166 protein-coding genes, 1 tRNA gene, 1 rRNA gene, 1 other RNA gene and 2 other annotated features are annotated in these 193,736 nt (G+C 45.1%); of the genes, 61 read left to right on the top strand and 108 right to left on the bottom strand.

Features of this window, described 5'->3' with window-relative positions; translation table 11 throughout:
* The 4 genes from D8S93_RS17900 to rluD all read right to left on the bottom strand — a co-directional run.
* Positions 1 to 117, bottom strand: a 16S ribosomal RNA gene (locus D8S93_RS17900); the annotation flags it as partial.
* A 521-nt stretch (positions 118 to 638) separates the two neighbouring features.
* Complete coding sequence (gene clpB, locus D8S93_RS17895) at positions 639 to 3,212, bottom strand: ATP-dependent chaperone ClpB (RefSeq protein WP_005397478.1); 2,574 nt, start codon at positions 3,210 to 3,212, stop codon at positions 639 to 641.
* A 144-nt stretch (positions 3,213 to 3,356) separates the two neighbouring features.
* Positions 3,357 to 4,085, bottom strand: coding sequence for a peptidoglycan editing factor PgeF (gene pgeF / locus D8S93_RS17890; RefSeq protein ID WP_053808618.1), 729 nt, complete (start codon positions 4,083 to 4,085; stop codon positions 3,357 to 3,359).
* A 1-nt stretch (position 4,086) separates the two neighbouring features.
* The gene (gene rluD, locus D8S93_RS17885) at positions 4,087 to 5,064 is read right to left on the bottom strand and encodes a 23S rRNA pseudouridine(1911/1915/1917) synthase RluD (RefSeq protein ID WP_065645207.1); all 978 of its coding nucleotides are present in this window, start codon (positions 5,062 to 5,064) and stop codon (positions 4,087 to 4,089) included.
* Between the two features lie 136 nt (positions 5,065 to 5,200).
* On the opposite strand from rluD, the gene D8S93_RS17880 reads away from it, so the two are divergent.
* The 5 genes from D8S93_RS17880 to yjjX all read left to right on the top strand — a co-directional run bounded on the left by D8S93_RS17880 (position 5,201) and on the right by yjjX (position 10,186).
* On the top strand, positions 5,201 to 5,929 hold the full coding sequence (locus D8S93_RS17880) for an outer membrane protein assembly factor BamD (protein WP_005385927.1): 729 nt from the start codon (positions 5,201 to 5,203) through the stop codon (positions 5,927 to 5,929).
* A 171-nt stretch (positions 5,930 to 6,100) separates the two neighbouring features.
* A complete protein-coding gene (locus tag D8S93_RS17875; protein WP_152814557.1) occupies positions 6,101 to 7,555 on the top strand; it encodes a lytic transglycosylase F in 1,455 nt (484 codons plus the stop codon).
* 325 nt (positions 7,556 to 7,880) lie between these two features.
* Positions 7,881 to 8,207 (top strand): ribosome hibernation-promoting factor, HPF/YfiA family, encoded by a 327-nt coding sequence (gene hpf, locus D8S93_RS17870; RefSeq protein WP_005397484.1) that lies wholly within the window; start codon positions 7,881 to 7,883, stop codon positions 8,205 to 8,207.
* A gap of 108 nt (positions 8,208 to 8,315) precedes the next feature.
* Positions 8,316 to 8,437, top strand: a sequence feature (Phe leader region).
* Positions 8,438 to 8,449: 12 nt separating this feature from the next.
* Positions 8,450 to 9,628 (top strand): prephenate dehydratase, encoded by a 1,179-nt coding sequence (pheA, locus tag D8S93_RS17865; RefSeq protein ID WP_005397485.1) that lies wholly within the window; start codon positions 8,450 to 8,452, stop codon positions 9,626 to 9,628.
* A gap of 24 nt (positions 9,629 to 9,652) precedes the next feature.
* On the top strand, positions 9,653 to 10,186 hold the full coding sequence (gene yjjX / locus D8S93_RS17860; RefSeq protein ID WP_005397487.1) for an inosine/xanthosine triphosphatase: 534 nt from the start codon (positions 9,653 to 9,655) through the stop codon (positions 10,184 to 10,186).
* Positions 10,187 to 10,296: 110 nt separating this feature from the next.
* Here yjjX and trpR read toward each other — a convergent pair whose 3' ends face one another.
* Both trpR and sltY read right to left on the bottom strand, forming a co-directional pair.
* The gene (gene trpR, locus D8S93_RS17855) at positions 10,297 to 10,605 is read right to left on the bottom strand and encodes a trp operon repressor (RefSeq protein WP_012842123.1); all 309 of its coding nucleotides are present in this window, start codon (positions 10,603 to 10,605) and stop codon (positions 10,297 to 10,299) included.
* 13 nt (positions 10,606 to 10,618) lie between these two features.
* Positions 10,619 to 12,556 carry a murein transglycosylase gene (sltY, locus tag D8S93_RS17850; RefSeq protein ID WP_193621638.1) on the bottom strand — a complete coding sequence of 646 codons (1,938 nt, stop codon included), beginning with the start codon at positions 12,554 to 12,556 and terminating at the stop codon, positions 10,619 to 10,621.
* Between the two features lie 373 nt (positions 12,557 to 12,929).
* On the opposite strand from sltY, the gene ettA reads away from it, so the two are divergent.
* The 3 genes from ettA (at position 12,930) to D8S93_RS17835 (ending at position 16,227) form a co-directional block, all read left to right on the top strand.
* On the top strand, positions 12,930 to 14,597 hold the full coding sequence (gene ettA / locus D8S93_RS17845; RefSeq protein WP_005381894.1) for an energy-dependent translational throttle protein EttA: 1,668 nt from the start codon (positions 12,930 to 12,932) through the stop codon (positions 14,595 to 14,597).
* Between the two features lie 231 nt (positions 14,598 to 14,828).
* Positions 14,829 to 15,197 carry a PilZ domain-containing protein gene (locus tag D8S93_RS17840; protein WP_152814527.1) on the top strand — a complete coding sequence of 123 codons (369 nt, stop codon included), beginning with the start codon at positions 14,829 to 14,831 and terminating at the stop codon, positions 15,195 to 15,197.
* A 28-nt stretch (positions 15,198 to 15,225) separates the two neighbouring features.
* Positions 15,226 to 16,227, top strand: coding sequence for a M23 family metallopeptidase (locus D8S93_RS17835; protein ID WP_005397491.1), 1,002 nt, complete (start codon positions 15,226 to 15,228; stop codon positions 16,225 to 16,227).
* Positions 16,228 to 16,304: 77 nt separating this feature from the next.
* Here the strand turns inward: D8S93_RS17835 and tyrA are convergent, their stop codons facing one another.
* The 3 genes from tyrA to nagZ all read right to left on the bottom strand — a co-directional run bounded on the left by tyrA (position 16,305) and on the right by nagZ (position 19,721).
* Positions 16,305 to 17,432 carry a bifunctional chorismate mutase/prephenate dehydrogenase gene (tyrA, locus tag D8S93_RS17830; protein WP_152814525.1) on the bottom strand — a complete coding sequence of 376 codons (1,128 nt, stop codon included), beginning with the start codon at positions 17,430 to 17,432 and terminating at the stop codon, positions 16,305 to 16,307.
* A gap of 21 nt (positions 17,433 to 17,453) precedes the next feature.
* Positions 17,454 to 18,530, bottom strand: a complete 1,077-nt coding sequence (locus D8S93_RS17825; RefSeq protein WP_005397501.1) for a 3-deoxy-7-phosphoheptulonate synthase — start codon at positions 18,528 to 18,530, stop codon at positions 17,454 to 17,456.
* Between the two features lie 207 nt (positions 18,531 to 18,737).
* Complete coding sequence (gene nagZ, locus D8S93_RS17820) at positions 18,738 to 19,721, bottom strand: beta-N-acetylhexosaminidase (protein WP_104969088.1); 984 nt, start codon at positions 19,719 to 19,721, stop codon at positions 18,738 to 18,740.
* A 99-nt stretch (positions 19,722 to 19,820) separates the two neighbouring features.
* On the opposite strand from nagZ, the gene D8S93_RS17815 reads away from it, so the two are divergent.
* Both D8S93_RS17815 and murQ read left to right on the top strand, forming a co-directional pair.
* Entirely contained in the window at positions 19,821 to 20,933 is a 1,113-nt protein-coding gene (locus D8S93_RS17815) for an anhydro-N-acetylmuramic acid kinase (protein WP_152814523.1), read from the top strand.
* Positions 20,934 to 20,969: 36 nt separating this feature from the next.
* Complete coding sequence (murQ, locus tag D8S93_RS17810; protein WP_134647790.1) at positions 20,970 to 21,899, top strand: N-acetylmuramic acid 6-phosphate etherase; 930 nt, start codon at positions 20,970 to 20,972, stop codon at positions 21,897 to 21,899.
* Positions 21,900 to 21,950: 51 nt separating this feature from the next.
* Here the strand turns inward: murQ and D8S93_RS17805 are convergent, their stop codons facing one another.
* On the bottom strand, positions 21,951 to 22,223 hold the full coding sequence (locus D8S93_RS17805) for a hypothetical protein (protein ID WP_012842127.1): 273 nt from the start codon (positions 22,221 to 22,223) through the stop codon (positions 21,951 to 21,953).
* A gap of 113 nt (positions 22,224 to 22,336) precedes the next feature.
* Entirely contained in the window at positions 22,337 to 22,678 is a 342-nt protein-coding gene (locus tag D8S93_RS17800; protein ID WP_012842128.1) for a DUF2799 domain-containing protein, read from the bottom strand.
* Between the two features lie 280 nt (positions 22,679 to 22,958).
* On the opposite strand from D8S93_RS17800, the gene D8S93_RS17795 reads away from it, so the two are divergent.
* The 4 genes from D8S93_RS17795 to D8S93_RS17780 all read left to right on the top strand — a co-directional run bounded on the left by D8S93_RS17795 (position 22,959) and on the right by D8S93_RS17780 (position 27,612).
* The gene (locus tag D8S93_RS17795) at positions 22,959 to 24,443 is read left to right on the top strand and encodes a carbon starvation protein A (RefSeq protein WP_005381914.1); all 1,485 of its coding nucleotides are present in this window, start codon (positions 22,959 to 22,961) and stop codon (positions 24,441 to 24,443) included.
* 193 nt (positions 24,444 to 24,636) lie between these two features.
* Positions 24,637 to 26,307, top strand: a complete 1,671-nt coding sequence (locus D8S93_RS17790) for a sensor histidine kinase (protein ID WP_152814521.1) — start codon at positions 24,637 to 24,639, stop codon at positions 26,305 to 26,307.
* Positions 26,308 to 26,338: 31 nt separating this feature from the next.
* The gene (gene btsR / locus D8S93_RS17785) at positions 26,339 to 27,067 is read left to right on the top strand and encodes a two-component system response regulator BtsR (RefSeq protein WP_006743107.1); all 729 of its coding nucleotides are present in this window, start codon (positions 26,339 to 26,341) and stop codon (positions 27,065 to 27,067) included.
* 71 nt (positions 27,068 to 27,138) lie between these two features.
* Positions 27,139 to 27,612 carry a low molecular weight phosphatase family protein gene (locus D8S93_RS17780; RefSeq protein WP_152814519.1) on the top strand — a complete coding sequence of 158 codons (474 nt, stop codon included), beginning with the start codon at positions 27,139 to 27,141 and terminating at the stop codon, positions 27,610 to 27,612.
* A gap of 46 nt (positions 27,613 to 27,658) precedes the next feature.
* Here D8S93_RS17780 and ispH read toward each other — a convergent pair whose 3' ends face one another.
* From ispH to murJ, 6 genes are all read right to left on the bottom strand, one after another.
* Entirely contained in the window at positions 27,659 to 28,624 is a 966-nt protein-coding gene (gene ispH / locus D8S93_RS17775; RefSeq protein ID WP_193621637.1) for a 4-hydroxy-3-methylbut-2-enyl diphosphate reductase, read from the bottom strand.
* Positions 28,625 to 28,647: 23 nt separating this feature from the next.
* Complete coding sequence (gene fkpB / locus D8S93_RS17770) at positions 28,648 to 29,079, bottom strand: FKBP-type peptidyl-prolyl cis-trans isomerase (RefSeq protein ID WP_012842130.1); 432 nt, start codon at positions 29,077 to 29,079, stop codon at positions 28,648 to 28,650.
* 156 nt (positions 29,080 to 29,235) lie between these two features.
* Positions 29,236 to 29,745, bottom strand: coding sequence for a signal peptidase II (gene lspA / locus D8S93_RS17765; protein ID WP_005397302.1), 510 nt, complete (start codon positions 29,743 to 29,745; stop codon positions 29,236 to 29,238).
* 73 nt (positions 29,746 to 29,818) lie between these two features.
* Complete coding sequence (gene ileS, locus D8S93_RS17760) at positions 29,819 to 32,647, bottom strand: isoleucine--tRNA ligase (RefSeq protein ID WP_152814517.1); 2,829 nt, start codon at positions 32,645 to 32,647, stop codon at positions 29,819 to 29,821.
* A gap of 64 nt (positions 32,648 to 32,711) precedes the next feature.
* Positions 32,712 to 33,647 (bottom strand): bifunctional riboflavin kinase/FAD synthetase, encoded by a 936-nt coding sequence (gene ribF / locus D8S93_RS17755; protein WP_046873948.1) that lies wholly within the window; start codon positions 33,645 to 33,647, stop codon positions 32,712 to 32,714.
* A 70-nt stretch (positions 33,648 to 33,717) separates the two neighbouring features.
* A complete protein-coding gene (gene murJ, locus D8S93_RS17750) occupies positions 33,718 to 35,280 on the bottom strand; it encodes a murein biosynthesis integral membrane protein MurJ (protein WP_074192056.1) in 1,563 nt (520 codons plus the stop codon).
* Positions 35,281 to 35,585: 305 nt separating this feature from the next.
* Between murJ and rpsT the strand changes: the two genes are divergently transcribed.
* Complete coding sequence (rpsT, locus tag D8S93_RS17745) at positions 35,586 to 35,846, top strand: 30S ribosomal protein S20 (protein WP_005381938.1); 261 nt, start codon at positions 35,586 to 35,588, stop codon at positions 35,844 to 35,846.
* Positions 35,847 to 36,152: 306 nt separating this feature from the next.
* On the opposite strand, the gene D8S93_RS17740 is transcribed toward rpsT, so the two are convergent.
* Both D8S93_RS17740 and nhaR read right to left on the bottom strand, forming a co-directional pair.
* Positions 36,153 to 36,455 carry an ArsR/SmtB family transcription factor gene (locus tag D8S93_RS17740; RefSeq protein WP_005397309.1) on the bottom strand — a complete coding sequence of 101 codons (303 nt, stop codon included), beginning with the start codon at positions 36,453 to 36,455 and terminating at the stop codon, positions 36,153 to 36,155.
* Between the two features lie 289 nt (positions 36,456 to 36,744).
* On the bottom strand, positions 36,745 to 37,635 hold the full coding sequence (nhaR, locus tag D8S93_RS17735) for a transcriptional activator NhaR (RefSeq protein WP_005381942.1): 891 nt from the start codon (positions 37,633 to 37,635) through the stop codon (positions 36,745 to 36,747).
* Between the two features lie 386 nt (positions 37,636 to 38,021).
* On the opposite strand from nhaR, the gene D8S93_RS17730 reads away from it, so the two are divergent.
* Positions 38,022 to 39,167, top strand: coding sequence for a Na/Pi symporter (locus D8S93_RS17730; RefSeq protein ID WP_031780616.1), 1,146 nt, complete (start codon positions 38,022 to 38,024; stop codon positions 39,165 to 39,167).
* 148 nt (positions 39,168 to 39,315) lie between these two features.
* The gene (locus tag D8S93_RS17725) at positions 39,316 to 40,458 is read left to right on the top strand and encodes a flavohemoglobin expression-modulating QEGLA motif protein (protein ID WP_152814514.1); all 1,143 of its coding nucleotides are present in this window, start codon (positions 39,316 to 39,318) and stop codon (positions 40,456 to 40,458) included.
* 70 nt (positions 40,459 to 40,528) lie between these two features.
* Here D8S93_RS17725 and D8S93_RS17720 read toward each other — a convergent pair whose 3' ends face one another.
* The 5 genes from D8S93_RS17720 to rppH all read right to left on the bottom strand — a co-directional run bounded on the left by D8S93_RS17720 (position 40,529) and on the right by rppH (position 45,867).
* Positions 40,529 to 41,380 carry a thymidylate synthase gene (locus D8S93_RS17720; RefSeq protein WP_005381947.1) on the bottom strand — a complete coding sequence of 284 codons (852 nt, stop codon included), beginning with the start codon at positions 41,378 to 41,380 and terminating at the stop codon, positions 40,529 to 40,531.
* A gap of 9 nt (positions 41,381 to 41,389) precedes the next feature.
* The gene (lgt, locus tag D8S93_RS17715) at positions 41,390 to 42,211 is read right to left on the bottom strand and encodes a prolipoprotein diacylglyceryl transferase (protein WP_005381948.1); all 822 of its coding nucleotides are present in this window, start codon (positions 42,209 to 42,211) and stop codon (positions 41,390 to 41,392) included.
* 87 nt (positions 42,212 to 42,298) lie between these two features.
* Positions 42,299 to 43,090 carry a sulfite exporter TauE/SafE family protein gene (locus D8S93_RS17710; RefSeq protein ID WP_006743341.1) on the bottom strand — a complete coding sequence of 264 codons (792 nt, stop codon included), beginning with the start codon at positions 43,088 to 43,090 and terminating at the stop codon, positions 42,299 to 42,301.
* 6 nt (positions 43,091 to 43,096) lie between these two features.
* Positions 43,097 to 45,343, bottom strand: a complete 2,247-nt coding sequence (ptsP, locus tag D8S93_RS17705; RefSeq protein WP_047009107.1) for a phosphoenolpyruvate--protein phosphotransferase — start codon at positions 45,341 to 45,343, stop codon at positions 43,097 to 43,099.
* Between the two features lie 2 nt (positions 45,344 to 45,345).
* A complete protein-coding gene (gene rppH, locus D8S93_RS17700) occupies positions 45,346 to 45,867 on the bottom strand; it encodes an RNA pyrophosphohydrolase (RefSeq protein ID WP_005381953.1) in 522 nt (173 codons plus the stop codon).
* A gap of 619 nt (positions 45,868 to 46,486) precedes the next feature.
* Here rppH and mutH point away from each other — a divergent pair.
* The gene (gene mutH / locus D8S93_RS17695; protein WP_152814512.1) at positions 46,487 to 47,167 is read left to right on the top strand and encodes a DNA mismatch repair endonuclease MutH; all 681 of its coding nucleotides are present in this window, start codon (positions 46,487 to 46,489) and stop codon (positions 47,165 to 47,167) included.
* Positions 47,168 to 47,182: 15 nt separating this feature from the next.
* On the opposite strand, the gene D8S93_RS17690 is transcribed toward mutH, so the two are convergent.
* Complete coding sequence (locus D8S93_RS17690; protein WP_005397320.1) at positions 47,183 to 47,494, bottom strand: DUF6482 family protein; 312 nt, start codon at positions 47,492 to 47,494, stop codon at positions 47,183 to 47,185.
* Positions 47,495 to 47,648: 154 nt separating this feature from the next.
* Between D8S93_RS17690 and D8S93_RS17685 the strand changes: the two genes are divergently transcribed.
* Entirely contained in the window at positions 47,649 to 48,683 is a 1,035-nt protein-coding gene (locus D8S93_RS17685; RefSeq protein WP_152814510.1) for an NADP(H)-dependent aldo-keto reductase, read from the top strand.
* A 134-nt stretch (positions 48,684 to 48,817) separates the two neighbouring features.
* Here D8S93_RS17685 and D8S93_RS17680 read toward each other — a convergent pair whose 3' ends face one another.
* From D8S93_RS17680 to xerD, 7 genes are all read right to left on the bottom strand, one after another.
* Positions 48,818 to 49,069: a hypothetical protein gene (locus D8S93_RS17680; RefSeq protein ID WP_005397324.1), complete on the bottom strand. Its 252-nt coding sequence runs from the start codon at positions 49,067 to 49,069 to the stop codon at positions 48,818 to 48,820.
* 529 nt (positions 49,070 to 49,598) lie between these two features.
* The gene (gene vpsR, locus D8S93_RS17675; protein WP_046873964.1) at positions 49,599 to 50,933 is read right to left on the bottom strand and encodes a cyclic-di-GMP-binding transcriptional regulator VpsR; all 1,335 of its coding nucleotides are present in this window, start codon (positions 50,931 to 50,933) and stop codon (positions 49,599 to 49,601) included.
* A gap of 244 nt (positions 50,934 to 51,177) precedes the next feature.
* Positions 51,178 to 52,695, bottom strand: coding sequence for a lysine--tRNA ligase (gene lysS / locus D8S93_RS17670; RefSeq protein WP_005397328.1), 1,518 nt, complete (start codon positions 52,693 to 52,695; stop codon positions 51,178 to 51,180).
* A 34-nt stretch (positions 52,696 to 52,729) separates the two neighbouring features.
* A protein-coding gene (prfB, locus tag D8S93_RS17665; protein ID WP_100068604.1) for a peptide chain release factor 2 occupies positions 52,730 to 53,828 on the bottom strand; the annotation gives its coding sequence in 2 pieces (ribosomal slippage) (positions 52,730 to 53,752 and positions 53,754 to 53,828; 1,098 coding nt in all).
* 173 nt (positions 53,829 to 54,001) lie between these two features.
* Entirely contained in the window at positions 54,002 to 55,741 is a 1,740-nt protein-coding gene (recJ, locus tag D8S93_RS17660; RefSeq protein ID WP_006742673.1) for a single-stranded-DNA-specific exonuclease RecJ, read from the bottom strand.
* 44 nt (positions 55,742 to 55,785) lie between these two features.
* On the bottom strand, positions 55,786 to 56,574 hold the full coding sequence (gene dsbC / locus D8S93_RS17655) for a bifunctional protein-disulfide isomerase/oxidoreductase DsbC (RefSeq protein ID WP_152814508.1): 789 nt from the start codon (positions 56,572 to 56,574) through the stop codon (positions 55,786 to 55,788).
* Between the two features lie 59 nt (positions 56,575 to 56,633).
* Entirely contained in the window at positions 56,634 to 57,551 is a 918-nt protein-coding gene (gene xerD, locus D8S93_RS17650; RefSeq protein ID WP_005397336.1) for a site-specific tyrosine recombinase XerD, read from the bottom strand.
* Positions 57,552 to 57,709: 158 nt separating this feature from the next.
* Here xerD and fldB point away from each other — a divergent pair, with 158 nt between their 5' ends.
* On the top strand, positions 57,710 to 58,228 hold the full coding sequence (gene fldB, locus D8S93_RS17645; RefSeq protein ID WP_005397338.1) for a flavodoxin FldB: 519 nt from the start codon (positions 57,710 to 57,712) through the stop codon (positions 58,226 to 58,228).
* A 78-nt stretch (positions 58,229 to 58,306) separates the two neighbouring features.
* On the opposite strand, the gene brnQ is transcribed toward fldB, so the two are convergent.
* On the bottom strand, positions 58,307 to 59,617 hold the full coding sequence (brnQ, locus tag D8S93_RS17640) for a branched-chain amino acid transport system II carrier protein (RefSeq protein WP_167426880.1): 1,311 nt from the start codon (positions 59,615 to 59,617) through the stop codon (positions 58,307 to 58,309).
* A gap of 330 nt (positions 59,618 to 59,947) precedes the next feature.
* Between brnQ and D8S93_RS17635 the strand changes: the two genes are divergently transcribed.
* Together D8S93_RS17635 and srmB are read left to right on the top strand one after the other, a co-directional pair.
* Positions 59,948 to 60,667 carry a tRNA1(Val) (adenine(37)-N6)-methyltransferase gene (locus tag D8S93_RS17635; RefSeq protein WP_152814507.1) on the top strand — a complete coding sequence of 240 codons (720 nt, stop codon included), beginning with the start codon at positions 59,948 to 59,950 and terminating at the stop codon, positions 60,665 to 60,667.
* 107 nt (positions 60,668 to 60,774) lie between these two features.
* Positions 60,775 to 61,998, top strand: a complete 1,224-nt coding sequence (gene srmB, locus D8S93_RS17630; RefSeq protein WP_319803036.1) for an ATP-dependent RNA helicase SrmB — start codon at positions 60,775 to 60,777, stop codon at positions 61,996 to 61,998.
* Positions 61,999 to 62,107: 109 nt separating this feature from the next.
* Here srmB and yaaA read toward each other — a convergent pair whose 3' ends face one another.
* Both yaaA and D8S93_RS17620 read right to left on the bottom strand, forming a co-directional pair.
* A complete protein-coding gene (gene yaaA / locus D8S93_RS17625) occupies positions 62,108 to 62,884 on the bottom strand; it encodes a peroxide stress protein YaaA (RefSeq protein WP_012842137.1) in 777 nt (258 codons plus the stop codon).
* 111 nt (positions 62,885 to 62,995) lie between these two features.
* On the bottom strand, positions 62,996 to 64,429 hold the full coding sequence (locus D8S93_RS17620) for an alanine/glycine:cation symporter family protein (protein ID WP_005396293.1): 1,434 nt from the start codon (positions 64,427 to 64,429) through the stop codon (positions 62,996 to 62,998).
* Positions 64,430 to 65,150: 721 nt separating this feature from the next.
* Here D8S93_RS17620 and D8S93_RS17615 point away from each other — a divergent pair.
* Positions 65,151 to 65,336 (top strand): DUF3545 family protein, encoded by a 186-nt coding sequence (locus D8S93_RS17615; protein WP_005396294.1) that lies wholly within the window; start codon positions 65,151 to 65,153, stop codon positions 65,334 to 65,336.
* Positions 65,337 to 65,570: 234 nt separating this feature from the next.
* Here D8S93_RS17615 and D8S93_RS17610 read toward each other — a convergent pair whose 3' ends face one another.
* The 3 genes from D8S93_RS17610 to nfo all read right to left on the bottom strand — a co-directional run bounded on the left by D8S93_RS17610 (position 65,571) and on the right by nfo (position 68,086).
* A complete protein-coding gene (locus D8S93_RS17610) occupies positions 65,571 to 66,122 on the bottom strand; it encodes a hemerythrin domain-containing protein (RefSeq protein WP_152814505.1) in 552 nt (183 codons plus the stop codon).
* A gap of 112 nt (positions 66,123 to 66,234) precedes the next feature.
* Entirely contained in the window at positions 66,235 to 66,915 is a 681-nt protein-coding gene (gene ung, locus D8S93_RS17605; protein ID WP_152814502.1) for a uracil-DNA glycosylase, read from the bottom strand.
* A gap of 283 nt (positions 66,916 to 67,198) precedes the next feature.
* Positions 67,199 to 68,086, bottom strand: a complete 888-nt coding sequence (nfo, locus tag D8S93_RS17595; protein ID WP_152814500.1) for a deoxyribonuclease IV — start codon at positions 68,084 to 68,086, stop codon at positions 67,199 to 67,201.
* A 326-nt stretch (positions 68,087 to 68,412) separates the two neighbouring features.
* Here nfo and grcA point away from each other — a divergent pair, with 326 nt between their 5' ends.
* Entirely contained in the window at positions 68,413 to 68,790 is a 378-nt protein-coding gene (gene grcA, locus D8S93_RS17590) for an autonomous glycyl radical cofactor GrcA (protein WP_005381814.1), read from the top strand.
* Positions 68,791 to 68,882: 92 nt separating this feature from the next.
* Here the strand turns inward: grcA and D8S93_RS17585 are convergent, their stop codons facing one another.
* The 5 genes from D8S93_RS17585 to thrL all read right to left on the bottom strand — a co-directional run bounded on the left by D8S93_RS17585 (position 68,883) and on the right by thrL (position 74,557).
* Positions 68,883 to 69,542: an NADPH-dependent FMN reductase gene (locus D8S93_RS17585; RefSeq protein ID WP_046873970.1), complete on the bottom strand. Its 660-nt coding sequence runs from the start codon at positions 69,540 to 69,542 to the stop codon at positions 68,883 to 68,885.
* A gap of 115 nt (positions 69,543 to 69,657) precedes the next feature.
* Positions 69,658 to 70,938 (bottom strand): threonine synthase, encoded by a 1,281-nt coding sequence (gene thrC, locus D8S93_RS17580; RefSeq protein WP_152814498.1) that lies wholly within the window; start codon positions 70,936 to 70,938, stop codon positions 69,658 to 69,660.
* Entirely contained in the window at positions 70,935 to 71,891 is a 957-nt protein-coding gene (gene thrB / locus D8S93_RS17575; protein ID WP_152814545.1) for a homoserine kinase, read from the bottom strand. The genes thrC and thrB overlap by 4 nt, the downstream gene beginning before the upstream one ends.
* 20 nt (positions 71,892 to 71,911) lie before the next feature.
* Complete coding sequence (gene thrA / locus D8S93_RS17570) at positions 71,912 to 74,371, bottom strand: bifunctional aspartate kinase/homoserine dehydrogenase I (protein WP_074192050.1); 2,460 nt, start codon at positions 74,369 to 74,371, stop codon at positions 71,912 to 71,914.
* A 53-nt stretch (positions 74,372 to 74,424) separates the two neighbouring features.
* Positions 74,425 to 74,544: a sequence feature (Thr leader region), on the bottom strand.
* Positions 74,480 to 74,557 (bottom strand): thr operon leader peptide, encoded by a 78-nt coding sequence (thrL, locus tag D8S93_RS17565; protein WP_074192076.1) that lies wholly within the window; start codon positions 74,555 to 74,557, stop codon positions 74,480 to 74,482. Its footprint overlaps the feature before it by 65 nt.
* A gap of 425 nt (positions 74,558 to 74,982) precedes the next feature.
* Between thrL and D8S93_RS17560 the strand changes: the two genes are divergently transcribed.
* A complete protein-coding gene (locus D8S93_RS17560) occupies positions 74,983 to 75,453 on the top strand; it encodes a ribonuclease regulator (RefSeq protein WP_152814495.1) in 471 nt (156 codons plus the stop codon).
* Here the strand turns inward: D8S93_RS17560 and D8S93_RS17555 are convergent.
* Positions 75,450 to 75,932 (bottom strand): putative 4-hydroxy-4-methyl-2-oxoglutarate aldolase, encoded by a 483-nt coding sequence (locus D8S93_RS17555; protein ID WP_005396309.1) that lies wholly within the window; start codon positions 75,930 to 75,932, stop codon positions 75,450 to 75,452. The two genes, D8S93_RS17560 and D8S93_RS17555, sit on opposite strands and share 4 nt — an antisense overlap.
* Before the next feature lie 55 nt (positions 75,933 to 75,987).
* Positions 75,988 to 76,395 (bottom strand): DUF3293 domain-containing protein, encoded by a 408-nt coding sequence (locus tag D8S93_RS17550; protein ID WP_031780532.1) that lies wholly within the window; start codon positions 76,393 to 76,395, stop codon positions 75,988 to 75,990.
* 361 nt (positions 76,396 to 76,756) lie between these two features.
* Between D8S93_RS17550 and arcA the strand changes: the two genes are divergently transcribed.
* On the top strand, positions 76,757 to 77,473 hold the full coding sequence (gene arcA / locus D8S93_RS17540) for a two-component system response regulator ArcA (RefSeq protein ID WP_005381824.1): 717 nt from the start codon (positions 76,757 to 76,759) through the stop codon (positions 77,471 to 77,473).
* An 83-nt stretch (positions 77,474 to 77,556) separates the two neighbouring features.
* Here the strand turns inward: arcA and D8S93_RS17535 are convergent, their stop codons facing one another.
* The 4 genes from D8S93_RS17535 to D8S93_RS17520 all read right to left on the bottom strand — a co-directional run bounded on the left by D8S93_RS17535 (position 77,557) and on the right by D8S93_RS17520 (position 83,347).
* Entirely contained in the window at positions 77,557 to 78,006 is a 450-nt protein-coding gene (locus D8S93_RS17535; protein WP_006742686.1) for a hypothetical protein, read from the bottom strand.
* Position 78,007: 1 nt separating this feature from the next.
* Complete coding sequence (arcB, locus tag D8S93_RS17530; protein WP_047009095.1) at positions 78,008 to 80,362, bottom strand: aerobic respiration two-component sensor histidine kinase ArcB; 2,355 nt, start codon at positions 80,360 to 80,362, stop codon at positions 78,008 to 78,010.
* 241 nt (positions 80,363 to 80,603) lie between these two features.
* The gene (locus D8S93_RS17525) at positions 80,604 to 82,352 is read right to left on the bottom strand and encodes a sensor domain-containing diguanylate cyclase (protein WP_152814493.1); all 1,749 of its coding nucleotides are present in this window, start codon (positions 82,350 to 82,352) and stop codon (positions 80,604 to 80,606) included.
* 35 nt (positions 82,353 to 82,387) lie between these two features.
* The gene (locus D8S93_RS17520; RefSeq protein WP_047009093.1) at positions 82,388 to 83,347 is read right to left on the bottom strand and encodes a TIGR01212 family radical SAM protein; all 960 of its coding nucleotides are present in this window, start codon (positions 83,345 to 83,347) and stop codon (positions 82,388 to 82,390) included.
* 552 nt (positions 83,348 to 83,899) lie between these two features.
* On the opposite strand from D8S93_RS17520, the gene gltB (D8S93_RS17515) reads away from it, so the two are divergent.
* From gltB (D8S93_RS17515) to D8S93_RS17470, 10 genes are all read left to right on the top strand, one after another.
* The gene (gltB, locus tag D8S93_RS17515; RefSeq protein WP_152814491.1) at positions 83,900 to 88,450 is read left to right on the top strand and encodes a glutamate synthase large subunit; all 4,551 of its coding nucleotides are present in this window, start codon (positions 83,900 to 83,902) and stop codon (positions 88,448 to 88,450) included.
* The gene (locus D8S93_RS17510) at positions 88,450 to 89,919 is read left to right on the top strand and encodes a glutamate synthase subunit beta (protein ID WP_152814489.1); all 1,470 of its coding nucleotides are present in this window, start codon (positions 88,450 to 88,452) and stop codon (positions 89,917 to 89,919) included. The genes gltB (D8S93_RS17515) and D8S93_RS17510 overlap by 1 nt, the downstream gene beginning before the upstream one ends.
* A gap of 451 nt (positions 89,920 to 90,370) precedes the next feature.
* Positions 90,371 to 94,834 carry a glutamate synthase large subunit gene (gene gltB, locus D8S93_RS17505; RefSeq protein ID WP_152814487.1) on the top strand — a complete coding sequence of 1,488 codons (4,464 nt, stop codon included), beginning with the start codon at positions 90,371 to 90,373 and terminating at the stop codon, positions 94,832 to 94,834.
* Positions 94,835 to 94,854: 20 nt separating this feature from the next.
* On the top strand, positions 94,855 to 96,267 hold the full coding sequence (locus D8S93_RS17500) for an FAD-dependent oxidoreductase (protein ID WP_005396322.1): 1,413 nt from the start codon (positions 94,855 to 94,857) through the stop codon (positions 96,265 to 96,267).
* A gap of 91 nt (positions 96,268 to 96,358) precedes the next feature.
* Positions 96,359 to 96,787, top strand: coding sequence for a DUF1499 domain-containing protein (locus D8S93_RS17495; protein WP_031780533.1), 429 nt, complete (start codon positions 96,359 to 96,361; stop codon positions 96,785 to 96,787).
* 63 nt (positions 96,788 to 96,850) lie between these two features.
* Positions 96,851 to 97,546: a 5'-methylthioadenosine/S-adenosylhomocysteine nucleosidase gene (mtnN, locus tag D8S93_RS17490; RefSeq protein WP_005396324.1), complete on the top strand. Its 696-nt coding sequence runs from the start codon at positions 96,851 to 96,853 to the stop codon at positions 97,544 to 97,546.
* An 11-nt stretch (positions 97,547 to 97,557) separates the two neighbouring features.
* Entirely contained in the window at positions 97,558 to 98,511 is a 954-nt protein-coding gene (locus tag D8S93_RS17485) for a cobalamin biosynthesis family protein (protein WP_152814485.1), read from the top strand.
* Positions 98,511 to 99,335 (top strand): vitamin B12 ABC transporter substrate-binding protein BtuF, encoded by an 825-nt coding sequence (gene btuF, locus D8S93_RS17480; protein WP_012842144.1) that lies wholly within the window; start codon positions 98,511 to 98,513, stop codon positions 99,333 to 99,335. The genes D8S93_RS17485 and btuF overlap by 1 nt, the downstream gene beginning before the upstream one ends.
* Before the next feature lie 69 nt (positions 99,336 to 99,404).
* Positions 99,405 to 100,025: a TRIC cation channel family protein gene (locus D8S93_RS17475; RefSeq protein ID WP_005387377.1), complete on the top strand. Its 621-nt coding sequence runs from the start codon at positions 99,405 to 99,407 to the stop codon at positions 100,023 to 100,025.
* Positions 100,026 to 100,153: 128 nt separating this feature from the next.
* The gene (locus D8S93_RS17470; protein ID WP_152814483.1) at positions 100,154 to 101,038 is read left to right on the top strand and encodes a LysR family transcriptional regulator; all 885 of its coding nucleotides are present in this window, start codon (positions 100,154 to 100,156) and stop codon (positions 101,036 to 101,038) included.
* A gap of 32 nt (positions 101,039 to 101,070) precedes the next feature.
* Here D8S93_RS17470 and D8S93_RS17465 read toward each other — a convergent pair whose 3' ends face one another.
* The 5 genes from D8S93_RS17465 to carA all read right to left on the bottom strand — a co-directional run bounded on the left by D8S93_RS17465 (position 101,071) and on the right by carA (position 108,533).
* Positions 101,071 to 101,490, bottom strand: a complete 420-nt coding sequence (locus D8S93_RS17465) for a hypothetical protein (RefSeq protein ID WP_046873988.1) — start codon at positions 101,488 to 101,490, stop codon at positions 101,071 to 101,073.
* Positions 101,487 to 102,311 (bottom strand): hypothetical protein, encoded by an 825-nt coding sequence (locus D8S93_RS17460; RefSeq protein WP_046873989.1) that lies wholly within the window; start codon positions 102,309 to 102,311, stop codon positions 101,487 to 101,489. The genes D8S93_RS17465 and D8S93_RS17460 overlap by 4 nt, the downstream gene beginning before the upstream one ends.
* Before the next feature lie 136 nt (positions 102,312 to 102,447).
* Positions 102,448 to 103,227 carry a TSUP family transporter gene (locus D8S93_RS17455; RefSeq protein WP_005396424.1) on the bottom strand — a complete coding sequence of 260 codons (780 nt, stop codon included), beginning with the start codon at positions 103,225 to 103,227 and terminating at the stop codon, positions 102,448 to 102,450.
* Positions 103,228 to 104,143: 916 nt separating this feature from the next.
* Positions 104,144 to 107,377, bottom strand: a complete 3,234-nt coding sequence (carB, locus tag D8S93_RS17445; RefSeq protein ID WP_152814481.1) for a carbamoyl-phosphate synthase large subunit — start codon at positions 107,375 to 107,377, stop codon at positions 104,144 to 104,146.
* A 16-nt stretch (positions 107,378 to 107,393) separates the two neighbouring features.
* Entirely contained in the window at positions 107,394 to 108,533 is a 1,140-nt protein-coding gene (carA, locus tag D8S93_RS17440; protein ID WP_046873990.1) for a glutamine-hydrolyzing carbamoyl-phosphate synthase small subunit, read from the bottom strand.
* 245 nt (positions 108,534 to 108,778) lie between these two features.
* Between carA and D8S93_RS24855 the strand changes: the two genes are divergently transcribed.
* Positions 108,779 to 109,006 (top strand): hypothetical protein, encoded by a 228-nt coding sequence (locus D8S93_RS24855; protein ID WP_193621636.1) that lies wholly within the window; start codon positions 108,779 to 108,781, stop codon positions 109,004 to 109,006.
* Between the two features lie 8 nt (positions 109,007 to 109,014).
* On the opposite strand, the gene dapB is transcribed toward D8S93_RS24855, so the two are convergent.
* The 3 genes from dapB to secA form a co-directional block, all read right to left on the bottom strand.
* Positions 109,015 to 109,824 carry a 4-hydroxy-tetrahydrodipicolinate reductase gene (gene dapB, locus D8S93_RS17435; RefSeq protein WP_047009079.1) on the bottom strand — a complete coding sequence of 270 codons (810 nt, stop codon included), beginning with the start codon at positions 109,822 to 109,824 and terminating at the stop codon, positions 109,015 to 109,017.
* 110 nt (positions 109,825 to 109,934) lie between these two features.
* The gene (gene mutT, locus D8S93_RS17430; protein WP_005396433.1) at positions 109,935 to 110,333 is read right to left on the bottom strand and encodes an 8-oxo-dGTP diphosphatase MutT; all 399 of its coding nucleotides are present in this window, start codon (positions 110,331 to 110,333) and stop codon (positions 109,935 to 109,937) included.
* 166 nt (positions 110,334 to 110,499) lie between these two features.
* Positions 110,500 to 113,229, bottom strand: a complete 2,730-nt coding sequence (gene secA, locus D8S93_RS17425) for a preprotein translocase subunit SecA (protein ID WP_152814479.1) — start codon at positions 113,227 to 113,229, stop codon at positions 110,500 to 110,502.
* Between the two features lie 408 nt (positions 113,230 to 113,637).
* On the opposite strand from secA, the gene D8S93_RS17420 reads away from it, so the two are divergent.
* Positions 113,638 to 114,096: a DUF721 domain-containing protein gene (locus D8S93_RS17420; protein ID WP_012842148.1), complete on the top strand. Its 459-nt coding sequence runs from the start codon at positions 113,638 to 113,640 to the stop codon at positions 114,094 to 114,096.
* 113 nt (positions 114,097 to 114,209) lie between these two features.
* On the opposite strand, the gene lpxC is transcribed toward D8S93_RS17420, so the two are convergent.
* From lpxC to rsmI, 16 genes are all read right to left on the bottom strand, one after another.
* A complete protein-coding gene (gene lpxC / locus D8S93_RS17415) occupies positions 114,210 to 115,127 on the bottom strand; it encodes a UDP-3-O-acyl-N-acetylglucosamine deacetylase (protein ID WP_025768410.1) in 918 nt (305 codons plus the stop codon).
* A 101-nt stretch (positions 115,128 to 115,228) separates the two neighbouring features.
* Positions 115,229 to 116,467, bottom strand: a complete 1,239-nt coding sequence (gene ftsZ / locus D8S93_RS17410; RefSeq protein WP_012842149.1) for a cell division protein FtsZ — start codon at positions 116,465 to 116,467, stop codon at positions 115,229 to 115,231.
* Positions 116,468 to 116,497: 30 nt separating this feature from the next.
* Positions 116,498 to 117,760 carry a cell division protein FtsA gene (gene ftsA, locus D8S93_RS17405; protein WP_012842150.1) on the bottom strand — a complete coding sequence of 421 codons (1,263 nt, stop codon included), beginning with the start codon at positions 117,758 to 117,760 and terminating at the stop codon, positions 116,498 to 116,500.
* A complete protein-coding gene (locus tag D8S93_RS17400; RefSeq protein ID WP_012842151.1) occupies positions 117,753 to 118,535 on the bottom strand; it encodes a cell division protein FtsQ/DivIB in 783 nt (260 codons plus the stop codon). Before D8S93_RS17400 ends, ftsA begins: the two co-directional genes overlap by 8 nt.
* 192 nt (positions 118,536 to 118,727) lie before the next feature.
* A complete protein-coding gene (gene murC / locus D8S93_RS17395) occupies positions 118,728 to 120,185 on the bottom strand; it encodes a UDP-N-acetylmuramate--L-alanine ligase (protein ID WP_167394134.1) in 1,458 nt (485 codons plus the stop codon).
* Positions 120,186 to 120,207: 22 nt separating this feature from the next.
* On the bottom strand, positions 120,208 to 121,275 hold the full coding sequence (gene murG / locus D8S93_RS17390) for an undecaprenyldiphospho-muramoylpentapeptide beta-N-acetylglucosaminyltransferase (RefSeq protein WP_152814477.1): 1,068 nt from the start codon (positions 121,273 to 121,275) through the stop codon (positions 120,208 to 120,210).
* Entirely contained in the window at positions 121,262 to 122,458 is a 1,197-nt protein-coding gene (gene ftsW, locus D8S93_RS17385) for a cell division protein FtsW (RefSeq protein WP_005396444.1), read from the bottom strand. The genes murG and ftsW overlap by 14 nt, the downstream gene beginning before the upstream one ends.
* Before the next feature lie 18 nt (positions 122,459 to 122,476).
* The gene (gene murD, locus D8S93_RS17380; protein ID WP_152814475.1) at positions 122,477 to 123,790 is read right to left on the bottom strand and encodes a UDP-N-acetylmuramoyl-L-alanine--D-glutamate ligase; all 1,314 of its coding nucleotides are present in this window, start codon (positions 123,788 to 123,790) and stop codon (positions 122,477 to 122,479) included.
* Positions 123,791 to 123,829: 39 nt separating this feature from the next.
* Complete coding sequence (gene mraY, locus D8S93_RS17375; protein WP_005372931.1) at positions 123,830 to 124,912, bottom strand: phospho-N-acetylmuramoyl-pentapeptide-transferase; 1,083 nt, start codon at positions 124,910 to 124,912, stop codon at positions 123,830 to 123,832.
* Complete coding sequence (locus tag D8S93_RS17370; RefSeq protein ID WP_152814473.1) at positions 124,912 to 126,276, bottom strand: UDP-N-acetylmuramoyl-tripeptide--D-alanyl-D-alanine ligase; 1,365 nt, start codon at positions 126,274 to 126,276, stop codon at positions 124,912 to 124,914. The genes mraY and D8S93_RS17370 overlap by 1 nt, the downstream gene beginning before the upstream one ends.
* Positions 126,273 to 127,754, bottom strand: coding sequence for a UDP-N-acetylmuramoyl-L-alanyl-D-glutamate--2,6-diaminopimelate ligase (gene murE, locus D8S93_RS17365; RefSeq protein WP_152814471.1), 1,482 nt, complete (start codon positions 127,752 to 127,754; stop codon positions 126,273 to 126,275). Before murE ends, D8S93_RS17370 begins: the two co-directional genes overlap by 4 nt.
* A 62-nt stretch (positions 127,755 to 127,816) precedes the next feature.
* Positions 127,817 to 129,610, bottom strand: coding sequence for a penicillin-binding transpeptidase domain-containing protein (locus tag D8S93_RS17360; RefSeq protein ID WP_152814469.1), 1,794 nt, complete (start codon positions 129,608 to 129,610; stop codon positions 127,817 to 127,819).
* Positions 129,607 to 129,924, bottom strand: a complete 318-nt coding sequence (gene ftsL / locus D8S93_RS17355) for a cell division protein FtsL (protein WP_012842154.1) — start codon at positions 129,922 to 129,924, stop codon at positions 129,607 to 129,609. Before ftsL ends, D8S93_RS17360 begins: the two co-directional genes overlap by 4 nt.
* 5 nt (positions 129,925 to 129,929) lie before the next feature.
* Complete coding sequence (gene rsmH / locus D8S93_RS17350) at positions 129,930 to 130,880, bottom strand: 16S rRNA (cytosine(1402)-N(4))-methyltransferase RsmH (RefSeq protein ID WP_005396452.1); 951 nt, start codon at positions 130,878 to 130,880, stop codon at positions 129,930 to 129,932.
* A 229-nt stretch (positions 130,881 to 131,109) separates the two neighbouring features.
* Positions 131,110 to 131,537, bottom strand: an RNA gene (gene rnpB, locus D8S93_RS17345) — RNase P RNA component class A.
* Between the two features lie 167 nt (positions 131,538 to 131,704).
* Entirely contained in the window at positions 131,705 to 132,568 is an 864-nt protein-coding gene (gene rsmI / locus D8S93_RS17340) for a 16S rRNA (cytidine(1402)-2'-O)-methyltransferase (RefSeq protein ID WP_005396454.1), read from the bottom strand.
* A gap of 68 nt (positions 132,569 to 132,636) precedes the next feature.
* Between rsmI and D8S93_RS17335 the strand changes: the two genes are divergently transcribed.
* The 4 genes from D8S93_RS17335 to D8S93_RS17320 are packed head-to-tail and all read left to right on the top strand — an operon-like array spanning position 132,637 to position 136,084.
* Positions 132,637 to 134,448 carry a penicillin-binding protein activator gene (locus D8S93_RS17335; RefSeq protein WP_048626628.1) on the top strand — a complete coding sequence of 604 codons (1,812 nt, stop codon included), beginning with the start codon at positions 132,637 to 132,639 and terminating at the stop codon, positions 134,446 to 134,448.
* The gene (locus D8S93_RS17330) at positions 134,435 to 134,803 is read left to right on the top strand and encodes a YraN family protein (RefSeq protein WP_012842156.1); all 369 of its coding nucleotides are present in this window, start codon (positions 134,435 to 134,437) and stop codon (positions 134,801 to 134,803) included. The genes D8S93_RS17335 and D8S93_RS17330 overlap by 14 nt, the downstream gene beginning before the upstream one ends.
* A 3-nt stretch (positions 134,804 to 134,806) precedes the next feature.
* Positions 134,807 to 135,397, top strand: coding sequence for a phosphoheptose isomerase (locus tag D8S93_RS17325; protein WP_005372901.1), 591 nt, complete (start codon positions 134,807 to 134,809; stop codon positions 135,395 to 135,397).
* 21 nt (positions 135,398 to 135,418) lie between these two features.
* On the top strand, positions 135,419 to 136,084 hold the full coding sequence (locus D8S93_RS17320) for a BON domain-containing protein (protein WP_005396458.1): 666 nt from the start codon (positions 135,419 to 135,421) through the stop codon (positions 136,082 to 136,084).
* A 71-nt stretch (positions 136,085 to 136,155) separates the two neighbouring features.
* Here the strand turns inward: D8S93_RS17320 and sspB are convergent, their stop codons facing one another.
* The 8 genes from sspB to zapE form a co-directional block, all read right to left on the bottom strand.
* A complete protein-coding gene (gene sspB / locus D8S93_RS17315; RefSeq protein ID WP_031780550.1) occupies positions 136,156 to 136,641 on the bottom strand; it encodes a ClpXP protease specificity-enhancing factor in 486 nt (161 codons plus the stop codon).
* Positions 136,642 to 136,658: 17 nt separating this feature from the next.
* Positions 136,659 to 137,294: a stringent starvation protein SspA gene (gene sspA, locus D8S93_RS17310; protein WP_005372897.1), complete on the bottom strand. Its 636-nt coding sequence runs from the start codon at positions 137,292 to 137,294 to the stop codon at positions 136,659 to 136,661.
* A 96-nt stretch (positions 137,295 to 137,390) separates the two neighbouring features.
* On the bottom strand, positions 137,391 to 138,128 hold the full coding sequence (locus D8S93_RS17305; RefSeq protein WP_005372881.1) for a cytochrome c1: 738 nt from the start codon (positions 138,126 to 138,128) through the stop codon (positions 137,391 to 137,393).
* Positions 138,125 to 139,390, bottom strand: coding sequence for a cytochrome b (locus D8S93_RS17300; RefSeq protein ID WP_005372880.1), 1,266 nt, complete (start codon positions 139,388 to 139,390; stop codon positions 138,125 to 138,127). Before D8S93_RS17300 ends, D8S93_RS17305 begins: the two co-directional genes overlap by 4 nt.
* Positions 139,390 to 139,980: a ubiquinol-cytochrome c reductase iron-sulfur subunit gene (petA, locus tag D8S93_RS17295; protein WP_005396462.1), complete on the bottom strand. Its 591-nt coding sequence runs from the start codon at positions 139,978 to 139,980 to the stop codon at positions 139,390 to 139,392. The genes D8S93_RS17300 and petA overlap by 1 nt, the downstream gene beginning before the upstream one ends.
* Positions 139,981 to 140,598: 618 nt before the next feature.
* Positions 140,599 to 140,991, bottom strand: coding sequence for a 30S ribosomal protein S9 (gene rpsI / locus D8S93_RS17290; protein WP_053396673.1), 393 nt, complete (start codon positions 140,989 to 140,991; stop codon positions 140,599 to 140,601).
* Positions 140,992 to 141,006: 15 nt separating this feature from the next.
* Positions 141,007 to 141,435 (bottom strand): 50S ribosomal protein L13, encoded by a 429-nt coding sequence (gene rplM / locus D8S93_RS17285; protein WP_005396465.1) that lies wholly within the window; start codon positions 141,433 to 141,435, stop codon positions 141,007 to 141,009.
* Between the two features lie 250 nt (positions 141,436 to 141,685).
* Positions 141,686 to 142,789 carry a cell division protein ZapE gene (gene zapE / locus D8S93_RS17275; protein ID WP_005395918.1) on the bottom strand — a complete coding sequence of 368 codons (1,104 nt, stop codon included), beginning with the start codon at positions 142,787 to 142,789 and terminating at the stop codon, positions 141,686 to 141,688.
* Between the two features lie 195 nt (positions 142,790 to 142,984).
* Here zapE and zapG point away from each other — a divergent pair, with 195 nt between their 5' ends.
* The 3 genes from zapG to degS all read left to right on the top strand — a co-directional run bounded on the left by zapG (position 142,985) and on the right by degS (position 146,254).
* Entirely contained in the window at positions 142,985 to 143,428 is a 444-nt protein-coding gene (gene zapG, locus D8S93_RS17265; RefSeq protein ID WP_005395919.1) for a Z-ring associated protein ZapG, read from the top strand.
* 203 nt (positions 143,429 to 143,631) lie between these two features.
* Positions 143,632 to 144,999: a Do family serine endopeptidase gene (locus D8S93_RS17260; RefSeq protein ID WP_047009069.1), complete on the top strand. Its 1,368-nt coding sequence runs from the start codon at positions 143,632 to 143,634 to the stop codon at positions 144,997 to 144,999.
* Positions 145,000 to 145,189: 190 nt separating this feature from the next.
* Positions 145,190 to 146,254, top strand: coding sequence for an outer membrane-stress sensor serine endopeptidase DegS (degS, locus tag D8S93_RS17255; RefSeq protein ID WP_005395921.1), 1,065 nt, complete (start codon positions 145,190 to 145,192; stop codon positions 146,252 to 146,254).
* A gap of 37 nt (positions 146,255 to 146,291) precedes the next feature.
* On the opposite strand, the gene parC is transcribed toward degS, so the two are convergent.
* The 6 genes from parC to nudF form a co-directional block, all read right to left on the bottom strand.
* Entirely contained in the window at positions 146,292 to 148,577 is a 2,286-nt protein-coding gene (gene parC, locus D8S93_RS17250; protein ID WP_152814463.1) for a DNA topoisomerase IV subunit A, read from the bottom strand.
* A 3-nt stretch (positions 148,578 to 148,580) separates the two neighbouring features.
* Positions 148,581 to 150,461, bottom strand: coding sequence for a DNA topoisomerase IV subunit B (gene parE / locus D8S93_RS17245; protein WP_005395924.1), 1,881 nt, complete (start codon positions 150,459 to 150,461; stop codon positions 148,581 to 148,583).
* Positions 150,462 to 150,710: 249 nt separating this feature from the next.
* Complete coding sequence (gene yqiA, locus D8S93_RS17240; protein WP_053808564.1) at positions 150,711 to 151,295, bottom strand: esterase YqiA; 585 nt, start codon at positions 151,293 to 151,295, stop codon at positions 150,711 to 150,713.
* Between the two features lie 47 nt (positions 151,296 to 151,342).
* Positions 151,343 to 152,149: a 3',5'-cyclic-AMP phosphodiesterase gene (cpdA, locus tag D8S93_RS17235; RefSeq protein WP_005395929.1), complete on the bottom strand. Its 807-nt coding sequence runs from the start codon at positions 152,147 to 152,149 to the stop codon at positions 151,343 to 151,345.
* A 61-nt stretch (positions 152,150 to 152,210) separates the two neighbouring features.
* Positions 152,211 to 152,654, bottom strand: a complete 444-nt coding sequence (locus D8S93_RS17230) for a DUF1249 family protein (protein WP_005395930.1) — start codon at positions 152,652 to 152,654, stop codon at positions 152,211 to 152,213.
* Between the two features lie 3 nt (positions 152,655 to 152,657).
* On the bottom strand, positions 152,658 to 153,305 hold the full coding sequence (nudF, locus tag D8S93_RS17225; RefSeq protein WP_152814461.1) for an ADP-ribose diphosphatase: 648 nt from the start codon (positions 153,303 to 153,305) through the stop codon (positions 152,658 to 152,660).
* Positions 153,306 to 153,534: 229 nt separating this feature from the next.
* On the opposite strand from nudF, the gene tolC reads away from it, so the two are divergent.
* The gene (gene tolC / locus D8S93_RS17220; RefSeq protein ID WP_152814459.1) at positions 153,535 to 154,869 is read left to right on the top strand and encodes an outer membrane channel protein TolC; all 1,335 of its coding nucleotides are present in this window, start codon (positions 153,535 to 153,537) and stop codon (positions 154,867 to 154,869) included.
* A 177-nt stretch (positions 154,870 to 155,046) separates the two neighbouring features.
* On the opposite strand, the gene hldE is transcribed toward tolC, so the two are convergent.
* From hldE to D8S93_RS17205, 3 genes are all read right to left on the bottom strand, one after another.
* On the bottom strand, positions 155,047 to 156,477 hold the full coding sequence (gene hldE, locus D8S93_RS17215; protein ID WP_152814457.1) for a bifunctional D-glycero-beta-D-manno-heptose-7-phosphate kinase/D-glycero-beta-D-manno-heptose 1-phosphate adenylyltransferase HldE: 1,431 nt from the start codon (positions 156,475 to 156,477) through the stop codon (positions 155,047 to 155,049).
* A 67-nt stretch (positions 156,478 to 156,544) separates the two neighbouring features.
* On the bottom strand, positions 156,545 to 159,388 hold the full coding sequence (gene glnE / locus D8S93_RS17210) for a bifunctional [glutamate--ammonia ligase]-adenylyl-L-tyrosine phosphorylase/[glutamate--ammonia-ligase] adenylyltransferase (RefSeq protein ID WP_152814454.1): 2,844 nt from the start codon (positions 159,386 to 159,388) through the stop codon (positions 156,545 to 156,547).
* A 113-nt stretch (positions 159,389 to 159,501) separates the two neighbouring features.
* Complete coding sequence (locus D8S93_RS17205; protein ID WP_005395942.1) at positions 159,502 to 160,758, bottom strand: methyl-accepting chemotaxis protein; 1,257 nt, start codon at positions 160,756 to 160,758, stop codon at positions 159,502 to 159,504.
* Positions 160,759 to 160,863: 105 nt separating this feature from the next.
* Between D8S93_RS17205 and D8S93_RS17200 the strand changes: the two genes are divergently transcribed.
* The gene (locus tag D8S93_RS17200) at positions 160,864 to 161,637 is read left to right on the top strand and encodes a potassium channel family protein (protein WP_006743197.1); all 774 of its coding nucleotides are present in this window, start codon (positions 160,864 to 160,866) and stop codon (positions 161,635 to 161,637) included.
* A gap of 40 nt (positions 161,638 to 161,677) precedes the next feature.
* On the opposite strand, the gene D8S93_RS17195 is transcribed toward D8S93_RS17200, so the two are convergent.
* Positions 161,678 to 163,210: an inorganic triphosphatase gene (locus D8S93_RS17195; RefSeq protein ID WP_005395946.1), complete on the bottom strand. Its 1,533-nt coding sequence runs from the start codon at positions 163,208 to 163,210 to the stop codon at positions 161,678 to 161,680.
* A 212-nt stretch (positions 163,211 to 163,422) separates the two neighbouring features.
* Between D8S93_RS17195 and D8S93_RS17190 the strand changes: the two genes are divergently transcribed.
* The 3 genes from D8S93_RS17190 to D8S93_RS17180 all read left to right on the top strand — a co-directional run bounded on the left by D8S93_RS17190 (position 163,423) and on the right by D8S93_RS17180 (position 166,284).
* Complete coding sequence (locus D8S93_RS17190; protein WP_031780508.1) at positions 163,423 to 164,103, top strand: TIGR00153 family protein; 681 nt, start codon at positions 163,423 to 163,425, stop codon at positions 164,101 to 164,103.
* 131 nt (positions 164,104 to 164,234) lie between these two features.
* A complete protein-coding gene (locus D8S93_RS17185; protein WP_005395948.1) occupies positions 164,235 to 165,494 on the top strand; it encodes an inorganic phosphate transporter in 1,260 nt (419 codons plus the stop codon).
* A gap of 178 nt (positions 165,495 to 165,672) precedes the next feature.
* Complete coding sequence (locus D8S93_RS17180) at positions 165,673 to 166,284, top strand: TIGR04211 family SH3 domain-containing protein (protein ID WP_031780509.1); 612 nt, start codon at positions 165,673 to 165,675, stop codon at positions 166,282 to 166,284.
* A gap of 91 nt (positions 166,285 to 166,375) precedes the next feature.
* On the opposite strand, the gene ggt is transcribed toward D8S93_RS17180, so the two are convergent.
* From ggt to D8S93_RS17165, 3 genes are all read right to left on the bottom strand, one after another.
* Positions 166,376 to 168,106, bottom strand: a complete 1,731-nt coding sequence (gene ggt, locus D8S93_RS17175; protein ID WP_152814452.1) for a gamma-glutamyltransferase — start codon at positions 168,104 to 168,106, stop codon at positions 166,376 to 166,378.
* Between the two features lie 279 nt (positions 168,107 to 168,385).
* Positions 168,386 to 169,069: a general secretion pathway protein GspB gene (locus D8S93_RS17170; RefSeq protein ID WP_005395951.1), complete on the bottom strand. Its 684-nt coding sequence runs from the start codon at positions 169,067 to 169,069 to the stop codon at positions 168,386 to 168,388.
* On the bottom strand, positions 169,069 to 170,685 hold the full coding sequence (locus D8S93_RS17165; RefSeq protein WP_152814450.1) for an ExeA family protein: 1,617 nt from the start codon (positions 170,683 to 170,685) through the stop codon (positions 169,069 to 169,071). Before D8S93_RS17165 ends, D8S93_RS17170 begins: the two co-directional genes overlap by 1 nt.
* A gap of 138 nt (positions 170,686 to 170,823) precedes the next feature.
* On the opposite strand from D8S93_RS17165, the gene D8S93_RS17160 reads away from it, so the two are divergent.
* Positions 170,824 to 172,044 (top strand): multifunctional CCA addition/repair protein, encoded by a 1,221-nt coding sequence (locus D8S93_RS17160; protein WP_319803033.1) that lies wholly within the window; start codon positions 170,824 to 170,826, stop codon positions 172,042 to 172,044.
* Positions 172,045 to 172,272: 228 nt separating this feature from the next.
* On the opposite strand, the gene D8S93_RS17155 is transcribed toward D8S93_RS17160, so the two are convergent.
* Genes D8S93_RS17155 through folB form a run of 3 tightly spaced genes read right to left on the bottom strand, consistent with a single transcriptional unit; the run spans position 172,273 to position 173,930 of the window.
* Complete coding sequence (locus D8S93_RS17155) at positions 172,273 to 173,076, bottom strand: undecaprenyl-diphosphate phosphatase (protein WP_006743204.1); 804 nt, start codon at positions 173,074 to 173,076, stop codon at positions 172,273 to 172,275.
* A gap of 9 nt (positions 173,077 to 173,085) precedes the next feature.
* The gene (gene folK, locus D8S93_RS17150) at positions 173,086 to 173,574 is read right to left on the bottom strand and encodes a 2-amino-4-hydroxy-6-hydroxymethyldihydropteridine diphosphokinase (RefSeq protein ID WP_012841141.1); all 489 of its coding nucleotides are present in this window, start codon (positions 173,572 to 173,574) and stop codon (positions 173,086 to 173,088) included.
* Positions 173,571 to 173,930: a bifunctional dihydroneopterin aldolase/7,8-dihydroneopterin epimerase gene (gene folB / locus D8S93_RS17145; protein ID WP_005436044.1), complete on the bottom strand. Its 360-nt coding sequence runs from the start codon at positions 173,928 to 173,930 to the stop codon at positions 173,571 to 173,573. The genes folK and folB overlap by 4 nt, the downstream gene beginning before the upstream one ends.
* A 250-nt stretch (positions 173,931 to 174,180) precedes the next feature.
* Between folB and plsY the strand changes: the two genes are divergently transcribed.
* Positions 174,181 to 174,792, top strand: a complete 612-nt coding sequence (gene plsY, locus D8S93_RS17140) for a glycerol-3-phosphate 1-O-acyltransferase PlsY (RefSeq protein WP_005379857.1) — start codon at positions 174,181 to 174,183, stop codon at positions 174,790 to 174,792.
* 34 nt (positions 174,793 to 174,826) lie between these two features.
* Here plsY and D8S93_RS17135 read toward each other — a convergent pair whose 3' ends face one another.
* Together D8S93_RS17135 and tsaD are read right to left on the bottom strand one after the other, a co-directional pair.
* Positions 174,827 to 175,642, bottom strand: a complete 816-nt coding sequence (locus D8S93_RS17135) for an alpha/beta fold hydrolase (protein WP_005395980.1) — start codon at positions 175,640 to 175,642, stop codon at positions 174,827 to 174,829.
* Between the two features lie 175 nt (positions 175,643 to 175,817).
* Positions 175,818 to 176,834 carry a tRNA (adenosine(37)-N6)-threonylcarbamoyltransferase complex transferase subunit TsaD gene (gene tsaD / locus D8S93_RS17130; protein WP_152814534.1) on the bottom strand — a complete coding sequence of 339 codons (1,017 nt, stop codon included), beginning with the start codon at positions 176,832 to 176,834 and terminating at the stop codon, positions 175,818 to 175,820.
* Positions 176,835 to 177,064: 230 nt separating this feature from the next.
* Here tsaD and rpsU point away from each other — a divergent pair, with 230 nt between their 5' ends.
* The 5 genes from rpsU (at position 177,065) to D8S93_RS17105 (ending at position 181,859) form a co-directional block, all read left to right on the top strand.
* Positions 177,065 to 177,280 carry a 30S ribosomal protein S21 gene (gene rpsU / locus D8S93_RS17125; protein WP_001145625.1) on the top strand — a complete coding sequence of 72 codons (216 nt, stop codon included), beginning with the start codon at positions 177,065 to 177,067 and terminating at the stop codon, positions 177,278 to 177,280.
* A gap of 27 nt (positions 177,281 to 177,307) precedes the next feature.
* The gene (locus tag D8S93_RS17120; RefSeq protein WP_005395984.1) at positions 177,308 to 177,751 is read left to right on the top strand and encodes a GatB/YqeY domain-containing protein; all 444 of its coding nucleotides are present in this window, start codon (positions 177,308 to 177,310) and stop codon (positions 177,749 to 177,751) included.
* 149 nt (positions 177,752 to 177,900) lie between these two features.
* Positions 177,901 to 179,667: a DNA primase gene (gene dnaG, locus D8S93_RS17115; RefSeq protein WP_005379719.1), complete on the top strand. Its 1,767-nt coding sequence runs from the start codon at positions 177,901 to 177,903 to the stop codon at positions 179,665 to 179,667.
* Positions 179,668 to 179,766: 99 nt separating this feature from the next.
* A complete protein-coding gene (rpoD, locus tag D8S93_RS17110; RefSeq protein ID WP_005395986.1) occupies positions 179,767 to 181,629 on the top strand; it encodes an RNA polymerase sigma factor RpoD in 1,863 nt (620 codons plus the stop codon).
* A gap of 154 nt (positions 181,630 to 181,783) precedes the next feature.
* Positions 181,784 to 181,859 (top strand) — tRNA-Ile (locus D8S93_RS17105).
* Positions 181,860 to 182,083: 224 nt separating this feature from the next.
* Here D8S93_RS17105 and D8S93_RS25295 read toward each other — a convergent pair.
* The 3 genes from D8S93_RS25295 to D8S93_RS17095 form a co-directional block, all read right to left on the bottom strand.
* Positions 182,084 to 182,215: a hypothetical protein gene (locus D8S93_RS25295; protein WP_017634400.1), complete on the bottom strand. Its 132-nt coding sequence runs from the start codon at positions 182,213 to 182,215 to the stop codon at positions 182,084 to 182,086.
* Between the two features lie 67 nt (positions 182,216 to 182,282).
* Complete coding sequence (locus tag D8S93_RS17100; RefSeq protein ID WP_033906066.1) at positions 182,283 to 183,158, bottom strand: phage integrase N-terminal domain-containing protein; 876 nt, start codon at positions 183,156 to 183,158, stop codon at positions 182,283 to 182,285.
* A gap of 482 nt (positions 183,159 to 183,640) precedes the next feature.
* A complete protein-coding gene (locus D8S93_RS17095; RefSeq protein ID WP_152560902.1) occupies positions 183,641 to 183,964 on the bottom strand; it encodes a hypothetical protein in 324 nt (107 codons plus the stop codon).
* Between the two features lie 113 nt (positions 183,965 to 184,077).
* On the opposite strand from D8S93_RS17095, the gene D8S93_RS24850 reads away from it, so the two are divergent.
* Positions 184,078 to 184,332, top strand: coding sequence for a hypothetical protein (locus D8S93_RS24850; protein ID WP_029839156.1), 255 nt, complete (start codon positions 184,078 to 184,080; stop codon positions 184,330 to 184,332).
* A gap of 60 nt (positions 184,333 to 184,392) precedes the next feature.
* Here D8S93_RS24850 and D8S93_RS17090 read toward each other — a convergent pair whose 3' ends face one another.
* The 5 genes from D8S93_RS17090 to D8S93_RS17070 all read right to left on the bottom strand — a co-directional run bounded on the left by D8S93_RS17090 (position 184,393) and on the right by D8S93_RS17070 (position 188,281).
* Positions 184,393 to 185,163, bottom strand: a complete 771-nt coding sequence (locus tag D8S93_RS17090; RefSeq protein WP_152814448.1) for a hypothetical protein — start codon at positions 185,161 to 185,163, stop codon at positions 184,393 to 184,395.
* Between the two features lie 178 nt (positions 185,164 to 185,341).
* Positions 185,342 to 185,542 carry a helix-turn-helix transcriptional regulator gene (locus tag D8S93_RS17085; protein WP_324186314.1) on the bottom strand — a complete coding sequence of 67 codons (201 nt, stop codon included), beginning with the start codon at positions 185,540 to 185,542 and terminating at the stop codon, positions 185,342 to 185,344.
* Between the two features lie 188 nt (positions 185,543 to 185,730).
* Positions 185,731 to 186,999: a VapE domain-containing protein gene (locus D8S93_RS17080; RefSeq protein WP_152814446.1), complete on the bottom strand. Its 1,269-nt coding sequence runs from the start codon at positions 186,997 to 186,999 to the stop codon at positions 185,731 to 185,733.
* Positions 186,983 to 187,183: a helix-turn-helix transcriptional regulator gene (locus D8S93_RS17075; RefSeq protein ID WP_031814339.1), complete on the bottom strand. Its 201-nt coding sequence runs from the start codon at positions 187,181 to 187,183 to the stop codon at positions 186,983 to 186,985. The genes D8S93_RS17080 and D8S93_RS17075 overlap by 17 nt, the downstream gene beginning before the upstream one ends.
* 417 nt (positions 187,184 to 187,600) lie before the next feature.
* Positions 187,601 to 188,281, bottom strand: a complete 681-nt coding sequence (locus D8S93_RS17070) for a potassium channel family protein (RefSeq protein ID WP_193621635.1) — start codon at positions 188,279 to 188,281, stop codon at positions 187,601 to 187,603.
* Positions 188,282 to 188,427: 146 nt separating this feature from the next.
* Here D8S93_RS17070 and D8S93_RS17065 point away from each other — a divergent pair, with 146 nt between their 5' ends.
* Genes D8S93_RS17065 through D8S93_RS17055 form a run of 3 tightly spaced genes read left to right on the top strand, consistent with a single transcriptional unit; the run spans position 188,428 to position 191,030 of the window.
* Positions 188,428 to 188,922 (top strand): permease, encoded by a 495-nt coding sequence (locus tag D8S93_RS17065; RefSeq protein WP_319803032.1) that lies wholly within the window; start codon positions 188,428 to 188,430, stop codon positions 188,920 to 188,922.
* A 19-nt stretch (positions 188,923 to 188,941) separates the two neighbouring features.
* A complete protein-coding gene (locus D8S93_RS17060) occupies positions 188,942 to 190,048 on the top strand; it encodes an HlyD family secretion protein (RefSeq protein WP_152814442.1) in 1,107 nt (368 codons plus the stop codon).
* Complete coding sequence (locus D8S93_RS17055; protein ID WP_152814440.1) at positions 190,038 to 191,030, top strand: DUF2955 domain-containing protein; 993 nt, start codon at positions 190,038 to 190,040, stop codon at positions 191,028 to 191,030. The genes D8S93_RS17060 and D8S93_RS17055 overlap by 11 nt, the downstream gene beginning before the upstream one ends.
* A gap of 239 nt (positions 191,031 to 191,269) precedes the next feature.
* Here D8S93_RS17055 and D8S93_RS17050 read toward each other — a convergent pair whose 3' ends face one another.
* Entirely contained in the window at positions 191,270 to 193,183 is a 1,914-nt protein-coding gene (locus D8S93_RS17050) for a BCCT family transporter (RefSeq protein ID WP_152814438.1), read from the bottom strand.
* Between the last annotated feature and the right edge of the window lie 553 nt (positions 193,184 to 193,736).

Raw genomic sequence — 193,736 nt, 5'->3', positions numbered from 1 at the left:
CGCCGCTCGACGCCGTTATCGTTCCCCGAAGGTTCAGATAACTCGTTTCCGCTCGACTTGCATGTGTTAGGCCTGCCGCCAGCGTTCAATCTGAGCCATGATCAAACTCTTCAATTTAAGATTTTGTTCGGCTCAATGAATACTGAACATTACATAAAGTAATGTTTGAATTGACTGTGCTGAATCCGAAGATTCAATGGTCACTTCGTTTCATTGAAACCTAATTTAAAACCGCTCTTTATTAAGAGAAATTTCTAATTGGATTATTATCAACGAGTGCCCACACAGATTGATAGGTCTATATTTTTAAAGAGCACACTTTGAAGTTCTCTTCAAAGTGGACGGCCATTTTAGCTAGATAACTTATCGTGTCAAACACTTTTTTAAGTTATTTATCTGCGAGTTAATTCTTAACTCACTGACCTTGTTATCTAGGCTTCGCTTAACTTGCTTTCCCTTGACAACGGAGGCGCATTATAGGGCGTTCATTAAGGAACACAAGTGCATTTTTAAAAAAAACTCACCTTTTTAGTTCATTCGTATAGAAAACAGGCAAAAGGTTCTAAAACATTATAGAAAAGGGGCCAAATGGCCCCTTGAATGTGATTTTTATCTCATTTCTTATTGTATCCGTGCAATTACTGATGGGCACGAATTTGGTCATTAGTAACGATTAGCTGCACTTTCTTGTCTGGAACAATTTCACCAGAAAGAATCGATTTGGCTAATGGGTTCTCGACATTCTGTTGAATTGCGCGTTTTAAAGGACGCGCACCATATACAGGGTCGAAACCAACTTGAGCGATCAAATCGAGTGCTTTGTCAGAAACCTCTAGTTGATATCCTTTTTCTTCTAGTCGTTTCGCCAAACGTTCTAATTGAATAGAAGCGATGGACTTGATGTGCTCTTGACCAAGTGGATGGAACACCACGATTTCGTCAACACGGTTCAAGAACTCAGGACGGAAGTGTTTGCTAACCACATCCATTACTTCACTCTTGATACCTTGATAGTCTAATGTTGCGAAATTCTCTTGGATACGAGATGAACCCAAGTTCGATGTCATGATCACAACCGTATTACGGAAGTCAACAGTACGACCTTGACCATCCGTTAAACGCCCATCATCGAGAACTTGCAGCAGAATGTTAAATACATCCGGATGCGCTTTCTCTACTTCATCTAACAAAATTACCGAATACGGCTTGCGACGAACCGCTTCCGTTAAGTAACCACCCTCTTCATATCCGACATAGCCTGGAGGCGCACCAACCAATCTTGCCACTGAGTGTTTCTCCATGAACTCAGACATGTCGATACGGACCATCGCATCTTCGCTGTCGAACATAAAGCTCGCAAGTGTCTTACAAAGCTCTGTTTTACCTACACCAGTTGGACCTAAGAATAAGAAGGAGCCAATTGGTCGGTTTGGATCAGAAAGCCCAGCTCGACTACGACGAATGGCATTCGATACAACAGAGACCGCTTCGCTTTGCCCTACCACACGATTATGCAGTACGTCTTCCATACGAAGTAGTTTCTCTTTTTCCGCTTCTAGCATCTTGGATACTGGGATGCCAGTTTGCTTAGAAAGTACTTCTGCAATCTCGTTGTCGGTTACTTTATTACGCAATAGTGTCATTTCCTGCATTTCCGCTTGGGTTGCAAGATCTAACTGCTTCTCAAGTTCAGGAATACGACCATATTGAAGTTCCGACATGCGGTTTAGATCACCAGCTCGGCGAGCAAACTCCATATCCATACGAGCTTGTTCAAGCTCAGACTTAATATGTTGAGTGCCAGAAAGTGCAGCTTTTTCTGTATTCCAAACCTCTTCTAGTTCAGCGTACTCACGTTCTTTTTCATTGAGTTCTTCATTAAGCGCTTTCAAACGCTTTTCACTCGCTTCGTCGTGCTCGTTACTAAGCGCCTGTTGCTCAATTTTGAGTTGGATGATTTTACGTTCAAGCTTATCTAATGACTCTGGTTTAGAGTCAATTTGTAAACGAATGCTTGAAGCCGCTTCGTCGATTAAGTCGATCGCTTTATCTGGCAGTTGACGGTCAGAAACATAACGATGTGACAAACTCGCCGCTGCAACAATCGCTGGGTCAGTAATTTCAACGTGATGATGAAGCTCATAACGCTCCTTCAAGCCACGTAAAATCGCCACTGTATCCTCAACGGTCGGCTCATCCACCAGCACTTTTTGGAAACGACGTTCTAACGCCGCATCTTTTTCGATGTACTGACGATATTCATCCAGTGTTGTTGCGCCAACACAGTGCAGTTCACCACGGGCTAATGCAGGTTTGAGCATGTTCCCCGCATCCATTGAGCCTTCACCTTTACCCGCACCAACCATAGTATGGAGCTCGTCGATAAATAGAATGACATTACCTTCTTCTTTAGCGAGTTCATTCAATACCGACTTCAAGCGCTCTTCAAATTCACCACGGTACTTAGCACCAGCAACCAGTGCGCCCATATCTAATGACAGCACGCGGCGACCACGTAAACCTTCTGGCACTTCATTGTTGACAATGCGCTGAGCTAAGCCTTCAACAATTGCGGTCTTACCTACGCCAGGTTCACCGATGATCACAGGGTTGTTTTTAGTACGGCGCTGCAATACTTGGATGGTACGGCGAATTTCATCATCACGGCCGATAACCGGGTCCAGTTTGCCCTGTTCTGCTCGCTCGGTAAGGTCAATGGTGAACTTTTCCAATGCTTGGCGAAGCTCTTCTGCATTCGGATCATTAACCTTTTGACCACCTCTGATCTTTTCGATTGCTTGGCTAACTTTTTGCTCTGTTAAACCGATCTCTTTGAGTAATTGCCCCAATGGTCCGCGATCTTCTAAAGCAGCAAGCAGGAAGATTTCAGACGAGATATAGGAGTCTTGACGCTTTTGCGCCACTTTGTCACACAGGTTAAACAACGTGCCCATCGAACTAGAGAGCTGTACATCTCCACCGATGCCACTGACTTTTGGTAATCTATCTAGCATTTCACTCAATTTAGAGCGTAAATGCGTTACGTCCACATCCAGCATAGTAAGCAATGGACGGATTGGACTGCCATTTTGGTCAAGCAAAGCCACCATGAGGTGAACTGGCTCGATATATTGATGATCGCGCCCTAACGCTAGTGATTGAGCATCAGAGATAGCGATTTGAAACTTACTTGTGAATCGATCAAGACGCATATCTACCTTCCTAACCTCAACTAAAGGAAATTCTTTTGACAGTTAGAAAGATGGATACTCAGAGGAGGAATTTCAAGGGAGTGAATGAATAAAGATAGCTTTGCAAAAATAGCACTATGCATCTTGGCACTTTAGTGCTTATAACTAATCTTCAATCCAAATAAAGGTGGCTTGCCGACCAGTTTTACCATCACGGCGATACGAATAAAAAGAGGCTTTATCTTGGTAAGTACAAAGTCCAGAGTCAAACACTTGTGTCACACCAGCTCGATTTAGACGTTGCGTTGCCAGCTTTGACATATCAGCCAACCATTTACCTTTAGCCTCTCGTGGCATAAAAGCTTGATGTGCCAGAGAATCGACATCAACAAAAGCTTGCAGAACATCTTCACCGACTTCAAAAGCTTCAGGCCCAATAGCAGGCCCAAGCCACGCTATCACTTCACCTGAAAACAACGCTAATGCATTTTCGACAATACCATTTGCTAAGCCGCGCCACCCTGCATGAACGGCAGCGACCTGCGTGCCTTGTGTATTAGTCAATAATACAGGTAGACAATCGGCGGTCATCGCTGAACAAACAACATGGCTTGAAGAAGTAAATACACCGTCCGCATCAAGCACTTGTGTTGTTGGTTCATTTGCTTGAGCCACAACGGTCGAATGCGTTTGGTTTAACCAGATTGGCGCATTTGGCATGTTCGCCTGCTGCGCCAACCAAGCTCGGTTCTTCTCTACTAAAGACAAATCATCCCCAACGTGAGTACCTAAATTTAGCCCTTGATAAGGGCCTGTCGAAAAACCGCCTATGCGTGTTGAGGCAAAAGCTTTGACATTTTTAGGCGCACGCCAATTCGGAATGATTGTCTTCATCTTAGAACTCTTCCGGTAAACCGTGCTCTTCCGTATCTTGACGAAGCGCTTCGGTCATCGCCACCATGTCATCAGGCACAGGGGCATGGAACTCAAGTACTTCTCCCGTAATTGGATGTTCAAAGCGTAGCATTACGGCGTGCAATGCTTGGCGATCGAAGCCACGGATCATTGCCGTTAGCTCTTCAGAAGCACCTGTCGGGATGCGAGCACGTCCACCATATGCAATATCACCGAGCAGCGGATGCTGAAGGTAAGACATGTGCACACGGATCTGGTGCGTACGACCCGTTTCAAGACGCAGACGGATACGTGTGTGTTCGCGGAAACGCTCAGCGACACGGTAGTGCGTTACCGCTGGTTTACCCATTGGTGCTACCGCCATAAGCGTGCGCTTGGTAGAATGACGACCAATAGGTTGGTCCACTTTACCACCCGCTGTCATACGACCAATGGCGATTGCTTCGTACTCACGAGTAATATTACGTTTTTGCAGTGCGCGAACCAGGCGAGTTTGTGCTGGTACAGTTTTCGCCACCACCATCAGCCCCGTTGTGTCTTTATCCAGACGGTGCACAATGCCCGCACGAGGCACTTCTGCGATATCAGGGTAATGATGCAACAACGCATTAAGCACTGTACCATCTGGCGTACCGGCACCTGGGTGAACCACAAAGTCACGAGGTTTGTTGATAACGATAATATCGTCATCTTCATAGACGATATCTAGCGGGATATCTTGCGCTTCCCAGCGCTCTTCATCTTCTAACTCGGCTTGCAATGTAATTTCCTCGCCACCCATTACTTTGGTGCGAGGTTTGGTGACAACTTCACCATTAACTTGAACTTTCCCATCAAGCAGCCACTCTTTCAGGCGCGAGCGAGAGAAGTCCGCGAATAATTCGGCGATAGCTTGGTCTAAACGTTGACCTAACTGGCTATCTTTTACGGTATTTGTTAATACAATCTGCTGAGCCATATCGAACTTTTTTAAAAACTGTGAGACTAATGCTCACGACTGTGAAAAAATAGACTATTACGTCATTGTATCTGTTACTGGAAAGAAAGTAACGGCAGCTTAAGAAATATTTAGATTCAAGGAACAGACTCCTGATATGAAACGTCAGACTTTAACAGGCCTTTTAGCGGTATCCCTTCTGTTTGGATGTGCAAGCAAAGAAGAAATCGTTCCTGATGTGCCGCCTTCGGAACTGTATGCAGACGCACAGATTTCTCTTCAAAGTGGTAATTGGCTTTCTGCAATTGAGAAACTGGAAGCATTAGACTCACGTTACCCATTCGGTGCCTACTCAGAACAGGTGCAGCTTGACCTAATCTATGCGTACTACAAAAACGACGACCTTGCTTTGGGCTTGGCAACCATTTCTCGCTTTATGCGTTTAAACCCAACCCATGAAAAAATGGACTGGGTACTGTACATGCGCGGCCTAAGCCATATGGCGCAAGATCGTAACTTTATGCATGATCTGTTCAGCGTAGATCGAAGCGATCGCGATCCTGAGCCAGTAAAAAAAGCGTTTGATGACTTCAAAAAACTGCTTCAACGCTACCCGAACAGCCCATACGCACAAGATTCACAAAAACGCATGGTTGCGCTGAAAAACCGCCTAGCGAACTATGACTTAGCGACGGCTGACTTCTACCTCCGCCGTGAAGCCTGGGTAGCTGCAATTAATCGCAGTCAAGAGCTACAAAAAGCATTCCCAGACACCGAAGCGGCACGTAAGTCACTGACTATCCAGCTAGAGGCCTACAAGCAACTCGGTTTGGAAGACGCCGTAGCAAGAACTGAAAAGCTTATCGAGCTCAACCCTGTGAAGTAACTGAGCCGCTTCAAACTAAACCGCCACCGTTTTTACCGTGGCGGTTTTTTATTACCCGCAATAGCGTGTTCTGCCCTTGCTTGATGATCTACGGGGCTCTACATATGCTTAAAGTTCCCCTCCCCTTTATAAAAGGATGTGAACGTGACGATACCTAAGCTATGCGCAGTTATGCTGCTCTTATTGTCTGCTTCCGTTTGCGCACTGCAAATATCACCACTCAAGCAACCTCCTTACACTGGGGATCTCGATGTTATTAAAGAGAAGAATGTTTTACGTGTCCTCGTTTCTGCTGATCTAGGCTTCTATTACATTGAAGGCGGTACACCAAAAGGAATAGGTGCAGAACTCCTGGCGCATTTCGAAAAAGACCTTCGTAAGCTCAAACCGAAACTTAACGTACAAATTATTCCTCTAGCCCGTGACCAACTTCTGCCAGCCTTAGAAAATGGCTCCGGTGATCTAGTCGTCGCCAATCTGACCATTACCAACACACGTAAACAGAAAGTCGATTTTAGTTCACCCATTCTTACTGGTATTGACGAGTGGATAGTCACGAACAAAAGCACACCAGCCATGACTAACATTGAGCAACTGAGCGGCAAAGAGGTTTGGGTACGTGCCAGTTCTAGCTACTTTGAGAGTATTCAAGCACTAAATAAGAAGCTAAATAAAAAAGGCTTGCCACCCGTTGTCGTACATTTTATTGAAGAAACACTGCAAGACTACGAACTGGTTGGGATGCTCAATAACGGCTACGTCAAAGCCATTGTTCTCGATAGTCATAAAGCCAAACTTTGGCTGAAAGTGATGGATGATATTCGAGCTCACCCAGAAATCCCTATTCGTGAAAATGGTAAAATCGCTTGGGCAATGCGGGAAAACAGCCCAAGTTTGAAAGCCGTCGTGAACAAGTTTATTCAGAAATCTCGTTCTGGGACACTGCTCGGTAACGTCATTTACGGAAAATACATCGATAACACAGGTTGGCTAAACAAAGCCCTTAACCCCAACAAAATTGCTCAACTAGAAAAGCTTGCTACGTTGTTTTCACGCTATGGTGAGAAGTACGATATCGACTATCTACTGATCGCAGCCGTCGCTTATAAAGAGTCCGGCTTTAATAACGACCTCGTTGGAAGTCGAGGTGCAGTCGGCATAATGCAAGTTCTACCCAGCACGGCTCGAGACCCTAATATCAATATCAAAAACGTTCGGCAGCTAGAAAACAATATTCATGCTGGCGTGAAGTATTTAGCATTTTTGCGTAAACAGTACTTCAGTGATCCTGCTATTACGGCGGAAAATAAACTCTACTTTACCTTAGCGGCTTACAATGCTGGCCCCGGGAATGTAGAACGAATTCGTAAACGTGCAGCCCAGCAAGGCTACGATCCTAATGTTTGGTTCAATAACGTGGAAGTCGTTATGCGGAAAAGTTTAAGCTCAACGGTTGGGTACGTCACAAGCATTAATCGCTATTACGTTATATACAAACAGCTAGAAAGTTTGGACCAAGTCAAAAGTCTAGAGCGGGTATCACTGGCTCCAAAGGATCCCTTCTTCATGATACCGCTACGAAAAGTCAGTCAAACGCCAGACACAAAAAAGCCGCTTGTACAATAAGCGGCTTTGTAAATAAATTCGTCTGAGAGACTCAGTGACTGTCATCACACTTTACGTATAGTTAAATTTTAACCACCTCTAATATTAGGCCGTAAAACTTCCCTAAAAACGAAGACGTTTTCAGCTGAGTACTCTATCCAATCTACGGATTTACTAACCGATAACAAGCAATTTCACGATAAATCTCAGCAGATCTTGAGTGAGATCACATTCATTTTTCATCATAAAAAACCCGAACAAAATAATGATCTGAGTCACATTTTTTTATACTTAAAGCGGTAATCTGAACTCAACCCATGAGGGATGCAACAGAGGAAAAACACTTATGACAATGAATATCACTGGCAAAAACATCGAAATCACCTCTGCAATCCGAGCTCATATTGAGAGCAAGTTTAAAAAACTGGAGAAATGGCAAGTAGACCTAATTGGTTGCCAAGCAACTTTCAGTGAGGAACCAAACAAACAGAAGAAATTCGAAGCGGTTATTAAAGTTCCTAAAGGCCAGCTCATTGCCTCAGCAACTCACGAAGATCTTTACGCAGCTATCAACGAAGTGGAGCAAAAACTAGAACGACAATTGAACAAGCTGACCCACAAACCTGAAGCTCGACGTGCAAATAAGCCTGAGCTAGTGGAAGAAGAAGAGTAAACTGACCAGATTGAGGAAATAGCGCCGAAAGGCGCTATTTTTTTGCTTGACGCTCTCCCCTGCCTTGCTTATTGTGTTTAAACACTCATAAATTAAGCACTATTTATGCATTTAACCTCACTGTTTATTTTTGACTTCTTTTTCCTCCCATAGTCGGAGGGGCGAACTCGTTTGTGAAAGAAAAGTCAAAAACAAACAGAAAGCCTCCCAAATCGGGAGGCTTTTTTATAAGGAAAGAATTGATGACTGACCAACCTATTTCCCTCGAAGAAATTCGTTTGCGCTTGAATGAGCTAGATGACCAACTTCTCAGCTTATTGTCTGAGCGCCGTAAACTCAGCATTGAAGTAGCCAAAAGCAAAGTACAAACCTCAAAACCCGTTCGTGATGCCGTTCGAGAACAACAACTATTAGTTAAGCTGATTTCTAATGGCCGAGATAAATACGAACTCGACGCGCAGTACATCACTAAACTTTTCCATACCATCATTGAAGACTCTGTGCTTCTTCAGCAAAGTTACCTGCAAAACCTCGTTAACCCGCAACAAAGTCGTAAGCCACTTGCTCGCGTCGCTTTCTTAGGAGCCAAAGGCTCTTACTCGCACTTGGCAAGCCGCGAATACTTCAGCCGTAAAAATACAGAACTTATCGAGCTCAACTGCGAACACTTCAAAGAAGTGACTCAAACAGTAGAATCGGGCCATGCTGATTATGGCGTTCTGCCTATCGAAAACACCAGTTCAGGCTCTATTAATGAAGTGTATGACCTACTACAACACACGACGCTGTACATCGTTGGAGAGCTAACTCAACCAATCGAGCACTGCTTGGTTGCGAAAAAAGACATTCGTCTGGAAAACATTAAAACGCTGTATTCACATCCTCAGCCACACCAACAGTGCAGTGAGTTTTTAAGCCGTATGAAAGGTGTAAAACTGGAGTCTTGCGCCAGCACGGCAGATGCAATGCAAAAAGTCCAAGAGATGGATCGTGATGATGTTGCTGCAATTGGTAATGCATCAAGCGGTAAGCTATACGGCTTGCAAGCAATTCAAGGCAACATCGCAAACCAAACTGAGAACCATACTCGTTTTATCGTGGTTGCTCGCAAACCAGTTGAGGTTTCAACTCAGATTCCAGCAAAAACCACCTTGATCATGTCGACCTCCCAAGAGGCTGGCTCATTGGTTGAAACACTATTAGTGCTGCAACGTTACGGCATCAATATGACCAAGCTAGAATCACGTCCAATTATGGGGAACCCATGGGAAGAGATGTTCTACGTAGACTTGGAATCTCATCTTGCTTCGACAGAAATGCAACAGGCACTAGAAGAGCTAACAAAAATCACTAAACACTTGAAAGTATTAGGGTGTTACCCTAGTGAGAACGTAAAGCCTACCCAAGTAAAATTGAGTTAATAGACACCAGTGAGTAAAAAGATCATGGCAACCCAAAAAGTCGTAATCGCATCGCTAAACCCAGCTAAAATTAATGCCGTTCAAAGTGCATTTAACAGTGCATTTCCGCACCAAGAGTTCAACTTCGTTGGCGTCAGTGTACCGAGTGAGGTCGCAGATCAACCTATGACTGATGAAGAAACTCATCGCGGTGCACTAAACCGCGTTAAAAACGCAAAAGTAGAGATGCCAAACGCGGATTACTATGTCGGACTTGAAGCGGGAATTGAAACAAACGTGACGTTTGCGTGGATGGTTATTGAGTCGAATACTCACCGCGGTGAATCTCGCTCTGCGAGCTTAATGCTGCCGCCCAAAGTATTGGAAAAACTCGAGCATGCGAATGAGCTGGGAGATGTCATGGATGAGGTGTTTGGTACCGAGAACATCAAACAGAAAGGTGGTGCCATCAGCCTGCTCACCCAAAACCAGCTGACTCGAAGTTCGGTTTACCATCAAGCCTTGATTCTGGCTCTGATTCCATTCACAAACCCTGAGCACTTCCCTTCAAATTTATAACGCTCATCCTATTCGCTAGGTACGAAAAAGGGCGGATATTTCCGCCCTTTTTAACACGTTATCTTAACCACTTGTGATACTAATACCTAAAAGCGAATTGGAATCACTGGCTACTTAGATACCGCAACTTGCTCTAACAAAACCTTGAGTTTGTCTTTCTCTTCATCAGATTTAGACTTTAACTCGTTAGAGCCACGAGTAATAGTGGCAATACCCACGCCAAGCATCTGGCTGATCTGGCGTTGAGATAATTCTCCTTTAAGAAGCTCGTTAATAATATTAACGCGTGATATTAATGATTCTCTCTCATCACGTGACATCAGCATGGTTAGCAGCATGTCATCTTGCTCACTGTCCATGCTAGTTCGAATTAGCTCAATAATCTGTTGCCAGTCTTTGTACTCGGGTTCGTGCGACATCAAGTTACCTCACTCAATACTTGGTATTGATCTCATGTTGATTCAAGAACGCGCCATCGATACCCAAAAGATCACGGTAATATGTTTCAAACATCAGGATGTTTTGTACATAACCGCGTGTCTCTCTAAATGGAATTGCCTCAATAAAGGCATAAGCATCCACTTTTCCTTGGGTACGCTCTCGCCACGTTTTTACTCTGTTAGGACCTGCATTATAAGCAGCAAGAGCAAAAATACGATTATTATCGTAATCCTCTAATAAGCCTTGCAAATAATGGCTACCAATTTCGATATTTTTACCTACATTGTAGAGGTCCTGCGTACCTTGATAACTCAACTTATATTTACGTGCTGTGTACTTTGCTGTAGCGGGCATGATCTGCATAAGACCACGAGCACCAACTGGAGAACGGGCTTCGACATCCAACGCACTTTCCTGTCGAGCTAGGGACATCATCGTCACGGAATCTATGTTGTGTTTTTTTGCATAAAAGTTAAACCACCAGCGATGCGCAATCGGGAACCTCAGTTCGATATTATCCCACATCTGCGCTTGAATACTCGCGGTCACCGTTAGGTTATGCCAACGCTTAGAAGACGCATAAGCCGCCAACATCGCCTTTTCATCTTTCCCTACGCGGCGCAATAAATGTGCCCATTCACTTTTCGCTGCTGCAATTTTGTCCGTCGCGATCAACTCTTCAATACGAACTAACGAGTCTTGATAGGGTTGAACCACTCGCTTATCAAACTTAACCGTATGCGTAGGGTATTTGATTGATTGTCCAATCGCATTAGCGGCTGCCACACTATAAAAGTTTCGCTGCCCGACCAAAGTCGCTAAACGCTGTTTCCCTGCGATGTCATCACCTAACGCAATTTCACTTCGTCCAAGCCAGTATTGCCAGCGAAGCGACGCTTGCTCTTCTTTATTGAGAACGGCAATCCACTCTTGTACGCCCTTCCAATCCGCGTTCTGAATCGCTAAGCGAATGCGAGTTTCAATGAGCGGTAAGTACTGGCTGGTTTTCGTTTTATCATCGCGCCACTTAGCTAGTGACTCAGACTCAGTACGGGTCAATCGAAATGCGATATAGTCAGCCAGGGCTTGCGCCTTTTCTGGAGAAAACTTCTGCCCTTTAATGACGGCATCATACGCACTCTGCGCTTGACTGGTATTCATGCGAGCTAGCTTTTCCAACGCATATTCGCTTTGCGCTCGATTAAAATCATTAGCCGGTTTTTTCTTCGCGAACTCCGCAACGCTTGAAGGGTTATCAAACAACGCCTTCATTTCTTTCGCTTGTTGCCTTGCCTGCGAGGATTTAGGCAATTTAAGTAAGTAACTCATCAAACTGCCATTACGTGCATCAAACGCCAGTAGCATACGCTGGAGAATTAATTCATCAGTACGTTCACCGGCCTTGTCCCATGCTGCGAATAATGGATCGCACTCATCGGCAATACTTCTGCCACGCAACCACATATGCTCAGCCCCTTTAAACGCGGCGACTTTCTTACCTTGCTCTAACTGAGCCACGTAGAAAATACATTGGTAACGCTCGCCACTTGGAATGACTTTTTGAAACTCAGTAATGGTTTTCCAATCTTTTTGCTTATAAAGATGGTTGAGGTATGGAGCGCGAACACGACGAGAAAAAGGAAACGACTCGTACTCCGAAATAAATTCGTTCACCTGCTGTGGCGATTTTTCCGGTAACTGTCTAATAAATGTTCGGTAGTCCACATAAGGCGTCAGTGGATAGTCAGAAATTTTAGGACGGATCGAAAGGTATCCGTCGATGTCATTTTTATCTAATAAATCTTGAGCTTGCTCATAAACTTCACGCTGCTTTTCCAAGCTCAGCGCGGCATTAGCACTCAAACTCATCGCACACAGCGCGGCTGCGCAGCATACATTTTTAGCCAATTCAGATACGTTGAATCTCATTTGTGTCATTTTCCCCAGACATATACTGCCCCAAAGCCTCGTTTTGTTAGCGTTCATGTGATGTTAAGGCAATTTTCACACATGCATCTATTTACACAGAATGCAGATGTCCATGTAAAGCAACTTAGTGTATTAAAAATTGTACTCGTGAAACTTTTAAGACGATGGAGACAAGGAGTTCCTAACTTATGCAGAAAGCACTTCGTCATTTATAACGAATAACAAAAGTGTATACCCTAACCGTGTAAGTTTCCGGTCAGCTCAAAATAAGAAATCCATTCGAAAGGGAAATTCTTGCAATGCGGTAACAAAAACAAAGCACTTGGTATAAAATGATGGGTTTGAATGACAGTTAATTTAGGAACGATCGGCAATGGCTGAATACGTATATACCATGTCGCGGGTGAGCAAGATTGTGCCACCTAAGCGTCAAATTCTTAAAGACATCTCTCTGAGCTTCTTCCCTGGTGCGAAAATCGGTGTTTTAGGTCTGAACGGTGCAGGTAAATCCACACTGCTACGTATCATGGCAGGTATCGACACGGATATCGACGGTGAAGCGCGTCCACAACCTGGTCTAAACGTAGGCTACCTACCCCAGGAGCCAGTATTAGACGAATCAAAAACCGTTCGTGAAGTTGTTGAAGAAGCGGTTGCTGACGTTGCTGACGCACTGAAACGTTTGGATGCGGTCTATGCGGCTTACGCAGAGCCAGATGCAGACTTCGACGCACTTGCAAAAGAGCAAGGCGAACTTGAAGCTCTGATTCAAGCGAAAGATGGTCACAACCTAGAAAACGCACTTGAGCGAGCAGCAAACGCACTTCGTTTACCTGAATGGGACCAAAAAATTGCGCATCTATCAGGTGGTGAACGCCGTCGTGTCGCTATTTGTCGCCTGCTACTTTCTAAGCCAGACATGCTGCTGCTTGATGAGCCTACCAACCACCTAGATGCAGAATCTGTCGCTTGGTTAGAGCGCTTCTTAGTGGATTACACAGGTACTGTAGTCGCTATCACCCACGACCGTTACTTCCTAGATAACGCCGCGGGTTGGATCTTAGAGCTTGACCGTGGTGAAGGTATCCCATGGGAAGGTAACTACACCTCATGGTTGGAGCAAAAAGACGCTCGTCTACAACAAGAAGCATCTCAAGAAAGTGCTCGTCAAAAAACCATCGAGAAAGAACTTGAGTGGGTACGTAAAAACCCTAAAGGTCGTCAAGCGAAATCAAAAGCACGTATGGCACGCTTTGAAGAACTGCAAAGCTCTGATCACCAAAAACGTAACGAAACCAATGAACTGTTTATCCCGCCAGGTGAGCGCCTAGGTGATAAAGTTATTGAAGTGAAGAACCTAACGAAGTCATTTGACGGCCGTGTTCTAATTGATGACCTATCATTCAGCATCCCTAAAGGTGCGATTGTTGGTATCATCGGTGCGAACGGCGCAGGTAAATCGACCCTATTCAAGATGTTAAGTGGTACTGAACAACCAGATTCAGGCACAATTGAAATGGGCGATACTGTGAAACTTGCATCGGTCGATCAGTTCCGTGACAGCATGGACGATTCTAAAACCGTATTCCAAGAGATTTCTGAAGGTGCTGATATCATTAAGATCAACAACTTCGAAATCCCTGCTCGCGCGTACTGTTCACGCTTTAACTTTAAAGGCAGCGACCAACAAAAAATCATTGGTGAGCTATCAGGTGGTGAGCGTAACCGTGTCCACCTTGCGAAACTGCTTAAAGCGGGCGGTAACGTGTTACTACTCGACGAACCGACCAACGACCTTGACGTGGAAACACTGCGTGCTCTAGAAGAAGCACTACTAGAGTTCCCTGGTTGTGCAATGGTTATCTCGCACGACCGTTGGTTCCTTGACCGTATCGCGACCCACATCATTGACTACCGTGACGAAGGCCAAGTTAACTTCTACGAAGGTAACTACACCGAGTACATGGACTGGTTGAAGAAAACGTTGGGCCCTGAAGCCGCAGAACCACACCGCATCAAATACAAGCGTATTGCGAAGTAATCGCAACCCGCAAAGTTTGATTGTAATTTGTACAAAGGCCGCTATCATAGCGGCCTTTGTTTTCTTTGTTATAAAAAAGAGCTCATTAGCCCGTCTCGTTCGTTAAGAACATGACATTGCACTTACGTCACTCTGTAGCGACCTCGACACTTTTCAAACAGCAATCGAACATTTTTTGTTCGTATTGATATACTATTCAATTCTGTTTGAAGACATGACGAGAAAATGCACATGGCAGAGAGACGACGCTTTTCACGCATTCTCCATCAAGCGCCAGCGAAGGTAGAACAACGTGACTTGGCAATTGAAGCTAGGATTCAAGATCTTTCCTTACATGGTTTACTCATGAAAGTGGAAGAGACTGAGGCTTTGGATCTAGCCCTTCCAGTCCATGTGACTTTTTCATTTGATCAATCCGAACAAGTGATTACGTTAAAAGCGCAAATTGTGGATGTTTCTAAGTGTGAGATTAGGTTAAAGATCATCAAGATAGACATCGAGAGCATTAGCCAACTAAAACGATTTATAGAATTGAATGTAGGCAATAACGACCTTCTGAACCGAGAGTTAGAACATCTCTCTGATTTAGGAGAAAAATAAATGAACGCCTATTTAAGTAACAATAACTATGTCTAAAAAAATCATCATGCAGATCCCGACGAAAGACGGCGATCAACAGTTCTATTTGGGCCGCAGTTCGGTCCTAGCAGTATTTGCTTCGGTATTGGCATTACCCGCCGTCGTTGGTGGCGCGTGGTATCTCAATCAACAGCAGATACACAATAAAGACGAACTAACACAAACCATCGCCAAACTAGAAAGTGAAAAGGCCGAAATCACCGCGCTTTATGAAGAGCAGCTTGATACCAACCACTCGCTTTCTCAGTCATTGACCGATAAGAACAATCAAATTCAGCTATTAGGAAAACGGGTATTCGACGTCGAATCGGTTCTAGGTCTCGCTGACGAAGAGCTGATGATCGATGAAAACAACATGGCGTTAGAAGAGCGAATTGATGCAGCAGCTATCGATTCCGCAGTTCGAGCAACCATGTTTCGTTTGATTCCAAATGATAGCCCAGTGACATACCAACGTATTTCTTCTTCCTACGGCAGTCGCATTAATCCTATTTCAGGTAAACGACACGTTCATACTGGTATCGATCTTACCTGTAAACGAGGAGAAGAAATCCTCGCACCTGCAGACGGAGTGGTGGAAACCGTTCGCCCGAGTAATCGTGGCTATGGCAACTATGTCACTATTCGTCACTCATTTGGCTTTATGAGCTCCTTTGCTCACTTACAACGCTTTAAAGTGAAAAGCGGCCAATTTGTCAGTAAAGGCGATGTGATTGCTCAATGTGGTAGTTCAGGTAATTCCACTGGCCCGCACCTGCATTACGAGGTGCGCTTTCTCGGGCGAGCACTCAACCCTCAATACTTGATGGAGTGGACTCCTGAAAACTTCAATTATGTATTTGAAAAAGAGAAAAAAGTGAAATGGGGCCCTTTAGTTCAATTGATTGATAATGTCGTACGTCTGCAAGTCAATTTAACCAACTCCCCCTATCGCGACACCAGTATCAATACAGTATCAAGTGAAGATACCAGCAATACCGCGACTAACTGATTTATCTCTCGACACAAAAAAGAGCAGCGTCAGCTGCTCTTTTCGTTTCGGGCTCCACACGGATAGATAACCCGCGATTAACCACGATGAATATTATCATTCGCCTGTTTGAGTAAGTTTTGGCTCTCATTCATAAATTGTAGTGAATAATCACCAAACCACTCACTCACCTGCTCAAAGCTTTCGACAAATTTGGCTTTATCTTTGCTGTCCAAAATCGCAAGTGCTTCGCCGAAGCGTTGGTGGAATCGCTTAATCATGTCGATGTTTTCTTGCGATGAGAGAATAATGTCACCGTAGAGGTTTGGATCCTGACCAAACAGACGCCCTACCATCGCCAACTCCAGGCGGTAGATTGGTGAGCTCAACTTTAACAGTTGCTCAATGTTCGGGTTCTCTTTGCTTAGATGCATGCCGTAAGCAAATGAGGTGAAGTGACGCAGCGCTTGGATTAACGTCATGCCATGATCGTGCTCTTGCGCATCAATCTGACACAAGCTCGCGCCCCAAATACCAAACTGTTGCAGCAACCATTGGTATTGATCATTTCCACGGCCATCACAGTACACAATAACCTGCTTGGCAAGGCTCGGAACATCTGGGCCAAACATTGGGTGCAAACCAACCACCGGTCCTTGGTGCACATTCAACATTGCTTGCAGTGGCTTAGATTTGATAGAAGTCAGGTCACACAGAATGCAGTCTTGTGGCAGATTACCTAGCTTTTCAATCACACCTTCTGTTAGGTGAATTGGCACAGTAACCACCACCAGGCCCGCACCTTTTAGGATGTTATCCGCACGATCCCAGTCTTTGCTGCCAAGCACTTTGACTTGATAACCAGATAGCTTGAACATACGTCCAAACAAGCCGCCTAACTGGCCATTACCACCAATAATGACCACTGAGCGTAATTCAGGGTTCAAACACTTAAAACCGGAGTCTTTTTCACTGGCATAAGACTCACGCATGGTACGACGCAGAATATCTTCAATAAGCTGTGGAGGAATTCCCATTTTCTCAGCTTCTGCTCGGCGAGAAGCCAGCATCGCCGCTTCGCGGTCTGGAGCATAAATTGGCAAACCATGTTCGCTTTTTACTTCCCCAACTTTCTCTACCAGCGCCAAACGCTGAGCTAATAGCTCCAACATTTGCTTGTCGACTGCATCAATCTGATCGCGTAATGCGTTAAGTTCAACTGCCATTGATGTTCCTTAAATCCTGTATTAATTAGCCTTTAGACGATTTTCTAAGAAAGGCACTAGCTCTTCATGTGCATGACGTAATAGTGCCTCAGTTGAATCCCAATTGATACATGCGTCAGTGATAGATACACCGTATTTCATCTCTTCAAGAGCTAAGTCAGAAGATTGATTTCCTTCATTGATATGGCTTTCAATCATAAGACCGATAATGGACTTATTACCTTCACGGATTTGGTGAATAACATCTTCTGCGACCAATGGCTGGCGACGGTAATCTTTACGTGAGTTGGCGTGACTACAGTCCACCATTAATGACGCATCAAGGCCAGACTTCGCCATTTCTTGCTCACACTCAGTAACTGACACTGAGTCGTAGTTAGTTTGCTTGCCACCACGTAAGATCACGTGTCCATTGGCATTGCCCTGAGTGGTCAACAGTGCTACTTGTCCCTCACGGTTAATTCCCATAAAACGGTGGCTAGAAGACGCAGCTTGCATCGCATTGATTGCGGTTGCCAAACTGCCATCCGTGCCATTTTTAAAACCAATTGGCATAGACAAGCCACTTGCCATTTCACGGTGAGTTTGTGACTCCGTAGTACGTGCGCCGATCGCAGCCCAACTAAAAGTATCCGCCAAGTATTGTGGGCTAATTGGGTCCAGAGCTTCAGTCGCGAGCGGGATTTCCATCTCTGCCAATTCCACTAGCAGTTCGCGTCCAACATGCAGACCATGTTCAATATCGAAGCTGCCATCGAGGTGCGGATCGTTAATCAACCCTTTCCAGCCGACCGTGGTGCGTGGTTTTTCAAAGTAAACACGCATAACAATATACAGTTGGTCACTTAGTTGTTCAGAGAGCGCTTTAAGACGTTTTGCGTAATCCTTCGCCGCTTCCACGTCGTGGATAGAACATGGACCACATACAACCAGCAGGCGATGATCCTTTTTATGAATAATATTAGCGATAGTTTGGCGAGACTCTTGAATAAAGCGGCGCGCTTTTTCACTCAAAGGAAGCTTGGTTTTTAGTTCCTCTGGGGTAATAAGAACCTGCTCTTCGCTAATATTAATATTGCTCAACTCACTTTTCTGCATAACTCTAACCTGTATATTTATTTTTACACCCAACCAAATCCTTGGTGAGACAACTAAGCTTTAAAGACAAGATAACAGGCTAAAAAAGAAAAACAAGCGTACACAATAAAAAACATTTGGTGTAAATATTTATTTACAGACAAATAAAAAGCCAAAGTATAATTAACTTTGGCTTCTAATCGGTGTTTTGAATCGTTTACAAGAGGTTTAGCTGGTCAAGCGTTTCATCGCTTCACTCGCCGCTTTCCACTCTTGAGATAACTTGAGATCGCTTAGAGAAAACGACTGTTTTTTCAGTAACGCATCCGCCAGTGGCACTGTTGATACTGGCAAGTTATCCAACACCTCAATGTGTGCTTCACGCTTATTACACATCAATAGCATATCGCAACCGGCTTTCAAGGCTTGAACCCCACGCTCGGCAGGACTACCCATGATTGCAGCGCCTTCCATAGTCAGATCATCGGAGAAAACCAAGCCTTTAAAACCGAGTTGCTGTCGCAAAACTTGTTTCAACCAGTATTCTGAACCACTCGCAGGCTGAGAGTCGTAGTTCGGAAAAATCACGTGAGCAGGCATCATGGCATCTAAAATACCGGCATCAATTTGCGCTTTAAAGATAGCCATGTCTTGTTCAAAAATGTCGCTGCGCTCGTCGTATGGCGTTTCTAAGTGTGAGTCAGCAATCACACCACCGTGACCCGGGAAGTGTTTGCCTGTTGTTGCCATTCCAACGCTCTTCATACCCTGCATGTAAGCGGTGCTAAATCGAAGAATGGTATCGGCATCTTCGCCAAATGCTCGGTTACCGATCGCTTTACATTGATGACCTTTATCGAGCACGGGTGCAAAGCTTAAATCAATGTCGTGTGCTATCAACTCCGCTGCCATTAGCCAACCGCCCATACATGCTAACTCTTCACCATTTTGATGTTTGGCGTATTCTTCGGCTGCAGGGATCAACGAGAAACCTTCACGGAAGCGTTGTACTCGCCCCCCTTCTTGATCCACACCGATCAAAATCGGGCGCTTGGCTGCCTTGCGGATTGATTGAGTAAGTGCTTGAAGCTGTTCACTATCATGATAGTTACGAGCAAATAGAATTAAGCCACCAACCGTAGGATGTTCCAGAATTTCTTTGTCTTCAGCGGTCAGTTCATAACCCGCGACGTCAACCCATAACGGTCCCATGTTTTCTCCTCAAAATCGGCTGAATATCTCGTATTCGATGAGGTTATTCGCTTCAGATTTGCTTTACAATAAGTGAATGAAGAATTGACGAGATCGGCTATGAAATTTAACGAACTGTACATTGGTGTGATGTCTGGAACGAGTATGGACGGCGTTGATACCGCTCTGGTTGAAATAAGTGATGAGCACGTTCGTCTGGTTGCGCACGACGATTATCCAATGCCCGCAGCACTAAAAGACATGCTGTTATCTGTTTGTACCGGTCAAGCAACAAATTTAAAAGCCATAGGTGAACTTGACCACCAGCTCGGCCACCTATTTGCAGATGCCGTGCTACAGCTGCTCAATAAGTCTGGTTACGTCGCAGAGCAAATTCGTGCGATTGGTAATCACGGTCAAACAGTGTTCCATCAGCCTACCGGAAACTTGCCGTTTACCACTCAATTGGGCGATGCCAACATTATCGCGGTCAAGACAGGCATTGATACGGTAGCGGATTTTCGTCGTAAAGACATGGCGCTAGGTGGACAAGGTGCACCGCTGGTTCCCGCTTTTCATAAAAGTATCTTTGCCATGCAAGATTCCACCACCGTCGTGCTGAACATCGGTGGCATTGCCAACATCTCTGTACTGCATCCCGAGCACCCAGTCATTGGCTATGACACAGGTCCGGGCAACATGTTGATGGACGCGTGGTGTGCGCTGCACACTGGGCAAAGCTTCGACAAAGATGCACAATTTGCACTGAAAGGAACGGTAAACGCTACTTTGTTGACTCAATTACTTAAAGAAGCTTACCTCGCCATGCCAGCACCTAAAAGTACCGGGCGAGAACTGTTCAATATTGACTGGCTGCATCAGCAACTGGCTCATTACAATTTACCAACCGAAGACGTACAGCGTACACTCTGCGAATATTCTGCGATTACCATTGCCAACGAAGTCGACAAGTTTTCTCATGGTATCACGCCTCAACTATTGGTTTGCGGCGGCGGTGCACGCAACCCACTTTTGATGCAACGTTTAGCGGAACTTCTCCCCCAATGGCATGTGACAACCACTACCGATAAAGGCGTTGATGGCGACTACATGGAAGCTATGGCGTTTGCTTGGCTTGCGCAGCGCCATATTCATGGCCTCCCTAGCAATTTACCGGAAGTCACAGGGGCAAGTCGCCTCGCTTCACTTGGTGTGCTCTATTCAAAAAATTAAGGGCAATAGACCCTAAACAAAAAGGCTTAATTCATTATGACGAACGATGCACTTATCGCAGCTTTATCCCATTTGGTCTCTGAAGGGCGAAATCCAGATACCATGGACATCGACTTGCTGCCTTCTCTCGATATTGTTCAACGCATCAACCAACAGGACAAACTCGTTCCGCTTGCCGTTGAAAAAGTGCTGCCTGAGATCGCTGAAGCCGTTGATAAGATCACGGAAGCATTTAAGGTCGGAGGTCGGTTGTTTTACATCGGTGCAGGCACCAGTGGTCGGCTCGGCGTCTTGGACGCTTCAGAATGCCCGCCGACTTTTGGCACGGATCCTGAGATGGTCGTTGGTATTATTGCGGGTGGAAAAGAGGCAATGTTCCGTGCAAAAGAAGGGGCAGAGGACGATCCTGCACTAGGCGAGCAAGATCTTAAAGAGAATGCGCTAACACAACGCGATGTCGTCGTTGGTATTGCGGCAAGTGGACGAACACCGTACGTGATTGGTGGCTTAGAGTATGCGAACGAACTTGGTGCCACCACTGTAGCACTATCTTGTAACCCTGACTCTCCGATTGCAGATATTGCCGATATTGCGATCAGCCCCGTTGTTGGACCTGAAGCGTTAACAGGATCCACTCGCTTAAAATCAGGGACGGCGCAAAAGCTCGTCCTGAACATGCTCACTACTGCAAGCATGATTCGCCTAGGCAAAAGTTATCAGAACTTAATGGTAGATGTGAAAGCGACGAATGCAAAGCTAGTTGCAAGAGCGGCTCGTATTGTTATGCAAGCAACAGATTGTACTAACCAAGAGGCTAAAACGGCTCTCAAAGAAACGGACTACGACGCCAAGTTAGCGATTTTGATGATTTTAACCGGGCTGGATAAAGAAAGCGCGACTGAGCAACTGAAAGCCAAACAAGGATATTTAAGAAAAGTCGTGATCGATCAAGCGAATCAATCTTAATCAATAAAGCGCCTCACTTATTTAAAAGTCAGGCGCCTTTTATGGCTTAATTTAGTAGTTCAATCGTTCAATGTGAGTAATACCGACTTTACCTTCAAGGTCGCTGAACATATGAACCATTGCTGGGTATGGTTGTGCTCCAGGATAGACAACTTCTGCATTACAGAAAAACGCATAGTTTTGTCCGGCTACGACTTGAGTAGCCACAACCAAAGGGGAGTATTTGACGCCGACAAACCCCTCGATACCTTTAGCAAATACTTCTTTATCCTCTGCTTTGAGTTCATTAAATGGACTCCAGCCACCAGCCATTTGCGTTGACATAATGTGATTCCTTTTTTCTGTGCTCACTATCAAGCAATATGAACATAGTTTAATAATGGGAATTTTGCCACAATTATGTTTTGCGGACGGTATCACAACGGCTTTATTGACTATTAATTTGAGTACTCATTCCAGCCACGCTGCCATTCCATACGGAATTTTTGTGCTTGCTCAGTACCCTCACAAACCCCTTCATAATACTGACCAGATAACCCCATTTGATACGCAAAAGCAGGGTTACAGTATTCACGTAGACCCTCTAAATAACCTTGGTCGTAGTCACTTTGCTTAACGCTACCCAACTCACGCAGCTCGCTCATCGTGCGTGATGTGTGTCCGGCTACACCATCTTGATATCCGATCTGATGCCAATCTCCTGACTTGGCAAGATCTTCCGTCGTTGCAGCGCATCCTGCAAGCAAAGCCAGCGCCAAACCTAACGTTGCCTTTTTCATGGCTCTTCCTTAAGTAATTGTTTTCAAAAATAAGCTTACCACTAATTATTGGCGTTTGCCGCTTAGCTTGCAGATTAAACCACTGATGACTCGAATCAACCGCTCACTACTGCAATCAACCGTTCGCCATTTTTAAAAACCGCTCAAGCAGTATATCGACCACTCAGTGCTCTATTCGACCACTCATCTACTAACCGAATGCATTTAACACAAGTGACGCATAACATGCATCCTGAGATTAAAAAATTACCCTACCCAACTAAGACCAAGGACAATTGCTATGATGTGGTTTCTAACCTGTGTCGCAGCCCTAATCGGCGGATACTTCATCTACGGCGCTTTCGTCGAGAAGATTTTCGGCATCAATGAAAAACGCCAAACGCCTGCTCACACCAAATCGGACGGTGTTGACTTCGTTCCAATGTCAACAAAGAAAGTTTATCTAGTTCAGCTACTTAACATCGCTGGTGTTGGTCCAATTTTCGGCCCAATCATGGGTGCACTATACGGTCCAGCGGCAATGCTTTGGATTGTTGTCGGTTGTATTTTTGCTGGCGCAGTACACGATTACTTCTCAGGCATGCTTTCAGTGCGTAACGGCGGCGCATCTGTACCTACTATCACAGGTCGCTACCTAGGTAATGGCGCAAAACACTTTATGAATATTTTTGCCATTGTCCTACTGCTTCTTGTTGGCGTAGTGTTCGTTTCTGCTCCTGCAGGCATGATTACTAACCTCATCAATGATCAAACAAGCTTGAGCGTAAGCATGACTACAATGGTTATCGCTATCTTCGCTTACTACATCATTGCGACGATTGTTCCTGTCGATAAAATCATTGGCCGCTTCTACCCACTGTTTGGCGCTCTACTTATCTTTATGTCTGTTGGTCTAATGACAGCCGTTGCGTTTTCTAGCGAACACACAGTAATGGGTGACTTCCAAGTTTCAGACATGTTCTCGAACCTTAACCCAAATGATATGCCACTATGGCCAGCACTGTTCATCACTATCGCATGTGGCGCGATCTCTGGCTTCCACGCGACTCAGTCTCCACTGATGGCGCGTTGTATGGAAAACGAGAAAAATGGTCGTTTCGTCTTCTACGGAGCAATGATTGGTGAAGGTGTTATCGCGCTAATCTGGTGTGCTATCGCTCTGTCTTTCTTCGGCTCTCTAGACGCACTATCAGAAGCTGTGAAAAACGGTGGCCCTGGTAACGTGGTATACAGCGCATCATTTGGTCTGCTTGGTGTGTTCGGTGGTATCCTTGCGTTCCTAGGTGTGGTTATCCTACCAATTACGTCTGGCGATACAGCATTTCGTTCAAGCCGCTTGATCCTTGCTGAATACTTCAACATGGAACAAAAGACGCTACGTAACCGTCTACTGATGGCACTTCCTCTGTTCGTTATCGGCGGTATCTTAACTCAAGTAGACTTCGGCATTATCTGGCGCTACTTCGGTTTTGCTAACCAAACAACAGCAGTAATGATGCTTTGGACTGCGTCCGCTTACCTACTACGTCACAACAAGCTGCACTGGATTACCACTATCCCAGCTATCTTCATGACCACGGTATGTGTCACGTTCATCTTAAACAACAGCTCGCTAGGTTTTGGTCTGCCAATGCAACTATCAACTATCGTCGGTATTGTGTTTGCCCTAGCAGTGACAGGTTACGTTATCAAAACCTCTAAGGGTAAAGGTGAAACTGAACTGGCTGACGAAGAGAAACCACAAGCCGTATCAGAAACAGCGTAATACTCGTCACATCCGAGTGACTAAGATAGGAGCCTGCCAATTGCAGGCTCTTTTTGTTTTATACCCAAATCACTTTAAGATTCAGAACTCGGAGCGCATCGTCATTTACTTAGCTGTTCTTATCTATCTGAGCCAAGCATCTTGAGGTTACTTAGGTATACAATAACAACATTGATTCTAGGTTAGGTTCACTATGGAACTGGTCATCTCCCTTTTACAACAGATGTGTGTGTACTTAGTTTTGGCTTACATGCTAAGTAAAACGCCAATCATCTTACCTTTGCTGAGTATTTCTTCGCGCTTAAGCCACCGCTTAATTTGTTACGTACTCTTCTCTGGCTTTTGTATTCTCGGCACCTATTTCGGTCTGCACATCAACGATGCTATTGCCAATACTCGTGCGATCGGCGCTGTTATGGGCGGGCTGTTTGGTGGACCTGTTGTAGGTTTCGCCGTCGGATTTACTGGTGGCATCCATCGATACTCTCTTGGTGGCTTTACTGACCTAGCCTGCGCAATTTCAACCACCGCCGAGGGCGTAATTGGTGGCTTGCTCCACGTTTACCTTATCAAGCGAAATAAAGGCGCATTGCTGTTTAATCCAAGCGTCGTATTCAGCGTCACGTTTGTTGCAGAAGTTGTGCAAATGATTTTGCTGCTCGCCGTCGCTAAACCCTTTGATCAAGCCTATGAGCTGGTGTCTGCCATTGCAGCACCGATGATCATCGCGAACTCATTTGGTGCGGCATTGTTCATGAGTATCCTGCAAGACAGAAAAGCGATCTTTGAAAAGTTTTCTGCGACGTTTTCGCGTCGAGCACTCACCATTGCTGATCGCTCAGTGGGAATTCTAAGCAACGGCTTCAACACCGAAAACGCTGAGAAAATCGCGCGTATTATTTATGAAGAAACCAAAGTGGGCGCTGTCGCGATTACCGACCAAGAAAAAATCTTGGCGTTTGTGGGCATTGGCGATGATCACCATAAACCGAACACGCCGATTTCATCGCAAAGCACATTAGACTCCATGGAGAAAAACGACATCATTTATCTTGATGGCGCAGAACGTCTATACCAATGTTCCATCGCAAAAGACTGCAAACTTGGCTCCGCGCTAATCATCCCACTGCGTGCGGGAAAAGAGGTCATTGGTACCATTAAGCTGTATGAACCGAAGCGTAAATTGTTCTCCACGGCCAACATGTCAATGGCGGAAGGGATAGCTCAGCTTCTCTCTAGCCAAATCCTGTATGGCGATTACCAACAACAACAAGCCTTGCTCGCTCAAGCAGAAATCAAACTGCTTCACGCTCAGGTGAATCCACACTTTTTGTTTAATGCACTCAATACTATTAGTGCGATTACTCGTCGTGATCCTGACAAAGCGCGCGAGCTAATCCAAAATTTATCGCACTTCTTCCGTAGCAATTTAAAGCAAAACATTAATACCGTGACGCTAAAAGAAGAGCTAGCACATGTGAACTCGTACTTGAGCATCGAGAAAGCCCGCTTTACGGACCGCTTAGAGGTTGAAATCGATATTCAGCCTGAATTGCTGGACATCAAATTGCCAAGCTTTACACTCCAGCCTTTGGTTGAGAATGCCATTAAACACGGCATTTCAAACATGCTTGAAGGTGGTAAAGTTCATATATACAGCGAAGCACACCCACAAGGTCATTTGATTACCGTCGAAGACAATGCAGGCAGTTTTGAACCGCCAAAAGAAAACCACTCCGGGCTAGGTTTAGAAATTGTCGACAAACGTCTCACTAATCAATTTGGGCGTGATGCATCGCTAAAAATTACGTGCGAGCCACATCAATTTACTAAAATGAGCTTTATCATTCCCCCAAAATCATAAAAGCACGCTGAAGCAATAAAGGTAATGTTGGATGTTAACCGCACTCGTCATTGATGATGAACAGTTTGCTCGTGAAGAGCTGACAGAGTTATTGGATGAAACAGGACAAGTTGAAGTGGTGGGCAATGCCTCAAACGCGATCCTTGGTCTAAAAAAAATCAATGAGCTCAAACCTGATGTGGTGTTTCTCGATATCCAAATGCCTCAAGTCACTGGGATTGAACTACTTGGAATGCTTGATCCAGAAACCATGCCTTATGTGGTTTTTGTCACGGCTTACGACCAGTATGCAATTCAAGCGTTTGAAGACAACGCCTTTGATTACTTGCTCAAACCTGTCGACCCATGCCGTTTAACCAAAACGGTCAAACGGCTAAATAAAGTCATTAGTCAATCCGCCCTAACTCAACAACTGTCTGCTATTACGCCCGACACTTTAGATCAGATTCCGTGCATCGGGCACAACCGTATCGTCATCATGGCCACCGACACGGTAGAATGTGCATACAGTGACATCAGCGGCGTGCATGTACGCTCCACCAGCCAAGCCGCGAGCACTCAACTGACATTAAAAACGCTAGAAGAGAAAACCCCACTGGTACGCTGTCATCGCCAATACTTAGTCAGCATTAAGGCCATCAGCGAAATCAAATTACTCGAAAACGGATTAGCAGAAATCATCACCAAAACTGGCTTTGAGATACCAGTAAGCCGCCGCTACCTTAAAGTGCTCAAAGAGATGCTGGGCATTAGCCACTAACACAAAAAGTTCACACATCACCGCTGAGTTTCCGCTAGCGTATAAATAAGACGCTCCGAAAAGACGAGGCGATGATGTATAAAGTTTTGTTCATATGTAAGCACAATGCTGGACGAAGTGTGCTCGCTGAGTCGATCGCAACCCATATCCTACCAGCAGATTTTAGTGTCGCCAGCGGTGGCTCTCATCCCACAGGCAAAGTTCACCCGGTGGTGCAAAAATATTTAGATGACCACCAACTTCCCATTCCACATATCCACACCCACTCATGGGAAGAGCGAACTCAGTTTCTTCCTGACATCGTGATTATTCTCTGTGACTCTTTACATCAAGAAACCGCTCCTCAGTGGCTTGCGGGTGGCGTCCGAGTAAACTGGCAAGTCGATGCCTTTCCGACTGAAGGTTCTGATGAAGAGGTGTACGCACATTGCGAAAGGGTTGCTCAGTCGCTTGAGCGAAGAATCACAAAGATGTCCGATATGATTATCGATGGTTTAGGGAAAGACCAAATTCGTGATTACCTAAATGAACTGAGAGAGATGTAAAAAAGGCGACCCACTGGTCGCCTTTTGAATATTCGATAAATGGAGATTAATCCACTTGCTTGATTTGCAGTTCTTTGGGTACTTCAAAGAACATATTCTCTTCACGACCAAGCACTTCATCGACCGCTTCGGCACCGACGAGTTCTTTGATTCGCTCTAGAATCTGATTAACGAGCTCTTCCGGAGCAGATGCCCCCGCAGTCACGCCGACCTTTGTTTTGCCTTCGAACCACTCAGGTTTGATATCTTCCGGACAGTCGGTTAAGTAGCCAGGTGTCCCTAGCTTTTCAGCTAGCTCTTTAAGACGTGTAGAGTTTGATGAGTTTCTAGAACCCACCACAACCATCACATCTACGTCACCCGCTAATTCACGTACGGCATCTTGGCGGTTTTGTGTCGCGTAACAGATATCGTCTTTACGTGGTCCTTGGATATCTGGGAAGACGCGGCGTAGCTCTTCGATAACATCGGCAGTTTCATCTACAGAAAGTGTCGTTTGGCTTACGTAATGAAGATCTGATGGATCTTTCACAATCGACTTCAGTTTCTCAACGTCGGCAGGGGTTTCAACCAAGTACATACCACCCGTTTCACTCGCGTACTGCCCCATTGTGCCTTCCACTTCAGGGTGACCTGCGTGACCAATCAGAACCACTTCCATATTACGGCGGCTTGCTCGCGCTACTTCCATATGCACTTTGGTTACCAAAGGACACGTTGCGTCAAATACCGTCAAATCTCGCTGCTTAGCTTCCTGACGAACCGCCTGCGATACACCATGAGCAGAAAAAATCACAATGTTGTTGTCTGGCACTTCATGCAGCTCTTCAACGAAGACAGCGCCACGTTGTTTTAGCCCTTCAACCACAAAACGGTTATGCACCACCTCATGACGAACATAAATCGGTGACTGATACATCTCTAGCGCACGCTCTACGATGCTAATCGCACGGTCTACACCAGCACAAAAGCCGCGTGGGTTAGCTAATAGGATTTTCATTTCATTGCTCATGGAAATTATCTTTATTGGGTTCGCTATTCTACTGACAAAATTTCAACTTCGAAAGTCACGTCTTGTCCCGCTAGAGGATGGTTGAAGTCCACAGTGACTGAATCGCCAGCAATCTCTGTAATAATGCCCGGGATTTCCATACCATCAGGACCACTGAACGCCATGATTGTACCCACTTCTACTTCTGCATCACCTACAAACTTAGTGCGATCCATATGGTGTACATGGTCTGGATTTGGCATGCCAAACGCGTCTTCTGCTTTTAGCTCAATCGCTTTTTGTGCGCCTGTTTCGAGGCCTATCAAGCACTGCTCAAAGTTTTCACTCAAGCTGCCATCACCCATAACAAATTTCGCTGGTTTACCCATGTTATGAGTACTATCCGCAACCGATCCGTCTTTCATTTTAATCGTAAAGTGAAGGGTTACTACAGATTCATTGGTTATTGTTGTCACGTTACTGCTTCCTTGTTCTTGGGTTATTACGCTGTCAGCTTGGTCTTTTTATACATTGATATGCTGATTGGCGCTCCAACATAATAAAAAGCGTCGCTCGAATCAACGGGCGACGCTTAGGGTTATTCAACTTTTCGCAATATACACTGCCACTACTTAGGCTTTCGCCTCGTCTTTCTTTCGAAAGCCGTCAAGAATAATCATCGCGGCACCAATACAGATCGCCATGTCTGCAAGGTTGAACGCTGGCCAGTGATAATTACCCCAGAAAAAGTCCAAATAATCCACGACAAACCCATGTATTACTCGGTCGAATACGTTGCCTACTGCGCCACCAATAATCATGGCATAAGCAATATTATTCCATTTCTCTTTCGCTGGTAGTTTGCTCATCCAGTAAGTCAAAAGACCTGTAACGATAAAAGCAATACCTGTAAATAACCAACGTTGCCAGCCCGCTTGATCACTCAAAAAGCTAAAAGCAGCACCATAGTTATGCACGTACAAAAGATTAAAGAATGGCAAAATTTCTATGCGGTTTGCCCAGCCATATCCCATGTTGTTCATTACAACATACTTAATGCCAATATCAGCTAAAAAGATAACCACCGCTAACCATAACCAGCGAATACCAGATTGCTTTAAAGACAGTGCTTTTTCACTCATTACTTTACCTACAAACAGCCCCAGTAAATACTGGGGCTGTTAATTTTAAAAAAAGTTCAGTCGTTCTAGGTAATTACGCGAATTTACGTACTTCACCTTCGCCTTCTACGTTAGACACACAACGACCACAGATTTTCTCGTGACCTTCAATTGTGCCTACGTCTGGCGTGTGGTGCCAACAACGATCACACTTCTCGCCTTCAGCTGCTGCTACTTCAACAAACAAGCCTTCGATATCCGTGGCTTGTGCTGCATCAGTCTTCTCACCTAGAGGCTTAACTTTCGCCGCAGAGGTTAGTAGAACAAAGCGCAGTTCATCTTCAAGTTTGTTGATCTTCGCCGCTAAAGCGTCATCAGCAAATAGAGTCACTTCAGCTTGTAGTGCACCACCGATGGTTTTCTCTTTACGCGCATCTTCTAGAAGTTTGTTTACTGCACCACGAACCGCTTGGATCTCAGCCCAGAATTCATTGTTCAGCTCTTCACCTTCAGCAAGGCCGAATAGACCGTCGAACCACTCACCAGTGAATACGAACTTGTCGCGCTCGCCTGGCATTTCGTTCCAGATTTCATCCGCAGTGAACGACATGATTGGCGCCATCCAACGAACTAGCGCTTCAACAATGTAGTAAAGCGCAGTCTGACAGCTACGTTGAGCGTTGCAGCCACGTTTTGCTGTGTACTGACGGTCTTTAATTACGTCTAGGTAGAAAGAGCCCATTTCGATCGAACAGAATTGCATTAGACGCTGAGTCACACCGTGTGTGTTGTACTCTTCGTATGCTTTAACAATCTCTTCTTGTGCTGCTAGCGCACGACCAACTGCCCAGCGATCTAGCGCAACCATCTCTTCAACAGGAACGATGTCTGTTTCAGGGTTGAAGCCGCTTAGGTTAGCAAGGAAGAAACGCGCTGTGTTACGGATACGACGGTAAGCATCTGCACTGCGTTTTAAGATTTCATCCGAAACCGCAACTTCACCAGTGTAGTCTGTTGAAGCAACCCATAGACGAAGAATGTCAGCACCTAACTTGTTAGTTACGTCTTTTGGCGCAACCACGTTACCGATAGATTTAGACATCTTACGACCCTGACCATCAACCACGAAACCGTGTGTCAGTACTTGTTTGTAAGGCGCTTCGTCTTTCATCGCGATAGATGAAATTAGAGAAGATTGGAACCAACCACGGTGTTGGTCAGAACCTTCTAGGTATAGGTCTGCACTGTTGCCGTTGTACTCTTCACGAGCATCAACAACGGAGAAGTGAGTGACACCTGAATCGAACCATACGTCTAGCGTATCTAGTACTTTTTCGTATTGGTCAGCGTCAGCACCTAGTAGTTCAGCAGTATCTACATCCCACCATGCTTGGATGCCTTTCTCTTCAACCAATTTCGCGACTTTCTCGATCAGCTCTAGCGTGTTTGGATGAAGTTCTGATGTTTCTTTATGAACAAACAGAGCGATTGGCACACCCCAAGTACGCTGACGAGAGATACACCACTCAGGGCGACCTTCGATCATACCTTCGATACGGCTTTGCCCCCACTCAGGCATCCACTGAACACCTTTGATGGCTTCTAGTGCTTTTGTACGTAAACCCGCTTGGTCCATAGAAACGAACCATTGAGGCGTAGCACGGAAGATGATTGGAGTCTTATGACGCCAACAGTGTGGGTAGCTGTGCTCGTAAGCGTGGTGGTGTAGTAGTGCACCTTTTTCTTTCAGTACTTCTACTACCGCATCGTTCGCTTTAAATACGTGCTGACCAGCAAATAGCTCTGTATCTGGTAGGTAAACACCGTTTGAACCAACTGGGTTTGCTACTTCTAGGTTGTACTTGTTACCAACCGCGAAGTCTTCTTGACCGTGACCCGGTGCAGTGTGAACAACGCCAGTACCTGAATCAATCGTAACGTGATCACCCAGGATCGCCGGTACAGTGAAATCGTAGAATGGGTGTTGGAATTGAGAAAGCTCAAGCTCCGCACCTTTAGCAAAACCAAGGTTGTGGAAGTGCTCGATACCAGCACGGTCCATCACGTCTTTCGCTAGTTCAGCTGCAACGATGATACGTTCAGGTTGCTCGCCTTCAACTTGGATAAGTACATACTCAAGGTCATCACGTAGACACACAGCACGGTTCGCAGGAAGCGTCCAAGGAGTTGTCGTCCAGATGACAATAGAGATATCGCCTTTACCTTCATGACCTTCAGTCAGCTCAAACTTAGACAACAGTGCCGCTTCGTCAGCCGCTTTAAAACGAACGTCGATAGATGGCGATACTTTATCTTTGTATTCTACTTCCGCTTCAGCAAGAGCAGAACCACAGTCTGTACACCAGTGAACAGGTTTGAAACCTTTTAGCAGGTGACCATTGCTTGCGATCTTACCAAGAGCACGAATAATGTTCGCTTCAGTTGCGAAATCCATAGTGCGGTATGGCTTGTCCCACTCACCCATGATACCAAGGCGTTTGAAGCTCTCTTTCTGACCTTCAACCTGACCTGCTGCGTATTCACGACATTTCTCGCGGAATTCTGCTGCCGTCACTTTTTGGCCTGGCTTGCCTACTTTTTTCTCTACCATTAATTCAATAGGTAGACCGTGGCAATCCCAGCCAGGAATGTAAGGTGCGTCAAAACCTGAAAGTGTTTTGGATTTAATAATAATGTCTTTAAGAATCTTGTTTAGTGCGTGACCAATATGAATGTCACCATTTGCGTAAGGAGGGCCATCGTGCAATACGAATGACTTTTTGCCTTTCTTAGCTTTACGGATTTCACCGTAAAGATCTTCTTTGTACCAACGCTTAAGCATTTCTGGCTCACGATTGGCCAGGTTGCCGCGCATTGGAAACCCTGTTTCAGGTAAGTTCAGGGTATCTTTATACTCACTCATCGATTCTTAATTCCGTTATATTGGGCGAAAATTAGACATTATGTTGAACGGTGGAATAAACCGCTCAACGCTTAAGCTGACGCAGCCACACCCTTGCTGCTTCAGCATCCAATTCGATTTGTTGTTTAAGTGCTTCAAACGACTCAAACTTTTGCTCATCTCGAAGTTTATGCAAAAGTTCCACTTCTAGTTGCTTGCCATATAAATTGGCATGAAAGTCGAATAAGTGTACTTCTAACTGCTGGCGAACGCCATTGACAGTCGGTCTTTGACCAATATTAGCGACACCACCAATTGGCTTATTTCCTAAGCCTAGCGCTTGAACAACATAGACTCCGGAGACCGGAGAAACACAGCGTTTCAAAGGAATATTCGCAGTAGGAAAACCTATCGTTCTTCCCAGCTTTCTTCCGTGAGAAACACGACCGCTGATGCTGTAGTTTCTTCCCAGCATCTGTTGCGCGGAATGCAAATCGTCACGCGCCAGCGCTTGACGGATAGCCGTACTGCTGACACGTAATTGTTGTAAACAAAAGCTCTGGGTACTCACGACATCAAAACCGTACTTTTCCCCTGCTTCCTGCAGCATTGCAAAGTTGCCAGTTCGGCCTTTGCCAAAGCAGAAATCATCACCAACGACAAGAAACTTAACACCCAAACGCTCGACCAACAAGTCACGGATAAATTCTTCCGCGGTTAAACTTGCAAAATGACGATTGAAATTGACGCAGAGCAAGCGATCAATATCGAGCTTACTCAATTGCACGAACTTATCGCGTAATCGCGTCAACCGTGCAGGTGCCTTGTCTTTGGCAAACAGCTCCATCGGCTGAGGTTCAAAGGTCATCACAACAGAAGGCAATGATAGCCTGTCCGCTTGCTCAGACACTTGCTGCAATACTTGTTGATGGCCTTTATGGACACCATCGAAATTGCCAATAGTCAGCACGCAACCATGATGTCGCGGGGTGATATTGTGAATGCCTCTAATCAGTTCCATTGGATACTGCTTTCTGCCTCTGTTTTTACTTTACACTGTGTGAAACTGACGGATTATATACTAATCACCCTTAGTCTGTCCCAGCTTTTAGGTCTTTTAAGCGTGCACCAGTTAAAAATAGAACCACTAGGTAAACCACGGCTCCTAGAGCGATCAACATTCCTAGTACACCGCTGCGGTGAGCAAAGCTCCAATCGAGCCACACTGACATGTCTTCCAATTGCCATAAGATCGCAGCCACCATCGCCGCACCTGCAATAACCAAACGTATAATAAAGAAGACGGTTCGTTTGGTGATTTGGTATACCCCTGCGATATGTAGACCACGATACAGCAATGCCATATTCACAAACGCCGAAAGTGCCGTCGCGATAGCCAAACCAACGTAACCATAAAAGTACGCAAAAATTGCGTTAAATACCATGTTGGTCACCATCGCAATGATGCCGTACTTTACTGGCGTTTTAGTATCTTGACGCGAGTAATAACCTGGCGCGAGCACCTTAATCAGCATGAAGTTCAACAAACCTGAAGCGTAGGCAAAAAGCGACAATGATGCTTGATGTACGTCTTGAGGAGAAAATTCACCTCGCATAAACAGAACCATCAGCATAGGTTTTGCCAGTACCATCAGACCAAGCATTGCAGGAAGGCCAAGCAAGATCACCATGCGCACCCCCCAATCCATGGTTTGCGCGAAGCCTTCACTTTGTGCGTCAACGTGTTTACGTGAAAGCGCGGGTAAAATCACAGTCGCAATCGCAATACCAAACAGACCTAAAGGAAATTCCAATAAGCGGTCTGAGTAATATAGCCAGCTGATCGAACCGGTTTGCAAAAAACTGGCGATGAACGTATCAAACAACAGGTTAATCTGACTGACCGATACGCCAAATAAAGCGGGGATCATCAAAGTACGGATTTTCACTACACCCGGATCGCGCCAGCCCCATTTTGGCTTAACCATGACGCCTGCTTTAATAAGGAAGGGAATTTGGAATAAGAACTGGACCAAACCACCTAAGAAAACACCAATAGAAAGCCCTATTTCTGGCATTTCCATTTGCGGCGAGATAAACCACGCCGCCAAAATAATCATCACATTGAGGAAAACAGGGGTAAAGGAGGAGACAGCAAATTTACCTAATGTATTGAGGATCGCGCCCGATAGAGCGACAAAGGTAATGAACCATAAATAGGGAAAGGTGATTTTGAGCATCACGCTAGCAAGCTCAAACTTTGCTGCAGCCGGGCCACCATGCATCCAGTCAAGGAACCAACCAAAACCAAACACAGCAGTGACCACGCCGGAGCCTAGGACACCTAAAATGGTAACAATCGAGACTATCACCCCTAACGTACCCGCCGCACGAGCAATGAGCTCCCGAGTTTTGTCCATGTCGCCTTGAGCATGGCTTTCCGTTAAAACAGGTACAAACGCTTGGGAAAAAGCACCTTCAGCAAACAAACGTCGTAAAAAATTAGGAATTTTATTGGCGAAGAAAAAGACGTCTGCGCTTGCTCCTGCCCCCATTAAATTTGCCACTACAACATCACGAACTAGGCCAAGAACGCGGGAAATAAATGTCATAGCACTGACGATCATGCCAGACTTGAGTAGTCGTTTACTCACTGTAACCTCGGAATATCACCATAAGACAGCTAACCCTATACTGTTTCTCTGACAGCTGCTGTAAATAGACGTCAAAAATCTATCCGCGGGTTGTAAGGAATAAGTGTGCCTTTCGCGGATAATTATTAGCATTGGTATAAAAATGCTGTTAGAATCCCCGCCATCTTAACCGCGATAACCTCTCTTACCAAAATTTGTTTTGGCTTAGATCGGTTTTTGCACAAATCATTTGACATTTAAGCGCAAATGAGGGATATTCCTCGCCCTTAAATTGTCACAGAACTAAGTTTTTGGGAGTTAGACCCTTGGCAAATAGTAAATCTGCTAAGAAGCGCGCTATCCAAGCTGAGAAACGTCGTCAGCACAATGCTAGCCGTCGCTCAATGATGCGTACTTACATGAAGAAAACTGTTGCTGCTATCGAAGCAGGCGACAAAGAAGCTGCAACTGCTGCATTCGCTGTAGTTACACCTATCCTAGACCGCATGGCAACTAAAGGCCTTATTCACAAGAATAAAGCAGCTCGCCATAAGTCTCGTTTCGCTGCACAAATCAAAGCTCTTTAATAGAGTCCTGATTTTACAGTGAAGAAAAAACCGACCTTGTGTCGGTTTTTTTATATCTACAAAATTTTCTTAATAAAAAAGCTGGCAATGCCAGCTTTTCTTTTTTCTGCACGCCTATTCAAAGGCATCAGCTTATTTACCTTATAAAGCTCAAACTGGAAAGCACCAATAAAACACTTGAGAACAAAGCAAATTGGTCGATGCGCAGCAACTCTACCATCAAAAGTTTAACGCCACTCTCAAATATTCCAACGAGTTAGATTCACAGCCTAAAATGAACGATATATTAGGTATATGTAATTAACGCTAAGCGCTTTCAGCACAATAAAGACTATGCAGTGTTTTTATTAACGCTTTCACTTCATCACTCTTCAATGTGTAGTACACGGTTTGTGCTTCTTTCCTTGTCGTGACTAGCTCATCACGGCGAAGCCAAGCAAGATGCTGAGATAATGCCGACTGGCTTAGCTCTAACTTTGCACACAGCTCTCCCACGGACAGCTCTTGGTTATGCAGCATACAAAGGATTTGTAGGCGTCTCTCGTTTGCCATCGCTTTGAGCAACACGACGGCTTTTGCGGAGTTCTGCTCCATTTCTTGTAGATTCATGTGTTGGACCTCTAGCTACAACTTACTTATTCCAACCCTGGCCAGCTTGTTGTGTTGCACTGATTTATATATCTAAGAAAATCAAGATACACTTCCAGAGTCTTCATTATTAGAACCTCTAATTTAGTTGTTAGTGATACACCAATATTATCCACCAAAGTGGAGAATTGATGCGCCATCAATAATTAATAGTTTTGCTCACTAAAACAAGTATCTTGAGTTACTTAGGTATTATTTAGAATTATATTTTTATTGATAGTAATCTATTTATTTGCGCAACGATACGGGTTTACTCAAACATTTGACTGAAATCAGCATCACAAACATTTTTTACCGCTGGGTGTTGGATCATTCGTTCCGCAAAAATCACGTAGTACTCTTCTTTTAACCCATCGACATGACCAATTAGCTGTAGATTTCGGTCGTCCTCAATCTCCGACATGTATACGGTCGGCGCTAAGAAAATCACATCATCGTGGTACCGTGCGAAAGCCTTCATCAACGCGACATCATCAAATTCTCCCAACACATTAGGCTGAAGACCTTGACGATCAAACCACTGAATAACCTTACGCCCCATTGCTGTTCGGCTTGCAGGAATCAAAAGTTTTTTCTGTTCCAGAATCTCAGGAAAACGCACATTTTCAATTTCAGAAGAGGCGAAAAAGCTCATACTGCTCTCACCTAGCTTTTTGCTATAAAGGCCAGGGCTTTGAGTTGAGTCAACGGGACAATCCGAGAGGATCATATCCAGCTTGTGCTGAGACAGTCGTTCAAGTAGCAATTCGTGGGTTGACTCATAACAGCGTAAATGAATACTGTTATCTTCCGGGACAGTCGTCATTAGTACTTTACTGACCAAGCGTTTAGATAACGCATCGGCTACGCCAACTTCAAACAGAATGTTCGAGTGCTGGCTGTAATTGACGATATCTAACATCTCATAACTCAAACCAAACATTCGGTCGGCGTACTTAAAAACAAGTTGCCCTAACTCAGTTGGCTCAACTGTACGACCATTTCGTTTGGTTAACTTTCCTTTCATGCGTTCTTCAAGCGCTTTAATCTGCCCTGTCACTGTTTGCGGTGTCAGGAAAAGCGCATCGGCCGCTTTAGTTACAGAGCCCTGTTTGCACACCATCCAGAAATAATATAGATGGTTGTAGTTTAGATGTGACATGATCAAGTCCCGAAAAGAAAGTGATGCTTTTTATACCAAATGTGACAGAGACAAACAATAAACTCGACAAAACCATACAATACATTACAAAAACATAAGTTTTACCGAATATATAAAATTAATACTGTCATAAAAGTTGAACTGAGGCGCATTTTCTTTCTAAAGAAAACGCAATAACCACACAAAACGAAAGCCAAATTTATTCATTAAATTCAAACAGTTAAAAACCTTCATTTTTCCCTACTCACACCACTATCAAAAAGAACAATAAAAATCACTCACAGCAAGAAATCTGTAATATTACTGAAATATTTGTTCTCTAACATCGCCCGCAGTTTCAACTACAGACCGAAAAATGAACTGAAAGGTCAACGGAGAAAATTATGATGAACCAAGCTACTTCAACAGTGGCGCCAATTTCGAGCACTGCTCGTTGGTTACGCTGGGCTAACTTGGCATTCATGTTGTATCTGCTTCTTCTAGCAGTATCTATGGTTGGTAGTGGCTTCAAATGGGCAACTGGCGATCAAGCTAAGGTGCTATTTGAGTTTGCCGCTCACCCTGTTGCAGGTCTAATGATCGGCTTGGTGGCAACAGCCTTAATTCAGTCCTCAAGTACTGTAACGTCTATTATTGTAGGTTTAGTTGCAGGTGGCTTACCAGTAGAAACCGCGATTCCAATGGTGATGGGTGCCAATATTGGTACCACAGTGACCAATACGCTTGTTTCTCTTGGTCACGTACGTTGTAAAGAAGAGTTCAAACGCGCATTTGCAAGCGCAACTATTCACGACTTCTTCAACTTACTTGCTGTTGCTATTTTCCTTCCGTTGGAAATGATGTTCGGCATTTTAGAGAAAGTTTCTCATTGGCTTGTTTCTCCACTACTTGCTACTGGCGATATGAGCATTAAAGGCTTCAACTTCATTAAGCCAATAACAAAACCAGTTGTGGGTGCAATTAAAGAGCCACTTTCAACATTCGGTGATACTGTTGGTGGCATCATGCTTATCGTTTTGGGTATTGCGACAATCTTCGTTGCAATTACGGTAATGGGTAAGCTAATGAAGAGCCTAATGGTTGGCCGCGCACGTGAAATTTTGAAAAACGCGATTGGTCGTGGCCCTATTCACGGTATTGTATCGGGTTCAATCGTGACTGTATTGGTACAATCTTCATCAACAACAACTAGCTTGATGGTTCCACTTGTGGGTACAGGCGTTCTTAAAGTTCGTGATATTTATCCATTCACGCTAGGTGCAAACATTGGTACTTGTATTACGGCGCTACTAGCAGCAACAGCCGTATCGGGTGAGTTTGCGGTATTCGCGCTTCAAATCGCTCTGGTACACCTAGTATTTAATATCATGGCAACGCTGTTTATCTTTGGTATTCCGTTCCTACGTGAAATTCCAGTGAAAGGCGCTGAGATGATTTCTGAAATGGCTATCAAGAACAAAGCTGTTGTCGGTGGCTACCTAATGTCTGTATTCGTTATTTTACCAGGCGCGATCTTAGCCCTAACGACATAACAATAACTTACATACCATCGCTTATTGTTTAGGCTCCACATTGTGGGGCCTTTTTTGCATTAATGAGGCTGTTCAAATTCGTTGTCTGGTGATAATTTGAGCCATACCAGCATACTTATGCTGGGCTACCTCATTTGGAGTCGACAACATGACGCAGCTTAATGGCACTATTTCTGATCAGTTACTCGCAATAGACGAAAACCTAACTCAACTGGTTGCTGATATTGATATCCTCAGTAGCGTGAATCCTCTCAATTATGCTCAGGAAAGAGAGCGCTTTATTAAGAACAAATACTCTCAAGAGCCTAACTTCCAATACTCAACTACCAATCTAGATACTCACAGCGCAAAGCGACGTCTGTATGAACTGCCTTTAGAAAATATTCAAGACACCCAATTACAAAAGCTGTACGCGGATGTGATTCAGCCTTACGCAGATAAATTGGATCAAGTGAATACTATCGGTACACAAGAGTTTCTTTATAACTCCTTGCGCTATTACGGAGAGCCGAGCGCCAAAGATATTGCCAACGCCCATTTCATTTTACACCTTCCCACGGAAGAAGAGAGCAAACCGCAGCATGATAGCCGCGCGATAGCACACTTCATGCAAAACTTTGCTCAACGTAATGGATATGAGTGTGAAATACAGGTGTTGGATGGGATGTTAGCAAACGCACTCGTTTCGGGATCTCGAGTCAAAATTAACCACGCAGCATACATCACGACCGATGAGTTAGAGGCTCTCGCACATCATGAAATGGGTGTACACCTTCTTACTACGCTTAACGGTCGTCTACAACCGCTAAAGGTCCTGAGCTTAGGGTGCCCAGCTAATACAAACACCCAAGAAGGGCTGGCTATATTGTGTGAATATCTGTCAGGACATTTCAGTATCAAACGCCTAAGAACCTTAGCCTTACGAGTCCTGGCGGTAGAGTCGATGATCAAGGATCGCGATTTCCGCCATACGTTCATGCTATTAAAAGAACAGTATAAAACGTCTGACCTTCAAGCATTTACGACGACTGCTCGTGTGTATCGAGGAGGCGGTTTAACGAAGGATTACTTGTACCTCAGGGGGTTCCGAGAGGTGCTCAATGCCTACGATAAACTGGGCGATGACTTTTCATTGTTGCTATGTGGAAAAACAGAACTGAAGTATTTTGAGCTTATCCGCTCATTAGTGAGGAAGCAAATATTCACCCAACCCAAGTTTATTAGCCCGGCACTGTCTGCACCGATGCAGAGCAACCCTATTCACCGCTATATTGTCAGTGCACTCAAGTAATACCTTCAAAGTACAAAAAGCAAAAAAGCTCCATTCGGAGCTTTTTTCATATCTTGAAGAACAACACTGGTTACACTGAGAATGGGTAACGAATAGGGTCGTGATGCTCGTATCCTTCAACCCAAAAGTCATCCAGTGTGACCCATGTTTCCAGATCTTCTAGAGATTTAATCTCTGGATTGATGTGGAACGTCGGCGCTTTTAATGGTTCACGTTTCAACTGAACATCACGCATCAGTTCAAGCTGATCTTCATAAATGTGCGCATTCACAATCTTATGAAATGCCTGACCAGGTTTCTTGCCCGTGATTTGCGCCATGATCGCCAAGAACACGTAAACTTGAACCATATTGAAGTTTAAGCCAAGCGGTACATCACACGAACGCTGAGTACTGTTCAGGTAAAGCGTATCATCCAGCAATGAAAAATGGTGGCTATACATGCAAGGACGCAAGCACCCCATGTGGAATTCACCCGGGTTGTAGAAGTTCAAGATTTCACCGCGATCATCAACACCACGCGTTAAGTCATCCACTATCTTGCGTAATTGGTCAACATGCCCGCCATCAGGCTTCGCCCATGCGCGCCCTTGGACACCGTAGACACGGCCCATGTCGTCTTCGCCCTTACGATATGGATTATTTAACCAAGCATCATTTAGGTTGGCATTAGCATCCCAGGTTTTCGTGCCCAGCTTACGAAAATCTTCCGCATTATCGTAACCACGAATGTACCCTAGTAGCTCTGCAACGGCCGCTTTCCAAAAACTTTTACGTGTGGTTACCAACGGAAATTGATTGTTCGCAACATCGTAGGTTAAATCCGCGTTGATTACGGTCAGGCAGCGCTTGCCTGTACGCTCATTTTCAACCCAAACACCTTGGTCAACGATGCGTTGACACAAATCTAAATACTGTTTCACACCAATACCTTACTTCGTCTTTTGTGGTAACTCGTCTTTGTAATGACCACGTTTGTATGCCCAAACCATCATTAGGACACCGATAACCACCATTGGCAGAGATAAAATCTGTCCCATGGAAATAAAGCCACCGAATAAACCCAAATGAGCGTCTGGTTCGCGCACGTACTCAACTAGGAAGCGGAATGTACCATATCCAGCTAAAAATAGCCCTGAAACAGAACCTAGAGGACGAGGTTTCTTGATGAACCAATTCAAGATGAAGAAAAGTACGATACCTTCAAGCGCCATTTCATAAAGCTGCGATGGATGACGTGGCAGTGGACCGCCATTTGGGAAAACGATCGCCCAAGGCACATCCGTTACTCGGCCCCACAATTCGCTGTTCATGAAGTTACCTAAACGCCCCATACCCAAACCAAATGGCACAAGCGGCGCGATAAAGTCGGCAACACCGAAGAAAGTTCGCCCGTTTTTGTGTGCATACCAGAACATCGCGGTAATAACACCCAGTAAGCCCCCGTGGAAAGACATACCACCGGTCCACACTTTAAACAGATACAAAGGGTCAGCCAAGAAGAGCTCAAAATTGTAGAAAAGCACGTAGCCTACACGGCCACCAATCACCACGCCAAGGAAGCCTGCGAACAACAAATCAGAGACCTGTTCTCGTGTCCAACCACTTCCCGGCTTATCCGCACGTCGGTTCGCCAACCATAGGGCGAACATAAAGCCCACAAGGTACATCAAACCGTACCAACGAACCGAAACAGGACCAATAGAGATTAAAACCGGATCAATATTGGGAAATTCAATATATCCCTGAGACATAAATCATTCTCTTCTTATCACAACAAAATAAATACACCCAAGTAACCTCTAGATGCTTGGTTCAGCGAGAATGACTTGGGTACAAACTTAGAGCAGCATGGTCGCTGCTACAAACATTAAGAACACCGCGAATATCTTTTTTAATACCGCAGTTGGAAGGTTAGTTGCCAGCTTCGCACCCACTTTTGTTGTGAGCATCGAGGCCATGGCAATAGCTAATAATGCGGGAAGATAAACATAGCCAATACTGTATGAAGGTAAGCCTTCCACTTTATAGCCATGTAAGATGAAACCGATCATACCAGAAATAGCAATCACGCAACCACAAACGGAAGATGAACCTACCGCTTTACGCATTTCTATCCCGTGTTTATTTAAAAATGGGACCGATAGTGAACCACCACCAATACCAGCAAGGCTTGATACAACGCCAATCCCCGTGCCATACGCAACGGTCACCGGGCTGCTCGGCATAGGTTTACTGCTCGTAACTTTAATGGAACGGAACATTTGTACTGACAGGCAAAGAACAATGACACCAAATACTTTCGGCAAGTAGTGCGTAGGGATCCACTCAGCAATATTGGCACCGACAAAACCACCTATAACCACACCTGGCATCAACCATTTTACGACGAACATATCGACATTGCCGAGCTTAAGGTGATTCATCGCCGATGAGCCTGACGTAACAATAATACTCGCTAACGAAGTGGCTAGGGCCATGTGCATACTCATTTCTGGAGAGATTCCAGCAAGAGGAAGCAAATACAACAAGGCAGGAACAACTATCAAACCACCACCGATACCGAGTAACCCCGCCATCACACCCACAAAAGCGCCTAGCGCCAACAATAACAAAAATAAAGAGACGGTCACGATTTCCTACTTTTTACCTGCACGGATAAAGCCCGCAAAACCCTGTTGGATGAAGAAGTCATGCATCATTTGATGAATGTCCTCCCCGTAGGACTTTGTCATTGCTTGCTCCGCTAATTTTTCTAATTCTTCTTGTTGGCTATGACGAATCAAATATTTCACCTTAGCCACGTTGGAGGTGTTCATACTCAAACTGGTATACCCTAACCCAAGTAAGAGAAGAGCGCCAAATGGGTCGCCAGCTAACTCACCACAAATACACACTGGCACCTGATACTTATCGCACACGTCATGGATTTGCTTAAGCGCTAACAGTACCGCAGGATGCATAGATTCATAGACATCCGCGACGCGCGAATTGTTCCTATCAACTGCTAATAAATACTGGGTTAAATCGTTTGTCCCGACAGAAACAAAATCAACACGGTGAGCAATCGTTGGCAATAAATACACCATTGATGGCACTTCGATCATGACCCCAACTTGTGGGAACTGAATTCTATCATCAAGCAACACGGCTTCGCTGTGGGCTTGATTAATCAAGCTAATGGCATCGTCTAGCTCTTTTACCCCAGACACCATTGGCAACAAAATACTTAAGTTACCGCTTTCTGCACTCGCCCTTAACATTGCACGCAGCTGGATCAAGAAAATATCTGGGTGATCTAATGTAAAACGAATGCCACGCCAGCCTAGAAACGGATTATCTTCTTCGATCGGCAAATATGGCAAAGGTTTGTCACCACCAATATCCAAAGTGCGCATCACCACTCGTTGATTCGGATAACTGTTGAGTATCGCTTGGTATTGATGATACTGCTCATCTTCTGACGGAAAGTGATGCTGAAGTAAAAATGCAATCTCAGTTCGGTACAACCCAACACCATCAACACCTGTATTGATGGCAATATTACTGTCTGCACTGAGTCCTGCATTCAGCATAATTTCGATATGGTGATTATCTTGCGTAACCGCAGGGAGTGCGAGGTCCTTGTTTACCATGGCAAACAATTCAGACTCTTCACTTACTAAACTGCGATACTCTCGCAATAATTGACGGTTTGGCTCTAGGAAGATCTCGCCCGTATAACCATCCACTATCCCGAGTTTGCCATTCACCACATCCGGGTTAATGTTGGCGCCCATGACTGCGGGAACTCCAAGTGCGCGAGACAAAATAGCCGCATGAGAGTTTGCGCCACCTTCTAGTGACACGACGGCTAACAAAAACTCTTTAGGTACAGACGCGAGCAAGGTGGCTGTGAGTTCATTCGCCACCAAAATAATGGGACGATCAATTGCAGAATTTTCTTGCTCACTGTTGTGCAGAAAATAGAGCAGCCTTTGCCCTAACTCTCGGATGTCTTGCGCTCTCTCGCGCATGTAGACATCCGACATTCTGGCAAATCGATTCGAGTATGATTCTACCACTTGGCGTAACGCCCAATCGGCCCTGTCTCCTTTTTCAATCTGCTTCTTCAAATCACCGCGAAGCATCGGATCATTCAGTAAGTGAGTAAACAGATCGAAGATCGCCAGCGCATCTTTGTTGATTTCACTGTCCAGCTTTTTCCGCATACGGCGAAAGTCATTTAACGCTCGCTCTATCGCCACCAGCAATGTCTCGTGCTCACGTTCTTTATCTAACGTGGACGAAGGGAAAACATCCGATAAACTCGGCTGGGTATTGTCGAACCAAAACTCTCCAATCGCGACACCAGTAGATGCAGGCAAACCTTTTAATACCGTGGGTTTAGATGCCAACTGCCAATGCCCAAGATTCTGCGCATGCGCAATAAGCACTGCTAGCTGAGCGGATAACGTGACAAGAAACGACTCTTCCATCTCACTGAACAAGCGCGGTGTTTTTTGCTGGATCACCAACACACCTAAAACTTGTTTGCGATGAATGATTGGAGTGGCTAAAAAGGAGTGGTAAATCTGTTCACCGAGTTGAGGGAAGAATTTAAACTCGGGATGTTTTGAGGCTTCGGCAAGGTTGAGTGGCTCTGCGCTTCGTTTAACCAACCCAACCAAGCCTTCATTGAAGTTGATATGAATACTATCACCTTCAAAAATAAGGCCTTGAGTTGCCATTAACTCAAGGCGCTGCATTTCTTCATTAGCAAGATAGATAGTACAGCACTCAGTGCGAAGGGCAGCACAAGTCTCTTTCACCAATATATCGAGTGCCAGATGCACATCATCGACCCTGGAGACTTTCTCAACTATTTCCCTTAGCTGACTGAGCATGATTATCCTCTACGTTGCTTTTTTCTTTTCCCTTTCGCTTTTCTCTCTCGAAAAGGCATGGCTAAGGATGCAAACTCTTTCATCGCTCGTCGATAAACATCTCGCTTGAAAGAAACAACTTGCCTAACTGGATACCAATAACTCACCCAGCGCCAACCATCAAATTCAGGGGATTTTCCGCGTTGCATATTAATACGAGATTCATCGCATTCTAATCTCAGCAGAAACCATTTCTGTTTTTGGCCGATACAAACAGGCTTGGAGTCCCAACGCACCAATCGTTTTGGTAGCTTATATCTTAACCAATGACGACTTGTTGCAATGATCTTAACGTCTTTTTTCGTTAAACCGACTTCTTCATATAACTCCCTGAACATGGCTTGTTCAGGAGTTTCACCTTCGTCAATTCCACCTTGTGGAAATTGCCATGAGTGTTGCCCGTATCGTTTAGCCCAGAAGACCTGACCATGGTTATTACATATCACAATACCAACATTAAGTCGGTAACCATCGCCATCTATCACTGGCTAACCTCTATGAATAAATTTTTTATTACCGTGATTTTTCCACATATCCCCATTACTAGCAAACTTACTGATGTGATATGAGCAAGATTTATTACCTTTTCACCATATTTGGATATCTTTTAATCAAATCATACCTTATCAACACAAGAGTGAGACATTGCCCACATTTATTCACCTTTTCTGTGAATAACTTTGTGAAGAATTCAATTCAAATGAGTAATTCTGTTCAACCCCATCACAAGCAAAACAAATAAAGAAACAGAAAAACAAACATAAAACATTGATAAAAAAGTCTTTATTTTAAAAAATAGCGATAAATCGATCTTCAGTTTCTTGATGATCTTTTCACCAAACTCAGATCGGTCAAAGATCCACCAACCGGCTATTTATCCACACTCACCTGCTCTTCGTTTAGATGATTACAACAAAATCAACCCTAAAAATGCATTTTAACCCCTGTTCATTCATACAGACCTCGTCAGGATCTTATCAACACCTCCTCTACCTGTGGATAAGTTATGAATTGATCGTTCTTACACCGCCTCGGTGAAATCTTAAACAGTAGATTTGGCCGGAGTTTGATAAACTATATGTTTTGTAATACCACCTTGTGACTATGAAACCAGAACCACAAACAGAAGCAGAGCTATTGGAACGCGCTCATGATATGGCAGGACTTAGCTTTGCAGAGCTGGCCGCCGAGGCGAATATGATTGTTCCTGAAAACTTAAAACGTGATAAAGGTTGGGTGGGTCAATTACTCGAATGGCACTTGGGCGCTCCGGCTGGCAGTAAACCTCAACAAGATTTCGCAAAACTAGGGATCGAGTTGAAAAGTATTCCGATCAGTTACTCTGGCAAACCTTTAGAAACAACCTTTGTTTCTGTGGCTCCGCTCACTGGTGTTCATGGTCTTACATGGGAAACAAGCCATGTTCGAAACAAGCTATCTCGTGTGCTTTGGGTACCAGTGGAAGGGGAACGAGAAATTCCACTTGCAGAAAGACGTGTTGGTAGCCCACTGATTTGGTCACCAGACGACGACGAAGAGCGTATTTTACGAAACGACTGGGAAGAGCTAATGGAGATGATCGTCTTGGGGAAGTTTGATCAAATTTCCGCCAGACACGGAGAAGCGCTGCATCTTCGCCCTAAAGCCGCGAATGCAAAAGCGCTCACCGAAGCATACAGCTCAAATGGCAAGCCGATAAAAACTCTGCCCCGAGGTTTTTACCTCAGAACGCAGTTTACTGAACAGATCTTACTCAAGCACTACATCAACACGCAATCTGAGTAATGTTGTTTCCGCCATTTAGTGCGTCACGAGCGATAACTCGATATCACAGTACGAGGCTGCCTCTTCAGTGCCACATTCGTCATACGCATTGTGCAGCCTTAAGTACGCTTTATCTACCCCTAACCTCAGCAGCTCTTCTTTCACCAAATCTAGCGAACCGAAATGTATCGGATCTTCACCGTCTTTAATTGGCTCAAGTTGATGCTTGTACTCCACTGCTAGCAAATAGTCAGAGACATCAGAACACCCAATCACAAATACTTTGGGAGTTTTATAAGTATCTTTATGGGGACCGTGTAACCACATGTCCAATTGATGCTTCTGCATAACGTACCTCCTTCACACGATCATTTAAGTGTAGTTAGGCTATGTATAGCTTTCGAGTTTGGTCTTCCTTTATACGTAAATCATTTGCGATAGCGGTTAAAAATCCCCTATATTGGAATCACTTATTTAGTCGGTAACTCTTCAAGGACGTGATATGCAATACACAAAACTACCGCACTCATCACTTGAGATCAGTAAAATCTGCCTCGGAACCATGACGTTTGGCGAGCAAAATACAGAAAAGGACGCCTTTGAACAGCTCGACTTTGCCCTTGATCATGGGGTGAATTTCATTGATACCGCAGAGATGTACCCTGTACCTCCCAAAGCGGAAACGCAAGGACTCACCGAGCAATACATCGGTAATTGGTTAGCAAAGAGCGGCAAACGTGAAAAAGTTGTGCTGGCAACAAAAGTGGCTGGCCCTCGCGGCGTCCCTCACATCCGAGACAACATGAGCCTTAATCGTCGCCACATCCATACAGCAATTGATGACAGCCTTAACCGCCTACAAACGGATTATGTCGATTTATACCAGTTACATTGGCCTCAACGTCAAACTAACTGCTTTGGTCAACTCAACTACCCATACCCTTACAAACAAGAAGAAGTCACGTTAATTGAAACGTTGGAAGCGCTTACAGAATTAGTGAATGCAGGTAAAGTGCGCTATATCGGCGTATCAAACGAGACGCCGTGGGGTGTGATGTCGCTACTGCGTTTGGCAGAGAAACACGATTTGCCAAGAATTGTCTCCATTCAAAACCCATATAACTTATTGAACCGCAGCTTCGAAGTTGGCTTGTCTGAAATCAGCCATTACGAAGGCGTTCAGTTACTTGCTTACTCTCCTTTGGCATTTGGCTGCCTGAGTGGTAAATACCTAAACGGGGCAAAACCTGAAGGCGCTCGATGCACTAAGTGGGAGCGTTTTGCGCGCTACTTCACTCCACAAGGTGTTAAAGCGACCGAAGCTTACGTCAATTTAGCCCAAGAGCATGGTTTGGATCCTGCACAAATGGCACTTGCATTTGTCAATCAGCGCCCATTTGTAGCATCTAATATTATCGGCGCGACCAACCTCGACCAATTAAAAGCCAACATCGACAGTATCGATCTAAAACTAAGCGATGATCTCCTGACTGAGATTCAAGCAATTGGTACAACCTACTCGAACCCTTGCCCTTAACAGTAAAGCTCTCCTCAAACGAAAACAGCTGACCTTCAAGGTCAGCTGTTTATCAAATGAAGTATGACTTCATATCGCACGTTAAGCGTGTTGAATGACTCGATAGCAACTCAGTCAGTCCAACACGCTAACGATTACGTCATTATTCGCGATGTTAAAACTCGACGAAGGTGACGAACTCGACGTTCAACTTTTACTGCATCCGGAACATTGGCGCGTGTGGAACGACCATCGCTATCTAAACCAATATCCCTCAATAGATGAACATTCGTCCATGGAACATCATGAGCAGTGCGGCGTATGGTTCGCTGCCATTGCTTTTCTTCGCGTTTAAGGTCTGCTTTCAATAGCAAAGTTGCCAGTTGTAGGTAAATAGAGTGACGCATAATATTTTCTCCGATTATCGATGTATTCGACTGGGAAAAATAGTGCGTAAAATGAACAGAGGCGCTCTGTTGATACTAAGCCGCTACTTTTCCGCAGCCTAGTAATAAATAAGATAGGTTACGGATTAATTTTTATCTTGTGAGCCAGTGGTATTGGTATCATCCGACTTAAGAGTCATCGGAGCGATAGGCATACGATCAGCGCAAGCAGTGGTGTTAACAACGTAATGTTTCATCTTGCGCCTCCTAGCTAAAAATTAATCCGTTTATGAAAGGTATAACTCATTGAGTTACGGTTAAATTGTAAGCTTTGATGAATATATATCAAACATTTTTTGTCTTTTTGATTAAAAACAAATCAATACACCGCAATTCAGTTTCATATACTTTTCTATATAACATATTCACCTAGGGAATATATGAAATTACGGATTTTATAAATCAAACTGAATACAAAAACAAAAAGAGCGGCTTTGTAGCCGCTCCTTCACTGATATTCATTCACCAATTTAACTTCAGAAAGAACAAATTACATGGCTTGATCAGAAATCAAATTATGTTTGTTCAGTAGTCGATACATCGTCGCGCGTGAAACACCAAGCTCCTTCGCCGCATTCGAAACTTGACCAGAATGAGATTCCAAAACAACCAGTAACGCGTCACGCTCACTCTTCTCACGAATCGATTTCAAACTGCGCTTTGAGTCATTACGCTGAGGCAAATCTAGGTGATGCTCTTCAATCATTACGCTGTCAGACATCAGAACCGCTCGTTTCACTTGGTTCATCAACTCACGTACGTTACCTGGCCAGAAATAACGTGTCAGTGCCTTGAGTGCATCCTCAGAAAAGCTTTTTGCTTGCGAGTTATACTCTTTAGAAAACTCTTGTAAGTAGTAGCGCGCTAACAAAGAAATATCGCTCGCGCGCTCTTTTAAGCTCGGGACATTAATGCGTAATACGTTAATGTAGTGGTAAAGCTCTTCATTAAAATCTCCGTCAATCAAGGCTTTTTCTACATCTGACGAGTTAGCCGCAAGGATGCGTACGTTAACCGCTTTTACACCATCTTTGGTATCAATGGTGCCTTCTTGCAAGAATCTCAGCAGATTCATTTGTTGCTCTTTTGAGATGGTAAGAATGTCATTAAACAACACGGTGCCGCCATCTGCTTGTTCGAGCATACATGCTTCCATATCTTCATCGGCGTTAATACCAAATACTTCCGCCTGGAAACGTTGCTCATTGAGCGCGCGACAGTTAATTGCCATAAACGGTTTATGAGAACGTGAAGAGACTTTGTGGATAGCGCGAGCAACCGCTTCTTTACCTGTACCACTTTCCCCAGAAATCAGAATACTGACGTCCGTCGGACCGATTCGCTTTACTTGATCGCGTAAACGCTTCATCGGGATAGATTCACCTATCAGCCCCATGTCTAAGCTGCTACCAAAACTAGGCCAAACTTTTTTCTCCAACTTGAGCATACCAAGCTGGTGACCAATCGTGCTTAAAAGTTGGGCATCCGGGATTGGCGCAGTGAAAAAGTCGATACAAAAGTTAACAATGAACTGGCATATGGTGTCGGTGCCAAGCTGAGATTCACGAATAAACGCTAACCAACGCACGTGTTTGTGAGAACTGACTAAGTTCGCCAAACCGTTCAAGCTGAATTCGTCATGGCTGAGATCGACAATACCGATACATGGACCAATATCCTCTAACAACGTATTAGCTTTGCGTAAGTCACCCACTTGGTGACACTTCCAGCCCACTTGCTCAAGTACTGATAACCAAGGCTCATAAGTACCGCCAACTACCACAAGCGATCCCGGGATGGAATCCATCTTAAACTGCCCAGCCATTCTCTAACCCTTTTTCATTGTTAATAGAAATTTTGCGCCACAAACCTATCTTTGCGAGCGGGTAACATTATCGAGACTCCGCGCCCCCACGTCTGTCTCAGTATTAAGACTATGCAATAGATTGAGATTTGGCGAATGTTTATTTGCATATCCTATTAAAAAGCAAATGCAACAACTTGAACTTATTTAACTAAAAGGCATAAAAAAACCACCCAAAGGTGGTTTTTTTGATCATCCTGCCAAATTACGCTTGTGGGCGCATTGCTGGGAATAGGATCACGTCACGGATAGTGTGCGTGTTAGTCAGTAGCATAACCAGACGGTCGATACCGATACCTTGGCCTGCCGTTGGTGGTAGGCCGTGCTCTAGTGCAGTGATGTAATCTGCATCGTAGAACATAGCTTCGTCATCACCAGACTCTTTAGCTTCAACCTGTGCTTTAAAGCGCGCGTCTTGATCTTCTGCATCGTTAAGCTCTGAGAAGCCATTCGCCACTTCACGACCGCCGATGAAGAATTCAAAGCGGTCTGTAAAGAACGGGTTGTCATCGCTACGGCGAGCCAATGGAGAGATGTCCGCTGGGTAGCCAGTGATGAACGTTGGCTGCATTAGCTTAGGTTCTGCTGTTTCACCGAAGATTTCTTCTAGAAGCTGACCACATGTCCAGAAGTCTTCTACTTCAACATGTACTGATTTCGCGATAGAAACCATCAGCTCACGGTTTTGTAGATCTTCTTCGGTTAGCGCTTGGATTTGCGCGTGATCTGGGTTGTACTGCTTGATTGCTTCAAACATGCTCATACGAGTGTAAGTGCCACCAAATTCAACCGTTTCATCACCGTAAGGCATTGATGTTGAACCTAGAACTTCTTGCGCTACCGAGCTTAGTAGTTCTTCAGTAAAGTCCATCAGATCTTTGTAATCCGCGTACGCCATGTAGAATTCCATCATAGTGAATTCTGGGTTATGACGTGGAGAAAGACCTTCGTTACGGAAGTTACGGTTAATTTCGAATACGCGATCGAAGCCACCAACCACTAGACGCTTCAGGTACAACTCAGGTGCAATACGTAGGTACATTGGCATGTCTAGCGCGTTGTGATGCGTGATGAATGGGCGTGCACTTGCACCACCAGGGATCACGTGCATCATCGGCGTTTCTACTTCCATGAACTGTTTTGAGATCATGAAGTTACGAATTGCAGACATCACTTTAGAACGTACAATAAATGCTTTACGTGAATCTTCGTTCACAATCAGATCAACGTAACGCTGACGGTAACGCATTTCTTGGTCAGTAAGACCGTGAAACTTCTCAGGAAGTGGACGAAGTGCTTTAGTTAGCAACTCGTATTCTTCCATGTTCACGTACAGGTCACCCTTACCAGATTTGTGCAGCGCACCTTTAACACCGATGATGTCACCGATATCAAGACCTTGGTATTTCTCTTTTAGCTCTTTTTGTACGTCTTTAGCAGCGTAAGCTTGGATACGGCCAGATGTTTCTTGAATTACTAGGAATGGACCACGCTTAGCCATAATACGGCCAGCAATTGCAACCACGTGGTTAAGCTCTTCTAGCTCTTCCTTCGTCTTTTCACCGAACTCTTTTTGAAGGTCGCCCGCTAGTGCGTCACGACGGAAGTCGTTTGGGTGGCCGTTTGCTTTGCAGCTCTTTCGGATTTCATCCAGTTTAGCGCGGCGTTCAGCAATCAGCTTATTTTCTTCTAGTACAGTTTCGTTTTGAACAGCATCAGTCATTTTCGATGTATCCTGTTTTTGTCGGTGAAAAGCTTTATAGGCCTGACTTCAGGCTAGCTTCAATAAATTTGTCCAGATCGCCATCAAGAACCGCTTGAGTATTACGGTTTTCAATGCCCGTACGGAGGTCCTTAATACGTGAGTCATCCAATACGTAAGAACGGATCTGGCTACCCCAGCCAATGTCAGACTTAGCGTCTTCATTAGCTTGTTTTTCCGCGTTTTGCTTTTGCAATTCAAGCTCAAATAGCTTCGCTCGAAGCTGTTTCATTGCCTGATCTTTGTTCTTATGTTGAGAACGGTCATTCTGACACTGAACCACGGTGTTCGTTGGTACGTGCGTAATACGTACCGCAGATTCTGTGGTGTTGACGTGCTGACCACCTGCGCCTGACGCACGGTAAACGTCGATGCGTAGGTCAGAAGGATTAATGTCGATGTCGATGTTTTCATCAATCTCTGGATAGATGAACGCAGACGCAAATGACGTATGGCGACGGCCGCCTGAATCGAACGGAGATTTACGAACAAGACGATGAACGCCCGTTTCAGTGCGCAACCAACCGTACGCATACTCACCAGAGATGCGAACTGTTGCCGACTTAAGACCCGCGACTTCACCTTCAGAGACTTCAATCACTTCAGCTTTGAAGCCCTTCGCCTCTGCCCAGCGTAGGTACATACGCAGCAGCATGTTGGTCCAGTCTTGTGCTTCCGTACCACCAGAGCCAGCTTGCAAATCGATGTAGCAATCTGAACTATCATGATCACCCGAGAACATACGACGGAATTCAAGCTTTTCTAGCTTCTCTTCCAACTCAGCAAGTTCTGGTTCGATTTCGTCAAATGTTTCTTGATCTTCTTCTTCTACAGCCAGCTCAAGAAGACCTTCTACGTCTTCTACACCTTGCTCTAGTTGATCAATAGTTTCAACAACCGCTTCTAGCGATGCACGCTCTTTACCCAGTGCTTGTGCACGTTCAGGTTCGTTCCATACATCAGGTTGTTCAAGCTCTGCGTTGACTTCTTCTAGACGCTCTTTCTTCGCGTCATAGTCAAAGATACCCCCTCAGGACATTTGTGCGCTGAGACACGTCCTGCAGACGGTTTTTAATTGGATTGATTTCAAACATGTTTACTCAACATTTTAGAATAGAATTTAACCGAGAAATTCTACTGAAAAATGTGACCGAGATACAGGAAAATTTCGGATGAGAAATCAGATTGCGGTTAGAGAGAGCACGGTCATAAAATTTTACACCCTCTTAGGGGCAACCGTACTCTATAAGAAAGGTTAATCTAGATATTACTTAGCTTCGATATGATCGATCATCAATTGCAGTGATTGATTACCACGAAATTCATTCACATCCAATTTGTAAGCTAAACGTACCGTTTTAACTGATGCATCCGGCCAGCGACGCAAATCGACATTAAATGCAATGCCATCGATCATCACATTGGTAGGATGACCTTTGTAAAGCGGCTCTAACATCAATTTAAGATGCTTCTCACCCACCAGCTTTTGATGCAACACTTTAAACTCACCATCAAAGATTGGTTCAGGGAAGGCTTGTCCAAAAGGGCCACCAGATCGTAGCTGTTCAGCAACATGCATAGAGAATTCTTCAGGCTTAAGTTCACCATCTGACATGATCACGCCTTTTAGCGCCGCTTCATCGAGTTCTTTTTTTACCACTTCATCAAATAAACGGCTGAAACGTTCAAAATCCTGCTCTTTAATTGTTAAGCCTGCCGCCATCGCGTGACCACCAAATTTGATGATCAAACCTGGGTTTTGCGTGTCGATGAAATCCAACGCATCGCGCATGTGTAACCCCGGAATAGAACGACACGAGCCCTTAATTGTCCCTTCTCCGCCATCAGCAAATGCGATGACTGGACGGTGAAACTTCTCTTTGATGCGCGAGGCCAAAATACCAATCACACCTTGGTGCCAATCACGTTGGAACAAGGCTAATCCGTAAGGAAGCTCACTGCCTTCACCAAACTGAAGACGTTCGCAGAAAGCCATCGCTTCTTGCTTCATGCCTTCTTCAATCTCTTTACGAGTTTGGTTCAAACCATCCAGTTCACTTGCCATACGACGAGCGGCGTGAATGTTGTTACACATCAACAGTTCAACACCAAATGACATGTCATCAAGGCGACCAGCAGCATTGATACGAGGACCTAAAGCAAAACCAAAATCGGACGCCACCAAACGACGCGCATCACGCTTCGCGACCTCAATCAATGCTTGAATGCCAGGGCGCGCTTTGCCCGCACGAATACGTTGCAAGCCTTGGTGTACAAGAATGCGGTTGTTTTCATCCAATGGCACGACGTCGGCGACGGTACCCAGTGCAACAAGGTCAATCAGTTCCATCAACTTAGGCTCTTGCATCCCCTGTTCTGCAAACCAATTGTGTTTTCGCATATGAACGCATAGTGCCATCATGAGATAAAACGCGACCCCGACACCAGCGAGCGCTTTAGACGGAAAATGACAGCTCTCAAGGTTTGGGTTCACCATTGCATCCACATCAGGCAACACTTGTCCCGGTAAATGGTGGTCGGTAACGAGCACGGTAATACCGTTTTCTTTTGCGTAACGCACGCCTTCGATTGATGACACACCGTTATCTACCGTCATGATCATCTCAGCGCCAAGCTCTAATGCTTGGTCAACGACTTCTGGGCTTAACCCATAACCGTCTTCAAAACGATTCGGTACTAGGTAGTCCACATTGTGACTACCAAGCATACGCAGCGCGAGCACCGACAATGCAGAGCTCGTCGCACCATCAGCGTCAAAATCACCGACAACGATGATGCGTTTTTGTTCTTTTATTGCCTGAAACAAAAGCTCGACAGCTTGCTCAATCCCCCCGAGTTTTTGGTAAGAATGCAAACCACGAGCTGACGTTTCTAGTTGCGCAGGATCCGTAATCCCACGGTTGATGTAGATACGTTTTAGAATCGGAGGAATGGAATCAGGAAGAAGGGAAAGATCAGGTTCAGGACGTCGTTGAATTTCTATCATGCTTGAAAAGAGCCGGCGACTTTGCCGGCTCTGCTCCTAAAGGATTATTGTTGCTTTAAACGTTTCAATAGCTCTGCAGGTGGTAGGTAACCGCCAACCATTTCGCCATTCGGTAAGAAGATCGCTGGCGTACCAGAAATTCCCAATTGGCGACCTAAATTGTAATGTGATTGAATGGTTTCTTTACACTGTTTTAAGTCTTTCGCAGGGTTATCAAACGTACGATTCACTTTCGCATTGTGCATTGCCGACTTTGGATCTTCAGCACACCAAATCGTCGCCATTTGCTCTGCCACTGGGCCAGTAGCACCTTGGCGAGGGTAAGCCATGTAACGCACTGTAATGCCTAGATCGTTATAGCCTTGCATTTGGCTGTGCAGACGCACACAGTAACCACAAGTGATATCAGTAAATACCGTCACAGCATATTTTTCATCGTCGGCTTTGTATTCAATCATGCTATCGGAGAACTGCGCGATTTTCTCCGCATTAAGCGGCGCTTGGCGCTCTGCAATGACATCTTTGTAACTACCATCGTCATTGATGGCATAAAGCGTACCGGCGATAAAATGGCTACCATCATTTGAAGCAAACAAGATCCCGCCATTAGTTTGGATTTCTAATAAACCAGCAACTTCTGATGGCTGAATATCAACGATAGATAAACCAAGCTTTGAGAACTTAGTTTTTAATGCCGCTTCATCAAAACTGCTTTGCGCAGCTGTTGCCACTTGCTGTGCAGGAGTGTCCGTTTTAGCCTGACTTTCTTCTGCACCACAAGCGGTAACAAAAAATGGTAAAGTCAGCAGAGTTAGTCGGCGTAATACGCTCATGAAATTCACCTTAATATAAAATCGTTTTTCCAAGAAGACATGGATGAATCTAACCATTGTTATGCTCTTGGGTGGTGTTGACTGTGGATCTGCTTCAATCGTTCAGTCGCCACGTGAGTATAAATTTGCGTGGTCGATAAGTCACTATGTCCTAATAGCATCTGTACGACCCTGAGATCTGCGCCATAGTTCAATAAATGCGTGGCAAAGGCATGACGCAGTACGTGCGGCGACAGCTGTTCAGTGTCAATCCCTGCTATCAAAGCATAGTACTTAATACGGTGCCAAAACGTCTGACGAGTCATTTGCCTTGCGCGTTTGCTAGGAAAAACAATATCAGATGATGTATCACCAAGTAACGCAGGACGCCCTTGTTGAATAAACGTCTCGATCCAATCTACCGCGTTCTCCCCCATTGGCACTAAGCGCTCTTTACCGCCTTTACCTGTGACACGTACAACTCCTTGACGCAAACTAATGTTTTCCATAGTTAAACTGACCAATTCCGTCACACGCAAACCAGTCGCATACAGTAGTTCCAGCATCGCTTTATCCCGCAATTCCACAGGATCATTCGGGTCTGGCGCTTCGAGCAAGGCGTCCACTTGCTCTTCACTAATATCTTTGGGCAAGCGTTGTGGCAGTTTAGGACTGACCAAGAGCGCACTCGGATCATCAGCACGTACTTTCTCACGATGCAGATATTGGAATAAACGGCGAATTGCCGACAACATACGCGCACGGGACGTCTGCTTGTAATCCAAGTCTACAAGGTAGCTTTGGTATTCTTGCAAGCCAGACAAACTAATGAAATCAAGACGGTAGCGATGTTTCTCCATCCACGTGAGCAGTTTCATCAAATCATTTCGATAGGAAGCCAACGTGTTCTCTGATAGCCCACGCTCCATCCACATCGCATCTAAGAATTGCTCAACAAGCGAAAAGTCTTGTTGATTGACAGGCTGTTGTGCCGTCATGAACGCTTCCTTATCTGTTTATATTTACAGTATTTAGATTAAGGCACCTACCGATCCAATACCATAAAAAAATCATCCCGCTTAGGATATTCGCTGCAATCTTCCTCAATTTATGGTTAGAATCTTCCACAACAGCAACACAAATAACGATGAATATAATGAAAATCGGACTCTTTTACGGCTCAACGACCTGCTACACCGAAATGGCAGCAGAGAAAATTCGTACCATTATTGGTGAAGACCTTGTCGACATTCACAATGTGAAAGAGACACCGTTATCACTAATGGCGGACTACGACTTATTACTCCTTGGCATCTCAACTTGGGACTTTGGTGAAATTCAAGAAGATTGGAATGCGATTTGGCAAGACATCGCCACAACACCATTAAAAGGTAAAGTTGTCGCGCTGTTTGGTCTGGGTGACCAAGAAGGCTACGGTGAGTGGTATTTGGACGCGATGGGCTTACTTCACGATGAATTACAAGCGACCGGCGCAACCTTTATCGGTTACTGGCCAAATGAAGGCTACGAATTTGAAGCATCGAAAGCACTGATTGAAGATGGCAGCAAGTTTGTTGGACTAGCGTTAGATGAAGACTCGCAGTACGAACTGAGTGATGAGCGCATCGAAAAATGGTGTGAACAAGTTCTTGTGGAGTTCCACGACACACTTTAATAGTGTGAACGCTTCAAAGATAAAAAGCCCGATGAAGTAATTCATCGGGCTTTTTAATATCTTGATCGTGCGAAGTTATTACGCCGTTTCTTGTGCTAACTCTGGACGAGGTTTCGCGATGAAGAACATGCACACGATAGCCGCAAATGTTGGAAGCACCCAACCCATGCCCACTTCGAATAGTGGCAACATGTTAAACGCAGAAACATCAACACCCGATACTTTTGCCGCATCAACCAACGCAAACAGCAGAGATACAAGTAGTACCGCGCGGTAAGCAAAACGTGGATTTGGCAGTTTGCTGCGTACAAATGTTAGTGCAACCAACGCAATCGCCACAGGGTACAGCGCAAACAATACTGGCACTGACAGAGAAATCAGTTGTGCAAGGCCGACATTCGCAACCAACGCACAAACAGAACCGTTAATCAGTACCCATTGCTTGTATGACAGTGGCGTTTTCGAGCTGAAGAAGTCTGAACACGCAGAAATCAAGCCAATAGCCGTTGTCAAACACGCTAGTAATACAATGACAGACAGAACGATTTGACCGTATGGACCAAACAGCGCTTGAACGTATTGGCTAAGTACCAGACCACCGTTATCTGCACCAGCAGCAACAGTTGCACTTGTCGCGCCCAAGTAGAATAGTGAGATGTAAACAAACGCAAGACCGGCAGCGGCAATACAACCTGCATAGATTAGATATTTAGTCGTTGCAGAACGCTCAGTAATGCCTTTACCTCGCAGTGCATCAACCATCAGCATGCCAAACATCAATGACGCGAACGTATCCATTGTGTTGTAGCCTTCTAGGAAGCCTTTGGTCAGTGGTTGCGTTAAGTACTCACCGTGCGCGCCCAGCATGTCACCTTGAGGATCAATAAATACCGCGACAGCAAGAATGATCAAACCCACGAACAATGCCGGCGTCAGTACTTTACCGATAAGATCAATCAAACGGCCTTGGAACCATGAGAACATCATCGCCGCAATAAAGAAGATCACTGAAAATGCAGTGAGATGCGTTTGTGACGCTTCAAGGAAGAAAGGTTTCACCGCCATCTCGTAAGCCACTAGGCCAGTACGAGGCGCAGCAAACGCAGGACCGATGATGATGAAGATCAACGCAGCCATAATAACCGCTGCTTTTTTCGGAAGGTCTTGCGTTAAGTGCTCCCAAGAACCACCAGCTACAGCAATAGCAACGATAGTAATAAGAGGTAGACCTACCGCTGTTAGCAAGAAACCAAACATCGCTGGCATTAAGTTTTCACCGGCTAGCTGACCCGCTAGAGGTGGAAAGATGATATTGCCCGCACCCAAAAAGAACGCAAATAGCATAAAGCCTACTGCGATAATATCTGTTAGTTTTAACGTCTGCTTCACAGATAACCCTTGTCTTTTAATTAATGAATGTTGTGTATGCTTAGACCACTTTTTGTATACCTAAAGTCAATAAGTACACGTGGTTCAATCTATAAAATTTTCGCCGCATAATGACGAAAGACTCATCATTTGGCAACCTTTAAGAAAAAAACACCATATTAATTTAGTTTTCAAACTTAAAAGCAGTGGATATAACCAGATCTAAATAACAGACTAGTTCTTTATCTCGATCAATTAACAATACAATTTAATAACCAACAAAACAACAATCTATACAATTAAGAAACAATAGAGAAATTCACTTAATTATTGAGCAAACATAAAACAATCATGAAGAGCAAAAAACTGAAAACTAAAGGCTTCAATTTTAAGCAATTTTGTATTGAGGGCGGCGAGAGTGGTATGCCCGTCAGCACTGATGGGGTCATGCTTGGTGCTTGGATTCAAAGCCCGAACAACGCTCAAATTCTCGATATTGGCACTGGCACCGGGTTGCTTGCCCTGATGTGTGCCCAACGCTTTACAGAAGCTCAAGTAACCGCGGTCGATATTGAATTAACAGCCATTGAAGCTGCGCAAAAAAATGTGGTTCAGTCGCCTTGGTCAGCTCGTGTGAGTGTGCATCATTCTGACGTACTAGACTTTACGCCGACGCATCCATTCCAACGTATCATTTGTAATCCTCCCTACTTCAATAGCGGCGAGCAATCGAAACACAGTCAACGTGCAACCGCGAGGCACACTGATACGCTACGCCACAACGCATTGCTACAACGTTGCTATCAGTTGCTTGATGAACAAGGGAAAGCTAATTTTGTGTTACCAATCACCGAAGGCGAACGGTTTATTGAACTAGCATTACACCAAGGTTGGCATCTATCGCGAGTCTGTCGTGTACAGCCATCAGAAAAGAAACCGGTACATCGACTGTTATTTGAACTGGCGAAGCAGCCTTGCGATACTCAAAAATCACATTTAATAATTCATTCGCATGACGGTTACAGTGACGATTTCGTCCAATTAACCCGCGAGTTTTATCTTAAGATGTGAAATAACATGTGATCCTTATCACCAATCACTTTATAATGTGCGACCTTTTTGTATTCTATGCTGTTGTGGCGAACCATTAACCAAGCTTTGCTTGTGGAGAACTCATTGTGATCAGAACCTTTGCTGAACTTGATCTAGACCAAAACCTACTTGAAGCCATTGAAGAGATGGGTTACGAACGCCCAACAAAAATTCAGGCAGAAGCGATTCCACAAGCGTTGGATGGTCGTGACATTCTAGCGTCAGCGCCAACAGGTACTGGTAAAACGGCAGCCTTCGTTCTGCCAGCATTGCAATACTTGCAAGACTTCCCTCGTCGCAAGCCTGGACCTGCGCGTATTTTGATCCTAACGCCGACGCGCGAATTGGCGATGCAAATCGCTGATCAAGCACGAGCTTTGGCAAAAAACACTAAACTGAACATTTTCACCATCACAGGTGGCGTTCAATACCAAGAGCACGCCGATATCCTTGCGACAACACAAGACATTGTGGTTGCAACGCCTGGCCGTTTAAAAGAATACATTGATGCAGAGCGTTTTGATTGCCGTGCGATTGAATGGTTAATTCTGGATGAAGCAGACCGTATGCTAGACATGGGTTTTGCTCCTACTGTCGATCGTCTATCTAACGAGTGCCGCTGGCGTAAACAAACCCTTCTGTTCTCAGCAACTTTAGAAGGTAAAGGCGTAGAGGGCTTTACCGCTGATCTGTTGAATGACCCAGCAGAGATCGATGCAAAATCGCCACTGCGTGAGCGTAAGAAGATTGCTCAGTGGTACCACCGTGCTGATGATGCAGAACACAAGCTTGAATTACTAAAACACATTATTACTCAGCAAGCAGAACGCACCATTGTCTTCTTGAAGACACGTGAGCGTTTGGCAGAGCTACGAGTGCAGCTTGAGAGCGCACAGATTCCATGTTCTTGGATTCAAGGTGAAATGCCTCAAGATCGTCGTAACAATGCGATTTCTCGCTTCCGCGATGGTACTGTAAACGTGCTGCTCGCAACGGACGTTGCTGCGCGTGGTATCGACCTTCCGGATGTGTCACACGTTATTAACTACGACATGCCACGCACGGCTGATGTCTACCTTCACCGTATTGGCCGTACGGCTCGTGCGGGTAAGAAAGGTAACGCTATCTCAATCGTAGAAGCACACGACCAACCAATGATGGATCGCGTTGCACGTTACGTGAAAGAAGACATCAAAGAGCGTTTCGTGAAAGAGATGCGTCCGAAACACAAAAAACCTGTGTTTAAGAAGAAAAAGAAAAAAGAAGACAAGAAGAAGCCAGCGAAAAAGAAAACCGCTAAGAAGAAGTAATCTTATGGGGGCGAAATAGCCCAAGCTAAAACATAACAAAGGGTTGGCAGTGCCAACCCTTTTTCGTTTGTACTGATAGAGATTAACGTAGACTACGTCTCAATAAGTTTTAGTTTTGCTCTTCACGTTTAAATACTAACTCTGTTGGTGTCGATTCATCTTCAACAAAGTAGTAACCCGCTGTATCAAACTTAGTCAGATCTGCCACGCTCTCAATACGGTTTTCGATGATGTAACGCGCCATCATGCCGCGCGCTTTCTTCGCGTAGAAGCTGATGACCTTGTATTGACCATTCTTACAATCTTTGAATACTGGCGTGATCACTTGCGCATCTAAGTTCTTTGGCTTCACCGCTTTAAAGTATTCATTTGATGCAAGGTTGATAAGCACATTATCACCTTGAGCAGAAATCGCTTCGTTAAGCTTATCCGTAATCACATTGCCCCAAAACTGGTACAAGTTCGTGCCCTTGTCGTTTGCAAGCTTGGTACCCATTTCAAGACGGTATGGCTGCATCAAATCGAGTGGTTTTAGTAAACCATAGAGGCCAGACAACATGCGCAAATGATCTTGGGCATACTCGAAGTCCGCTTCAGATAAGGTTTCGGCGTCTAGTCCTGTGTAAACATCACCTTTAAACGCTAGGATCGCTTGTCGTGAGTTTTCTGTGGTAAACGTTTCACTCCACTCTTGAAATCGCCCGACATTCAAATCGGCAATCTTGTCGCTCACTTTCATTAAAGAGGCAACATCAGCAGGAGTCAGTTTGCGGCAAACATCGATAAGCTCTTTTGAGTATTCGACCAACTCAGGTTGAGTAAATTTTTCTGTCGCTAACGGAGACTCGTAATCAAGAGTCTTCGCTGGAGAAACTACGATAAGCATGACTTTCCCTTCTCTAATTTTGTTTTTTAATAGGGTACAAAAAAAGCCATGCATTGTCTGCATGGCTTTTTACATCGTACTAATAGCTTTCAACTATGAGTGATAGCTCACTTAGTCTTTTTTATCGTTGTACCAAATGCCTTCTTCAAGCTGAGATTTCAGCTCAGGGAAGTCATTCGCATCAAACGTTGGTACTTTACCTTCACCAAGTTGGCGGTTGTAATCTTTTGCTAGCTTAATCACGATGCCAGATAGCAAGATGATTGCCACCAAGTTGACTATCGCCATCAGCCCCATCGAAACATCAGCAAGTGACCATACGACTGGGAGCGAAGCAAGTGCACCAAACATCACCATACCAAGAACAACAACGCGGAAAATGCTTAGGCCCGCCTTATGGTTGTGCTCTAGGAAGATTAGGTTCGTTTCAGCGTACGAGTAATTCGCGATGATTGATGTAAATGCAAAGAAGAAGATTGCCACGGCAACAAAGATGCCACCCCAATCACCAACTTGCGAGCTCAATGCACGCTGAGTTAGCTCGATACCCGTCACTTCTGTTGCTTGACCGACATACTCACCTGACATCAGGATGATAGCCACTGTCGCTGAACAGATAACGATCGTATCCATAAATACACCTAGCATCTGAACATAACCTTGAGATGCAGGGTGTGGTGGGTAAGGCGTTGCTGAAGCCGCCGCGTTTGGCGCAGAACCCATACCCGCTTCGTTCGAGAATAGACCGCGTTTAATACCGTTAATCATTGCCTGTGCAATCGCGTAGCCAAGACCACCAGCCGCCGCTTCTTGCAGACCAAATGCGCTCTTAAAGATAAGCATTAATACATCAGGTAGCTTCTCTAGATTAGAGAACATGATGAACAGTGCTAGAGCCAAGTATAGCAGCGCCATGATCGGAACGATCATCTCTGCGACTTTTGCGATACGCTTGATACCACCGAAAATTACAATCGCAGACAGTACTACAACCGCGATACCAACGTACAGGTCACTCCAACCAAATGCGGTGCTCATTGCATTTGCAATTGAGTTAGCTTGTACAGCGTTGAATACCAAACCAAAAGCGATGATTAGGAAAACTGAGAACAATACGCCCATCCAACGCATGCCTAGGCCTTTTTCCATGTAGTAGGCAGGACCACCACGGTAGTTGCCATCATCATCTTTGGTTTTGTATAGCTGCGCCAGAGTACTCTCTGCAAACGACGTTGCCATACCAAGCATTGCGATCAGCCACATCCAGAAGATCGCGCCAGGACCACCTGCAGTCAATGCAACTGCAACGCCCGCCATGTTACCTGTACCAACACGTGCAGCAAGACTAGTACAAAGCGCTTGGAAAGAAGAAATACCAGCTTTGTCTGCTTTACGACTGTTCTTAAGAACAGAGAACATGTGGCCGAAATGGCGGAACTGAATGAACCCTAATCGAACGGTGAAGTAAATACCAACACCAACAAGAAGATAAACCAGAATCGAACCCCAAAGGAGATCGTTCATCAAATTGATTAAGTCTGTCATGTGTACCTCAAAGTGAGTTGCGCCGGTCTATGCGTCCAAGCCATCCACCAAATTGCCTGCTAAGTGTCAAAGTGTGCTTAGCTTTTTAAGTAATGTTTATGGGCAATCTAGAATCGTAAACGTCGCTTCATGCATCCATTTTACGTACCAGCGTATTTTTTGACGGGCGGATAATGCAACCTAGGAGCGCAAAAATCAATATGCAATCATGATAATAACATTGTTATTTTTCACTATAAAGTCACCAAAAAATAACATAATTGGAAGACTTAACACCCATAAACCGCAACATTTCAATTACCAAATGCCAACATAAATAATTATCGCCCACCAAACAGAACGGAGACCCATATAATTAAGACCAAGCTAGTATTCACAAGGTGTTACATAAATTTGCTCTAGTGCCTTACCATCTAATTGAACACTATTTCATCAAACTGGTTTTATGCAACTTTGACCTTTGCACTGTCCCCCCACTCGCCAAATCGAATTAACATTGAAAATCTCTCTATTTAATCGTTTTCTTGAGATCGTTTGTGCATTTTTTAGCCACTACATTGCCATGAAAAGTGTGATTTTGAGAATATTTTTGCACGAAAATGTCATGCTACCGACACAAATGCGAAATATATCATGGTTATTCTCACGGCTATTGTGGTACTTAAAAAACTCCACAAGGACTGGTTACAACAGTTTAGCTTAAGAAAGGTAAAGGTGGCTTATGGAAGGCTTTCAACTAGATGACATTTTTAATCTGGATACTACCTCAACAACCAAATCTCGTGCCAAACCAGTAAAGCGAAAGTGGCGTGAAATAGAAGAGATGAACGACAGGCGCAATTTGCTTAAAGAGCTACGCGAACTTGATGCCTGTACCGACTACAACTTGGAAGACATTAAACTCTAATTCAAACAAAAGGCACCTTAAGGGTGCCTTTTGTTTTTGTTTACAGTAACGGTAAACGACTTGAATTTAAGCGCCAGGATTTGAGTATGAGTACCGTTATTACTCAATAGGAATTTTCCTGTCTTTTGGTTGAGAAGCGCAAAAGATAAATTTGCGTCCAATTCTCAATAAATAAGAAATGCAGCTAACAAACCCGAGTGATACTTTCGCTCACTCAGGTTTTATCGCACACACTTAAACATACTCAGCATCACTTTGACGCACACGTTCAGCTAACTGTTTATAACGGTCGGCAATGGTGTCACCAAAAACTGGGTCATCTTCAATGACGCTCCATAAGCTTTCAACATGCTGCCAATCTTCGGTAGTGAACAGCTCCTCAATGAGAGGCAGGATTTTTCGCTCCTCTAACTCCAAGTGGCGTCTTTGTGATTCAATGAAGTCCTCTAGGTGGGCCACAAACATGTCTTGAGGCACAACTGCATCCTGCAGGATCATCTCTATCAAGGAAGCAAACTCTTTGGTTTTACTTGCTAACTCTTGATGTTCTTTCTCTAAGTTTTCCATGGTCTGTTGCTTACCATAGTGCTCAAGAAAGTGGTGATAGAGAATATCTTCTTTCGGATGGTGAACTTTTTCTGAATGATTAGAGAGGTAATCAACTATCTCGCTTACTAATGCGTAGTTGATCGCACCTTCTTCTTTTATCTCATTAAGTTTATGGCGCAGTATCGCCAACAGACGAACCATATAGCCGTGTTCGCGTCGAATTCTTTCGATCATCATAGCGTCTCTCCTTAACACCTACTTTTAATAAGTGTACATGAGAAATTTGCCATCAGCCTCGAGCGTGCTCAAAAAAACAGCGATAATGGTAGCATTATCGCTGTCTCTTCTTTTATACAGTTAATGGCAAATGCCAGTTGATTGGTGCTTTTCCTTGCGAGGCAAGTAACTGGTTTGCTTGAGAGAAATGCTTACAACCAAAAAAGCCTCGGTGTGCTGAGAGTGGTGATGGATGTGGTGCGGCTAACACATGATGTTTATTGCGATCAATAAAGCGCCCTTTCTTCTGAGCGTGAGAGCCCCACAATAAAAACACCACACCTTCCTGATGCTGGTTTATCGCTTCAATCACTCGGTCAGTGAACGTTTCCCACCCCGTTTTTGAATGTGAATGCGCTTTACCTTGCTCAACCGTCAATACCGTATTGAGCAACAATACACCTTGCTCTGCCCAACTTTGTAAGAATCCATGCTGAGGGATCTGGAACCCTTCAATATCTTGAGCCAGCTCTTTATACATATTAACGAGTGATGGTGGCGTTTTGATTCCAGGAAGAACGGAAAAGCACAAACCATGCGCCTGATTTGGACCATGGTATGGGTCTTGTCCCAGAATCACTACTTTAACATCGTTAAACTCGGTAAAACGAAACGCATTAAAGACATATTTCGCTGGCGGGAAAATCGCTTTGCCTGCGGCGCGTTCTGCTTCTACAAAATTCAAAGTGTCTACAAAGTAGCTCTGTTTTTTCTCTTCGCCGATCACATCGTGCCAAGTGGGTGACTGATTCATGGAAAGTTCCTGTCCTAAATTTTGCTTCTATTCTAACGAGCGAAACCCAAACAAACAAAAACTTACCACGAACTTGAGAACAGTAATAAAGGACTAATGCTTCTGTGGCGTTCGAAAATGCCCCTGTCCTGTAATGTGACGATTAGGCATCGGCAAACGAAGTACGCGGCGGCTATATGCGTAAGAAGCAAAAGAGAGTGGTCGAGACATAGTGGCATCCTTCTTTCTTAATTCCAATTGACTTAAGTGGCTAAGAAAGAAAGGTGCCAACTCTGCGATCACATCATTGGTTATCTATCGCCGCTAAATGGAATTGACGCAACGTGTTGATCTCTTGCTGCCAAATATCCGGATCAATTGTTTCTAAAATCAGAGGGATACCATCAAATCGAGGGTCTTTAGCGATGTACTCAAAACAATCCCACCCGATCTCTCCTTTGCCTAAAGAGTGGTGGCGATCCACTTTGCTGGCAAACTCAACTTTTGAATCATTTAGATGCATTGCTCTTAAATAGTGCATCCCAACAATACGGTCGAATTCAGCAAAGGTATGCTCACAATCCTCTTTAGTACGCAGATCGTAACCGGCGGTAAACGTGTGACAAGTATCGAGACATACACCAACACGTTCTTTGTCTTCCACTTGATCGATGATTTCAGCAAGATGCTCAAACTTCCAACCTAGGTTCGTACCCTGACCAGCCGTATTCTCGATTACCGCGATCACATTCGGCACCGCTTTGTGCGCAAGATTGATCGACTCTGCGATCGTCGCTAAGCACTCCTGTTCCGAGACTTTCTTTAAGTGGCTCCCAGGGTGAAAGTTCAGCAACGTTAAACCCAATTGATTACAACGCTCCATCTCATCGATGAATGCAGCGCGTGACTTATCCAACTTATCCGCTTCTGGTGCACCTAAGTTAATTAGATAAGAGTCATGGGGAAGAATATGTTCTGCGCCGAAACCCAGCATTTTACAGTTCGCTTTAAACGCACTGATGGTTTTTGCTTCTAAAGGCTTCGCCACCCACTGGCGTTGGTTTTTTGTAAATAGTGCGAACGCATTCGCGCCAATTTCGCGAGCTCTCAACGGCGCTTGGTCGACCCCACCAGCAGCAGAGACATGTGCACCAATGAGTTTATTCCCAAGCTTGTTTTTCATGTTTGTCATTTAATCACTTTAGACTTTCAGTATTGCTACCTAAATACAGATAGTTGCGTTAATCAGTTTAAACTTTAAGCTCAATTTGTAGTAAATTTACAACAAAATGAGTTATTAAATATTTTTTATATTATCAAATAAATTGTAATTAGTTTGTTTTCAAAGGTTTTATTGATTTAACTCAACAAAATAACCTTAATAAAAATAATGTTTTTGGTTGTTTTTTGACTTAAATCAATATTAAAATAGTGGATATTAGCTATATAATACTCAGCTCAACGAAAATTCGAAAATTAACACCAATAATCACCACGTAAGTGGTCTAGGAGATAGTGATGATCCAAGGTATCCAAATTACAAAAGCGGCAAACGACGACCTACTAAACTCTATCTGGCTATTAGATAGCGAAAAAAATGAAGCTCGTTGTGTTGCTGCAACTGCTGGCTACGAAGCAGACCAAGTTATCGCAATCAGCGATCTAGGTGAATACGAAAGCCGTGAAGTAGCAATCGAAACAGCTCCTCGCATCGAAGGCGGTCAACACCTAAACGTGAACGTGCTTAAACGCGAAACACTAGAAGATGCAGTTGCACACCCAGAGAAATACCCACAGCTAACAATCCGTGTTTCTGGTTACGCAGTACGTTTCAACTCGCTAACTCCAGAGCAACAACGTGATGTCATCGCTCGTACTTTTACTGAGACGCTATAATCTCAATAAAATCGACTTACTCACATTTAAAAAGCTTGGTCTCAATGGCCAAGCTTTTTTTGTTTTTCCATGCATCTAACCGTTCTGTTCCTTTACGGAGCATTTCTCTGTGACGGATCCTTCTTAAACACTTCAGCCAGTGAGGTTGGGTCAAGCCTTTCTCTTTGTTGTGAAGCGCCTTCTGCCCACCAAATGAGTTGATGTATTGTGCGATTCATATAGCTGTCCCACTGCGTCTGCTGCAATTCATCCGCAACGACACCCTGTTCGTCAAACACTTCTTGCGCTTTCGGAATGTGAATCATCGCCGAGACAGGTAAACATCCAAGTTCAGATAAGAAGGTACGCATCGACACTGCAGCTCGAACACCACCCCATTGTCCAGCAGAATAGGTCACGATAGCACTTGGCTTATAAGAAAACAGCGAACTACCAAAATGGTTAAGCATGTTTGCCAAAGCAGGGCTCATCGAATGGTTGTATTCCGGACTGACCATCACGTACCCATCGGCGCTTTTAATTTTGTCTGCCAGTTCTCTCAAGTGGGCTGGCACTTTAGCGCGATGGTAAGCAAACTCAGGCTTAAACACGTCGTCAAAGTCGTAGTTCAATGGGTCAATGATTTCGACGGTATGTTGGGAATACTGATTCTTAAACAACGTTTCACATGCTCTACTCACTCGCATGCCCAAGCGGGCTGGTCGTGGCGGTGTGCTGTCTCTTACCGAGCCAAGAAAAATCAAAAAATGCATGCTTCTATTTCCATCTTTAAGTTCGTTTCTCAATCATAAAGAGAGTCGAGACTTACTGACAATAAAAAAGGCGAATGATTGCTCATTCACCTTTCGTCGTTCATCATTTTAATAATTACTGTACACGGCGCAGTACTTGTTTCAATGCATCAAAGTCTGCGTCTAGCTCTTCCGATAGCAGTTCCATCGCCGCGTGCTTCGCTAGCGGTGCAGGAAGCTCGATGTCAGATTGCAAAATGTCATCCACCACTTCTTTGAACTTCGCTGGGTGCGCAGTACATAGGAAAAGACCGGTTTCACCTTCTTGCAGTTGCTCTTCAAGAACGCGGTAAGCAATCGCACCGTGCGGTTCACATAGGTAGCCCAATGAGTACAAGTCTTTCACAGATTGTGCGCTTTGCTCATCTGAAACCGCGCCTTTACCTAGTGTCTCTAGGCCCCACTCTTTCACTCGGCAGAGCTCTTCAATACGCGGCCAGTTGTTCGGTTGACTTACATCCATTGCGTTCGATGTCGTTGCAACCGTTGCTTTTGGCTCCCACTTACCTGTTTCTAAGTAGCGTGGCACGGTGTCATTGGCGTTGGTTGCAGCAATGAAGCGTTTGATCGGCAGACCCAGCGCTTTTGCCAGTAGACCTGCCGTCAGGTTACCGAAGTTACCACTTGGTACAGACACTACTAGGTTTTCACGCTCTTCCTTACTCATTTGCGCGGCTGCTTCAAAGTAGTAACAGATTTGCGCCATCAAACGGCTGATGTTGATTGAGTTTGCAGAGTTCAGGCCGATCTCTTCACGCAGTGCGGAATCATCGAAAGCTTGCTTAACCAGTGCCTGGCACGCATCGAAGTCGCCATCGATCGCGACAGTGTGAATGTTCTTGCCTAGCGTACAGAATAGCTTCTCTTGCAGTGGGCTGATCTTGCCTTTCGGGTAAAGAATCACAACGTTGATGCCTTCCATACCATAGAAAGCGTGCGCAACGGCTGCGCCAGTATCGCCAGAAGTCGCAGTCAGAATGGTGATCTTGCCACCGTCCGATACCGCCGCAAGAGATTGCGCCATAAAGCGACCGCCAAAATCTTTAAATGCCAGCGTTGGACCATGGAAAAGCTCTAACGCGTAAACACCGTCTTTGACTTGATTGATTGGCGCCGGGAATTGGAACGCTGCGTCCACAAGCGCGTTGACTTGCTCTTCCGCCAGCTCATCACCGATAAACGCTGATAAAATCTTAGTGCTACGAGAAACAAAGTCTTCTGCCAGTAGCGCATCAACGTCTTCAAACTTTGGTAATTCCGATGGGAAAAATAGACCTTGGTTACGGCCTAACCCTTGGCGAACGGCTTGGCCAAAGGAAACTTGTTCATCATTTTCTTTTATATTGTAAAGCTTCATAGCTCACTTCCTGTTACTTTCGAACCCTGCTTATCTAGACGACAAACGTGGACGAATCCTTCTTCGTTTTGTACGTAGTTCTGTTCTAACCAGCGAGCAACTCGCTCAGCGACATCTTTCTCTTTGCAAATACTGAACAGTGTTGGACCACTGCCAGAAATACCGGTTGCTAACGCACCTGCTGATACAGCGTATTGACGTGCATTCGCAAAGCCCGGAAGCAGTTTCTCACGATACGGTTCTGCGATCACGTCTTTGATCATTTTTGCAGCTAGCTCTGGCTGACCAGAATGACACGCATGAATAAAGCCCGCAAGGTGACGGCCATGAGCGATGATATCTTGTCGGCGGTATTGAGATGGTAGGATCTCACGCGCTTCTGCTGTTGATACTTTGATTCCCGGATACGCCATGACCCAGTACCAATCATCAAAACAAGGCACTTCTTGACTGATGATACCAAGCTCTTCAAGCATCAACTGAACACCACCAAGGTAACACGGCGCGACGTTATCGTAGTGAATACCACCAGAGATTTTGCCTTCCATTTCCCCCATCAGTGCTAGCAGCTCAGTCTCATTCAGCGGTTGACCATGGAATCGGTTTAAGGCATCCAGCGCCGCCACGATAGAACATGCACTTGAGCCTAAACCTGAGCCTATTGGCATGTTCTTTTCTAGCGTCATTTCAAGTGGTTTTAGCTCAACACCTTTTTTATCTAGCTCGCGAGAAAACACCAGCCAACAATCGTAAACGATGTTTTCTTTTGGCTCTGTAGGCAACTTAGAGACAAAATGACCCGCAGTTTTCAGACTGAACGGCTCAGTCCCTACCTTAACTTGCACTCTGTCACCTAGCAAGGTTCCATCCACTGGAGACACCGCCGCCCCCAATACATCAAAACCAACACTTACATTACCAATTGATGCTGGGGCATAAACCACTACATCCATATCACTTGAACTCATTCTTGTTATACCCCTAGTTTCCAACCTAAAGTACGCATCACGTCAGAGAATACACCCGCAGCCGTTACCTCAGTACCTGCGCCATAGCCACGTAACACAAGTGGGATTGGCTGGTAGTAACGGCTGTAAAATGCCAGTGCGTTTTCACCGTCTTTGATTTTATACATCGGATCGTTTTCATCCACCGCAGCAATGCTTACTGTGCACTTGCCCTCGTTAATTTCACCAACGTAACGCAGTACTTTGCCTTCTTCTGCTGCTTTAGCTGATAACTCTTTGAAGTAAGCATCCGCTTCTGGGAGACGCGCCATAAACTCATCAACACTGCCTGAATCATCAAAACCTGGCGGTAGCGCTTGGTCAACAACAACATCTTCAAGCTCTAGTGACATGCCCGCTTCACGAGCTAGGATCAACAACTTACGCGCGACATCCATACCAGACAGATCATCACGAGGATCTGGTTCAGTAAAGCCATTTTCTTTTGCGATATTCGTCGCTTCACTTAAGCTCATTCCTTCATCTAACTTACCGAAAATATAAGAAAGAGAACCGGAAAGAATACCGCTGAAGCGCTCCAGTTCATCGCCTGCAGAAATTAGGTTTTGCAGGTTTTCAATAACCGGTAGGCCTGCACCTACGGTTGTTTCATACATCAATTTACGACGGGAGCTACGAGCCACATCGCGAAGCTGATGGTAGTACGCCATGCTTGCTGTGTTTGCTTTTTTGTTTGGTGTTACAACATGAAAACCTGCCGCTAGGAAGTCGGCGTATTGTTTAGCAATGTCTTCACTGGAGGTACAATCAACCAATACTGGGTTGATAATATGATTGCGTTGTACCAAAGAAATCAGACGCGCTAGGCTGAATTCTTCTGTGGCTGCTGACATACGATCACGCCAGTGCTCGAGCGGTAAGCCTTCGCTATCAAGCAAAAGACCTTTGCTGTTTGCTAAGCCACAAACTCGAATCACAATGCCTTTCTCAGCCAGTTTGACTTGTTGGCGTTCGATCTGATCCACCAGCTCGCCACCCACACCACCGACACCAACAACGAACACATCGAGGAAGTGTTTCGAGTTGAATAGGTTTTCGTGACACGCTTTGATCGCTTCAGAAATTTTGTCTTCTGGAATAACGGCAGAAATCGCACGTTCTGATGAGCCTTGTGCTATCGCCACGATGTTCACGTTCACTTCAGCAAGAGAAGAGAAGAAGCGAGAAGCCACACCACGCGATGTGCGCATACCGTCACCAACAAGCGTAATGATTGAAACATTATCAATAAACTCGACCGGTTCTAGTAAGCCATCTTTCAGTTCTAGCTCGAACGCATCTGCCAGCACTTGCTGCGCTTTCGCTTTATCTTCAGCCTCAATACAGAAGCTGATGCTGTATTCAGAAGAAGACTGAGTGATCAGAACAATAGATACACCAGCAGAAGACATCGCACCAAATACACGGCTCGCCATACCTACCATCCCTTTCATACCAGGGCCTGATACGTTAACCATGGTTAGGTCGTTAAGTGTTGTTATACCTTTGATCGCAAGATTATCTTCACCAGTATCTTGGCCGATAAGAGTACCTGCACCTTGAGGGTTAAAGCTATTTTTGATCAGACATGGAATGTGGAATTGAGCAATAGGGGCGATGGTTTTCGGGTGCAGAACGGAAGCACCAAAATAAGAAAGCTCCATCGCTTCTTGGTAGCTTAGTGATTTAAGTAGGCGAGCATCTTCGACTAAACGTGGGTCACAGTTGTATACACCATCAACGTCGGTCCAGATTTCACAACAGTCTGCGCGTAAGCAGGCAGCAAGAACCGCTGCCGAGTAGTCAGAGCCATTACGACCAAGCGTGACAAGCTCTCCTTTTTCGTTGCCAGCTGTAAAGCCCGGCATAATGTTCACATGACCCTGAGGAAGGGGGTTTTGACGGAAGTTTTGTGTTGAAATATCCACATCAACCATAGCTTCAAGATGATCACCTTGGGCATACAGATACTCGACAGGATCGATCAAGCTCGCTTGTTGTCCCTTCGCCTCCAAGACAGCTTTCATCAACTGAATGGAAACACGCTCACCTTTACTAATAATGCGCGCATTTACGTTGTTTGGGCACATACCTAATAGATTGATGCCGTGAACAAATTGACGTAATTGAGATAGCGAGGTTTTCACTTGGTTATCGAAAGCTGAACCATCAATATTGGGGAGTACTGCTTGGATTTGAGTGAAGAGCGTTTTAAACGATTCATCCAACTCTTTGATTTGCAGCTCTGCTTCACCATTGCGCAACGCGCCTTCAATGACTGCAACCAACTTATTTGTTGTTTTACCTGGGGCTGAAAGAACAACAGCCACTTCTTCTTGTTGAGCGTTATTGGCAATGATGTCTGCCGCTCTTAAAAAGCGATCTGCATCAGCTAGTGATGAACCGCCAAACTTCAATACTCGCATCCCTTCCTCCGGTATATCTTCTCAAACTTGTCTAAATTCTGGATAAAAAAGCATAAAAAAAGGCCTGTATCTTGTTGGATACAGGCCTTTTTTGTGAATTTCTTTCGCTCAGCAGCCTGCCCCAACATGTGTCGTGTCGGTAATAATAATGGTCGTGGTCATTACTACTAGGCTGTTAGATGGCATAAATAAATATTCAACGTTAATTGTGTTTGCTTAACCCTACGTTTACCGAGTTTCCGATTCATAGTCAACAAAAAATTGTTTATTTTTCAGTCTTACAGCGATTTCTGCTAAGCAATCTTATTGATATTTAAAGCTAATTGGATGTTATTGCTCGTTAGGAAATCTGTCGCTTATTTTTGTAGGGGGCTCATCCCATCGTCATCAGTCTCACTTTTTACTCCATAACTAGTCTGATCTTCGTCATAAAGCGTAAGATCAAATTATGAAAGGGAGTTGTTGACACTTAACAACAACTTAACTGTGACCTATGTTCACAGGATCGAATTATTTAGAAAATAGGTGAGCTAGCTTTCATATTCTATGCTTTAATAGTGAGAAGCTTTGGGCACATACTAATAAAAAAGTTGACACAAGGAGTGGTGAGCATGAAAAGAGGACTTTTTCTGTTGCTGTTTTTTGTGCCTGGCGTTTGTCTAGCAAACGAGCTTCCGCCTCTTCCAGGCAAAACATCCCCTTCTCCTCATAAACTATTTATTTCCAGCGACAGCTATCAATCTGACAGTTTCGATGTTTGGAATATCGACACGGGTTATGCGTACGAACTATTTGACTCAGTAGACGTTTACGTCGGTGCACGAGTCAACAACTCTCCAACCCAAAACCAAAGCGGTTTTTTGAGTGGGATCAGCTATCACTTCAATGATCGTGTCACACTAAAAAGTTCGGTTCGCTCTTACAAGAATGAGACTGCGGAAGGTATTCGCCAAGAAGACAGCAGCCTCGCAGCTGAAGTCTCAAGTCGCGTAAAAATCACCGATAAACTGGATCTTCACGCGACTCTTGATTACCAAGATTGGCAACAAGGTATTGAGGTAGGTTTAGGCTTTCGTTTTTAGAAATCTAATTTTTGCTTTGAAATCAACACACCATTCCAATCAGCGTACACATAATGCTTCGGCTGCACGATTTGGTTTTGCATCGTTAAAGTCACATTGACCTCTCCCATACCTCGCTTCTCTGTCTTAAACGGATTGGTACCAAGTGCTTGCACGCCAATGTCCATCTGAGATATTTGTGCTACATCGCGTATTGCACCATAGACAATAATGCCTTCCCACCCATTTTCTATTCCGAGTATTGCTAATTGATCGCCAAGCAATGCTTTCTGACACGAACCATGTCCGTCAACAATCAATACTTTCCCCGTTCCATCTTCGCCCAGTACTTCACGTACTTTTGAGTTGTCGTGATAGCAACGCACTGTGACAATTTCTCCGTAAAAAGCGGTGCGTTGACCAAAGTTCTGCAGTGGCAAAGTAAGCAGGGTAACTTGGTCTTCAAATTGGTCACAAATATCGGGTGTAATGTCTCTCATATTTCCTCCGTGAATTTTCTCACCCAAGCAGTGCTTCGGTGAGTAGTATCCTTTCCTATACGAGTCGAGGCTTAAGGGAGCCTAACTTATGCAACACTTTCGGCTGTGAGCACGCAATAAGGTAAAGTTGATCATCAATGACGTAGTAAATCGCGTTTTGTTGAAAGTCATTCGCCAATGCGACCGCCGCCTCTGGTGATAACTCGACGGCAAAGCTTTCCTCATACCATGTAAAAGAGCTGTCACCTACTGTGATAGGCGCGTAATTAACGTGCTGTAGCAGTGTTTCTAATGCTTGATTGCTTATGCAGTTCTCTTCTTTGGACCGCAAATTACTGTATGGGTTCCAAGCGGTTATCACAGCGTAGTTTGAAACGCACCACTCGGCCTCGAATCTGAAAAAAGATTCTGAATAAGCATTCCATAACGATGCGTCTATGTTCGTATTACTTTTTTCTATCATAAGTCTTAAACGATTAATAACAGTTACATTTCATCAATTGATATAAATCAACAAACTGAATGGAATTAACATTTGAGCATTGTTAGCATGCTGTTAACAATATAAAATCCGCTCCATATCTTAGGGTGTTTACGTTTCAGGCCCCACAGAAAGCGGGAAATGAAAGGTAAACAAGCCCTTTAGAATAAACGTCGCCATTGGATACTGGTGAGTTGGCAAAATTCCATGGAGGGCGGATAACTGAAAGAAGTGTTTTTTTGATCAACTTGATTTATTATCAAAATCACATTACCTGTATGTTATATTTTTGCCTAGAATTTATTCTATTAGCACAATTTTGTCACAAATTTAGGTACCGCCAATGCAAACCCCGCAGATTCTTATCGTTGAAGATGAGCAAGTAACTCGTAACACTCTTAAGAGTATTTTTGAAGCAGAGGGATACGCTGTTTTTGAAGCCAGTGACGGTGAAGAGATGCACCAAGTGTTGTCTGACAACTCAGTCAACTTGGTTATTATGGACATTAATCTTCCAGGCAAGAATGGCCTTCTGTTAGCGCGTGAACTACGCGAACAAGCGAACATTGCTTTAATGTTCCTGACAGGCCGTGACAATGAAGTGGACAAGATCCTAGGTCTTGAGATTGGTGCAGATGACTACATCACTAAACCATTCAACCCACGTGAACTGACTATTCGTGCTCGCAACCTACTTAGCCGCTCAATGAGCTCTAACGCGGTGCAAGAAGAGAAACGCTCAGTAGAAAAGTATGAATTCAATGGTTGGGTACTGGACATCAACAGCCGCTCTCTAGTAAGCCCTGCTGGTGATAGCTACAAGCTCCCTCGCTCTGAGTTCCGAGCTCTACTTCACTTCTGTGAAAACCCAGGTAAGATTCAAACTCGTGCCGATCTTCTTAAGAAGATGACTGGCCGTGAACTTAAGCCGCATGACCGTACTGTAGACGTAACGATTCGTCGTATTCGTAAACACTTTGAGTCTGTTTCAGGCACTCCTGAAATCATCGCGACTATCCACGGCGAAGGTTACCGCTTCTGTGGCGATCTAGAAGACTAATTGAATCGCTAATACGCAAAGGGCTTGCTCATTGAGCAAGCCCTTTTATTTTGGGTTTAGCAATTAGCGGACAATCACTGAGTCTAATAAACCTTGTTAATCTTCACGTATTTTTCCACTAACCAGCGCTGTTTACCTGCGTCGTCTAAAAGTACCGCGATATCAACCGATTTTTCTGTGTCTGCGTCTACCTGAGACGTGAAAGCTACTTCCCATTGGCTCTCACTATGAGTTCGAGTTTCTAAAGAGTCTTCATCCACCCACCACTCTTTTTCCCCTTGCTTGATGATAAGCGCTTCGGCAGTCAGGTTGGCTGGGAGTAACTGGTCTCCTTCAAGGTAAAGTGATCCTTGAATGCTTTGCTCTTGCACTTCCCCAACGGTCGGCATCAGGTTCACCCATAAGTTACTTTTGAGCTCGACATTCACCTGGTTAATCGTAATCTGACTGTTTTGTTGCCAGTTCACACTTGGAACGGAACTGCAGCCAGCCATCAATGCTATAACCAACGCCAACGGTGCGATTTTTTTCATGTTATTTCCTTTGTTCCAACCAACTTTTGAGGACTTGAATATCGTTTTGGTATTCATTTTTGATCTCTTCAACCCAGTCTGAAATGTTTTCCCACCATGCTGGCATATCGGGAGATTGCGCTTTCTGCGCCACACTTTGGATACGTTTGAGGCCAATCGAACCTGCAGCGCCTTTAATTTTATGCGCTTCAGAAACAATCCCATCTTGATCTTTTGCCGTCATGTTTGAGTCTAAGACATCAATATAGTCTGGCATCATGTCTTCAAACATTTTTATGCTGTCGTAGACCGGCTTGGCACCAACAATGTCGACGTAAGACTCTAACATATCCATATCGAGCAAGTGTGTCTCAATCACAGGAGAAGGAGTCGGCTCTTCCACTGTTTCTGGAACGCTCTCAGGTTGCTCTTGCTGCTCTACCTGATGCGCGAAGAATTTATCAATTACAGACTGAATGGCGTTCACAGCAAGCGGTTTACTGATGGCATCATCCATGCCGTTATCTAAGTATTCACGACGATCTTTCATCACATTAGCTGTTAGGGCGACCAATGGAGGCAGATTGTTATAATGCTCGCGATAATAATTTGCGACATCAAACCCCGTCATATCAGGCAGCTGAATATCCAACAACGCCAAGTCATATTTTTCTGGCACAAAGTTCACGAGCGCTTCTTGTCCCGTCATCGCCACGGTAACGGAGTGCCCTAAGCTCTCAAGCAACGATTTGGCAACAGTGACGTTAAGCTCAATGTCTTCGACCATAAAGATGTTGAGATGCATATTGTCGCGTTTTGCATCAATGACAGGTTCTTCGAGTTCCACAATAGGAACGTGAATCGATACGGTAAAAGTACTACCAAAACCCTCTTCACTAGCGACAGTAATGTCACCATCCATCATATTGATCAGTTGCTTAGATACCGCCAAACCAATGCCTGTACCGACCGCATGTAGGTTGTCTTTGCCCGACTTCACTTGGTAATACATGGCGAAGATTTTATCGAGCTCATCTTCAGGTATACCAATACCTGTGTCTTCCACTTCCATAATAATGGTCGCAAAATCGTCTTCTACATCCGCGCTCACCGTCATCACAACGCCACCTTCTTTGGTAAACTTCATTGCGTTGCTGACCAAGTTCCAAATTACCTGACGCAAACGGGTCGCATCCACTTCAATTGCTTTTGGTAAATCACTCAAACGTTCTAAGTCAAAACGCAGCCCTTTTTGCTCCGCCATCAAAGCAGAGATGCTTTCAATCTCAGCGACGAAGTCTTCGAAGTTAAGTGGCGCAGGTAATAGTTCTAGCTTGCGGCGATCAAACTTATCCATATCGATAATATCGTTGAAGATGTTTCCTAGCGTAATCGCACTCACATTGATGGTCTGCATGTGTTTGCGCTGCTCTTCTGTCAACGGACTATCGAGAAGCATGCGACTTAAACCCACAATGCCATTTAGTGGCGTTCGCAGTTCATGACTGATGGTTGAGATGAAAGTAGTCTTATCACGGCTTGCTTTCTCTAACGACTCTTCATGACGTTTACGTTCAGTGATGTCACGGCCAAAACCTACCAATCCAAGGTGACGACCATCTTTGCTGTAAAACGGCACTTTACGCAGTTCAAAGTAGTGCTTGCGTCCATCAGGATACTCTAGCCACTGCTCGTAAGTGATGGCTTGATTATCGGCGAAGACCTTTTGGTCAGTATCAACGATGTGCTCAGCGATTTCTTTGCTATACACATCCCAAGGGCTTAATCCGACTAACTGGTGCTCTTTCTTGCCTGTTAGCTCTTCCATTGCCCGGTTACAACCGGAGAACACACCATCGGCATTGCGGTAGTAAATTAAGTCTGGCGAGGCATCAATAAATGAACGCAGTAGTGCAGTGCGTTCCGCCAGCTCTAACTGAGTACGCTCTCGTTGGAACACCTCGTTTTCGAGATCTTGCATCGCCTCTTCTCGAGCTTCTTCTGCTTTAATACGCTCTTCAATTTCTTGGTTGAGCTTTTCGATGTTTTGTTGCAGTTGATAATTCAGTTCTTGGTCTCGCGAGCGCATGTCTTTCAGTTTGGACACCAACTTGGTTAAACGCTGGCGAGACTCTTCTAGCTGATCAACAACAACAGAAAGAAAATAAACCGCCCAAGGTGTAATCAAGAGACCAAAAAACACCGAACGGACAATGTCGATATCGTCGACTCGCCCCTTGAGAGCTAAAGTAATCCCCACCTGCACCACAACGGCTAATGCCACCAGCGCAAGGGCCAGCAAAATCGAGAAACGAACAATCCCCAGTTTGACTAGCAAGTCGACATAATACTGGGCGAGATTTTTCATGGGTTTCATTAACTACTCCATGGTGCTGGCTAGATGTTGCCCTTCAATGATAAAAAACGAGCAGACATATTCGGCCTAACGCAATTTAGGTCTGTGTGATTAGTGAAAAATACGTAGTGCGAACTGCGCTTGCTAAACAAGATAAAAAGATAAGTTAACCAACGAACGCACAGGCTTCGGTAAGTTTAACGTGTTTAATACGGCGATTTAAACAATCAGCTATCAACTTAGAGCAAGCGGTCACAAAGCGTTAGCAAGAACTGGGGTGAATACAGGTGCGATTACGTCCATCCGCTTTGGCTTGGTATAGCGCACTGTCAGCCATGGCAATACCCATTTCCGGTTCATCACCATGTTGAGGAATATAAGAGACAAGACCGATACTGACCGTGAGACGTTCCGATGCTTCTGAGCTGTCGTGCTCCATATCGAGTTGTCGAATTTGTTCATGAATACGCTGCGCTACATTGCTCGCGCCTTCCGTTGTGGTATTCGGCAGGATAAAACCGAACTCCTCACCACCATAACGCGCAACACAATCCGAAGAGCGATTGATGACTTTTGTGAATACGGTAGCAACACTGACCAATGCTTCATCACCTTGTTGATGGCCGTAACAGTCGTTGTAATCTTTGAAAAAGTCGATGTCACACAACATGATAGTGAGCGGCAGCTTTTCGCGGGCATGGTGGTACCATAGTACCTGCAGTTGTTCATCGAAGCGGCGTCGGTTCGATACCTGAGTTAAGCTGTCCATAAAGCTCAACTTTTCTAACTCTAAATTGGCTCTCTCCAACTTTTGTTCGGCAAGGTAACGTTCAGAAATATCACGCGCCATGATCAGCACACCATTCGTTCCTGAAGCTTTATCTTTAAAGGGCGATTTCACCACATCAAACCACGTACTTTTGCCATCACTGCTAACGACTTTATCTATGTATCGGACAGGCTCTGACTGACGCAATGCATCTAAATCACTAGCAGCTAAGCGAGCGTACATCTCTTCAGGAATGACATCTTGAAGGCGCTTACCGATCAAATCAGACACGTCTGAAATACCTAATGCATTAACGAACGGTTTATTACACGCTTGATAGACCATATTCTCATTGAAGATACCGATAGAGTCAGGGCTAGCGTCAAGAATAGTTTGTAAGATGGTATCCCTTTGCGCCAACGCAACTTCTGTATCTTTACGGCGCTCCATTTCATCTCTCAGGTTTTGCTGCATTTTGTGCCACTCGGTCACATCATGACTAATGGATAATGTACCGATAAGCTCACCACTCGGTGACACAAGGGAATTTTGATTCACTTCCAATAAGCAACTGCGACCTTGTGGATCCGTCGTCCACTTGCGCTCACTCTTTCTGGTAGCCTCGCCCATGGAAGCCTTTGATGCGCAGGCTTCTTCCCTTCGCCCTTCCCAAAATTGATCAAATGCTCGGTTCGTCGTTAATAAATTCCCTTGGCGATCTTGGGTACAAATTAACTCAGAGAGTGAGTCTAGTGCCGAACGGGCAATCGTTAATTGCGCAAGCTCTTGTTGCTGCTCTTGATGAGTGGCTTGATATAGCTGCGCGTAGATGATCCAAACACGGTGATTGCGCAGCAAACTCTTTCTTCCTGACAACTCCACCTTGATAGATTCGCTTTCAGATAAGCGCCAATCAAATACCTGCTGGCTAAAATGACGACTAGAGACACTGTCGAGAAACGACTCAAGCTCACGAATATCGAATAAAGCGGGATACAAATATCCCGTGCCTAGAGAGCGAATACCTAATAACTGCATCGCAGCTTGGTTAGATAACAAGATCTGAGCATGGCCAGTATCCAGCACTATGACTGGATAGGGTGAATCCGTTACGAGTTGCTTAAGTGATGTTTGAAAGTGCAAATAGATCAGTGCTAACGCGCACACGCTAGCAATTAATAACAAGACGACATAGCCATAACCGCCTTGACCATCCCAAAGCCAATTGAGTAACTGATCCATCGTTTAAACCTTTAAAGAAAACTGGTTAAAATATATCAGTTATTTATTGAGCGATCTGCTATTAATTCCGGTTTAGTATAGATAAAAGCGTTTCCCGTTAGGCTTCCTTGAGCACCATGCTCACTGAGGGCTCGACCAATTTCAGTCATCGCCAGCCAGCGATTTTCACACCACAGTGGCGATAATAAGGTAGGTCTACGAGCTGCTGATGAAACGCGATGGTAAATCACGTCCGGTGGCGTCATACGAATCATCTCACTGGCAATTGCGACATATTCTTCTAGCTCTGGCGCCTCTAATCGTCCTGCACGCCACGCTTTCGCCATGGTGCTGCCTTCCACAATATGCAAGCCATGTAACTTAATGCCATCCGTGCCCACGGCTAACACTTTTTGCAGCGTCTCAATATTATCGTCGCGGCTTTCTTTCGGTAATCCAACAATTAAATGAGTACAGACTTTAATACCTAGCGCACGCGCACGCTTGGTGATCTCGGCATAACATTCGAAATCATGACCGCGATTGATGCGCTTAAGGGTGTCGTTATTAGCGGTTTGAAGCCCTAACTCTAGCCAAATTTCATAACCTTGCTGTACATAGTCAGACAGCAAATCTAATACGGCATCAGGCACGCAATCTGGACGAGTCCCGACACACAATCCCACAATATCAGCCGCTTTTAGTGCTTCTTCATACATATTTTTCAGCACTTGCACTTCCGCATAAGTACTGGTGTAAGCCTGAAAATAAGCGAGATACTTCTTCGCTCGATGAATTTCGCCCGCACGATCTTTCAACTGATCGTGAATACTCTTTATCTGTACTTCTTCATCCGCAAACGAAGCCACATTACAAAAAGTACATCCTCCCCGACCAATCGTGCCATCTCGGTTAGGGCAACTAAATCCACCGTGCAACGTTAGTTTATGGACTTTTTCACCGTATCGACGCTGAAGATCTTGGCCGATTGTATTGACCAACTCATGTAACTGCATAAATTCTCACCAACAATGAACCGTAATCAATCTCACTACGATCTGTGTAAATAAATTACATCCCTGCAAGAAAAAACACACAATACTAGTCAATTCAAACAAACATCATACGGCTCAAAATCAATAAACCTGCATAAATACAGATAAAAAACGTTCATGTTGCGTAAATGTTAAACTAAAAATGCATAATTAAACGAAAAAATTGGGTCACAACGTCGACTTTTTCATTGCATTCTGAAGTGACAAAATTGTAGGATACTTACACAACCCCGTTATTTTTGTGACTTTTATTACAAAGTACACTGCGGGATTTGTCGGTGTTATCCCACTCCTACCTATATAAATCACTAAATAGTGGCAATAAATAAAGGGATACCACCAAGGATTGTTTTTCTCGCAAAACTTTTCCTGCGAGATACGGAAAGGAATCAAGATCGGTCAACCTAGATCGGTGGCGATAATAAATATAAAGGACAAGACGTAATCAATGGTCTAGGTGGCATTTGCCTGCCTGGTGCTTTTGCGTCGACATTGAACTGGAAGGATGTATCTATGGTAGATAGAGAGCAAAATCCACAGGGTCTATATACTCCTGAATTGGAGCATGACGCGTGTGGTATCGGTTTTGTTGCTCACCTTAAAAACCGTAAATCTCATGAAGTAGTGACTCAAGCATTGGATATGCTAGCTCGCATGGAGCACCGTGGTGGTCAAGGTTGTGATCCATGCAGCGGTGATGGTGCGGGTATCTTGCTACAAAAACCTCATGAATTCCTATTAGAAGAGGCCGTTAAGCTCGGCATTAAACTACCTTCATTTGAAAAGTATGGTGTGGGTGTCGTACTTTTCCCGAAAGACGAATACAAACGCGAGCAATGCCGTGACATTCTAGAACGCAACGCTCAGCGTCTAGACCTTGAAGTTATTGGCTACCGCGTATTGCCAACCGATAACTCAATGATCGGTGCCGACCCGCTAAGCACAGAGCCTCAGTTTGAGCATGTGTTTATCTCTGGTGGTCCAGGTATTACACCTGAAGAGCTAGAGCGCAAACTGTACGTACTTCGTAACTACACTGTACGTGTTTGCCTAGAAAGCGTTTCGAACATTGGTGATGACTTCTATATTAACTCTATGTCTTACAAGACATTGGTGTACAAAGGTCAGTTAACGACCGAGCAAGTACCTCAGTACTTCCTTGATCTGCAAAACCCGACCATGGTGACCGCACTGGCACTGGTACACTCTCGCTTCTCTACCAACACCTTCCCGAAATGGCGTCTTGCACAACCTTTCCGTTACATTGCCCACAACGGTGAAATCAATACAGTTCGAGGTAACTTGAACTGGATGAAAGCCCGTGAGGCGATCATTGAATCCGATCTATTTACCCAAGCTGAAATCGACATGCTGCTTCCTATTTGTCAGGAAGGTAGTTCGGATTCATCTAACTTTGACATGGCTCTTGAGCTCCTAGTTCTTTCTGGTCGCAGCCTGCCGCACGCATTGATGATGATGATCCCGGAAGCATGGCAAGAAAACAAAAACATGGATCCTAAGCGTCGTGCGTTCTATCAATACCACGCGAACATCATGGAACCATGGGATGGTCCGGCTTCAGTATGTTTTACTGATGGTGTTCAAGTTGGTGCGACACTCGACCGTAACGGTCTGCGCCCTTCTCGCTACACAGTGACCAAAGATAACTTCCTAGTAATGGCATCAGAATCTGGTGTTGTGGATATTGAGCCAGAGAACGTTGAGTTCCGCGGTCGTCTACAACCAGGTCGCATCTTCGTTGCAGACTTAGAGCAAGGTCGCATCATCTCTGATGAAGAAGTGAAAGACACCATCGCAACAGCGCAGCCTTACGAAAAGTGGGTAGAAGAAAACCTACTGAGCTTGAAGAAGCTGCCAGATGCGAGCAACCAGTTCAGCCAACCTAAGCCAGAACATCTTCTACACCGCCAACAAGCGTTTGGCGTAAGTACTGAAGAAGTGAACGAAATCATCGTTCCAATGGCGAATGACGCAAAAGAACCATTGTCAGCAATGGGTGCCGACTGGCCTCTTGCAGTTCTATCTCATCAGTCTCAACATCTTTCAAACTACTTCAAGCAGCTGTTCGCACAGGTAACTAACCCACCGATTGACCCGATCCGTGAGCGTATGGTGATGTCGCTGAACACTTACTTGGGTAAAGACCAAAACCTTCTGACTGAAACACCACTTCACTGTCAGAAAGTCGAATTGGAATCGCCTGTTCTGGCGAACTCTGAGCTTGAGAAACTGCGTGCTATTGACAACGAGCATCTTCAGGCGAAGACACTGGATATCGTATTCCAAGCCAGTGAAGACCAAGGCAAGCTTGAGCGCGCACTAAAACGTATCTGCCAATACGCAGAAGATGCGGTTATTGATGGTTACTCAATCATCCTGCTAACTGACCGTGCTGTGAACTCAAATCACGCGGCGATCCCAGCCATGCTGGCAGTTGGTGCAGTGCATCACCACTTGATCCGCAAAGGTCTACGTGCGAAGTGTGACATCGTGGTTGAAACTGGTGACGCGCGTGAAACGCACCACTTTGCAACGCTAATTGGTTACGGTGCCAACGCCGTTAACCCATACCTAGTGATTGAAACCATCATTGAGCTTCAGCGTACGAAGAAGCTGGACCCAGAAGCGAACCCTCGCGATCTGTTCAACAACTACCGTAAAGCGATCAATGGCGGTCTTCTGAAGATCTTCTCGAAGATGGGTATCTCAACCCTGCAGTCGTACCACGGTGCGCAAATCTTCGAAGCCTTAGGTATTCATAAGTCAGTGGTAGACAAGTACTTCACAGGTACAGTTTCTCGTATCCAAGGTCTCACCCTTGACGATATTGCTAAAGAAGTGCTCGTTCGTCACCGCATCGGTTATCCACAACGCGAAATCCCAATTCAAATGCTGGATGTGGGTGGTGTTTACCAATGGAAACAGCGTGGTGAGAAGCACCTATTCAACCCAGAAACCATTTCTCTCCTACAAGAGTCGACGCGCAACAAGAACTACGATCAGTTCAAGCAGTACGCGACAGCAGTCGATAAACAAGGTGACAACGCGGTAACTCTGCGTAGCCAGCTAGAATTCATTAAGAACCCAGCCGGTTCTATCTCTATCGACGAAGTCGAACCAATTGAAAGCATCGTGAAACGCTTCGCGACGGGTGCTATGTCATTCGGTTCTATTTCTTACGAAGCACACTCCACACTAGCTGTTGCGATGAACCGTCTTGGCGCGAAATCGAACTCTGGTGAAGGTGGTGAAGACCCAATGCGTTTCGAGCGCAAAGAGAACGGCGATTGGGAACGCTCTGCAATCAAGCAGGTAGCTTCGGGTCGTTTCGGCGTAACCTCTTACTACCTAACCAACGCTGATGAGCTACAAATCAAGATGGCTCAAGGTGCGAAACCAGGTGAAGGTGGTCAGCTACCAGGTGATAAAGTAGATGACTGGATCGGTGCTACACGTCACTCTACTCCAGGCGTCGGTCTTATCTCGCCGCCACCACACCACGATATCTACTCAATCGAAGATTTGGCTCAGCTTATCTACGATTTGAAGAACGCGAACCGCGCGGGTCGTGTAAACGTGAAGCTGGTATCGGAAGCTGGCGTAGGTACGATCGCTTCTGGTGTTGCTAAAGCGAAAGCGGACGTTGTACTTATCGCAGGTTTCGACGGCGGAACTGGTGCATCACCAATGTCTTCAATCCGTCATACTGGTCTTCCTTGGGAGCTTGGCTTGGCAGAAACACACCAAACCCTACTGAAGAACGGTCTACGTAACCGTATCGTGGTTCAAGCGGACGGTCAGATGAAGACACCTCGCGACCTTGCTGTGGCAACACTACTAGGTGCAGAAGAATGGGGCGTAGCAACCGCAGCATTGGTGGTTGAAGGTTGTATCATGATGCGTAAGTGTCATAAGAACACCTGTCCTGTTGGTATCGCAACTCAGAACAAGACGCTTCGCGAGCGCTTTGATGGTCGCGTAGAAGACGTCGTAACCTTCTTCCAATACATGGCACAAGGTCTACGTGAAATCATGGCTGAACTTGGCTTCCGCACTATTGATGAGATGGTCGGTCAAGGTCAGAAGTTGAAGATTCGCCAGGACGTTTCTCACTGGAAATACAAGAACCTAGATCTGTCTCCTGTTCTACACGTTGAACAGCCACGTGAGTCAGACGGTATCCATAACCAAACGCAGCAGAACCACAACCTAGAAGAAGTGCTAGACCGCAAACTGATTCAAGCGGCGATTCCTGCACTCGAGAAAGGCGAAGCGGTAAATGCCGAGTTCCCTATCGTCAACACGGACCGCTCTGCAGGTACCATGTTGTCGAACGAAATCTCGAAAGTGTACAAAGATGCCGGTCTACCTCAGCCAATGAACGTGAAGTTCAAAGGTTCTGCGGGTCAGTCATTCGGTGCATTCCTCGCTAAGGGCGTGAAGTTTGAAGTGGAAGGCGACGCGAACGACTACTGGGGTAAAGGCTTATCTGGCGGTACCTTAGTACTTTACCCAGATGCGAAATCAAGCATTGTCGCGGAAGACAACATCGTGGTTGGTAACGTGTGTTTCTACGGTGCAACTTCGGGTGAGTCTTTCATTCGCGGTATGGCTGGTGAACGTTTCTGTGTTCGTAACTCAGGCGCGAAAGTAGTAGTAGAAGGCGTCGGTGACCACGGTTGTGAATACATGACTGGCGGTGCAGCCATCATCCTTGGTTCAACAGGTCGTAACTTTGCTGCAGGTATGAGTGGCGGCGTGGCTTACGTATGGGATAAATCAGGCGACTTTGAGTCAAAACTGAACCCAGAATTAGTAGACCTAGATCCAATCGAGCAAGAAGACAGAGATCTATTACTCGACATGCTAACTAAGCATGTTCAATTCACAGGAAGTGAAGTCGCTCAGTCTTTCCTAGACAACTTTGAAGCTAGCCTAGCCTCTATGGTTAAGGTAATGCCGCGTGACTACAAAGCGGTTCTTCAAAAACGCAAAGCTGAAGCACAGTCTCAAGGAAACGAAACTCAAGCGGAGGCCGTATAATGGGTAAGCCTACTGGATTTTTAGAGCATGGTCGTGAACTACCACAGAAGATCGACCCAGCTGAACGCATCAAGAACAACAAAGAGTTCGTTCTGAACGAGGAGTTTGGTGACAAGATCAATACTCAGGCTTCTCGTTGTATGGATTGTGGTGTGCCGTTTTGTCATAACGGCTGCCCTATCGGTAACATCATCCCAGAGTTTAACGATGCGGTTTATCGTGATAGCTGGGAAGAAGCATGGAACATTCTAAGCTCAACCAATAACTTCCCAGAGTTCACTGGTCGTGTTTGCCCTGCTCCGTGTGAAAGTGCTTGTGTACTTGGCATCAACCAAGACCCAATCACTATCTGTAATATCGAGAAAACCATCGTAGAAACGGCGTATCGTGAAGGGTACGCCAAACCAAAAACACCACGTTCTCGCACAGGCAAAACCGTTGCGATCATTGGTTCGGGCCCTGCTGGCCTTGCGGCTGCTGAGCAGCTAAACAGCGCCGGTCATACTGTGACGGTATTCGAGCGTGACGAGAAAGTAGGCGGTCTGCTGCGTTTTGGTATCCCAGATTTCAAACTGGGTATGGACGTGATTGATCGTAAGATCAACCTGATGGCAGAAGCGGGTATTGAATTCAAAGTTAACCAACATGTTGGTGTTGATGTGAATGCTCAGCAACTGCGTCAAGAATTCGATGTGGTTCTACTGACGGGTGGTTCAACTGTTCCTCGTGATTTGCCAGTTCCGGGTCGTGAGCTCAAAGGCGTTCACTTCGCAATGGAATTCCTAGGTCAAAACAACCGACGTGCAAATAACATGGACCTGAAAACGGAAGAGATTCACGCAAAAGGTAAACATGTGGTTGTCATTGGTGGTGGTGATACCGGTTCAGACTGTGTAGGAACGTCAAACCGTCACGGCGCAGCAAGCGTAACTCAAGTGGAAATCATGCCGATTCCACCAGAGAAGCGCCCAGCCAATATGCCTTGGCCTCAATACCCAATGATCCTACGTACTTCGACCTCTCATGAAGAAGGTGTCGATCGTCACTGGAACATCCTGACCAAAGAGTTCATCGGAAATGACAAAGGTGAAGTCACAGGCCTTCGTCTTGCTGATATCGTTTGGCAAGATGCAAAACCAGGCGAGCGCCCAAGTTTCAAAGAAGTAGAAGGCAGCGAGCGAGTGATCCCATGTGATATGGCATTCCTAGCAATGGGCTTCTTACACCCAGAACCTACAGGCGTGCTTGCTCAACTGGATATCGCGCTAGATGATCGCGGTAACGTAGCAACTCAAGGTTTTGCTACTAACCAAGAAGGCGTATTTGCTGCTGGTGATATGCGAACAGGCCAATCTTTGGTGGTTCGTTGTATCAACGAAGGTCGCGAATGTGCTCGTGCTATCGATGACTACCTAATGGATGGCACAAACCTAGAAGCAAAAGCAGATTCACTGATGCTTTCTGCTTAACGGAAGTATTCACGCTTCCCTCTTTCAATGCCATAAATAGCCATCAGCGATATCGATGGCTATTAGCAAAGAAAGAAAACAATTCCTTCCAATCTTTCTATTTTGACCAGCATTTTATGCTGGTCTTTTTTATTTCCCACAGAATCAAATGTTACTTTTTTGTAACAATCAATTTTCTATCTATTTGAAATCATTAAACTATTTTAGCTTATTAAATGGTAAATCGCATATTCACGTGATTATCCACTAATAACTTGACCTTTTTTACAATAAGCTATAGCTTGTGAAGTTGATGAAAATAAAACACTCAAAAAATGTTAAATATTTCACAGCTTTTATTGAATAAATATACATAAAACCATAAAAGATGACGCATATTCAGTCATCACTATCAACGTAAGCAGTGTTGATATATCTGTCGGGATGACGGATAAGCAAAGGGAGAATTGCAATGGCTCTTTATGATCCAAGTCTTGAGAAAGACAACTGTGGATTTGGCTTGATCGCGCATATGGAAGGCGAACAAAGCCACAAGCTGGTTCGTACAGCAATTTCTGCACTTGACCGAATGACCCACCGTGGTGGTATTGCCGCCGATGGTAAAACCGGTGATGGTTGTGGTCTTCTATTACAAAAGCCCGATTCCTATTTACGTCTTATTGCCGAAGAAAATGGTTTCAACCTTGGCAAGCAATACGCCGTAGGGATGATTTTCTTCAACCAAGATCCGGTCAAAGCTCAACTCGCTAAAGACATCGTCAACAGAGAACTTGCGCAAGAGACGCTAACAGTGGCCGGTTGGCGTGAAGTTCCAACCAATTCAGAAGTGCTCGGTCCAATTGCGGCTAACTCGCTTCCAAATATTCAGCAAGTCTTTATCTCTGCACCGGCTGGTTGGCGAGAGCGTGACATTGAACGCCGTCTCTACATCGCACGCCGTCGCATCGAGAAACAAATCACCGAAGATCCTGATTTCTACATCTGTAGCTTGTCGACTCAAGTTTTGGTGTACAAAGGCCTGTGCATGCCTGCGGACTTGCCTCGCTTCTACCTTGATCTTGCTGATCTACGCATGGAATCCGCTATCTGTCTGTTCCACCAGCGTTTTTCTACCAATACTCAACCGCGTTGGCCATTGGCTCAGCCGTTCCGCTATCTTGCTCATAACGGTGAGATCAACACCATTGAAGGTAACCGCCAATGGGCGCGCGCGCGCGCTTACAAGTTCTCGTCACCACTGCTGCCCGATCTTCAAACTGCAGCACCATTTGTGAACGAGACAGGTTCAGACTCCTCTAGCTTGGATAATATGCTGGATCTCTTCTTAGCTGGTGGCATGGATATCTTCCGCGCCATGCGTATGCTTGTGCCACCAGCATGGCAAAACCACCCAGATATGGATCCGGATCTGCGGGCGTTTTACGATTTCAACTCCAAGCACATGGAACCATGGGATGGCCCAGCAGGTATCGTACTGTCCGATGGTCGTTATGCTGCTTGTAACCTAGACCGAAACGGTCTGCGTCCTGCGCGTTATGTAATTACCAAAGATAAGTTGATCACTCTGGCATCTGAGGTAGGAATTTGGAATTACGCCCCAGATGAAGTTGCCGAAAAAGGGCGTGTAGGTCCGGGTGAATTGCTCGTCATCGACACTCGTAAAGGTAAGCTTTGGCAGTCTAGCGAGATCGATAATGATCTGAAATCTCGTCACCCTTATCGCGAATGGATGGAAAACAACGTTCGCAAACTCACACCATTTTCTCAGCTACCTGAGGAGCAAGTAGGTGAGCGTAGCTTTGATGAAGACTTACTTAAGACTTATCAAAAGCAGTTTGCCATGAGCAATGAAGAAGTCGATCAAGTGCTGCGTGTCCTCGGTGATATGGGGCAAGAAGCCGTCGGTTCCATGGGGGACGATACTCCAATAGCAGTGCTCTCCTCAAAAGAGCGCTTGGTAACTGACTACTTCCGCCAGAAGTTCGCTCAGGTCACCAATCCACCGATCGATCCACTGCGTGAAAAACACGTGATGTCACTGGCGACCAGCATCGGTAAGGAAATGAATGTCTTCTGTGAAACCGATGGCCACGCGCATCGCGTAACATTTGATTCGCCTGTACTGCTTTATTCAGACATGCAGCAACTGCTCGAGCTTGGTGACGATCACTACCGTAATACCATTCTAGATATCAACTACGACCCACAAGAGAAAGATCTTAAACAAGCCATTAATGATCTCTGTGAGCAAGCAGAGCAAGTCGTACGTGAAGGCACGGTTTTAGTGGTACTTTCAGATCGCGCTTTGGTCAAAGGCAAGTTACCAATTCCAGCGGCAATGGCAGTCGGCGCCGTTCAAACTCGTTTGATTGATGCGAACTTACGTTGCGATGCCAACATTGTAGTCGAAACCGCAACTGCACGTGACCCACACCAATTTGCTGTCTTGCTTGGCTTTGGTGCGACTGCAGTTTACCCATACCTTGCTTATGAAGCGTTAGGTAAACTGATTGATGATAAGGCACTAGAGAAAGACTATCGCGATGTGATGCAGAACTACCAATACGGCATCAACAAGGGCCTGTATAAAATCATGTCAAAGATGGGGATCTCAACCATCGCCTCTTACCGCTGCTCACAACTGTTTGAAGCAGTTGGCTTGAGCCAAGATGTGGTCGACCAGTGTTTTAAAGGCGTCACAACTCGTATTGAAGGCGCAAATTTTGACGACTTCCAGCAAGATCTTACAAACTTATCTCGCAAAGCATGGGCGAAACGTAAATCGATTGATCATGGCGGCTTGTTAAAGTATGTCCATGGAGGTGAGTATCATGCTTACAACCCGGATGTTGTCGGCACGCTGCAACAAGCCGTTAAATCTGGCGAAAGTAACGACTATCAGAGCTTTGCCAAGCAAGTGAATCAACGCCCTGTTGCTATGTTGCGTGACTTAATGTCGCTGAAAAAATCAGACTCACCGCTGCCACTTGAGCAAATAGAACCGAAAACCGAACTGTTCAAACGCTTCGACTCTGCGGCCATGTCCATTGGCGCACTTAGCCCTGAAGCGCATGAAGCACTCGCGACTGCAATGAACCGTCTTGGTGGCTATTCAAACTCCGGTGAAGGCGGTGAAGATCCTCGCCGTTTCGGCACTGAACGTAACTCGCGCATCAAGCAAATTGCTTCAGGCCGATTTGGTGTCACGCCTCATTACCTTACTAATGCGGATGTACTACAAATCAAGGTAGCGCAAGGAGCTAAACCAGGTGAAGGTGGTCAGCTACCGGGACACAAAGTCACCGCAGAAATCGCCAAGCTACGTTACTCCGTGCAAGGGGTGACGTTAATCTCCCCTCCTCCACATCACGATATTTATTCAATTGAAGATTTGGCCCAGCTGATCTTCGACCTTAAACAAGTCAACCCAAATGCGCTGGTTTCGGTAAAACTCGTCTCCGAGCCAGGTGTCGGCACCATCGCAACGGGCGTAGCCAAGGCTTACGCTGATCTCATTACCATCTCGGGTTACGACGGCGGTACGGCAGCAAGTCCACTGACTTCGGTAAAATACGCAGGTAGTCCATGGGAATTAGGTCTAGCAGAGACACAACAAGCACTGGTTGCTAATGGTCTGCGTCATAAGATCCGCCTACAGGTAGACGGTGGTCTAAAGACTGGTTTAGACGTAGTTAAAGCCGCAATTTTAGGTGCGGAAAGCTTCGGTTTTGGTACCGCGCCAATGGTTGCTATGGGTTGTAAGTTCCTGCGAATTTGTCACCTCAACAACTGTGCAACAGGGGTTGCGACTCAAGACGAAACGCTGCGTAAAGAGTACTTCAAAGGCTTACCTGAAATGGTGATGAACTACTTCACCGGACTGGCAGAAGAAGTGCGCGAGCTGCTTTCTGAGCTAGGCGTTGAAAAACTGACGGACTTGATTGGTCGTACCGATTTACTTGAAGCAGTAGAAGGCTTTACCGCGAAGCAAACCAAATTGGATCTATCCAACATTCTAGAAGCTCCCGTCTCGCCTGAAGGTCATCCGCTGTTTTGGACGGAACCAAATAAACCGTTTGATAAAGCTGAGCTCAATCAAAAGATCATTGATGATGCCATGCATGCAGTAGAAAACAGCCAATCGGCAAGTTTCTTCTACAATGTCATCAACACTGATCGTTCTGTGGGTGCACGCTTATCTGGCGAAATAGCGAAGCGCTATGGCAACCAAGGATTGGCGGCTTCCCCTATCAAAATCTATCTTGACGGCACTGCAGGTCAGTCGTTTGGTGTTTGGAACGCAGGTGGTGTAGAGCTGTACCTCACAGGTGATGCGAATGACTACGTAGGGAAAGGCATGGCAGGCGGCAAGATCGCCATAAAACCTCACTTAGGTACAGCGTTCAAGTGTCATGAAGCCACCATTATTGGTAACACGTGTTTGTACGGCGCAACGGGCGGTAAACTGTTCGCGGCAGGTAAAGCGGGTGAACGTTTTGGGGTACGTAACTCAGGTACGATTGCCGTCATTGAAGGCGCGGGAGATAACGCTTGTGAGTACATGACTGGCGGTATTGTTGCCATTCTAGGTGCAACAGGCGTGAACTTTGGTGCAGGTATGACCGGAGGCTTTGCCTATGTTCTGGATGAAAACCAGAGCTTTGAAGGTCGAGTCAATACTGAATCTGTCGAAGCCATTTCATTGTCCGATCTATACATCCACCAAGAGCATTTGCGCGGCCTGATTGCGGAACACCTTGAAGAAACAGGGTCGAGCCACGCAGAAAATATTTTGGCGAACTTTGATGAATGGATTCCAAAGTTCTATTTGGTGAAACCACAAGCGGCAGATCTTCGCACGCTACTTGGTCACCAGAGCCGCAGTGCCGCAGAGCTGCGCGTTCAAGCACAGTAATCATGGAGGATGTTTGAATCATGAGCCAGAACGTTTATCAATTTATCGATGTTCAACGTGTCGATCCGGCTAAAAAGCCGATCAAAGTTCGTAAGATCGAGTTCGTTGAAATCTACGAGCCGTTTACTAAGCAACAAGCCACTGCGCAAGCAGACCGCTGTTTAGATTGCGGTAACCCATACTGTGAATGGAAGTGCCCAGTACACAACTACATCCCTCAATGGCTAAAACTGGCAAATGAGGGACGTATTCTTGAAGCGGTTGAACTATCGCATCAAACCAATAGTTTACCTGAAGTATGTGGACGCGTTTGTCCTCAAGACCGTCTATGTGAAGGTTCATGCACGCTTAATGATGACTTTGGTGCCGTCACCATCGGTAATATAGAAAAGTACATTACCGACAAAGCCTTTGAAATGGGCTGGAAGCCAGATATGTCCAAGGTCGAGTGGACCGATAAAAAGGTCGCAATCATTGGAGCTGGCCCAGCAGGCTTGGCAGCCGCTGATATCCTAGTGCGCAATGGCGTTAAGCCAGTCGTGTTTGACCGCTACCCAGAAATCGGCGGACTACTGACTTTCGGTATCCCTTCGTTCAAGCTTGAAAAAGGGGTAATGGAAAATCGTCGCCGTGTGTTCACTGAAATGGGCGTCGAGTTCCGCATGAACGTGGAAGTCGGTAAAGATGTACAAATGCAAGATCTAATCGATGAGTACGATGCCATTTTCTTAGGCGTTGGCACCTATAAATACATGCGTGCAGGACTAGAAAATGAGGATGCGCCGGGTGTATATGACGCGCTGCCATTTTTAATTTCGAATACCTACAAAGTCATGGAGCTTGAGAACAACCAACCTTTTATCGACATGGCAGGAAAGAAAGTGGTCGTGCTTGGTGGTGGCGATACCGCAATGGACTGTGTACGAACCTCTATTCGCCAAGGAGCCTCCAATGTGATTTGTGCTTATCGTCGTGACGAAGCCAACATGCCTGGCTCTCGTCGCGAGGTAAAAAACGCGAAGGAAGAAGGCGTGAAGTTCATGTTTAACCTGCAACCACTCGGTGTGGAGGTCGACGCCTCAGGTAACGTATCGGGCGTTAAAGTGGTAAAAACCGCTTTAGGTGAGCCCGATGATGCAGGTCGTCGCAGACCAGAACCAGTGGAAGGCAGTGAACATGTATTGCCTGCGGATGCCGTGATCATGGCATTTGGTTTCCAGCCACACAAAATGGACTGGTTGGAACCGTATGGTGTCGATTTAGACCAATGGGGACGTATCAAGGCACCTGTTGAGCAAGCGTTCATGTACCAAACCAGCAATGCGAAAATCTTCGCTGGCGGTGATGCGGTCCGTGGCTCAGACCTCGTCGTAACCGCCATTGATGAAGGGCGAAAAGCGGCAGAAGGCATTCTTGATTACCTAGAAGTCTAATCACAGCTAACATCACAAAAAGGATCCTATTATTGGATCCTTTTTCTTTTGTATCCATATAATTAGAAGCAAAATTATAAGAGTAAATACAATGAAAAAAGCCGCTCTCCTTTCCATCGCTTTACTCAGCCTTACAGCCTGCAGCCAAGGAGTCACCAGTATGCCAGATCGTTCTCAATCACCTTGTGGTGACAAACCAAATTGCGTTTCAACTCAGGACTCAAGAGACAAGTTTCAATTAGCACCTTTTTTGCTCACTGAGTCCGCGACGTTAGATGCCATTGAGCAAGCCGCGCTTCAACTTCCTGGCGCAAAAACCGCGGTAAAAGAGGGTGATTACCTTCGGATAGAATGCACATCTAAAATCATGCGCTTCGTGGATGACCTCGAATTAAAAGTAGCAGGAGACAAACTGATTGTTCGCTCAGAGTCACGTGTGGGCTATTCTGACTTTGGCGTAAACAGAAAGCGCGCCGAACAATTACGAGAAAAGCTCACTCAAGCTAAGCTCATCAAATAGAAAACTGCTCACGGGGAGTGCTATACTCTCGGCCAACTAAAATATTTACCGAAAGAGAGTGTTATGAAAGTTGGTATCATCGGTGCGATGGAACAAGAAGTGACCATCCTGAAAGAAGCAATCACAAACTGCAAAACCGTAAATAAAGCAGGTTGTACGTTTTTCTCTGGTCAAATTAATGATGTAGAAGTAGTCGTACTACAATCAGGTATTGGTAAAGTTGCAGCTGCAGTAGGCACTACCATTCTTCTTGATGAATACCAGCCAGATGTTGTGATTAACACAGGCTCTGCTGGTGGCTTCGATTCAAGCCTAAATCTAGGTGATGTTGTTATCTCAACAGAAGTTCGTCATCACGATGCAGACGTGACCGCTTTTGGTTATGAAATTGGCCAAATGGCTGGTCAGCCTGCTGCATTCAAAGCGGATGAAAAGCTAATGGATTTAGCAGAAAAGGCACTAGCGCAAATGGAAAACACTCATGCAGTTCGCGGCCTGATCTGTACTGGCGATGCGTTTGTTTGTACTGCTGAGCGTCAAGAGTTTATTCGTAAGCACTTCCCATCCGTTATCGCGGTAGAAATGGAAGCATCTGCTATCGCTCAAACTTGTCACCAATTCAACACGCCGTTTGTTGTTGTGCGTGCAATCTCAGATGTCGCTGATAAAGAGTCACCAATGAGCTTTGATGAGTTCCTACCGCTAGCAGCAAAAAGCTCTTCCGAAATGGTATTCAAAATGCTGGAACTCATTAAGTAAACGACTCATTCATGGAAGAAGTTTTTCAGTCATTTTATGCCAACGGTGCGCTCCTTATTATGTGGGGCGCACTGCTCTTTCACCTTCTTTTACCAATCCCCCGTTCATCGCATCCCATCACTTTATGGCGAAAGTTAGCTGAGAACCTCGCCAACAAAGTAAACAATAATCACAGTTACTCACAGAGCCTGACCTCCGGCAGTCTTGCATTGGGCTTGATGCTATTGCCTTGCTTGATCTTGCTGATTGCCGTGGAGCCATTCGTTTGGCAAGTGCCTTTATACGAACTAGTGCTATTGATCATTGCTTTGGACTGGCGCAACAGCGAAGCCTTAACGAAACAACTCGTCACAAGTATGTCGAGAGAAGACAAAGCTCAGTGCCGACAATTACTAAGACCATACCTTAATCGCGATACTGACAGCCTCTCGATCATCGGCATAGGTAAAGCAAGCTCAGAAGCTGTGATTATGGGATACAGCCGCAACGTAATCGGTGTGTTATTTTGGTACGCACTAGCAGGTGGTATTGGTGCGTTAATGTATCGACTAGCCACAGAGTTAGCTCGAGTTTGGTCCCCTAACCGACGCCAATATTTGCCCTTTGGTAAACCTGCCGTTCAGCTGGTTGCCGCTCTGGATATTATTCCACTTCGTCTCTTTGCCATACTTTTAGCTGTAGGAAAGAACGTAAGCAATGTGCTTTCTGGTGTACAGCAACAAGCGAAGTCTTGGCCACTACCCGGGCCCGCCTGGGTGTTGTGTACCATCGGACACAAACTACAACTCTCTTTATGCGGCCCTGCTATCTATCAAGGTATACGTGCGGAACGCGCAAAAATCGGTGGACGAATCGCCCCATCGGCTATTCACCTTTCACAAATACATACGCTGCTCGTTTGGCGAGTCTTCGTTTGGATAGCTATCCAAAGTCTGCTTTTAGGAATGATTTATCAAGGATTATGATGAATAAACTATGCTTCGCATTAACGCTGTTTGTTTCGACAGCGACCTTCGCCCAAACACCAGCGCAACGCATTGTAAGTTTAGCTCCGCATGCCACTGAAATTGCCTTTGCGGCAGGGCTAGGAGACAAGCTTGTTGCTGTCAGCGAAATGAGTGATTATCCAGAGCAGGCAAAGCAGCTGGAAAGAGTCTCTAATTACCAAGGAATTAAATTAGAGCGCATTATTGCTCTTCAACCGGATTTAGTCATTGCTTGGCCGGCAGGAAACCCGGCAAAAGAGCTGGAGAAAATTAAACAGTTCGGCATTCCTATCTATTATTCCACTACAGGCTCACTGGAAGATATCGCCAATAATATCGAGCAGCTAAGCCAATACAGCGAAACCCCGCAAATAGGACAAAAGGCCGCTGAAGATTTTAGAACGCAACTGAATACACTAAAAGAGAAGTACAACACGCACGAGAAAGTTCGTTACTTTTATCAGTTGAGTGAAAAGCCTATCATCACTGTCGCCGGGAAGAACTGGCCAAGTGAAGTCTTTACTTTTTGCGGTGGTGAAAACATTTTCGCAGCATCCAGCGCGCCTTATCCTCAGGTCAGCATCGAGCAGGTCATCACTCGCCAACCAGAGGTTATTTTTACTTCTCGTCACGCAATGAGTAATGATGGTATGTGGGCAGAGTGGAGCAATGAGCTTCCCGCACTTAGAAATAAACACATCTGGTCTCTAAACTCAGATTGGATTAACCGCCCAACCCCACGCACACTAAATGCGATCACAGAAGTGTGTGAGCACTTTAAAAGCGTTCGTCAAAAACGCTAACGATTTCGTGGCAAATACCGTACAATTTCCGCCCATTTTTTCTCACACTATATAAAGGTACTAAGTAACATGGACTCCATGCTGCTTTATATGATCGACTTGTTCGGTACCGCAGTTTTCGCTATCTCTGGCGTGTTACTGGCGGGCCGTTTAAAAATGGATCCATTCGGCGTTATCGTTCTCGGCAGTGTGACTGCTATTGGTGGCGGAACAATCCGAGACATGGCGCTAGGTGCCACTCCTGTATTTTGGATAACAGATACTACGTACTTATGGGTGATATTTGTTACGTGTCTACTAACCATGCTTGTTATTCGAAGACCCAAGCGACTCTCATGGTGGGTATTACCCGTTTGTGATGCCATCGGTCTCGCTGTATTTGTGGGAATTGGAGTAGAGAAGGCACTCGCCTACAATGCATCTGGAATGGTCGCTGTGATAATGGGGGTTATTACTGGCTGTGGAGGTGGCATTATACGAGACGTGCTGGCTCGCGAAGTTCCTATGGTATTAAGAAGTGAAGTCTACGCTACGGCATGTATTATTGGCGGCATCTTCCATACGATGGCGGTAAACATGGGTTATGACCACTCAACGGCTTTACTCGCTGGTGTAATCTCAACGCTTATTATACGTCTCGGTGCTATTCGTTGGCATCTATCCTTACCAACTTTCGCCATTAACCGTTAAACACAAACAGCATCACTCATCATCGAGTCGACCAAGTGTCGGCTCCTCTCATTTATGCTCATTTGATTCGCCAATTCTTGGACAATTCGCTAAATTATCTCAACCATTCCTAACTTTCATTAATTATTATGTTGCTTGAAGGTATTGAGACGTTACTTGTCCTCAGTAAAGAAAAAACCATGAGCCGCACGGGCAGCCAACTCTATATTAGTCAATCTGCGGTGAGTAAGCGCATTTCGAATCTAGAGAAGAAGTTAGGAAAAAAATTGATTGAGCCAAGTGGTCGGCACATAAAGCTGACCTCCGATGGCCTCGCGCTCATCAACACGATCGAGCCAACGTTCAATGAGTTAAGAGGTCAGATCTATGATCAGCAAGAAATAGAAGATACTTCTTTGATCAAGATAGACTGCTCTGAAACCTTAGTCGCTGGATACCTCAGTGTGATCATGGCTGAACGCTTTGCCCATGACCAGTACATACGAATATCGACCAATCATACACCACGCATTATTGAGAACGTCAAATCAGGTAAAGCGACACTGGGATTCTGTGCTGGTTATTTACCGCCTCACCATGGATTAATGAGCTTTCACCTCACTGATGAACCTTTTTCAATCGTCAGTAGATACCCACTTTCGCAACTACCCAAAGCAATTTTGACCAATGACTTAACCAATCCTGCCAATACTTACCAACAAGCTATTTTGTCAAAATACGGAATTGAGCCTTTGATGGAAATGGATTCATACACTGCGGCAGCACAACTGGCTTTGGGCGGAATGGCTCCCGCTTTAATTCCTAAATCTATCCTGAAGACACTTAATATCACACCCAAATTCTGCTATGACTTTGAAGAACTAGGACAGTTAATTCGACCAATACATATCTGCTTGCGCCACAGCACATATCGCAGCAAACGAGTTAAAGCACTGACAAAATCCATTGCTGATGTTGTTGCCAAAGAAGTTTCGTTGCCATTAGCATCGACATCACAACAACTAGACAATTGAAGTAGAGTATAATGTAAAAGTGTATTTCATAGTCATTTTACAAAAACATAGTACTCACTTAAAAACCATCGAGAACTAAGTTCCTCAGAATAATGGTATCCATGACTTTCAGCATAAGACAGCAGCCACTCATTAAACATATAAGAAAACAAAAAGCTAGAAACTAATAAAACAAAACATAATTTAAAAAGCTTTTTAAGTTTTTCTTTATTTGGCTTTCTCTTAGTAGAAACAGTATAAATAGAAACATAAGAAAGCAAAGCAAATAAAAAACCGGATGAAAATAACTGAATATTCTGACCACCTAAGGATAAGCTTTCCTGATCGGATGAAATTGCTCCAAAAAAATCCAACAAATCAGATACCGGAAGATAAATCATAAAATATGTACATATAGGAAATAGAATTGAACCTATAATAAATGTGCTATAATCTATTTCTTCATTTTTCATAATGAAAAACCACTATTTTTAAAGCTTTGCATCGCTCGGTATTGGTTTATTTTATCTTTCATCTCCCATTTTTCCACCTCTTCCTTTTGAGACCAAAATAGCATAATTTCCTTTTGGAACCTCTTTGTGAGGTTAAATTCTTCATCTATTTTACTAGCTGCAAAGCTGGCAACAACACCGACAAAAACAACCACAAACAGAGCTGCTGAACCACCAGCAGCGACAACACCTACAGAAACCATCGTTTTTAATGTTATACTAGCAACTAAAGCAGCCAAACCCACTTTAATAATGTCACTTGCTATAACTCCGAATAATTTAGCCAATACTCTTTTATTTGACTCTTTAAAGAAATACTCAGCTATTCTATAAGATGTGACAAAAATAACAGTAATAATTGCACCTTGCTTAACCGTCTGTAATGCCTTTTCTTTTCCTATAGCAAAACTTACAGCCATCGGTGGCGAAATCTTACCAGACAAAGCCATAACTTTTCTTTGTAAACTAGGTGTTCCTTTAATTACAATATGATTAAAACCACCATACTTCTCAACTGCAATAGGAGCTGCGCTACCTGACAAGGCTACAGCAACTCTACCTAAATACGCCAAATCATCTACAGTTGCATAGTAGTTTGCAATAAATTCTAACTTATCCTTTAAACTATTCCACCGAAGCTGTTCATGCTTAGGGATAAATTTACTAACCAATTTATCAAATTCATTGATAGAAAATGCATAGCATTCTCTTTTTGACTGAGTATTATCTCGAGATATAATAGGATACATATAACCAACAATTAAATATTCTAAACTTAGCATTCTAACTTTATTAAATAAAAATTGTTTATTACTTTTTCATTTTAAGTACGATATCACACTATAATGAAATCATAGATATATCAGTATTTCTTTACATATAATTCATGAGTAGGCGTAGTTGAACGTAGAGAACGAGTTATAATACTGACAAAATCCATTGCTGATGTTGTTGCCAAAGAAGTTTCGTTGCCATGAGCATCGACATCACAATAACTAGAGGACGAATCCATTTTTGCCCTTTACTTACCACGACCTTCGCCCCTAACTGAGCACCAAGAAAACCGCCAACAGCCATGGTTAAACCGAGCTTCCACACTGGTAACCCTGCTAAGATAAAAAAGAGTAATGCCGCGATGTTTGACGTAAAATTGAGGATTTTGGTTCTAGCTGTGGCTTCGACCAAAGAGAAATGACCTAGTGCAACAAAACAAACAGTAAAAATAGATCCAGTTCCAGGGCCAAAAAAGCCATCATAGAAACCGATCCCCCCACCAATGCATAGCGCAAACATCGCTTCAGATAACTTTGGTTCTCCATCGATTTTTCGCGTACTTGGCGCGAGTAAAAAATAGAGGGAAATGGCTATCAAAAGAACAGGGATCAAACTGGTGAGTACGCTAGCATCAATAAACTGCACAGCCTCGGCACCGATCGCTGCACCGATAAAAGTACAGAGTATCGCGAAACGCATTTCCTTTAGGCTGACAATACCGTTACGCACGAAATACCAACTAGCTGAGAAGCTGCCAAACGAGCTTTGTAACTTGTTAGTTGCTAGAGCTTGAGTCGGACTCAACCCCGCAGCCAAAAGCGCAGGGAGCGTAATGAGTCCTCCCCCACCAGCCATCGCATCAATAAAGCCTGCGGCAGTCGCAACAAAAAATAGAGCCAACAAAATCTCAACCGTGATTTCCACTACACATCCTTTTTATTTAAAGAGGCATCAAAGAGGAAAAACGGTAGCACTTATTCACAAAACCACCAATGGAAAGTCAAGACACCAATCTATTCCTAATTTTCATCATTTAATAAATCTAGAAAATGACACATTAACAACATCAATTACAACCAAATATAGAGCCTCACCTCAAGAGCCTCTTAATGTTTTGATAGAAAAGGAAAGTGCTGTCTTAATAGGGAACGTTTCATCTGATAAAAAACGAAAATAATGGATAGCTTACTGACTCGACCATCCAGAAAAACAACAATCACACTCAAAATAGAACAAATAGTGAACATTAATCAGCTATTCAACGTTATTGTCTCTAAACCCAAGACGAGCGGTTATTCGGGAGAGCTAAGAAATCTTGCAATTGGAATCTATGAGGAATTGAAAGTTGAATACTAAATCAATTAGCATAGCGAACATCTCAATAAGTGTATGTTTATACTTGGCATTGACTATTGGTCTGGCTATTAGCTTAAGCATTTGGAATGACTGGTTTTCTTTCACTCAACACATTGATCTAGATACGTACCTTCTTACATTGGGAGCTATTACGGTTGTTGTTGTATGCATTCCAAACATCCTGACAATAAGCAAAGGATTAAGTATTGCTGCAAAAATAAACTTAATCACTATCTCTTTTATCATTCTTACCTGCAGTATCAACTTTGTTGTAGCAAGTGGTAGTACTATTTCTTCATCTTTAGGAACATTGCTTGCCATAATTAGCTTGATGATCTTCAAAAGCAAAGCATACCAATCGTTCCTAGCACACTTTAATGCTCTTCATTTTAGAAAAACCTCAATATAAAAAAGCCCGCTCAAATGAGCGGGCAATGAGGTTGTCATGTAAGCCCTGATTAACGAGCTTACTGATTTTTATCTGTTACGCGTCTAGACTAGCTTTCACTTTTGCGTGTAGCTCTTGAACCGAAGTTACTGACGCTTTTGCGTCTGCAGTATGAGACATACATGTAGCGAACGCTGCGTTAAGTGTCGTTGTGTAGTTCACTTTCTCTGCCAGTGCGCCGCGACGTAGAACTTTCGAATCTTCAATCGCTTGACGACCAGCAGCCGTGTTTACGATGTAGGTGTATTCGTTGTTCTTGATACGGTCAAGAATGTGTGGACGACCTTCGTGTACTTTGTTTACCAAACGTGGGTTAATACCCGCTTCGCCCAGAATTACAGCAGTACCGTGTGTCGCATCCAACTGGTAACCCAGTTTCACTAGCTTAGAAGCCAGGTCAACAACACGCTCTTTATCGCCTTCACGTACAGACAGTAGCGCACGACCACCTTCAGGGTAAACTGCACCACAACCTAGCTCTGCTTTCGCGTAAGCTTCTGCGAATGTTGCGCCAACGCCCATTACTTCACCTGTTGAGCGCATTTCTGGGCCCAATAGCGGATCAACGCCAGGGAACTTGTTGAACGGCAGAACCACTTCTTTCACTGAGTAGTAAGGAGGGATAATCTCTTTAGTAAAGCCTTGTGACTCTAGAGATTGACCCGCCATTACACGTGCAGCGATTTTCGCTAGAGGTGCACCTGTCGCTTTCGATACGAATGGTACCGTACGAGCAGCACGAGGGTTCACTTCGATTAGGTAAACGTCGTTGTCTTTCACAGCAAACTGCGTGTTCATCAAACCGCGTACACCGAGTTCGAACGCCAGCTTCTCAACTTGCTCACGCATCTTGTCTTGAATTTCCGGACTTAGCGTGTATGCAGGCAGTGAACATGCAGAGTCACCAGAGTGAACACCGGCTTGTTCGATGTGTTCCATGATACCGCCGATAACGACGCGTTCACCGTCACAGATAGCATCAATATCAACTTCGGTTGCATCATCCAAGAAACGGTCTAGTAGAACTGGAGACTCGTTCGATACGCTTACTGCTTCGTTGAAGTAGCGACGCAGGTCTTGCTCATCGTAAACAATTTCCATCGCACGACCACCGAGTACATAAGACGGGCGAACAACTAATGGGAAGCCAATTTCTTTCGATTTTTCAACCGCCTGTTCCATCGTTGTTACTGTCGCGTTTTCTGGCTGAAGTAGACCTAGACGGTCAACAGCTGCTTGGAAGCGTTCACGGTCTTCCGCACGGTCGATAGCATCTGGGCTAGTACCAATGATTGGAACACCAGCCGCTTCTAGAGCACGAGCCAGTTTAAGTGGCGTTTGACCACCGTACTGAACAATCACACCTTTTGGTTTTTCAACGCGAGCGATAGACAGTACATCTTCCAGAGTTACTGGTTCGAAGTACAGGCGATCAGACGTATCGTAGTCAGTAGATACCGTTTCTGGGTTACAGTTAACCATAATGGTTTCGTAACCGTCTTCACGCAGCGCAAGTGATGCGTGTACACAACAGTAATCGAATTCAATACCTTGGCCGATACGGTTTGGACCGCCACCAAGAACCATGATCTTGTCTTTGTCTGTTGGGTTTGCTTCACACTCTTCATCGTAAGATGAGTACATGTAAGCCGTGTCAGAAGAAAACTCAGCGGCACACGTATCTACACGTTTGTAAACCGGGTGAATATCAAACTGCTCACGAGCACGGCGAATTTCACTTTCAGCGACACCAAGAAGTTTAGACAAGCGCGCATCAGAGAAGCCTTTACGTTTCATCTGGCGAAGCACTTCTTTGGTCAAGCCTGCGTAGCCGCCCGCCTTAACTTGCTCTTCGAGTTTTACGATTTCTTCGATTTGAACCAGGAACCAACGGTCAATTTGAGTCAAGTTGAACACGCCGTCAACTGACATGCCAGCTCGGAATGCATCGGCGATGTACCAGATACGCTCAGCACCTGCTTCTTTAAGTTCGTGACGAATCTTAGTCAGTGCATCTGGTGCTTCTAAATCGACCATCTCGTCAAAACCAGTTGCGCCAACTTCTAGGCCACGAAGTGCTTTGTGAAGAGATTCTTGTTGGTTACGACCAATTGCCATTACCTCACCAACCGATTTCATCTGAGTAGTCAGACGGTCGTTTGCGCCAGCAAATTTCTCGAAGTTAAAGCGAGGAATCTTAGTTACGACGTAGTCGATAGTTGGCTCGAATGATGCTGGTGTTGCACCGCCCGTGATGTCGTTTTGTAGTTCGTCTAGAGTAAAGCCAACAGCAAGCTTCGCGGCAATCTTAGCGATTGGGAAACCTGTTGCTTTTGACGCTAACGCAGAAGAGCGAGATACACGTGGGTTCATCTCGATGATAACCATACGGCCATCTTTCGGGTTGATACCAAACTGTACGTTTGAACCACCTGTTTCAACACCAATTTCACGTAGAACGGCTAGCGATGCATTACGCATTAGCTGGTATTCTTTGTCAGTCAGTGTCTGTGCTGGTGCTACTGTGATGGAGTCACCCGTGTGGATACCCATTGGATCAAAGTTTTCGATTGAACATACGATGATACAGTTGTCCGCTTTGTCACGAACGACTTCCATTTCGTACTCTTTCCAACCGATTAGTGACTCATCGATAAGAAGTTCGTTGGTCGGAGATAAGTCCAGACCGCGACGACAGATTTCTTCGAACTCTTCTTTGTTGTACGCGATACCACCACCAGTGCCGCCCATGGTGAACGATGGACGGATGATACAAGGGAAGCCAACCATATCTAAAACTTTGTAAGCTTCTTCCATGCTCTTCGCTGTATCTGCGCGAGGACACTCAAGGCCGATAGACTTCATCGCTTTATCAAAACGAGAACGGTCTTCCGCTTTGTCGATTGCATCAGCCGTTGCACCAATCATCTCTACGCCAAACTCTGCGAGAACGCCGTGCTTCTCTAAATCTAACGCACAGTTAAGTGCAGTCTGGCCACCCATGGTTGGCAAAACTGCATCTGGACGTTCTTTCTCTATGATCTTACGTACTACTTCCCATTGAATTGGCTCGATGTAAGTTGCATCTGCCATTTCAGGATCAGTCATGATGGTTGCTGGGTTAGAGTTAACTAGGATAACTCGGTAGCCTTCTTCTCGAAGAGCTTTACACGCTTGTGCGCCAGAGTAGTCAAACTCACATGCCTGACCGATAACAATCGGACCAGCACCAAGAATTAGAATACTTTGAATGTCAGTACGTTTTGGCATTATCTACTACTCCGAATTAAGCGCTGTGTTTTTTGATTAGTTCGATAAAGTGGTCAAATAGCGGTGCCGCGTCATGTGGACCTGGGCTCGCTTCTGGGTGACCTTGGAAGCTAAATGCTGGCTTGTCTGTGCGGTGAATACCTTGCAAAGAGCCATCAAATAACGATACGTGAGTAGCACGTAAGTTTTCCGGTAACGTTGCTTCATCTGCCGCAAAGCCGTGGTTTTGCGAAGTGATCATAACAACGTTACGCTCTAAATCTTTTACTGGGTGGTTTGCACCATGGTGACCAAACTTCATTTTCACGGTTTGTGCACCTGACGCTAACGCAAGGATTTGGTGACCTAAACAGATACCGAAGATAGGTAAGCCTTTTTCTAGGAACACTTTTGTCGCTTCAATCGCGTAAGTACATGGTTCTGGATCACCAGGGCCATTTGATAGGAAAACACCGTCCGGGTTCATCGCAAGCACTTCTTCCGCTGACGTTTCAGCAGGAACAACCGTTAAGCGGCAACCGCGGTCAACCAACATTCGCAGGATGTTGCGTTTTGCGCCGAAGTCGTAAGCAACGACGTGGTATGGCAGCTCGCTGTCATCTTTCGCCTCTGGAAGTCCACCTTCAAGCGTCCACGAACCTTGTTTCCATTGATACGCTTCTTTCGTTGTAACTTCTTTCGCAAGGTCCATTCCTTTTAAGCCTGGGAATTCTTTTGCTTTCGCTAGAGCCAAAGCTTCATCTAGGTTATTACCCGCAACAATACAACCGTTTTGAGCACCTTTTTCACGCAAGATACGAGTGAGCTTTCGCGTATCAATATCAGCGATGCCAACGATATTTTGAGACTTAAGGTAATCAGAGAGGGATTGTTCATTACGGAAGTTAGAAGCGATAAGAGGAAGATCGCGAATCACAAGGCCTTGTGCATGAATGGAAGAGGATTCTTCATCTTCGGAAGTGGTTCCGGTATTGCCAATGTGAGGATAAGTAAGGGTGACGATTTGCTGAGAATAGGAAGGATCAGTGAGGATTTCTTGATACCCCGTCATCGAGGTATTAAAAACGACTTCACCAACGGAAATACCATCTGCCCCTATGGACACTCCGTGGAACACTGTCCCATCTTCTAGGACTAACAGTGCTAATTTACCCAAGACAACCTCCAGAATAAAAATGCAAAAAAAATAAATCAAACCGCAAACATGCCTTCCTTTACCTATAAAATCTACATAAATAGGTATTTCAGACAAATTGGCGGTATTCTAAAGTTGGACTGGAAACCTGTCAACCTACAATCAAAAATAAATTATCAATTTCTAGCGAGTAAGGTCATTTCTAATCAGTAAGGCTCAAAAAGATAACTTTTGAATGCTATTACATAGGGAGGGATAGAGGTTTAATGAATTTTACAAATTTGAACTTTTTAGGGATCACAAAAAATTATGAGTTTTTAACGCAAACGTTCACCACGACAAAAATAGGAATACTTTTAACGGTTACACCCAAAAACAAAGCTAAAACAGATAAAAACACAACAAAAGTAAGTGCTAAAATCTTCTCTATCAGAATCATTTTATTTACAAATAATTCTATAGATATAAAAAAGCCGGCTAACGCCGGCGAATAATTATGTATTTAGAGTTCATTCAATCCCAAAACATCTGTCATGGTATAAAAGCCCGCAGGTTTAGCACTCAACCAAACTGCAGCCTTTACGGCTCCATTAGCAAACGTCATGCGATCAGTCGCTTTGTGCGTTATTTCAACTCGTTCCCCGATATCAGCAAACATAGCCGTATGCTCACCGACGATATCGCCAGCGCGAATCGTAGCAAAGCCGATCTCATCTTTTGTTCGTTCACCAGTAATGCCTTCTCGAGCATAGACAGCTACATCATTCAGCTTATTACCCATCGCACCAGCAATAGCTTCTCCCATTCCGATAGCGGTACCAGAGGGGGCATCAACTTTATGGCGATGGTGTGCTTCAACAATCTCGATATCACAGTAATCCCCCATTACTTTGGCCGCTTTCTCAAGAAGCTTAAAGACAAGGTTTACGCCTACAGAATAATTTGGCGCCATCACAACAGGCACTTGCTTAGCGGCTTCGTCAATCAGTTCACGCTCTGCATCACTGAAGCCAGTCGTCCCAATCACAATACTCTTTCCATGCTTCTTACACAGTTCAAGATTCGCTAATGTGCTTACTGGAGCGGTGAAATCTATGATTACATCAAAATTATCGACGTCTTTAGCAAGATCATCCGTTAAGAGCACATCGAATTTACCTTCACCACAAAGCTCACCGATATCGACGCCGACAAGTGAAGACTCAGGTCGTTCTGATCCCGCGCTCACTGTCGCTTCAGGATTAAGGTGTGAAGCTTTAACCAAATTGCGGCCCATTCGGCCAGCTGCTCCTGCGATTGCAATACGAACCATTGCACTTTCTCTCCTTCTCTGGATAACGAGGTTTGCTCTCGTTCTCTCGTTTTGCTTAATCTGTTTAAACTAACAACATACTATGGTTACCACAAGCAAGTTCATCGAGCTTAAGCAAACTCTTTTACAACACGCTCCAAGATAGGTACGTTCGCTTCAGGAAAGGTGTAGTCGCCCAATTCGCTGATCTCAACCCAGCATCCTTCTTGACCTTCTCGACCGTAAGGCTCATTACTGAATTGAGATACTGTAATAAAATCAAACTTGAGTGATTTATCTGGATAGTCGTATTCCAAGTGTTCAAAAGGGGCTTGCTCAATAACTTCAATTCCCACTTCTTCTTCGAGTTCTCTTGTAATAGCAAGCTCAATACTCTCTCCCGGCTCGACTTTGCCACCCGGAAACTCCCAAAACCCGCCTTTGTGCTTATCATCAGGACGCTTTGTAATAAAGATCTTTGATTTGTCTTGGTTAAAAATAATTGCCGCGACTATGTGAATTCTTTTCATGGGGATTCCTAACTCTCAAGACCGTTGTACTTTACTATTGTGACAACGAGCTTCTACATCTCAAAAACTTTCTGACCTATCAAACTTATGGAATTTGATAGCCAAAGAATTTATTTAAAAAAAGAGTCGCCTAAGCGACTCTTTGATAAATAATCCGACTAACAGATTAGTTGATTTTGCCGTGGCACTGTTTGTACTTCTTGCCACTGCCACAAGGGCAAGGTTCATTACGACCTACTTTACGTTCATCACGTACCATTGGTTGATTTGAACCTTCTTCAGATTCTTCGCCTTCAGAAAGCGGATTTTGTGCTGCAGCGTGTTGCGCTTGCGCACGACGAGCGGCTTCTTCAGCTTGCGCACGACGCTGTTCTTCCATACGTTCAACTTCTTCTTGTTGCTGAACGCGAACACGAGATAGAACAGTAATAACGTCTGTTTTCAGCGCTTCTAGTAGACCCTCAAACAGTTCAAACGACTCACGTTTGTATTCTTGTTTTGGGTTCTTCTGTGCGTAACCGCGTAAATGGATACCTTGACGCAAGTGATCCATCGCAGCCAAATGCTCTTTCCAAAGCGTATCCAGAGTCTGAAGCATGACCGATTTTTCGAAGTTGCGAAGCACTTGTGCACCCACCACTTCCTCTTTCTCTTTGTACACTTCAACGGCTAGGTTGATGATCTTTTCACGTAATGCTTCTTCGTAAAGCTTGTCGTCTTCTTCAAGCCATTGCTTCACTGGCGCATCAAGATCGAAGTCCGCTTTCAAGCGCTCTTGTAGACCTTCAACATCCCACATATCTTCTAGTGACTGTGGTGGAATGTACTCATCAATAACCGCTGTTAGCACATCTTCACGGTTTTGCTCGATCATGCCGCTGATGTCTTCAACGTTCATTAACTCGTCACGCAGTTCGTAGACAACCTTACGTTGATCGTTCGCTACATCATCGTATTCAAGCAGCTGCTTACGGATATCAAAGTTCCGACCTTCCACTTTGCGCTGTGCTTTTTCAATTGAGCGAGAAAGCATTTTCGATTCAATAGCTTCACCTTCTTCCATACCACTTTGAATAAGGCTCGCCATACGATCAGAAGTGAAAATACGTAGCAAAGAGTCTTCCATAGATAGGTAGAAGCGCGATGAACCCGCATCACCTTGACGACCGGAACGACCACGTAGCTGGTTATCAATACGGCGAGATTCGTGGCGCTCAGTACCGATGATATGTAGACCACCAGCTTCTAGCACTTGGTCATGCACCACTTTCCACTCTGCTTTAATCGCATCGATTTGCTCTTGAGTTGGGTTCTCTAAAGCTTCAACTTTTGATTGCCAGCTACCGCCAAGCACAATGTCCGTACCACGACCGGCCATGTTGGTCGCGATAGTTACCGCACCAGGCATGCCCGCTTCAGCAACAATTTCCGCTTCTTTCTCATGGAATTTCGCGTTCAATACGTTGTGTTTGATCTTAGCCTTCTTCAATGCGTTAGAAAGAAGTTCTGACTTTTCAATCGACACAGTACCAACAAGCGTTGGCTGCCCTTTGGCAACACGCTCTTTAATATCTTCAATGATTGCCGCAAACTTCTCTGCTTCAGTACGGTAAACCACATCTGGCATATCGTTACGAATCATCGGCTTGTTGGTTGGGATAACCACCGTTTCCAAACCATAGATAGACTGGAATTCGAACGCTTCAGTATCCGCTGTACCTGTCATACCTGACAGTTTTTCGTATAAACGGAAGTAGTTCTGGAAGGTAATAGAAGCCAAAGTTTGGTTTTCGTTTTGGATCTTAACGCCTTCTTTCGCTTCTACTGCTTGGTGAAGACCTTCAGACCAACGACGACCTGGCATTGTACGACCAGTGTGTTCATCAACGATGACCACTTCACCTTCATCAGTAACAATGTAATCAACGTTACGCTCGAATAACACATGAGCACGCAAAGCAGCATTCACGTGATGCAACATGCTGATGTTAGCCGGAGAGTAAAGTGTATCACCTTCCTCCATCAGACCGTTTTTCACCAACAGTTCTTCAACGTATTCTTGACCTGTTTCTGTTAGGTATACTTGCTTTGATTTTTCATCAACAGTGTAGTGACCATCACCACGGTATTCTTCAGAGTCTTCTTTATCTTGCTTTTTCAGATGCGGGATCAAAAGGTTGATTCGAGTGTATAGCTCAGAGCTATCTTCAGCAGGACCAGAAATGATCAAAGGAGTACGAGCTTCATCAATTAGGATTGAGTCCACCTCATCGACAACAGCAAAGAAGCGATCACGCTGTACACGGTCTTCGCTACGGAAAGCCATATTGTCACGAAGGTAGTCAAAACCAAATTCATTGTTGGTTCCGTATAGAATGTCAGCTTTGTACGCTTCTTTTTTCTCTTGAGGAGGCATGTTTGGCACGTTTACGCCAACGGTCATACCTAAAAATTCAAATAGAGGGCGGTTCGTCTCAGCATCACGTTTAGCTAGATAATCGTTCACTGTTACGATGTGAACGCCTTTACCAGCAAGAGCATTTAAGTAAGCTGGAAGCGTTGCAGTCAGCGTTTTACCTTCACCTGTACGCATCTCCGCAATTTGACCCGCATTTAGAACCATACCACCGATAAGCTGAACGTCGAAGTGACGCATGCCGTAGACACGCTTAGATGCTTCACGAACCGTAGCAAAAGCTTCAGGAAGTAGTTTATCAAGAGTTTCACCTTTCTCTAGGCGCTCACGGAACTCAACCGTCTTTGCTTTTAACTCTTCATCACTTAGAGCTTCGAATGTTGGCTCGTAGTTATTAATTTCTTTTACAATTTTTCTAAGGCGGCGCAGTGTTCGGTCGTTGCGACTGCCAATCACTTTTGTCAGTAGCTTAGTTATCATTTTTCGTGAATCTCTCTTTAATCAGACCGTTCCCGATCTACTCATAATGCCTTCAGTCTCTGCCAGTTTGGAACTAAGAATACTGAGATAAATCATTTATCAAAGATATTGAGTTCAAACATCCATATTTCAAGGCTAAGTTTCGAAACAATGTGGCTTAGTGTAAGGATTTTTCATCGATACAACCATAAATAGACGTATTTGTTTGAAGCACTCTGAAGTTTTTACTTAAAGTGGTGACTGATTAGACGATATTGCATACCACAATATGTGTAATCTATTCAGAGCAGACTTTGCTTTTTACCTTGCTACATTGTAAAACTGAAGCGAAAGACGTTAATGTAAACTATACCTTGATAGAAAGCTGCTCTAGAATAGCTGATATCTCAACAAAATTAGATTTTACCTATGCGTGATCACCGTCCAACCTCGACTGAAGATGTTATTGCTGAATCACAGTTCAAGCAGATTCAAGAACATGCTGGAGAAATCTTACAGCTTAACCAAGCTTTGCAAGAGATCTTACCCACAGGGACGGCCGATCATTGCCGGGTGGCGAATGTTCGTAACGGCCACCTATTGATCGATGTTTCTAGTGCCGCGATCAAAATGAAGATCGATTACGATCGCCTCATGATCCTAAATAAACTTCGTACTCAAGGCTTTGCCAAACTGATGAGCGTTGAAGTGAGGATCAATCCATCATTATACAGAAATCGTTTCGAACAAGACGACAGACCTAAACGTCCACCATTAACAGAATCTGCAGCAAAGTCATTGATGACGATTGCCGACATGGCACCGCCTAAAATTCAAGAGCGTTTAAAGCGATTGGCCGATATGGCAGAAAAGAAAGACCGTAAGTGATCGTTATTTCAATATGCTGAAAAGCTCGAATGCTATTAATAAGCCCAAGATTAAAGCCAAATAGCAAAAAACCAGGCATAAGCCTGGTTTTTATTAATTTTAATGCCGAGTATTTACGCAAGCACCATATTTGGTTCAGCGAATGCTACTGGTGAGCCGACTTCTTCTTCGAATGTAGTCCACTCCCACGCTTCCTGATCAGCAAGAACTGCTCGCAGAAGTTGGTTGTTCAAACCGTGACCCGATTTAAAGGCGCGAAATTCACCGATGATTGGGTGACCACACATGTAAAGATCACCAATCGCATCCAACACTTTGTGAGTCACAAACTCATTTTCAAAGCGTAGACCTTCTTCGTTAAGAATACGGTAATCATCCAATACGATAGCATTGTCGAAACTACCACCCAATACTAGGTTTTGAGATTGTAGATATTCGATATCACGCATAAAGCCAAACGTACGTGCACGAGAAATTTCACGAACGAAGCCTTTTGAAGAGAAATCAAACAGCAAGCGCTGTTCGTCTGACTCAATAGCAGGGTGATTAAATTCAATTTCGAAGTCCATGCGGAAGCCGTTAAATGGTACAAACTCTGCCCATTTATCGCCATCTTCAAAACGAACTGGCTTTTTAATACGGATGAAACGTTTTGGCGCATTTTGCGTTTCGATACCTGCTTGTTGTAGCAAGTATACAAATGGGCTAGCACTACCATCCATAATTGGAATTTCAGGTGCGTCTACTTCGACAATAATGTTGTCGATGCCCATACCAGCAAGTGCCGCATTCAAGTGCTCTACAGTTGAAATACGCACACCTTCGTCGTTTACCAATGCAGTACATAGCATGGTGTCACGAACAGAAGCTGGATCAGCTGGAAAATCTACAGGTGGGTTTACATCTGTACGACGATAAATGATACCTGTATTTGCAGCAGCCGGGCGCAGAGTAAGCGTGACTTTACGACCAGAGTGGAGGCCCACACCAGTTGTTTTCACTATTTCTTTCAGAGTACGTTGTCTGATCATCTGCTTGCCTCTCAAAAATTTGCTACAAAACACGGCCGTCTGTAACGTCGACCGTGAATGCTACCATAATTTTGAGCCATGTCAAATTTATGGATTAAAGATTAATCAGCCTGACGACGCAAAAATGCCGGGATATCTAAATAACCACTTTCCTTCTCTTGCTTCGGAGCCGCAGAGCTTTGGCTCGACGATGCTGGAGAAGAAGAAACTGTATTTGTCGGCTGAGGAGTTACCTGTGGCTTCTCTTGCACTTGATTATTTTGCAAGGTTTGTGCCGGTTTCTCTTCAGCTTGCGTTGCCGCCGCTTGCTGTTGTGGTTGAGCCTGCGGCGTCGGAGCCACTTTCGCTTTACCACCCGCAACTAGCGTGATATCTGGCTTTTTCTCATTGCCAATACCTGTCGCTACAACTGTTACGCGGATTTCATCAGTCATATCTGGGTCTAGAGAGGTACCGATAACAACAGTTGCATTGTCAGAAGCAAATGCTTTCACCGTATTACCAACCGTCTCAAACTCGTCAAGACGCATATCCAGACCTGCAGTAATATTGACAAGAACACCACGAGCGCCCGCTAGATCGATGTCTTCCAGAAGTGGGCTAGAAATTGCCATTTCAGCCGCTTCTTCAGCACGATCTTCGCCTTTAGCAATACCGCTGCCCATCATTGCGTGACCCATTTCAGACATTACTGTTCTTACGTCCGCAAAGTCGACGTTGATCATGCCAGGGCGAGTAATTAGCTCTGCAATGCCTTGAACTGCGTTCTTAAGAACGTCGTTCGCACTTGCAAAAGCTTCTAGTAGCGTGACACCACGGCCAAGTACTTTAAGCAGCTTTTCGTTTGGAATCGTAATCAAAGAGTCAACGTGCTTAGACAGCTCATCGATACCTTGCTCAGCGAACGCCAAACGCTTTTTGCCTTCAAAGCTGAACGGTTTTGTCACTACCGCGACAGTTAGAATGCCAAGCTCTTTAGCTACTTCAGCAATAACAGGTGCTGCACCAGTACCTGTACCGCCACCCATACCAGCTGCGATAAACACCATATCGGCGCCAGTTAGGGAATCTTTAATTCTATCTCTGTCTTCGAGAGCTGCGTCACGGCCAACCTGTGGATTAGCACCTGCACCCAGACCTTTGGTGATATCGCCACCGATCTGAATAACATTGCCAACGCTTGTCTTACGAAGTGCTTGCGCATCAGTGTTGACGCTGATGAATTCCACACCTTCGATGGATTCACGCACCATGTGTTCAACGGCGTTACCACCGCCGCCACCAACCCCAACGACCTTGATTACTGCATCGTCAGACATTTCCATCATCGGTTCAAACATGTGTTGTCTCCGTTTATCCTGCAACTCAGGTTAAAACTCTTTTTGTATCCAGTTACGCAATTTATCGAAAAAGCCAGTAACAGATGAGCGTTTAGGTTCATTATAATCGCTATCGTCGCTAGACTGCATGTCTCTTGCGTAATGAAGTAATCCAACTGCCGTAGAATGGTACGGCTCTTTTACATAGTCAGTTAACCCGCTGACTTCGAGCGGTTTGCCGACCCTTACTTGATTGCGGAATACGCGTTCCGCACATTCTATCACTCCGTCCATTTGCGCAGCACCGCCGGTGAGTACAACTCCCGCAGCTAGATGGTGCTTTATACCCTCTTCGCGCAATTTCGCTTGTACAGAGTCAATAGTTTGGTTAACCAGTCCCATAAGCTCAGAGTAGCGTGGCTCAATCACTTCTGACAACGTTTGACGTTGCAGACTACGTGATGGTCGCCCACCTACGCTTGGTACATTAACCGTGTCATCCTTACTGACCAGTTCACTCAAAGCACAGCCATATTTGACTTTTATTTCTTCAGCATCGCTCACTGGCGTACCAAAAGCAAAAGCAATATCGCTGGTTACAGCATTTCCTGCGTACGAAAATACTTCTGTGTGACGTAACGCACCGCCAGTCCAGATGGCCACATCCATCGTGCCGGCGCCAATATCCACCACACAAACTCCAAGCTCTCTTTCATCCTCGGTGATTACTGCATTACTTGCAGCAAGCCCAGAAAATACGAGTTGCTCTACTTTAAGGCCGCATCGTTCTACCGCCTTAATAATATTGCGTGCCATGTCATTATGGCATGAGATAAGGTGGACACTTACTTCCATTCTTACCCCAGATAAACCAAGCGGATTTTTGATTCCCTCTTGGTAATCAATGGTGAACTCTTGCGGAATCACATGAAGGATTCGCTGTTCATCACCGATTTTAATCGATTTTGCGGTATGGATAGCGCGATCCATGTCTTCTTGAGACACTTCTTCATCTGAAATCGTGCCCATACCTTTTTCAATTCGGCTTGCGATATGCTTACCAGACAACGAAATGAAGACTCGGCTGATCTGGCACTCGGCCATCAATTCAGCTTGATCAATTGCACGTTGTACTGATTTTACAACCGACTCCAAGTCATTCACGCCACCTTTATCCATGCCACGTGAAGGGCTACTACCTGCGCCAATAATATTAATTTGACCGTCTGGTAGAACCTCACCCACTAGAGCCGATACGGTTGCAGTGCCTATATCAAGACCAACAATAATGTTGTCATCAGCGGCCTTAGTCATCTGTACTCTCTTCTAACTCTTGTTCAGGAAACCAACCAACTGCGGCTCCTGTATCGTACCTAAGATCGATATAACTGATTCTTTGCGTGTCACTGCCAAGCTTGTTATAGAGCTTAAAAAATCGCTCTATACGCTCAAGAAGAGACTCTTTACCGAGCTCTAATCGAATACCGTTATCAAGGATGATTTGCCAAGCTCGTCGCTCGTTTAATACCAGAGACGATATCGCTAAACCCAATTGCTGAAACTTAGGACTCAAATCACGGTAAGTCTGTAAGACTTCTGGTCCGCTGTCTTTGGGTCCGTACAGTTTCACTTTTTCTTCTTGTAACAGAGCCACATCGCCATCAAAAACAAACCCGTTTTTATCTAACAGTTCGTTGCCATTCCAAATGGCTTCAGGTTGATGCTCTGTCAAAAAAACTTTTACTGTATCCGGCCACTGCTTTCGGATTGCGGCATGCGCCACCCATGGCAGAGCTTCGACACTTTGCTGTAATACATCAATATCCTGAGACATAAATGTACCGATGTGATCTATTCGACTAAATGCAGCCTGCACATCGTCAGCTTGGACATACTCCAGTTTTCCCTGAAGTACTATTTTGGAGAGAGGTAACCTTTGGTCATCCCACATCCAACTGATCGCCGAGTACAAAACAGAACTAATTAAGGTCACAACCACAACGAAAAATAACGCACCCAAGATTTTCTCTTGGCGACCACGGTTATTATCCGTGTTTGGTCGCTCGTCATTCAGTGCAATATTCAACAACGTCTTCGTTTCCTGACTTTTGTCGTGTACTTTTTACCCACATAATTACGCAGAGGTAAAAGTCTTGACTTTAACCTTGGGATTATACTGAGCTCTTGTAAACTATCAAACACTGATAGCAATAAATCACAATGATATTGACGCAAAATCGAGATCTGAGTCTTTATCTGTCCTTCGCACCAACAATCTGTGTTAACCAAGCATCTTGTTTATATTTAATTCAAGACCTGCCAGTTGTTTCGCCACTTTACCAACATCACCCGCACCTTGCGTTAAGATTAGGTCGCCGTCTTGTATAACGTTAGCTAAAACTGAAGGTAATTGCTCGATTTCTGGAACAAAAATCGGATCTACCTTACCTCGACTGCGAATTGTGCGACACAATGAACGTCCATCAGCTCCTGCAATTGGCTTTTCACCTGCGGCATAAACATCCAACATGATTAATACATCAACTTGCTCTAGAACATTCGCAAAGTCATCGTACAGATCACGAGTACGGCTATAACGGTGTGGTTGGAAAATCATAACGAGACGTTTATCTTGCCAACCGCTTCTCGCAGCATTAATGGTCACATCAACTTCTGTTGGGTGGTGTCCGTAATCATCCACTAACATGGCATGACCATTACCGGTATCAAACTCGCCAAGGTGATCAAAACGTCGTCCCGTGCCTTGCGTACCGGCCATTGCTTTTAGAATTGCATCGTCTTCAATGTCATCTTCGGTAGCCACTGCAATCGCAGCCGACGCATTAAGTGCATTGTGACGACCTGGAATGTTCAGAGTGATATCTAAGTTGGCACGCCCTTTACGTACTACCGTAAATTTGCCTTGCTGACCTTCTTGACGATAGTTTTCAATGCGTACGTCAGCATCTTCGGAGAAACCGTAAGTAATCACTTGACGACTAATACGTGGGATTAACTCTCGAACCACAGGATCATCAATACAAACAATAGCTTGGCCGTAGAACGGTAGATTGTGTAGAAAATCAATGAAGGTTTGCTTTAACGTTTCAAAGTCACCACCATAAGTATCCATATGATCGGCTTCGATATTGGTGACAATACTTACCATTGGTTGCAGGTGCAGGAATGACGCGTCGCTCTCATCCGCCTCGGCAATTAGAATACGACTCGAGCCTAAACGAGCATTTGTACCAGCGCTTTTCACCAAGCCGCCGTTTACAAACGTTGGATCAAGGCCTGCTTCAGAATAGATTTGTGTCACGAGTGCCGTCGTCGTCGTTTTACCGTGCGTGCCCGCAACGGCAATACCATGACGGAAGCGCATCAACTCAGCGAGCATCTCAGCACGACGTACAATAGGGATACGTAACTCCCGCGCAGCCATCACTTCTGGGTTTTCTTCGTTGATAGCGGTTGAAACCACAACCACACTGGCTTTTTCAACATTGCTAGCTTGGTGCCCGATAAATACCGTCGCACCTTTTGATACTAAACGCTCTGTCACAGGGTTTTCTGATAAGTCAGAACCCGTGATTTGATAGCCTTCATTCAACAGCACTTCTGCAATGCCGCTCATGCCCGCACCACCAATACCGATGAAGTGGATGGATTTCACGCGGCGCATCTCTGGCACCATGGCGCGAATCTGAGCTAAGTCTTGTGTATGTTGGATTGTCATCAATTCTATTCTCAATAATTCGTTAACGCTTTTCGGTCAAAGCGACAATGGCTTGTGCGACAACTCGGTCGGCATTCAATTTAGCAGCGCCACGCGCTTGCTCAGCCATCGTAAGTAAAGCTTGGCGATCCAATTGTTGGATCTGCTGAGTCAAAGACTCAACGGTTAAATCTGGTTGTTCAATCATTTTCGCTGCGCCGCATTCTACTAGATGATCGGCATTCAGTGCTTGTTGGCGATCTTTATGCATAAAAGGAATAAAGATCGCACCAACGCCAGCAGCAGAAACTTCAGAAACGGTTAACGCTCCTGAACGACAAACTAAAAGGTCAGCCCATGCATAAGCCTCTGCTACGTCGTCAATGAACTCTGTGACTTCTGCATTTACTACACCATTAGCTTGGTATGCGGCGTTCACTTCTTCGGCGGAACCTTTGCCCGCTTGATGACGAATACAGTAATCACCGCCCAACTTTGCCATCACTTCTGGCAGAGTTTGGTTAAGAATGCGTGCACCTTGGCTACCGCCCATCACCAGAATACGAATTGGGCCTTGGCGATCTTGCATTCGCTCTGCAGGCGCTTCTAATCTTGTTAGGTCTTCACGTACAGGGTTACCGACTACCTCAGCAGCAGGGAACGCGCCAGGAAAGGCCTGAAAGACTTTCTTAGCAATTTTTGATAGCCATTGGTTTGTCAAACCCGCAACCGCGTTTTGTTCGTGCAGAACAACAGGAATACCGCTCAACCAAGCCGCAATACCACCCGGGCCGCTAACATAACCGCCCATACCAAGTACTGCGTCTGGCTGCCAGCGTTTCATGTGAGCACGAGCCTGCATAATGGCATTGATAATTTGAAATGGTGCTGCAAGAAGACGCTTTACGCCTTGACCTCGTAACCCTTTCACTTTGATAAAATCGATTTCAATGCCATGTTTTGGCACCAAATCCGCTTCCATTCGATCCGCCGTGCCTAACCAACGGATCTCCCAGCCTTGCTCTTGCAGCTGTTTTGCTACAGCTAACCCTGGGAATACGTGACCGCCAGTACCACCAGCCATCACCATCAAACGTTTATTTTGTTTCATTAGTTTGTTGTTCTGATTGTTGTTGCTCGCGTTTCAAGCGGCATTCGTAATCGATACGCAGCAATATGGACACTGCGACGGACATAATAATCAGACTGGAACCACCATAACTGATTAGCGGAAGTGTTAAACCTTTGGTTGGTACGATACCAGCTGCAGCACCAACGTTCACCAAGGTCTGGAACGCAAACCAAATACCGATACCGAAAGCCAGATAACCGCCGAACATTTCGCCTTCTTCAAACGCACGCTTGCCTATGTAAACCGCTTTTAGCACTAAGCTAAAAATCAACATTAAGACCAACACAACGCCAACAAAACCGAGCTCTTCAGCAAGTACGGCAAACACAAAGTCGGTATGCGCTTCCGGTAGATATTCCAGTTTTTGAATTGAATTACCGAGACCTTGACCGAACCATTCACCACGACCAAACGCCATCAAAGACTGAGTCAACTGATAGCCACTGCCAAATGGGTCTTCCCACGGGTCAAGGAAGGAGGTTACTCGTCGCATACGGTATGGTTCGACTAAAATCAAACCTACCACAGCGCCGATACCTGCCACCATCAACGCGAGAAACTGAGTCAGTTTTGCGCCTGCGATAAACAGCATGCCAAACAGTGTTACTAGCATCACGACGACCGTACCCAAGTCTGGCTGACCAAGCAGTAATACTGCGAAGAAAGCAAACACCATGATTGGCTTCATAAAGCCACCAAAGAAGGTTTGTCGTACTTCGTCTTGTTTTCGAACTAAGTAACCAGACATGAAGATAAACAGCGATAGCTTCGCGACCTCTGCTGGCTGAAGGTTAAACAGCCCAAGAGGTATCCAACGAGACGCACCATTGACCGACTTACCCGCCAAGAGCACGATGATCAGCAGTGCGAAAGAAGCCCAAAGTAAGTAATGGCTCTTCTTAAACCACTCTTGCAAAGGCACTTGCAAAATAACAGCGGAGGTTCCTAACGCCAGCACGAGAAACGTCGCATGACGAAACATAAAGTGGAACGGCTGTTCCGTTAATCGAGAGCTGATTGGAAATGATGCAGAGGTTACCATGACCAACCCCGTCAACATCAAACCCAGTGCAATCCACACTAACTGACGATCAAACATCGCCTCTGGGGCTGGATGCTTGAGCCAATTACCAATACTGCGTTTAACGTTACCTAAACCCACGAAGTGTGTAACCTTTAATTATGCATATTTCTGAGCAAGAGCAGCGAAAGCATCACCTCTTGCCATAAAGTTGTCGAATTGATCAAAGCTAGCACATGCAGGAGACAGCATCACCATATCACCTGGTTTTAACTGCGAAGATACTTGTTGAATCACATCTTCCATGGTGTCGAAACGTATTGCAGATTCATGCAGTGGCATAAAGTCATCGCCATCAGCGCCAAAGCAGCACAGTTGCAAGTTAAGCGTCGCGAAGATCGGTTTTAATGGCGAGAAGTCAGCACCTTTGCCAACACCACCAACGAGCAAGTAGAGCTTGCCTGTCGATTCCAAACCAGATAGCGCAGCCATAGTGCTGGCTATATTAGTTGCTTTAGAGTCATTCACCCATTTTACGCCTTGATTATCCGCAACCACCTGGCATCGGTGTGTCAGTCCCGTGTAATTTTTAAGTGCATTCAATGCGTTGTGATAATCAACGCCCGCAGCCTTTAAGAGCGCTAAAACGACCAATGCATTGGATAAGTTGTGTTTACCAACCAACTTAAGCTCATCACTTGCGACGACTCGTTGACCGTGATCGAGCAGCCAAGTACGGTTGCCATCCACCTCGAGACCAAAGTCCTGATTGTCGCTGCCAAATGTCACCAATGGCATCTCTGCATCTGGGAAGGTTTCTTGATCATCACGGTTCACTACCGCGAGATCAGCATGATCAAAAATACGCAACTTGGCTTGTCGATAGTCAGACATGCCTTGATAACGGTCCATATGATCTTCAGAAAGATTCAGAAACGCAGCGGCTTTGAGCTTTAAGCTTGACGTTGTTTCCAACTGGAAGCTCGAGAGTTCAAGCACATACAGGTCTGCGTCATGTTCTAGTAAATCCAGTGCAGGAACGCCGATATTGCCACCAACGCCAACTTCCAAACCCGCGGCCTTGGCCATCACGCCAGTGAGATCGGTGACTGTGCTCTTACCGTTTGAGCCCGTAATCGCAATCACCGGTTTCTGCACCGCCCAGGCGAATAACTCAATATCACCAACTACTGTCGTGCCTTTTGCTAATAAGGCTTGGATCTCTGGTGTCGCTAGCGCAATACCAGGGTTGGTCACGATAAGATCAGCGTCAGAAAGCCAGTCTGTATTCCAACCACCACTATGCAGTTGAACACCTTCCGGCAAGCGCTCTGCTCCCGGAGGGTTTACGCGAGTATCAATGACTTTGACCACAAGCTGTGGCTGATTTTTTCTTAGGTGTTTAACGACAGAGAGCCCGGTAATACCGAGCCCTACGACGACAACACTATGTATGTTTTGCCAACGTTCCATATTTGATCACACTGTAAATCTTGTTCTTGGAAAGTGCGATTAACGCACTTTCAATGTCGCAAGACCAATCAGAACAAGAACCATAGAAATAATCCAGAAACGCACGATTACGCGAGGTTCTGGCCAACCTTTCAATTCGTAGTGGTGGTGAATAGGTGCCATACGGAAGATCCGCTGACCACGCAGTTTGTATGAACCCACCTGTAGAATTACCGACAGCGTTTCCATCACAAACACACCGCCCATGATCACCAACACCAACTCTTGACGAACGAGAACAGCAATAGTGCCTAACGCGCCGCCAAGCGCTAGTGAGCCGACATCACCCATGAACACTTGTGCTGGGTACGTGTTAAACCATAAGAAACCAAGGCCTGCACCGACGATTGCTGTACATACGACAACCAACTCAGAAGCATGTGGTAGGTATGGAATATGAAGGTATTCAGAGAAGTTAACGTTACCCGTCGCCCATGCAATAACCGCGAAGCCTGCAGCAACAAGAACCGTTGGCATGATTGCCAAACCGTCTAGACCATCGGTCAGGTTAACCGCGTTACTCGTACCGACAATCACAAAGTAAGTCAGGATAATGTACATCAAACCAAGTTGCGGCATGATGTCTTTAAAGAATGGCACCACGAGCTGAGTGGCTGCAGTGTCTTTACCGTAAGCGTACAATGCAAAAGCCACGACAAACGCGATCAACGATTGCCAGAAGTACTTCCAACGCGCGATCAAACCATCGGTATTTTTGCGCACCACTTTACGATAATCATCAACAAATCCGACTGCACCGTAGCCAAGCAAGACCGTCAATACCGCCCATACATATGGGTTGGATAAGTCAGTCCAAAGCAAGATTGTGATTGAGATGGCCGCTAAGATCATGATACCGCCCATCGTTGGAGTACCACGCTTACTAAAGTGAGATTCAGGACCTTCGTTACGTACTACCTGACCAATTTGCAGCATTTGCAAACGCTTGATCATGATTGGTCCCATCCATAATGACAGACCCAGAGCGGTTAATACGCTTAGAATTGCTCGAAAAGACAAGTATTCAAACAATCGGAAAAAAGACAGGTATGGCTGTAGCAGCTCGGCAAGCCAAATAATCATTAATAATACTCCTTCAAAGCAGCAGCGACTTCAAACATACGTGCACCGTTCGCTCCTTTCACCAAAATCGTATGGTTTTCAGGAACGGCTTGGTCTAGATGCTGCTTGATGTATTCAATCATCTCTTGGTGCGTCTCAAAATGAATGCCTTGGCAAAGCTCACTGATCACCTTGGCGTCTGCACCATATGTGAGAACATGTTCAAATTTTTGTGGGGCAGCATGTTCCCCGACTTGACGATGAAGTGCAAGACTTTCCTCGCCCAATTCCGCCATATTACCTAAAATCAGCCAGCGCTGACCTGGGAAAGCAGCCAATAAGTCAACCGCCGCTTTCATGGCTGGCACGCTTGCGTTGTAGCTGTCATCAATCAATTTGATTTTTTCGCTCAGCGCTTCAACCTCGACGCGACCTTTCACTTTGTTTAAATGTTTAAGGCCAGCGCGAACCTCTTCTAATGTGGCGCCCATTTGTAACGCAATAATAGAAGCTGCGATTGCATTCGCCACGTTGTGTTGACCTATAATACCCAGAGACAGTTCAATTTCTTGTGAGCTTGCTGCGATATGTAGGTTAAAGCTGGCCTCTCCCGCGGCATTCATCACGATATTTGATGCATAGTAATCAGCCACAGAATTACTTTGTGAGAAGGTGATAACTTCCTTATCCGCCAGCACGCTTTCCCACTTTGTTTCGCCATTGCTGTCTAAATTGACAATCGCAATACTACCTGCAGCAAGACCTTGGTAAATTTCACCTTTGGCTTGTTTCACGCCATCAATAGAACCGAAGCCTTCAAGATGCGCGGCGGCTACATTATTCACTAACGCGATATCTGGTTTTACTAACTGCGTTGTGTAAGCAATTTCACCGATATGGTTAGCACCAAGCTCAATCACGGCATAATCGTCATCCTGCTGTGAGCGCAATAACGTCAACGGAACACCAATATCATTATTGAAGTTACCCGCAGTAAACAGCACTTTGCCTTTCAATTGCAGAATGCTCGCGACCATTTCTTTGACGGTCGTTTTACCACAACTGCCTGTGATGGCAACGGTAGGTGTTTGGCAAGTTTGATGCACCCAAGAGGCTAACTCCCCCAGTGCCATTTTGGTGTCCGACACCACGACTTGTGGCACATTCACATCTAAACGTTTTTGTACGAGTAAAGCACCAGCGCCTGCATCCACCGCTTGCTGGCAAAAGTTGTGCGCATCAAAGCGCTCACCCACCAGCGCAACAAATAAAGCACCGTTGTCAATCGCTCGTGTATCAGTAGAAACCGCGTCGATAAGTAGATCATCGCCGAATAGCTCACCGCGAGTGATGTTGGCAATTTGAGATAACGTTACTTTGATCATAAGGACAATCCTAAAAGCTGCATAGCAGACTCACGGTCGGAGTAATGAATCGTTTCGCCATTCCGAATTTGATAATCTTCGTGGCCCTTACCCGCTAACAAGATGATGTCTTTTGGCGAAGCATTCTCAACCGCATAAGACAGTGCTTTGAAACGATCATGCTGCACAATCGCTTCGGCAGGTTTTGACAGCCCGGATAACATGTCTTTTACAATCTGAACCGGATCTTCACTGCGTGGGTTATCGTCAGTCAACACCACTCTGTCGCCTAGACGCTCTGCAATTTCCGCCATCATTGGGCGCTTACCTGCATCGCGATCGCCTCCGCAACCCAAAATAGCCCACAGCTGCCCCTCACAGTGAACTCGTAAAGCTTGCAGTGCTTTTTCTAGTGCATCAGGAGTATGGGCATAATCGACCACGACTTTGGCACGGTCCTCTGTCTGGAATAACTCCATTCGGCCGAGTACAGGTTGTAACTGACCTGCGGTTTCGAGTAACGCTTGTTTATCCTTACCCAAGCTTAATAAGGTCGCAAAAGCGAGCATTAAGTTGGTTGCGTTAAACTCACCAATCAGTGGCGCATGCAATTGACCTGAGCCAAATTTACCATCGAATTGGATAGTAATCCCCGACTCCGCGTAACGGACATCTCTCGCCCAAATTGCGCTTTCAAACTCAGTGTTCGGTTTAAGTGACACCGCAATCGCATTGCTTAACTGCGTCGCCCATGTATGACCGACCTCATCATCGACATTGATAATGGCACGTTCACATTGATGTTGTGTAAACAACCCCAGCTTTGCATTGGCGTACTCTTCCATCGTGCCATGGTAATCTAAATGATCACGACTTAGATTAGTAAACACACCCGCCGCAAACGACAACGCCTTGACACGGCCTTGCGTTAAGCCATGAGAAGAGACTTCTAGCGCGGTGTATGTGGCTTGTTGATTTGCGAGAGAGGAGAGCGTTTTCTGAATTTCTACAGCATTCCCTGTTGTATTCGCGGCTTGCTGTAAATTGTCGAGAAAACCATTTCCCGTCGTGCCCATCACTGCCACTTTGTGGCCAAGTAGCTCTAGCCATTGTGCAATTAGCTGGGTAATGGTGGTTTTACCGTTGGTACCGGTGACACCAATCAAATCCATACCTGGGTAAGCATAGAGCTTTCCAGCGATTGCAGATAAACGTTGATCCAACGTATCGAGGTAAATAACGGGAACGTCATCGATGATTTCCACCGTGCCGTGTGCTTTTAGATCACAGGCTTGCGCTAGAACCGCATTGGCGCCTTGCTCAATGGCAGAAGAAATGAAGTTACGCCCATCCACAACATGGCCAATCACCGCAACAAACGTGGTTCCAGGCTGAACTCTTCGGCTGTCGAGCTCCAATTCAGAAACAAGAACGGACGATAAGCTAGGGCAATCCACCCAAGGGGAAAGCAGCACGTCCATACTGATGGCTTTAGTCATATTTGTTCTCCGAGCTTTGGCTCAGGTTTTCTTAATTTTGTTTGCTCAGTAAGCCACTCGGCTTACTGCTGGAATTTATTTTCGTCTGGTGCAACATTGAGTATTTGTAGCGCGCCTTTCATGATTTCAGAGAAGACAGGAGACGCTACCGAACCACCATAGTAATCATCACCTTGAGGCTCGTTTACGATCACAACCAATGCAATTCGCGGATCGCTAACCGGAGCAAGCCCTGCCGTATAAGTGATGTACTCATCGCTGTATCCACCTGCAGACGCTTTACGTGAGGTACCCGTTTTAGCTCCCACTCGATAACCAGGAACTGCCGCTCGACGAGCTGAGCCTCCTTTTTGGGTTACGGTTTCCAGCATGTCCAAGACCTGGCGTGCGTACTTTGCACTCACTACTTGGCGCGACATGTCATGATCATTGCTTTCGATAATATGGATTGGCTCGTATTTGCCGAGATTTCCAAGCGTCGCATAGGCATGCGCTAACTGGATTGGCGTTATCGATAGACCATAACCAAACGCAATCGTGGCACGTTCAATAGGAGACCATCGTGTTCGTGTCGGGAAGATACCAGTCACTTCCCCAACGAGGTTCAGACCAGAAAGCTCACCAAAGCCCACAGAACTGTATAGGCCGAGCAGCGCCTCTACTGGCATTTGCATTGCCAGCTTCGTCACACCGATGTTACTCGATTTTTTGAGGATCGTGGTCAAGCTCGCTTTACCCACGCGGGATACATCTCTTACTCGGCTACCACCTAAACGAAGTACACCATTACCGGTATCTACGATGGTATCTTTATCGGCTACCCCATTTTCTAAGGCGGCTAAAATAACGAAAGGCTTAATGGTGGAGCCTGGCTCCATCGAGTCCGTGATCACTCGGTTACGCATTTTATAGCTTTGCCAGTCGCTACGATTGTTAGGGTTGTAGGAAGGCGCATTCACCATGGCCAATACGGCGCCGGTTTTCACGTCCAACATAACAACGGAGCCTGACGTGGCGCGATGGTCCGCAACAGCTTGTTTAATAGCACGATAAGCAATCGCCTGTAGGCGCTGGTCGATTGTCAACTGGAGTGACTTACCTTCTTGCTTGTCTTGCCACGCAATGTTTTCTACGACGCGACCATAACGGTCTTTACGAATGGTTTTCTTACCTGCGGCGCCAGTAAGCCACCCATCGTAGCTACGCTCAACACCCTCTAGACCATGCCCATCAATCCCCGTCACCCCAACTAAGTGAGCACTAACCTCACCGGCAGGATAGTAACGACGAGATTCTGACTTAAGACCCACACCAGGCAGCTTTAGCTCACGAATATAGTTCGCCATGGCTGGACTCACTTGGCGCTGCAAGTAAATAAAGCGGCGCTTTTCATTGTGCTTGATCTTGTCTATCAACCCTTGTCGGTCAACACCAAGAACATCCGCTAATGCATACCAACTCTTGGTCTGGCTTAAGGCATTTTCTTTAAATATCGTCGCGGGATCCGCCCAAACGGCCTCAACAGGCACACTGACAGCGAGCGGCTCACCATTTCGGTCCGAAATAATACCGCGTGCAGAAGGAATGGATTTCACACGAACCGAGCGTAGGTCACCTTGTTTAATCAGGTTATCCGGTTCAATGATTTGAATATAGGCTACGCGCGCCACCAAAAGGGCAAATGCACAAAAGACAAAAAACAGTAATAGATGGAAGCGCCAACGAATCAGAAAGGATTCTTCAACCTCCACTTTCACTGCTTTTTTCTCGGTTTTCGTATCCCCCGAAGCGTTTTTTTCTTTCGCGACAGGTTTACGCTTGTTGCTTGGTTTCGTGTTGGTTTTCTTTCTAATCATTTGAGCGTGACAACCACTTCTTTATCGCCATCAGGTCGTTTCATTTCAAGTTCTTTTTTGGCAAGGTCTTGAACACGACTGTGCTCCGCGAGGGCCGTTTCTTCCAACATCAGGTTGCGCCATTCGCTATCTAAACGCTCTCGTTCAACCAAAGTGTGATCTTTTTCGGTGATCGCTTGGCGCGCATGGTGGGTAGCAAATACCACTCCCATTGCCGATGCCACGATCAATAGCAACAACAGTAATGGCCAGCGACCAACGGTGATAAGATCCGTTGCAATCAACTTAGCAAGGTTAGGAGTGGGTTTCGTCATAATAATTAAAGCTTTTCTGCAATTCTTAGCACAGAGCTGCGCGAACGAGGGTTCATTTCAATTTCTTGTTTGCTTGGCTTAATCGCTTTGCTCACCGCTTTCATATTCGCACTACCAAGAGCACGAATTTGCTCTTCAGTCATTGGAATGCCATGTGGCACTTCAGGTCCTTTGCTCTCTTTACGGATAAAACGTTTGACCATACGGTCTTCCAGAGAGTGGAAACTGATGACAGATAAACGACCTTCAGGAGCCAGAATACTTGCCGCGCCTTTTAGTGCCGTATCAATTTCTTCTAACTCACTGTTGATGTAAATACGAAATGCCTGGAACGCACGAGTCGCAGGGTGTTTTTTCTCTTTAAAGCTTTTGGGTGCAGCATCTGAGATCAGCTTCGCGAGCTGGCCAGTACGTACCAGTGGTTCATTTTCTTCGTCTTCACGGTAGGCAACAATCGCTTTGGCAATACGGCGCGCGTGTTTGTCTTCACCAAACTCACGAATTACCCAAGTAATATCATCTAAGTCAGCTTCCATTAGCCATTGAGATACGGGAATACCTGATGTTGGGTCCATACGCATATCTAGCGGGCCGTCTTTCATAAAGCTAAAGCCACGCTCTGCGTCGTCTAACTGCGGAGAAGAAACACCTAAATCCAGTAGAACGCCATCAACTTTGCCAACCAAGTCATACTCTTTAGCATACTCAGCAATACCAGAAAATGGACCATGAATGATGGTGAAGCGAGGATCATTGATTTTGCCTGCTTCAGCTATCGCTTGAGGGTCACGATCGATACTGTACAGTCGGCCGTTTTCGCCGAGTTTAGATAGAATAGTCCGGCTGTGACCGCCACGGCCAAATGTTCCATCGATATAGATACCGTCGGGTTTGATAGCTAAGCCATCAATGGATTCATTTAATAACACGGAAATATGTTGGAAGGTTTCGGTCATAGCTTTCTCGTTGAATGATCTTGAAGCGATTTTAAGATATGTTGCTCTCTCATGCTGAATATTTATAGCAAAAGATCAACCTACCATAGTGTACTGATTTCCCACATCATCGCCACCTCAAGTCTAAAGTCAGACGTGATTTAACGCCAAGTTTATTGGTAATGACAGGGTTTGCGTCAATAAAATGCAAAAAACCCATCACTACAAAAAGTAGTGATGGGTCTCGAATAGTTGGAGTCGACACATAAGCCGGGTTCTGTTCCGCTTGCGCGGCGGTAGCCATTCGTCTAGGCCAGCAATCGCTCACTGGCTCAAGCAACCTACCCGCCTCCTTACGCGAGCAACGCAATGTGGAGGCCTATTTGGTCTTGCTCCGGGTGGAGTTTACCCTGCAACGAACTATTGCTAGTCGTCCGGTGCGCTCTTACCGCACCCTTTCACCCTTACCTGTGCCCTAGGGCCATCGGCGGTCTTCTCTCTGCTGCACTTGTCGTAGGCTTGCGCCTCCCAGGCGTTACCTGGCACCCTGCTCTATGGAGCCCGGACTTTCCTCCCCTTTACCAGTCTCCCGAAGGACGTCAACGTCAGTCTCCCAAAGGACTTCAACGTCAGTCTCCCGAAGGACATCAGTAAAGCAGCGACTACCCAGTCAACTCCGAGGGCGGATTGTATAGAGTTATCTACTCAGAGTCTAGTGAGATCACAGATATGATGAAATGAATGCATTGAGTGGTGTTTTTTTAACCTAACCATCAAACATTGAGCCTAAAAAAGGCCGATATTTTCACATCGACCCGCTTTACCATGTGTCTCGTTAGCAGTGCTTAGTCTAAGTTTTCTAAGCCCCACTTATACAACGCATTCTTCTTCAAGTTATGAATTTCTGCCACCAAAGCCGCTGCTTTTTTCAAAGGCAGCTCTTTGGTTAAAATCCCTAATGTACGCAAGGCATCATCTGGCAATGAATCGTCCGCGGTTTCGCGGTGACCATGTACCAATAATACCATTTCGCCACGCTGTTGGTTATCGTCACTTTTCACCCACTCAATTAACTCACCTAATGGCATACCTTGAATGGTTTCAAAGGTTTTCGTTAGTTCTCTCGCCAACACGACTTCTCTATCTGGGCCAAGAACGTCTAACATGTCTTGTAGAGAGTCCAAAATACGGTGCGGTGACTCGTAAAAAATACACGTACGCTCTACCGAAGCAATCTCTAGGAATTTATCCTTACGGCCTTTGCTTTTCGGTGGTAAAAAGCCTTCGAAGCTAAAGCGATCGGATGGCAAGCCTGATGCACTTAACGCCGTAATGACCGCGCAAGCACCAGGAAGCGGCACAACTCTAACGCCCGCTTGACGACATTTTGTCACCAAATGGTATCCTGGGTCGCTGATAAGTGGCGTACCAGCGTCAGAAACTAACGCGATAGACTGACCGGAAAGTAGCTTTTCTACCAAAACCTGTGCTTTTTGCTGTTCATTGTGATCATGCAGAGCAAAAGTTTTGGTTTGAATATTGAAGTGAGACAGTAATTTACCCGTATGTCGAGTATCCTCAGCAGCAATGATGTCCACCGTCGACAGAATTTCGATAGCACGTTGGGTGATATCCGCTAAATTTCCGATTGGAGTCGGTACGATATAGAGAGTTGGCCCCTCATTCGGCAACTTATTTTTATCTGTCATTTGTTTACCATCACTTCAACGATTAATATAGAGACAATTTTGTACAAAATTATAGAGAACTCACGGCAATGATTAACCATAAGAGACTCAGTGTACCACGCATACTTACTCCTGTTGCACTAGCAATTACGCTCGCCGCCTGTTCTTCAGGTCCAAGACAGCCTGATGGCGTTGATGTAACACTTGAGCCTACTCAGTCTGTTCAGAACTATATGATCCAAGCTGATAGCACGGAAGGCAGTTTACAAAATGACTGGTTGATCATGGCAACCAAAGCCGCTATTCAAGCGAACCAGTTTGATCAAGCAGAACTGTTGATCAAACGTCTGGCTCGACAACAGTTGACCGAAGTTCAGCAAGCGGAGTGGCAACTGGCGCGTGCGACCATACAGCAAAAGCAAGGTAATTACTCGCAGTTGCTGCAATTGTTAAACTTTAAACCTTGGTGGAAATTGCCAAACGAGCAATGGAAAGACTATTACTTGATGCGTGCCGACGCTTATCAAGGCCTTAACCAAGCGTTTGAAGCAAACCGCCAGCTGGTTGCATTTGGTCAATACGCCTCGTCAGCAGAGCAGAGGGAAATCTCTAGCCGTATTTGGATGAACTTTGGCAGCTACTCAGAATATGAACTCACCTCATTAGAAACAGAGCCGAATGAGGATGTTCTAGACGGCTGGCTACAGCTGGCTGTTTATGCAAAAACGCTATCGGGCAACCTGTCCCAACTTAAAAATACGCTAGAGCGCTGGTTAAGCGAAAACCCTTCGCACCCTGCTGCTATCTATACACCAGAAGAGATTCAAAACATTCTCTCTCTTGATATCGTGAAGCCAAACAATACTGCTTTATTGCTGCCGCTGACGGGTAAGTTCTCACCACAAGCGCAATTAATTCGTGATGGTTTTGTGTTTGCGATGATGAATGATCGTAATCGAGATCCTAGTGCAACACTTACGGTGATTGACACCAATGCGTATAACGCTGACCAAATTAAACAACGCTTGATCAATGAAAACATCGATTTTGTTGTTGGCCCTCTAGAAAAAGAGAACGTGGAGTTGTTGCACACAACCATGGATGGCTCAGCAAATGGCCCTACCATTCCAGCCCTTGCGCTAAATATCCCCGAGGATGTGCAACCAGATAGCAATATTTGCTACTTGGCATTATCACCGGAACAAGAAGCCGCACAAGCTGCAAAACACTTGTTCAGCGAAGGCTACAACTTCCCTCTTATTCTTGCACCAAAAGGCAGCTTTGGAGAGCGTGTAACTGAGGCTTTCAACAAAGAATGGCGAAAGTACAGCTCTAACAAAGTCGCAGCAAGTTACTTTGGTGACAAGCGCCAACTTCAAAAAGACATCAATGAAGTATTTGGCCTGCAAGAGAGCAAGCAGCGTATCGCCCAGATGCAATCATTAATGCGAATTAAGCTTGAAACACAGCCACGTAGCCGTCGTGATGTTGATGCGGTTTATATCGTAGCTAGAAGCACTGAGCTGACTTTGATCAAGCCGTTTATCGAAGTAGCGATTAACCCTGATGCGAAAGCACCACAAATCTTCTCTAGTTCGCGTAGCAACAGTGGCGGCGCGACATACGAAGATCTAACAGGCATCATCTACAGCGACATTCCATTGCTGATTGACCCAGATCCTAGCGTAACCGCTGAAATGAACGAGCTTTGGTCAGAGCAATCTAACATGGAAAAACGTTTGAAAGCACTCGGTATGGATGCATATAAATTGATCGGTGAACTTCCACAAATGAAGGTCGTTCCTGGTTACTCAGTCGGTGGCCAAACCGGTATTTTAAGTATCGACAACAACTGTGTTGTACAGCGTGAATTGAGCTGGGCTGAGCGTGGGGCTCTTTAGTAAGCGCCAAATCGGAAATCAATATGAAGCTCTGGCGAAGCACTATTTGCAACGCCAGGGCTTGCGCTTTATTGAACAAAATTTCCTGACCAAGGTCGGTGAGATTGATTTAATCTTCCAACAAGGTGAAACTATCGTGTTTGTTGAAGTCAAATATCGTAAGAACGATCACTTTGGCTCAGCAGCAGAAATGGTAACGCACGCAAAAATGCGCAAGCTAATCAAAACTGCACAAGTTTGGCTTAGCCAACAAAAGCGCTTAAAACACAATATCGATTATCGGTTTGATGTCATCGCTATTCATGACAATGGGCGAGATATCAACTGGATAGAAAACGCAATCTCTGAAGGATAAGCGATGCTAGACAGCATTAAAGACAGCTTTACAGAAAGTATTCAAATTCAAATCGCAGCAGCAGAGGCGCTGCCCGATGCCATTACTCACGCGGCCCAAGCGATGGTCTCAAGCTTGCTCAATGGCAACAAAATTTTATGTTGTGGTAATGGCGGCAGTGCTTCAAACGCTCAACAATTTGTTTCTTGTCTTTTAAACCGTTTTGAAACTGAGCGCCCTAGCCTGCCTGCAATGGCCTTAACAGCCGATAATACAACCCTGACCGCTGTTGCAAACGACTACCACTACCAGGAAATTTTCTCAAAACAGGTACGAGCGTTTGGCCAGCCAGGCGACATTCTGCTTGCCATGTCGACTAGCGGTAACAGCAAAAATATTATCAAAGCGATGGAAGCGGCCGTAACTCGAGACATGACGATTATCGCGCTAACAGGCAAAGATGGCGGTGAGATGGCAGGACTGCTTGGTGAGAACGACGTCGAAATTCGCATTCCATCACACCGCACTGCACGTATTCACGAAGTACATATGGTGACACTCCATTGTCTTTGTGATCTTATTGACCAGGTGCTTTTCCCTGCTCATGAAGAGTAACCAAGACTGAGGGTCAGAATTATGATACGTAGCCTCGTTATCTTATTAACAGCATTGAGTTTAAGTGGTTGCGCTGGCTTGTTTATCGCTGGCGCTGCAACCACAGCAAATATTGTCACGGACACACGCAGTACAAAACAAATTTGGCAGGACAACAACATCGAATTCGAAGTTGCGGCGATCGGGAATAAGGCGCCGTTTAAAGGTGAGGTTCGTGTGGTTGCCAGCTCCTATAACGGTACGGTTGTTCTTATGGGTCAGGCTCCAACGCAAGACCTTATCCATGCTTTAGAGCGAAGAGCTCGAGAAGTTAGTGGTGTGAAAGTCATACACAATCAAATCAAACAAAAAGAGCCACTCACTGTCACTCAAATTAGCAACGACAGCTGGATCACAACCAAAGTAAAATCAGCCTTGCTTACCGACTCTGAGCTCAATGGCGTTAAGGTTAAAGTGATCACTGAAGACGGCGACGTTTTTCTGTTTGGTTATGTCACACCAGAGCAAGGCGAGCGAGCGACAGAAATCGCGCGTAATATCTCTGGCGTAAAACAAGTCATTAAAGGGTTCCAATATGGCGAAATGGAACCTGTTGAAGTGGACTTACCGAGTGACGGTGTACAAACAATAGAAAGTGAGACAAACGCGGAAAATGAAGCCAACGTCGAAGCATTTACGATTGAGTAATTGCGAAACATCACTTGAAAACACGTCAAGACACTAAAAAGAAAAAAAAGCAGCGTTACGCTGCTTTTTTATTATTTAATCACTCTTAAGCTTGGTTTGCCTTTTGGTCGAGGAGCATCGTCCTCTTCGGCATCCGAATCAGAGGCTAACTCAGAAGGCTCATCGCTAACCGTTGTAAACGATGGAGATGATTCTTCCTCGGTCATCGCTTCTTCTTCGATGTGAGTGTACGCTTCTTCTGGTTCAAACATAGTACCAGCACCATTCTCACGCGCATAAATAGCTTGGACAGCATACACAGGCACAATTACTGAGTGTGGACGGCCGCTAAAGCGAGCATGGAAGGTAATCGCATCATTACCTAACTCAAGATTACCCACCGCACGTGGTGCAATATTCAAAATAATTTGACCATCTTGAATAAACTCAACCGGTACACGTACGCCCGGCATCGTTGCATCCACCACCAAGTGAGGAGTCAAGTCATTGTCTACTAGCCAATCGTAAAATGCACGAAGCATATACGGACGGCGAGCAGTCATTTTTGCAATATCCATAACGTGTTTAAAATCGCTTAGCGAACTAGGCGCATTTCACGTTCAGCTTCAGTTAGGGAAGCAAGGAACGAATCACGTTCAAATACGCGGTTCATGTACACCTTGATTTCTTTTGAACCAGGGCCAACCAGATCGATACCAAGTTGAGGCAAACGCCACAATAATGGAGCCAGGTAACAATCGATCAAGCTGAATTCTTCGCTCATGAAGTACTCATATTCAGCAAAAATTGGCGCTAATGTTAGAAGATCATTACGCAGCTTTGTGCGTGCTTTTTCTGATTCTTCCGCATTACCTTTCATCACTTTTTCAGCGAGTGAATACCAGTTGCGTTCGATACGGTACATCATCAAGCGGCTGTTACCGCGAGCAACAGGGTAAACCGGCATTAGAGGTGGATGAGGGAAACGCTCGTCCAAGTACTCCATGATGATTTTTGAATCGTAAAGAGCTAGCTCACGGTCAACAAGAGTTGGCACTGATTTATATGGGTTTAGCTCAACAAGCTCAGCAGGAAGGTTTGCTTCGTCAACAAGCTCAACTTCAACACTTACGCCTTTTTCAGCTAGTACAATGCGAACCTGATGGCTATACAAATCTGATGCACTTGAGAAAAGAGTCATCACAGAACGTTTATTGGCAGCTACAGCCATGGAGCCCTCCAGTACACTTACAAATAAAAACAATGGAGGCTAAGCCTCCATTGTACATCAATTAAAATTGGGAATTAGCACGGTATTTTAGCACAATTAATGCACATCGCGCCAATACTCTTTCTTGAGCATCACGACAACGATAGTTAGAAGCACTAAGAAGCCCATTACCCACCAACCTAAAGCATGACGCTCAAGCTGCACTGGGTCACCTGAATAAACCAAGAAGTTCACTAGGTCGCCAACCGCTTTGTCGTATTCGCCTTCGCTCAGCTCACCCGTACCGTCTGTTTCAGTACCAACAACAACTTGTACTTCTTCGCCATCTACGATTTTCGTATCGTAAATCGGCGTCGGGATACCTTGTAGCTCTTCGAGCACATGTGGCATACCAACACTCGGGAAGACAATGTTGTTCACGCCGAATGGACGAGATGGATCAACATAGAAAGAGCGTAAGTAAGTGTATAACCAATCAGCACCACGAACTCGTGCAACCAACGTAAGATCTGGTGGTGGAGCACCAAACCAATTTGCCGCTTGCTTCGGTGGCATTGCGTTGACCATTAGATCACCGATTTTCGCTTCAGGATTGAAAATCAGGTTTTCTTTCATTAAGTCTGTTGGAATTTCCAAGTCTGTTGCTACACGCTCATAACGCTGATACTGCGTTGAGTGACAAGCAAAACAGTAGTTCATGAACAACTTCGCACCGTTTTGTAGCGAAGCTTTATCCGTTAGGTCAACATTCGCTTTATCAAGCGGAACGTTAGCCCCCGCTGCCATCGCTAGTGATGGCAACATAGCAAATAGAATTACAATCCACTTCTTCATTTGAATGTCACCCTCTCTGGTAATGGTTTGGTTGCTTCATTTTTGCTGTAGAAGAACAGCAACACAAAGAACATGAAGTAACACAAGCTAAAGATCTGAGATAGTAGTGTGTACGTTGGTGTTGCAGGTAACGCACCTAAAATACCCAGAGCGATAAAGGCGATAGTGAACTGTACAATATTCAACAGATGAAGTTTGCTACGGTAACGGTATGAACGAACTTTACAACGATCCAACCAAGGTAGAACAAACAGCACTGCAATTGACGCACCCATTAGGATAACACCTAATAGTTTGTCTGGAACCGCACGTAAAATTGCGTAAAACGGCGTGAAGTACCATACCGGAGCAATGTGCTCTGGTGTCTTCAGTGGGTTGGCCGCTTCAAAGTTAGGCGGTTCAAGGAAGTATCCTCCCATTTCTGGGTTAAAGAACAGCACGTAACAGAAGAAGAACAAGAAACCAGCCACACCAACTAAGTCCTTAACCGTACCGTATGGGTGGAAAGGAATAGAGTCGATAATGTCGTATTTCTTCGTGTAGTAATCGTGGAACTTGAACTGTGTCTTGTAATCATCGCCCATTGAACCTTTTGGTAGCTTAGTTTCGATACCATCAGGGTTGTTTGAGCCGACTTCGTGCAGCGCCAATACGTGCAGAACTACAAGAAGAAGTAGAACGATAGGCAGTGCGATAACGTGTAGCGCGAAGAAACGGTTTAACGTTGCACCAGAGATGATGTAGTCACCACGGATCCAAAGCGTTAGATCATCACCGATAACAGGAATCGCACCAAACAAAGAAATGATTACCTGCGCACCCCAGTATGACATCTGACCCCATGGCAGTAGGTAACCCATGAATGCTTCAGCCATTAGAACGAGGAAGATCAACATACCGAAGATCCACAATAGTTCACGAGGTTTTTGGTATGAGCCGTAGATCAGGCCACGGAACATGTGCAAGTACACAACAACGAAAAACGCAGATGCGCCAGTTGAGTGCATGTAACGTAGAAGCCAACCGTACTCTACATCACGCATGATGTACTCGATAGAAGCAAACGCACCGTCACCAGAAGGAACGTAGTTCATCGTTAGCCAAATACCCGTTAGGATTTGGTTAACCAGAACCAGCATCGCCAGAGAACCGAAAAGGTACCAAAAGTTGAAGTTCTTAGGCATTGGGTATTCAGACAAATGCTTTTTATAAGCATTCATTGCAGGAATACGCTTTTCAACCCAGTCTAACATTGCTTGCATTATGCATCCCCCTCATCAACACCCACAATGAGCTTGGTGTCGCTCAAATACATGTGCTTAGGAACGACAAGGTTCAATGGAGCAGGTACCCCTTGGAACACTCGACCAGCCATATCGAACTTAGAACCATGACAAGGACAGAAGAAGCCAGATCTTACGCCCTGGACCTGCTCTGAGAAAGAGTCTGGTAGATAGGTTGGTGAACAACCTAGGTGAGTACAGAAACCAACAGCGACAAAAAACTCTTCCTTAATCGAACGAAACTCATTCTGAGCGTACTCAGGCTGCTGTTCCATTTCAGATTGCGGATCACGAAGCTTATCGCCGATCGTTTTTAAGTTATCTAGAACGCTTTGAGTGCGGCGAACAATCCATACAGGTTTCCCCTGCCACTCGACACGAACCAGCTGACCTGGTTCAATTTTACTTATATCCACTTCCACCGGTGCACCTGCCGCTTTGGCTTTGGCACTCGGATTCCATGATTTGATAAAAGGCACGGCGACGGCGACTGCCCCTAACCCACCAACAACTGCCGTTGTAGCGGTTAGAAAACGCCTGCGACCGTTATTTAAAGGCGCGTTGCTCATCCAAACATTCTCCCATTTGCTCCCTTTGGATCGTTATTATTCCGCTTATAAGAGCATGGCTAACAAATAATGAATTTAGTTCTATTTATTGGAGGGAAATGATAAAGAAAACCCTACTTTTTGACAAGATAAAGCTACCTTTTTGTAACATTTGTGAGGCAAATCGCTCGCGTCGTCACAAAAGCGGCAGAATTATAAAAAATTGATGTGATTTGTAACAAGAAAGCACAACATGGAAGTTCTGCTGAAAGCTATTCAAACCTTTTATCTTGGTAGTTTTCAGTTAATTACACAGCAAAATATTTCTTAGTGCGCATTCAACTTACGTTGTTTGTATTTTCACTTTTGTAGCATGCCGCATACGCAAAAAAAACGAGTAGGCATTTTAAAACATGTTGCAGGGATATTAAGACGTAAAGGCACCCACAGCAGATAAATAAGCTTATGACGTATGGTAAGGAAGAAGCCTTACTCTGAGCCTAGTTATAAGTGAATACAAATGGATATTGATAGGCAGGTATTATTTCTTTAAAAACAAAAAAGCCCGGCATAGAGCCGAGCTTTTGGTACACAGTTTCCAGAGTAACTCTGAAAAGCAGAATTTCCAATAAGAGGAAATTAACGCTTAGAGAACTGTGGACGACGACGTGCTTTACGTAGACCAACTTTCTTACGTTCAACGCAACGAGCGTCACGAGTAACGTAGCCAGCTGCACGTAGCGCAGGACGTAGAGATTCATCGTATTCCATAAGCGCGCGAGTGATACCGTGTCGGATAGCACCAGCTTGACCAGAAATACCGCCGCCTTTTACTGTTACGTAAAGGTCTAGCTTCTCAGTTAGCTCAACTAGCTCTAGAGGTTGTTGTACAACCATGCAAGCTGTTGGACGACCGAAGTATTCGTCAAGGTTACGCTTGTTTACTACAATGTTGCCGCTGCCTGGTTTAATAAAAACACGTGCAGCTGAGCTTTTGCGACGGCCAGTGCCGTAGTATTGATTCTCTGCCATTTTCGAAATCCCCAATTAGATGTCTAGTACTTGTGGTTGTTGAGCAACATGGTTGTGCTCAGCGCCTGCGTAAACTTTAAGCTTACGGTACATAGCACGGCCTAGAGGACCACGTGGAAGCATGCCTTTAACTGCAAGCTCAAGAACCATCTCAGGTTTACGATCGATCAGCTTTTCAAAAGTGATAGATTTTAGACCACCTGGGAATTCAGAGTGACGGTAGTACACTTTGTCTTTAGCTTTGTTACCAGTTACAGCAACTTTCTCAGCATTGATAACGATGATGTAGTCACCAGCGTCAACGTGAGGAGTGTATTCAGCTTTATGTTTGCCACGTAGGCGAGATGCAATTTCACTTGCTAGACGGCCAAGAGTTTTACCTTCAGCGTCTACAACGTACCAGTCGCGTTTTACAGTTTCTGGTTTAGCAACGAAAGTTTTCATGCTAATAATAACCCGTTAATTAAAATTTAAACTTTAAGGAACACCGTTCTGGTGCTCCCACACTGTCTAAGAGCCCAGTCATCACCCCTTCGAGTCGTTGGTACTCTCGACCTTCAATTTCGAAATAACTTCGATAATCCGGTCTGCAGTAACGGTGGGTCGCAAGATTATAGAGAAGAGCGAAGAAAAAATCACCTTTTTTTGCGCCAAATCACTAATTTTTTCTTCACTTTTTAAGAACCCACTAGATTTAGGCCAAATGCTCACGCGCGAGGTACTCATGACTTTGCATCTCAGTGAGCCGAGACAAACAGCGCTTAAATTCAAACTCGAGCTGCCCCTCAGTATATAAGTCTTCCATTGGTACTTCAGCAGAAATAATCAACTTCACATTGCGCTCGTAAAACTCATCGACCAGTGCGATAAAACGCCTCGCAGCGTCATCTATTTTTCGGTTCATCTGTTGAACGTCCGCCAGTAATACCGTGTGATAAATTCGGGACAGCTCAATGTAGTCATTTTGACTACGAGCGGTTTGGCATAACTGAGCAAAAGACGCATGCAGAACCCCATCACTCGCTTCAATTACCTCAAGCTGACGGTGATTAACTTCGATTTGATGAGCGACGATCTGACGTTCGCCCGTCAGCTGCTGATAATACTTGTTGAGGTTAATGTTGGCCTGTTCATCAAGTGGATAATGGTATATTTCGGCCTGTTCAAGCGTTCTTAAGCGATAATCAACGCCACTATCAACATTCAACACGTCACAGCGTGCCAAAATCATATCAATTGCAGGCAAAAAGCGCGCTCTTTGTAAGCCATTACGATATAAGTTCTGCGGTTCGATGTTTGAAGTCGCGACTAGGATCATCTGCCGCTTGAACATCTCTTGGAGTAACGTTGCAAGGATCATCGCATCCGTAATGTCAGAGACAAAAAATTCATCAAAGCAAACCACATCCGCTTCTTCTTTGAATTTATCCGCTACTTTTGCTAGCGGATTTTCGACATCACCTAACAGCTTCAACTCATCATGTACTCGATACATGAAGCGGTGAAAGTGTACGCGCATTTTTCTTTGGGTTGGTAAAGCATCAAAAAACGCATCCATGAGGTACGTTTTACCGCGTCCGACTCCTCCCCAAAAGTAAAGACCTTTTGGGGGTTCAGGCATGTCGATTTTTTTCCCCATGAGCTTTTGCCATTTGGAAAGCTGGGGCACAGGAGCTGACTGAAATTCAACGATAGCATGGTAAAGCTTATCTAATGCAACGACCGCTTGATACTGAGCTTCATCACGCTGAAACCCGTGTTCTGCTATGTCTTTTTGATATTGTTGTAGTGGTGTCATCGTATTAAGTCGTATAGAGGTACTGGGAAAAGGGTTACCTCGGGGTCAACTTTGAGAATAGAGAGAAGTAGTTATCAGTCCCCGAAGACATACTGCTATTTTTCTTTATCGGCTGTTCAAGCCATAGTAACATGGACTAGCACCGCGTGTAACTAAGTAGTAAAAGACTTGTTAAAACAACTATAAGGAGCAGTTATGCCTTGGATTTATGCCATTGTGGGTTTGCTGGTCGGTACAATCGTAGGCGTAGTCATTAGTAGACTAACCACCCCTGAATACAAGAAACAAAAGTCTGTGCAGAAAGAACTTGAAGCGGCCAAGTTTGAACTAGAGCAACAACGTCAAGAGCTCGTCGATCATTTTGCACAAACCGCAGAAATGTTGGATACACTAGGTAAAGATTACACCAAGCTGTACCAACATATGGCTAAGACCTCTTCTGAGCTTTTGCCAAACTTGCCAGAGCAAGACAACCCGTTTGATAAGAAAACGGCAATGTCTTCTGAAGCTATTGCAGAAGATCAACCAGAGTTTAACGAACAGCCAAAAGACTACGCCAATGGCGCAACGGGTCTTTTAAAGGATCAAGAGAAAGAAATCATTAATGCTCCCGAAGCGGTAACCGCAAAAGCATCATAACCTTCTCTTACCTCTACCTACTAGGGCCGATACATTTGTATCGGCCCTTTTTTGAACTTTTTCTTCTTACCTTTGCTCTAACTTGGATGTGAACTGCCTCCCCCTTTGATTATCCGAACTAGGCCCTATATTAGTTATTAACAAAGTGAACTAACCGTTCGGATATTTCTTTTTGGCAGACATGTTTCAAGAGGAGTTATTGGATGAAAAAACCACTGCTTGCGCTCACCGTTCTATCTCTGAGTTTGGGCTCTATTATTGCGCCAGTTCAAGCCACCGCCGCATTACCTTTAAATGTGGATGGCCAACAGTTACCTAGCTTGGCGCCCATGCTTGAGAAAGTAACCCCTGCTGTTGTGAGTATTGCTGTAGAAGGCAAACAAGTACAAACCAGCCGTATTCCCGAACAATTTCAATTCTTCTTTGGACCGGACTTTCCGATGGAGCAAAGGCGCGAGCGCCCGTTCAGAGGTTTAGGTTCTGGTGTCATTATTGATGCGAAAAAAGGGCATATCGTCACTAACTACCACGTAATCAAGGGCGCGGATGAGATTCGAGTTCGCCTCTATGATGGTCGCGAGTATGACGCTACGCTCGTTGGCGGCGATGAAATGGCCGATGTTGCGTTGCTTAAATTAGAAAAAGCGAAAAACTTAACGCAAATTAAAGTCGCAGATTCCGACAAACTTCGCGTAGGTGACTTTACGGTTGCGATTGGTAACCCATTCGGACTCGGTCAAACCGTGACGTCGGGCATCGTCTCAGCGTTAGGCCGTAGTGGCTTAAACGTTGAAAACTTCGAAAACTTCATCCAAACCGATGCCGCAATTAACAGCGGTAACTCTGGTGGTGCATTGGTCAACCTTAATGGTGAGCTGATCGGTATTAATACTGCGATTTTAGGCCCTAACGGCGGTAACGTGGGGATTGGCTTTGCGATTCCATCCAACATGATGAAAAACCTCACCGAGCAAATTCTAGAGTTTGGTGAAGTCAAACGCGGCATGTTGGGTGTACAGGGCGGTGAAGTAACCTCTGAGCTGGCTGATGCATTGGGTTACGAGTCGAGTAAAGGAGCCTTTATTGGACAAGTCGTACCAGACAGCGCAGCCGATAAAGCTGGATTGAAAGCCGGTGATGTAATTGTATCGGTAAACGGCAAAGAGATTAATACTTTCTCAGAGCTCCGCGCAAAAGTGGCAACGCTAGGCGCAGGAAAAGAAATCACGTTAGGTGTGGTTCGAGATGGTAAGAATAAAACCTTTGATGTAACGCTTGGCGAATCTACAAATATGAAAGCCAAAGCCGAAACATTACACGAAGGGCTCAAGGGTGCGGAATTAAGCAATACGACACCAAGTGATGCAATTCAAGGCGTTAAAGTATCGAGCGTTGCAGATAACTCTCCGGCTGCTCAATATCAATTACAACAAGGGGACATCATTATCGGTGTAAACCGTCAGCGCGTGAAAAACCTTGCTGAGCTTCGTGCAATCGTGGATAAGCACAAAGGCGTATTGGCTCTGAATATTCAGCGTGGCGAACGTACTATTTATCTTGTTATTCGTTAGTCACTTTCAAAGTAATAGGAAATAAGGTTTTCGATGCATAGCATCGAGTAATAAGCCTCGAATACTTTTCCTTATCGCTCAATAGCTAATGAAAAGGGCAGCACGATTCCGTGCTGCCCTTTTGTTATTTTTCAATGTAATGCTATTCTTCATCTTCTATGCCATTTTGGCGCTCATGCATGGAGAGGATATGCTCAGCTTTTTATTACGTTCTGTCTTTTTAGGCTTGGCTACTGCCGCAGTGGTATTACTGGCGGTGCCATCTTTGCGCAACAACGTAATTCCTGCCGCGCTAGATCCGCAACCTGTTAATATCGCGTCCGTTGAGTTGACATTTAATCAGGCGGTGCGAAGAGCAGCACCTGCCGTAGTAAACATCTACAGCCGTAAATATGTTGAAAATGATCGCAGTAAACTCTCGACTCAAGGTCTGGGTTCAGGTGTCATTGTCAGTGAGAAAGGCTACATCATTACCAACTACCACGTGGTTGCTCAAGCTGATCAAATTGTTGTGGCATTACAAGACGGCAGAGCCGCAGCGGCTCAGCTAGTTGGCACGGATAAACGCACAGACATTGCCGTACTGCGTGTCGAAGGTTCAAATTTACCTGTTATTCCTCTGAACTCTAATTACAAGCCACAAGTGGGTGATGTGGTCCTAGCCATCGGTAACCCATACAACCTTGGGCAAACCACAACGTTCGGCATTATTTCAGCAACAGGACGCTCATCGATTAGCGACGGTCGCCAAGCATTTATTCAAACCGATGCCGCCATCAATGAGGGCAACTCTGGCGGTGCTCTAGTGAACACACAAGGTGAGCTCGTCGGCATCAATACCGCCTCTTTCCAACAAGCGACTGATTTAGAAACTTACGGTATTTCCTTTGCGATTCCTGCGCCGCTAGCCAGTAAGATCATGCAGAAAATCATCGCTGATGGCCGCGTGATTCGTGGTTATATTGGAATCGACGGCCAAGACATTAATGCGGTCACTGCTCGTCTACTTGGAAATGAACACATAGGTGGTATTGTCGTGCTTGGTATTGATCCAAATGGCCCAGCCAATGCAGCAGGCTTCCAAAAGCAGGACATCATTATCAGTATTGATGGCAATAAAGTGCAAGGGCGTCAGAGCGTCATGGATATCGTCACCGATTTACGTCCTGGCACCACCGTGGACGTTGGCATCATTCGCAAAGGAAAAGAGATGAGCTTGAAAGTCACCATTGCCGAAGACAAGCAAGAAGCATAAAAAATCCCAGCCACTGGCTGGGATTTTTATTTGTGCGTTACTCGCTATCGCTCGGTGTTTCCGTCGTATCGGAATCATCCAGCTCAACTTCAATGCGAGTGACTCGCTGCAAACCTCTTGGTAATAACCCACCTCGGCGACCACGTTCGCCACGGAAGTTATCAAGGTCAGACGGTTTAAGACCCAACTTTCGCTTACCCGCGTACAGCGTTAACGATGCACCTTTTGGTAAAGACATTAAGTGAGATAGTACTTCTTCTCGCTCTTTTGCTTTAGCAGCAGGAATATTGATGATCTTATTCCCTTTACCTTTCGCCAGTTGTGGCAGGTCTTTGATTGGGAACAGCAGCATGCGACCTTGGTTAGTGATTGCTAAGATTTCATCAGAATCTAAATCTTCAATCGCTTTTGGCGTCATGACCTCAGAGTTAACCGGCAAAGTGACCAGCGCTTTACCACTGCGGTTTTTAGACAGCAAGTCAGCGCCTTTACATACAAAGCCGTAACCTGCATCAGAGCCCACCAGCCACAGCTGATCTTCTTCACTCATGATCACTTGGCGAATACTGCTACCAGCCGTAATATTCAAACGACCGGTAATCGGCTCACCTTGACTACGAGCAGAAGGCAGCGAGTGCGATTCCAGAGAGTAACTTCGACCGTCACTACCTAGGAATACCGCAGGCTGATTACTCTTACCTCGTGCGTGCGCTAAGTATTTATCACCCGACTTATAGTTCAGGCCTTCTGCATCTACGTCATGGCCTTTCGCGTGACGAATCCAACCTTTCTCAGAAAGCACAACCGTAATTGGTTCGCTTGGAACAAGATCACGTTCAGTAAGCGCTTTTGCTTCTGCACGCTCAACCAATGGAGATCGACGGTCATCACCGTATTTCTCAGCATCCGCTTTGATTTCTTTTTTCAGTAGTGTGTTTAGACGACGCTCAGAACCGAGTAGCAGTTCTAGCTTCTCACGCTCTTTCTCTAGTTCGTCTTGCTCACCACGGATCTTCATCTCTTCTAGTTTGGCTAGGTGACGAAGTTTGGTGTCTAGAATCGCATCCGCTTGGATATCGGTAATACCAAAACGTGCCATCAATACCGCTTTAGGGTCATCTTCAGTACGGATGATCTCAATCACTTCATCTAGGTTTAGGTAAGCAACCAACAAACCTTCCAAAATGTGTAAGCGAGCCATGACTTTGTCTAGGCGGTGTTGTAGACGGCGACGTACGGTCGTACGACGGAACTCAATCCACTCTGACAGAATTTGCACCAGACCTTTAACTTGAGGACGATTATCCAAACCAATCATGTTCAAGTTAACGCGGTAGCTGCGCTCAAGATCCGTTGATGCGAACAAGTGGTTCATCAACAAATCACAATCGACGCGGTTTGACTTAGGTACCACAACGATACGCGTTGGGTTCTCGTGATCCGACTCGTCACGAAGATCGTCAACCATTGGTAGCTTCTTCGCACGCATCTGGTTGGCGATTTGCTCAAGCAGTTTTGCACCCGATACTTGGTGTGGCAGAGAGGTGATAACGATATCAGAACCTTCTTTGTGCCACACCGCGCGCATCTTGATGCTGCCGCGACCGTTGCGGTAAATCTTCTCAATATCCGCTTGCGGCGAGATGATTTCTGCTTCTGTTGGGTAATCCGGACCTTTAACATACTGCATCACGTCCGGCAGTTCTGCTTTCGGGTTGTCGATCAAATGAATAGTCGCATCTGCAATTTCACGAACGTTATGCGGAGGGATATCTGTTGCCATACCAACCGCAATACCGGTTACACCGTTAAGCAGGATATGAGGCAGGCGTGCTGGCAACATTTGTGGCTCTTTCATTGTGCCATCAAAGTTAGGTTGCCATTCAACCGTACCCTGGCCCAGTTCGCCTAGCAATACTTCAGCAAACTTAGACAGTTTTGCTTCGGTATAACGCATTGCCGCGAATGATTTCGGGTCATCTGGCGCACCCCAGTTACCTTGACCATCCACTAATGGATAGCGGTAAGAGAATGGCTGAGCCATCAATACCATCGCTTCGTAACACGCTGAATCACCGTGCGGATGGTATTTACCTAACACGTCACCAACCGTACGTGCAGATTTTTTGTATTTTGCTGATGCAGAGAGACCAAGCTCCGACATCGCATAAATGATGCGTCGTTGAACCGGCTTTAAGCCATCACCAATGTATGGCAAGGCGCGGTCCATGATTACGTACATCGAGTAGTTCAGATAAGCGTCTTCAGTGAACTTGCGCATTGGCAACTGTTCGACGCCATCGTAGGTAATTTCTGTAGACATCCGTTACACCTCTGCCAAGTCGCCGTTGTTTTGTAGCCAAGAACGACGGTCATCTGCACGCTTTTTGCCCAGCAGCATGTCCATCATTTCCATGGTCGCCGTAGAGTCGTCAATGGTTAGCTGCACTAAGCGACGCGTGTTCGGATCCATGGTGGTTTCACGCAACTGAAGTGGGTTCATCTCACCCAGACCTTTGAATCGTTGCACGTTGATTTTGGCTTTCTTCTTCGACAAGCGCTCTAAAATGCCATCTTTTTCATCGTCATCGAGGGCGTAGAACACTTCTTTCCCGCAATCGATTCGATACAGAGGCGGCATCGCCACATAGATATGGCCCGCTTCAACCAGTGCACGGAAGTGACGAGTGAACAGTGCACAAAGCAGCGTTGCGATGTGAAGACCATCCGAGTCCGCATCGGCAAGGATACAGATCTTACCGTAACGAAGACCATCAAGGTTATCGCTGTCAGGATCAATCCCCAAAGCCACTGAAATATCGTGTACTTCTTGAGATGCTAATACTTGGTCAGCAGAGACTTCCCACGTGTTCAAGATCTTACCACGCAGTGGCATCACAGCTTGGAACTCACGATCACGTGCCTGTTTTGCCGAGCCACCCGCAGAGTCACCCTCCACAAAGAAGATTTCAGTGCGACTTAAATCCTGTGCTGAACAGTCGGTCAACTTACCTGGCAGTGCCGGGCCGGACGCCACTTTCTTACGTACGACTTTTTTCGCTGCACGCATACGACGGTGCGCATTAGCGATACAGACTTCTGCCAATTGCTCTGCTAGCTGAGGCTTTTCGTTCAACCAAAGACTGAACGCATCTTTTACTACGCCAGAGACAAATGCCGCAGTTTGACGAGAGGACAGACGTTCTTTGGTCTGGCCTGCAAATTGCGGATCTTGAATTTTAACCGACAACACGTAAGAACAGCGGTCGAAAACGTCATCACCCGTTAGCTTCACGCCACGAGGTAATAGATTACGGAACTCACAGAATTCGCGCATCGCTTCTAACAAGCCTTGGCGTAGACCATTAACGTGCGTACCACCTTGAGCGGTTGGGATCAGGTTAACGTAGCTTTCGGTGATCATCTCACCACCTTCTGGCTGCCAAATTACCGCCCAGTTTGCCGCTTCGGTATCCGCCAAGAACTCACCAGTAAATGGTTCTTCAGGAATAACTGGGTAGCCTTTTACGCCTTCCGCAAGATAGTCTTTAAGACCGTCTTCGTAGTACCACTTATAGTCTTTACCATTAACTTTGTCGGTTAATGTAATTTCTAAACCCGGACACAAAACCGCTTTTGCGCGCAGATTATTGACTAGGCGCGTAACAGAGAAGTTAGCCGAATCGAAGTACTTCGCATCAGGCCAGAAATGCACGCTGGTACCGCGATTGCGACGACCACATGTGCCGGTTACGGTCAGGTCAGAGACTTTATCACCGTGCTCAAATGCAATTTCATACACTTGGCCATCACGACGAACGGTTACTTCAACGCGTTTTGACAACGCGTTTACTACCGAAATACCTACCCCGTGCAAACCACCAGAGAATTGGTAGTTTTTGTTAGAGAACTTACCACCTGCGTGCAGCTTGCATAGGATTAACTCTACGCCTGACACTTTCTCTTCAGGGTGGATATCAACAGGCATGCCTCGACCATCATCGATCACTTCTAGTGATTGGTCGGCATGTAGGATGACTTGTACTTTTGAGGCATGTCCGGCTAGCGCTTCGTCGACACTGTTGTCGATAACTTCTTGGCCCAAATGGTTTGGGCGCGCTGTATCCGTATACATCCCTGGTCGGCGACGTACTGGCTCTAAGCCATTCAGTACTTCAATGGCACCAGCATTATATTGTTCAGTCATAATACGGAATTATTCTCAAAGTTTACTTGTTGCCTGAATATCACCAATGGGTGAACCCATACTCAGGAAACGAAAAAGCCACCCTGTTCACATCACTAAGTGCTTGTAAACATGATGCATAACAAAGTAGCCAGGGTCCTCGACCCTTAAGATCTTTTGGCAAAACATAGTCGGAAAGCATACCGCCCATGTCAAGAAACGGTTGGATATATCAATAAAAACTATGAGCCTTTTCCAATCGCTTTCGAATTACAGTTCTAGAAATTCGATAATCTGTGCAGGATAACGCTCAAAGCCTACAAAACTGTGATCACCGCCTTGTTCTACTGTTTGCTTAGCGTCTGCAAACTTATCTACCGCTTGTCGATAGTCTAAAACCTCATCTTCTGTTTGCTGCAACAACCAGAAAGAATGTGGCGACGCGATGCTTTGTACATCAAGAGCTTTTAACTCGTCAATATGACAAGCTTCAAGTGTATAGGTTTCGTGCGTATAAGGGTTAGTTTGCTCACCCAAATAATCTACTAACAACTCATAGGGCTTAACCGCGGGGTTGACCACAACCGCTTTAAATCCAAACTTGTCATTTAGCCACGTTGACATAAAGCCGCCTAATGAGCTGCCCACCAGACCAATGTTATAATCGTCTTTATATTGTTCGATGATATCCAACAACATTTTCGCCGCTTGTTGAGGATAACAAGGTAACTGGGGAACAATCACTTTGATATCAGGACGATGCTGCTCGCAGTATGCTCTCATCACATTGGCTTTCATTGAAAGTGGGGAGCTGTTAAAACCATGGATATACAGAAGAAGTGAAGGTTTACTCATAGATATCTCGCACAAAAAAGCAAGCCCGAACATAGAGCTCGGGCGCGTTAGTATCCGTTAGAAGAGAAGTCTGGTTGGAACTGGCCGTCAGGAAGTCGGCCCACTTGGGTCGTAATCTCACCACAAGCGTGCAACTGCAGTTCACGCCAACCAGGCGAAGTCGTATCGAGGGCAAAATCATCCGAGTTGGGCTTAAACTGAACACACGTCGAGGGTGTTGCCATCACTCGAATGCCATTATGAAGTACATTCATGTCTTGATGAACATGACCACAGAGAATGCCTTTCACGTTATCAAAACGATCGACAACCTGCCAGAACGCTTCGGCATCTTTTAAGGTATGTTGATCAAGCCACGCGCTTCCCACTAATAATGGATGGTGATGCAGCAACACAAGTGTGTGCCTTTCTGGGTGTTCTGCTAACTTTTCTTCGAGTAACGCTAACTGCTGATCACTCAAGCGTCCGTGGGGAACGCCAACAACTTGCGAGTCTAAAAGAACCAACTGCCAATGCGCGCCAAGCAATACATGCTCTGCCGCTTTGATTTGTTGCGAAGGTAATACACTGCCCATATTGGGCTTGTAGTCATGATTACCAGGCAGCCAAAAGCAGTCTTTCTCTAGCGGTTCAATGCCTTCGGCAAAGCGCTGGTAAGATTCTGCACTATGGTCTTGGGAAATGTCCCCTGTCGCCAAGATGTAATCAAACGTCACGTTGCGGCGTAAAACATCAGCAACAACAGCGTTAAAGCTATCGGCCGTTTTTACGCTCAGCAAACTTCCCTCATCGGCAGCAAACAGATGAGTATCCGTAATTTGTAAAAGTTTGATGCTGTCACTAGATGATTGCAAAATGAAAACCTGATTCGTCCACTATATCGTTATTTGTTATTTTCCTTTCGTGACGTGACGATCAATTGAAGGCAAGTGGTGTTCTACTGATACCACTTCGTAAACAAAACGTCAGCCATTCACCGAGGAATGTGTTTAGTTGATGCTTTTCATCTTTCTGCATCAGTTGGTCGTTGGGATAATCATACTTAGCTTTTATGCGAGAGAACTCTCCGCTTGAGCATACTTCGGCTACTCTCGCATCGTGATAAAGCCTGACAGACATCGTCGGTAAAGGAAACACTGGCGTTTCATCACTCTGACATATCTCAACAACTGTGGTGTATTTTGTGATTTCATTCACGGTCAGTTGGTAAACCATGTTCGCCGCTTGATAGCAGCGTACATCCCCAACTTCGGCAGAAGCAGGCAATAAGGCGTTCAATTTAGCGTAGTTGGTCTCATAGGTTCTCATTAGACCCGCTAAATCAACATGATACCTCTGTTTTTCAGCCACTTGTGCCATTACTTACTCTCCACCATTTGGGGTTGCCACCCACTGTGACTTCAACTCTTGATGGTTTAATTGCAACCATTGCAACGCAATAATCGACGCACCATTTTCAAATTTTCCGTCTTTCACCCATTGATATGCTTGCTCACGACTCAAAACATGTACGCGAATATCTTCATTCTCATAGTCTAAACCATGAATGCCGTGCGCTTTAGATGCGTCCACTTCACCAACAAATACGTCCAACTTTTCCGAGCAACCGCCAGCTGAAGGGTAATAAGAAGTGACTGGCGCAACACGCCCCACTTGTATCCCCGCCTCTTCGACAGCTTCTCGGCGAATGACGGCTTCAGCTGATTCATCACGGTCAATCATACCCGCGACAATCTCTAGCTGCCATGGGTGTTGATGCTCTAAGGCTCCTACTCGAATCTGTTCAATGATAACCACTTGATCCGTATTTGGATCATAAGGAAGCATCGCTGCAGCATGACCACGCTCGAACATTTCTCGTTCGACAACCTCGCTCCAACCTCCAGCAAATAGCTTATGCTGAAAGCGATATTTCACCATTTTGAAAAAGCCTTCAAATAAGGTTTCTTTCGAGATGACTTTTACATCTTGCGAAGTAAAATCCTTTTGTTGTTTGTCACACTGTTGCATTCGACACCTCTCTGAGTGAATCTTGTAGTTTACTCATTGTTATTCGCTTGCTCAAAGGACTTGGCTCAACTTTTTGTACAATAGTTACAAATTAATTTAAGTCTTTGGTGAAAATTTATTGCACAACTGGATAATTACGTGTAAAAAAGTGCAAACTTTAGAGTAAATATCGTGCAAATTGAGTTAAACTACTGAGAATTAACCAATCTATTGACCGCGGGAATAGAAAATGAAAAAATTGCTTCCACTATTTATCAGTGCAGCGCTAGGTAGCATGAGTACGTCTGCGTTCGCAGACTCTTTGGCTGAAATCTACGACTTAGCAAAACAAAATGATCCACAATTGCTCAGTGTAGCAGCACAACGTGACCAAGCTTTCGAAGCAATCACCTCAAGCCGTAGTGCTCTATTACCACAAATCAACCTAACAGCGGGTTACGACATCGCTCGTGGTGAGACTGACTACGACAACAACAGTATCGCGGTACAAGATCGTGATAACGACCAAAACGTGTTGTCTGCAGGTGTTGGCTTCTCTCAAGAGTTGTACAACCGTGCATCTTGGATCACGCTAGATACGGCTGAGAAAACGGCTCGCCGTGCAGACGCAACGTACGCAGCAACACAACAAGGTTTGATCCTTCGTGTTTCTCAAGCTTACTTTGAAGTACTGCGTGCACAAGACAACCTTGTGTTCGTTCGTGCAGAAAAAGCAGCCGTTGGCCGTCAGTTAGAACAAACTAAACAACGTTTTGAAGTAGGTCTATCGGCAATCACTGACGTACATGATGCACAAGCACAGTACGATGCAGTACTAGCCGATGAAGTATTGGCAGAAAACGATCTGATCAACAGCTACGAATCACTACGTGAAATCACAGGCCAAGAGCACAAGAACCTGAACGTTCTAGACACTGCTCGTTTCTCTGCAAGCCGCTCTTCTGAGCCAGCAGAAGCTCTGATTGAAGAAGCGAAAACAACTAACCTGAGCCTACTGTCTGCACGTATCGCACAAGACATCGCTCGCGACAACATCTCGCTAGCAAGCTCTGGTCACCTACCAACACTATCTCTTGACGGTGGTTACAACTACTCTGACACTGCAGAGAGCACAGCGGATAACACAACAGATGGTTTCAATGTTGGTGTGAACCTAGCAGTGCCTCTTTACACTGGTGGTCGTACAACGTCTGAAGTGAAACAAGCGGAATTCGGTTACGTATCTGCGAGTGAAGATCTAGAAGCAGAATACCGTAGTGTTGTGAAAGAAGTGCGTGCACAGAACAACAACATCAACGCTTCTATCGGCGCACTCAAAGCGTACGAGCAATCTGTAGTCTCAGCACAGTCTGCACTTGAAGCAACAGAAGCTGGTTTCGATGTAGGTACTCGTACTATCGTTGACGTGCTAGACGCAACTCGTCGTCTATACGATGCGAATAAAAACCTATCGAACGCTCGTTACGACTACATCTTAAGTGTTCTTCAGCTACGCCAAGCCGTTGGTACGCTAAGCGAACAAGACATCTTAGACGTTGATGCAGGTTTGAAAGCAGCAAAATAATTGCTGACTGAATGCTTCAATTCTCAATAAATAAAAACGCCAGTTGATTTATCAGCTGGCGTTTTTTATTGCTTGCAGTTAAGAGGCTAAAGTGTCTCAGAACATCAAGTATCAAAAAGGCCGCACTTGGCGACCTTTTACAAACAAATAGCGTTTCAATGCCAACAAATCGTAGGCTTAGCCCTTACCGCCTTTGATTGCATTGATGATTTCACTGGTTGAGCAACCATCCTCAAAGTTCAATACACGAACTTCGCCACCTGCTGCGATGACTTCTTTACCACCAGCAATCTCTTCTGGTTTGTAATCACCACCTTTTACAAGCAAGCTTGGCAGAACTTCCGAGATCAAACGTTGCGGCGTATCTTCACTAAATGGTACAACCCAATCCACAGCGCCCAAACCTGCCAATACCGCCATGCGGCGATCGGTTGGATTCACAGGACGACCAGGCCCTTTAAGACGCTTCACTGATTCATCGGTATTCACCGCAACAATCAGGCGCTCACCAAGTTCTGCAGCGTGATTGAGGTAAGAAACATGCCCAGCGTGAAGAATATCAAAGCAGCCGTTTGTCATGACGACTTTCTCGCCACGTGCACGTGCTTTTTTCACTGCTTCAATCAGCGCTTTTTCTGAAATCACACCGTAATCCGTGTCTTGGCTGCCATGTACCGCTTCTGCCAGTTCAATTTCAGACAAGGTCGAGGTACCAAGCTTACCAACAACAACGCCTGCCGCAGCATTCGCTAGTGCACACGCTTCTTCGAAGGATTTACCCGCTGCAACTGAAGCTGCAAGTACAGAAATCACCGTATCACCAGCACCTGTCACGTCGTACACTTCTTTCGCTTGAGTCGGAAGGTGGAATGGCTCTTGACCACGGCGGATCAACGTCATGCCGTTTTCACTACGCGTAACCAGTAGCGCTTCAAAATCAAACTCTTCAACAAGCTGAAGTGCTTTTTCAACCAGCTCTTGGTCTGATTTCACTTTGCCAACGACATCTTCAAACTCTTTCATGTTTGGTGTTAAGAGTGTTGCTCCGCGGTAGCGTTCAAAATCCGCACCTTTAGGGTCAATGAAAACTGGAATGTTTGCTGCGCGCGCTTTTTGGATGTATGCCTGAACATGCTCTAACGAGCCTTTTGCGTAGTCAGACATAATCACGGCTTTAACGTTTGGCAGAGCGGCATCCATACGCGATAGCACAGGTGCAGAATCCGTGTTTTCAAACTTATCTTCGAAGTCGAGACGAATAAGCTGTTGTCCACGGCTCATTACGCGAAGCTTCGTAATCGTTGGGTAATCCGGCAGTGCAACGAAATCGCATTTCACATTGAGTGAGCTCAGCGTCTCCGTCAGCACTTTTGCAGGCTCATCTTCCCCTGTTAGACCAACAATGTGAGCATGGCCACCTAGTGATGCGATATTCATCGCAACGTTCGCAGCACCACCAGGACGCTCTTCATTGTTTTCTACTTTTACAACAGGAACCGGCGCTTCAGGAGAAATACGTCCGGTTGGGCCATACCAGTAACGATCTAGCATGACATCACCGATGATGAGCACACCAGCGCTGTTGTAATCAGGTAGAATTGGTTTCATTATTGGTCTCCAAAAATTAAATCGAAGTGAGTTTATCACAGCCCTTATCGAGGCTAAATATATGGTCTTAACTGAACCACTGATTCCAAGCCTGTTTTACCCACTCCCTTTCGGCAACAAACTTATCTTCCACCACATCAGCATCTAAATTGAGTAGATTTCTTCGGTGTATTTCGTTTCGCATTGTCGTGTAGGCACGTATCAACTGCATTGCCTGGTCTTCGTCCATGACATTTTGTGCAATGAGCGTTTCAAAGATACGCACATTATCACACCAACGCGTTAATTTCGGCTTATCGTGACTATAGTTGAGCACTAAGTACTGAGCGAGAAATTCGATATCGGTAATCCCTCCCACATCTTGCTTGAGCATAAAACGGCCGGGCTTTTTCCCCCCAAGATGACCGCGCATTTTCTCTCTCATTTCGACAACGGCTTTTTTCAGTTCCGCCCGATCGCGCGCTTTGCACAACACATCATGTCGCGTATTGTGAAATGCAATAGCAAGGGGTTCATCGCCGTAAATCAAGCGCGCGCGCACAAGTGCTTGATGCTCCCATGTCCAGGCTTCTTGATGCTGATAATCGTCAAACGCATCGGTTGGGCTAACCAACAAACCTGACGCGCCAGACGGGCGCAAGCGGGTATCGACTTCGTACAAAATGCCGGAAGCGGTGCGAGTCGAGAAAATATGGATGATGCGCTGCGCTAGGCGAAGGTAGAACTGGCGACCGTCGATTTCCTTTTTGCCATCTGTATAGACATTGACTGGGCAGTCATGCATGAAGACGATATCCAAGTCGGAGTTATAGCCGAGTTCCCAACCACCGACTTTGCCATAGCCAATGACGGCAAAACCCTTGCCTTCACGATCTTTTACATGCGTTGGCTCGCCGTATTTTTCGGACACTTGCAACCAAGCCTGACTGACCACAGCATCAACGATAGCTTCCGCCAAATAGGTTAAGTGATCACTCACTTTCATCACCGGCAATGCACCAGCAATATCCGCCGCCGCAATACGTAAAATGCAGATTTGCTTAAACTGGCGCAACGCTTCCATTTGCTGCTCCATATCATCTTCTGGAATACGGGCCAGATAATCACGCAGCTCTGTACGGTAACTGTCTAATGGGATTGGATTGTACAACTGTGCAGGGTCGATCAACTCATCGAGTAAGATCGGATACCGAGATAGCTGCTCTGAAATCATTGGGCTTGCGGTACACAAACGCACGAGCTGTACTAGAGCCGCTGGATGCTCATCCAATAACTCCAGATAAGTCGTACGAGTGCAGATATTGTGCAGTAAATGCAGCACTCGCGGTAAACCAAACTGTGCATCAGGGTGGGCAAACACCGCATCAAACACCTTCGGCATCAAACGGTTTAACACTTCGCGTCCACGCGGTCCTAACGTTTTTTTAGCCAGATCGGTTTTAAAGTTGATGATGGTTTTCGCGCATGAAGCAAAGTCTTCAACCTGAATATCCTGCTGCAAGATATGTTCAAGCACATCTTGTTTGTTCGCCATATCCCATAACTCATGAAAATGACGAGCAACCGTAGTACCCTCGTCTTCTTCATCATCACCAATTAACGACTCAAATACTTGATGGACATTCGCCATGTGCAGCTGAGTTTGCTCAATCAGTTGGTCCCAAGAGGTCATTTGCATCGCGGTAGCGAGCTTTAAGCGTTCGGTTTCGCAATCAGGCAGCGTCTGGGTTTGCTTGTCCGCCATCGCTTGCAACAAGTTTTCTAATTGACGCAAATACTTGTATGCGACTTCTAGACTGCTGACTTCTTGCGAAGTGAGTAACGCCAGCTCTTCAATGCCTTGCAGCGTTTCCAACAACCCTCGATTACGAAGAGAAGGCTCGCGCCCCCCTCGAATTAATTGAAAAACTTGGGCGATAAATTCAATTTCTCGGATGCCACCTGCGCCTAACTTAATGTTGTTGTTCAAACCTCGGCGGCGAACCTCACTACTGATCATCGATTTCATCCGACGCAAAGACTGAATCGCACTGAAATCAATATAGCGACGAAAAACAAAAGGACGCAGCATTTGACGTAGCTCTTGGTATTGCGGGTACATTTCGCACCCCATCACTCGAGCTTTGATCATTGCGTAACGCTCCCAGTCACGTCCCTGTTCTTGATAGTAATCCTCTAGTGCCGCATAGCTCATGACTAATGGACCACTCTCACCAAACGGACGCAAACGCATATCTACGCGGTAACAGAAGCCATCGAAGGTTTGTTGGTCGAGCGCTTTGATGATGCGTTGACCAAGACGAGTAAAGAACTGGGCATTGGCAATGCTGCGGCGCGCGCCTTGTGTCTCACCGTTTTCTGGATACGTGAAAATCAGATCGATATCGGATGAAAAGTTTAGCTCGCCGCCACCCAGTTTCCCCATGCCGATAATCAACATCGGCTGTACTTCACCTTCCTCACTCGTCGGCGTTCCCCACTCCTGACAACACGCTTGATATTGCCATTGATAGGTTTCAAAAATCATCGCTTCAGCCAACTCGGATAAGTGGCTTAAAGACGTTTCTAGCGACCATGCATGCGTGAAATCCTTCCACGCAATGTACACCATTTCTCGGTTGCGAAACTGACGCAACACGCGATGACCAGACATCTCATCCGGGCATTGTCCCAGCAGTGCCGCAAGACGTGAACGGTAAGATTCTTGACGGCTTGGGTGCGCTAACATGTTCGGTAGCTCACGGGCTAAAACTTCATCGCGATGAATCGCTTCGGTAATAAACTGGCTTAAGCCCGCCACATAGCGAAATTGCTGCGCAATCTCATCTGGCCAAAGGGGAAAATAACCTGCCTCTTGAGCATTTTGTACGGCAGATTCAGCGATAGAAATCAGTGGCGAAGGCAGCTGCATTTTTCTTCCTTGTTTGAAAAGCACGGTAACTCATTCTTTATACCAGACTTAAAGCAAATAAAAACGCCCACAAAAGGTTTGTGGGCGTTTTATCAAAAGTTCTGGATGGAATATTAAACTTGGAAAGATTTGATCTTCTTATCTAACTCGCCAGCATTATTTTGCATCATTTCAGAAGTTTCTAGCAGCTCTGTCACAACCACAACCGAGGCTTCCACCAGCTCACGTACATTGGTGAGGTTTTGACTCATCTCTTCTGCAACACTGCTTTGCTGACCAGACGCCGTCGCGATTTGGAAGTTCATGTCATTGATTTGCGTCACTTGCCCAACAATACCATCGAGCTCAGATCCAGCATTAGAAACCAGCTCGTTTCCATCGGCCGCTTCCACTACGCTTTTCTCCATGAGTTCTACAGCAGATTCTGCACTGGTTTGCAGCTGAGCAATCATCTCTTGAATTTCTACCGTCGCTTGTTGTGTACGTTGTGCAAGGTTACGAACTTCATCTGCAACCACCGCAAAACCACGACCCGCCTCGCCAGCTCGCGCAGCTTCAATAGCCGCATTCAGTGCAAGCAGGTTAGTTTGTTCAGAGATACCTTGAATCGTACCCACAACACTACCAATGGATTCAACACGTTCTTCGACCTGGTTAACCGCCTGCGCCGATGAAGCGATGTCCGACGAGAGTTCACTCATTTTCGCCATCGTACTTTGCAAGAACTGTTGACCAGAAATCGCTTGTGCGGAAGCTTGCTCTGTAAGAGAAGACGCCGTCTGAGCATGTTCTGCGACGGTTTGCACCGTCGACGACATTTCACTCATGGCCGTCGCAAGTTGGTCAATTTCGTTAAACTCTTCTTGCGCCGATTCCTTCGTTTCCGACATGCTCAGCGTCATCACTTCCGTGAGTGTGGATAACTCATCAGAAGCATTAATTTGCATTTGAATCACATCGTGCAATTGGCGACGTGTCTTTTCTAATTCACGTGCCACGTCTCCGTATTCATCTTTACAATCCATACCAAATGGTACGGAGAGGTTCTTGCTCGCCATCAGTTTGATCGCGTCGCTCAGATACTGCGTTTGACGCAGCATCACTCTAGCCGCCGCTAATAAGAGCACGACAAAAACCACAATCAATAAGGCGGTTTGCCAAGCAACTTGCGTTAAGTATGCTTCGTAATGCTGTTGGGCAACTTGCGCGTTTTGTGTCGCCGCTAAAAGTGAATCGTAAAAGGTGTTCGCGTCCCACAGTTGTTTTGCCACTATCAGGACAGTACTGAAGACCATCAACATGACCATTTTAGGAACCAGTCGAATGTCGGATATGACCCTTTCCCATGGCTTAAATGCCAGCTTTTCCATTGTCAGTTCTCCACCGAGTCTTATATAGTCTTTATCTATAATCTTTATATTACTTATAGTTATGTTCGCGTTTAGCGTGGTTACGCGATTTATTTCGAGCTTCGTATGAAAAACAATGATATCAAAGACAGCACACGACCGATGGGCCTGTTGTCACTAATATTGTCTTTTATGGCACTATTTGTGATCTCTGGCTTGTTGTTTTTCCCGATCGATCACGAAACCCGTCAAGTTCTTATCGGTCTGGATTTCATAATCTGTAGTATTTTTCTATTACAGCTCACCATTGATTTGATCCGGTCCACAGATCGGTGGTTATTTCTTAAACGTCATTGGATAGATTTCGTGGCGAGTATCCCATTAATAGAGCCACTGCGCTTTGCTCGTATCTTTCATATTCTTCGAGTGGTATTAGTACTGCGCTCGTCGAAGTTCATTTTGCATCAGCTCAAAGAAAACCGCCGCGAAACCACGGTCGCCTCAATATTACTGTTGATGGTGATCCTCATTACGCTCGGCTCTAGTGCAATGCTGTTTATCGAAGCGAAAAACCCAGAAGCAAATATTCGCACTGGCGCCGATGCTTTGTGGTGGGTATTCGTAACGATCTCAACCGTTGGTTACGGCGATCATTATCCGGTGACCTCAATAGGAAAGTTTTTAGCCGTCATCATCATTGTTTGTGGTGTGGGGATCTTTGGTATGATTTCGGGTCTTATCACCTCTATTCTTACCGCTCCGACGAAACAACAGACGCACAGCTTAATCAATAAAGAACGTATGCTCGAGCAGCTCCTGAATCAACAAGCCCAAATACTAGAACGACTCGACTTCATAGAAAAAGAACTGCAACAAAGCAAAACAAAGACAAAAAAATAGGACCATGCGGTCCTATTTTTTGTACAGGTAGTCAAGGTGATCATTCACGCCAATAAGGCTGAACTTCCACACTGATCGCTCGGGTTTGATCCATTGCATGCAAAATTGAACGCTCTTGACGGTGCAACCAGCGTTCTAACTGCTCTTTTTCTGCGTCTTCCAACATATCTACCAACGGAAGTAAGTGGTTCAGCATTAGCAGATCATCAATACCATGCACCAGATCCGCCCATGGCAAACGGAAGCTGTTACGCTCATCCGAGTTATATAGACTCGCGAAACCAATACCGGTATAGAGGTTACGCAGCAAGCGATAGCGCTGATCAACGTACTCTTGCGCCGTCAGGTCGCGCTCTGCTGGGAAAGCTTCCATTAGTTCTGCCCAAGTGCGATCGAGCTGAGTGACTGAAAACGGCATGATATTACTTGCCATTTTTTCGCGCGCTTTTTCATCAAGAAACGGCTGCCAGCCACGCGCTAAGATCCAGCGACTAAGATCCAGCAATAACCCGGTGTAACGCGCGGAATTGAGCAACCCTAGCACTTCTTCACGGCTTGGCAGCTCTTGTAACTGCTGAGTCAACTCAGATACTAAGAACTTACGCGCATCCAACTTACGCAGCACATTGCCTTTGTCATCTAAGAGCTCTTCAAGGTGTGCATGCTCATCCAACCAACTCAGTTCTTCTTCCAACCATTTAAGCTCTTGGCGCAGAATCGCACTCGCGCGACGAGGGACAACACCACCAAAAATGGTCAATGTTTGACGAATAAAACGAATGGCATTGCTGATTTCACGTAGCGCTTCCACATTGTCACGCTCAGCATAAATTTGCTCGTGATAATGCCAGTGAGATAGGGCGTGTTCTAAAGAGTTGATCAAGCAGTATTCAACGGTATCCGTCGGGCTACTGTCCACAAGCGCCAACGATTTTACTTCATCACCTGCATAGCCACTTGCAAGTCGATAGCCTTTCGCCGCTTTACTCAAGTTACCCAAACGCATGCCACCTTGCTCGCAAAAGCTACGTGCTAGTGTAAATAGGGCATCGGTTTGGCCCGATTTAAGTTCCAGTTCAACTTCGCAAATCGGTTCTTGTTTCTCTTCCCCATCTTCACCTTTGGCGACGACCATACCTTGGTCAAACGCCACTTCTATTTGGCTACCGTCTGGCATGCCAATCAGCCACTGTTCACGTGTGAAGTTGGTCGAGAATAACGGCATAAGCTCAGATTGCAGCGTTGCTGCGTCTTTACCTGGCGGCCAAATGTCTACAGGATGAAGCGACAGATTAGGCTCGTCGCTAGTGTGCTCAGCATTGTATTCTGGTCTTTGATGTAAGCCTGCGACGACGCGTCCTGCTGTCTTTACGGTTTGGACGAATACATCATCAAAACGGCGAATTCTTAAACCAATGTCGTGCTTTCTCAGCCATTTATCGGCGGTATCAAAGTAGGTGTTACCCAAGTCACGACAACTATGCTGAAGTACTTTTGTCTCAGAAATTTTTTCTTTTAAAGTTTCTGAAAATTCAGGAGAAACAAAAAACTTCAGTTCTATTTCGGTTTCCATAGCTATACCTTTCAAAGCAGATAGAAACAGGATATTGCGTAATTTCTCGCACGGCAAGAGAGAAATATCGCCGGAATGATGATCTAAAACAGTTTTAATGAGCGATTTAATGCGTTACCATGCGCGCCTTTATAGCCATCGTTCAACATTTCGCCAAGCACTCAGAAATGGTGTATGTTTTTTTAAGGTTATAGTTATTAGGTTGAATGACCATGCCAGTAAATACAATTATGGGGTTATTTGCAAAGTCCCCAATTAAGCCTTTGCAACGCCACGTTGTGTGTGTCAACGAATGTTGTTCACACTTGGTGAAATTCTTTGAAGTATCTTCAAAGGGTGACTGGGAAAAAGCATCTGAAATCCGTGCACAAATTTCTCACCTAGAGAAAGAAGCGGACGTGCTGAAACGTGAAATCCGTCTAAAACTGCCTCGCGGTTTGTTCATGCCAGTAGACCGTACTGACATGCTTGAGCTTCTGACTCAGCAGGACAAACTTGCAAACCTGGCAAAAGACATTGCTGGCCGTGTATATGGTCGTCAACTTGTCATTCCTGAGGCTCTCCAACCAAACTTCCTCGCTTACGTTCAACGTTGTCTTGATGCGGCCGATCAGGCGCAAAAGGTAATCAATGAACTTGATGAATTGCTAGAAACCGGCTTCAAAGGTCGTGAAGTGACGCTCGTCGCTGAAATGATTCATCAATTAGATGTCATCGAAGATGATACCGATGCTATGCAGATTGAACTTCGTCAACAGTTGATGGCGATTGAGTCTGACATGAACCCTATCGATGTCATGTTCTTGTACAAGATTCTTGAATGGGTAGGTGGTATTGCCGACCAAGCGCAGCGCGTAGGTGCTCGTTTGGAAGTCATGCTATCTCGATCTTAAAACATAAAGTTAACGACATAACGAAGAGCATAATGAACACGTGTCATAGGGACGATGACTATTTTCATCGTCTTATGGTTTGGCGCGCGTAAAATTTTGTTCCGCTTGTTATAAAACAACTAGGTATTACGATGGATATCCTTGCGAACTACGGCACTGTCCTGATTATTGTTGCAGCGATTTTTGGTTTCATGATGGCGATTGGTATTGGCGCGAACGACGTTGCTAATGCGATGGGTACATCAGTAGGTTCAAAAGCGCTAACCGTAAAACAAGCTATCATCATTGCGATGATCTTCGAATTTGCAGGTGCTTACCTTGCAGGCGGTGAAGTAACCGACACTATCCGTAAAGGTGTAATCGAAACTTCTTTATTTGCTAGTCAACCTGACGTTCTTGTCTACGGTATGATGTCTGCTCTTTTGGCTGCGGGTACATGGTTACTTCTTGCCTCTTACATGGGCTGGCCAGTATCTACGACTCACTCAATCATCGGTGCAATCATTGGTTTTGCATGCGTATCAGTAGGTACTGAAGCGGTTGACTGGGGCAGCGTTCAAGGCATTGTTGGTAGCTGGATTATTACACCAGTGATTTCAGGTTTCTTTGCTTACGTTATCTTTGTCAGCGCACAACGTCTGATTTTTGATACTGAGAACCCGTTATTCAACGCCAAACGTTTTGTTCCTGTTTACATGTTCATCACAACAATGGTGATTGCACTTGTAACTATCAAAAAAGGTCTAAAACACGTTGGTCTTCACCTAACCAATGGCGAAGCTTGGATGTGGGCAGCAGCAGTTTCAGCACTCGTGATGGTTGGCGGCTACGTATACATCCAGAAAAAATTCGCTAATCGCGAAGAAGACCGCAGCTTTTCTGGCGTGGAAGGTATCTTCAGCGTTCTGATGGTTATCACCGCTTGTGCAATGGCATTTGCACACGGTTCAAACGACGTTGCAAACGCCATTGGTCCACTGTCTGCTGTAGTATCGACTGTTGAACATATGGGCGAAATCAGCACGAAAAGCACCATCGCTTGGTGGATTCTACCTCTTGGTGGTATTGGTATCGTGGTCGGTCTTGCGACACTGGGTCACAAAGTAATGGCAACCGTTGGTACAGGTATCACTGAGCTAACTCCTAGCCGTGGTTTTGCAGCTCAGCTAGCAACCGCTTGTACTGTTGTTCTAGCTTCTGGTACTGGTCTGCCAATCTCTACCACTCAAACATTGGTTGGTGCGGTTCTCGGTGTTGGCTTTGCTCGTGGTATCGCGGCACTAAACCTGGGCGTGGTTCGTAACATCGTGGCATCATGGATCGTTACACTACCAGCAGGTGCACTATTGGCCGTTGTATTCTTCTACGGACTTCAAGCGATGTTCGCTTAAGACACTCGTCAATAGAATGTAAGCGCTTTGTCATTATTGACTCAAACGCACAGAAAGGGAGGCTTTGCCTCCCTTCTTTGTTGCACCGAAGTTTGAAACTGCATACTATTCGTCTATTTCCGGCTCCAATCATTCGGTGCCAACGCTGTCTCCAAGAAAAATCGTTAAGGGATTTACTGTGAAAAAACTAATCATCACGGTTTTGTTTACTTTGCTAGCAGCGCCAGCGGCCCTAGCAGCAGACCGTTATATTTCTGATGACCTCTTCACTTTTATGCACTCAGGTCCAAATAACACCTACCGTATTATTGGTAGTGTTAATGCCGGTTCTAAAGTACAACTGATTAAAACCAACCGAGATACTGGCTATACGCAAGTTCGTGATGACCGCGGTCGTACTGGTTGGGTACAAAGCAAGTTTGTGACAAACCAAGAAAGCATGGCAATTCGCCTTCCTCGCATTGAGAAAGAGCTAGCAGAAGTGAAAGAGCAGCTTGCTAACGCTCGTAAAACTTCTGATGCAGAGAAAGCCGGCCTTGTTACCTCTCTAGAAACGCGTAACCAACAAATTTCCGATCTTGAGAATAAATACTCTGAGATCAGCGACCAGCTTACTTCTGTTGAGACAGAAAACCGCGAGCTGCGCGCTAAGCTGGATACACAAAAAGACGACATGCTGCTTAAGTACTTCACTTATGGCGGCGGTGTTGCAGGTTTAGGTTTGCTATTTGGTTTGATTCTTCCGCATGTCATGCCTCGTAGAAAACGTTCACCTGCGGGTTGGGCATAAGTCCTTCGCCCTTTTATCTATAAAAAAGAATGCAAAAGCCAGTCGATATTCGACTGGCTTTTTTGTTTGCTTAGTTTTACGGAAATCTGCACTACTCCCCCATTGAACTAGATGCTCGACGACGATCCGTTGCGCCATAAAGCTTGCCATCTTTTAGCTCAATTGCATTCAAACCACTTACCACTGGAATAACGTGTACTGGGTAGCCAAGCGCCATAAACTCCGGCACCAACATTTCTGCGAAGGTTTTCTTCTCCACTAGCAAGCCTGTTGGGTCATACGGCTTCGTGCGGTCTATCTTGGTACCGTACTGGATGTTTGGTAAGTCAATAGCCTCTTGCGCTGATAAGTTCCAATCCAGCACGCCAACCACGGTTTTGAGTACATACCCCGGGATTTGCGAACTTCCTGGTGAACCGACAACCAAACGCAAGTTATCATCACTGTCCATCACCATTAATGGCGTAATGGCTGAGCGTGGACGCTTACCCGCTTCAATCGAGTTTTGAGTAGGCTTACCGTTAAGCGTAGGTTGAGGTGAAAAGTTTGCCATTTGTGCATTCAAGATAACGCCATCAACCATGACACCAGATCCCATTCCCGTGCCAACGGTGCTGGTCATAGCAATCGCATTACCTTCCCTATCAACGATAGAAATGTGCCCTGTATCTTTGCTCTCGAAGCCTTGATATTGCGCATGCTGAGTTTGCGTTATCTGTCCGGCTTTTGGATTCTCTTTCGAGGTGCCATTATCAGGGATTAAATCACGTCTCTGGTCCAAATAGGTTTTAGATAACAATTGTTCAACTGGTGCTTCCACATAATCCGGATCTCCGGCATACGCAATACGATCAGCTTTTGCTAAGCGCATCGCCTCAGTCATTAAACGCCAAGGCTCTACATCAGTTAATGCCATCTGAGATATATCGTACGGCTCCAGCAATTTCAGACTTTGAGCAACCATCACACCGCCAGAGGCCGGGTAACCAAACGAAACGATTTTGTTGCCTCGATAATCGCTTTCAATAATATCGCGAGATTTCACCTGATAGTTTTTAAAGTCCTCTAACGACAATTTCTCATGCTGCTCGTTAATACGACTATTCACCGTATCAACAATATGTTGACCAAGTGCACCACCATACAAATAGCGATCGCCTTGCTGAGCTATTTTCTCTAGCGTCTCAGCCATTTTAGGGTTCTTCATTAACGTCCCTGTTGGCTTCACTTCATCATCTTGCCAATACAAGGCTTTAATTTCTGGATCGCGAGCCAAACGCGTTTGCTCTCGCACGACGATATCATAGGTATAGCTATTCATCGCGTACCCATCACGCGCGAGCTTAATCGCAGGTTGAACCAACTCAGACCATGGTAATTTGCCGTATTGCTCATGAGTGGAATAAAGCAGACGTAAGGTGCCCGGCACTGCAACGGAGCGAGGCCCCAAAATTTCATCGCGGCTGAGTGCTTTCCCATTTTCAATAAACATCTCAGGGTGAGCGCTAGACGGCGCTTCATCTCGCCCATCAAGGGCTAAAAACTTCTGCTTGTCATGTTGATAAAACAGCGCGAAAGTACCGCCGCCAATTCCCGTCATATCCGGTTCAACCACAGACATCACCATCTGCATCGCGACCATGGCATCAACGGCGTTCCCGCCCTCTTTCAATATTGAATAACCAGTGCTGCTCACGTAAGGGTTGGTCGCGCTGACCATAAAATCTTGTCCGTTATTATCTGGTGTTATAGGGAAAGGGGTAGGCTTTGCTGCGTAACTTAACGACGCAACAACACTTAAAGAAAAAATCAGAATACGCATGTGTCTCTGTGTAGACTCCTGTTATTTCATGGGGTCTAACGTGGACCAGGTCGTGATGACGAAGTTCGTCAATGTGGCGTTTTTTTACACAACGCTGACTGGAGTCATTCTACTAATACATGGCTGATATTGATGTAATTTAAACGACTCACACGAGCTATATTTAGCTTGTGTGAGTCCCTAAAAATCATCACTCAAATAGATGAAAAAAGACCTTATGAGAAACAAAAAAGCCAGCGACATGACCTCGCTGGCTTGATGATTTACTATAAAAAACGGCTACCCTTTCCACTCATACAACGCTGGGATACGAATTTGCTCACCTTGGAACTCGACAATCACCGCTTGCGGTTGTATTTCTCTTAATGTGACCTGCCCATCAACAACGTCTCCTTGATGATATTCAACATTGTTAATTTTCACCCAGCGGCGATTTTCATCACTGGCGTACATGTGAGTTTGCAAATTGAGCGCAGGTAAACGCCCTTGCCATTGGTGAGCGTTGCGCTCTAAATCGTTCACGCGCACCGTTTGTGGTGAAGGCGCATCATCTCGGGATAACGCATTTTCGACCTTTCGCGCCAAATCAGGAGATAATGAGGACAAGTCAAGATCATCCAGAGACAAACCTAGGTCCTCTTCAACTACTGAAGTGCCTTGAGTTGATACAGATGTTTCTATCTCGTCTTTGTTTGCTGTATTACTCACGTATTCATCAGATGTTGCAAACGTACCAAAATCACGAGACAGCTCTGCACTTGGCCACTCTCTTGGCAATTGCGCCAACTGAGTAGTTTCAGGATAGTCCAATGCTTTGAACGGTTGTTCCGCTTCCATCTTAGCCTTAGGGGCGGAAGTACTAGCTTCAGCATGAGGTGTAAGGAGATCTAAATACCAAGCAACTCCGATTGCAGCAACGGTGATCGGCAACAAGAACAAACCAATATGTTTCATGGCTGACATTATGCGTCCTCCTTCTCGATTCGTGCCAGTTGAGGCGCATCTGGCTGCACGTTTTGTTGAAGACGATCTAGCGTCCGCTTACCTGCAATGCCGTCGACCCCAATTCCTTGCCAACGTTGGAATAACTCAACGCGCTCTTTCATCGCACCATCAAAAATAGACGTTTCAAGCAGCGGCTCACTTACCGCTTCTGCTAATAGTCGGTCTAATACTTCGATCGAAGGGCCTTCCATGTCTAAACGTAATGTCTCTTTCAACGGCGCTTGCCACAGTTCAATGATATTGCCTTGCCACATCGGCTTTAGCCACGAAATAGGCAGACGCAGACGCTGCTTGCCATTGAGCACTTCGACTTTGTCATTACCGACGGCGTACAAAATGACATACCCAACATCACCTTGATAATTCAACTCCAAAATCACAGGGCGATTTTGTTGCATCAGCAGCGGCCAGGTCGCCATTTTACGCTCACAACGCATGGTCGATTGGGGTTCTGATAAACAAAGATTGTCGCGAACCGATGCTTGATAACCCCACAAACGATACAAATCATTCACGGCGAGATTCGACTGTTTTTGTGCTAACAATAAGTCACGCTGATCATCTGTCAATTGTTGGTTGACGACTATTGGCGTTGGCTCCTCTCTTGGTGCGGTCACTTGCGCCAACACTGACGTTGCTTGAGCTGGCATATAATTCACGACCGCCCACCCCGTACCTAATGCCGCAATAAGACCCACCGTGACTGAGCCCCAAGCAGGCCAACGGAAAGTACGGCGCTCTTTTTTATCTTGCTGATAAATATCTGCCTGAAACTGCATCACCTCTTCACAAGCCTGCTGAACGGTTTGCTTATCCACAACCACATTACCTTGGTGATAACTGATGTTGAGAGATTTATCACAGATAAGATTAATCAAGCGCGGGATGCCGTGACTGTATTTGGCAATGAGTTTACAAGAAGCACGATTAAACAGTTGTTGGTCACCACCTGCCGTATGTAATCGAAACGCGATGTAATCTTCTGTCTCTTTTTCATCCAACGGCAACAAGTGATAACGCCCAGTAATCCGCTGAGCGAGCTGGCGTAGTTGCGTTGTTTGTAATAACCGCTGTAATTCAGGCTGTCCGACCAACAACACTTTGAGCAGTTTTCTGGTATCGGTTTCCAAGTTGGTCAACAAACGTAACTGCTCTAAAACGTCGGCAGCAAGGTGTTGAGCCTCATCAATGACCAGCAATGTCTGCCAGCCTGAACGATAATTACGCAGCAAGTATTTGTGAATCACTTGGTTTAGCTGTTTGAGGTTTGCATCTGGCGGGTAAGTAATTTTGAATTCATCGCAAATAGCTTCGAGCAAGTCTCGACTCGAAAACGTGGGATTTAGGATCAGACCCGCTTTGGTGTTATCACCTAAATTCGCCAGCATCGCTTTTGCGACGGTCGTTTTGCCTGTACCCACTTCGCCAGTAAGCATAGCAAAACCACCGCCATCGCCTAGCCCGGCTTGGAGATGTGTGATTGCCTCTTTGTGACGTTGGCTTAAATACAAATAACGTGAGTTTGGAACAATCGAGAATGGTTGTTCTACAAACCCAAAAAAGTCCTTATACATTAGGCTCTCCAGCTAAAAAACCACCAGGGAATAGTCAGATATAATATAAACATAGCTGCATCTACTCTCGGGAGTAAAGAAAAGTACCATTGCTTGCTACAATGTCCAACGGCATATCAATAAATTAAGAGGTAATTCGTGCAAGTTTATTTAGTAGGTGGCGCAGTTCGAGATAAATTGCTCGGAATTGATAGTTATGACAACGACTGGGTGGTCGTAGGTGCGACTCCCGAGACGATGCTGTCCCAAGGGTACACCGCCGTTGGTAAAGACTTTCCTGTATTTTTGCATCCAAAAAGCAAAGAAGAACATGCACTTGCGCGAACAGAAAGAAAATCAGGCTCTGGTTACACTGGCTTTGAGTGTTTCTTTGATCAAAGTGTCACCTTAGAAGAAGATTTAATTCGTCGTGATTTAACCATTAATGCAATGGCAATGGATGATGTAGGTAAACTCCATGATCCTTACGGCGGCCAGCAAGATCTCAACGATAAACTGCTACGCCATGTCTCAGACGCTTTTGTCGAAGATCCTCTACGCGTTTTACGTGTCGCTCGCTTTGCTGCCAAGCTGGCTGCTCTAGACTTTACGGTTGCCGACGAAACCATGCAGTTAATGCGCCACATGGCAGAATCTGGGGAGCTGAGCACACTGACTCCCGAGCGTGTTTGGCAAGAATGGCATAAATCCCTTTCCACCCCTCGCCCTGATATTTTCTTATCGGTCCTACGAGACTGTGGTGCATTGGCCGTTGTTTTACCCGAAATTGATGCACTATTTGGCGTACCTCAACCAGAAAAATGGCATCCAGAGATCGATACGGGCATCCATACTTTGATGGTGGCAGAGCAAGCCGCAAGATTGAGTGACTCACTCCCCGTCAGATTTGCCGCTCAAGTGCATGACTTAGGCAAAGGGGTGACACCAGAGAGCGAATGGCCAAGCCACAAAATGCATTGTCATACAGGATTAAAACTGATCAAAAAGCTGTGCGAGCGTGTCCGGGTGCCGAATGAGTTTCGTGATTTAGCCTTGATGGTGTGCGAACAGCACTCCAATATCCATCGCGCAGCCGAGTTAAAGCCGCAAACCATCATAAAAATACTCAACAAATTCGATGTGTGGCGCAAAGCTGAGCGCTTAGAAGATATTTTAATATGCTGTCAGGCTGACCATGCAGGTCGAAAAGGGTTAGAAGAGAAGCCTTATCCTCAAGCTGAGATTTTTACCCGCGCTTATCAAGCCGCAGCCGCCGTAGATGTTCAGAGCATCATTAAGGATGGATTTAAAGGCCCGGCAATACGTGATGAACAAGAAAAGAGACGGATTGAAGCGGTAAGAGTCGCTTTGAATAAGTGATCTGAGCTCAGGTTAATTAACCGAATTGTATTCATGCCAGGCCATTCCAGCGAGCCTTAGCGAGACTAGGAATCTAATATCAGCACGCAGGGAAGTTTTAGAAATGGCCAACGCCACAAGAAACTCGGAGAGAAGATTCTGAATCTCGCTCCTTCGTCGCTGTTCAGAATGACGTTGTGGTTTAGGTATGCAGCTTGCGGTTAAGCAAGCTGCCAATCCGTCGCGTTATCAGGCGCTAAGCAAGAACGCAAACAAACCGAAACCTAGAATCAGACGGTAAATCACGAACGGTGTCATGCCCATGCGTGAAATCATCTTTAAGAAAAAGTGGATACAAATATATGCACTGATAAACGATGTGATGATACCAGTCAGCAAGAAGCCAATATGGACAGGTTCACCACTGGTCACTAGCTTCATGCCTAAATAGCTACCAGCTAATGTAATGATCGGGATCGACATTAAAAATGAAAAGCGCGCAGCCGCTTCTCGAGTAAAGCCGAGGTAAAGTGCAGCCGTAATGGTCGCCCCTGAACGCGACGTTCCAGGAATCATCGCTAAGGCTTGAGCAATACCGATAAATACAGCTTTCTTCCAACCCGTTTGGTATTCATCCGCAACCAACTTAGCGTTTTTGTCTACCCACCAAAGCAACAAACCAAATACGATCGTTGTGGTCGCGATGACATAAGCGCTACGTAGATACACTTCAATGATGTCTTTCATCAACAAGCCAAACACACAAGCTGGAATCGTGGCGATCACGATCATCCAAGCCAATTTAGCTTCTTTACTCCTATCTCCTTTAAAGATCGAAGCAAATAATGCCTGGAACAGAGTGATCACTTCATGGCGGAAATAGATCACTACCGCCATTAATGTACCGACGTGAACAGCAACATCAAAGGCTAGACCTTGGTCTTCCCATCCCAAAATGGCGGAGGGCAGGATCAAATGGGCTGAGCTCGAAATAGGCAAAAACTCTGTCAGACCCTGAATCAGAGCCAGAATAAAGGCTTCAAAATAACTCATGTAAACAACTCAAATTAAAAATGAAAAAGAAACAGGTTTGAGTGAATCGACTGGCTGCATTGCATGCCAAATATCTGCGACTGTGCGTCCATCGCCTGGGATCACTAATTGAGGTTCGAGATCATACAGAGGCTTTGTGACAAAAGGATATTTGTAAATATCACTGCGAGGTAGCTCAGGTTTTTTCTTGGAGACGCATTCACCGAACAACACTATATCGAGATCCAGTGTTCGATCCTGATACTTTTGCGCATTTTCTTCGCGTCCCCACTTAAATTCAATCTCACGTAGCTGATGACTCAACTCTTCTAATGACAACTCGGTACGCATTGCAACGACAAAGTTGTAGAAGTTCTGGCTGCTAAAGCCAATAGGTTCACATTCATATACCGGCGATACGAGGAGACTTTCTCCAAGCTGTAGCAGCTCCTGATACGCAGCGAGCGCATGTTGCTCTCTTTCTACATTCGTACCAACACCGATATAGGTGGTGATCATGCTTGACCTCGCTCAATCACGACACCAACAGCGCGTGCTTGTGGCACGGCACCAGGTTTTGCTAAACGGATTTTCACCCAAGGCACAGAGAAACGCTGCATGATAAGCTCTGCCACTTCTTCGGCTACGCGCTCAACCAACAGAAAACGACCATTTTCAATATGGTTCAGTACCGCCTCACTCACTTGCGAGTAATCCAACGCATCTTGCACATCATCACTTTTACCCGCAGGCTTATTGTCGTGCGCCATTTCGATATCCAGAACCAACTTTTGTTTAATTTGTTGTTCCCAGTCGTACACGCCAATCGTGGTGATTACTTCTAATTGTTCAATAAAAACTTTATCCAGAGCCATCTTATGTCCTTCTATTACAGAGGTCGGATACCCGTGAGGGGTAATTTGATCGTAGTATTCTATACCTAAGTAACATTTGCTTGGGTCATCACAATGTTACTTAGGTATAAACTGCGAAAGCATCTTTATATACAAGAAATCACATAATGCAAGCTCTATCACAGTGAGGATTTCTGCATTATGTGAATTCGAGGTATGATAGCAACTACGCGGGAACCGAGCATTAAATTCCAATCCATCAAGGACTTCTATGGACGCACTGGCACTGATAATGACAATGGCCGCCTATTTACTGGGTTCGGTTTCCAGTGCGGTTTTGATCTGTCGACTCTTAAAACTGCCAGATCCACGCAGTGTAGGCTCCAACAACCCTGGAGCAACGAACGTATTGCGTATTGGCGGACGAGGAGCCGCTGTTTCAGTCTTGTTGTGCGATATGCTCAAAGGCACCATCCCCGTATGGGGCGGATACTTTCTTGGTATCGACCCTATCATTCTTGGCGTCATCGCCATTGCTGCCTGTCTTGGCCACATGTACCCCATCTTTTTCCACTTTAAAGGCGGAAAAGGTGTCGCAACCGCGCTTGGCGCTATCGCTCCGATTGGTTTGGACTTAACAGGATTAGTGATGTTAACTTGGCTGTCAGTAGCCGCGCTATTCCGCTATTCATCCTTAGCGGCTCTCGTCACGGTTTTGGTCACTCCGTTTTATACCTGGATGTTTAAACCGCAATACACGTTACCTGTTGCTATGCTGTGTTGCTTAATCGTATTTAAGCATCATCAAAATATTCGGCGGCTTTTGTCTGGCGACGAGCCAAAAATCGGCGAGAAGAAACTGACACAAAAAAACTCGGCTTAATGCCGAGTTTTTCGTTTAAAGAGGGATGCATTGGTTATGCATGAACTCGATTCAGGAAGTTCAACAACATTTGGTTGACGAACTCAGGTTGCTCTAAACAACTGATGTGTCCAGCTTGAGGAATCTCCACCAACTCACTGCCCGTGATACAGTCTTTCATTAAATACGATTCGAAAACCGGGCGAGGCTTATCTTCACAGCCCACCGCAATTAACGTCGGCAGAGCGAATTTTTCCGAATCTTCAATCACATCACGCCGGCCAAATACCATACGACCTATCCGAGCCACTTCAACCGCACGCTCACCACTCAGGCTTTCTAAACTGCGTTTAAATGAAGCGACCAACTCAGGGTTATCCTGATCGACGTTGTTGGCAAAGAACAGCGGCACAACGGCTTCAATAATTGGCGCAGGCACCGCTTGGACTTGGCTAATGGTATCAAGCATTGCAAAGTACTTTTTATACGTAACTTCTGGCTCCCAACCAATGAAGGTATCCATCAATACCAGTGATTTCACACGTTGCGGCGCTTGAGCCGTTAGCTCCGCTCCCCACATGCCGCCAACAGATAAGCCCACCACCGAAAACTCTTCAATGTCCAAATGATCCATCAACGCCAACATATGTTGTGCATAATCAACTAATGACTCTGTCGATGTAGGGGCCGCTTCTGACTCACCATGTGCCCACAAATCTGGCACAATACAACGATATGACTGGCTTAAAACTTCAATTTGTGGCGCCCACATTTGGCTATCCCACAAATAACTGTGACCAAACAGTAATACTGGACCATCACCTTTATCAAGGTAAGCAAGTTGCTGACCTTCAATTTCAAACTTATTCATTGTTATATCCATTTCTTATTCTTCCGCACCATCCTATCACTGAAACGATACCGAACTGCTCGCATCAGTCAGAGTGTAAACGAAGCTTTTCATTGAATAGCTAAAAATAAAGGCCTCTGATGAGCAGAGACCTTTATCGTAGTGAATCTATTTCAAACCTACCGCATAAGTTTGATTAAGCGACTGGCGTCAGTTGGTCAATCGGCCAACGTGGGCTAGCCTCTACCGACATATCTGCCACTTCGCCATTCTTCAAACGCTGCATACCAGCGTAAGCGATCATCGCACCATTATCCGTACAGAACTCAGTTCGTGGGTAGTAAACCTCGCCGCCAACTTTCTTCGCTAGCTTCTCTAACTCTGCACGTAAACGACGGTTAGCACTCACACCACCAGCAATAACAATACGCTTCATGCCTGTTTGCTCAAGCGCGCGTTTACATTTAATCGCCAATGTTGCACACACGGCTTCTTCAAATGCCAGTGCGATGTCTGCGCGAGTTTGCTCGTCATCGCCATTCGCAGCAATCGTATTTGCTGTAAAGGTTTTCAGGCCAGAGAAACTCATATCCAAGCCAGGGCGATCAGTCATTGGGCGCGGGAACTTAAAGCGACCCGGCGTGCCTTTTTCTGCCAGTTTAGACAACAGCGGGCCGCCTGGGTAATCCAACCCCATTAGCTTCGCTGTTTTATCAAACGCTTCGCCCGCCGCATCATCAATCGACTCACCCAGAATTTTGTACTCACCGATGCCTCTCACTTCGACCATCATCGAGTGACCACCCGACACCAACACTGCCACAAACGGGAATGGTGGTGGGTTATCTTCCAGCATTGGAGCCAACAGGTGACCTTCCATATGATGAACAGGTACAGCAGGCACTCCCCAAGCATAAGCAATACTGCGACCAATAGTAGCGCCCACTAATAGTGCACCAACGAGACCCGGCCCCGCGGTGTACGCGACACCATCAATGTCTTTCGAAGTTAAGTTCGCTTCTTTTAGTGCCTCTTTAATAAGAGGAATGGTTTTCTTTACATGGTCACGTGAAGCCAACTCAGGCACCACACCACCGTAATCTGCGTGCAGTTTTACTTGGCTGTAAAGCTTGTGTGACAGCAGACCTTTTTCATCATCATAAATCGCGATGCCAGTCTCGTCACAAGAGGTTTCAATACCGATAATGCGCATGGTTTTCTCAGTATGCTTTCTGTATAGAGGAAATTTGGGCGTCATATTACCTCGCCTTGGTGCTGCAAACAAATTTTGTACAGACAATAATCGACAAAAGGCTTTACAAAGTAGTTGTGATCGGATTAAAATTCCGCACCATTTTTGATCAAGCTGGTAAGAGACCAAACAATTGTGATTTGGTCTGTTGAATGCCAGCGTTAACGAATAACCCCTGAGGTGAAAGGCATATGCCAGTAGTTAAAGTACGTGAAAACGAACCGTTCGACGTTGCTCTACGTCGTTTCAAGCGCTCTTGCGAAAAAGCAGGTATCCTTTCTGAAGTGCGTCGTCGTGAGCACTACGAAAAACCAACTACAGTTCGCAAACGCGCTAAAGCAGCAGCTCAAAAGCGTCACGCTAAGAAGCTAGCTCGCGAAAACGCTCGTCGCGTTCGCCTGTACTAATAACTGAGCTCCAAAAGGAATTTAGTTATGGCTCTGATTGATCAACTCAAAGAAGAGCAAAAATTAGCGATGAAAGCCAAGGACAAATTACGCCTTGGTACTATTCGTTTAGCCCTATCAGCAATCAAGCAACGTGAAGTTGACGAGCAGATCACTCTGAACGATGACGACATTCTTGCAGTATTGACCAAAATGGTTAAACAACGTCGCGACTCTGTAGCGCAGTATGAAGCAGCGGGTCGTCAAGATCTTGCTGATGCGGAACAAGCAGAAATTACCGTTCTTGAGGACTTTATGCCTCAACCACTGACAGACGAAGAAGTAGCGGCTCTTATCGAGAACGCGATTGCTGAATCTGGCGCAGCTGGCATGCAAGACATGGGCAAAGTAATGGGCGTTCTGAAACCGCAAATTCAAGGGCGCGCAGATATGGGTAAAGTAAGCGGTTTAGTTCGCGCTAAACTGGCTTAAGATACCCCACCCAATTGCAGCAAGCCGTGCTATCCTTTGGAACGCACGGCTTGTTTGTATCTGGATGAATGGAATGAAATAAGTGAGCAACACGCTTATTCTTTTAAAGCATTCACTCCACTCATCATCTTCTTTTTTTGTTAGGTTTTATGGCTGGACACATCCCTCGCAGTTTTATCGATGACCTTCTAGCTCGACTTGATATTGTCGATATCATCGACGCACGTGTGAAACTTAAGAAAAAAGGCAAAAACTACGGCGCATGCTGCCCGTTCCACAACGAAAAGACGCCGTCATTCAGCGTCAGTCAAGAAAAGCAGTTCTACCATTGTTTTGGTTGTGGTGCGCACGGAAATGCCATCGACTTTTTGATGGAATTCGACCGGCTAGAATTCGTCGAAGCCATTGAAGAACTCGCTTCATACTTGGGCTTAGATGTTCCTCGCGAACAACGTAGCGGCGGTAATGGTTCGTTCCAGTCAGGCCCACAAGCAAGCAGCAGTGAAAAACGTAATCTATACGACTTAATGGGCAGCATTGCTCAATTTTATCGTAACCAACTCAAGCAGCCAGCAAGTAAAGTGGCGATTGAGTATCTAAAAGATCGCGGCCTGTCTGGTGAAATCGTCCAGAAATTTGGCATCGGCTATGTGGCTGATGAATGGGATTTAGTTCGTAAGAACTTTGGCCAGAATAAAGAAAACCAAGACATGCTCGTCACAGGCGGCATGTTGATCGAAAACGACAAAGGCAACCGCTACGACCGATTCCGTGGTCGAGTGATGTTTCCTATTCGAGACAGACGCGGCCGAGTAATAGGCTTTGGTGGTCGAGTATTAGGTGATGGGACACCGAAATATCTCAACTCACCCGAAACCCCGATATTTCATAAAGGTAAAGAATTGTATGGCCTTTATGAAGTACTACAAGCGTACCGTGAGCCACCACAAATTTTAGTGGTTGAAGGCTATATGGATGTTGTCGCGCTTGCTCAATATGGCGTAGATTATTCCGTTGCCTCATTGGGTACCTCTACAACGGGCGATCACTTGCAAGTATTATTCAGGCAAACAAGCACTGTCGTATGTTGTTACGACGGTGACCGCGCAGGTCGTGAAGCCGCGTGGCGTGCCATGGAAAATGCATTGCCTTACCTAACTGATGGTCGCCAGTTAAAATTCATGTTTTTGCCGGATGGAGAAGATCCCGACTCTTATATCCGACAAAACGGAAAACAAGCATTTGAACAACAAGTGTCTAATGCGATGCCCTTGTCTGAATTCATGTTCAGCTCATTGACTCAGCAAGTCGATATGAGCACGAAAGAAGGCATGGCAAAGCTGAGTACCCTTGCTGTTCCTCTCATCGACAAAGTCCCTGGCGGCACTTTAAGACTATACTTGAGAGAACTGCTTGGCCGCCGTTTGGGTTTGGTTGATGAACGCCAACTACAGCAGCTAATTTCAAAACAAGGTAAAGAGGATAAAAGGCCTCAACCTCATAAAGAAATCAAGCGAACGCCGATGCGAGAAGTGATCGCGTTACTGATTCAAAACCCACAATACGTAAGTATGGTGCCAGATCTAACTAGCGTTAGAGATTTACCCATTCCTGGTCTAAGTTTATTTGTTGATGTACTTGATAAATGCCAAGCGCATCCCCATATCAACACAGGCCAATTATTAGAGCATTGGCGAAACAGCCAAAATGAGACCCTTCTGTCTCGTCTCGCGAGTTGGGACATTCCACTCGATGAGGACAACCAAGAAGAAATATTTTTAGACTCACTGGATAAAATTATTGCCCAGTGCGTAGAAAAACAAATTGAAAACCTGCAGGCCAAAGCAAGAAGTGTCGGTTTATCAGCCGAAGAGAAAAGGGAGCTGCTAGCACTTATGCTAGATTTAAAAGCGTAACCCTGTTTAATTAGTCAGCAACGATTTAATTTGTTATAGTAAGTGGTTTGCATTTCGCATACTGATTCCTTCACCAGATTACGAAGTTGGATACCGTCTATGGATCACAATCCGCAGTCACAGCTAAAGTCACTTGTTATTAAAGGCAAGGAACAAGGCTATCTGACCTACGCCGAAGTAAATGACCACCTACCTGCTGAAATCGTAGATTCAGAACAGGTAGAAGACATCATTCAGATGATCAACGACATGGGCATTAAGGTAGTAGAAACTGCTCCTGATGCTGATGATTTAGCACTGAACGATGACACAAATATTACCGATGAAGATGCAGCCGAAGCTGCAGCCGCTGCACTGTCTAGCGTAGAGAGTGAGATTGGTCGTACCACAGACCCAGTACGTATGTACATGCGTGAAATGGGTACTGTCGAACTTCTAACTCGCGAAGGCGAAATCGACATCGCAAAACGTATTGAAGAAGGTATTAACCAAGTTCAATCGTCTGTTGCTGAATACCCAGGTACGATTCCGTACATTCTTGAGCAATTTGACAAAGTTCAAGCTGAAGAACTGCGTCTTACTGACCTTATTTCAGGTTTTGTAGACCCAGATGCTGACGACACCGCTGCACCAACGGCAACACACATAGGTTCTGAACTGACTGAATCTCAGTTAGAAGAAGAAGACGATGAAGACGTTGATGACGACGAAGATAGCGATGACGATTCAGATGATTCTGAAGAAGATGTAGGTATCGATCCAGAGTTAGCGCTAGAGAAATTCAACCAACTACGCAGCACCTATCAAAATCTTCAATTAGCAATCAACGAGTACGGCTATAACAGCCCGAAAGCAACCGTTGCTAATGAAATGATGCTAGACGTATTCCGCGAGTTTCGTCTAACGCCTAAACAGTTTGATCACCTAGTGAATGAACTGCGTACTGCTATGGATCGCGTTCGTACTCAAGAACGCCTGATCATGAAGTCAGTGGTTGAATACGGCAAAATGCCGAAGAAATCATTCATCGCGCTGTTCACTGGTAATGAATCAAGTGAAGCTTGGTTGGATGAAGTTCTTGCTTCAGACAAGCCATACGCTGAAAAGATCAAACGTAACGAAGAAGAAATCCGTCGTTCAATCGCTAAGCTAAAAATGATTGAAGAAGAGACTTCTCTGAACGTACAGAACATTAAAGACATCAGCCGTCGTATGTCTATCGGTGAAGCAAAAGCTCGCCGTGCGAAGAAAGAGATGGTTGAAGCGAACTTGCGTCTTGTAATTTCTATCGCGAAGAAATACACCAACCGTGGTCTACAGTTCTTGGATCTTATCCAGGAAGGTAACATCGGTCTGATGAAAGCGGTAGATAAATTCGAATACCGTCGTGGTTACAAGTTCTCGACTTACGCAACGTGGTGGATCCGTCAGGCAATCACTCGTTCAATCGCGGACCAAGCACGTACGATTCGTATCCCGGTACACATGATCGAAACAATCAACAAGCTCAACCGTATCTCTCGTCAAATGCTGCAAGAGATGGGTCGTGAGCCGCTACCGGAAGAACTGGCTGAGCGCATGCAGATGCCAGAAGACAAGATTCGCAAAGTTCTGAAAATCGCTAAAGAGCCTATCTCAATGGAGACACCAATCGGTGACGACGAAGATTCGCATCTAGGTGATTTTATCGAAGATACAACGCTAGAACTGCCGCTAGATTCTGCAACTGCAACTAGCCTTAAAGTGGCAACGAAGGACGTGCTTGCAGGTCTAACGCCACGTGAAGCGAAAGTACTTCGTATGCGCTTTGGTATCGACATGAACACTGACCATACTCTAGAAGAAGTTGGTAAGCAGTTCGACGTTACTCGTGAGCGTATCCGTCAGATCGAAGCAAAAGCACTACGTAAACTTCGTCACCCAAGCCGCTCAGAGACTCTGCGCAGCTTCCTAGACGAATAAACGCAGCGCATATAAGCTTTAGAAATCAAAAAAGGTGACTTTAGGTCACCTTTTTTATTATCTACTGTGCTAAGTGGATAAAAACTAAGCGCAATTGCCCTAGTTGGTATCTAGACACCTTGCAACGCTTCCCCTATAATCGTTGTCCTATTAAGGCCCCTTAGCTCAGTGGTTAGAGCAGTCGACTCATAATCGATTGGTCCCCAGTTCAAGTCTGGGAGGGGCCACCATATTCTAGAAGGCGTAGCAGGTTAGTACCTGCTACGCTTTTTTTGTACCTAGTGATTTTGGGTGTAGTTGTGGGTGTAGTTAGGAAGTTGCTTAGCTCACAATTTTGGACGCTTTGCTGAGCTTGCCAACATTTTTCCATCACGAGCAGAACAGAAAATTCGATAAGATAATAAAAAAGCGCCCCCTTATGTGAAAGGGGGCGCTTTTTTATTATCTGCCTATTTTACTCAATTCCGTGTTTACGATCATACCAAATAGCTAACAAAGGCAAACCGATTGTACCAACGGTAACTAGAGCTAAAAATAAAAGTTGAGCTAAAGTCATACCCGTTACATCCAAAAGTTGTACTAACATATTGAAACCCGCCCTAGTGTTCTTGTGGTTGTATTTTAACCTAAAAATACAAAACTTGATAATGTGCTTACCGGCCAAGATAGATAACTGTAATCTCTTCTCGCTCATGCCCTAATTCTCTACTAATAATAAGGCGAGCTTCTTTATCTGCACTTTTTTGTTCTCTACTCAATTCTCTGCTAGTTAAACCACCCGCTTTAGGTGCATTCATTCCTGTCAGTTCTATGTATCGCTGTTGAGCATATTGATGGCGTAGACCATGGTTCTTGCATAACCCAACCTTCCTACAAGTATTTTCGTAGTGCTTTAGCTGTTGAATGTACTTTTTGCCTGCGGGAATCAGAGAGCCTCTTGGGGCAATAGCTATAGCTCGTTCTAATACCTGCTTTTGATATTCGTTTCTGATTGGTACCTCTCGCGCCTTGCCACCTTTAGTCCAAGAACCCATTAAATGAATTCTATCTGCTTTAATCGCTATACTGGGGTTAAACTTCAAAGCTTCTTCCCGCCTCAGACCGAATGCAGATTGTAGCTCTAACGCTATTTTTATATATGGGTCTGAGATTGCGTTAAACTTTACTTCATCAAGCTCTTTCGCCTTGTTGGTACTATTGTCACTGAAAACTCTCTTTCCTATCCCCAACTCTTCATTGGACTTGGGTAACAAATGCTCACGTCCAGTCTTTTCGAATACCCAACGAATATGTGCCATTCGGTTTTTTATAGTTCCAACGCTTAAGCCTTGACTTTGCCAATGCTCAACCAAAAATTTTACGTGCTTTAACTTAAGTGTATGTGGAGTTAAGTGCCTGTACCCTCCTCTCTTTAATTGTTTTTCGATTTGGATGAGGATGTTTTTACGTGCAGCTTGAGATGCATAACTCCCATCAATGTTGCGCTTCATTAACAAAACTAGGCCGTGTCGTAAGTTTGGTTTGCTCATGACTCTTACTCCTAAACAAATAAGAGCCATATAGCTCATATGGCTCTATCTACTTGAAAAATGATGGAGAAAACGTAATCAAACCACGTGAACCTGATGGTTAGTGATAAGCCCAATTCAAACTTATGGTTAGTAAGATGAATGCCTCAGAGGCGATTAGGGCAAGAGTGATGGTTTGTGTATCGATAGTTACGAATGTCGTACATGATCTACTTGAAGAAGCGTGAGCATCTACGAGAAGAGCATTATGACGTCACAATGCTGGTTACGTTTCTTTCTCCTATTGAACATTTATGATTTATGAAGAGTCTTTATAGCGACGGCTACTTTTTTATTTACGTGATGAGGCTACCAAGCCGTCACTTGGCTGTCACCAAGTGACCCCGCTTAAAAGAAATAACGAGAATATAGAAAAAATAAGGTGATGCGCTCGCGGTATACCTCCTGTCACTAACTATTTCACAGCTAGTGACAGGAGGGCTTCAACGTGCGTTCTTTATGCTGTTGAGCAGTGGTTCTTTGATACCATCAATACATAGGACAGCTTCTTGCAAAGACGATTCAAGGCGTGGATCAAAGTAACCATACTGAACGAATATCTGACGTTTGATGTCATCTGGAGATTTCAAGTAATTGATTATATTTTCATCTGTAAGCTTAAATGGTGGCTCTTGGATTAACATGGCCGTAATTGCTTTAGCCATGACGGCGCGATGCTGTAAATCCAAACTTGTAATAGCATCTCTAAACATACCTTCTATATCTTCCATGTAGCGCTTCCAAATAAATTCGTCCATCTGCACCATACATACACCTTTACGTTGTTTTGTTCGCACTGCGAACATTTCACTCCTCTGCTAATCTTAAGTAGAAAGCGTAACCTATTACGTGACAAATGCATAAATCTGGCAGATTGAATATGGAATATAAAAAAAGCCCTACGCTCATCTCAATCTTTGGGAGCATTTTCATTTCATTGCTTAAAGTTATTGTTTGTGTTTTGGAAGCTTCAAGTAAAAGCTCAAACATCGATCGCGAACATATTAGCTATGATGATGGTATTTCAGACAACACCTACTTTGATGACATCGGGTGTGAATTCGAGCGGGATTTAGAGGGTAAGTTGAGGAATAGGATTACAGAAAAACGCCATAGAGATAATTCAGATTGGTAGCTGGTTAAAAGTGACTCAACGTTTACTGTACATTAAGTCACTTCATTCTAATTATAGGCTTCAGTCAAATGTATTTGTTTGATGATAAGAGAAAGACCATAACCAATCGCCAGCTCCCGCTTCATCTAAAGGCACTGGCTCTTGGTTTAAGCCAAAGATCATCAATTTACTGCTTCTTCCATCTACACTATGAACCAGTTTAAGGTCAACAAGCTCAACTTTCCCATTAAATCTGCAAACGTAGTAACAGCCTTCATTTGTAGGTTGGCTCATAAACCAAGGTGAGCGCTCTGGCCCTACTGCACTAAAACAATGGATATTCCTAGCAAAGTTAAATACCGCCTCAACGAGCTCCGGTTTACTAAATTCAGACGTAATCTCTACATCATGGGCAAGTTGAAATGGGGATATGCTCCAACCATAACGATTAAAGCTATCAACAAAAAAATCGATTAAGTTATCAGCATTATCTCTTAAGGCATCCATGTAATCATCTAGATAGAATCCAGGCCCACCAAACAATGAAAGATCCACATATCTAAATACTTTAACCCCCATAACTGACTTAGCCCAATCTAAAGCGGTGCTAAGGTTCAAAAACTGCTTTGTATCCTTACCGTAATCAACTATTACACAATCAATGTCTTCTATCACAGAACATAGTGCATTATCATGATTTAACGGAGTCATGGGAGATAAGTACTCCTCATAATAACCAAACAACACGTTTCTCATGTCAACATGACAAGACATAGAGATACTTGTTTGGTTGCAATATTTAACTGATGCAGAATCAAACTGCTTGCTCCCATTACGCTTAGTACTATTCATATTTCCTTCCTTCTTGATGAATGAGAAGCGAACAGCCCCTCAATGTCAGAAAGAATGTTAAAGCCGATAAAGTTAAATATTTTTTTTAAGCTAACGATTACTGCATTTATCCCAACAAGTGGAATTAACGTTCGCAGTGCGAATAAAAAGCGAGGCCTATAGCCTCGCGTACATAAATTTAATCTTTAAAAGCCTGTTCTTGCTCTACTAGCCAATCAACAAAGTCTCGCTCACGCCAGCCTAAACAACGCCCATTTATCTGTATTGGCTTAGGAAAACACTTGTCTTTCGCCCACCAACGCCAAATAGTCCTTGGACTGCGGCCCAGTGAATCTGAAACTTCTTTAAGGGACATAATTCGATCTCTTGCCATGAGCATCCTCCTTTTCTCATTTGATGACTGAACCAGTATCTTTGATAAAAAGAGGCGTAACGGTTTTAAGAGGTCGATTGATTGAATTGATCAGATGTTCGCAGTGCGAACGACATAAACTTGGTTTTTCTCAATTTACTTCACTTACTCCACTTTAAGTGAGGTAAGTGAAGTAAAGTTATAAACATACAATCTCAGAAATGTGGACGATAGCTGCTTGGAAACAAATACAGCCTGTAGCCATCTTTGTAACGAGTTTCAATTTTCCCCTCATCAGCTAATCGCTGTAGAGCTCTGCCGACATGAGCAACATAGTTACATGGTATGCCTAAGATCTGGCTAATTTGGCCTGGTGCAAGCCATTCAGTCTGGCTTCGATTATCATCAGCCACCATTGATATTCGCTCCTGAAGCATTTTATACCAACGCCCTTTATCCAAATATTTATCAGATACCGTATCAACCAGAGCCTGCTCGTCCATTGACAGTACCCAAGGCTCACCAGCTTCATACATGTGCTTGACCTCCAACCAAAACTGCCGCAATGACTCGGGCTCTTCTTGGCGAAGGCTGCCAGTTCCGTTGTATTGCCACCCGAGAATCCGATTCACAGTAGTCATATCAATGGGTTCATTTAGTTCAATCACACCAAACCGAGTATTACCCGTTCTGTCCTTTAAGAAGTCTTGGCCGTTTACCGTCGCTATCAAAAGCGTTTGCCTCGGTTTTTTAAGGTCGGTACGCGCATAGGGCAACCTGATTGTGTCTGCCTCTTGGGATATAAATGCTTTCAGTTGACCTTGACTGTGCTTTGTTGAAGACTCCAGTTCACCGAGTTCAACAATCCATGACTTAATAATAGGTAACACGCTATCTTTGCAGCGGGGATCTAATGCCCGACCTCCAAGAAATGCCCCTTGTACGATGTCACCTATTCTTGATAAGAAAGCGGTTTTTCTAAAAGACTGCTTACTCTGAAGCACCGGAACTAACTTACTGCTAAACCGAGGCTCGTATAGCGCCGCAATACAACCTACAAGCCACCTCCGCATAATTAGCTCCGTAACTTCAGGTCTCTTAGAACGGATGCACCCAATAACTTTCTTCACTCGTTCGACGCCATCCCATTCAGAGTCAGCCAGATGCAAAACAATAGGGTGATATGAACGCTCCTTTGCCAAAACATGTAGATGATCACCAATTGCTGCTTTTGGTACATCGAACCTTGCACAGTCGCTTATCAGCTTACTCATTAACACCTCATATTCCATAACCTTACCGTTATGAAGCACTTCTATCTCAGTGTTCATCGCATTTAAGTAAGGAATATATCCTTTATGGGCAAGCAGTACCCTTAAGTTGTCATCAGTGTTCAGAATAATTCTCTTCAATCCCTCTTTTTTCATGTCTGGAAAATCAAGTTGAGAGTCGTTCAACTGATTCTTATTATTTTCCTTGATCACTTTCCCCCCCTTTACTCTCCAACCAATTATCTAGTTCAGATTCTCGCCAACCTAAGCAGCGTCCATTCATCAGAATCGGTTTAGGAAATGTTTTCTCTTTTGCCCACCACCGCCAAATTGTTTTGGGTGTCCGGCCTAAGGCTTCTGATACTTCTTTTAATGGGATTATTCGATTTCGTGTCATTACCTGTCTCCTTATCTCATTTGAGGGCAGGAGTTAGTATCTTTGAAAAAAAAGGAGGCAACGGTTTTAGGAGGTCGATTGCTTTAATTAAGCTTGTGTCAAAAAATAGTAACCAGAGAAAACTGTTCGCAGTGCGAACAGAAGATGAAACTCGGAGTCAAAAGATTTGCTAATAAAAGTTTGCCCTGCTCGACTCAGGCTCCCCTTACTGCAGTACTTTAGATAGAAGGAATTGGACAGAAGTCATTTAGAAACTAAAAAACCATATTACTTTTTGACATAACGTTTACTAATCCAAAACTCAAACGGCAATACTAATTAGAAAGTAAGATTCGGAACAGTCCCTTATCATATTATGAAGCAATATAAATATGGAAATTATCATTAGCGATAACTTGACCACTTAAGGGATATCTTTTATCTAGCCGTGTTTCTGCCTAAATTCGAACTGACTAAACTAGACACCACTACTGCCATATAAAAAACACCAACAACCGACTCTAAATAGACTAACGTTTTCGCAATTGGAGTCACTGGACTAATATCCCCATAACCGAGAGTGGTTAAGGTCACGAAGCTAAAATAAGCGCTATTAGAAAAATTATCTTCCCAAGGAATTGCTTCTAACCCGCGAAATGCCAAGGGGTCTACCTCAAGTAACAAAAGGTAAGCCACAGCCCACATTAAACCAAGTAATAAGAATAGGGCTACAGAACCAATAAGTTTGTTAGTGTCTATTTGGCCTGAAAACAAGATTTTTCTTACTAAAGATTGGAAAGTGCCATAGAAAAAGACAAAAGTCAGAGAAAGCATCAATATGCTCATCTCTTTGATATGAAAGAGATGTTTCGCGGCAATAGCAGCTATCCAAACCACGGCTAAACCTCTTAAAAAATGCGTCCACTTTCGATCAAAGCGCAAACTTACAAAGCAAGCAATAAAAATCACTACCATAATCCCCTGTATGACGTATTCGATCACATTGTCTTGTAGTACTTGAACGAGGGCGGCGGCAATTAACAGCATGATTAAAGCTAACGTTAAGTAGATGAAGTTATTCTTCTCGCTGATATCTGGCAACGCTTTATCGAGTTTCATGATTGACTCCTTTCCACCGTTATCATGGCGCATAAGTATGCTCTAGTCACAACAGTATCAAAAACGGTCATGTTTTATATGCATTTATTTGAGCAACTTCGTTATAATCGATAACTGTTTATTGTACAACAGTGAAGGTTCTAGACGTGGATATCAAAGTGAAAGATTCATTGATTGGTGGCGTGATTAACGGCGTTATCAATGGTTATATTGCGAACCACCATTTCAAGGGAATGGATAGCGTACCGATGTCGCTTAACGTGATCACGAATTCTGAAGTGACTGTGTGGGGACAAGCGGTATCTCTAACTTTTGGTTTAGGTATCATTTTGTCGTTGATCACATCCAAGTTATTTATTCATCAGCTCAACAAATCCCACCCACAACACATTAGTCAACTTCAGAGTGGTTTTTGGTCTCACCTTGTTCCTATTGCAGTCACCCATGCAGCAGCGCTATTTGGCTGGTTTGTGGCTATAGCTGTGATCTGGACAAAATACGCTGGCGAAGTGATGGTCTCTTCTTCAAGCGCTGTTGCACTGGTTGGCCTATTTGCATTCATCATTACCATTGCCGTCGAAGTACGAACTAAGAAAAGTATCATTTATAAAAAGATAAATTTACTGGAACAACCTCAGTAAACGACAGTAGGAATAGAAAATGTCAGATAACAATGTCCAAACCAGTGCTGAACAAAGCGACAAAAAAATTAGCCAAGCTCGCTCCTTCACTTACTACATTTTTGCCTTAGTTGCTGCTCTTTGGCTTTACACCTTATGGGCGGACAGAATGACGCCAATGACAGATCAAGCGAGAGTAAATGGCCAATTGATCCGCATTAGCCCAGAAGTCTCTGGCCCTATTTCACAAGTACTTATTACTAACAATAGTATTGTCAAGGCAGGAGATGAACTCGTCACGATCGATCCGCGTCCTTTTGAATTAGCCGTTAAGGCCGCCAAATTTGATTTGCAACAAGCTGCTCAGTCTTATGAAGCGGATTCAGCAGCAATCAGTGTCGCTCAAGCAAATGAAGTCGCAGCTCGTGTTAAGGTCAACAATGCCAAGAAGAATGTGGAGCGTAATCGCGTACTGGCAGATAAAGGAACCATAAGCCAAGCGGTAATGGATAATATAATCGCCGAACTAGAGACGGCACAAGCAGGATTGGCTCAAGCGTCATCGGCACTCGAAAAAGCGAAGCAAGAGTTTGGCCCGAGAGGAATTGATAACCCTGAAATCCAATCGGTATTAAACCGACAAGAGCAGGCTCTACTAAACCTCAATCACACCAAACTGACGGCCCCTGCTAATGGTGTGATCACTAATATGGATGTTGCTGTTGGCGATTATGCTGCTGCTGGGCAGCCACTTCTTACCTTTATCAATAACAACAACTTATGGCTGACGGCCATGGTGAGAGAGAATTCACTGGCTCATTTAAAGCCTGGCGATAACGTCAAAATTGTTTTTGATGCAAACCCTGGCGAAGTCTATGAAGGCAAAATTTCTTCAATCGGTTGGGGAAGTAGCGGTAATGGTAGCCTTGCCCAAGATGCCAGTAATGGCCTTATGGCGTCACCAACAAGCAGTTCAAAAGCGCAGCGTTTCCCTGTCAATATCGAGTTCACGTCGTTGCCTGCCGATCTTAATCTAAGATACGGTGGTCGAGCTGTGGTGGGTTTCTACCCTGATGAAAGCTACCTAGGTGAGAGACTACAAGACTTGTGGATCTGGGCATGGAGTTATATCAGCTATGTATCATAGTGCCGCGAACCCAATTATAAGAGTTGCGGTATTCCCTGTCCTTTTGCTGTTTTGGCAATACGTATATGGGACGGATTTGCCTTTACTCGCTCCAGCGATGTGTGCGGTTTTTCTCACTACAACTCATGAACCACCGCCTATCATTATGGTGTTTGTTATGGGTGGAATTTTATTTATTACTGCTTGGTTTCAGGCACTAATGAGTGAACTATTGATTGATTACGTACATGTATACTATCTGTTCTTGTTTGGAATTTTTTACTGGTGTATGGAGCGTACCAAGAAAAATCCGCAAGATGTATTTGCTATATTGCTGATTGTCTCAACCGCAATGATTGCTGTTTTTACGCAGCAGAAAGGGATTAGCGTTGAGCAAATCCCTATGGCTCTGCTAAAAAATATTTTTATCGCAGGCTTCACCGCCTATTTGGCCTACCTACTATTTCCACGAGGTGAGCCACTCGCGATAAGCATGCCACCTGTCAATTCAACAACGAAATATTTGTTTGATTGGCAAACCTTGCTCAAAGCAATCATTGTCACGACCATGATGGTATGTACGATACAATTGGACTTAGAGCAAAGTACGATTATTACCATCATCGTCGCGCTAATGATTAAAGATCCTGATCCTAGTATTGGTAAAGATTATGGTTTAAGACGGCTGCTGACAACATACGCGAGCGTGCTGTATGCCATTCCTCCTCTAATCATGAGTTTGCTGCAAGTCAATCTGGTAGGAACTGTGGGTGTTGCTGTCGTCAGTGCTTTATTTATGGGGATTCATGCCGTTACAAAGAAAGCTAGCTATAACTCAATTCAACTGATGTATTCCAGTTATGTGGTTTTAGTATTCTATGGGATTACTTCAACAAGTATCAGTGCGATTTCAGATGACCTCGAGCGTTTTACTTCAGTTTTTGCTGCGGTATTAATCGGTATCATGAGTTTGATCATCTTATACCCTAGGACTAGAAATTAATATCACAACAACCAAGTCTAGGTCTAACTCGGCTTGGTTGTCTTATTTTGGGACAAGTTATACTGCGTTGCGTTCAACTCCATCAATACAATGTAAATGGGTCAACTTTGAGTAAGAGATGGATGTACAGAGCAGAACTGGCGTATAATTTTGTGCTAGATACTTGTCATGATCACTAACAAGCCATTACATAATTGAACAAAAATGCCACTGCATCGTAAGCAGTGGCATTTTTCATATTATGCTTGAACGGTTAAGTTAGCAGAGCTAGCTTCTATTAGAACACGGTTAAGTATCATACGAGACTCTTGAGCTTGCTCAGACAATTCTTGTTTTTTATGTTGAGCCAATTCAAGGGCTTCAGTTAACGTTTGTAACTCGATCTGCATCTCCTCTGGCAGATGGTGGTCTGCAAATTTAGCTTCACCACTATGCTCTAACGCGAAAGCACGAATTTTCTTGCGCATACTCATCAAGGCAGCCATTGCCTCACGCTCTTCTTCTGCTGCTTGCTGAGCCAAATCTTTAAAACGCTCGAACTTAGCTAAAGCCATTCCCTCATTAGACCAAGGATCAATTTCAGGTAGAGCTTCAATGTTAATAGTTGGCTCCTCGTACTCCTCTTGATGTTTAATATCAAGGCTCGCAGCTCGGACAAATGACACCATCAACATAACCGAAATGACCAGCAATGGTAAGCCTCCGACGATTGCAGCAGTTTGCAAAGTCGATAATCCGCCCATAAACATTAGGACTGTCGGTAAAAAAGATAACGTAAACGCCCAGAACAAGCGATTCCAACGCATTGGCTCTTCAGTTACATCGTTTTGCACCACAGACGCAAGAATATACGAAATGGAATCAAATGAGGTTGCAGTAAAAATGATACACAATAAAGTGAAGACAGAAATGACAATAGGTCCCAATGGTAATGTATCTAGCGTAGCAAATATGGCGGCAGGCGCACCAGATTCATTCAGAATCGAAATAATGTCAAGCTCACCAGTCAATTGTAAGGACAAACCGTAGTTACCTAATACGATGAAGAATAAAAAGCACCCTAATGAACCGTAGAATATTGACCCTACAACCATCTGTTTGATTGTCCTGCCACGCGATATGCGTGCCACAAACAATCCCATACAAGGTGCAAATACTAACCACCATGCCCAATAGAAAATCGTCCAATCTTGTGGGAAATGCGTGTCTGTAAACTCACCGTACCCACCAAACGGCTCAGCCCACGTAGCCATGACGAAAAAGTTTGACAACATGCGGCCAATAGAGTCTAAACCTGTTTCTAACATGAACACGGTTGGCCCTACCGCTAACACAAAGAGTAATAAGCCCATTGCCCCCCAGAAGTTAATATTACTAAGAAACTTAATGCCCTTTTCAAGACCTGCGTATGCCGAATAGCCAAAAATAGCGGTACATAAAAGCAATACCGCGACCTGGCTAAAGGTATTATTTGGAATACCAAAAATATGATGTAACCCGCCATTAATCAGTGGTGCAGCCAAACCAAGCGTAGTTGCTGCCCCCCCTAACATGCCAAAAATAAACAAGACATCGATAAACTTGCCAAGGCTACCATTTGAGCGTTTTTCACCCAATACAGGCATTAATGCGCTAGAGATTTTTAAAACAGGTTGCTTACGCACATAAAAGAAATAAGCGATTGGTAAAGCAGGTATTAGGTAAATAGACCAAGCCACAGGGCCCCAGTGAAACAAACCATAGGTTGCAGCCCACCGAATCGCTTCCTCACTACCCGCTTCTAACTGGAATGGTGGAGATTGGTAGTAATAAGCCCACTCAATGCATCCCCAATAAAGAATACTAGCCCCAATACCACCACAAAACAACATAGCAGCCCATGATGCATTACTAAACTCTGGCTGCTCGTCGGCATCACCGAGTTTAATTTGGCCAAGATCGCTGAATATTGTGTAGATCATAAAACACATTGCAGCGATACCTAAAGCAAGATAAAGAACTCCTAGCTTGTCAGTCATGAAAAACTTTGCAGAAGCAATCCAATCCGCACCTTGTTTGGGAAACAAGATTAAAGGGATAACAACCCCAAGAAGAAGAAATAATGAGCCAAAAAAAGTTGGTTTATCTATTAAAGATAGAGATGATTTATTCATAAACATTATCCTTTCAATTGTAATGGTTATTTATCATTCATCTCTCGATCTATCTAACTCAAACTTTCTACCTTCACAACAAATTAAAATTATTATATTAAGCTTTGTTAATGTTGCCCCCCACAGTTCAATACGTTTTTAAAAAGCGCATTAGGTGTATTGCTCTATAACGACGAGCTAAAGCTGGTAAAAAGTAAAGAAATGATAAAAAAGAAGGGCTCAATCTCATTGATATTCACAACAAACAACGAATGGAGGATGACACAAGTGCAACGATTAAAAACATTGCACTTTCAAGCGTGCTGATATGCAATGTGATAAATGTCCCCCCCAGTCAGTTAAGACTGACTGGGGGGGAATCTAACTCTGATAACTCTTGATGCTAATTGGCTCAGCTAGTCTAACTTCACCCTAAAAAGAACAGCATAAAACAACGGAATCACCACTAAGGTTAAAATCGTCGCAAACAACAAGCCAAACATAATCGTTACTGCCATACTCTTGAAGAACGGGTCAATCAATAGTGGCGCGACGCCAAGAATTGTTGTGAGCG

Origin of the sequence: Vibrio sp. VGrn 2, from assembly GCF_009361695.1 — a bacterium.
GTDB classification, from domain to species: Bacteria; Pseudomonadota; Gammaproteobacteria; order Enterobacterales; family Vibrionaceae; genus Vibrio; species Vibrio diabolicus.
Note: the sequence above shows the minus strand (reverse complement) of the source record. Positions and strands in the feature narration are given on the sequence as shown.

Bases quoted from the DNA above. Each gene is read 5' to 3' on its own strand.
- clpB (WP_005397478.1), bottom strand. From the start codon at position 3,212: ATGCGTCTTGATCGATTCACAAGTAAGTTTCAAATCGCTATCTCTGAT.
- pgeF (WP_053808618.1), bottom strand. From the start codon at position 4,085: ATGAAGACAATCATTCCGAATTGGCGTGCGCCTAAAAATGTCAAAGCT.
- rluD (WP_065645207.1), bottom strand. From the start codon at position 5,064: ATGGCTCAGCAGATTGTATTAACAAATACCGTAAAAGATAGCCAGTTA.
- D8S93_RS17880 (WP_005385927.1), top strand. From the start codon at position 5,201: ATGAAACGTCAGACTTTAACAGGCCTTTTAGCGGTATCCCTTCTGTTT.
- D8S93_RS17875 (WP_152814557.1), top strand. From the start codon at position 6,101: ATGCTGCTCTTATTGTCTGCTTCCGTTTGCGCACTGCAAATATCACCA.
- hpf (WP_005397484.1), top strand. From the start codon at position 7,881: ATGACAATGAATATCACTGGCAAAAACATCGAAATCACCTCTGCAATC.
- pheA (WP_005397485.1), top strand. From the start codon at position 8,450: ATGACTGACCAACCTATTTCCCTCGAAGAAATTCGTTTGCGCTTGAAT.
- yjjX (WP_005397487.1), top strand. From the start codon at position 9,653: ATGGCAACCCAAAAAGTCGTAATCGCATCGCTAAACCCAGCTAAAATT.
- trpR (WP_012842123.1), bottom strand. From the start codon at position 10,605: ATGTCGCACGAACCCGAGTACAAAGACTGGCAACAGATTATTGAGCTA.
- sltY (WP_193621638.1), bottom strand. From the start codon at position 12,556: ATGAGATTCAACGTATCTGAATTGGCTAAAAATGTATGCTGCGCAGCC.
- ettA (WP_005381894.1), top strand. From the start codon at position 12,930: ATGGCTGAATACGTATATACCATGTCGCGGGTGAGCAAGATTGTGCCA.
- D8S93_RS17840 (WP_152814527.1), top strand. From the start codon at position 14,829: ATGGCAGAGAGACGACGCTTTTCACGCATTCTCCATCAAGCGCCAGCG.
- D8S93_RS17835 (WP_005397491.1), top strand. From the start codon at position 15,226: ATGTCTAAAAAAATCATCATGCAGATCCCGACGAAAGACGGCGATCAA.
- tyrA (WP_152814525.1), bottom strand. From the start codon at position 17,432: ATGGCAGTTGAACTTAACGCATTACGCGATCAGATTGATGCAGTCGAC.
- D8S93_RS17825 (WP_005397501.1), bottom strand. From the start codon at position 18,530: ATGCAGAAAAGTGAGTTGAGCAATATTAATATTAGCGAAGAGCAGGTT.
- nagZ (WP_104969088.1), bottom strand. From the start codon at position 19,721: ATGGGACCGTTATGGGTTGACGTCGCGGGTTATGAACTGACCGCTGAA.
- D8S93_RS17815 (WP_152814523.1), top strand. From the start codon at position 19,821: ATGAAATTTAACGAACTGTACATTGGTGTGATGTCTGGAACGAGTATG.
- murQ (WP_134647790.1), top strand. From the start codon at position 20,970: ATGACGAACGATGCACTTATCGCAGCTTTATCCCATTTGGTCTCTGAA.
- D8S93_RS17805 (WP_012842127.1), bottom strand. From the start codon at position 22,223: ATGTCAACGCAAATGGCTGGTGGCTGGAGTCCATTTAATGAACTCAAA.
- D8S93_RS17800 (WP_012842128.1), bottom strand. From the start codon at position 22,678: ATGAAAAAGGCAACGTTAGGTTTGGCGCTGGCTTTGCTTGCAGGATGC.
- D8S93_RS17795 (WP_005381914.1), top strand. From the start codon at position 22,959: ATGATGTGGTTTCTAACCTGTGTCGCAGCCCTAATCGGCGGATACTTC.
- D8S93_RS17790 (WP_152814521.1), top strand. From the start codon at position 24,637: ATGGAACTGGTCATCTCCCTTTTACAACAGATGTGTGTGTACTTAGTT.
- btsR (WP_006743107.1), top strand. From the start codon at position 26,339: ATGTTAACCGCACTCGTCATTGATGATGAACAGTTTGCTCGTGAAGAG.
- D8S93_RS17780 (WP_152814519.1), top strand. From the start codon at position 27,139: ATGATGTATAAAGTTTTGTTCATATGTAAGCACAATGCTGGACGAAGT.
- ispH (WP_193621637.1), bottom strand. From the start codon at position 28,624: ATGAGCAATGAAATGAAAATCCTATTAGCTAACCCACGCGGCTTTTGT.
- lspA (WP_005397302.1), bottom strand. From the start codon at position 29,745: ATGAGTGAAAAAGCACTGTCTTTAAAGCAATCTGGTATTCGCTGGTTA.
- ileS (WP_152814517.1), bottom strand. From the start codon at position 32,647: ATGAGTGAGTATAAAGATACCCTGAACTTACCTGAAACAGGGTTTCCA.
- ribF (WP_046873948.1), bottom strand. From the start codon at position 33,647: ATGGAACTGATTAGAGGCATTCACAATATCACCCCGCGACATCATGGT.
- D8S93_RS17740 (WP_005397309.1), bottom strand. From the start codon at position 36,455: ATGAATCTACAAGAAATGGAGCAGAACTCCGCAAAAGCCGTCGTGTTG.
- nhaR (WP_005381942.1), bottom strand. From the start codon at position 37,635: ATGTCACATCTAAACTACAACCATCTATATTATTTCTGGATGGTGTGC.
- D8S93_RS17730 (WP_031780616.1), top strand. From the start codon at position 38,022: ATGAACCAAGCTACTTCAACAGTGGCGCCAATTTCGAGCACTGCTCGT.
- D8S93_RS17725 (WP_152814514.1), top strand. From the start codon at position 39,316: ATGACGCAGCTTAATGGCACTATTTCTGATCAGTTACTCGCAATAGAC.
- lgt (WP_005381948.1), bottom strand. From the start codon at position 42,211: ATGTCTCAGGGATATATTGAATTTCCCAATATTGATCCGGTTTTAATC.
- ptsP (WP_047009107.1), bottom strand. From the start codon at position 45,343: ATGCTCAGTCAGCTAAGGGAAATAGTTGAGAAAGTCTCCAGGGTCGAT.
- mutH (WP_152814512.1), top strand. From the start codon at position 46,487: ATGAAACCAGAACCACAAACAGAAGCAGAGCTATTGGAACGCGCTCAT.
- D8S93_RS17690 (WP_005397320.1), bottom strand. From the start codon at position 47,494: ATGCAGAAGCATCAATTGGACATGTGGTTACACGGTCCCCATAAAGAT.
- D8S93_RS17685 (WP_152814510.1), top strand. From the start codon at position 47,649: ATGCAATACACAAAACTACCGCACTCATCACTTGAGATCAGTAAAATC.
- D8S93_RS17680 (WP_005397324.1), bottom strand. From the start codon at position 49,069: ATGCGTCACTCTATTTACCTACAACTGGCAACTTTGCTATTGAAAGCA.
- vpsR (WP_046873964.1), bottom strand. From the start codon at position 50,933: ATGGCTGGGCAGTTTAAGATGGATTCCATCCCGGGATCGCTTGTGGTA.
- lysS (WP_005397328.1), bottom strand. From the start codon at position 52,695: ATGACTGATGCTGTTCAAAACGAAACTGTACTAGAAGAAAATAAGCTG.
- recJ (WP_006742673.1), bottom strand. From the start codon at position 55,741: ATGATAGAAATTCAACGACGTCCTGAACCTGATCTTTCCCTTCTTCCT.
- dsbC (WP_152814508.1), bottom strand. From the start codon at position 56,574: ATGAGCGTATTACGCCGACTAACTCTGCTGACTTTACCATTTTTTGTT.
- xerD (WP_005397336.1), bottom strand. From the start codon at position 57,551: ATGACGGCACAACAGCCTGTCAATCAACAAGACTTTTCGCTTGTTGAG.
- fldB (WP_005397338.1), top strand. From the start codon at position 57,710: ATGAAAATCGGACTCTTTTACGGCTCAACGACCTGCTACACCGAAATG.
- D8S93_RS17635 (WP_152814507.1), top strand. From the start codon at position 59,948: ATGAAGAGCAAAAAACTGAAAACTAAAGGCTTCAATTTTAAGCAATTT.
- yaaA (WP_012842137.1), bottom strand. From the start codon at position 62,884: ATGCTTATCGTAGTTTCTCCAGCGAAGACTCTTGATTACGAGTCTCCG.
- D8S93_RS17620 (WP_005396293.1), bottom strand. From the start codon at position 64,429: ATGACAGACTTAATCAATTTGATGAACGATCTCCTTTGGGGTTCGATT.
- D8S93_RS17615 (WP_005396294.1), top strand. From the start codon at position 65,151: ATGGAAGGCTTTCAACTAGATGACATTTTTAATCTGGATACTACCTCA.
- D8S93_RS17610 (WP_152814505.1), bottom strand. From the start codon at position 66,122: ATGATGATCGAAAGAATTCGACGCGAACACGGCTATATGGTTCGTCTG.
- ung (WP_152814502.1), bottom strand. From the start codon at position 66,915: ATGAATCAGTCACCCACTTGGCACGATGTGATCGGCGAAGAGAAAAAA.
- nfo (WP_152814500.1), bottom strand. From the start codon at position 68,086: ATGACAAACATGAAAAACAAGCTTGGGAATAAACTCATTGGTGCACAT.
- grcA (WP_005381814.1), top strand. From the start codon at position 68,413: ATGATCCAAGGTATCCAAATTACAAAAGCGGCAAACGACGACCTACTA.
- D8S93_RS17585 (WP_046873970.1), bottom strand. From the start codon at position 69,542: ATGCATTTTTTGATTTTTCTTGGCTCGGTAAGAGACAGCACACCGCCA.
- thrC (WP_152814498.1), bottom strand. From the start codon at position 70,938: ATGAAGCTTTACAATATAAAAGAAAATGATGAACAAGTTTCCTTTGGC.
- thrB (WP_152814545.1), bottom strand. From the start codon at position 71,891: ATGGATGTAGTGGTTTATGCCCCAGCATCAATTGGTAATGTAAGTGTT.
- thrA (WP_074192050.1), bottom strand. From the start codon at position 74,371: ATGCGAGTATTGAAGTTTGGCGGTTCATCACTAGCTGATGCAGATCGC.
- thrL (WP_074192076.1), bottom strand. From the start codon at position 74,557: ATGCCATCTAACAGCCTAGTAGTAATGACCACGACCATTATTATTACC.
- D8S93_RS17560 (WP_152814495.1), top strand. From the start codon at position 74,983: ATGAAAAGAGGACTTTTTCTGTTGCTGTTTTTTGTGCCTGGCGTTTGT.
- D8S93_RS17555 (WP_005396309.1), bottom strand. From the start codon at position 75,932: ATGAGAGACATTACACCCGATATTTGTGACCAATTTGAAGACCAAGTT.
- D8S93_RS17550 (WP_031780532.1), bottom strand. From the start codon at position 76,395: ATGATAGAAAAAAGTAATACGAACATAGACGCATCGTTATGGAATGCT.
- arcA (WP_005381824.1), top strand. From the start codon at position 76,757: ATGCAAACCCCGCAGATTCTTATCGTTGAAGATGAGCAAGTAACTCGT.
- D8S93_RS17535 (WP_006742686.1), bottom strand. From the start codon at position 78,006: ATGAAAAAAATCGCACCGTTGGCGTTGGTTATAGCATTGATGGCTGGC.
- arcB (WP_047009095.1), bottom strand. From the start codon at position 80,362: ATGAAACCCATGAAAAATCTCGCCCAGTATTATGTCGACTTGCTAGTC.
- D8S93_RS17525 (WP_152814493.1), bottom strand. From the start codon at position 82,352: ATGGATCAGTTACTCAATTGGCTTTGGGATGGTCAAGGCGGTTATGGC.
- D8S93_RS17520 (WP_047009093.1), bottom strand. From the start codon at position 83,347: ATGCAGTTACATGAGTTGGTCAATACAATCGGCCAAGATCTTCAGCGT.
- gltB (WP_152814491.1), top strand. From the start codon at position 83,900: ATGGTAGATAGAGAGCAAAATCCACAGGGTCTATATACTCCTGAATTG.
- D8S93_RS17510 (WP_152814489.1), top strand. From the start codon at position 88,450: ATGGGTAAGCCTACTGGATTTTTAGAGCATGGTCGTGAACTACCACAG.
- gltB (WP_152814487.1), top strand. From the start codon at position 90,371: ATGGCTCTTTATGATCCAAGTCTTGAGAAAGACAACTGTGGATTTGGC.
- D8S93_RS17500 (WP_005396322.1), top strand. From the start codon at position 94,855: ATGAGCCAGAACGTTTATCAATTTATCGATGTTCAACGTGTCGATCCG.
- D8S93_RS17495 (WP_031780533.1), top strand. From the start codon at position 96,359: ATGAAAAAAGCCGCTCTCCTTTCCATCGCTTTACTCAGCCTTACAGCC.
- mtnN (WP_005396324.1), top strand. From the start codon at position 96,851: ATGAAAGTTGGTATCATCGGTGCGATGGAACAAGAAGTGACCATCCTG.
- D8S93_RS17485 (WP_152814485.1), top strand. From the start codon at position 97,558: ATGGAAGAAGTTTTTCAGTCATTTTATGCCAACGGTGCGCTCCTTATT.
- btuF (WP_012842144.1), top strand. From the start codon at position 98,511: ATGAATAAACTATGCTTCGCATTAACGCTGTTTGTTTCGACAGCGACC.
- D8S93_RS17475 (WP_005387377.1), top strand. From the start codon at position 99,405: ATGGACTCCATGCTGCTTTATATGATCGACTTGTTCGGTACCGCAGTT.
- D8S93_RS17470 (WP_152814483.1), top strand. From the start codon at position 100,154: ATGTTGCTTGAAGGTATTGAGACGTTACTTGTCCTCAGTAAAGAAAAA.
- D8S93_RS17465 (WP_046873988.1), bottom strand. From the start codon at position 101,490: ATGAAAAATGAAGAAATAGATTATAGCACATTTATTATAGGTTCAATT.
- D8S93_RS17460 (WP_046873989.1), bottom strand. From the start codon at position 102,311: ATGCTAAGTTTAGAATATTTAATTGTTGGTTATATGTATCCTATTATA.
- carB (WP_152814481.1), bottom strand. From the start codon at position 107,377: ATGCCAAAACGTACTGACATTCAAAGTATTCTAATTCTTGGTGCTGGT.
- D8S93_RS24855 (WP_193621636.1), top strand. From the start codon at position 108,779: ATGAATTTTACAAATTTGAACTTTTTAGGGATCACAAAAAATTATGAG.
- dapB (WP_047009079.1), bottom strand. From the start codon at position 109,824: ATGGTTCGTATTGCAATCGCAGGAGCAGCTGGCCGAATGGGCCGCAAT.
- mutT (WP_005396433.1), bottom strand. From the start codon at position 110,333: ATGAAAAGAATTCACATAGTCGCGGCAATTATTTTTAACCAAGACAAA.
- secA (WP_152814479.1), bottom strand. From the start codon at position 113,229: ATGATAACTAAGCTACTGACAAAAGTGATTGGCAGTCGCAACGACCGA.
- D8S93_RS17420 (WP_012842148.1), top strand. From the start codon at position 113,638: ATGCGTGATCACCGTCCAACCTCGACTGAAGATGTTATTGCTGAATCA.
- lpxC (WP_025768410.1), bottom strand. From the start codon at position 115,127: ATGATCAGACAACGTACTCTGAAAGAAATAGTGAAAACAACTGGTGTG.
- ftsZ (WP_012842149.1), bottom strand. From the start codon at position 116,467: ATGTTTGAACCGATGATGGAAATGTCTGACGATGCAGTAATCAAGGTC.
- ftsA (WP_012842150.1), bottom strand. From the start codon at position 117,760: ATGACTAAGGCCGCTGATGACAACATTATTGTTGGTCTTGATATAGGC.
- murC (WP_167394134.1), bottom strand. From the start codon at position 120,185: ATGACAATCCAACATACACAAGACTTAGCTCAGATTCGCGCCATGGTG.
- murG (WP_152814477.1), bottom strand. From the start codon at position 121,275: ATGAAACAAAATAAACGTTTGATGGTGATGGCTGGTGGTACTGGCGGT.
- murD (WP_152814475.1), bottom strand. From the start codon at position 123,790: ATGGAACGTTGGCAAAACATACATAGTGTTGTCGTCGTAGGGCTCGGT.
- mraY (WP_005372931.1), bottom strand. From the start codon at position 124,912: ATGATTATTTGGCTTGCCGAGCTGCTACAGCCATACCTGTCTTTTTTC.
- D8S93_RS17370 (WP_152814473.1), bottom strand. From the start codon at position 126,276: ATGATCAAAGTAACGTTATCTCAAATTGCCAACATCACTCGCGGTGAG.
- murE (WP_152814471.1), bottom strand. From the start codon at position 127,754: ATGACTAAAGCCATCAGTATGGACGTGCTGCTTTCCCCTTGGGTGGAT.
- D8S93_RS17360 (WP_152814469.1), bottom strand. From the start codon at position 129,610: ATGATTAGAAAGAAAACCAACACGAAACCAAGCAACAAGCGTAAACCT.
- ftsL (WP_012842154.1), bottom strand. From the start codon at position 129,924: ATGACGAAACCCACTCCTAACCTTGCTAAGTTGATTGCAACGGATCTT.
- rsmH (WP_005396452.1), bottom strand. From the start codon at position 130,880: ATGACCGAAACCTTCCAACATATTTCCGTGTTATTAAATGAATCCATT.
- rsmI (WP_005396454.1), bottom strand. From the start codon at position 132,568: ATGACAGATAAAAATAAGTTGCCGAATGAGGGGCCAACTCTCTATATC.
- D8S93_RS17335 (WP_048626628.1), top strand. From the start codon at position 132,637: ATGATTAACCATAAGAGACTCAGTGTACCACGCATACTTACTCCTGTT.
- D8S93_RS17325 (WP_005372901.1), top strand. From the start codon at position 134,807: ATGCTAGACAGCATTAAAGACAGCTTTACAGAAAGTATTCAAATTCAA.
- D8S93_RS17320 (WP_005396458.1), top strand. From the start codon at position 135,419: ATGATACGTAGCCTCGTTATCTTATTAACAGCATTGAGTTTAAGTGGT.
- sspB (WP_031780550.1), bottom strand. From the start codon at position 136,641: ATGGATATTGCAAAAATGACTGCTCGCCGTCCGTATATGCTTCGTGCA.
- sspA (WP_005372897.1), bottom strand. From the start codon at position 137,294: ATGGCTGTAGCTGCCAATAAACGTTCTGTGATGACTCTTTTCTCAAGT.
- D8S93_RS17305 (WP_005372881.1), bottom strand. From the start codon at position 138,128: ATGAAGAAGTGGATTGTAATTCTATTTGCTATGTTGCCATCACTAGCG.
- D8S93_RS17300 (WP_005372880.1), bottom strand. From the start codon at position 139,390: ATGCAAGCAATGTTAGACTGGGTTGAAAAGCGTATTCCTGCAATGAAT.
- petA (WP_005396462.1), bottom strand. From the start codon at position 139,980: ATGAGCAACGCGCCTTTAAATAACGGTCGCAGGCGTTTTCTAACCGCT.
- rpsI (WP_053396673.1), bottom strand. From the start codon at position 140,991: ATGGCAGAGAATCAATACTACGGCACTGGCCGTCGCAAAAGCTCAGCT.
- rplM (WP_005396465.1), bottom strand. From the start codon at position 141,435: ATGAAAACTTTCGTTGCTAAACCAGAAACTGTAAAACGCGACTGGTAC.
- zapE (WP_005395918.1), bottom strand. From the start codon at position 142,789: ATGACACCACTACAACAATATCAAAAAGACATAGCAGAACACGGGTTT.
- zapG (WP_005395919.1), top strand. From the start codon at position 142,985: ATGCCTTGGATTTATGCCATTGTGGGTTTGCTGGTCGGTACAATCGTA.
- D8S93_RS17260 (WP_047009069.1), top strand. From the start codon at position 143,632: ATGAAAAAACCACTGCTTGCGCTCACCGTTCTATCTCTGAGTTTGGGC.
- degS (WP_005395921.1), top strand. From the start codon at position 145,190: ATGCTCAGCTTTTTATTACGTTCTGTCTTTTTAGGCTTGGCTACTGCC.
- parC (WP_152814463.1), bottom strand. From the start codon at position 148,577: ATGTCTACAGAAATTACCTACGATGGCGTCGAACAGTTGCCAATGCGC.
- parE (WP_005395924.1), bottom strand. From the start codon at position 150,461: ATGACTGAACAATATAATGCTGGTGCCATTGAAGTACTGAATGGCTTA.
- yqiA (WP_053808564.1), bottom strand. From the start codon at position 151,295: ATGAGTAAACCTTCACTTCTTCTGTATATCCATGGTTTTAACAGCTCC.
- D8S93_RS17230 (WP_005395930.1), bottom strand. From the start codon at position 152,654: ATGGCACAAGTGGCTGAAAAACAGAGGTATCATGTTGATTTAGCGGGT.
- nudF (WP_152814461.1), bottom strand. From the start codon at position 153,305: ATGCAACAGTGTGACAAACAACAAAAGGATTTTACTTCGCAAGATGTA.
- tolC (WP_152814459.1), top strand. From the start codon at position 153,535: ATGAAAAAATTGCTTCCACTATTTATCAGTGCAGCGCTAGGTAGCATG.
- hldE (WP_152814457.1), bottom strand. From the start codon at position 156,477: ATGAAACCAATTCTACCTGATTACAACAGCGCTGGTGTGCTCATCATC.
- glnE (WP_152814454.1), bottom strand. From the start codon at position 159,388: ATGCAGCTGCCTTCGCCACTGATTTCTATCGCTGAATCTGCCGTACAA.
- D8S93_RS17205 (WP_005395942.1), bottom strand. From the start codon at position 160,758: ATGGAAAAGCTGGCATTTAAGCCATGGGAAAGGGTCATATCCGACATT.
- D8S93_RS17200 (WP_006743197.1), top strand. From the start codon at position 160,864: ATGAAAAACAATGATATCAAAGACAGCACACGACCGATGGGCCTGTTG.
- D8S93_RS17195 (WP_005395946.1), bottom strand. From the start codon at position 163,210: ATGGAAACCGAAATAGAACTGAAGTTTTTTGTTTCTCCTGAATTTTCA.
- D8S93_RS17190 (WP_031780508.1), top strand. From the start codon at position 163,423: ATGCCAGTAAATACAATTATGGGGTTATTTGCAAAGTCCCCAATTAAG.
- D8S93_RS17185 (WP_005395948.1), top strand. From the start codon at position 164,235: ATGGATATCCTTGCGAACTACGGCACTGTCCTGATTATTGTTGCAGCG.
- ggt (WP_152814452.1), bottom strand. From the start codon at position 168,106: ATGCGTATTCTGATTTTTTCTTTAAGTGTTGTTGCGTCGTTAAGTTAC.
- D8S93_RS17170 (WP_005395951.1), bottom strand. From the start codon at position 169,069: ATGTCAGCCATGAAACATATTGGTTTGTTCTTGTTGCCGATCACCGTT.
- D8S93_RS17165 (WP_152814450.1), bottom strand. From the start codon at position 170,685: ATGTATAAGGACTTTTTTGGGTTTGTAGAACAACCATTCTCGATTGTT.
- D8S93_RS17155 (WP_006743204.1), bottom strand. From the start codon at position 173,076: ATGAGTTATTTTGAAGCCTTTATTCTGGCTCTGATTCAGGGTCTGACA.
- folK (WP_012841141.1), bottom strand. From the start codon at position 173,574: ATGATCACCACCTATATCGGTGTTGGTACGAATGTAGAAAGAGAGCAA.
- folB (WP_005436044.1), bottom strand. From the start codon at position 173,930: ATGGCTCTGGATAAAGTTTTTATTGAACAATTAGAAGTAATCACCACG.
- plsY (WP_005379857.1), top strand. From the start codon at position 174,181: ATGGACGCACTGGCACTGATAATGACAATGGCCGCCTATTTACTGGGT.
- D8S93_RS17135 (WP_005395980.1), bottom strand. From the start codon at position 175,642: ATGAATAAGTTTGAAATTGAAGGTCAGCAACTTGCTTACCTTGATAAA.
- tsaD (WP_152814534.1), bottom strand. From the start codon at position 176,834: ATGCGCATTATCGGTATTGAAACCTCTTGTGACGAGACTGGCATCGCG.
- rpsU (WP_001145625.1), top strand. From the start codon at position 177,065: ATGCCAGTAGTTAAAGTACGTGAAAACGAACCGTTCGACGTTGCTCTA.
- D8S93_RS17120 (WP_005395984.1), top strand. From the start codon at position 177,308: ATGGCTCTGATTGATCAACTCAAAGAAGAGCAAAAATTAGCGATGAAA.
- dnaG (WP_005379719.1), top strand. From the start codon at position 177,901: ATGGCTGGACACATCCCTCGCAGTTTTATCGATGACCTTCTAGCTCGA.
- rpoD (WP_005395986.1), top strand. From the start codon at position 179,767: ATGGATCACAATCCGCAGTCACAGCTAAAGTCACTTGTTATTAAAGGC.
- D8S93_RS25295 (WP_017634400.1), bottom strand. From the start codon at position 182,215: ATGTTAGTACAACTTTTGGATGTAACGGGTATGACTTTAGCTCAACTT.
- D8S93_RS17100 (WP_033906066.1), bottom strand. From the start codon at position 183,158: ATGAGCAAACCAAACTTACGACACGGCCTAGTTTTGTTAATGAAGCGC.
- D8S93_RS17095 (WP_152560902.1), bottom strand. From the start codon at position 183,964: ATGGTGCAGATGGACGAATTTATTTGGAAGCGCTACATGGAAGATATA.
- D8S93_RS24850 (WP_029839156.1), top strand. From the start codon at position 184,078: ATGGAATATAAAAAAAGCCCTACGCTCATCTCAATCTTTGGGAGCATT.
- D8S93_RS17090 (WP_152814448.1), bottom strand. From the start codon at position 185,163: ATGAATAGTACTAAGCGTAATGGGAGCAAGCAGTTTGATTCTGCATCA.
- D8S93_RS17085 (WP_324186314.1), bottom strand. From the start codon at position 185,542: ATGCTCATGGCAAGAGATCGAATTATGTCCCTTAAAGAAGTTTCAGAT.
- D8S93_RS17075 (WP_031814339.1), bottom strand. From the start codon at position 187,183: ATGACACGAAATCGAATAATCCCATTAAAAGAAGTATCAGAAGCCTTA.
- D8S93_RS17070 (WP_193621635.1), bottom strand. From the start codon at position 188,281: ATGAAACTCGATAAAGCGTTGCCAGATATCAGCGAGAAGAATAACTTC.
- D8S93_RS17060 (WP_152814442.1), top strand. From the start codon at position 188,942: ATGTCAGATAACAATGTCCAAACCAGTGCTGAACAAAGCGACAAAAAA.
- D8S93_RS17055 (WP_152814440.1), top strand. From the start codon at position 190,038: ATGTATCATAGTGCCGCGAACCCAATTATAAGAGTTGCGGTATTCCCT.
- D8S93_RS17050 (WP_152814438.1), bottom strand. From the start codon at position 193,183: ATGAATAAATCATCTCTATCTTTAATAGATAAACCAACTTTTTTTGGC.